Below are 227,378 nucleotides of genomic sequence, written 5' to 3' on the forward strand. Positions count from 1 at the left end.
CGGGCTACTTCTACCCGCCCACCGTACTCGCTGACGTGTCACCGGAATCCGAACTGATGACCACCGAGGTGTTCGGCCCGGTGGCCCCGGTCATTCCCTTCGACGACGAGGATGAGGTGATCGCGCGCGCCAACGACACGGACTGGGGTTTGGTCGGCTATGTGTTCACCCAGGACATCGACCGCGCGTTCGACCTCGGCGAGCGTCTCGAAGTCGGCATGGTCGGTGTCAACACCGGGGTGGTTTCCAATCCGGCCGCACCCTTCGGCGGCGTCAAGCAGTCCGGCCTCGGCCGTGAAGGCGGCAAGGTCGGAATCGATGAATTCCTCGAGTACAAGTACCTTTCGGTGCCCCGCCGTAAGGGAAGGTGACCCAGGAGTCGTACCCGTGCTTCCGTTGGTACCCGTTGGCCCACGACGTTCAGATCGGTCCTTCAACGGCTCGTGTGATAACCGTTGGGCTCGCCGGCCGTATCCGCTACCCAGGGTATGGACTGTACCCATCACACGATCTCCGTGATTTCGAAACGCGGCTGCGCCCCGACAATCCGAACTCTGCCCCAATCGCCTTCTACAACGAGGGCCTCGCCCTCGACCGTGAGGGCGTCGATGTTGCCGAGGTCTTTCTCACCGTCCGCATCTGTGTATCAAGCCGCGATACGCCGTTCCCAATCGATGCGCGATGCGCCCGAAGAGATCAGTTTCCCTGGGGTGTAGCAATGATGTTCACGGGGCCGTGGAGGGCGGTATTGGGGGCTTTCGGGGGTCAATGCTGCGTCGAGCATGAAGGTGAGCTGTCCGGGTGTCTCCGCAACGTCGAGGACGTAGCTGTCCTCGAGGTAGATACCGGCCAAGCACGGATACTCGCTGTAGTCGATCACGAGTCACCCGGGCCACGATTTGTTCGCCTTCACCGACCGTTGTGACGGTGTGTCGTCCGCGCTGCGGCTCCGCCTTCATGGCCACTTGCTGACTCGAGCAGCATTGAACTGTGCGAGGACCGCGCTCACCTTGCGTCCATAGTCGGTCGGCTCCCAGTCATCGTCGAGGTTGTCGGTCAATTCGTCGCTGAGCACCGACATGATTTCTTCGGCGTCGGACCGGGTCACGGATTTCGATTGGCGTATCCGTTCCAGAAGAGTAGGGCTCCGCCGCGCCAGGATTCCACCGAGCATCTCGGCCTGACCGGTGCCGAGAAAGCCGAAGTCGCTATCCACCACCTGCTCCTCCTGTCCCGGCGCTGTTGTTCGCCCAGCCGGTGATCACTTTGCCTTGCTCGTTGACGACTACGGTCGCATCATCGCCCGTATATCGATAGCTCACCCTGCCTTGGTTGTCGACAAGGCGTTCGACGTCACGAACGGGATTGCTAAACGCGTCTTCTAGCGCTTCTCTTCGGACACCGATTCCACCATCACGGCCCGCGATCTGAAGACGGTGACGCAAGGCAGCCGTGCGGGCGCGCGCATCGTGCAGCGAGTTGGGCGACGAGGTGGAGAGGACGGTGTGCGTCATGGCGCTAATCGATCGGTTCGAACATGTCTCATCCGATAAGAACGCGCTGCACCGTCCAGTGACCTGCGGGTGGCGAATGTTCAACGTTGATGGTGGCGGCGTCATCCTCCAACTGGACACTTACGGAACGGCGGAGCGCCAGATTCCGAACAAGGTCTCGCAGTCGATACAGCTAGATAGCCGAGCTGCCGGAGTGCTGCTCGGATTGATACGGGATACGTTCGGAGACCTCTGACGGTAAGCGTTGGGCGGTTCGTTTGCGGGTGTGTGTCCGATCGCAAACTGAAACTGCTGTGCTCCATGAGATTCTTGAGCAGCGGCAGGGTGGTGCTCGCGGCGGCCGACGCGTTCGGACCAGCGGTCGATGTCGTTCGCCGCGACGTACCCGGCCAAGCCCGTACGGCCCAGCACCTTTCGTCGGCGATCGCGCAACACCGGCGCATTGCTGTGAGACGCTGTTGCCATGCGGCGCGTTACGTGCTGCTCTCTCTGCTTAGGGGGGTGCACCATGCGGCGAGGGCGACATAGCCGTATTGTCGATTTTCGCGGCAGTGGTCGCGATCGTCGTCGCCGCGTCACCTACAGCGTGACTGCCTTCGACCGGATGCCCAACCCGTCTGCGCTGGTATCCGAGGGCACTGCATCCAGTTGGCTGGTGCTCAATTGGGCGCCCAGCTTCCGCATCGCCGAACCGGAGAACGCGGCGTGTGAGTCCGGTGAGGTCACCAGGATGGGCCGACGCTTGTCCTGCACGGTCTGTGGCCGCAGCCGCGCGACCGGCGATATTGCGCTTGCGGCAGGAGTTTCGCGATCGCGAATCAGTGCTGCCGGCGGTTCAGGCCGCGAACGACGTTCGTGATCAACTGAGTTCCACGACCGTTAACACGGACTCGCTGATCCGCCACGAGTGGTGCGCACCCACGGCACGTGCGCGGGTGTTTCGCCGGACCTACTTCGGCGATGCGGCGGGTTTGACCGATGAGGCCCGCACGGTCCTCGATCCGGTGCTGCGCGAGGCAGTCGGCGACCGGTTGACGCTACCCCCGTTGGTCGCCCTGCGTGATGGGGATGCGGTTGTCGCTGGGCACGCTGCTCGGCGACGCGCCGCCGATGGCGGTGCAGTGTCGGCACGGCAGCGTGCCGTGAGCGCCGGCTACTCCTCGCCCGGCTGATCGCGGGATCGCCTCTTCCCGAACAACTTCGACCCTTCCCGCGTCGTCTTCGAGAAGAAATTACTGACCGCCGTATACCCCTCGGTGGCGGCTCCGAGTGCCTGCGTCGCCGCGACGGAGGCCTTGTCGGCGGCGGCTTGCAGCGCCTCCTTCGGCGTGGGTGCATCGATCTCGGACCATTCCAAGGCTTGCGCCCTGCGAGCATGCGCGAACCGATCCAGGTCCTCGCGCAGCTTCGGCAGGTCTCGTGTCAGGCCTTGGACGGACCAGAGGCGGAAGCCGTCGATAGCTTCGGTTCTCGCGACGGCGTCGAGGACGGTCTGCGCCCGCCGGTACAGATCACCATCGGCGGCCATCTGATGGGCGAGCAGCTCACGCGCGTCGTCGAGCACCTTCTGAAGGTGTTGCGGCTCGGTCGCTTCCACGCGGGCGATGCGCAGCCGCTGCCACTGGAACAACGACTCCTCGGCGACGACGAGCAGACTGAGCGTCTCGCCCAGCTGCTGGTTCTCGACCGCGTTGACGACGAATTCGGCGCGGTCCTGGATCGGTCGTGACGGGTCGAAGGTCTTGAGTGTGGCGAGGGCGTGCTGCCGCAACTGCTCGACCGTCCGGTTCAGGCCCGGCCCGATGCTCGAGATCCAATCCCAGTCGGTATCCGAGAACGATCCGTGCTTCTCGAGATAGTTGACCATGCGTTCGAGCGACAGGCGATCGCCGAGGACATCCCCGGACCGGCTGGCCTGGGCGAGGCGGAGGACTTCCTCGACCTTGCTCTCGACGCGCTGGACGGCGTCCTCGACCTCGCTGATCGCCGTCTTGAGAGCGATCTGCACGGCGAGCATCTGCGCCGACATGAGCTTGGCCGGGTTGACGTTGGTTTCTTTCCACTGCAGTTGCCTGAGGAACTTCCCGTCCGGGCCGCGCGTCATCATCCGGTTGAATCCGTGCGTCCCGGGGACCAGCCGCTCGGCGTGGATCGCCTTGACGCTGTCGGGATGCAGCTGCACGAATTTCGCTGACTGCCCGAGGATCGATGCCGCACTTGCGGCGAGGCCGGTGGCATTGCCGAGCGACGCCTTATCGAGCCCGACGACCTGGACGGCGTAACCGGCGTTCTCGGCGAGCCGTTGCAGGTAGGACTCGACGGCCTCGGGGTCACCACCAACCAGCAGCCCCTCCGGCTGGGCGGACACCACGACTTCACCGGGAGCCGGTTCGGAGGGCGCGGGCAGGTTGTCTGTCCCGTCCGATGGTGTGTTGACCTCGTCGTCCGTCATCGTCGCCCTCTCGCGTCGCCCGCCAAGTCTTCATCGCCGCCACTCGGTCGCGCTTCCAGTGTTAAGTTGCCGGTCCTCGGCGGTCGGCAAACATCAGTGCTGAGATTTCGGCTCGCCGCGACGCGCGATCGGTGCACACGGAAACAGTACGCAGCCCATACGCTGCATCTCTGGACGCGCTGGACTGATCTGGGGAGACCACATGACAGCACTCGAGCGACTCAACGGTCTGGATTCACGAGCGTGGAGGACCGCTACGTGGTCGGCGCCGTTCGTCACTCAAGGGGTTCTGGCGCTCATCATCGTGGTGTCCTGGCTCCTGGGGAGGTGGCTCGACGCCGCCGATGACGTCATCCTGTTCATGCTCAGCGCTGCGGTCGCCTTCGTCGTGTGCGCGGTCCTATGCGGTGCGTTGACCCGATCTGCGTCGTCGCGTGCGCGTGGCCTGGCGATGAGCGTGGCCGGATCCTTCGCTGCTGTGCTCGTCGGTGGCCTCATGTATGGGTTTTGGATCCTCGCATGGTGAACGGCGCTGTTTCGCAGCCAATCACGCCCACCTACGGGCCGGCCGCCTTCCTTGCTGCGCTGGCGAACATTGTGGTCGTCGAGATCGCTGTGTGGACCGTACTGCCATGGTTCGTGCTCATCATCTTCGTCGTGCCGCTCCTGCTGCTCGACCTCGCCGCCGCGGCGGTCCTGAAGAGACGACCGGGGGCAGCCGGGCAGATCGGGCACGGGATGCTGATCGGTTTGATCTCGGCGCCACTGACGGTAATCGTGTTCCTGCCGGGACTCCTGCTCGCGCAGGCGGCTGGCCTGGTCTGACTGAGTTCGTCGCACACCGGATTCCGAAGTTCCCGCCCTTCACTTGCTCAAGACGAGGATCGGCTGCGCCGACACGGTCTCAACACCCCTGCAGTCGCCTTCGACGAGGAACGCGCCCTGTTTGAATCCGAGGACCTCGTCGTTGCCGAGGTCGATGGCACGTGCATGCCAGTGACCGCGCTGTCCGTGTGGTGGTGACTAGTACGCGAAATGCTTCGGCGCTAACAGTGCTCAAGCCGCTAAAGGTGCAGGCTGGCTAAGCGCGGGTCTCACTGAATGCTATGTGCAGAGATGCTAACTGGCGCCTCCCTGGAAGATCTGCTCGAGTTCATCAACCGGTTTCAACATCAAATGACTGAAGATCGTCGCCTGAGGCTCTGGGAGGCGAGCACTGCCGACCTCTGACTGTATTTCGAATATCCATTCATTTTCGGTGGTCAGGACGGCAACGTCCGTGCTGCGGCCTAACTTGTACAGTTCAGGTCCAAAGATTGGGGCGCCGAGTACATTGCGCATCGTGGAGCCCCACCGCCAGATGAGAAATTTCTCGGCTAGATCGAAGGTGGAGAATGCCGCAGTGCCATCGTATCGCCGGCCGCGGTCATCGATGACGTCGATTGTCCACCAGTCACCATCATGTCTGAGATAGAACGAATGATCATCCGACGTGAACCCAATCGCGTTACCGTCGACCGGAGATACCGCGACGTTCGACAGGCCGATTCGGCTCGCCCATTTAGTCCAGTCTTCTGACAGGCGTGAGAAATCTGCCACCCTATCCACCCATTCTCGTCAGGTAGCCCGATTGGAGTCGCGAGTCTACCGACGGCTCTAAGCCTGGCGGTGCAATTATTCGGTACCGCGTTCCGCCACCAGGTTTACCAAACCAGGGCGCCGCTTGTGATTGCTCGATGCGTCAACCGGGCGGTAGCGCGGTGGGATCGTCGTCAATGTATCTGAAGTCTGTGCTCGCCGTCTTCGTGCTGCCGCCCTGTTGATCAACCCTGCTTTCGCGGCGGTCCTGAGAGTGGGACCGGGCGCTGCCGGCCAGATCGGACGAGGAATATTGATCGGGTTGATTTCGGCGCCAATGACATTGGCCGTGTTCTTGCCGGGCTTTCTCTCGCCCAGGCCATGGGGCTCGTCTGATTGCGCTCCGTCGCACTGCGCGCCGAACGGCCGCCTACCCGCTCAACTCGAAGATGGGCTGCGCCGCCGCGATGCGAACGCGTCCCCAGTCGCCCTCGACGGTGACCACCCCTTCCTCCGGTCTCAGGATGTCTATGTTGCCGAGGTCCTTCTCACCGTCGGCGTCGGTGTAGCGGCGGTTGGTACGCGTGACCCATTCGATGCAGACAACATCCGGAATCGTCAGCTCTCCCCGGGCGTAGCAGTGGCGTTGGCCAGCCGGAGGAGGCAGGTATGCGGGATGCTGCGGGGTCAGCACGGCATCGAGCCGGAAAACGAACTGTGCCGCTGTCTCAATGATGTCCAGCACGTACTGTCCGCGAGATAGAGGCGCGGCAGTGCAGGAATTTTCGTGTAGTCGACGGCCCGTCCCGCGTCGTCCGAGCTCACAGCCAACCTCGAAGGCGCGCTGCGCTGCATTGTGCCGCAAGCTCACTGACGATCTGGCCATGGAACGTCGGCTTCCACTCTTCGTCGAGGTGATCGAGAAGTTCGTCGCTGAGGACCGACATGATCTGCTCGGCGTCCGAGTGCGACACTGACCCGGACTGACGGATCCGGTTGACGAGAGCGGGGTTTCGTCGTGTGAGCAGCTCAGTGAGTACTTCCCGCTGGTCGGTTCTGAGGAAGTGAAAGTAGGCGTTCATCGGAGGCCTCCGAACTTCAACGCCACGCTTCTTCTTGGACTCGCTCCACACGGCTAACTTGCCGCCGGGCGTGCACACGACAAGCGCGCCGTCCGGACCAGAGACGCTCCACGCCTCGTAGGCGGCGTCCGCATCGACGAACAGATCGGCGTCGCCGCTGAAGCGGATGCACAGTGCGCCGGCAGAGTCGGCGACGGCCGTGTCCACGCGTTTTCCGACCAACGGGCGCATGAGATCGAGGGCTCGCACGGCATCGGTTTCAGAATCGAGGGTGACGGTGCGCCCCGCGGAGCGCAGCGAGAACGTCGATCCGACGGTGACGAAGTAGCCGTCCGTCATCTGGAGTTGCACGGTGTAGTCAGCCGAGACAGACTGCAGCGTCCTGCCGTTCAGCCCTAGTGCCGTCACAAGAATTCCTCCACGTGGCCGCCCCTCATAACCGATGTCCTTCAAGGCCTGCGGCGCGCGTCGAGCACATGCGAGGAGTTGCTCGTCATCGAGATCCTCCGGTTCTGTTTTGAGACCTACTTCACTGACGTAGGCATCGGCGATAACGTCGGGGTAGGTCGGTCTATCGACCGACCTTGACGTCGGCCATTACTCTGTCGAAAAGTCGACCGCGCGAACAGAAATGGTGGTCGCTCACTGTGCGACAACACCTTTCGGCACTACTTCCATCTCATCTGGGTGCGGCCACCTCGTGGGCGGATCGTCGGTTACCCACGCGTACTCCAAGCCGGACAGATGCCCACCGGTCAGCCAGATGATCACCTCGCCTCGATAGGAAGCTTGGTTGGGCACGAAAGCCCTTGCAGGGAAGGGCCCGTCGGGCAGGGGGCAGGTCTGGGCCGCATTCGATGGTCTGACGTCCAGAATCCAAGTCGTGGAATTGCGTACGAGCGTGCCAGGAAGGCCATCTAGAAGTGAATTACCTCGACTGTCGCCCGCACTCGAAATGATCGTACGGATGACATCGGCCTCTTCCGGCGCGATAGGGCGCCACCCTGACGGCGTTGTCATGTGATGAACGCCGTACTGATTTTGACTACGCCGTTGTCCACGAAACCCCTCACCGTCACGTTTTCGCCTGTCACGTTGACAACTGTTTCGAACGTACCCTGATTCGGTACGTGGCCCTTCTGCCCGTCGAGGCTGCTGTACGGCGGAAGCCGCGCGATATACGTCAGCGGTGTCATTGAGCCCCGGCTTGGACAGCGCTTGTTTGGGCACACGCGGGACCGCTTAACCCCTCACCCCGGGGTGCGGGCTGTATCCATCACACGACTGCGGTGATTTCGAAATGTGGCTGCGCCCCGACAATCCGAACTCTGCCCCAGTCGCCCTCGACCAGGAGTGCGTCGCCGTCGACCGCGAGGATGTCGATGTTTCCAAGGTCCTCTTCGCCGTCAGCATCGGTGTAGCGAGCGGTGGTGCGCCGTTCCCAATCGATGCGAGAAGCGCCTGTAAACGCCAGGCTTCCTGAGGCGTAGCAATATTGCTCACCGGGTTGCGGAGGTTGGTACGCGGGGCTTTCGGGAGTCAACACTGCATCCAGCTTGAAGGTGAGCTGTCCGGGCGCCTCCGCGATTCCGAGGACGTAGCTGTCCTCGAGGTAGACGCCGGTCAAGCCGGGAAACTGGTCGTAGTCAATCACGATTCACCAATCCCACTCGATCGGAGTGTGGTTGCCTTCGCTTCGCCTCGTCACGGGGTTTCCGTTCGGATCTATTCGCTGACCTGTCGCGTCCCGAAGCTCAACGTGAGGTGCTTCGCTACCGGGAGTGCGTGGACTTCCCTCCTTGATCGTCATTCGCACAATACCGTTCTCATCGACGTACTTCGGCGGTCCACCGGGCGACTGGGTCTTAGCCCAACCTTGTGAAGTCGCATAGTCCTCCAATTCGCTTGCTTTCGGTGTCCGACCCCTGAACAGGTCACCCAGGTTCCGGACTGCCGGAGGCTTTCCTTCTGGCTTCTCCTTGCGTCCGAGATTCTTGATCCGCTGCAGCTTCTGCCGTACTCCCGCGATGTCGTGAACCGTTTTGACACCCTTGCTGATGTTCTTCGAGAGCTTCCACGAGCCAATCGCTCCGGTGATCATCCGCGCGTACTTGGCGATCGAATGTGCCGCCTTGGCCGTACCTGCGACCGCTCCGACGCCGAAGGAGACGAATGACGCGGCAACCGCGATGGCCGCGGTGACGGCCAGTTCCTTCGCCAGTTCTTCGAGGATGTCTTCGAGTTGAGTCCGTAGATCCTCGAGCGCTGACTTGTACTCGCGACACGACTCGGACAGTTCAGCACATCCGTTGAGGACCGCTGACGCGGCGTCGCGCAGCTCCCCGAGGTCACGCACGATGTATTCGACTTCAGGTGAATGCGTGTCGCCGAAGGTGCGGGCGTCGACGTCCAGGCCTTCGACGATCGTCTTGGTTTGGTACACCGTCGCCAGGCGATCCCACGCATCGGCCGCGTTGGCGACCTTATCGGTGTCTCCGTCCGGAACCGGTACGCCTACCTGTGAGACCAACCCAATGGAGTCGTCCAGGAGTCCTTCGCCTGGCCCGCCCGCAGATGGAGTCGCAGCGAGCGTGCCGTCGACGGTTGCAGGATCGGCGGGCTTCGACGGCATCGGTGCGTGATTGCCAGGCGTCGAATTATGTTCCGCGACCGCGTGATTGTAGCCCGCCTGGATGATGACGCCGCCGTAGTTTTCCAGCGCCTTCACCAGATCGTTGGCAGCTCCGAGCACCTCGCTTGCGCGCTCGTCATAGGAGTAGCCCAGGCGGTCCCGGCATCGTCGGACCCGGCCATGGAACCGGTTTCACCAAGGATGTTCACGTTCACGGCGAACGCGTCGTACAGCTTGCCGGCTTTGTCGAATAGTCCCTTGCCGACCGCGTAGTAAGTCTCCGGATCGACGTCCTGCGTCACGTCAGCATGTCCCGATTGAGCTGCGCGGCTTCGGTGTAGTTGCGGTGGGCGTGGTCTGCGGCCTGTCGCAGTTCGGCGAGCGCTTCCCGCATCTGTGTTGCGCCGGAGACCCATTCGTCGTGCTGGGCCCGATGTGCCGTAGCCGCTTCTCCGGACCAGGTGGTGTGCAGGTCGGCGACTTGGCGGTCGACTCGAGCGGCGATTGCTTCCGCCCGCCGTTCGAATGATTGGAGCCTGTCTACGAATGCCAGCAGTTCATCCAGTTCGACCCGGTAGCGCATCAAAGTCCCAGATCCATCGTCGAATCCAACGTGGTCGCGGATGCCGTGTCCTGCTTGGCGTAGCGAGCGGCGGCGTGGCCAAGGTTGCGCGAGGATTCGGCGAGCGAGTCCACCAGGGTGGTGGCGCCCTCGCGCCACTCGTCCCAGATGGACGAGTACGCCGACGCTGCGGCGCCTGTCCATCCGCGTGACAAGGTGTCCCACTCTTGCTGCAGGCTCGCTAGCTCTTCGCGAAGCTCTTCGGCGTCATTGCTGATGGCGTGCGAGATGTTGAACGTCTCGTCAGCATCTACTTCCAAGTTGTCCATGGCTTCCCCCGGCGAATACGCAGTCAGCTAACAGCCTATGGGCCCGCCGAGTAGTCGGCCTGCACGAATTGCGCGCCCGGGATTCGAGGTGTGGGTTTCGTGCACTATTTCGACCGCCGCCGCACTGTGTCGCAGCATCAATCGCGGGTACTGCTCCAGACCATGGATGTGCACACCCTCGCCTTCGAATGGACCGACACCAACAAGCACTGGCTCATCGAAGTCCCTGTCCGGATCGCCGCGTACATCGCCGTCGCCCTGATCGCCCGCTACGTCCTGCACCGCATGATCGACCGCGCAGCCAACCGCAGCCGCAAGACCCGCAACACCTCTGACCAGGCATCTGTCAACAAGCCCCCGCTCCTGCGGCACCTGCGGGACAAGGCGCCGTTGTCGGTGGCGGGAATCAAAGCCGCCGAACGGCGAAGGCAGCGCGCGCAGACCATCGGGTCGGTGCTCAAATCGACGGTGTCGATCGTGATGTTGATCTGGCTCATACTGAGCATCCTCAACGTGGTCGGGGTCAACATCGCTCCCTTCATCGCCTCTGCCGGCATCGTCGGCTTGGCGATCGGTTTCGGCGCACAGAACCTGGTGCGCGATTTCGTCACGGGCGTATTCATGCTCTTGGAAGATCAATACGGGGTAGGGGACAACGTCGACCTCGGCGAAGCGGTCGGTGAGGTGGAAAGCGTCGGTCTCCGGGTCACCACCGTGCGCGATATCGACGGCACCCTCTGGTACGTCCGCAACGGTGAGATCGCGCGTGTCGGCAATATGAGCCAGGACTACGCGGTGGCTCGCGTTGAGTTGCCGGTCGCCTTGACCGCCAACGTCGACCAGGCCGAAACGGTGGCCGTCCAAGCCGCCGAGGAAGCGCTGGAGGATCCCGAGTTGGCCGCCAAGGTGCTCGGTAGTCCCGAGATGCTCGGGGTTCAGGACGTGTCGCCCGACCTCCTGACATTACGAATGACGATCAAGACTCGCCCCAATGCGCAGTGGTCGGTGCAGCGGCGACTGCGTCGCGACATCCTTCGCGCCTTCGACGAGAACGGGATCGAGCTGCCGATCCGGACGCCTCGCGTATACGCGGTCCCCGACGAGTGAGTCGGTCACTCCCCAGGCGCTTCACCGCACCGACCGCAATGAGCATGATGAGGCTCATCGGCAGCTGCCGCACTGGCGGCATTCGCGGAAACCCGATGCCGGCTGGGACGGGAACTCACGGCTAAACCGCGTCGAGCGGCGCGCTATCCCGCGCTTGTCGGAGGTATTGCCTACCCTCGGCCCATGGACTCCGCGGCAATCACCGCCGTGCGCGATCGGCATCCCGCATGGCGGCTACTCCGCGCGGGCAACGCGGTGTTGATTCTGTCCTTTCTTGGGGACTTCTTCGTCGAGGCCAACCGCGGGGCCTGCGCGGCGAGCCAGGTGGCAGACGCATTGGACGACCACCTGTACGCGCTCAACGCCGAGAACGCCGAGGCACGGTTCCCCAAGGATCCGCGCGCCTACCTAGAGGACTGGGCGGTCACTGAGGCCGGGTACCTGCGGCGGTTCTACCCTCCCGGTGACGACGAAGTCCACTACGAAGTGACGCCCGCGTTCGAGAAGGCCTACTCCTGGGTGGTCAGCCTGCAGGGCCGATCTTTCGTCGGGACCGAGTCCCGCCTGCACACCGTCGTCGAACTGCTGCGCCAGATCGTGCACGGAACGGAAGTTCACCCTGAGGCTCGGCTGGCCGAACTGCATCGCCGCCGCGCCGAGATTGACGCCGAGATCGCCGCCGTCGAGGCAGGTGACGTGGCCATGCTGGACGCGACCGGGGTGCGGGACCGCTATCAACAGTTGTCGACGACCGCGCGGGAGCTGCTGTCGGACTTTCGCGAAGTCGAAGAGAACTTCCGGGTATTGGACCGCTCGGCGCGGGAGAAGATCGCCGCATGGGACGGCTCGAAGGGCGAGCTGCTTGCCGAACTGGTTGGCAGCCGCTCGGAGATCGCCGGCTCTGACCAGGGACGCAGCTTCCAGTCGTTCTACGATTTCCTGCTCTCCGAGCAGCGCCAGAACGAGCTGGCGGATCTGCTCGCCAGGGTGGCGTCCCTCGACACCATCGACGTAGACCAACGGATCCGCGGAGTCCACCACGATTGGTCGGAGGCCGCCGACCGCGCGCAGCGCACCGTGCGGCAGATCTCCGAACAGCTGCGCCGCTTCCTCGACGACCAGGTGTGGCTGGAGAACCGCCGTGTCCTCGACCTGGTGCGCGCGGTGGAGGCCGTCGCACTCGAGGTGCGGGACCAGCCACCCACTTTCGGGCTGGAGGTCGACGAGCCTGGTATTGAGATGGTGCTGCCGTTCGAGCGGCCGTTGTACCAAGCGCCGGTAGCCGTCGAGGTCGAGAGCCACGTCGCCCAAGCCACCGAAACCGTCGATGCGGACCTGCTGTTCACCCAGACCTATGTCGACCAGGTACGTCTGGCCGAGATCATCCGCTCCGTTATGCCCGAGAATTCGTCGGCGCTCCTGTCGGATGTCGTCGCGCTGCATCCGATCGAGCAGGGGGCCGCCGAGATCGTCGGCTACCTCGCGCTCAACGACGAGGAGTTGACGATCGACGTGGACGACACGGACGAGACGGTCTTGGAGTACTCCGACCCCGTTGACCCGGACATCACCAAGCGGGCGAGGATGCCGAAGGTGACGGTGCGCCGTCGATGAGCGCTCGCGCGAAGAGGGAAGTGCCCCGATGAGCAACGAACGCGCCGTCGCCGCCGCCATCATCCGGCTGATGCAGGGCGTCGTCTACCGCATCTCCGATGAGGACACCTGGCTGACACTGGAACGCGCAGGCGCCGGCGTCCGCGACCACTTCGCCACCATCGGAATCGACGTGGTGGTCGACGACACCGAGGGTTACGCCTACCTTCGCTCCCGGCCCTCTGAAGAAGGCGAGGAGGCGTTGCCGCGGCTGGTGCGGCGACGGGCCCTGACCTACAACGTCAGCTTGCTGCTCGTGCTGCTGCGTAAGCGTCTCGTCGAATTCGAGACCAGCGGCGGTGAGGGCCGACTCGTGCTGAGCACCGACCAGATCGTGGAAATGCTTCGGCTGTTCCAGGCCGAATCCACTAACGACGCGCGCGTGGTGGACCAAGCGGAGACCACCATCAAGAAAGCCGCCGAGCTCGGCTTTCTTCGCCAGTTGCGTGGGCAGCGCGACCATTGGGAGGTGCGGCGCATCCTCAAGGCCTACGTCGATGCCCAGACACTCTCGGACTTCGCGAGCAAGCTCCGCGAGTATGCCGGAACGGCGGTCAATGATGACTGAAATGCTATCTGCTGCAGTCAAACAGCGCGGTGCAGGGTATCGACTGCAGTACGCGGAGGTCTACAACTGGGGCACCTTCGACGACCAGTCCTGGCGGTTCACCCCCGGAACGGAGACCTCTCTGCTGACCGGTGACATCGGGTCGGGCAAGTCGACCATCGTCGACGCGCTGACCACGTTGCTGGTGCCGTCACACAAGGCCGCCTACAACAAAGCCGCGGGTGCCGACGCCAAGGAGCGCACCCTGCGCTCCTACGTCGAGGGGCACTACAAGTCGGAACGCAACGAGACCACCGGAAAGTCTCGACCCAAGGGGCTGCGGGAGAATAAGCGCACCTACTCGGTGATCCTCGGTGTCTTCTACAACCACGGTCACGACGAGACGGTCGCCTTGGCCCAGGTATTTCAGCAGCGGGAAAGCACCGGGCAGCCGTATCGCTTCTTCGTGACGGCGCCCAAGGAACTCTCCGTGGCCACAGACTTCGCTGATTTCGGATCCGACCTGCGCGAGCTTCGCAAGAGACTGCGGGCCGGCGGTGCGGAGATCTTCGACGAGTTCCCGAAGTACGCAACTGCGTTGCGCCGTCTACTGGGCATCCGATCGGAGCAGGCGCTGGAGCTGTTCCACCAGACCGTATCCATGAAATCCGTTGGCAATCTTAACGATTTCGTGCGCGACCACATGCTCGAGCCGAGCGACTCGACCGACCGCGTCCGCGACATCATCGGGCATTTCGACGATCTGACCAGAGCGCACGACGCCGTCAAACGCGCCCGCGAGCAACTCGAAGCGCTCGAACCTATCGCCGATACCGCAGCCAAATACGATGCCGCCCTCGCCGAACGTGATGAGCTGGAACGTCAACGAGCGGCGGTCCGGCTTTTCATCGCCGAATCACACTCCGAACTGCTAGGCACAGAGATCGCCGGGCTCGAGGCGGACGGAGAGGCCCTGTGGCAGCAGCGCGATGCCGCCGAAGCCGAGCAGCGAAAGCTCAGCCACGAGCGAGAATCCCTGATCGAGGAGCGGGCGAAGGCGGGCGGAAATCGGATCGGTGAGTTGGAGCGGCTCGCCACCGAGGCCCGCTCCCAGGCCGACGCGCGTCGTCAAACCAAGACGCTGTTCGACAAGGCCGTCAGCGATGCCGGGTTGACACCAGTGACGGACCGGGAAGCCTTCGTCGCCTTGTCATCGACGGCCGCCGCTGAACGTGACCGATTGGCCGTTGACAAGAAGGAAGTCGACGCCCTGACCGTCGACGCGATCGGCCGAGAGCGAGACAGCCGGCGCAAGTGCGACGTCGTCGCCGAGGAGATCGCGAGCTTGGAACAACGCACGAACAACCTGCCTCATGAGCAGATTGCGGTGCGTGCCGAATTGTGCGCGGCGCTCGCCCTGACGCCGGAAGATCTGCCCTTTGCCGGCGAACTTCTCGACGTGCACGACGGGTACGCCGAATGGCGAGGGGCCGCAGAACGTGTGCTGCGGGGGTTCGCGCTCTCGCTGCTGGTGCCGCAGTCACGCTACGAAACGGTCGCCGGATGGGTCAATCAACGCAAGCTCACCGTCGCCGGACGCGGCGCCAAGCTGGTCTACGAACGAGTTCCGCAACACCGGGTGCGACTCCAGCCGACGGGGCACGACGGACTGCTTCTCGCTGACTGCATCGAGGTCCGCGACGGGGCGTTCCACCATTATCTGCGCACCGAACTTCTCAAGCGGGCCGACTATCGTTGCGCGACAAGCCTCGAACAGTTCCGCAGCGAGCGCCGGGCGGTCACCCGCGAAGGCCAGGTGCGGTCCGGGGACCGGCACGAGAAGGACGACCGGCACCGGGTCGACGACCCCCGCCGCTGGGTGCTCGGCTGGGTCAACGAACGCAAGATCGCGGCGCTACGTGCTGAATTGGGGGAGCTCGAGAACGAACGCGAGCAGGCTGCCACGGCAGCGGTCAGGCTAGGCGAGCAGCGCGAGGCGCTGCAGGCGCGGATGGACGCACTGCTGCGCGTGGAGGGTTTTCGGTCCTGGACCGATCTGGACGTCGACGATGCCGAAGCTCGCGCCAGAGACCACGACGCCGAGCGCACCCGATTGCAAGCTGGATCATCGCGGCTGGAGGAAATCACCCGCGCCCTCGAACAGAATTCCATCGACGGCGCTGCCATCGCCGAGCGGATCACGAAACTGACAGGCGACCTCGCCACCACGCAGGCCGCCATGCTGCGCGCGCAGCAGGAGCGCACCCGCGACGACGAGTTTGTCGGCAGCCACACAGAAGAGCAGCTGGAAACGTCACGGGCGTCCTACCCGGCCCTGCGTCAACGCCTTGGCAACAAGCGGCCCGAGCGCGCCTCCGGCTGCGCCGAGACCGAGACGGTGCTCTCGACCGACTTGCACCGGCGCATCGAGCGGCTTTCCGGTCAACTCAACGGCTACGGACTGAACTTGGGTCAGTACATGCTCGAGGTGCTCCGCCGCTGGCCCGAGCTGAACGCGGACATGGACGCCAACGTCGAGGCGCGCGGCGACTTCCTGGCGTTCCGCGACCGGGTCGCCACCGACGATCTGCCGCGCTTCGAAAGCGAATTCAAGGACCAGCTCAACAAGAACGCCATCCAGGAGCTGGCGGGATTCAACAACTGGCTCAACCGGCAGGCCGCAGCAATCGATGAACGCATCGACCGGATCAACCGCGCACTGGGCGCCGTGCCGTACAACCCGGGGCGCTTCATCCGCTTGGAGAAGGAGCCCACCACCAATCAGGATGTGGCGCAGTTTCGTTCGGACCTGCGCAATCTCACCAACGATATGCTCGCCGTCGACGGGGACCAGTATTCCGAGCTACGATTTCTCGACGTCAAGCGGATCATCGAGCGCTTCCGCGGCCGGGACGGCTTCGCGGAATCGGACAAGAACTGGACGCGTCGAGTCACCGACGTCCGCAACTGGTTCGTGTTTTCGGCCTCTGAACGAGACGTCGACACCGATATCGAGTGGGAGCACTACAGCGATTCCGACGGCAAATCCGGCGGGCAGAAGGAGAAGCTCGCCTATACGATCCTGGCGGCATCCCTGGCGTACCAGTTCGGACTCGAGTGGGGTGCCGAGAAGTCGCGCGACTTTCGGTTTGCTGTTATTGACGAGGCGTTCGGGCGTGGGTCGGACGTTTCGACGCGTTACGCGCTGGACCTGTTCGCGATGCTCGGACTGCAACTACTGATCGTCACACCGCTGCAGAAGGTGCACGTCATCGAGCCGTATGTGAAGTCCATCGGCATCGTCGACAACCCGACCGGAACATATTCGCGGCTGCAGACGATGACGATCGAGGAGTACCGGAAGCGGCGGGACGGACATCGGTCGTGAACCGCGGGTGGTCCGCACCTGAAGACATCGTCAGAAGGGTCCGGCGGCGATGGGACGACGGTTCGCTGTTGCGGGCGTACGCCCACGGTGACCCGTTCGCCGTAATCGAAGTACCCCTGCGTGGACCAACGTCGAGGGAGATCGGCGACGATATCACGGCCGTCCGCGAGTGGGTGGCGGCCCTGGACCGGGACAGCCGTGACGGCAGCCGATACGCGCTGGAATGGAAATCATTGGGCGGCAGGCACTTCGGCCGCAATAGCCTCCCTGCTCGTGCGATCATCTCGACGCACGACCAGGCGTGGCGGCTACTGGGCGTGACGCCGATGGTCTGCCGCTTCGACGAGCTACTGGAGTCCGCTCAGCGGCATCCGCCTATACACGATTGGATCGTGGCGCATCCCCACCGGGCGCTGGAACTCGCCCCAGAGCTGCCGCGGCTGGTCGCCGCCTACGAGTGGCTCGATGACCATCGCCATTCGCAGCGCTATCTGCGGGAGATCAGCGCACCGGGGGTGGACACGAAGTTCGTCGAGCGGCGTCGGACGGACTTAGCCGCCATGCTCGGGGTTTCGCCGACCGGGACCGGGTTCCTCGCCGATCTGGGCCTGCGGCCCAAGCCCACGTTGGTTCGGCTGCGACCGGCCCCCTTGTTGGGTTTGCCTGCCCCGCTCACCGAGCTGGCGGTGCGTTCGGAGGAGTTGGCACAACTCGACGTGAGACCACGGATCGCGGTGATCATCGAGAACGAGATCAGCTATCTGAGCGCCGAAGTCCCCGACCGCGGCGTGGTGATCTGGGGGAAGGGCTTCGAGGTCGACCGCATCGGCCGGCTGCCATGGCTCGCCGGCGTCCGTGCGGTGTATTGGGGAGACATCGACACCCACGGCTTCGCGATTCTCGATCGTCTGCGCGCGTGGCTGCCGGAGGTTGCCTCGGTGCTGATGGACCGCGCCACCCTGGTGAGCCATCGCGACCGCTGGGTGAGCGAAGACCGCCCGGCTAAGTCCGTCCTGACACGTCTGACACCGGACGAGCTCGATCTCTACCGGGATCTGGTGGAGGACAGCCTCGCGGAGCGGGTTCGGCTCGAACAGGAACGTATCGACTGGGATTGGGCCGAGGCGCGGTTACAGGCCGTCACCCGGGCGGAGGAGTGACAGCCGGGTGGGCATGTGTGTACATTGTGTGTATGGCCCGGCTGAACGTGTATGTCCCCGATGATTTAGCGGAGCACGCCAGGGCGCGTGGGTTGAATGTCTCGGCGCTGACTCAAGCCGCCATTCGCGCAGAACTGGAGGATGCCGCGACCGACACGTGGCTCGAGAGCTTGGACGCCAAGAGCACCGGTGCGCGGCATGGCGACGTGTTGGCTGCCATCGACGCCGCCCGCGACGAACTGGGAACATAAGCATGTCGTCGCCGTCCCCGCGGAAGCAGGTGGTCATCGACGCGAGTGCCATGGTCGACCTCCTCGCTCGCGCGGGTGATCGGTACTCCGCGGTGCGAGCGCGACTGGCGCGGACGGTGATGCATGCACCGGCCCACTTCGATGCCGAAGTGCTTTCGGCGCTTGGGCGACTGCAGCGTGCCGGCGCGCTCACCGTCGTGGAGGTCGATGCAGCACTTGACGAACTCCGACGGGCGCCGGTGACTCGGCACGATCTCACGCCCCTGGTGGTCGGAGCGTGGGCGCGCCGCGACACGCTCCGGCTGGCCGATGCGCTCTACGTCGAGCTGGCAGATACCGCTGGTCTGACGTTGCTGACGACGGACCAGAGGCTGGCACGTGCTTGGCCTTCGGCTGACGTGATCATCTGACTCGTCTGTCGCGCGAACAGGCAGCCCGCGGTCCGCCGGATGTTTGGGACCGCCCATCTCCGACCGAAGTTAACCGCACGCGCCACCATGTGAGGATCCAGAATCCGTGCACGAGTCCGCCGATGAGGACAACGGCGAGAGCGCAGAGCGCAGATAGTTATGGGATTCCGCTGGTAGCCTAGTCCCATGGAGGCTGTCATTGACTCCGGTGGTCGAATCGTCCTGCCCAAGCAGTTGCGTGATGCGCTGGGTCTGACTCCCGGATCCACAGTGGATATCTCCGCGTATGGCGGTGGGCTGCACGTCATTCCCGGAGGGCGGACGGCTCGACTCGAGCGGGATGAGGACGGGCGCCTGGTCGCGAGGGCGGATACCGTCGTCACCGATGAGATGATGTTCGCCCTCATCGATTCGGGACGGCGTTGACGCCGGCGCCGGTGACGGCGGTCGATACTAGCGTCGCGGTGCCCCTCCTCGTGACCTCGCACCCTCAACACGCCCTGATCGCGAAGTGGGCGAAGGCGCGGTCTCTCGGGCTCAGCGGGCACGCGTTGGCCGAAACCTACTCAGTGCTCACCCGCCTGCCTGCCGACGCTCGCGTCAGCCCTCCTGACGCGGTCGCACTGATCGACGAGAACTTCCCCGAATCCTTTCAACTCGGCGCCCGGGCCGCGCGTAACGCCCACCGCGAGTTCGCCCGGCGAGGAATCGCCGGGGGCGCGACCTATGACGGGCTTGTGGCCTTGGCCGCTCGTGAGCGCGGCGCCGTGCTGTTCACCCGAGATGCGCGCGCAAGATCAACGTACGAAACACTCGGGGTGAGCACGGAAGTGCTGGCAGACGGCTCCGAACCATGACAGTGTTTCAGTCCCTGACCACCTCGCGACTCGAAATCGTCTGTGTCCGTTTGTACAACCACGTGATGACGGCGGCGAACCCGACGACCCCAATAACCGAAGCCAGATTGCCGTCGTTGCCGGTGAAGATCGCGAAGGGGTCCTCGTTGCCGGTGCCGGCGACGAATCCGGCGAAGACGACGCCGTAGAGGCTTTCACCGACGATCAGGCCGGTGGCCAGCAGCACCCCGAGGCGCTTCTTGCGTTCCACATCGCCGCCGCTGCGCTGCGCCCACCGGTTGTAGAAATACCCGATCACCGCGCCGACCGCGATAATGAGAATGAGGCTCATCGGCAGGTACATCCCCATGCCGACCGCCAGCGGTGGCAACGCGAATCGCGTTCTGCGGTGCAGGATCTCATCGACAATGACGACCACGACTCCGATGGCGGCGCCCAGACCGATCAGCCCCCAATCCAGTGACCCGCCGAACACTCCCTTGGCCAGCGAGGAGATCAATGCGGCCTGCGGTGCGGCCAGCGCGTTCTCGGTGGCGCCGGGTGCACCGAGGAACCCGAACGCGGTCTGCATGAGGTCGAGCACCGGCGGAATGATCGCCGACCCGAACAACACGCCGATCACCAACGCCACCTGCTGTTTCCACGGCGTGGCGCCGACCAGCTGGCCCGTCTTGAGGTCCTGCAGATTGTCGTTGGAGATGGTGGCCACGCCGAACGTGATGGCCGCCGCGAACAGCGTGAACGCCACCAACGCGGTCGCCTGATCGTCGTTCGTCGGCCCGAACACGACTTTGATCAGCAGCGCGGCGACGAGCACCGTCAGGATGCCCACCCCAGAGATCGGGCTGTTCGACGACCCGATCAGGCCGGCCATGTAGCCGCACACCGCCGCGATCACCAGTCCGATGACGAAGATGAACACCACACTCGCCACGATGATCCCGGCCGAACTGCCCTGCAGCACCGTGCCGCGGCTGAAGTCCCACAGCAGCACCGCAATCGGCAGCAGCATCACCACGATGGTCCCCACCACGATGGGGAAGGGGATGTCGCGCTGGGTGATGTCGACCAGCTGCCCCTGCCGGCGGTCGCGTGCCGAGGTGAGCGCCTCGGCGATGCCCTTGACGATGGGGCGCAGGATCTTCAGCAGCGTCCACACCGCACCCACCGCGATCGCCCCGGCGCCGACGAACCGCACCTCGCTGGCGAACGCGCTGGAGACGACGTCAGCGACGGACTCACCCGTCGCGAAGTCCCCGATGGTGCGGATCGGCAGTATCACCCCGATCGAGATGACCATCCCGACCAGCATCGCGAAACCGACGGCCATCCCGACCAGATGCCCCACCCCGATCAACGCGAGCGACAGGCTGGCGCCGAACATCGAGCCACCGGCCCCGACACGGAAATACGCCGCAATGGAATTCGCCAGCACCTTGAGGTTCGCCAGCAGCGCGAACCCCGCCGCAACCAGCGCGCCGAGCGCGATGATCCGCAGGCCGGTGCGGTTGTCGGCGGCGCCCTCGCTGCGCTCACCGACCTTGAGCACCTCGGCCGCCGCGACCCCTTCGGGATAGGGCAGATCCGACCCGGTCACCAGAGCGCGGCGTAGCGGGATCGAGTACATCACGCCGAGGATGCCGCCGACGGCGCACACCGCGACGGTGGTCCAGTACGGGAACCCGGTCCAGTAGCCGATCATGATCAGGCCGGGTAGTACGAAGATGATCGCCGAGAGTGTGCCCGCGGCCGACGCCACGGTCTGGACGATGTTGTTCTCCACGATGGAGTGGTTGGCGAAGTTGCGCAGGATCGCCATCGAGATCACCGCCGCCGGGATGGCCGTGGCGAACGTCAATCCGACTTTGAGTCCCAGGTAGACGTTGGCAGCGGTGAAGACCAGCGTGATCACACCGCCGAGCAAGACCCCCCGGACGGTCAGTTCACGCAGCGTCGGTGTGGCGGGGGTTTCGACGGCCAACTCGGCATCCTCTCGGTCGCGGCGCACCGGGCCGACGGGGATCGCACGGCCATCCGGCACTACACGGTATGCCTCGAACCTGGCAACCGGCGGCCGGACGGACCTGTGTTTGTCGGTACCCACGGCCGCTACCGCCCGTCGCAGGCGCGTCGGATCGGCTGGGCGCCCCTGGCTGAGAAGCGAAGCCACCGACGGGCCGGCCGTGGTCTGCCGCCGCTCCCGGGACCGCATGCGCGACGGTGGGTACACCAGCTTCGTCGACTTCCGGTTCGCCCAATCACCGCAGTGCCCACACTGCGGTGGGCGGCGGGCGTCGCGATTCAGTTCGGAGTGCCGGCGGATCCGCAATCGTGGGGGCCGTGGCTCACGATCGCTGCTGCGTCAGAGGCGAGGACTAGCACTGCGGACTGTGCGGCCGCGAGTGGTGACTTCGCTGTGGTCGCTTCACGGTGTTTGCCCTGGCGTCCGGTCCGCTGGGCCCCCGTCCCGCCCCCATGTGCGTTCCCGCTCTGCGCCTCAGTAGCTTCGAGCAGCATATTGCTGCAACGGGCGCGGCCCCCGGTATGCCACGATAGATGTCGTCAGGGGGTGGTCATGAGTGAGCTGCGGGTTTCCGAGTCGATGGTCATCGGGGTTGCGGAAGAGCTACGCACGGTCGTTGACGGGACGCGGTCTGGTCTGACGAGCTTGGATGGCGAGCTGAGCCGTCTCTTGGGATCCGGATGGACGGGCGAGGCGGGGTCAGCGTTCGGCGAAGTGTGGGCTCGATGGCATGAGGGTGCGCACAACCTGGTGAAGGGCTTGGAAACGATGGCGTCGGCCTTGGAGCAGGCCGCACACGCGTATGGCAGCACCGATGCAGAGGGTCGGGCGACGGTCGATTCGGCGGGCATGTGATGGCGGGTTTTTCAGTCGACCTCGAGGCGCTGCTGTCGGGCGTCGATCAGATGTCGGCATTCCATTCCGACCTGGAACAGACGTTGGCGTCGGTACGTGCATCGATGACGGCGCTGGGGCTTTCGTGGCACGGTGAGGCGGCGTCGGCGCAGGAGACCGCGCAGCAGCAGTGGGACGCCGGAGCGCAGCAGTTGCGCGAAGCCTTGGCGCAGTTGCGGGACATCGCCGAGCAGGCGCATGCCAATTATTCGAACGCGGTCGCCACGAATCAGCGTATGTGGGGTTGACCTCTCATGGCGCCTATCGTCGTGGACCCCGATGCTGTCTCCGGAGCGGGACGAACCGTCACCGGAGTCGGCGACGAAGTCGCCGCAGCAGTCGGAGCGCTGTCGGCGAGTCTGGGCGGGGGCGCACCCAGCGGTCTGGACGCGGCCGGGATGGCGTTCGGGATGGCGTATCAGAAGTCTGCGCAGGCGCTGCTAGATGCCGGGGCCGGGTTGGTCAACGCGTCGCGCAACGTCGGATTCGGCGTGGGTATGTCGGCGACGAACTACTCGCAAGCCAATGCGGCGTCGACAATCGGTGGCGGCGCGGCGCCTCTCACGCCCCCAGAGAAACCCTCCGAGTTCGACACACCGCCCTGTCCGTCGTCGCTGGGCGGCGGCGTGCCTCCGCCGTTCTTGTGGTCGGTTCTGCAAACCTTCATTTCCGACACGTGGCCTGACGGTGATCCCGGTCGACTGCGGGCGTCGGCAGGAGCATGGCAGCGCTTCGCGTCGGCGATCAACGGGATCGCCGGTGAGCTGAGCGGTCCCGCGGGAGTCATTGCAGGCCAGCAGGTTCCCGAGGGTGGAGCGATGACGTCAGCCTTGGGAGAGTTGGCACGATCGTTCGACGGAGTTTCGATTGAGGCAGGGAATCTCGCCACACAGATCCGCGAATTCGCAGACGACGTCGAGTCGGCCCAGGACGCGATCCGCGACCTCTGTGATCGGATCTCGCCATCGGGACTCTTCGATGGCATCAAGGCGGTATTCAGCGGTGACGCCCTCGACGAAATCAAGGAGATCGCCGACGACGTCAAGGATGTGTTGGAGAACTTTGGTCGTCAGGCCGACGGTCGCATCGCGTTGATGGAGTCGTTGATCACGGCGCTCGACGATGCCGTGGTCTCGATGCAGCAGAAAGCTCGCCGCGAATTCACGCACTATCTCGGGGAGGACGTTGGCGGCGCGCTCGCAAGCCAATTGGAGTTTCGCTCGAACCTGAGCGAGGGAATCGTCAAGGCAGGGTTGGAATCCATTGCCGGGATTCAGCAGTTGGATCCGACGAGGTTCGCGTCGGATCCCGACGGTGCTCAAGCCGCGTGGGGTGGCCTTCTCGACACGCTCAAATATGCGACCCCGACCGGCGTCGCCATGGATCCGATGGGTGCACTCGACCACGGGAAGGACATGCTCAGCGGCCTTGGACACACCGAGGATTGGCGGGCGGATCGGCCGGGGCTGGGGCTCGGGGGTGTGCTGTTCGAGGTGGGGTCCGCCGCGACCGGCGTCGGCGCAGCGAAGTCCGGGCTTCGCGGTGCAGGTGCTGCGGCGGAAGCCGGTGAAGCGGGCCCGGCGGTCCGCGCAGCGGCAGGTGCGGCGGAAGCGACCGCTCCCATCGCGGGGCGAGCATCCGAAATCGCCGCCAGGCTGGACGACCTCACTACCTTTCCCGACGACATGCCCTCTGGTGCCGCGTCGGGAGCCCACGGGCCGGCGCTGCCGCCCTCCCTGGCTGAGCCGGGTGGACCGCCAACTCCGAAGACGCCTCCGTTTTCGGAATCGACTGTGCCTCAGGGAGTTCCGCATTCGGTACCGGATTCTGCTGGGCCGCGTCCCGCTGGCCTGCCTTCGCAGCCGATGCCTGATGCCGGTGGTTCGGGTGCGGAGGTGCCCCCACCGCACAGTGCCCTTGAAGGCGGGACACCGTCGACCAACAGTGCGGTGGGTACGCCATCCGATGCGTCGAGTACGTCTGCGGGTTCACCGCACGATACCGGCTCTGGGCCATCACAGCCGACGCCCGAGCGCACCTCGACCGACTCCGACAGCGGATTGGGGCACTCCGCCCGGGCAGCACCCTCGGAAGTACCAGCGTCCCCGCCGAGAACTGATTCGGCGCCTCCATTGCCGACAGCGCCAGAACCGCACCCGGGGACTCCCCATGATTCGAGCCAATCCGCGGAAGCGGCGACGCATTCGGACCATGGGCCACCCAAGGATTCAGAGGGTCAACCGGATAATTTGGATGGGCAGCTAAAGAATCCCGCTGGCGACCCCCTCCATTCTGGTAACCCGGAAGGCGACGGCTGGCACCGTCGAGATGACGAACCGCTGGATCCCAACTACGGCCACGCCATCTTGGAAGACCATTGGGAGTATCCCGATTACCCAACCGATATCGACCCGGAAGTGCGTCAGCTCATCGCCGATCCCGATGCACCATGGGGCCGAGATACTCATGGTGTTCCTCTGACGAAGGCAGAATACGAGTCACTGTTCAATAAGGTCGGTCCGGATGGGCAGGAATGGCAAAACTATCCGCCGAATGCTGGAGCCGCACCGGGGACTCGAGTGGTCTATGACTCCATGGAGGCCTTTACGCGCGACTTCGGTGCGCAAGGCGACGGCTCTGTCCGCGTCGACAGGCTTGGCAAGGTGGACGGTGATTACCTCGGTTTGATGCCCGACGGAGTGCCAGCGACATTCGAGCAGCGTTCATTGCCGAATTACAATCTGACTCAGCCCTACCACCAGTACTTGTTGTCCGGTGAGTTGCCGACGGGATGGAGGGTCGAGGTCTCGGAAGTTGCGCCAGCGTTTGCGCGAGAAGGGGGTGGGGTTCAGGTGCTCGTGCTTGACACGTTAGGCAGACCTGTCACCGTGAGCACACTCAAGGAGATGGGGCTCCTTCGATGAGCGCGCTTAGCCCTTCCCACGAACTGACGACCTGGGCGAATCGAGCCGGGTATTCGGTGACGGCGTCAGATAAGACGAACGCAACCGTATTCTGGTCGGATCCAGGTGGTGAGATCCGGTACTACTGTCGCAACGAAGATGACGAGCACATCCGCTTGACTCGAGTAACTCGGGATGGCCCCGAGGAGCTTGTCCTCATAGCCGCAACGTTTGCGATCCTGCAGCGCTACATGATCGGAAGGTTCGGGAATGTCATTCGAGACGAGCTCGGGCTTGATGTTTTGCGCCCGCCATGGACGGCTGATCAGTTGGCAGAGGGATATGCACTCACCGACATGGACGACGATGGCTGCCGCGCTCTCTTGAGGAACGGCTCAGTTGTCGCCAAGGCGCCAGAAGCCACGTTGAGCCTCCTCGCGCTGGTCCCGCTGTCCCACTACATGCGCTTGAGCACTGCTGACTTGATGGACTCATTCCTCGACCCACACGGTGCGCCACTGCTCGCTAACGGACGTTACGCATAGGGGGTTCGCTATGACCGCGGCGTCCGGGAGACATCGTGTGACGATCATCGCGGACGCCGCTGGAAGGAAAGGATGAAGTTCGAAAAGGCCGTCTCTTCAGAGGACCACCGGCGCCGACTGGCGACGCGCGGGAGGCTCACTGTTCGACGCGCGATCGCCCTGCACAGTGACTCATCCGGCACATGCCCGAAGGGGGTGCCGGTTACCAACCGCCCGAATAGGAGGGGAAAACGATCGGCGATCTGCCGCACACCGGGCAGAATTCGCACGAGTGCCGGAGCGCTCACGGCGGGCGAAAAGTAGGCGGCGCGGGGGAAAACGCCAAAAAAGAGAGACCGAAAGCCGCAACCTCTGTGACCTCTCGCAATGACCGCACACGTGCGGGATCCGCGCCTGACTCAAACTAGCCGTGCGCCGGGCGTATTCGCAAGGTCACCGCGCATTGCGTAGCGCGACCAGCGACACCAGGCCCATCTCGCGGTACAGCACCTCCGGCGGCAGTTGCCGGAAGCCGCGAACCCCCGGGATGCCGGTCGCTGCCTGCGCGATCTTGCGGGCGATCCGGTAGTCGAGGTCCTTGAGCGAGCCCCGATCCGTCGTCGCGTCGAGCAGCGCCGACAACCCGGCCACGGCGAACGGGCTCGTGACGTCGAGCATGACGTTGGTGGCGGCGACCAGGTGGTGCGCGCGCTCGCGCACGGGCATCTGCGACAGCGTGGGCACCGACCCGTCGATCCGCGCCGCGATGCGAGCGACAAAGCGACGCAACCGATGTGCGCCAAGCATGACGGTGCCGGCGGACGTCACCGACATTCCGAGGCAGTCGATCCGGTCCCGGCCGCGGTACGCGGGATCGACCGTGCAGGGTCGGCCGCGCCCACTCAGCGCGGTGCGCAGCTCCTTGCTCAGCTTGCGTTTGACGCCCAGTTCCGCGACGAGCGCGTCGACCCTGGTGTCCGCCTCGTGGATCGCCGCGAGATCGCTATGGGCGATGATGAAGTCGTCGTTGTAGCGCGCGTAGAACACCCCGTCGATGGCGCTGATCGCCCGGTCCATCGGCACCACCGCGAGATTCCCGAGTACCGGCACCAGCGGCGTTCCCATCGCGACACCGTTGAGCCGGGTGAACTCCGTGCCGTCCTCGCCGCGTACCACGGGGCGCACCAGGATGGTGATCAGATCCCATGCAACAGAACTGATCTCGCCGCTATCTGTGCCCAGAGACGCCACCTCCCGCAGGATGCGCCACAACGCGGCATCCTGACCGACCGGGAGGTTGTCGCCGTACTTCTCGAAGTCGGACTGCAGCACGTACAGCGGCCCGCCGGCCGGCCCGACCCGCTGGCGATGGGCGCGGATGTAGGCGGCGAACGCCCGCATCGCCCCGACGTTGGTCAATCCCGGCAGGTAGCTGTAGACGCCGGGCAGGCCGTAGCAGCGGGCATTGGTCGACAGCAGCTTGAACAGCGCCGAACCGACGATGTGATCGACGAAGCCCGGCATGTGCGCGGTGCGGCGCTTGCCGTTGGTCTCGAGGAACCACAGATCGACAGGCTGCGGCCGATAGGTGCCGTCGGCGATACTAGAAGCGATGGCGCGGGACAACGCTTTTCGATCCGTCGCCGCATCGAAATAGGTGACTCCGTCGGACACCTCGTGGAAACCCATGCCGCGTTCGTTGCGCTTGGTGTAGATGCGCAGGATGGTGGATTCGTAGGTTGCGGGGTCGACCAGGCACCGGTCGATGTCGACCGGTTCAAGCGCCATGGTCGGCGCCCTCCCGCTCCCACTGGCCCAGTCGCCATGACTTGAGCGTCCTCAGCCAGCGCTGGAAGTGCGCCGGGTCGGGGTCCGGCGGCAGGAGGAAGATCATCCGCACCTTGTTTTGATGGAAGACCGGGGAGAGCCAGCGGCCTGCCACCGACACCACCAACGCGTCGTCGTCGAGACTTCTCATGGCCGTCGGCAGGATCGCCGGCACCAGGTCGGCATCGAGCGTCCGCATGACGCGGGCGCCGGCGCGAGTGTCCAAATCGGCGACCACCCCGGCGGGAAAGATGTCGAGGAATTCAGGGCTCAGGAACTTCGGGCTTTGCGGTGCCCTCGGCACTCCCGCAAGGGGTTTGAGCCATCGGTCGGTGACGATGCGGTCGAGTGCGTCGCGGCCGTTGGCTGCCGGCTCTCGCCAGAACCGCCCCCGGTGGGCGGCGCCGCCGGTGACGGTCTGCACCTCGAGGTGGGGCTGTCGGTCCCCGTCGACGGCCGACCCACGCTCGTAGAAGACCAGCGACGTCGCCGAACAGAAGGCAAGACATCCTCTGTCGGTCAACGTGTTTCGCATCGTGTCGACGGCGGCCGCGCGCTGCCGTTGCGGAATCCACTCCGGGATGGTGATCGTGCCGGCACGCACCGGTCCCGGTTCTGCGGCCAACGCCCGAATCCAGTCACCGAGCGGCAACTGGGTGGGGACCGCCGGTGTGCGGTCCTCGAAGTGCTGCAGGTTGATGTGCACGATCAGCAGAGCGATCATCGCCGCGGTGATCTCGAGGAGGTCCGAGGCGGGATTCACGTCGATCCACACCAGCGCGAACAGCACGCCCGTGAACACGATGGTCAGGTTGAGCGCATGGAACCGGCCCTCGGCGAACAGCCGGATCTGATAGGTCCCGATGAAGCTGCGCACGACGAACAGGGGGAGCAGTGCCAGCAGGAACATGAAGGGGATACCGGGGAGGACGAACAGTCCCAACACCACTGCCAGCGCCCAGAAGTACAGGGTGACCACCGGCGTGACCAGGAGCAGTCGGTGAAAGACCCACATCCGGTACTCCCGCAGTGCCGGGATGCGCCGCAGCCGGACGAAATCGAAGTAGAACACCGCCGTGGCCTCGTAGGCGCCGCGCAACAGTGGGAGCACCAGGTAGAAGAACTGGAAGGCGTCGATATCGCGCCAGGCCTCGAAGCCGGCGGTGAGATCGAAGGAGCGTGTGCTCGTGCCGTAGATCCCGGCGATCGCGAGGACGGCGATCGCGTCGAGCCGCAGACCGAGTCCCGCGATCGTGGCGTCGATGCCCTGCCGGATCGGGATTTTGGGCAGCCGGGCACGAAGCCCTCGAGATGCCCGGACATTCGGAGATACGCCGTTGAGGCGGTACAGGCGCAGGGCGAAGTGGACGGTGATCCAGATGGAGAGCGCATTCGAGGCGATGATCGCGATCACCACGGCGGCAGTGGGATAGAAGAACACCCCCGCGCCGATCACCACGATCTGCACGGCGGTCGGAGCGAACAGCGTCCACAGCGGCCGGTAGATCCGTCGGGTGGCGTACATGCCGGAATGCAACACCCGCACCGGCATTCGCAGCGCGAGCTCGATGACGACCAGGAAGGCGTACAGCAGGCCCATCGGGTCGTCGTCGGCGGGAAGCAGCCACAACGCGACCACCGCACCGGCGACCGCCACGGCCGTCGCCGCGAGCACCGATAGCACGAGCCAGCTGCCGATCTCCCTCTCGACGGCGTCGCGGTCGCGGGTCAGCGACAACCCGCGGAGACGTTCGCGCATCACCTCGAGCAGTCCCCACCAGGCACCGCTGACGATCAGGCTGCCGACGCGCAGGATCATCACCGTGAACGCCGCCAGACCGCCGAGGCTGGTGAGGATGATCAGGAACTCGGCGACGTGGACGACGAACGTCGCACCGTCGACGACCAGGGCGTAGCGCAGGCGGTACCAGAAGTACCCGAACATCTTCCCGGTCAGCAGGCAGGCGTACAGGGAGACGGTGCGTTGCTCGCGGCGCCCCGTGCGGTCGAACCACCGGTCGATGTCGTTCACCCGGAGGTCCTCCACCACGGCGACACGTCCGCAACACCTTTCGTCGACGATCGCGCAACGCCGACGTTGCTGTGGGAGGCTGGCACACGGAGTGAGCGCGGATAATTCCTGCTGACCCTACGTGAAAGGGTGCACCATGCGGCGAGGGGACGTAGCCGTATTGTCGATTTCCGCAGCGCTGGCCGCAGTCGTCGTCGCCGCCGTCACCTACAGCGTGACCGTTCTCGACCGCACGCCGAACCCGTCCGCGCTGGTGTCCGACGACGCCGCCGGGAGTTTGTTGGTGCTCACCTGGGCGCCCAGCTTCTGCACCGTCGAACCGGAGAACGCGGCGTGCGAGTCCGGCGAGGTCTCCACGGTGGGCCAGACTCTGGTGCTGCACGGCCTGTGGCCGCAGCCGCGCGACCGGCAGTACTGCGGTGTGCCAGAGGAATTGCGCGATCACGAATCCGCGCTGCCGCCCGTGCAGTTGTCGGACGACGTTCGTGACCGGCTGCGGTCGACGACGGTCGACACCGCAACGCTGCTGCACCACGAGTGGTACACCCACGGCACCTGCGCGGCGGTCTCGCCGGATACCTATTTCGGGGATGCGGTGACCCTGGCCGACGAAGCGCGTGAGGTCCTCGATCCCGTGCTGCGCGACGCGGCGGGCGGCAGGCTGACATTGGGTGCCGTCCGCGAGCGTATCGACGACACGTTCGGCGGCGGGACCGGACAGCGGATCGGGCTCGGCTGCCGAACGGCAGCCGGCGCGGGAGCCGTCATCGTCGAGGTGCGGCTGTCCCTGCCGCCGGTGGTCGCCCTGCGGTCCGCCGACGGCACCGTCTCCTTGGCGGAGTCGCTTCGCGAGGGGCCACCTATGCCAGCGCAGTGCAGGCACGGCAGCGTGCCGTGAGTAGGAACACGGCGCTTGCGGCCGTCCTGTCCCGTCATGTGTCGCGCTGAGCATTGCGGGTACTGCTCCAGACCATGGATGTGCATACCCTGGCCTTCGAGTGGACGGACACCAACAAGCATTGGCTTCTCGAGGTCCCCATCCGGATCGCCGCGTATATCGCTGTCGCCCTGATCGCCCGCTACGTCCTGCACCGCATGATCGACCGCGCGGCCAGCCGCAGCCGCAAGACCCGCGGCACGTCTGACCAGGCGTCGGTCAACAAGCCCCCGCTCCTGCGGCACCTGCGTGACCGCGCACCGTTGTCGGTGGCCGGGATCAAATCCGCCGAACGGCGACAGCAGCGCGCGCAGACCATCGGGTCGGTGCTGAAATCGACCGTCTCGATCGTGATGTTGATCTGGCTCATGCTGAGCATCCTCAACGTGGTCGGGGTCAACATCGCTCCCTTCATCGCCTCCGCCGGTGTCGTGGGCCTGGCCATCGGTTTCGGTGCGCAGAACCTGGTACGCGATTTCGTCACCGGCGTGTTCATGCTGCTCGAAGACCAGTACGGGGTCGGGGACAACGTCGACCTCGGCGAAGCGGTCGGAGAGGTGGAAAGCGTCGGTCTGAGAATCACCACCGTGCGCGATATCGACGGCACCCTCTGGTACGTCCGCAACGGTGAGATCGCGCGCGTCGGCAACATGAGCCAGGACTACGCCGTCGCTCGCGTCGAGCTGCCGGTCGCGTTGACCGCTGATGTCGCGCGTGCCGAGAGCGTGGCGGTCGAAGCCGCCGAGGAAGCCCTCGAGGATCCTGAGTTGGCCGCGAAGGTGCTCGGCAAACCGGAGATGCTCGGGGTGCAGGAGGTGTCGCCCGACCTCCTGACGTTGCGGATGACGATCAAGACGCGGCCGAATGCGCAGTGGTCGGTGCAGCGACGACTGCGTCGCGAGATTCTGCGCGCCTACGACGAGAACGGGATCGACCTGCCGATTCGGCAAGGTCGGGTGTACGCAGTGGGCGACGAGTAGTCCCGTCGAGTCATCTGGCGGTGTCCGCCGCGAACCGCTCGTGAGGCAATGGTGGCGATTTACCATCGCAAGATGCGAACCTTGCGCCTGCGCAATGTGCCCGACGACGTAATGGACCGCCTCGAACGGTTGGCGCAAGCTGCGAGGACTTCGGTCGCTGCGGTGGCGATTCGCGAACTCGATGCGGCGACGCGCCGCGTCGACAACGCCTCATTGGTCGCGACGCTCCCGGACCTGGGAATCCGCGGGGAGGCGATCGTGGAGCACGTTGACGCTGATCGCAGGTGAGCGTTCTCGCTGACGACGAAGGCGCCTGACACGCGCCGAAACTGCGGTCAGATCATCGATTCGCGCAGGAACGTGATCTCCCCGCAGTCTCGGCGACGAAGCGGCGCGGGTCGCGGGCTACGTCGTGGGCTTGCCCGCGATCGGCTCGATCGTCAGCGTCAGCGGTTTGCCTTCTCGCAGAACCTCAATCGGAGTGCCTTTGCCGATCTCGAGCTGGCGCACCGCCACGACGAACGCGTCGAGGTCATCGATCTGGCGGTCGCCGATCTTGACGACGACGTCGCCGTCCTTGATCCCCGCCTTCTCCGCCGGCTCGTTGGGCTTGACCTCCGTCACCTTCGCCCCGGACTCTCCGGTGTCGCTGACCGACTGCGCGGTCAAACCCAGTGTGGGATGGGCGATCACGCCGTCGCGCATCAGCGTCTCGACGACGCGTTTGACCTCGTTGACCGGGATTGCGAACCCCAGCCCGCTGGCGCTGTCCGACAGCGACTTGCCCGCGGCGTTGATGCCGATCACCTCGGCGTTCATGTTGATCAGCGGACCACCGGAGTTGCCCTGGTTGATCGCCGCGTCGGTCTGCACCGCCGAGATGACGATGTCTTCACCCGAACGCTCCGCCGACAACCGCACCGCGCGGTTTAGCGCACTGACGATGCCCTGGGTGTCGGTGCTGCGCAGACCCAGCGGTGCACCGGCGGCGATTACCTCCTGCCCGACCCGCAGGCGGCTGGAGTCACCCAGGCGCGCGACGGTGAGGTTGTCGACGTTGTTGACCTTCAGCACCGCCAGGTCCGTCACCGGGTCGCGGCCGACGACATTGGCCGGCACGGTCTTACCGTCGTTGAAGATCACCGACAGCTTCCACTTGTTCAGATCACTGGCGGCTTCTTCGACCACATGGTTGTTCGTGACGATGTAGCCGCGGCCGTCGACGACGACGCCGGACCCCTGAGAACCGGATTGCTCGCTGACCGCCTCGATGGTGACCACCGAGTCGGCGATCGCGTCGGCCACTTTGGTGTACCGGCTCTCAGCGGTGTCGTCGGGGTCGGTGGTCGACACGTTGACCTTGGGCGTCGCGAACGCCTGGATGATCGAGGACGTCTTGCTGCCCACCCAGCCCCCGGCCAGACCCACCACCAGCGCCAGCACAGCGATCACGATCAGCGCGAGGCGCGACACCTTCCCGCTGAACAGCAGGTCGACCAGCCCGAGCTTCGGGCCGGGCGGGTCCGCAGCGGGGGCGGGCGCCACGGCCGTCGGCGGAGGCGGCCCGGGTACATCGTTCTGTGGCGCCAAGGGCTCCGATACGGGCTCGTCATCGCGGTCGTCGGTCCTGGGGTGACCGAAGACGTCGTCGAGCACCGGGCCGGGGGACTGGTTCGTCGGCGTGTATTCGCCCTGGTCACCGCGGCGGTCGGGTCCGGCGAACGCACCTTGGACGCCGCCCGGTCGCCCGAAGGCGCGCTGGGTCGCCGGATCCACCGCCGGGGGCCCGCCAGCAGGCGATCTACCGCTGGGCTGCTTCCGCTCGCTCACGCGCGCCCACTTCCTTCATCGACGTCTCGTCTGGTGTCACCCTCCATCATGCCGTCAGCCTGGGCGGTCCCTCGAGGAGGTTGTATGCGCCGCACCGCACCGAGCCGGGCGTCAGTTCGCCGCGCGGGTGGAAACCCAGGCCAAGAAGTCGTCTGCACAGAACACGGGCTTGCCGTACTCCTGCGCCTTTCGCGCCTTACCCGACTGCGTACCGACCTCGGCCGTCACCAGCACATCGCAGCGGGTCTTGGACACCGTCTTGACCGGTGTCAGCCCCGCCGAGGACGCCAGGCGCTCCATCTCGTCGCGCTCCACGACCCGCCCGGAGCTGTCCTGGGCGGTGCCCGTGAAGCAGATCCGCGTGCCCGGCATCAGCACGTCTGCGACAGCAGCTTCCCCGGAACACACTGTGAGCGGCTCGATCTCGACACCCAACAGTCGCGACGCCTCCTCCAGCCGTGCCGCGACCTCCTTCGGCAGCTGCACCCGCGACGCCGCTGCGCGCAGTTGAGCGGCCACCGACTGCCGCGCCGCCGCATCCCACGACGACTCAGGGCCGCGGTGCACCGGCAACCCCAACAGGACCGCGCCGACATCGCGGCTGATCCGCAGCAGCGCGGACAACCCGGGCAGATGATGGGCCGTCGGTGTCGGCGCCTCAGGGTCGCGGCTGATCATCAGACCCGAAACCGACTCCACCGGTTCGGGTTCGGCGAATGCTGTCGCGCCGTCCTCGGACTGCGTGCCACGGTGGGCCTCGAGGGCGCTGCGCGCCCGCTCCAACGCGGTGCGACCCGAGATCCGCGCACCGCGCAGCTCGACGCCGAGCGGCATCGGCGTCACATGGCCCAGGCGTTTGAGCTCGAAGTCGATCAGGCCGAGCTGCTCGTCGACCCCCGCACCCACGGGCGTGCAGCCGGCCAGCATCGGGGCGATCACCGCCCACGCCTCGCGTAGCGTCGGCGCCAGCAGCACATCCGACACGCTGATCCCGAAGGCGGTGCGCGCGTCGGCCAGATCGCGCTGCGGGTTGATCAGTGTCGACAAGGCGGTGCCGTCGTCGAACGCCACCGCGAGTTCCACCGGCCGCGGCCGCGACATCCGGCCCTCGTCACCGACGGTCAGCATCCCGATCGCGCAGTACCGCCGCGCGCCGGAGTCGCCGACCGCGCCGCGCAGGAAGCGCGCGATACGCCGGTCTATTTTCAAATCCTTCGGCAGCACAGGCCGTTTGAGCACGAGGCCCGCCAGCGAGGTGCAGCGGCTCAGCGCGACGTAGAGCTGGCCCGTCGAGAACATGCCGCCCGTCAGGTCGACGACCACCCGGTCGAGCGTCTGGCCCTGGCTCTTGTGGATCGTGATCGCCCACGCCGCCTTGAACGGCAGCTGCGTGTACGACCCGATGACCTCACGGCTCAGTGACGACCCCGAGACGACGGGCCGGGTGGCCTCCCACGTGTACGGGGTGACCTCGGCGACGGAGCCGTCGGGGAACTCCACGTCGACGACGGCGCCGTAGCGGTCGTAGTCGACGCCGGCGACGCGGCCGATGCTGCCGTTGACCCAGCGATCGCCCTGATCGTTGTTGAGCATCATCACCTGGGCGCCGACCTTGAACCGCAGGGTCTCCTCGACCGGCGGGTCGAACAGCGTCAGGTCACCGGAAGTGCGTGCGTGGTGGACCATTTCGTCGCCGGGCAGCCGCTCGAGGTGCTGACGGTTGCGCGCCGTGACGAGCCGGTTGGTGGGCGCCAACGTCAGCCAGAACTCGTCGTCAGGCGGCACGAAGTCCGCGTCGGTCCGGGCGTTGAGCTGCTCCTGCGCATGCCCCAGCAGCACACCCTCACGGATCTCGTTGAGAATGGCGGTCATTCGGTCGTCGCCGAGCTGGCGGAACACCGTCGTCAACGACACGGTGGGGAAGTGGTCGCGCTCGAAAGTATGGGCGGAGAAGAAGTACGGCGTCTCGTAGTGTGGCGCGGAGGAACCGGAGAAGAACATCGCTTCGTGTTCGGTGACCACCGGCGGCAGCTGGTAGAGATCGCCCACCAGCACGATCTGCACGCCGCCGAACGGGGTCCCTGGAGCCGGGCCGAACCGCTCCAACGCCGCGGCGACCATGTCGAACACGTCGGCGCGCACCATCGAGGCCTCGTCGACGATCAGTGTCTGCAGCGACGCCAGTGTCTTGGTGAACCGCCCCGGCCGGTAGGCCCCCGAGCGGACGTCGTCCAGCGTCGTGGTGGTGCGGAACCCGAACAGGCGGTGGATCGTGTAGCCGTCGACATTGAGCGCCGCGATGCCGGTGGGCGCGACCACCACGACATTGCGGTCGGTGTCGGCCATGAACAGCCGGATGAGGGTGGACTTGCCGGTGCCCGCCTTGCCGGTCAGGAAGACGTGGCGCCCACCGGCGAGCAGCGCCAGCGCGTCGCGGAACTCGTCGGTGAGGACGATGCCGGCCATGGCGGCACTCTAGTCGCCACCTCGTGACCTCTTGAAGGTGCGCGTCGTCGGTGCTTCGATCGGCGGATGGGGCAGATGAAGCTCCGACTGGTCCGACGCAGGTACGAGATCGCGGCCCTGCACGGCGACACCGATGCCATGTACTTCCTCGGCTACCTCTACAAACAGTCGGCCGACCCGGCCGATGTGGAGCTGGCGCTGCGGTGGTTCGAGACCGCCGCGGCCGCGGGCCATGCCACGGCCATGTACGCGCTCGGCTACCACTACGCGAACAGTCTGCCCTCGGATCTGGACCTCGCGGCTCACTGGTACCGGCGTGCCGTGAGCGCCGGGAGCACCGACGCCGTCTACGGACTGGGGTACCTGTATGCGGTGTTGACCCAGCCGGCCGATGTCGAGCAGGCCGAGCGTTGGTACAAGCGGGCCGCTGATGCCGGCGACGCCGAGGCGATGTACAACCTCGGCTACCTCTACGAGGTGCGGATGAAGCCGCCGAACCTCACCTCGGCGTTGCGCTGGTACGAGCGCGCTGCCAGGGCGGGGAACCGGGACGGCCTGGAGGGGCTTGGGTCGTTCTACGCCGACGCGGTGAAGCCGCCGGATCTCGAACGTGCGTGCCAGTGGTACGAGCAGGCCGCGGAAGCCGGGAGCGCGGACGCCATGTACGAACTCGCGAAGCTGTACGACGAACGCATGACAACACCCGACCCCGACGAGGCGCGTCGGTGGTACGTACGCGCCGCCGTCGCCGGCAGCGACAAAGCCCTCGGCAGGCTAGACGCGGACGCGGCGGAACGGGTGCGGCGCCGTCGTCGGATCCGCCGCTGGGTGATGCTGCAGCGCGACTGACCGTTCAGTCTTTCCGGCGAGACGGTCCACGCTTCTTCGAGGGCTTCCCCTTCTCCTGCGTAGGCTCCTCCCGCGAACTGAGCCCGGTGATGCGGCCGAACGCCCCCACCCCGGGCAGATCGCCGACCGCCCGGAATGCGGCATCACGTTGTGCAGCAAGCGCTTCCAGCTGAGGCAGGAGCCGGTCCATCGCCTGCAGCGTCGGGTCGGCGAGCGCCATGTACCTTTCCACCCGGTCCAGCGTGGAATTGAGCCGCTCGGTCGCCGCCGCCAGGTTCTCGAGCAACCCGGGTAACTGCGCGACGATCTGGGCGGACGCGGCGGGCACACGCAGCGCCCCGCTGGCCGCCTCCTGCGCCGCCTGCAGGGCTGCCTGCGCCGCGGCGCGGACGTCGCCGGGCGGCGGGTCTTTCTTGTCGCTCATAGGTCAACTGTGCCGCACACACGGCCCCAGCCCGCGGCGCTCAACGCAAGCGTTACCTAACCGCCACCCGCAGGTGTGCCCGCACCGCCCGGGCGGTTCTCCACGGGCAGCGGCACATCGACGAGGTGGTTCTTCTGCAAGGCGTCGACGACCGCGCGGATCGTGATGTCGAATCCGCTGCCCGGGTTGGCTCCCGCCGTCATCGTCACCGGCCCCGACGGATAGCCCTCTCCGGCGGGGGCCTGCTCCGTGTTCTGACACCCGGTGAGGACGAGCATCGCCGCCAGCAGCACGCCCATCACCCGAGAAGCTGCACACGCATGTGTCTGGATGATCACGCGGCCAGGCGTTCGTCCTCACGCCGCGACGGTGCACCGGCGGTGATCGCCACGAGGCGGGTCTCGTCCGCGGCGTCGGCGGCGGCGCGCTGCGCACCGCGGTAGGTCGTCAGGTACTGGTCGATCTGGTCTCGCTCGAGCGGCTTCGCGAAGATGTTGACCCCGGGGATCTTGATGCCGCTGTCGTTCTCCTCCGCGCGCCGACGGGCACCGGCGCGGAACAGCACGACGGTTGCTGCTGAGCCGGCGATCAGGGCGGCGCCGATGATGCCGGCCACCGTGCTGCCGGCAGCCAGGGCGTAGACGAACATGCCCAGCGCGATGAACCCGACCAGGAAGCCCACGTATGCGATGTACGTGATCGATCCGCCTCGCAACTTCTTGAACATGCCGCACCTCTCGACTAGCGCTTCGCTACGCGTTTCGTAGCGATACGGTTAGTGTAGCGTTTTTCTCACGGCGGATATTCCGGCGCGTTTTGGCAAGGGGGGATGGATGGCGCAGAACCGCAACGTCGACGACGGCATCACCGACGCCACCCTGGAGCTGCTGCGCACGAGAGGTCCCCGATCGGTGACGGTCGAGGCCGTGGCGGCCCGCTCCGGGATCGCGAAGACGACCATCTACCGGCGGCACCGCGACCGACGGGACATGCTGTCCGCCGCGCTGTCACGACTCACCGCACCCGAACCGCTTGCGCCGGAGGCGACGGCACACGATCGGCTCCGCTGGCTGATCAAACACGCCGTCAAGACCGTCGAGGACGGCATCGGCTACGGCGGTTTCGCGGCACTGCTCACCGACGCCGATGAGGAGTTCGTGACGGTGTTCCGCCAGATCCTCGTCGACCAGCGGGCCGAACTGGAATCGATGATCGACGCCGGCAAGGCCGACCGATCAATCCGGGCCGACGTCGACGGCGCGACGCTCATCGATGCGGTCGTCGGCGCCCACATCGCCGAACGCGCCCGCACGGGTGACGTCGCGGACGGGTGGGAGGAGCGGCTGTTCGCGCTCTTCGCACCCGTCCTGAGGGGCGATGATTCGCGAGACTGAACTGGAACAGCGCGGCTCTCGGACTTTCTCTGCGCCATGTCAGTCTCGCGAAGGGCAGTGGTACAAAAACGCGTGCTGATGGCGGCCGTGACTGTCGCCGTCGGGGCAATTGCGGTGGTGGGCCGGAAGCACTGTCGTATGACTTCGCCGACTCGTTTTCGAGGGACGGGACGCTATCCGTCGAGGAGCTCGCGCAAGCGGGCGCGTTGTTCTCATAACCCGCACGCGAGACTGAACTGGCGCAGGGCCGCTCTCGCACTTGCTCTGCGACACGTCAGTCTCGCGGAGCATCGCTGACTTTGCCGTTGCGGTTTGACGGGCCTGTCAGCAGGGGTATGTGGGCCAGATGGAGCGGTTGAGCGGGCTGGATGCGGGCCTGTTGTACAGCGAGTCGTCAGCGGTGCCGCTTCACGTGTGCTCGATCGTCGAGTTGGACACGTCGACGGTCCCGGGTGGGTACACCTTCGAGCGCTTCAGCAGTGATCTGGCGTCGCGCATGAGTGCGCTGCCGGAAATGCGAGCCAAGCTCGCCGACAGTCAGCTGAACCTCGACCATCCGGTATGGGTGGAGGACAGGGCTTTTGACCTGACCCGACACCTGAAGCGGATCAGTCTTCCGTCGCCGGGAGGACGCCGAGAGCTGGCCGACATCTGCGCGCACATCGCGTCCAATCCGCTGGACCGTAGCAAGCCGCTGTGGGAGATGTGGGTGATCGAGGGCGTCGACGACATCGACCCCGAGGACGGCGGCCCGCTCGCGTTGATGCTCAAGCTGCACCACGCCGCGGTCGACGGCATGGCAGCTGCCAACCTGCTCAACCAGCTGTGCGATCCCGAGCCCGACGCCCCGCCTCGTGATCCCGTCGACGGTCCCGGTGACGCGACGCCCCTAGAGATCGCAGCGGGTGGGCTTCTGCGGTTCCTCACCCGTCCGTGGCAATTGACCCGGGTGATCCCCGAGGCGACGTCGACGATCGTCAAGACGGTGACCCGTGCAGCGTCCGGCACGGCGATGGCCGCACCGTTCACCGCTCCGACGACGCCGTTCAATGCGGAGCTCACCTCGGAGCGCAACATCGCCTTGGCGCAAATGGACCTCGACGATGTCAAACGGGTGAAGAACCGGTTCGACGTCAAGATCAACGACGTGGTGATGGCATTGTGCTCGGGGGCGCTGCGCGGGTTCCTGGCCGATCGTGAGGAGCTGCCGGACACTCCGTTGATCGCCATGGTGCCGTCATCGGTGCGCGACCAGTCCGACCGCCCGGGCCGCAACCAACTCTCGGGAATGTTCTGCAACCTGCACACCGACATCGACGATCCGCTGGAACGGCTGCACGCCATCGCCGAATCGAATGCGCATGCAAAGGAACACAGCTCGTCGCTCGGCCCGACCCTGCTGGTCGACCTGGCCGAGGTCCTCTCTCGCGGAGCGTTCGGCTGGCTTCTGAGCATGCTGTCTCGCACACCGCTGACCCATACGGCGATCCACAACGTGGTCATGTCCAATGTCGCAGGGCCGCCGACCAAGCTGTATACGTGCGGCGCCGAAGTGAAAGCGCTCTACCCGCTCGGCCCGATCTTTCACGGTTCGGGTCTGAACATCACGGTGATGTCGCAGGGCGACAAGATGAACGTGGGCATCATCTCGTGCCCGCAACTGGTAGACGACCTCTGGGACCTGGCCGACCGCTTCGACGCTGAGTTGCAGGAGTTGCTCAGCCGTTCCTGAGCTCGTTGAGTCTGCGATGACGGCTCACGCCTCTCGCACTTTGTCGCCGTAGCTGCAGAGTCAACTTGGCCTGGCCCTCGCGCCTACACCCCCGCGGGCACCTTCGCTGAGCGCATCTCCTGCCGCAGCGTGCTGAACTCCGAGATCGTCCGCGTCGCCACCGTCGCGACCGGACGGGCGTTGCGACCCGTCGCCTCGGTCTTGCTCACCATCACCACACTGTCGATGTAGGGCTGGATCGTCGTCGCGTTCTGCACCGTCGCCACGATCACCAACTGGAAACCGAACTTGCGGAACGCCTGCAGCGCCTGTTGCGCGAACTGCGGATCGGATTTCGAGAACGCCTCGTCGAGCATCAGCTGCGCGAAAACCGGTTTGTTGTCACTGCTTTCGGGACTCGCCAGGTTGAAGCTCAACGCGCCCGCCAGGCAGAACGCCATCAGCTTCTCCTGCTCACCGCCGGAGTTGTCCCCGGCGTTGGAATGCGTGCGGATCAGCTCCTCGCTGGTCACATCCCATTCGGCGCAGTCGAAGGTGAAGCGGTTGCGGACATCGAGCGCATCCCGTGTCCACGCCTTGTCCTCCGGCGCCGTCGACGCCAACCTGTTGCGCAGCCGCAGGATGTCGGCGTACTGATCCAGGATCGCCTGCTTGTCACCCAGGCCCACCTCGGCGATGCGCCGCGAGATCGACCGCACCACCTCCGTCAGCTCCGACACGGCGGTCAACGACCGCGGCGTCGCCCGCAACGTCAACCGGGTCCCGCGGTTGAACTCCACCGCCCCCAAACCGGTGTTGACGCGCTCGATCTGCTCGGCGATGCGCCGCGCCTCCTGCTCGGCCACCCGGTGCAACGTCAGGATCGCATCGGGCGCCTGCTCGGTGACCAGTCGCATCATCCGCTCGTATGCCTCGGGCAGCTCCCGCTCGTCGATGTGCCGGCACAGCGCCACGTAGTCGTGCACGCGCTCGTCGAAGTTGGTGCTGTCATTGGGAATTGCGTCCGGGAACGCCGTGTCGAAGGTGTTGAGGATGCGGGCCAGCTCGTCGTACGAGCGGCGCCGGCTCTCCCGCAACTGCTCGCGCTCCTTCTTGATCGCGGCGAACAGCGCGTCGCGGTGTGGCTCGGGGTTCAGCAGCTCCAGCGAGACCGGCACCTGTCCGGCGTACCGGTGCAGCAGCTCTGTCAACGGTTCCGAGACGAACGCCGGCTGGAGACGTTCCGAAAGTTCCAGCAGCCGAGTCCGTCGCCCGTCGAGATCGTCGCGGCGGGTCTGGATCGCACCCCGGCGCGTCATCAACACCTGGATCTGTGACCAGCATTCGTCGGCGCGTGCGTTGAGGGCCTCGATGTCGGGATGGTCGGCGAGCAGCAGCTCGTACTGTTCGCGCAACCGGTCGGCGTGACCGTCGGCGGTCTCGACGTCGATCTGGCTCCACTGCGGGAACTGTTCGCAGATCGCCTTGCACGCCGCCGCCCGGTCCCGCCACTGCTGACGCTGCGCGGCGATCTCGTCAGCCAGCCGCCGCGCTTTCTGGTACGACTCCTCGGCGGCCGCCAGATCCATTGTCAGCGCGTTGATCTTCGCCGACACGTCGCCCTGGTACAGGTATTCCGACTGCTTGAGGGGGCGGCGGTCATCCTTGATCGCGAGACGTTCCGAGTCCTTGTACAGGCCGGTGTCGGTGACCGCGCGGCGGAACCGCGCGAACACGTCGGGGGTGTCGACGCAGATGTGATCACCGGCGGCGGTGATCACGTCGACAGCCTCGGCGGCGCACGGGTGCTGTCGATCGACGGCGAACAGCTTGCCCGCCAACGTGTTCAATTCGGGGTCGACCGGCTCGGCCCCGTAGAGCTTCGAGCGCACGTGGTGCAGCGACAGCCGGCCGCGCATGTTGGTCTCGTTGACGAACCGCAGCACCGCCGCCCAGTGCGCATCGGGCACCAGCAGCCGCAGCCCGGCCCCCCGCAGCACCTTCTCGACCGCTGTCCGCCAGCGCGTCTGATCCGGCCGCAGATCCATCAGCTCGGCGATGTACGGCACCTCCGACGCCTCGACACCGATTGCGGCACAGATCTGTTCGCGCATCACGAGCGCGAATTCCGGCAACGCCGACCCGACCTGCTCGACGCGCTTGAGCTCCTTGGCCGCTTCGTCACGGGCGATGCGCGCAGCCTTCTGCGCGTACTCCGCGTCGGTGGACGCCTCCCGGTTGCGCTCGACCTTCGCGAGCAGTTCGGTCGCCTCGGTGAGCAGGTCTTCGCGCAGATTCCAGAACTCGTCGGCGGTGTCCGGCACGTCGAGACCCTGGCCGGTCACCATGTCGTCGTACGCGCTGCGCCGGCGCGACACCTGCTCAGCCTCGGTCTCGGCGGCCGTCACCTGGGACTGCAGCGGACCGATGCTCGCGCTCGACCCGCTGATCTGTGCGTTGAGCGAATCCGCCTCGGCCTTGGCCAGATTCAGCGAGCGGGTGACGTCCTCGTACTCGTTGTCCAGCTGGTCGACCGTGGTGTCGAGCTGCGCGATCTGCGCCGGACACTGCGCCAGCCGGACGTGGTCGGTGTAGGCCCTCACCATCGGCAAGTCCACCAGGTCGATGATGCCGAGATCCGAGGACTCCGAGGCGTAGCGATGCTGGATCTTCTCGATGTCGCCGAGGATCTTGCGTTTGCGCTGCGCCACCGCCAGCAGTTCGCGTGCCTCCACCAGCGGGTCGATCTGCTTGAGTGCTTCGGGCAGGCGGGCCAGGCTGGCGGGTTCGTCGAGCATGAACTCACGGACGAACTGTTCCAGTCCGCCAACGCTTTTCAGCGATTTCGCCTTGCCGAGCAGCTGCTGGGCGGCGTCGGAGGCGCGGATGCCGATCGTCGCGTACAGCTGCGCCAGATACTGCGACTCCACCTTCGTGGTGAACCGCCAGCCGTCCTCTTTGAACACCCCGGTGTCGAAACGGCCCGCGGCCCAGCGGTTGCACACATCCTCGATGTCGAGGTCACCGTCGCCCAGCACGAACCGGCTCGACGAGTCCGACCGGGACTCACCGGTCAGCCACTTGAGGACCAGCCCGGTGACGGTGCGGCCGGAGTCGCCGGCATAGGTGACCGCCACCGCCGACCAGGCGGTGCCGTCGCCGCGCAGATACATCACCCGGCTGGTGCCGCCGTCGCTGCGCTGACCCCAGGCACCGCGGACGTATTTGTCGACAGTGCGCCGCCCCGCGCTCGACCCCGCCGCGGTGTGGTCGCCGGAGGCGTTGAAATTGCGCCGGTTGAACGGCAGGAAGCCGAGCGAGATCGCGTCCAGCAGTGAGGATTTGCCACTGCCCGACGCACCGGCGATCAGGGCGCCGCCGACGCTGAACGGGATCGAGTGGTAGCCGTCGAAGACGCCCCAGTTGATGATCTGGAGCCGGGACAGATGGAATTGTTCAGTCATCGAGCTCTGCTTCTACTTGCGGTGCACCGCCACCGAGCAGCTGTTCGAACTGCTGCTGCAACTCGGTGATCACCGAGGCCGTCATGACCGCGTTGATCACCGGGCTGATGGTGTAGCTGTCCTCGTCGTCGCGGCTGCGGCGCAGGATCTCGAGGGCTGCCAACCGGGCGATGGCGCCGTCGATCCGCGCGGTGAAGGTCACCGCGTCGCGGTCGGTGTCGTTGAGGACCCCGGCGAACAATCCGTGCATCTCCTCGCGGCTGATCAGCACGCTCTGCCCGCCCGACGCGCGCATCATCTGCGCCAGGTGCAAGGCCAGGATCGAGTCGTAGGTGCCCAGCGGTTCGCGGCGCAAAAGCTTTGCGCCCCGCGCAGAGTCGTAACGGGCCTGTTCGACGAACGCGACGTCGGTGCCGTCGACGATGCGGAGCAGCAGGTCGAGTTCCGAGAGTCGCACGCTGAGCTGTTTGCGGTACTCGAGCACCCAGCTGAACAGGTCGCTGTCGGACTCTGCGCTGATGTAGCGGCGGGTGAGCAGGTTCTGCAGCGCCCAGCACGCCCGGTCGGGCAGTTCGGAGACGTCACCGTCCCACCGTGGCCTGCGCTGGTGCGGGGGACGGGCGTTCTGGTCGACCTGCGGAAGCGAGGAGAAGTCGATGTCTGGCTCGGTGGTCACTGCGAAACTCCGGCGAGGGTGGTGATCGGTTCGGTGAAATGCAGGTCGGGGACGGCGATCTCGCGGTCGCGGCCGTCGAGGGAGCGGAACCGGACGGTGGTCGACGCCGGCTGCCTGTCATTCGGTTGTTTCAACGCCCATGACCACAGCACGATGACGTGGCCCAGATAGGCCCCCTGTCCCGAACGGCCGAGCATGTCAACCGCCTGCGAGAGGGAGACGGGGAGCGCGGCGTTGAGCATCTCCGACATGGCGGGCGCGTCGACCTGCGTGGTGAGTGCCGCGAAGCTGGTCAGGTCCACCTCGCCCTCGGCGGGCCTTGCGGGTTTCGGTGCGGACAGGTCGCCGATCTTGAACGTCAGCGCGCCGACCGAGCTGATGGAGTGGCGGGCGAGCGGGACGTCGATGCCCAGCCGCGAGTCGGTCAGCGAGGTCTTGAGCAGGGCGCGGGCGGCGCCGATGGCCTCGTTGAGCTGGCGGGCCACGCCGCGGCTCTGCTCGAGCGTGCCGAACGCGGTGAAGCGTTTGACCCGCTGGGCGCAGCGCTGCTGGATGCGTTCGACTTCGTCGATCTGGTGGCCGACCAGCTCGAAGAACCCGGCCATCACCTTGCGAAGGGCCGGGTCGAGCGCGGGTAGCGCCTCGGCGACCGCGGCGACGTCGGCCTCGAATTCGGCGCGCTGGTCGGGGTCGTTGATCATCCGCAGAAACGCGCGGTGGCTGTCGCGGCCCTGCGAATCCCACGCCGCCTGGTAGTCGGCGTACATCTGGCGCTGCCGGTCGCGGTACTCGGCATTGCTGTCGATCGGCTCGTCCAGCGCGGCGGTGGCCTGCTCGATCATCGACCCGTACTGCCCGATGTCGGTGATGAGCCGTTCCATCTGCAGGGCGATGGCGCGGGCCTCGTCGTAGGCGTCGGTGACGTCGGGATCCGGGCGCTGGCCGGCGTCAAGGTCGTCGAGCTCGGCCTGCAGCACCGCGATCTCGGCTTCGATGCTCTTGCGGATCCGTGCGGGGTCGTTGCCGACGCGGATGGCCACCTGCTTGAGGCGCGAGGCGATGCCGTTGATGGAGCCGCCGGTGGCGATGGTGTCCTGGCGGCGCATCCCGCGCAGGAAGTCCAGCGCCCGGCGCGCGTCCTGGGTGAGGTAGCAGATGTTCTGGTCGCTGCGTTCGTCGACGATGCGGTGCAGCCAGCCCTGGCTGGCCCACGACTTGATCAGCGCGAGCCCGGATGCCCCGTCGGGGTCGAGTTCGTGCAGGTCCCGCTCGAGCCGGACCACCAGCTCCGTCTCGGGAACCACGCCGTCGGCCAGATGGCGCTCCATGAGCGTCACGTAGAGCCCGAGATTGTTGGTGGCCAGCAGCCGGATCGCCCGGGATCCGTGCAGGTCGCGGTTGAGTTCGAGCAGCTCAGCCGCCGACAGCCCCCTGTTGTCGTCCACCTGCCATCCTCGATCTGTCCGCGTCCCTCTGCCTCGCCCGTGGCCGGACGACCCAACATAGGCCACGGCGGGGACATCAGCGGCGCGGGGCCTACAGGTCGAGGACGAGCTCCGCGGTGGGTATCGCCGAGCAGATGAGCACCGACCCGTCGGGCGGCTCTTCCAGCGGCGGCGGCGCGTACTCGGCCGTGCCGGCGATGACGTCGGTGACACAGATGTGGCAAACACCGCTGCGGCAGGAGTATCGGGTGGGGACGTCGCACGCCTCGGCGAGGTCGAGGAGGCTCCGGTAGTCGCGCGACCAGTTGACCGTCAGTCCGGTGCGCGCGAAGGTCACCGCGGGGCCGTCACCGGGCACACCCGGCGGCGCATGCGGACGCACCGCCGGCGGTGCGTCGGTGACTCCGGGGTTGATGGCGGCCCTCGCCCCGAACAGCTCGCTGTGGATGCGCGTCGGCTCCATGCCGGACGCGACGAGTGCGGCGCGCATCGTGTCCATGAACCCGGCCGGGCCGCAGAGGTAGATCGCGGCGTCTGTCGGGAGATCCATCGCGGCGAGCGCGCTGCCGTCCAACCGCGGGCCGCTCGCCGTGTGGACCACGTGCTGCGCGGCGTCCGGTAACGCGGTGAGCAGTCGGTCGACTTCGGCGGCGAACGCGTGGGATTCGCGATCACGGGTGGTGTGCACCCAGATGACCCTGCGCGCGCTGCGCTCAGCGGCGAGCCGATGCAGCATCGCCAGCACCGGAGTGCAGCCCACGCCCGCGGACAGCAGCACGACGGGGCGCTCCTCGTCGACGAGCACGAAATCACCTCGGGGAGCAGCACAGTCGATCGTCGACCCGACACGGATCTCGGCATGCAGCCACCGGCTGACCAGGCCGTGCGCTTCCCGTTTGACGCTGATGCGGTACCGGCCTGCGCTGCTGTCACCGGACAGCGAGTAGCTGCGCAGCGGCGCGGGCTGCCCCGCGCCCGACACCCGGACGGTCAGATACTGACCGGGGAGTGCCGGTAAAAGGGATACACCGTCGGCAGATTCGACGTCGATCGACAGCACGTCCTCGGTTTCGTGCCGGGTGGCCACGACCCGCAGCTTCCGGAACCCCTGCCACGCCGGCCCGGTGGTCCCATGGGCGTCGAGGAGTTCGCGGAACGACTGCACCCATCCCGGGCTGAGCGCGGGGAGGTCGACGGCACGGCGCAGCGTGTCGACATCGCGTCCCGGCAGATACAACAGCGCGTCGACGTCGGCGACCGAGAGCGCATGCGGGCCTCGCTGTGTGCGCACGATCTCGTCGCCCGCGGTCACCATGCCCTCGGCGATGACGCGGAGGTAGAACCCGGGTCGGTGATGCGACACCAGGAGATTCGGCATCCGCGGTTCGCCGAGCCGCATGCCGACCCGGAAGCAGGTCACCCGGGGTTGGGTGACCTCGAATTCGGCGTCGCCGATCCGGTAGCGGTCGCCGATGCAGACGGCGTCGTCCGGCAGCCCGTCCACGGTGAAGTTCTCGCCGAAGCATCCGGGTGTCAGGTCGTCGCGTTCGAGGACGGCGCGCCAGTGGTCGTAGGACTCGTTCTGGTAGACGAGCACCGCGCGGTTCTCGCCGCCGTGGCCGTTGAGGTCGCCCTGTCCGTCGCCGTCGATGTTGAGTCGACGCACCATGACTGGACCGTCCACCGGAGCCTTCCAGACGCCGGTGTGCACAGTCTTGTCCTGCCACTGAACATCCCGGGGGAACCCGACATTGACGGACACGAGATGGCCGGACGCCGAGGTCGTCATCGCCCCACCTTCCTCGCCGCGCACTCGTGTGCAGAATGGGATGCCCGGCCCAGAGTATGCCTGCGATCAGCGCAGGTCAACGCACAGATGGCGACACGGCGCTGGCGCAAACCGGCGGAGCGTGCACATAATGGGTCACATAACCCAAAACTGAGGAGAGATCCATGTCCGCTGTGCACCACCGCTACGCGACCGTCGACGGCCACCGGCTGTTCTACCGCGAGGCCGGTGATCCTGCCGCCCCGACCGTGCTTCTGTTGCACGGATATCCGACCAGTTCGTACATGTTCCGGCATCTCGTTCCCGCCCTCGCCGACAGCTACCACGTCATCGCGCCCGACCATCTCGGCTTCGGGCTGTCCGATGCGCCCGGCGTCGAGGATTTCGACTACACCTTCGACAGCCTGACCGCCTTGACCGCGGGCCTGCTCGAGCACCTCGGGATCAGCCGGTACGGGATCTACGTGCAGGATTACGGCGCCCCGATCGGCTGGCGGCTCGCGCTGGCGGATCCGGACGCGGTGACTGCGATCATCACCCAGAATGGCAACGGGTACGACGCCGGCTTCGTCGAGGGTTTCTGGAAAGCCGTGTGGGACTACCACCGTGAGCAGACGCCGGATACAGAAGCGCCTGTGCGCGAGGCCCTCTCGCTGGAGGCGATCCGCTGGCAGTACGTCACCGGCGTGGCCGACGAATCCCTGCTGAACCCTGAGGCGTGGTATCACGACCACGCGCTGGTGTCCCGTCCCGGCAATGACGCGGTGCAACTCAAGTTGTTCCTCGACTACGCCACCAACTCGCCGCTCTACCCCCGCCTGCACGAGTACTTCCGTGCCTCGCGCGTGCCGCTGCTGGCGGTGTGGGGCCGCGGCGACGAGATCTTCGGACCGGACGGCGCGCGCGCCTTCGCCGACGATCTGCCCGACGCCGAGATCCACCTGCTCGACGGCGGACACTTCCTGCTCGAGTCGGCGTTCGACGACGCCACCGCGCTGATCCGTGACTTCCTCGACCGCCGGATGCCGCGATGAGTGGGCCGGCCATCCCATAAAGTAGGGGGATGGCCGCACCGACGCCGGCTCAACGGCGGCTCACCCCCAAGGGGCAGGCCACGCGCGAACGCATCCTCCGGGCCGCGGCCGAGTTCATTATCACCGAGGGCATCTCGGCGCTGAACATGGTCAGCCTGCGGAAAGCCGCTTCGGTCAGCGGCTCCCAACTGGCGCACTACTTCACCGACAAGCAGGTTCTCGTCCGCGCGCTGATCGAGCGTCAACTGCAGATCGTCGTCGACTTCCACCGGCAACCCAAGCTCGGCGGGCTGGACACGTTCGACGACTTCGAACGCTGGCTCGACCTGAACATGCGCTACCTGCGCCGGATCGGATTCGACGGGACTCCCACCTATCACGGGCTGGCCGGCCAGCTCGCCAAGTCCGACGACGCGACCCGCCGAACGCTGGCGAACGGCTACGGGCAGTGGATCGCCCTGTTGGAAGAGGCGATCGGGCGGATGAAACGGAACGGGTTGCTGGTCGACGACGCCGATCCCCGGGAGTTGGCGCTGGTGATCGTCGGTGCGCACCAGGCCGGCGGCACGATGGCCTTCGTCTACCGCGAGGAATGGCCGCACGCCGACGCGCTGCGGTTCGCGGTGAACCGGTTGCGCATGTTCGCCGTCGACCCGGACGAGCGCGCGCCACGTCCAGCACGTCGACCGCGACCCCGGCGGACGTCGGCATGACCGAGCGGTTCACGCGCAAAGGGCTCGCGACACGCGCGCGCATCGTGGGCGCCACCGCCAAGCTGATGTTCGAGCATGGTGTCGAGAGCACGACGATGGACAGCGTGCGCGACGCCGCCGACGTCAGCGGATCGCAGATGTCGCACTACTTCCACGGCAAGACCGACCTGACCCGCGAGGTCGTCGCCGAGCGCCGGCGCAACGTCGTCGCGTTCCACACCCAGCCGCGATTCGGCTCCCTGGACAGCATGGAGGCCCTGCAGGCGTGGGCGGACGCCTGCGCCGCCGACGCGAAAACGGTCTATCGGCGCGGCGGATGTGTCTACGGGTCGTTGGCCGGTGAGTTGATCGAGGGCGATGCGCAGGTCCGGGATGACCTCGCGGCGGGTTATGACGAGTGGATCGAGTTGTTCCGCGCAGGGCTTGTGGCGATGAAACAGCGTGGGGAGTTGCGGGCCGACGCCGATCCACGTCATCTGGCGGTGTCCCTGGTGGTCGCGCACCAGGGCGGTGCGATGCTCACCTTCGTCACCGGGGATCCGGATTTGTTGCGAGTGAACGTATCTGCCGCCGTCGACTACGTCCGCTCCTTCGCGACGGATCCGGGCGACTGAGCGGCGGGCCGCCGCACCCGGTCCGCAGAATTCGCTCTGGACAAATTGGGCGAACAGGCCCAGAATTATGGGCTTTACGACCCATTAGCGGTGTAGCGGCCTCGGGCGCCGTCCGTTTCGTCGCCGCCGGTCGGCTCGAAGGGAACAGCGATGGGTTTGGCATGGCAGCAGGGTCCGCTGGCGAGCGGCACCATCGGGCACTTCCTGACGGCACAGCCACTGCCGCCGCGACTGCTGTTCGCCGAGCCGCTCCGCAGACGCATGAGAGTCCGTTTCGCCGATCGGTGGATCGCCGACAGTGAGGACGTGGTCCTGCTCCACGAACCCGGCCGCTACCCGGTCGCGTACTTCCCGCTCGAGGCCATCGGCGCCGGAGTGCTCACGGCGGAAGAGCGCACCACCGAGCACCGCGACCTCGGCCGGACCGACTGGTACACCGTCACGGCCGGTGACCGTGAGGCCACTCGGGCGGCGTGGCAGCACAGTGCCCTGACAGATGTCACCGCCGTGCTGGCCGGGCGCGTGGCGTTCGCGTGGCGTGCCATGGACGCGTTCTACGAAGAGGACGAACGGATCGTCGGGCACGCCGCGGACGCCTACCACCGAATCGACATCAGGGCGACGTCGCGCCATCTCGTGGTCCGCGCCGACAATCGGGGCGTCGCGGACACCCACCGCCCGGTGGTGCTCTACGAATCCGGCTTCGCCCCGCGGTGGTACGTGCCGCGTGAGGACGTCGACGAGTCGGTCTTGAATCCCGTTGATGGGCAGACCTTCTGCCCCTATAAAGGGCTCGCCAGCTACTACAGCGTGGGAGAACGCACACGGGCGGCGTGGTCGTACGTCGACGCCTGGCCGGAGGTGGCCAAGGTCCGCAACCTCGTCTCGTTCGAAGCCGACAAGCTCGAGATCCACCTCGACGGGAACCGTATGCACCCAGAACCGGGGCAGGCGGTCGTCGCCCACGGTGTCGACCGCGGGCTCGACCCCGGCGAAATCCTCCACCGCGCAACGGTGTGACCGTGGAAGCCTCGCTCGAAGTCGTGATCCTGCCGGTGTCGGATGCCGATGAGTCCCTGCGGTTCTATCGCGATCGCGTCGGATTCCCCGTCGATGTCGACTATGCGCCGGACCCCGGCTTCCGCGTCGTCCAGCTGACGCCGCCGCGGTCCACCGTGTCGATCCAATTCGGTGTCGGGCTGACCGATGCTCCGGTCGGTTCTCTGCGAGGGCTCTACCTCGTGGTGGCCGACCTGGAGGACGCCCGTCGGGAGCTGACGGACCGGGGCGTCGCGGTCGGCGAGATCCGACACAAGGACACCGGAGGCGGATGGCGCGGCGGCCTTCTGCCTGGCATCGACCCTGCCCACGGCGATTACGCCAGCTTCGCCGATTTCGCCGACCCCGACGGCAACATGTGGACGCTGCAGGAGCGTGGTTGGGTGGAACGGGGGAGCCGCCGATGACCGTCGCACTGTTCGACGTCAACGAGACCCTGCTCGACATCGACTCGCTGACATCGGTTTTCGTGGACAGCTTCGACGATCCCGCGGTGATGCGGGAGTGGTTCGGGCAGCTCGTCACGTACTCGATGACCGTGACGCTGTCACGCTGCTACGTCGACTTCTTCACACTCGGCCGCGCCGTGCTGCAGATGGTCGCCGACATCCGCGGCGTCACCGTCGGCGACGCCGAACTCGACCGCCTTGGTGTAGCCATGGCATCGATGCCTGCGCACTCCGACGTCGTCGAGGGTCTGTCGGCTCTGCGTGAGCACGGGTGGCGTCTGGTCAGCCTGACCAACTCACCCGTGGGTCCGGACGGGTTCAGCGCACTCGACCGGGCTGGGCTCGGCGAGTACTTCGAGAGGCAGTTCAGCGTGGATGCCGTCCGCGCCTTCAAGCCCGATCCTTCGGTGTATCAGCAGGTGTGCCGTGAACTCGACGTCATGCCGGCCCAATGCACCATGGTGGCCGCACACATGTGGGACACCATCGGCGCGCAGGCCACGGGTATGCGCGGCGCATTGATCATCCGCCCGGGAAACGCAGTTCTGAATGCCGGCGAGTTGCCGCGACCCGATGTGGTGGCAACCGATCTGCTCGACCTCGCGCGCCAACTCGGCGCCGGCCATTCAACACAGGGAGTGCAACCATGACCGAACCCACCTACGACGTGATCGTGATCGGCGCGGGTCCCGTCGGGCAGACCCGGGCCGAGCGCACCCGCGCGGCGGGGCTGACGGTCGCGGTGATCGAGCGCGAACTCGTCGGCGGCGAATGCTCCTACTGGGGCTGTGTTCCCAGCAAGGCACTGCTGCGTCCCGTGCTCGCCGTCGCCGACGCCGACCGCGTCGACGGCGCGCGCGAGGCGGTCACCGGCCCTGTCGACGCCACCGCGGTGTTCCGACGCCGCGACCGGTATGTGAGCGACTGGGACGACAGCGGCCAGGCCGACTGGGTGCGGGGAATCGGCGCGGACCTCTTCCGCGGGCATGGGCGGCTGGACGGGCGACGCCGGGTCACGGTCACCGCAGCTGACGGAGAGGTGATCGCGCTGACCGCACGTCAGGCTGTTGCGGTGTGCATAGGTAGCACAGCGGCGCTGCCGGACACGCCTGGCGTCGCCGAGGCAAATCCGTGGACCAACCGCGGAGGTACCGAGAGCAGCACCGTGCCCGCCCGACTGGCAGTGGTCGGGGGCGGCGGTGTGGCGGTCGAACTCGCCACTGCCTGGCAGGGTTTGGGTTCATCGGTGACCCTGCTGGTACGCGGTTCGAGCGTGCTCACCCGGATGGAGCCGTTCGTCGGCGAGTACGTGGCGCGCGGACTTCGGGACGCCGGCGTCGATGTGCGCCTTGGCGTCTCGGTGAAAGAGGTGCAGCGACCCGGTGGTGACGGTCCGATCATCGTGCGACTCGACGACGGCAGTGACCTCGAAGTCGAAGAGATCCTGTTCGCGACCGGACGCGCCCCGTTGACCGGCGAGGTCGGACTCGACACCGTCGGACTCGCACCGGGGTCCTGGCTGGACACCGACGACACACTGCGGGTACGCGGCGTCGAGGGCGACTGGCTGTACGCGGTGGGCGATGCGAATCATCGTGCGCTGCTCACCCATCAGGGCAAGTACCAGGCCCGCGTAGCCGCCGCGGCGATAGTCGCACGAGCCGCGGGCGGCGACGTCGACATGTCGGCGTGGAGCCCCTTCGTCGCAACGGCCGACACGGTGGCGGTGCCCCAGGCGTTCTTCACCGACCCGGAGGCCGGTTCGGTCGGTCTGACCGCACAGCAGGCCGCGGACACCGGCCTTCGGACCCGGGTCGTCGACATCGCGATCGGTGAGGTGGTCACCGGTGCGAAGCTCTACGCCGACGGATACCCGGGACAGGCCCGGATGGTGGTCGACGAGGACCACGGTCACCTGCTGGGTGTCACGATGGTCGGCCCCGGAGTCGCAGAGATGCTGCACTCCGCCACCGTCGCCGTGGCGGGACAGGTGCCCGTCGATCGGCTCTGGCACGCGGTCCCGTGCTTTCCCACCGTCAGCGAGCTGTGGCTGCGCATGCTCGAGGCCTACCGTGACAGCGGCGCGCCATGACCACCGGAACGGAACGCGTGAGCCTGTTCTCCGACGGCGTCTTCGCCGTCATCATCACGATTCTCGTTCTGGAGCTCCACCCGCCCGAAGAGCCGACTTTCGCTGCGCTGGCGCCGCTGTGGCCGACCGGACTGAGTTACGCGGTGAGCTACGTGTTCATCGCCATCGTGTGGGTGAACCACCACCACCTCTTCGGCTACGCCGGCCAAGCCACTCCACGGCTGCTGTGGTCGAACTTCGCCCACCTGTTCTCGGTCTCGCTCATCCCATTCACCACCGAATGGGTCGCCGACAGCAGGCTGGCTGCTGCGCCGGTCGCGTTCTACAGCAGCGTGTTCGTATTGGTCAACGCAACGTATCTGGCCATCTGCTGGGAAGTCGTCGATCGCCCCGCGTCCGAGCGCGCCACGCTCCGGGTGCGTCGGATGATGCGCATGCGATCCTTCATCACCCTTGCCGTCTTCGTCCTTGCGGCGGCTCTCGCCTTGCAGTGGCCGGCAGTCGGAATGGCGTTGATCTGCCTCTGCCTACTCGGCTACCTGCGTCCTGACGCCCCCGGTGCGCGGCGCGGGAGCCCAAGGGACGTTCGTCAGCCTGCACCACCCCGGCCTGCTCCGCGCTGAAGCGGGACTACCCGAGCTCCGCCAGCTGCCGCACCACCGGTGCGATTCCGTCGATCCACGCTGCCGGCGAACCGCCCGGTGGCATGACGATGGCGGTCTGCACACCCACCTTCGCGTATTCGGCCATGGCGCGCACGAATTCGTCGGTCGCCCCGGGTGCGGGCCGCGGATCGTGGACGAGGATCGTGACGCGGATGTCGGCGACGTCGCGGCCGACGGTGTCGCAGTGCCGCCGCAGCACCTCGAGCTTGTGCGCCACCTCCTCGGGCGAGCCGAACAGGTTGCACGCGTCGCCGTACTGCGCCACCAGCCGCAGGGTCTTGCGCTCGCCGCTGCCGCCGATCATCACCTTCGGCCGATTGATCGGCTGCGGCGAGCACAGCGTCTCCGCCAACTGGTAGTGCTTGCCCTCATAGGGCCCGTTGTTCTCCGGATCCCACATCTGCGCGCAGATCTGCAGGGTCTCCTCGAGTCGCTCGAACCGTTCGGCGACCGGCGGATACGGCACCCCGAGTCCGACGTGCTCGCGCTCGAACCACGCGGCGCCGATCCCGAGCCACGCCCGCCCGCCCGAGAGGACGTCCACCGTCGTCACCGTCTTGGCCAGCAGCCCCGGGTGCCGATACGTCACACCCGTCACCAGCAGGCCCAGCTCGATGGCCGACGTGTGCGCGGCCATGAAGCCCAGGCTCGTGTAGCCCTCCAGCATGTTCGATTCGGCAGGCAGGCCCGTCGGCTCGATCTGGAAGAAGTGGTCCATGAACGACAGCCAGGTCGCGCCGGATGCCTCCGCCGCCGCGCCGACGCGGGCGAGTTCACCGGCGATGGCGGTCGTTCCGCCGTCGATGTCGAAGATGGGTACGTGATAGCCGAGTTCCATAGCTGGGGACAACCGGTGTGACCGGCGCCGCATTCCCGCTACAGGCGTCCGACTGTGCGCAGCCCCTCGACGGTGTCGGCGATCGTGTCGGCGACGTCGCGCTGTGTGAGGCCGAAATCCCGCTCGGCCGGCTTGTCGTCTGAGGTCGGCATCTGCGTGTAGTACTGCATCGCCGCGGAGTTGATCGGTGTCTCGAACGGCAGCTGGTCGCCGATCACGTCGAACAGCCGGCCGACGGTGCGCAGCGCGACGTCGGGGATGGGGAGCGGTGCCAGATCGCGGCCTGCGGCGTCGCCGATCATCGTGGCGAGCTCACCCACGCTGACCCGTCGTCCGCCCGCCATGTAGCGGCGCGGACCCTTGCCCGCCTCCAGCAGCGCCACGTGCAGCGCGGCCAGATCGCGAACATCGATGACGATCCAACCCGCTCCGCGCCCGGGCACGCTGCGCATCTTGACCGAGGCCTCCACGCCCTCGGCGGCCTCCCCGAACTGGTCGCCCGCAGGGGGACCGAGCACCATGCCCGGATAGGTGATGTTCACCGGCGCCCCGGCGTCCTGCAGCCCCCGGGCGTACGCCTCGACGACCGCCTTGGACTTGCCGTAGCCATCCGACCCTCCGGTGACGGGCAGGTCGGCGTGCAGGACATCGAGTCCCGGGCGGAAGAGTGCCGTGAAGCTCGAGACGTGGATGATCGGGTCGATCTTCGCCTTGGCCGCCCCGCCGAGCACATACCTCGCGCCCTCCAGGTTGGTGCGAAGCATCTCGTCGGCCATCGCCGGATCGGTCGAAACCATTGCCGCGCAATGGATCACCGCATCGCAGCCGTCGAGCGCCTCGGCGGTCGACTCGGGATCGGCGATGTCACCGACGACGTGGTCGCTGATGTCGGCGCCGATCTGCTCGGCGCTGGTGGTCAACCGTTCCGGCTTGCGAACCAGGAAGCGGACCTGGTGCCCGGCGTCCTGCACGGCCTTGGCGGTCCATGCGCCGACGAACCCGGTGCCGCCTGTGATCAGAACCTTCATCGGCTCCCCTGGTGTTGCGCGGTGACGGACGTCACCGGACACTACCCGGACGCGGAAGCGCCCAAACCGGCGCCTAACCGATGCCGACGAGCGGGCTGATGACGTCGCGGGCGAACTGCACGGCGTTCACCTGCGGGCTGCCGTCGGGGTAGCTCACGGTGGCGAGGACGTTGGCGCCTGCGTCGGCGAAGTTACCGTCGGCGCGGTCCTGATGCGTCGACGACGTGACGAGGATGATCCCGGACGTACCGGCCTCCTTGGCCAGCGGCACCGAGAACCGCGCGTTCTGCACGGTGCTGTTCGCCTTGTCCTCCACGATGATCCGGTTGGGCGGGAAACCGAGCATCGTCAACATCCGGCGCATCGCCGCGGCCTCGGTCACGCCGTTGCGCGGGTTGCCGCCCGTCACGATGATCGGCGATTGCGGAAAGAACTGGGCGACAGTGAGCCCCGTGATCACGCGGCGTCGCAGGATCGCGCGCATGGTGCCGTCGGGTTCGAGGCCGTAGCCCAGGATGACGATCGCCGGTCTCGAGAAGTCCTTCACCGCGACGGCGGGTTGGGCGTGGGCGACCGTGGGGGAGACGTCGCCGATGAGTGCGGCGGACGCGAGCGCGACAGCTGCCGCGGCGATCTTCCAGCTTCTCCGCATACGCCCTCCAGGACTCGTGGTGCTGAGGGTGTGATCGTGATTGGCGTGGCAGGTGTTACTCGGCGGCTACCCGCGCTCTCCAAGACCACTGCTGCACGACGGCCGCCGCGGTGACGGCCACCGCCGCGGCCACCGCCGTCACCGACAGCATCGTGCTGTCGCGCTGTGACGCCCCGATCGCGATCGCGACCAACGCCCACAGCACCCCGGTGACATATCCCGGCGTCCCGCGCAGCAGCACCGTCACGACGATCGCCGACACGGACGCGGCCACGAGCACCGAGAGCTGCCACCCGGCCGCGGACGCCGACCACCCCGCCGAGATCAGCGCGGCGGTCACGTTCGCGAACACCGCGATGCTGCTCCACCCGAGATAGAGCCCGAACGACACCGTCGCCAGCACCGCCAGCCACCGCGGGCACGTCAGCTCCTCGCGGTGGCGCACTAGTAGCCACATGATGTGCAGCAGCGCGCCGGCCATCACGAGGAACACCACGACGCTCGCCCACAGCCAGTCCTGCGCCGCGACCGCCAGCCACATGCTGAACCCGACGAACACCACGCTCGCATCGATCAGCACGCCGGTTTCCCATGGCGAGCCGAGCCCGTAGCGCACGATCGCCACGGCGGTCACGGAGCTCAGCAGTGTGATCAGGCCCCACAGGCTGAACGCATAACCGGCCGGCGTGATGAGCGCCTGGTTCGTCGCCCCCGACTTCAGGAAGTCGCCGTTCACCGCGCGCGACACCGGGGAAGCGACCAGCTGGCTCACCGCCAGCACCGCGGCGGCCCACCGCCACGGGGTCACGGTCGAAGCGTTCGAGCGGGCGGCAGGGGCGGTGGTCATGACAGTGATTCGTTCCCGGTTCGCGTCCGGATGACAACACGCGTCGCCGGCTGGAGTTGTGATTGCGATCACGATCGGTTTAAATTGTGCTCAATACCACAACGAAAGGCTGATCCATGGATGCGGTAAACGACGGTTCGCTGGCCCCGGTTCAGCCCGCGGTGACGCGTCGGGCCAAGCCGGCCGATCACCACACCATTCAGTCGGTCCTTCTCACTGCGGTGTTCATCCTCGGTGTCGCCGGCATCGTCGGCGCGCTCGTGCTCGGTCAGTCGACGGCGGCGATCATCATCGCGCTGATCTCCGGCGCGATCATCACCGGCACCGTCTGCTGAGCGCGTCCGGCTGAGCAGCCGAAGTGCTGCGTAGCATCGGACGATGAGTACTCGGCACCTTCACATCGACAAGCAGTCACCTGCGGCGTACAAGGCGCTGATCGGTGTGTCGACCGCGGTCACCGCGCTGGCCAAGGAAACGGGCCTGCCGCGTTCGCTTGTCGAACTCGTCAACATCCGGGTGTCCGAACTCAACGGCTGCGCAACATGTCTCGAGGTGCACCACCGCCGCGCCGCCGATGCCGGCGTGACAGCCAAGCAACTCGCGACGGTGTCGGTCTGGCGCGACACCGAACTCTTCGACGAGCGCGAACAGGCCGCGCTGCGCCTCGCCGAGATCACCACCACACTGCCCGACCACGACACCGCCGACCGTGAATACGCCCGCGCCCGCGAGGTTCTCGGCGACGACGAGCTCTCCGCCGTGATCTGGGTCGCGACGGCGATCAACGCGTTCAACCGCGTGTCCATCATGAGCGGGCACACCGTCCGGGCCTGACGCTGGACTCTGCACACCTGACACCGGCGCGAGCGCTCACTTGGTGCCGCTTCTGCGCGGCGTGTCGTGTACAAACACGCGCGCTCGCGCAGAAGAGGAAGCCGGGGTCAGATCTGGCCGTGCCGCGGCGGGCGGGTGCCCGACAGCGTGTAGCGGCCGATGTGCTGCAGCTTCCACCGCACGGGGTCGTGCAGGGTGTGCGTGCGCGCGTCGCGCCAGTAGCGGGAAAGATTGCCCGACACGGAAGCGCTTCGCGTGCCGCCCAATTCGAACAGACCCGTCGACGCGTCCAGCGAGGCCCGCACCGCGGCCACCTTCGCGATCGCGACCGCGACAGACGCGGCGGCCGCCGACTCCTCGGTCAGATCGGCGGTCGCGGCGTCGACCGCCCGCGCCGCCTCGACGAGCAGGGCCTGCGCTCCGCAGACCGTCACCGCCAACTCACCGGCGGCCTGGATCAGCGTCGGATCGTCGACGGCGGTCGCGACCGAGGCCTCGAAGTGCGGACGGGCCCGTTCGGCCTGGCGCACGCCGGCGGCGAGCGCACCCGTCGCGATGCCCACGTCGATTGCGCTGTGCAACAACTGCGCCCGCGCGCCGTAGGTCGTCGGCTCGGCGAAGATCGGCGTGAACGGCACCACGTGTTCAGCGGGTACCGCGACGCCGGTCAGCGTGACGGTGCCCGACGCCGTCGTCCGCTGACCCATACCCTCCCAGTCGTCGACGATCTCCACACCCGAGGCGTCGCGCGGCACGAACGCCACCGCCTTCGGCGTCGACGCCGTCGGCACCGAACCGTCGTCGAGTGAGGCCCGCACCACCAGCCAGTCGGCGAACAGCGCACCCGTCGAATAGAACTTGCGGCCGGCGAGCACGTAGTCGCCCGAAGGCCGACGCGACAGCGTCGTGGTGTCGACGTCGATGGGATGCGGGCCGCGTTCGGACTGCGCGTTGGCCAGCAGCGCCCCGTCAAGCACCTGCCGGTAGAAGTACGCCTGCTGATCGGCGGTGCCCTGCGAACGCAACGCCTCGAGGAACACGAAGTGCGAGTGCGGGATCTGCGACAGCGACGGATCGGCGTGGGCGATCAGCCGGAACACCTCGGCGAGCACCGTCGCGGGCGCGTCGATGCCGCCATGGGCGACCGGTATCGAGATCGCCAGCAGCCCGGATTCTTTGAGCGCCTTCACCTGGTCGTGGGGCAGCAGCCGGTCGGTGTCGCGGGCCGAGGCCTCGGCGTCGAACACCGCGGACAGCTCCGCCGCGACGTCAAGCGCTTCCTGCTCGGAGGCGATCACCGTCATCGGGTCGCGCCGATGAAGGGAATGTGCGCCGGCGCCGCCGACGATGCCTGGCCCTTGAACAGCCCCCGCTCGCGCAGGATGGGCACCACGCCCTCGCCGAACCAGAACAGCTCCTCGAGGTGCGGGTAGCCGGAGAAGATGAACTCGTCGATACCGATCTCGGCATACTCGGCGATCCGGTCCGCCACCTCGGCGTGGCTGCCGACCAGAGCCGTGCCCGCCCCACCGCGCACCAGCCCCACGCCTGCCCACAGATTCGGGGCGACCTCGAGGGAGCGGGCGTCGTGCCAGCTGCCGTTGCGCCGGTTCTCCTCGTGCAGCGCGAGCATCCGCTTCTGTCCCTCGGATTCGCTGCGGTGCAACCCCTCCTGCGCGTTACGCACGGTCTCCTCGTCGAGGGCGGCGACCAGTTTGTCGGCCTGCGTCCACGCCTCGTCGGAGTTGTCCCGCGAGATGGTGTGCAGGCGGATGCCGAAGCGCACCTCCCGCCCCTCCTTCGCGGCGAGCCCACGGATCCACTCGATCTTCTCGCGCACCGCCGCGGGCGGCTCACCCCACGTCAGGTAGACGTCGGCGTGCTTGGCTGCCACCGGGCCCGCGGCCGCCGAGCTACCGCCGAAGTACAACGGTGGCACTGGGTTCGGCAGCGTCGGGATCGCGGCGTTCTCGATCTGGATGTGCTCGCCGTCCAGCGACACCGTCTCACCGGCCCACAGCCCTCGGACGACCTCGAGGAATTCGTCGCAGCGCTGGTAGCGCCGCTCCTTGTCGAGGTGGTCACCGAAGGAACGCTGTTCGTGTGCCTCGCCGCCGACGACGACGTTGAGCAGGATGCGGCCCGGTGCGTGCCGGGCGAACGTCGCCGCCATCTGCGCCGACAGTGTCGGGCTGACCAGTCCGGGCCGGAACGCGACGAGGAACGCCAGCGACGTCGTCTCGCGGGCCAGCAGCGCGGCGGTGATGAACGCGTCCTCGCACCACGCGCCTGTCGGGATCAGCGCGCCGGTGAAACCAAATGATTCGGCGGCCCGCACGATCGAGCCCAGGTAGTCGATCGACGCGTCACGGTCGCCGTGCGCCGCGCCCGCGGGCATGCCGTGGCCGCCGCCGACGATCAGCCGGCTGTCCCCGTAGGTGGGGAGGAACCAGTGCAACTGGATAGTCATGGAAGTCTCCTAACGGCCGCGGGTCGGCTGCGAGGCCACCGACGCCGCTGACGACGGCACGGTCGAGGGCCGGTCGATGATGGTGGAGGCGGGCCCTCCGACACGGTAGCGGGCGCCGCGATGCTCCTCGGGCAGCCGGTCACCGCGGCCGAGCAGCTTGTTGCGCAGCGTGCCTGGCGCGTACGACGACTGGTAGGCGCCGCGGGCGGTGAGTACCGGCACCACGTGGTCGATGAAGTCGGCGAACGATCCGGGTGTGACGGCGTAGGCGAGGTTGAACCCGTCGACGTCGGTCTCCTCGACCCACTCCTGGATCGTATCGGCAACGGACACACCGGAACCCACGATGCGCGGACCCATCCCACCGATCTTGCCCCATTCGGCGATGTCTTTCACCGCCCACTCGCGGCCGTCAGGGTCGGCGGACTGGAACGCCTTGACCGCCGACAGGATGGCGTTGGAATCGACGTTGCCGACCGGTTCGTCGAGCCCGAAGCGGGACAGGTCGACGCCCATCCAGCCGGACATGAACGTCAGCGCACCCTCGGCGTCTCCGTAGGAGAGGTAGTCGGCGTGCTTGGCGTGCGCCTCTTCGTCGGTCTCGGCGGTGATCACCGTCGACAGGTTGAAGATCTTCACCGCGTACGGGTCGCGGCCGGCGATCTCGAGTTCGCGGCGGATCGTCGTGACCGTCTCGCGCAGCAGCGCCTTCGTGGGGGAGGCGGTGAAGATGGCTTCAGCGTTCTCCGCGGCGAACCGCACCCCGCGGGGGCTGGAGCCGGCCTGGTATATCACCGGCGTGCGTTGCGGGGAGGGTTCGGACAGGTGGATGCCCGGCACGGTGAAATGCGTGCCCTGGTGGCCGATGTGGTGCACCTTCTCCGGATCGGTGAACACGCCACGGGCGCGGTCCCGGACGACGGCGTCGTCCTCCCAGGAGCCTTCCCACAGCTTGTAGAGCACCTCGAGGTATTCGTCGGCGTGGTCATAGCGGGCGTCGTGGGCGGGCTGGTCGGTCTGGCCCATGTTGCGCGCGGCGGCGGGCAGGTAGCCGGTGACGACGTTCCAGCCGACGCGGCCGTTCGTGAGGTGGTCCAGCGTCGACAGACGCCGGGCGAACGGATACGGATGCTCGAAACCCGTGCCGGTGGTGACGCCGAAGCCCAGGTCGTCGGTGACGTAGGCCATCGCGGAGACCAGCAGCAGCGGATCGTTGACGGGGACCTGGGCGGCCTGGCGGATCGCCGCCTCGTCGCTGGCGCCGTACACGTCGTAGGTGCCCAGCACGTCGGCGATGAACAGGCCGTCGAAGCGCCCGCGTTCCAGCAGCTTGGCCAGCTCGGTCCAATAATGCAGGTCCTTGTACCGCCACGACTGGTCCTCGGGGTGCTTCCACAGCCCGGGGGACTGGTGGGCGACACAGTTCATGTCGAAGGCGTTGAAGCGGATCACACGAGTCACTGCGAAATCGTTGCCGACGGGCGGGGTGCGGTCACGGGTTCGGCTCAGCGCGATTGGAAGGGCGGGCATCGGCGGGCGGCGGGCCCATGTGTCGAATTGCCCGACTATGCGCGACAAAGTCGCTGTGGTGTCTCTGGTCTCGACGGGGTTCTGTAGCGCCCACGTCGCCGGAGGTGCCGGCCGGTGTAAGAAGCCTCCGTCCGGGTATAGGAGCGCAGTGTCTGCACCCCGGCGTTATCTCAGCAACCCCGTTGTCCTTCCGGTGCGATCGCGGTGACCGCCAACCGGACTCCGGTATCCGAGGACCTGCGCCGCCTGGCCGCAGCGCACGGAGTGGCCACCTCGTACCGCAACGAACGGCGGGAACCAGTCGAAGTCGACGCCGATGTGGTGATCCGGGTGCTCGGGTTGCTCGACGTCGAGGCCGGCACGGAAGCCGACCGTCGCCGCGAACTGACCAGACTCGAGGAGCGGGACCGCGCGGGCGTCCTGCCGCCCACGGTGGCGGTGCGGGTAGACGGCCGCCCCCAGCCGCTGCCCGGGGCCGTGTCCCTGGTCGGAGAGGACGGCGCGCGGATCGAGGTGGACGACGAACTGCCCGGCGACCTGTCACCGGGTTGGTACCGGTTGCAGACCCGCGACGGTCAGGAGTCCACCCTCGTGGCGGCGCCGCCCAAGGTGCCCTCCGCGCCGGCCACCTGGGGCTGGATGCTGCAGCTCTACGCGCTGCGCTCGGCCCGGTCCTGGGGCATCGGAGACCTCGGCGATCTACAAGAGTTCGTGAACTGGACCGCTACCGAACACGGGGCCGGTGCCGTGCTGCTCAACCCGCTGCACGCGCCGGGACCGACGCACCCAGTGCAGCCTTCGCCCTACACGCCGTCCAGCCGGCGCTTCGCCAACCCGCTGGCGTTGCGCATCGAGGACATCGACGCCTACCGCCGAGCCGACGCGGACACCCGGGCGGAGGTGGACGCGCTCCGGGTGTCGGCGACCACCGAGCGGATTGACCACGACCTCGTGTGGGCGGCGAAACGGGATGCCCTGGAACTGCTTTGGCGGTCGGAAGGTCGGCCGGACGCTTTGGCGGATGCGTCCGAGGGTTTGCGTGACTGGGCGACGTACTGCGCGCTGGCCGAACGCCACGGCGGCCGGTGGAGCCGCTGGCCCGAGGCGCTACGGGACGTCGCCGGCCCGGCCGTGGCGTCGGCGCGCGACGAGTTGGCGCCGCGGGTCGCGTTCCATGCCTGGGTGCAACACCGGTGCGCCGAGCAGCTCGTCGCCGTGCGGGATGCGGCGCACGAGGCGGGCATGGCATTGGGCGTGCTGCACGACCTCGCCGTGGGGGTCGACGCGGACGGCGCGGACGCGTGGGCGCTGGCCGACGTGCTCGCCACCGGGGTGAGTGTCGGTGCGCCCCCGGACAACTTCACCCCGCGCGGTCAGGACTGGGGTCTGCCACCGTGGCGGCCGGATCGTCTGGCGGCCACCGGTTATGCCGCGCTTCGGGATATGCTGCGCGCCGTGCTCTCGCATGCCGACGGGTTGCGCATCGACCACGTCGCCGGTCTGTGGCGACTGTGGTGGATCCCGCCGGGCGACGGACCCGACCGCGGCACCTACGTGTACTACGACGCGGACACCATGCTGGCGGTGTTGGCGCTGGAAGCACACCGCGCGAGGGCCACCGTCGTGGGCGAGGATCTCGGCACCGTCGAACCGGAGGTCACCGAGGCGTTGGCGGACAACGGGATGCTGGGGTGCGCGGTGTCCTGGTTCACCCGCGACCAGACGGACCCCGGCGAGCCGCTGCTGCCGCCCGCGAAGTGGCCGGCGCGAGCCGCTGCCAGCCTCTCGACGCACGACCTGCCCACCGCGGCGGGATTCCTGCGCGGCGAACACGTGCGGGCCCGCGCGGACCTCGGTCTGCTCGACGACGTGCCCGGTGAGCAGGCCAACGCCGACAAGGAGCGCGGCGAGTGGCTGGCGATGCTGCGTTCCGAGGGAGTGTTGCCGGCCGACTCGAGCGAGCCGGACGAGGCGGCGATCATCGCAGGTATGCACCGGTTGCTGGCCGCGACTCCGAGTCAGCTCAAACTCATCTCGCCCTACGACGTGATCGCCGAGCCGCGACAGCCCAATCTGCCTGGGACGGTTGACGAGTACCCGAACTGGCGGCTCCCGTTGCCCGAGACCCTCGAGCAGCTGCGCGCCGACCCGAGGGTCGCCGAGATCACCGCGGCCTTCCGGGAGGCCGAGTAGTTCCGCTCAGCCGAACAGCGCCAGCGCGTCCCGTCGTCAACATTCAAATCTGACTGCGCACGGACGCGCGACGCCAGACCTCAGATCATCTCCCGGCGCGTCATCCAGCGCATGACCTGCCAGCCCAGGAACACCGGCAGCCAGCACGTCAGCACGCGGTAGAGCAACACCGCGGGCAACGCCACCGCCGCGGGCACCCCGAACGCCGCGAGGCCGCCGATCAACGCCGCCTCCACCGCACCGACCCCGCCGGGCGTCGGCGCTGCCGACGCCAGTGTGCCGCCCACCATCGTCACCACGGTCACCGTGACGAACGACGTATCCCCGCCGAACGCCTCGATGCTCGCCCACAACGCCAGCGCGGCACCCAGTGTCGTTGTGGCACAACCTAACACGATCAGCGCGAGTCGCTGCGGTTCGGCGGCCAGGTCGCGGAGGTCGTTGAGCACCTCGACCAGCCGCGGCTGCACCGTCGTCATCAGCCAGCGCCTCAGCTTCGGCACCACTAGGAACACCCCGACCAGCCCCAGCAGCACCCCGCCGATCAGGTAGAGCAGGGTGCTCGACGGCACGAACCGCGACAGGTCCGCCGACGCGCCGGCCACCGCGCTGAAGAAGATCAGCAGCCCGATGTGAGTGACCAGCTGCACCGACTGCTGCAACGCGACCGCCGTGGTGGCGCGCACCGCGCCGAGCCCACCCTTCTGCAGGAACCGCGTGCTCAGCGCCAGCCCGCCGACACCGGCCGGGGTGGTGGTGGCGGCGAACGTGTTGGCCACCTGCATCAGTGCCAGATGCCGGAAGGTCACCAGCCCGTCGGCGCACGCCCACAGCGCGGCCGCCGCGCCGAGGTATTTCAGCGCCGACACCCCGAGTCCGAGCAGCGCCCACCACATGTTCACCTGGCGCAGCTCGTTGGAGAACGTCGGCACCGTAGTGAGGAACGGGTAGGCGACGTAGACCAGCGCGCCGATGAGCACCAGCTGGATGATCTGGTTGCGGGTGAACCGCGTGATGTTCTCGGTGCTGATCCGGTCGGTGCCGGTCTGGCGCATCACCTCCTCGCGGGTGGCCGCGGCGATCGCGCGCGCATCCGGCAGCGAATTCCAGAAACGCTCGGACACCGCATGTTTGGCGAGGCGTCGCGATCCGATGAGCACGGTGTCCGCGCCGAACGCCGAGATCGCCGCGCCGACCGCCCGCTCGGCGTCGTGGATCGCCGCGGTGGTCAACAACAGCTGCGCGACGTCGGACTGCAGCTGCGTGTCCGTCGCACCGTATTCGGCGTGGCTGAACCCGCCGAACAGCACGGCGCCGTCGTCGACGGTGATCTCCGCGGCCCGCAGGTCACCGTGGGAGATCGCGTGGTCGTGCAACCCGCGCAACGCGCTCCATACCTGCTCTGGCGGAGCGCTCGCGTCCAGCGGAGCACCGCGCACGGCGTCGTGGGCGTAGAGCGCCCAGCCGCGCGCCAGCGTTGCGACGGCCACCGACGACGTGTTGGCCAGCCCCACCTGGCCGATCGCGATCGCCATCAACGCCCGGTGTTCGACGGCCCGGCGCAGCGAGGCCTGCAGCGGCGCCGTCTCGCTCGACCGCAACCGCAGCTTGCGCCAGACCTGCCGCAGCGCACCGCCGCTGCGCTGATTCGGCCCGTACATGTGCACCGTCGCGGAGCCGGGGCCCGCGGTGGTGGCGGTCATCACCAACGGCCCTCGGCCCGCGGGCCGCACCACCGTCAACGCGGTGACCTCGACCCCGCGCCGCGCCAGGGTCCGCACCGCGTCGGCCAGCGGCACCTCGAGTGCCGGGGTCCCCACCACCAGCACGACCAGCGCCCCGACGAAGAAACCCACCGACAGCCCGAGCAGCGAACGGGCCGGGACCACGGCGCTGACCACCAGGTGGATCGGCACGAACGCCAGCAGCAGCGCCCACCACCAGCGTCGCCACCGCGCCGGCACCCACGGCCCCGATACCGTCAGCACCGCGGCGAGCATCCCGATCCACCGCGGATCGTCGAGGATCTGCGACAGCAGCGTGTCCAGCCGTTCGGACAGATCGAGATGCCAACGCGGCGCGGCGATCCCGTTGCCGGTGATCGACAGCGCGAGGATCGCGAGCAGTCCGGCCGCGGCGAACGCGCCGAGCAGCCGCCACTGCCGCACGATGATCAGCCCGACCAGGATCACGAACGGCAGCGCTAGGATCGAGACGCCATAGGCCAGGTAGACCAGGTTGGACTGCGTCGGCGTGAGCACCCCGACGATCCCGGAGATCGACTGCTCGAGCGCGCTCCACTCGTAGCGGGTGATGAACGAGCTGGTGACCACGACCGCCAGCAGCACCGTCGCCAGCACCAGGCGCAGGATGTCGTTGGTACGTCGAGTCAGCGGCAGCAGCAGGCTGCCCGATACGGCGATCTCCCGCCCGTCGACTCGCATGCTCAAACCGTGGCGCCGACCCCCAGGCGTCCGAGCGCCCAGCGGACGAGTCTCACCCGGTCCTGTCCGGTCGGTGGGCGGCGGACGGCGTACGGCCACGGTTGATTGCGCTCCGGAATCGATTCGGTCCTGACGTGTTTGAGCTGCCGCCGCATATGCGCGCGCAGCTCGTGCAGATCGGGGTCGGCCCACCGGTTGACGGACTCGGTCGGGTCGTCGGTGAGGTCGTAGAGCTCCCACTGGTCGTCGAGCGGGCTGGCGCGGTAAGCCTCTCCGCCGAGACCGTTGGCGGCGAGGTGGCGCACGCCCGGTTCGGTCCAGGTGGCCGGATCGTCGAAGCTGCGCACCAGCTTCCACAGATGACCGTCGACAGCCACCACCAGACCCTCGAAGTTGGACGCCACGTGCGCGGGCACCCGGATACGAAGCGGCCCCGGCGGATTGACGGTGCGCTTCAGCCTGCGCGCCAAACCCGATGCGCCACTGTCCCCTTCGAGCATGTTGTCGCGGGTCATCAGGTACACCGCACGGTCGTCGTCGGGGGTGGCGCCGTCGACGACAGGCATCAGGTCACGGCCCGGAAGCGGGTGCGCCTCGGAGAACGATTCGGTGAGAGTGGCCGCCGCCGCGGCGATGTCGACACCGGCCGCGCCCAGCAGCGTCGGCACCAGGTCGACGTGCGAGGTGGGCGCCGATACCGTGCGCGCTTCGGTGGCGTTCGCGCCGATCCGGGCGATGACGAACGGGACGCGGGTGGCCTCGTCGTAGAGGTTGAACCACTTCTGGTGCAGACCGCCGTGCGCGCCGAGCAGGTCGCCGTGGTCGGCCGTGCGCACCAGCACCGCATCGCCCGAACCCTCGGTGACGGCGACGCCGTCGTCGTCATTGGTGGCCAGCGGTGCGCCCGACGCATCGGTGAGGTCGGCGTGCGGGATGTGCCATTTGCCGTCGTAGTGGGTGTCGTAACCGGCGGCGCGCAACCAGTTTCCCAGGGTCGGCACCTCACCCGGGCGCAGCCACCGCATCCGGGAGTCGTCGTAGGTCTTGCCGATGCCGTCGGTCTGGGTGACGCCGTGCAGATCGGGGAACTGTCCGGTGAAGATCGTCGGGCGGCTGGGCACACAGGCCAGCGATCCGGTGTAGTGCCTGCCGAAACTCACGCCGTGCTCGTCGAACCACGCGCGACCGGGCAGGGCGCGGTCACGCCAGGCCAGCACCTCGGGTGCCTCGTAGGGCGGGACCGCACGTTCCTCGTCGGTCATCAGGATGACGATGTCGGGGCGAGTGTCAGACATGTGCGGTCTCCCATCGCGCTGCCAGGCCGGCGAGCATCGTGTCGGACGACTTCGCCATCCCCAGGCAGAGCAGGCGGGCGGCGAGCGTGCTCAGCAGGCACGAATGGTCGATGCCGGGCAACCAGTCGCGGATCGACCCGAAATCGGCGAGCACATCCCACACCGTCTGCGGGTCGGCGCGCATGGTCCGGCGACGAGCGATCTGTGCCACCACACGGCCACCCTACGGTGCGCAGTGGGCGGCGGTCAGCGATAGCGGGCGAGTCGGTTTGTCAGTTCGTGCGCGTAGTCGAGCTGGCGGGCGAGGTCGTCGCAGGCCTGACGCGCGCGGGTGTGGCACTCGGCGAGGTAGGCGGTGGCCTGTTCGCGGCGGGTGGGCGTGGCGTCCGGAGCGGCGAGAGTGTCGAGCGCGCCCAGCAGGTCACGCATTTCCTCGAGGGTGAAGCCCAGCGGTTTCATCCGCCGGATGGTGAGCAGCCGCTCGACGTCGTCCTCGGTGTAGAGGCGGAACCCGCCCGCCGACCGCGCCGACGGGGTGACCAGGCCGACGTCGTCGTAATGGCGGATCGTCTTGATGGACAGTTCGGTGCGGGTGGACACCTCGCCGATCTGCAGGCGCTCGGTCATCTACTCGGAGCCGTCGAGCCGGCCGGTGAGGCGACGATGGCGTTCGGCGCTGTTCTCGTTGAGGCCGACGATCGTGGCGGTCTTGCCTTTGGCCGCGTACTTGGTGGTGATCGCGTCGAGGGTCGCGACGGTCGAGGCGTCCCAGATCTGAGCGCCCGACATGTCAATGACGACGTTGTCCGGATCGCCCGCGTAATCGAACTGGTACACCATGTCGTTGCTGGACGCGAAGAACAGCTGGCCGCTGACGGCGTAGACCTGGGTGTTCTCGTCGGGCTGCGCCACCTTGACGACGTCGGTCAGATGCGCGACGCGGCGCGCGAACAACACCATGGCGGTCAGCGTGCCGACGCCGACACCGTACGCGAGGTTGCTGGTGGCCACGGTGACGGCGACGGTCACCAGCATCACCGTCGTCTCGCTTCTGGGCATGCGGCGCAACGTCTTCGGGGTGATGCTGTGCCAGTCGAACGTGCCGACCGACACCATGATCATGACGGCGACCAGCGCGGCCATCGGGATGCGACCGACGATGTCGCCGAGGCCGACCACCAACGCGAGCAGGAATGCGCCGGCGAGGAACGTCGAGATCCGGGTGCGGGCCCCGCAGGCCTTCACGTTGATCATGGTCTGACCGATCATCGCGCAGCCGCCCATGCCGCCGAAGAAGCCGGTGACGATGTTGGCCGTGCCCTGTCCGAGCGATTCGCGCGTCTTGTCGGAGTGGGTGTCGGTGATGTCGTCCACCAGTTTGGCGGTCATCAGCGATTCCATCAGGCCGACGATGGCCATGGTCAGTGCGTAGGGGGCGATGACGCCGAGGGTGTGCAGGGTGAAGGGAACGTCGGGCAGCAACAGCGACGGCAGGGTCGAGGGCAGCTCACCCTCGTCGCCGACGGTCGGCACCGACCAGCCGAAGGTGAGGCACGCGCCGGTGAGCAGGACGATGGCCACCAGTGGTGCGGGGACGACGGTGGTGAGCTTGGGGAGAAGGACGATCAGCGCGAGGCCGACGACCACCAGCGGGTAGACCAACCACGGGACGCCGAGCAGGTGGGGCAGCTGCGCGATGAAGATCAGGATGGCCAGCGCATTGACGAAGCCGACCATGACGCTGCGGGGGACGAAGCGCATCAGCCGGGCGACGCCGAGGACGCCGAGCACGATTTGCAGGACGCCGGCCAGGATGACGGCGGCGATGAGGTAGTCGAGGCCGTGGCTGTGCACCAGAGGGGCGACGACGAGCGCGACGGCCCCGGTGGCGGCGGAGATCATCGCGGGCCTGCCGCCGACGATCGCGACGGTGACCGCCATGGTGAAGGAGGCGAACAGGCCCACGCGCGGGTCGACGCCGGCGATGATGGAGAACGAAATGGCCTCGGGGATGAGGGCGAGCGCGACGACGAGTCCGGCCAGCACCTCGGTGCGAAGCCGGCGTGGTGAGCGCAGAGTCGCCAGCACAGACTGTTGTTCCTGCGGTGTGGTGCGCAAAGCCGCCCACTCCCTTCTGACGACGGAGTGCGCAACACTGCGCGAGAGCCGGAACCCTACCGTTACTGGAGGGTTGCGCTCCAAATCGTCGGGTCTCGCTGTGGGCGAGGGCACATCGCGGCGATCGGCGGGAGGCGGCCACCGGTTGCGTAACGCCACGGCGGACCTCAGCGTCCGGGAGCGCCACCGCGTTACGTAACCGGGTGATGTCCGTTCGAGGCGGTGAGCCGCTCGCCGAGACCGGACGCCCGCACCACGCGCCGTTCGATCGCAGCCCGCACCGCCGCCTCCGAACCGACCACCCGGACCTTCGTCGTCGCCCGGGTCACCGCCGTGTAGAACAGCTCGCGCGTCAGCAGCCGTGACTCCTCGTCCGGGAGCAGCACCGTCACCTCTTGCGCCTGGCTGCCCTGGCTCTTGTGGATCGTCATCGCATGCACGGTCTCCACATCGGCCAGTCGGCTCGTGGAGAACTCGACCGGTCCGGCACCCGCGCCCACCACCGCCACCAGCGCGTCGTCGCGCACCACCGTCACACCCGTGTCGCCGTTGTACAGCCCGAGCCCGTAGTCATTCGCCGTGACCAACAGCGGCCGCCCGGCGTACCAGTCCGACCAGATCGGCTCGCCCGTCGCATCGGTGAGCCAGCGCTCCACCTGTCGGTTCCACTGCCGCACGCCGTACGGCCCGCGCCGGTGCGCGCACAGCAGCCGGTGCTCGTCGAGCGTCGCCAACGCCGCGCCCGCGTCACCGAGTATCGCCGCCTCCCGCAGCCGAAGCGCATGCGGTACAAGCACATGGCGCAGCCGCTCACTGGGATTGCCGGTCTCCAACCATTCGATGCCCGGATCGCCCGCCCGCAGCAGTCCGATCACGTCGTCGGTCTCGCCGTCCCGGATCGCCGTGGCCAGCGCACCGATCGGCGCGCCGAATCGATGCGACGTGACCAACCGGGCGATCCGCACGTCATCGCGCACGCCCAGTCCCTCGACCAGATCGGCCAGCACCGCCCCGGCCTCCACCGACGCCAACTGGTCCGCATCGCCGACGAGCAGCAGCCGGCTATCGGGCCGCACCGCCTCGAGCAGGCGGGCCATCAGCGTCAGCGACACCATCGACGTCTCGTCGACGACGATCACATCGTGCGGCAACCGGTTTTCCCGGTGATGCCGGAACCGCGACGAGTTGCCCCTGCGCCGCTGCAGCAACCGGTGCAGCGTCGAGGCCGTCAACTCGGGCAGCCGGTCACGATCCACGGCGTCGAGCTCGCCGAGTGCGGTGTGCACGGCCTCGAGCAGGCGCGCGGCGGCCTTGCCGGTTGGAGCGGCGAGTGCGATGCGCAGGGGAGGCCGGTTCGTCAGCGCCGCCTGTTCGGCCAGCAGCGCCAGCAGCCGTGCCACCGTCGTCGTCTTACCGGTGCCCGGACCGCCGGTCAGCACCGTAAGCGATTGTGACAGAGCGATTTCCGCGGCCACGCGTTGCTCGGGGTAGTACTCGGCCGGGAACAGGCGGTCGAGACCCGGCACCTCACCCGGAGGGGACGCCTCCAGCAGGGCGAGCACGTCGTCGCACACCTGCTGTTCTTCGCGCCAGTACCGGTCGAGGTACAGCGATTCCCCGTAGAACCTCAACACCGGTGGCGTCCCGGTCAGCGCACTGGCCCGCACCGCCGACAACCACGCCTCGGGGTCCGGCCACGGTACCTCCGGGACGCCGACCTGGGAGGCGACAGACCTCAGATCCACGCAGACAGAACCGCTGCGCAGCGCCCGCACCGCGAACGCGACGGCCAGCGCCACGGATTCATCGGCCTCACCGGCCAACGCGGTGAGCCGCTGCGCGACGTGCACATCGGCGGGTTCGAACACCGCGGCGTCGGTGAACGCTCGCAGCAGACCGGACGCGGCGAGCGTGCCGACGCTCATGAGTCGCCGGGGACTCGCAGCCGCACCGTCCGGGTGGTCGAGCTCTCGTCGAGTTCGACCAGATCTGCGTGCGAGCGCAGGAAGTCGCTGAACGACCGGTATCCGAGCTGCTTCTCGTTGAACGACGGATCCATCCGCTTCATCTGCGCCTTGACCGCCGAGTTGTGCAGCCAGTCGGCGTCGTCTTTCTCCAGGCCGATCCGCAACGCCCGCATCAGCAGCGCGGTCGCGGCATCCGCGGGATCAGGGTCGGAGTCGGACTCGGGCTCAGGCTCCGGGTCCTCGGCCTTGTCCGGCTTACGGCGGCGCGTGCGCTTGGCGGGCTCGGCCTTATGGCTGGCGGCCGCTTCCGCCGGCGTCGGTACCGGGACGCCGGGCAGCGCGTCGTAGGTGACGAACTCGTCACAGGCGGCGGCCAGCGACCGGCTCGACGAGCCGGCCACCCCGATGCCGACCACGTAGCGGCCGAGCCGTTTGCAACGCTGTGCCAGCGCGATGTAATCCGAATCTCCGCCGACGATCACCACGTGGGTCAGATCGGGCAGCCGGAACATGTCCTCGACCGCGTCGACGGCCAGGCGGATGTCAGCGCCGTTCTTGCCGTAGGCGGCGGCCGGGAACAGCTGCACGAGGTCGACGGCGCGGGCCACGAGCTGTCCGCGGTAGTTCGCGTTGACGCCGGACGACCAGTCGGCATACGCGCGGGTGAGCACCAGCGTGCCGAACGACGAGGCGAAGTCGATGACAGCCCCGACGTCGACGGTGGCGCGCTCGAGTTTCTCGGCGAACTCGTCGGCGTCCTTGGTTTTGTCCCGCTGGTACGAGCTACGTCCGTTGATTTGGTCGTACCGCGAGATCACGATGTTGTCGAAGTCGAGGTACACCGCGACGCGTGTGGCTCCAGTATCCGTCACGAGTCCAGTGTGGCCCATCGGTCGCCCGGAATCAGGAAGCCAACGGCAATGTGAGGTGCGGATCGCAGATGTCCAGGACGCGGCGAACTGTCGGATTGGTCACCAGCGCCCACTCGACGTTGGCGCGGACACACCGTTCGCTGATCGTGCACAGCACGGAGAACCCCGCGGTGGACAGGAAGTCGACGCCTGTCAGGTCGAGGGTCAGGCGGCGCGAGTTGGCACCTCTGCGCAGCACATATTCAGACATGTCAGCGGCGTTCCCGGCGTCGATCGACCCGCCGACGCTGATACGGACCTCGTAGGGGCCGAGCCATTCGGTGGAGAAGTTCAGATGATCGATGGAAGGCATGAGTCAGGCTCCGAAACTGCGCCGGTGGCGCTGAAAGGAAAGTGGGGGGCGGCGTCAGCGGACGGATTCCAATGCCCGTGCTCTGCGACATGCCGCGGCTGGTTCATCAACCGCGGCCAAACCCTACGTGGCCGACGCCCCGCTTCCGCAATCGGCAGGCCGATTCTCACCGATTCGTCATTGTTCGGATGTCCGGCCCGCGTCGAGCAGCTCGGACAGCGCGAGGACCAGTGCCGCGGGCGGTCGCCAGCTGAACACGCCGGCGGGGTGTCCGTCGACCACCGGCGTCGTCGCGCCGCACATACCGCGCACGAACAGGTAGAGCACCCCGCCCAGGTGTTCAGCCGGGTCGTAATCCGGTTGCCGCCACCGCAGGAACCGGTGCAGCACCACGCAATACAGCAGCGCCTGCAGCGGATAGTCGGAGTGGAGCATCGCCTCGGCCATCCGGGGGCGGCCGTAATCGGCTGCGGTGAGCGGGGTCTCGGGTTCGCCGAGCCAGTTCGTCTTGTAATCCACCACGAGATAGCGCACCCCGCTGGGGCCTGGTAAGCGCAGGACGGCGTCGAGCGATCCGGTGAGGTAACCCTTGAGTGACTGCGCACCGAGCGCGCGGTCGGTGAGCCGGTCGACGTACGGCGCCAGGACGTCGTCGGCGGGCAGGTGCCGGGCCAGCAGGCGCCCGACGTCGGCCAGGGTGATCGCGGGTGCACTGCCACGCCCGTCTCCACCGGCGAGCGGGAACTCGAAGTCCATCTCCGACAAGCGATCCCGCAAACCGATCTGGCGCAGCGACATGTCAGGAGCCAGTGGGCCGAGCGGGGTGTCGTGCATCGGCACCAGCGCATCGGCCAGCGCGTCGGGCGCGACGTCGACCGGCCACCACACCGCGTGCTCCCGGATGCGTTTCTCGAGTTCCGATCTCAGGTCGGCGGCGAACGGGTCGGCGTGTTCGAGCACCGCATGCACCAGCGACCCGAACTTCGCGCCCATCGGCAGATCGGCCATCGGCGACGGCACGTCGGCACCGACGGTCGACGTCTCCGAGACGGGCACGTCGGCGATCTCGTCGTCGAGTTCGGTGACCTCGGGTTCACTGGTGACGCCGGCGCCCTCGGCGGCCCGCAGCAGACCCGAATACGACGTGCGTCGCCACGCGGTGTCGATGCCGCGGTGAAAATGGCGCACCGCGAGACCCGTGGGCCGTTCCTCGGGCCCCGGGGCGGCGGGGCCGGCGATGACCGACTCCTCGAGGATCGGCCCGCCGAGGTCCGCCCAGGCGCGCAGCGCCGCCATCGCGTCGGCATCGTCGAGTTTCGGCGGGTCGCAGCGGTCGGGCACGGTGGCGTCACCGGGCCTTCTGCCGCGCAGCAGGCGCGACAGCCCGCCGTTGGGTTCATCCCATGACGGCGCCCACCACGCGACCACCTGGGACTGTGCGCGGGTGAGCGCGACGTAGGTCAGGCGCACGTCGTCGCCGGCGGCCTCCCGCCGGCCGAGTCGCTCGACCTGTGCATAGTCGGGGCTGTCGTCACCGCCGATGTGCAGGCAACGGGTCCGGCCGTCGTGGAAGAGCACCGTGTCCCGGGTCTGGATGTTGCGGTTGAACGCGAACGGCAGGTACACCACCGGATACTGCAGACCCTTGCTCACCCACACCGTCATGATCTGCACGGCCGCCGCGTCGCTGTCGAGGCGGCGGTTGCGTTCGATTGAGCCGCTGCGCTCCTCGCGCTGCGTGCGCAGCCAGTCCCGCAGGGCGGGCAGGCCGAAATGCTCCCGGTGCGCCGTCTCGTGCAGCACCTGCGTGAGGTGGGCGAGGTCGGTCATGTGGCGTTCACCGTCGTGCCAGGACAGCACCCGCCTGCCCATCCCGGTCAGGTTCGCCGCCTCGAACACCGCCGCCACACCGCGGTCGCGGGCGTGATCGGCCCACTCGCGTAACCGGTCGGCGATCTCGTCGGTCAGCGTGTCACCTTGTGCGGCAAGCTCTTCGGCGGTACGGCCGAAGAACATCGTGCTGGCCGCCGCGCGCACCAGACCCGAGCGGTGCGGCTGGTCGAACGCCTCGAGCAGACACAGCCAGTCGTCACCGGCGGGGGAGTTGAACACGTCGGAATCCCCGGTGTAGACCGCGGAGATGCCGGCCTGTGACAGCGCGTCGAAACAGGCGCGGGCGTCCTTGTGTGTCTCGACGATCACCGCGATGTCCCTGGCCTCGATCGGCTTGCCGCAGAACGTCGCTCCGCCGGCCAGCAGTTGGCCGATGTCGGCGGCCAGGTCCCTGCTGATGTGTGGGCGCAGCTTGTCCATCGGGATCACCCGGTCGGGGCGGGTGCCGAAAGCCTGGCGAGAGACGACACGCAGGCGGAAGGGATCGTTGTGCGGGGCGCCCTCGAGGCGGTGCCCCTGGTGTCTGGCCTCGACGGGGCGGACCACGATCTCGGCGTCACCGAGTTCCGCGTCCCGCAGCACCACCTGCAACCGGTCGACCAGTTCACCGTCGCTGCGCCAGTTGGTCCCGAGCGTCTGCCGGTCGCCCGCGGTGCTCGCGGCGTGCAGGTAGGTGACGATGTCGCCGCCGCGGAACGCGTAGATCGCCTGCTTGGGGTCGCCGATCAGGATCAGCGTCGACCGCCCGGTGAACGCGCGGTCGATCACTTCCCATTGCACCGGATCGGTGTCCTGGAATTCGTCGACCATCACGATCGACCAGCGCCGGTGCATGCGCGCCCGGGCCGGGGAGTTCTCGTCGGTCAGCGCGTTGGCCAGCCGGGACAGCAGATCGTCGTAGTGCAGGATGCCCAGCCTGCGCTTGCGCCGCTCGAGTTCGGTGCATACCGCCCTGGCGAATTCGACGCGGACCGCGGCCTCGGTGTCCGCCGGCGGGTCGAGTGGGCGCAGTTCGGCGCCGGCGTTGCGGACAACTTCCCGGGCCAGCTCCAGCGCCTGACCGCGGGTCAGCACCGGATCGTCGCGCTGCTGGCCGAAGTGGGCGAGGTACAGATCGTCGACGATCTCGGCGGTCAGGTCGTCGAGGCTCTCCACGAGCTGAACCCCGGTATCCGTATCCCCGGCGACACCAAGGGATTTGAGGACCAGCTGACAGAACTGGTGCGTGGTCGCGATCGTGGCGGCGTCGAAACCGGCCAACGCGTCCCGCAGGCGCTGCCTGCGCGCGTGCCGTTCGTCCTCGGAGCCGTCGATCAGGTGGGCGACCAACTGGTTGTCTCCGACCGTCGCCGGATCGTCGAACGCGACGAGTGCGTCGAGCATCTGGCCGCGCACCCGCTCACGCAGCTCCTGGCTGGCCGCCCGCCCGAACGTCACGAGCAGCATCTGGTCGAGCGTCGCCACGCCTTCGGCGACGTACCGCGTCACCAGACCCGCGAGCGCGAATGTCTTGCCGGTGCCCGCGCTGGCCTCGAGCACCGTGGTGGTACGCGGGGCGGGCAGCGGGCCGAGCAGGTCGAAGTCCAGCGAGGAGCGGAGCGGATCGCGCATCTGCCCCCGCATCAGTCGGGGTCCTTCTCGGCGGCGAGCATCGGCAGCCACAGACGCGCCGCGTACGCGCCGAGGCGGGTGTTCTCCCCGTCGCACTCCTCGCCGGGGCGCACGGATTGCAGCAGTACCTCGACCGATGACCGCACACCCCACACGTGCGCGTGCGCGGGTTGTTCGTTCTCACCGGGGAACTTGCCGGTGTTCCACTTGAACCGCGCCTCGCGCAGCGGTTCGCCACGATGGTGGCGGGCCTCCGCCCACGCGTAGGACGTCTTGGGCGGCAACGGGATCGGCTCCCGGCGTCCGGCGTCGTACATGCTCACCAGATCCCGCAGCACGCCGGTCGCGTCGGCGGGCGCGCCGAGCAGCCGCTCCCTGGTGCCGCCCCGTTTACCGCGCCCGATGCACACCGCCGTCCAGTCCGGACTCGGGCGCGCAGCGGTCAACGCCGCCAACTGGATCCACGACGCGAGCAGGTGGCGACCGTCGAGTTTGGAGTAGGTGACGGTGACCGTCCGGTCGCCGTACACCTTCGGCACGGTGCCGGTGACGCGTCGGCCGTTTCCGAGGTGGATGTCGACGTCGTACGCCTGCGGCGGTTGTCCGCGGTGCCGGTGCGCCGCGGTGGCCAGCGCGGCGGCCTGGTCGCGCAGTTCCTGGGCCTTGCGCCAGCCGAGCCGGCCTGGCGGCAGCGACCCCCGCCGCCACTCCGCCTGTTGCGCCTGTTCGGGATTGAGTCCGCGCAGCATGTCGTCGAGCATGCGTTCGCCGATCTGCCACTCGGCCAGCGCGTCGATCTCCACCGGCATGGCGTCCTCGATGGCGTCGACGTCCCACGGCAGCGTGAAGTCCAGCGCGCGGAAGAACCCCTTGACCGGGTCCCTGAAGAAGCCGATCAGATCGTCGAGCGCGACGTCGTCCTCCGGCGGTGGGGGCAGCGGCCGGGCGAGCAGTCCTGGGCGCTCGGCGCGGTCACCGGTCGCGACGGTCGCCGCCGTGAGCGCGGTCGAGTCGAAGGTGAACGGCTCATCCGGCACTCCGAGCACGCCGGGTGTGACGTTGCGGACATCGAAGGGCTGCAACGGATGTTCGACGACGACCCGGTCCCGCACCGGGGTCTCGGTGGTGACGTCGAGCGCGTCGAGCAGCTCCACCAGCGGTACGGCGGGCGGTTTGCGCTGACCGGAGTATTCGTTGGCGCCGGTGTAGGTGACGACGAGCTTCTCCGTCGCCGCGCCGATCGCGTCGAGCAGCAGTTGCCGGTCCTCGGAGCGGATGTCGCGTTCCCCCGTCATCGGATCGCGGGCGAGCGCGTCGTCACCGTCGACCACCCCGAGGCGCGGGAACACCCCGTCGTCCAGACCGACCAGACACACCACCCGGTGCGGGACCGAGCGCATGGGCACCATGGTGCACACCGTCAGCGTGCCGGTGCGGAAGTTCGCGCGGGTGGGCCGTCCGGCGAGGTGGCGGCCGAGCAGCGCCTTGATGTCGGCCAGCCGCAGCAGCGTGTCCTGGCGTGGGCCGGCCTGGGTCAGCACGTCGGCGAACTCGCGTTCCAGCTGACTGGTCTGCCAGGTGTCGTCGTCCGGTACGGAGGTCAACTGGTCGATGCCGGCGCGCAGCGCGTCCAGCCATTCGGCGAGCGGCTTTGTGCCGCTGAGGCTCTCGACGCAGGCCTGCAGCCGCCCGACGTACTCGGCGAGCCGGCCGGCGAGTTCGACGCGGTCGCTGCTGACGTCGTCGAGCGGCAGCGTGGTGTCGAGCCAGGCGTGGGAGTCGTCGGACATCGCGACGCCCGCGAGCACCCGGTCAAGCCCGAACCGCCAGGTGTTCTGGACGAAGTCGACTCCGTAGGGATGGCGGTGTTCGCGGTCGAAACCCCACCGGATGTTCGCTTCCCGCACCCAGTCCCCGATCGCGTCGAGATCGTCGTCGGTGAAGGCGAACCGCGCGCGGATCGACGGTACCTCGGCGAGGTTGAGCACCTCGGTGGCCGTGGCGCGGGCGCCGGCCAGGTCGAGCAGCTGGCCGGCGACACCGAGCAACGGGTTGGTCTGCGTCAACGCACGGTCGGCGAGCTTGACGCGCAGCCGGTGCGCCGGGTGCGCGCCGTGCACCACGTCGCCGAGCCCGAAACCCGCGACGATCAGCGGGGCGTAGTTCTCGATGTCCGGGCACATGACGAGGATGTCCCGGGGTTCGAGCGTCGGGTCGTCGACGAGCAGACCGAGCAGCACTTCGCGCAGGACGTCGATCTGGCGGGCGGCGCCGTGGCAGCTGTGCACCTGCACGGAGCGGTCGGGTGCGCGCAGTTGCCTGCCGCCGGGGCGTGGAGCGTTGGCGGCGATGTCGGACTGCAGCCAGCCCAGCAGGGTGTCGGGGTGGTCGGCGTGGCCGAGATGTTCGTCGGTTTGCGGTGCGGCGGGCAGGCTGCGCTGCAGTTCGCGAAGGTCACGGCCGAGGGTGGCGAGCAGTGGGTGGCCGACGTCGCGGTGGGTGTTGTCGTCGCGGCGGCGGACGGGACCGCGGTGGGCTTCGAGCGACGTCCACATGTTGTCGCTGGGGTGTGGCAGCCACAGATGCAGGTCGTGATGGGTGGCCAGCGCGTCGAGCAGTTCCACCTCGGTGGAGGGCAGCCGGGTGTGGCCGAACAACGACAGACGCTCGGGCAGGTCGATGGGCGACTCACGAAGGCGCGCAACGACTTCAGTGTGACGCAGGTGCGGGGGGTCGGCCGGCACGCGGGCGACCAGGGCGCGCCAGAGATGGGGTTGCCAGTGCAGGTCGTCTTCGAGGTCGCCGGGGTTGCCATCGAGCCAGTCGACGAGCAGCTGCGGGCGCTGGCGGGCGTAGGAGGCGAACAGACCGGCGAGGCGGCGGGCGACGGCGTAGCGGCGGCTGAGGCGGAGTTCCTGTTCCTCGCCGTGTTCGAAGTGGCCGAGGTGGGTGGCCAGCGTCGTGCACCACGGTCGGTCGAGGCTGTCGTCGATGACCTCGAGCAGCGGCCACACCAGGGCGTCGGGCGCCCAGGGATCGTCGTCCTCGGTGCCGGATGACCCCTCGATGATCTGAGCGATCAGGGACCGGGGGTTGCGGAAGATGACGCCCGCGCAGACACCGTCGTCACCCGAACCGCGGCCGAGAACGTGCGACAGCCGCTGGCTCAGCCACCGCTCGACGCCCTTCGCCGGGACGATGACGAGCTCCTGGGCGAACGGGTCGGCCAGGGGAGTGGACAGCAGGGTGCCGAGTCCGTCGGCCAGGAGGTCGGTGCGCTCCGCCCGGTGCAGATGGAATGGCATCGCCCCAAACGATAGAGCGCGGGTCCGACTGATCGTGGGGAAGGCAGGGCATCCCTAGATTCGGACCGGCAGTCCTCCGGTGAGCGACGACGGCCGGCACAACGCCGCCACGGGCACCACGGCCAGCGCCGCCACCACGAACGCCACGCGCACGTTGAGCGCATCGGCCGCGCCACCGAGAGCCGCGGCCGCGATCGGCCGCGAGCCGAGGAACCCGACCAGCCACAGCGCCATGATCCGGCCCCTCAGCTCCTCGGGCGCACGCTCCTGGACGACAGTGCTCAGCCCCGTCATCGCCCAGCCGAAGCCGAGGCCCGCCAACCCGAAACCCGCCAACGCCACCGGCGTGACCGTCCCGAGCGCCAACACCCCGCATCCGGCGCACAGCAGCCACAACCCGATCGACGACACCCAGCCCGCCGCGATTCGGCCGCGCAGTAGCGCCAGCACCACCATGCTCAACGCCGCGCCGATCCCGAACACCGCCGACAGTGCACCCACCAGTCGGGTGTCACCGCCCAGAGCATCAGCCATCGACGGCGTCAACGTGATCGAGGGGTCCGCCGCGAACCCGACCGTCGTCACCGCGAGCAGGGCGAGGAACAGAGGCCGGTCGCGCCACACGTACTTCAGCGCCGCGCGCACCCGGTAGTCCGCGCCGTCGCGGCGCACCGGAGGAGCGGGGAAGCGCACCACCAGAAGGAAGAGCGCGAAGATCAGGTGCAGCCCCGCGCTGACCGCGAACCCTTCGGCGTACCCGAGATGCGCGGCCAGATAGGCGCCGATGACCGGGCCGATCATTCGGCCGATCGTCATCGGAATGCTGTTGAGCGCCATGGCCGTCGACAGCTCGCCGTCACGGATGAGGTTCGGCACGATCGACTGCATCGCCGGGCCGCCCACCACGAACCCGATACCGACCAGCAGCGTGCCGAGGAGCACCGCCGCCGGCGCCTGCTGCTCGGAGATCGCCAGCCACACGGCCACCGCTCCCGACCCGGCCAGGCACAGCACCCGGCCGAGCAGGATTTGCCGAGCCGGGTTGCCGGTGTCGGCCCATTTGCCGCTGGTCGGGCTGAGGATGAGCTGCGGTCCGAACTGCACGACACCGACCAGGCCGACCATCAGCGCCGAGCCTGTCGCCTCGTACATGACGATCGCCGCGACGATGCCGTGCGTCCACACCGCGACGACTGAGAAGATCTTGCCCCAGAACAGCGCGCCGAACACCGGGTCGAACATCAGCCCGAGCGCACCGCGCGCCTGGGGCGGCGCCGTGGTCTGCGCGGTCATGCGCGCACCCCGTGTTCGAAGTCCGTGACGAGCCGGTCGAGTAGTCCGACGAGCGAGTCGACGTCGCTGTCGGGCCAGTCGCCCACCACGCCGGCGACGATCTCGCGGCGGCGGTCGGTCACCGCGGCCAGGGCGTCGCGTCCGGCGTCGGTCAGCACCAGCACGCAGCGGCGCTGGTCGTCGGGGGCGAGGGTCTTTGTCAGCAATCCGGCGGCGACGACGGATCCGACGGTCCGACTGGCCGTCGAGTGCTCGACGGCCATGTAGTCGGCGACATCGCCGATGGATGCCCCGCGTCCGCCCTTCTCACACTGCTCGACGGCGCGCAGGACCCGCAGCGTCGAGACCGTGGTCACCGGAGCGATGTCGTCGAGCAGTTGCCGCCGGAACTCGGGCCGCTGCCGGACGACGTGAATCCGGGTCAGCAACTCGTCGAGATGGTCGTAGCGGGACGGCGGCACAGTTATATGCATAGCACATGCATATAACCGGATACCAGGTGCGAAGCGGCGCGTAAGCGGCCCACGATGGTGGTACTCAGCGGGCGTGGCAACGTCGTCAGGGATGATCGCCGTCGGCAGCGGGCCGGCCGGCCTCAGCGCGGCCGGGACCACCACGTCGACCTCCACACCCCGGACTGGTTCGACCGGCGGCGCCTCGAACTCGTCCGCGGTATCACCGTCGACCACATCGACCTCGACCGCCGCGAGGTGATCACGCGCGGCGGCCGCCGCTATCCGTACTGGAGCCTGGTGCTCGCGCCGGGCGCCACGCCCGTCCCGCTCAACGTGCCCGGCGCCGGGAACGCCCTGCACCTGCGGTCCCTCGCCGGCGCGTCCGCCGCCGGTTTTCCGACCGCATGGGCGAAGGTCCCCGGCTTCCACTGCGCCATCGGCGAGGCGCGGCTGAAGTACCGCGGCTGGGGCATCCCCTACGAGCACAGCCGCCTCGTCGACCACCGTGACGGGTTCACGGTCTGGTATGAAGCCGGCGGTGAGGTGATCGGTGTGCTCAGCCTCAACGCCGCCGACGACCATCGGCTGGCCGCCGAACTCATCGGCCACGAGACCTGAGCGCCGTCTGGGCCTGGAACCGGACTGAATGCAGGGCGCGCAGCGGGTGGGCGCGAATGTGCAACCAGCCCAACCGCTGCACCACTTCCTCCGCCCTGAGCCGCTGCACCGCCGAATATCCCTCGAGGCGTTCTTCGGGTTCCTGCCAGCTGATCCCGACTTTCGCCCACTCCCACCCCATCGCGATCCTGGTCGACCCGTATTTGTCCCCGATCCTGATATCCGTGGTCGGCCGGGGTAGCCCGACCGAATCGATGAGGTACAGCCGAAGCGCGGTCTCCTCCCGCGACAGCGCGCCGCCGTCCATCAGGTTGACGGCCAGCCGGGCTGCCGGAAGCCCTCGTGCCCCCTGATGGCGGTCGGCCAGAGCCTGCACCTCTGCAACCGTCACCCCTGATCTGGCTGACAGAGCGTCCAGTATCGCCACCGCCTCTGCGCGCGGCAGGTGCCTGGCCAGATCGAGAGCGGTGCGGGCAGCTGTGGTCACGAGCTGGCCGCCATGACCGCTCACCTCGTCGTCGCCGATGCGTTCGTCGCGAATCACGACACCGCGCGTCGGTCTGCGGTGCCGGCCGATCATCTCGATCGGCGCGGAGTCCGCGGCCCAGTACACGCCGTGCAGGTAGGCAGCCGACCGGCCGGCGATGATCCCCTTGCGTCCCGACCACAGCCACGCGGCCTGCGTCCTCGTAGACGTCGTCTCAAGCGCCCCGTTGGGCAGGTAGACGTTCGGGTGGACGGCGGTGTAGTTCCACCTCAGCGCCGCGCGGGTCAGCCTTCCGGCGGCGATCTCTTCCGAACCGACGATCGGCCACATGCCGCGATGGTGACCGGACGCACTGACATTTCCGCCCTTGTGCTGGTTTTCGACAACAGGGCTGTGGAAAGCGTCGGAGGCATGGAGATCGACAGCCCTGGTGTCGAAACCGAGCACAAGGCGCCGGAAACCACCCCTCCCCGGGGGCGGTGAACCGGATGACGCGTTCGACTTCACCGAACCCGCCGGTAGCCGCGCGCCGGTCACTACATTCGAGGTCATGGCCGTTCGCGCGTCTCGTGAAGTGGTCTTCGACGCGTCACCGGAGGCCATCCTCGACGTGCTCGCCGATATCGAGTCACTGCCCGACTGGTCGTCGGTGTACAAGAAGGTCACGGTTCTCGACCGCCACCCCGACGGAAAACCGCGCCGAGTCAGGGCCACCCTGCGGCTGATGGGCGTCACCGACAACGAGATCCTCGAGTACCACTGGGGCAGGCACTGGGTGGTGTGGGACGCCGAGGACACCTTCCAGCAGCGCGGACAGCACGTCGAGTACAACCTCACGCCCGAAGGTGACCGGACCCGCGTGCGGTTCGACATCATCGTCGATCCGTCCGCACCGATCCCGCAGTTCCTCGTCAAACGCGCGAAGAAAATCGTGCTGCAGTCGGCGACGGAGGGACTGCGCAAACGCGTGATGGCTAAAACGCACACTGAGTGAAAAGGAACAACGCCGGGCGGCCGCGGGTTGCTCCATGACATGCCCACAGGACTTGTCATCCACCCGAGCCCGGACGCCGCCAACGCCGTCGACGATGCGATAGCCCAGGCCACCGCCGCCCACGACCTCGGCGTCCGGCAGATCTGGCTGGCCCAGCGCGTCGACCACGATGCGATCGCGCTGGCCGGCCTCATCGGCGCCGCGGTGCCCGGGCTGGGCGTCGGTACGTCGGTGGTGCCGATCAACCCGCGCCACCCCCTGCTGGTCGCCTCGGCCGCGCAGACCGCCCAGGCCGCCTCCCACGGCAACTTCAGCTTGGGCCTGGGCCTCGGCGCCCACGAGCCGGAGCGACTGGCGTTCGGTGCAACCTGGCCGGATCCGGTGGGCCGGCTGCGCGAACACCTGACCGTGCTGCGCTCGGTGTTCGACACCGCGGCGGTGAACTTCCACGGTCAGCACCTCAGCGCCGCACCCGAGTGGGCCGTGGCGGTGCCCGGCGGCACCCCGGTCCCGATCTACGTCGCGGCCATGGGACCCAAGGCGCTTCGCGTCACCGGTGAACTCGCCGACGGCACCCTGCCCTACCTCGCGGGCCCGCGCACCATCGCCGAGTTCATCGAACCCACCATCGGCAAGGCCGCGGCGGAGGCGGGCCGGCCCACACCGCGGATCCTCGCGGTGGTTCCGGTCCTGGTCGCCGACGATGTGGACGCGGCGCGCGACGAGGTCGCCGCCGAACTCGGCTTCTACGAGGCCATCCCGTCGTACCAGAAGATCATCGCTCGCGAAAGCGTCTCCGCGGTGGTGGATCTGGCGGCCATCGGACCCGCCGGGGTGGTGGTCCGGCAGCTGCAGCGCTACGCCGACGCGGGAGCCACCGACGTCGTGCTCACGCCGGTCGGCCGGTCGGATGCCGGATCGCTGGCGGCGCTGCGGGAGGTGGCGGCGTCGTTCTAGCGGCGCAGCACCTGCAGGCGGCGGATCGCCTCGTCCAGCGTGTCGTCACGTTTGCAGAACGCGAAGCGCACCAGGTGATTCCACAGGTCAATGTGTGGTGAAGCCGGATCGCAGAACGCCGACATGGGGATCGCCGCAACCCCCGCGCGCTCGGGCAGATCCGCGCAGAACGAGGTGCTGTCGCTGTAGCCCAGCGGTCGCGGGTCCGCGCACAGGAAATACGTACCCGCACTGGCGTGGACCGCGAACCCCAACTCGGTGAGCGCCGTGCCGAGCCGATCGCGCTTGTCCTGGAACGAATCCCGCAGCGCGCTCACCCACGAATCCTCGTTGTCGAGGGCATGGGCGACGGCCGGCTGGAAAGGCGCACCGCTGACATAGGTCAGATACTGTTTGGCCGCGCGCACCCCGGCGATGAGATCGGCTGCGCCGCAGATCCATCCGATCTTCCAGCCGGTGACGTTGAACATCTTGGCCGCACTCGAGATGGTCACCGTCCGCCCCGACATCCCGGGGTACGCCGCCAGCGGCAGGTGCCGGTTGCCGTCGAATACCAGATGCTCGTAGACCTCGTCGGTGATGACCAGCAGATCATGCGTGACGGCCAACTCTGCGATGCCCGCCAGTTCGGCGTCGGAGGCCACCATGCCGGTGGGGTTGTGCGGGGTGTTCACGATCAGCGCCCGGGTCCGCGGGGTAATCGCGCGACGCAGACCGTCGACGTCGATCACGAAGCCGCGGCCATGCTGGGTCATCGGCACGGCGACACGATGGCAGCCCGCCATGGCGATCACCGGGGAGTAGGAGTCATAGAACGGCTCGATGAGGAGCACTTCGGACCCGGGTTCCACCAGTCCGAGCACCGCGGCGGCGATCGCCTCGGTGGCCCCCGCGGTCACCAGAACTTCGGTCTCCGGGTCGTAATCGACGCCGAAGGTCCGTTTGCGTTGCGCGGCAATGGCTTCCCGAAGCGGGGCGATGCCGGGTCCGGGCGGATACTGATTGACCCCGTCGGCAATCGCGTTCCGGGCCACCTCGAGCATCGACGCCGGACCGTCCTCGTCGGGAAATCCCTGCCCGAGATTCACCGCGCCGACCCGGGTGGCCAGCGCTGACATCTCGGCGAACACCGTCACCGCGTACGGCCGCAACCTCGACACCGTCATGGTCCCGAGCGTAACGACGGGAATGAATCCCGGCCGCACGGCGTCTGCACCGACGTGGCTTTCACATTCGACGACGACGCAGCCCTGCTCGCACCGCTCCAGGTAGGTGACACGCTCGCCGGGAACCGGCTCTTCATGGCACCGCTGACCAGATCCCGCGCGCAGGCGGACGGCACACCGTCCTACCTCGCCGCGCAGTACTACGCGCAGCGGGCGTCGGCCGGCATCGTCATCACCGAGGCGACCGCGATCTCCAAGAGCGCCAACGGCGCCTACGTCAACACCCCGGGCATCTACACCGACCGCCACCAGCAGAAGTGGGCGCAGGTGGCCTCCGCCGTGCACTACGAGGGTGGGCACATCTTCATGCAGCTGTGGCACGTCGGCCGGATGGGGCATCCCGACATCAGCGGTGTGCACCCCGTCGCACCGTCGGCGGTGGCCGCCGACATGACCGCACACACACCGGACGGGAAGAAGCCACTGGTGGTGCCACACGCGCTCGAGATGGAGGAGATCCCGCGGATCGTCGCGGACTTCCGGGCCGCCGCGCGCCGGGCCGTCGACGCCGGTATGGACGGGGTGGAGATCCATGGAGCCAACGGCTACCTGCTGCACCAGTTCCAGTCCGACGTCGTCAACCAGCGCACCGACGCTTACGGCGGCACAGCCGAGAACCGCGCACGGCTGACCGTCGAGGTGGTGGAGGCGGTGGTCGACGAGATCGGGGCCGGCCGTGTCGGGTTGCGCATCTCGCCCGGCAACGGGGTCGGTGATGTGCGGGAGAACGACCCGATCGCGACCTACGAAGCCCTGCTCGACCGGATCGCCCCGCTCGGCCTGGCGTACCTGCACGTGTTGATCGATCCGACACAGACGACCTTCGGGGTGATCCGGGCGCTGTGGTCGGGGGTGTTCGTGCTGAACACGGGACGCGAGACCGACACCGACTTCTGCCAGCTGGAGAGCTTCGCCCAGTGGGGTGCGGTCAGCGCGGTCGCCGTCGGACGGGCGTTCCTGGCCAACCCCGACCTCATCGACCGGCTCACCGTGGGCGCCGAGCTGAACGAACCCGACGTCGCCACGTTCTATTCACCCGGTCCGGTCGGCTACATCGACTACCCGACGCTCGCGGAGTTGGAGGCACGCGAGTCGGCCTGAGTGCGCGGACCGGCCAACCAACAGGTTGGTTTAGGCTGTTACCCTCGGCGTATGTCTGAAGAAGCCTTCATCTACGAGGCGATCCGTACGCCTCGCGGTAAGCAACGCAATGGTTCGCTGCACGAGGTCAAGCCGTTGAACCTCGTGACCGGTCTGATCGACGAGCTGCGCCGCCGCCACCCCGACCTCGACGAGACACTGATCAGCGACGTCATCCTCGGTGTGGTGTCCCCGGTCGGTGACCAGGGCGGTGACATCGCCCGTACCGCGGTGCTGGCCGCGGGTCTGCCCGACACCACCGGCGGCGTGCAGCTCAACCGGTTCTGCGCCTCGGGTCTGGAGGCGGTCAACACCGCCGCACAGAAGGTGCGCTCGGGTTGGGACGACCTGGTGCTGGCCGGCGGCGTGGAGTCGATGAGCCGGGTGCCGATGGGTTCCGACGGCGGCGCCTGGGCCGCGGACCCGGAAACCAACTACCGCATCGGCTTCGTGCCTCAGGGCATCGGCGCCGACCTGATCGCCACCATCGAGGGCTTCTCGCGCGAGGACGTCGACGCCTACGCCGCGCGCTCGCAGGAGCGTGCCGCCGCAGCCTGGTCGGGCGGCTACTTCGCCAAGTCGGTCGTGCCGGTGCGCGACCAGAACGGTCTGGTCATCCTCGACCACGACGAGCACATGCGTCCCGGGTCGACGGTCGAAAGCCTGGGCAAGCTCAAGACCGCGTTCGACGGGATCGGCGCGATGGGCGGCTTCGACGATGTGGCGCTGCAGAAGTACCACTACATCGAGAAGATCAACCACGTCCACACCGGCGGTAACAGCTCGGGCATCGTCGACGGCGCCGCGCTGGTGCTCGTCGGCAGCGAGAAAGCCGGTCAGTCCCAAGGATTGACTCCGCGGGCGCGCATCGTGGCCACAGCCACCAGCGGCGCCGACCCGGTCATCATGCTCACCGGCCCGACGCCGGCGACGCGCAAGGTGCTCGACCGCGCCGGGTTGACCGTCGACGACATCGACCTGTTCGAGCTGAACGAGGCCTTCGCGTCGGTGGTGCTGAAGTTCCAGAAGGACCTGGGCATCCCGGACGAGAAACTCAACGTCAACGGCGGCGCCATCGCGTTCGGCCACCCGCTGGGTGCGACCGGCGCGATGATCACCGGAACCATGGTCGACGAGCTCGAACGCCGCGGTGCGCGGCGCGCGCTGATCACGCTGTGCGTGGGCGGCGGCATGGGCGTGGCCACCATCATCGAGAGGGTCTGAGCATGGCTGAGAACACCATCAAGTGGGAGCAGGACTCCGACGGCATCGTCACCCTCACGCTCGACGATCCGACCGGTTCGGCCAACGTGATGAACGACCACTACAAGTCCTCGATGCACAACGCCGTCGAACGCCTTGTGGCCGAGAAGGATTCGATCACCGGGGTCGTCATCACCAGCGCGAAGAAGACCTTCTTCGCCGGCGGTGACCTCAAGAGCATGATCAACACCGGCCCGGACGACGCGGCCGCGGTGTTCGAGAACGTCGAGGAGATCAAGGCTGACCTGCGCAAGCTGGAGACCCTCGGCAAGCCGGTGGTGGCCGCCATCAACGGCGCCGCGCTCGGCGGCGGCCTGGAGATCGCGCTCGCGTGCCATCACCGCATCGCCGCCGACGTCAAGGGGTCGGTCATCGGCCTGCCCGAGGTCACGCTGGGTCTGCTGCCCGGAGGTGGCGGCGTGACGCGCACGGTGCGGATGTTCGGTATCCAGAAGGCGTTCATGGAGGTGCTGAGCCAGGGCACCCGCTTCAAGCCCGCCAAGGCGCTGGAGACCGGCCTGGTCGACGAATTGGTCGGCAGCGTCGAGGAACTGGTGCCGGCCGCCAAGTCGTGGATCAAGGCCAACCCGGAGTCGCACACCCAGCCGTGGGATGTCAAGGGCTACAAGATGCCCGGCGGCACCCCGTCGTCGCCGGGTCTGGCGAGCATCCTGCCGTCGTTCCCCGCGCTGCTCAAGAAGCAGCTCAAGGGTGCGCCGATGCCGGCACCGCGCGCCATCCTCGACGCCGCGGTCGAGGGCGCCCAGGTCGACTTCGAGTCGGCGAGCCGCATCGAGAGCCGCTACTTCGTCTCGCTGGTCACCGGACAGGTCGCCAAGAACATGATCCAGGCGTTCTTCCTGGACCTGCAGACCATCAACGGCGGCGGTTCACGTCCCGACGGCATCGCCAAGCAGGAGATCACCAAGATCGGTGTGCTCGGCGCGGGCATGATGGGCGCCGGCATCGCCTACGTCTCGGCCAAGGCCGGATACGACGTGGTGCTCAAGGACGTGTCGCTGGAGAACGCCCAGAAGGGTAAGGCGTACTCCGAGAAGATCGAGGCCAAGGCGCTCGAGCGGGGTAAGACCACGCAAGAGAAGTCCGACGCGCTGCTGGCTCGCATCACCCCGACCGGCGACCCGCAGGACCTCAAGGGCGTCGACTTCGTGATCGAAGCCGTCTTCGAGAACACCGACCTCAAGCACAAGGTGTTCCAGGAGATCGAGGACATCGTCGAGCCGAACGCGCTGCTCGGGTCGAACACCTCCACGCTGCCGATCACCGGTCTGGCGACCGGCGTGAAGCGCCAGGAGGACTTCGTCGGCATCCACTTCTTCTCTCCGGTCGACAAGATGCCGCTGGTGGAGATCATCAAGGGCGAGAAGACCTCTGACGAGGCGCTGGCCCGGGTGTTCGACTACACGCTTGCCATCGGCAAAACGCCGATCGTCGTCAACGACAGCCGCGGCTTCTTCACCAGCCGCGTCATCGGCACGTTCGTCAACGAGGCGCTGGCGATGCTCGGCGAGGGTGTGGAGCCGGCGAGCATCGAACGGGCAGGCAGCATGGCCGGCTACCCAGCGCCGCCGCTGCAGTTGTCCGACGAGCTCAACCTCGAGTTGATGCAGAAGATCGCCACCGAGAGCCGTAAAGGCGCGGAGGCCGCGGGTGGCACCTACGAGCCGCATCCCGCCGAGGCCGTGGTCAACAAGATGATCGAGATCGGCCGGCCCAGCCGTCTGAAGGGTGCCGGGTTCTACGAGTACGCCGACGGTAAGCGCACCGGCCTGTGGCCGGGCCTTCGGGAGACGTTCGAGTCCGGCAAGGCGGGATCTTCCACGATCCCATTGCAAGACATGATCGACCGGATGCTGTTCGCCGAGGCCATCGAAACCCAGAAGTGCCTCGACGAAGGCGTGCTCACCTCGACCGCCGACGCCAACATCGGCTCGATCATGGGCATCGGCTACCCGCCCTACACCGGCGGCAGCGCGCAGTACATCGTCGGATACGAAGGGGCGCTCGGCACGGGCAAGGAGGCCTTCGTGGCCCGGGCGCGCGAGTTGGCCGAGCGTTACGGCGACCGGTTCACCCCGCCGGAGTCGCTGACGAAGTAGTTCCCTCGCGAGCAGACGTAAAGGTGCCCAAAATCCTCGGGTTTTGGGCACTTTTGCGTCTGCTCGCCACGGGCGCCGCGTTAGCCTGACCACCGTGAGCTTCACCGAGACATTCGCGGCGGGTTTCGCGAGTTACGGTGAGCGGCCCTGCATCGAGTTCGAGGGCCGCTGGCACAGCGGCGACGATGTCACTGGCTACGCGGCCGCCGTCGACGCAGCCCTGCGCGAGGCCGGCGTCGACGCGCGCGCGCCGATCGGTCTGGTGGTGCGCAACCGGCTGCCGCACGCGGCGGCCATCGCCGGGTCTCTCGCCGGCGGGCGGTGGGTGTCGATGATCTACTCCTTCCAGTCACCCGAGGCGATCGCCCGTGACGTCGAACGGGTTCGACCGGCCGGCGTCGTCGCCGACGCCCAGGACTGGACGGAACCGGTGATCGCCGCCACGGCCCGTTGTGGCGTTGGGGGAGTGGCGATCTCGGCGCAGGGTGCACGCGTGGTAACCCCCGGCCGCGGCGCACCGGGACCCTCGTCCCCGTCCGCGGGGCTGTCGATCCTCACCTCCGGCACCACAGGGCCGCCGAAGCGGCAGCCGATCGGCGAGGCCGTGCTGGAACGGACGGTGTTCAGCGTGACGGGCGGGTTGTTCGCATCGCCGGATGACCCGCCGGAGCTGGCGTACTGGCCGTTCGGCGGCATCGGAGTCTGTCAGCTCATCGCGGGTTTCGCCACCGGTAAGCGCCTCGTGCTGCTGGAGAGGTTCAGCGTCGACGACTGGGTGCGGGTGGTGCGCACGCACAAGATCCCGCGGGCCGGTGTCCAACCTGCGGTCGTGCGGATGTTGCTCGACGCCGACGTACCCGCCGAGGCCCTTACGTCCCTGCAGTTCCTGACCAGCGCGTCCGGCCCACTCGACCCGGCGACTCGCGACGAGTTCGAGCAGCGCTACCGGGTTCCCATCCGGTTGGCGTACGGCGCAACGGAATTCGCCGGATCCGTGTGCGCGTGGACGCCCGGGATGGTCGAGGAGTTCGGGGACTCCAAACGGGACAGTGTGGGCCGCCCGTTGCCCGATACACAGGTGCGCATCGTCGACCCGGTGACCGGCGCCGAAGTGCCCCCCGGCGAACAGGGGGTGCTCGAGGCGCGGATCGCTGTGCTGTCCCCGGACTGGATCCGCACTACCGACATCGCGTCGGTGGACGGCGACGGGTTCGTCACCCTGCACGGCCGGGCCGACGGCGCCATCATCCGCGGCGGGTTCAAGATCCTGCCCGAGACGGTGCGCCGAGTGCTGCTCACCCATCCCGGCGTACGCGACGCATGCGTGGTCGGTGTGCCCGACGACCGGTTGGGGCAGGTGCCGTTCGCGGCGGTGGAACCAGCACGGAGACAACCGGTTCCGGGTTCGGAGGAACTGCGGGAATGGGTGCGCGCCGCGCTGCCCGTGCACCACGTGCCCGTCGCCGTCGTCACCGTCGACGAACTGCCGCGGACGCCGTCGCTCAAGGTGCGGCTGCCCGACGTCGCGGCGCTCTACGACACCGTCCGGGAGAACAGGTAATAGCGCGCCGAACCCTTACCGCTGCGGTCCCGCCATCAGAACGAGCCGAGGTCCGACGACAACCAGTGCTGCGGACGAAGGTGGATCACCACGCTCTCGCCGTGCTCGCGGCGGGCCATCTCCAGATAGGGCTCCACCGCCTCGGGCGGCAGATAGCGTTTGGTCACCTCGACGAGATCATCGTCGGTGGCGGGTTCGATACGGCTGACCGGACCGTCTACGGCGACATAGCGCACCGACGGTTCGACACGTTCGACCATCAGCGAGAAACAACCGGCTGCCTCGATCAACCGGTGTTTTCGTGAACCGGCGCCGGTCAGCACCCACGGCTCACCGCCGGGGGAGTACTGGTACCAGACCGGGACGGTCAACGGGCCGCGGTCCGGTCCTGCGGACACCGAGAGCGCGGCGACATGGGGTTCGGCGAGGAACTGTTCGCGGTCGTCTTTCGATAGGGCCATGTTCGCGAGGGTAATCACGCCCGCCGACACTGTCTGCGAAGTCGCCGGGAAACGCCCGGGTGCGGGTCTACAGTCGGGTGTCATGCGCTTCGGACTGTTCATTCCGCAGGGTTGGCGGCTCGACCTCGTCGGTATCCCGGCGGCCGAGCACTGGCGGGTCATGTCGGACCTGGCCGCCTACGCCGACGGCACCGCGTGGGATTCGCTGTGGGTCTACGACCACTTCCACACCGTCCCGGTGCCGACCGGCGAGGCCACCCACGAAGCGTGGTCGCTGATGGCCGCCTACGCGGCGACGACGTCGCGGATCAAACTCGGTCAGATGTGTACGGCGATGAGCTACCGCAACCCGGCCTACCTGGCCAAGGTCGCCGCCACCGTGGACGTCATCTCCGGCGGCCGGGTGCAGATGGGTATCGGCGGCGGATGGTACGAACACGAATGGCGCGCTTACGGATACGGGTTCCCTTCGGCAGGTGCCCGGCTCGGCAGGCTGGACGAGGGCGTGCAGATCATGCGCGACGCCTGGCGTGACGGCCGGGTCACCCTCGACGGTAAGCACTACCAGGTCACCGATGCGATCGTGCAGCCGAAGCCGCTGCAGGACAACGGTATCCCACTGTGGATCGCCGGCGGCGGTGAGAAGGTCACGCTGCGTATCGCCGCGAAGTACGCGCAGTACACCAACTTCACCTCCGAACCGGCCGGATTCGAACACAAGTCGAAGGTGCTGGCCGGGCACTGCCGCGACGTCGGCACCGACTACGACGCGATCGTGCGATCGGCGAACTTCAACGCCGTGATCGGGGATTCCGACGACGACGTCGCCGCGCGGGTCAAGCGGGTCCGGGAGCGGCAGGTCGGGGTGGCCGACGAGGAGGCGGTCGATGCCATGCTGGCCAGCGTGACGGCACCCGAGTCAGCCAGTGGCACAACCGACCAGGCCATCGAGAAGCTGGCACGCATGCGTGACCTGGGCTGCGAATACGCCATCCTGTACTTTCCCGAAGCGGCCTACGACAGGTCGGGCATCGAGATGTTCGAGCAGAAGGTCATCCCGGCACTGAGCTAGCCTGGTATGCCCGCCACTCGTCCATGACGCGGCGGACGACATCAATGCCCGGCACTCTGACCACCGTCCACGTGCAGGATCTCGCCGGTGACGAACGGAGCGTTCTCCAAATAGATGACAGCGTCGACCGCGTCGTCGATCTCGCCCATGCGGCCGGTGGGGTTCAGCGTCGCCAATGCCTCGTACGAGGACGGGTCGTGCATGGGGGTGCGGATGACGCCCAAGGCAACGGCGTTGACCCGGATTCCGCGCCGGGCGTACTCCACCGCCAAGGACTTCGTCGCGGCGTTGAGGCCGCCCTTGGTCAGTGACGCGAGCGCCGAGGGCACCTGCGAGTTGGCCTGGTCCACCAGGCTGGTGGAGATGTTGACCAGATGGCCGCCCTCGCCCATCGCTGCGAGCGCGGCGCGTGACACCTCGAAGAAGCCCCGCAGGTTCACTCCGGTGACGGCGTCGAAATCGGCGTCGGTGTACTCGGTGAACGGTTTCGCGACGAAGATGCCAGCGTTGTTCACCACGGTGTCGATGCGGCCGAACCGCTCGAGGGCGGCGTCGACGAGGCGTTGGCCCACGCCTGGCTGCGAGATATCGCCCGGCACCGTCAGCACCATCGGGTCATCGCTCGGGGCGATGCCGCGTGAGTTGGCGACGACGGCGAAACCGAGCTTTCGGTAACGCTCAAGCAGGCCGGCGCCAATTCCTTGGGACGCGCCGGTGATGAGCGCGACGCGGGTGGATGAGTGCTGCGAATGTGAAGTAGTCATGCTCTGGTCAACAATGGCGCCGGCCAGATGATGCCGGTCTGATCGACCACTTCGCTCTCTCCTGGGAGCCTGCGCCTACTACGCTGCTGGCCGTGGAGCTGCGGCAGCTGCGGTACTTCGTCACCGTCGCCGACGAGTTGAACTTCGCTCGGGCAGCGGAGCGCCTGCGCATCGCGGGGCCGTCACTGTCCCAGCAGATCAAGGCCCTCGAACGCGATCTGAAGGTCACGTTGTTCGAACGGGACCGCCGATCCGTCGCAATCACCCCGGCGGGGGCCGCCCTGCTGCCCGACGCGCGCGCACTGGTCGCGCAGGCCGATGAATTCCGCAGGCGCGCCGTGGGTTTGGCCACCTCGGACCCGGTGCGCATCGGATACGTGAACTGGTGTCCGACCGACTGGGCGCAGCGGGCTGCCGGCGTGGCCCAGCTGCGCGTCGACACCTGGGTCATGCCCTCACACACCCAGGCCGCCCGGGTGGCGGACGGCAGTCTCGACCTGGCGATCTGCTGGGTGCAGAACAGCGACCTGGATTCCTTGGCGCTCGAGGCCCGACTGATCGGGGTGGAGCGCTTGTACGCGCTGCAGGCAGGCGCCGACGACGCGCCTGTGGCGGCCGCCGACACCGTGGTCATGGTCGACACCGATGCGCAACGCTGGTCGTCGTGGAATCGCTACGGCGAACAGTTCGCCGCAGCGACGGGAGCGCGCGTCATGCGCACCGATGACGGCGGCGTCACCGGGCCGACCTTCTTCGAACACGTCCGCCAACTCCGGCGCCCCGTTCTGAACAACCCGAAGGGTCAGGACGAGGCGCTGCCCAGGGGTCTGGTGCGCCGTGCGGTGGTCGATCCGTCACCGCTGTGGACGTGGTCGCTGGTGTGGCGGCGCGGCGAGGCCAACCCCGTGGTGCAGGCCGTCATCGACGAATTCACCCGCGACGCCGGCGATCTCGGGGTGGGTGACGCGTCGGTCTGGTTGCCCGCCGACGATCCGCATCACCCCCGCGACCACCGCGGCGGCGGCTAGCACCACCAACGGCGCCGGCCCGGGGAGCTGGCTGACCGATTCCCTCGCAGGTGGGAGGCTCCGCCTGCCGTGATGCGGCGCTGAGCTGATTTGCCCTGGCCCGAAGGGGGAACTAGTCAGTCATGGAGAAGATCTCACTCACAGCCCTGGTCCGCGAACATCTGGAGACCGCCCGGTCCCACAGCAGCGGGCGCAGTGCCCACACCGTCTACGGCGGCCACGAGCACTCGCTGCGGCAGACGCTGATCGCGTTGGCCGCAGATCAGGACCTGCACGAGCATGAGGCACCCGAGGAAGCCACGCTGCAGGTGTTGCACGGCCGCGTCCGGCTCGACGCCGGCGACTCAGGCTGGGAGGGCAGCGCAGGCGATCTGATCGTCATCCCCAAGACCCGCCACGGGCTGCACGCGCTGGAGGACTCCGTGGTGCTGCTGACCGTCATGAAGGCCGTCGGCCCGCACACGTAGGGGCGAGTCAGGGACCCGCGATGATCTTCGGCGGCGCGGGGGGCGCGGCCGGCGCGGGGGGCGGCGGCGGATCGAAGTACCCGGGCGGCGGCGGGCCGTCGAGCGGGTAGTACCCCTCGGGGAGCGGCGGACCCGTGACTTCGGGTCCCTCTGCGGGCGCCAGGGCCGGCGTCGAGGACTCGGGGGCGGTGAAGGACGAGTACCCGGGCGGCAGCGGGGGCGGCGGACCGGCTCCGGGCGGCGGCGGCGTGTACGCGGGCATCTGATCCGGCATGCCCATCCCGTACGGGTTCTGCGCCTGATGCCAGGCATCGCGCAGGAAGCCCAGCGGACCGTCACCCGAGCCGTACACCGGGTTCTGGACCTGCGGCACCGGCGGCGGCCCGACCGGTGGCGGCGCGGGCGCAGGCACCGGCGGTGGGGCGGGTTGCGCGACAGCGGGGCCCGCCAGCGCCAGTGCGCCGAGACCGACGGCCGCGCCGGCCAGGACCAGCTTGGCCGCGTGCGTGGTCGAGGCGGCGCGGCTGCGCTGTCGTCCGATCATGGGTGTGAGGCTAGCGTGTTCCGGCCGTCGCCGCGCCGGCACGCCGACGTTCACGGCGGCAAGACAACCAAGGGACGCACCCCACAGAGGCCCGAACCGCTGATACGACCCCGTCGCCCGGCCTAGCATCGTCAGGTGGACACCACGCACAGCGAGTCCAGCGAGTACCTCGCCAAACGGACGCTCAAGCAGGGCACCGCCGGCTGGGTTCTCCTTGCCGGCCTCGGCGTCGGGTACGTGATCTCCGGCGACTACTCGGGATGGAACTTCGGGCTCGCCGAGGGCGGCTTCGGTGGGCTGTTGATCGCGGGCGTGATCATCGCCGGCATGTACCTGGCGATGGTGTTGGGAATGGCAGAGATGTCCTCAGCGCTGCCTGCCGCGGGCGGCGGCTACACCTTCGCCCGCCGCGCGCTCGGACCGTGGGGCGGATTCGCCACGGGCACAGCCATTCTCATCGAGTACGCTATCGCCCCGGCCGCCATCGCCACATTCATCGGCGCCTACGTCGAATCGCTCGGACTCTTCGGCATCACCGACGGCTGGTGGGTGTATCTGGCGGTGTACCTGTTGTTCATCGGGATCCATCTCAGCGGCGTCGGCGAAGCGCTCAAGGTCATGTTCGTCATCACGGCAATCGCGCTGGCCGGCCTGATCATCTTCGCCGTCGCGGCGGTCGGGAGATTCGACCCCGCGAACCTCACCGACATCGCGCCCACCGACGCGGCGGGCGCCTCGTCGTTCCTGCCGTTCGGCTACCTGGGGATCTGGGCCGCCGTGCCGTTTGCGATCTGGTTCTTCCTCGCCATCGAAGGTGTGCCGCTCGCCGCCGAGGAGGCCAAGGATCCCTCGCGCAACGTGCCGCGGGGGATCCTCGCGGCGATGGCGGTGCTGTTGGTGACCGGCAGCGCCGTGCTGGTGCTGGCGGCCGGCTCCGGCGGGGCGGAGCTGATCAGCGCGTCGGGCAACCCGCTTGTGGAGGCGCTCGGCGACACGGCCATGGCCAAGGTGGTCAACTACATCGGCCTGGCCGGGTTGATCGCGAGCTTCTTCTCGATCATCTACGCCTACTCGCGTCAACTGTTCGCGCTGTCACGTGCGGGGTATCTGCCCAAGCGGCTGTCGGTGGTCAACTCGCGCAAGGCGCCGACGCTGGCGCTGGTGGTGCCCGGCATCATCGGCTTCATCCTGTCGCTGACCGGGCAGGGCGCGATGCTGCTCAACATGGCGGTGTTCGGCGCTGCGCTGTCCTACGTGCTGATGATGGTCAGCCACATCGCGCTGCGGGTGCGTGAACCCGACATGCCCCGGCCGTACCGCACGCCGGGCGGCGTCGTCACCACCGGCTTCGCCCTCGTCATCGCCGCCCTGGCGGTGGTCGCGACTTTCCTCGTAGACAGCACCGCGGCCACCTGGTGCCTGGTGGTGTTCGCCGCGTTCATGGCCTACTTCGGGATCTACAGCCGCCACCACCTCGTGGCGAATTCGCCCGACGAGGAATTCGCCGCGCTGGCCGATGCGGAGAAGGACATCAGCTGATCAGGAAACGAATGGCGCGACACGGCCTCAGATCGCGGGGCCCAACAGATCGTCGGCGTCCTTGATGACGTAGCCGTAGCCCTGCTCGGCGAGGAACCGCTGCCGGTGCGCGGCATACTCCGCATCGAGGCTGTCGCGCGAGACCACCGAGTAGAACACCGCGCCGCCACCGTCGTGTTTGGGCCGCAGCAGCCGGCCCAGCCGCTGCGCCTCTTCCTGGCGCGAGCCGAACGTCCCCGAAACCTGAACGGCGACAGAGGCTTCCGGAAGATCGATGGAGAAGTTCGCGACCTTGGAGACCACCAGCGTCGAGATCTCGCCGCGGCGGAACTGGTCGAACAGCAATTCGCGTTCGGCGTTCTTCGTCGACCCCTGGATCACCGGGGCGTCCAGTTCCCGGCCCAATTCCTCGAGTTGGTCGAGATAGGCGCCGATCACCAGCGTCTGCTCACCCTTGTGGCGCTCCAGGATCGATCGCACCACCGCGATCTTCGTGTGCACGGTCGAGCACAGCTTGTAGCGCTCCTCGGGTTCGGCGACGGCGTAGAGCATGCGCTCGTTGTCCGTCATCGTCACCCGCACCTCGATGCACTCGGCCGGCGCGATCCAGCCCTGGGCCTCGATGTCCTTCCACGGGGCGTCGTACCGCTTCGGCCCGATCAGGCTGAACACGTCGCCCTCGCGGCCGTCCTCGCGGATCAGCGTGGCGGTCAACCCGAGGCGGCGGCGCGACTGGAGATCCGCCGTCATCCGGAACACCGGCGCGGGCAGCAGGTGGACCTCGTCGTAGATGATCAGCCCCCAGTCGCGGCTGTCGAACAGCTCCAGGTGGCGGTACTCACCCTTGGTGCGCCGGGTGATCACCTGATAGGTGGCGATCGTGACGGGCCGGATCTCCTTCTTCTCGCCGGAGTACTCGCCGATCTCCTCTTCGGTCAGCGTCGTGCGCGCAATCAGTTCGCGTTTCCACTGCCGCCCCGCCACGGTGTTCGTGACCAGGATGAGTGTGGTCGCGCCGGCCTTGGCCATCGCCGCCGCACCCACGAGTGTCTTGCCCGCCCCGCACGGCAGCACCACCACACCCGAGCCGCCCGACCAGAACGAATCGGTCGCCATCTCCTGGTAGTCGCGCAGCTCCCAGCCGTCCTGCCGCAGGTCGATCGGGTGTCGTTCACCGTCGACGTACCCGGCGAGGTCCTCGGCCGGCCAGCCGATCTTGAGCAGCATCTGCTTGACGCGGCCGCGCTCGCTCCCGTGCACGATCACCGTGTCGTCGTCGATGCGGGCCCCCAGCATCGGGGCGATCTTCTTGTTGCGGAGCACCTCTTCGAGCACCGCGCGATCCAGGCTGACCAGCACCAGCCCGTGAACCGGGCTCTTCATCAGCTGTAGCCGGCCGTAGCGGGCCATGGTGTCGACGATGTCGACCAGCAGGGGCTGGGGGACCGCGTAGCGGGAGAAGGACACCAGGGCATCGACCACCTGCTCGGCGTCGTGACCTGCGGCGCGGGCGTTCCACAACGCCAGCGGGGTGATGCGATAGGTGTGGATGTGCTCGGGCGCGCGCTCGAGCTCGGCGAAAGGGGCGATCGCCGCGCGAGCCGCACCGGCCTGCTCGTGATCGACCTCGAGCAGCACCGTCTTGTCGGACTGCACGATCAAAGGACCGTCTGTCATAGCTCCATTATTCGTTCTCGGCCGACACCACCGAAGTCACACGGTGAATGGCGAACTCGCGCACCCGCCCGGATGCCGGATCGTAGGCGGTCAACTGGCCGCCGCGGACGTTTACCGGCGCCACCACCCGCTGGGTGGCCACCCCGGCCGGATCGACGTAGCCGATCACCACCGAGGTCTGCTGTAGCGCCGCTTCCTGCAACTGCGTAATCGCAACGCCGGGATCGAGCCGCATGTTCCCGGTGGGCGCGGCGGCGACCTTGCGCAACACCGCCACGATCGCGCCGAGCGTCTGGGTGGTCGGCGTGGGCGCCGGCCGGTACACCCGCCGCCGACCCGGCGCGGCCACGCGCGCACCGCGGGATCGGACGTCGACGATAGCGCCGGACGAATCCTCGGCGGCGGGGGCGAGCCCCGCATTGCGCAGGGCGGCGAGCACGTCGGCGATCGGCGCCTGGGACACCGCCACCGTCGGCGCCAGCAGGCGCAGCTCCACCGCGTCGGTCGCCGGTGCGGCCACCGCCTGGGCCAGCAGCGCCGCGTCCTCACATCGCACGAACGACGCCGCGATACCGACACGCAACTGGCCGTGACGGCGCGCGACGTCGTCGATCAGATAGGTCAGACCCTGTGGCACCGGGGTTTTCGAATGCCGGCCGAAGAACGCGTGCAGTTCACTCGCGGTCCTGCCGGTGTCGAGCGCGCGGCGGATCGACGCCTCGCTGACCCGATACACCATCGCCGCACCGGCCGACTCCACGGCGGCGACGGCGGACAACTGCTCGGCGAGATCGCGTTCGAGCGGCCCGGGGACGACGACCGTGAGATCGGCCTGCACCAGGAAATGGTCGATCGGTGCGGGCAGCACCTTCGCCATGGCCGCCACGACATCCTCGGCCAGGTCGCCGGCCAGCAGTCTGCGGATGGGCGACGCGATCGCCCCGCGGCCCACCATGCCCAGCGCGTGCGCCTCGGTGAGCAGGCCGCTGACGGGCTCGGGCTGCAACCGCACCGCCCACCGGGGTCGGCGCCAGATCATCGCCCGTGAGGCCGACGCGGCGTCCACCCCCGAGCCGGCAGGCAGGTCGGCCAGCACCGACAACAACAGCCGGCGGTCCAGCGGAGCGGCCGTCGAGTACAGCGAATCTGAAAGCGCCGCATACGGCTTGCCGTCCGGCCCACGGCTGCCGACCAGCCCCGGCCTGCCGGGCAGATCCAGCCACGTCGAGGCGAGCAGATGCCAGCGCACCGCCGTCGGCGATTCGATGAACCGGTCGGCCGCCACCGTCGGCGCCCAGAACGTGCCCGTCCCGTCACCCGGGTCGGGGTCGGGCATCCCGGCCGCGAGCAGGCCGGCCGCCACCGCCACCTCCAGGATGAGGCCCAGCCGTCGCTCGTCGATACCCGTGGCCTTGGTGAGGCGTTTGAGGTCACGGACCCCGAGGCCGCCGCTGCGTAGTTCCGGCACCGGGGCCGCCGACAGCGCCTCGAGCACCACGTCGACCTCACGCAGCAGGTCGATGGCCGCTCCGGCCGCGACCGCGTCGACGTCGGCGATCGTCGTCGACGAGGTGACGGGATCGGGCGGGGTCAACTCCGCCGGCCCGGGGACCTCGCCGCGCAGCACCTGGCCGACCAGGCGGGGCAGGATCACGGTGTCGTCGTCGACCTGGCGGAGCAGCCCCGCGGCGAGCAGCCGCTGCACCGGCCGGTCCGCAGGTGTGCCGGGCGCCGCATCCCGGGTGCGGCCCACCGGCGAACCCTCGAGCAGCCGGTCCAACAGGTCGCGCTGTGCGGTGTCGAGTCCGGCCAGCATGCGCGCGATGTCGTCGACGCTGTGTTCAGTCATCTCCACGACGGCCTGGCCCGGGTACCACGGCAACCCCGACACGGCCTCGGCCGCCACCCGCACCTCGTCGTCACCCCACACCAGCGCCCGCGCGCGCAGATCGTCGACCGCCGCGCTGATCGACCCTTCGTCGGCGCGCGCGCCGATCAGCTCCGACAGCTTGGTCAACGGCACCGCCGCGGTGTCCGCATGCAGCACCAACAGCGCATCCAGCACGGCCAGCCGCAGGAAGTCGAGGTCGTCGGTGGCGGCCTTGACCGACTGCCGCGACGTCGCTCTCGCGGCCAGCGCGGCGATGGTGCCCGGCGGCGGCTGGGTCAGGTCAGGGCGCAAATCCAGCAGCCGGATCAGCCGGTCGTCGGGTAGTTGGGCCAACCAGGCGCCCAGGGGGACGCCGGTGCTGCCCCGAGTCGCTTCGCTCCTGCCCGACGGCGGAGTGTGTGCTGTCATTGCTGACCAGCGTAAAGCAGCCGCCCGACCTCGCCATGCGCCGCCGCGTTTGCCACAATGTGGACGTGGCTGACAAGAAATCGAAGAAGCAGTACGTCGATCCGGGGTGGCCCGCTCACCTCGACGGTGACGAGCACGCCGTGAGCGAACTCGCCACCGACCGCGTCGGGGCGCTCTCGCCCTTCGGCGATCTGACCTTCCCGCTGCCGGCCGACGAGCTGCCGTACCTGCATCCCGTCACAGTCGTCAACAAGTAAGTGACCGGCGGCTCGCAGCACGGGCTTTCGCACCTCGACGAGTCCGGCGCGGCGCACATGGTCGACGTCAGCGCGAAGGACGCCACCAGACGCACCGCCGTCGCCGCGGGCACGCTGCACACCCGGCCCGACGTCGTCGCGATGATCGCGTCCGGCGGGCTACCGAAAGGTGACGCGCTCGCGACGGCGCGGGTGGCCGGCATCATGGCCGCCAAACGCACCAGCGACCTGATCCCGCTGTGCCATCAGCTGGCGCTGACCGGCGTGGACATCGACTTCGAGATCGGCGAGAGCCACGTGCGCATCACCGCGACCGTGCGCACCACCGACCGCACCGGCGTGGAGATGGAAGCGCTGACGGCGGTCAGCGTCGCCGCGCTCACGGTGTACGACATGCTCAAGGCGGTCGACCCCGCCGCCCGCATCGACGACATCGCGGTGCTGCGCAAAGAGGGCGGAAAGACCGGCACCTGGACGCGGACGTGAATCGAGTCGGCCGTGTCGTCATCGCGTCCACCCGGGCCGCCGCGGCCGTCTACGAGGACCGGACCGGCCCCCTTGTCGTCGACTGGCTGAACGCACGCGGTGTCCAGACGGCCGCTGCGGTCCTGGTGCCCGACGGCGCACCCGTCGAAGATGCCCTGCGCGCCGCGGTCACCGACGGCGTCGACGTGGTGATCACCTCCGGTGGCACCGGCATCTCGCCGACCGACGCCACCCCGCAGGCCACCGCCGCCGTCATCGACTACGAACTGCCCGGGCTGGCCGAGGCCATCCGGCGGGCGGGGCTGCCGAAGGTGCCGACCGCGGTGCTGTCGCGCGGCATCTGCGGTGTGGTCGGACGCACCCTGGTGGTGAACCTGCCCGGATCGCCCGGCGGCGTGAAGGACGGGCTGTCCGTGCTCGCCGACGTTCTCGACCACGCCCTGGATCAACTCGCCGGAAAGGACCACCCGCGATGACCGCCGTCGTGCTCCGCGCCGCAGTGACCGAACAGCCGATCGACCTGGCCGAGCACGAAGAGCTGGTGGCCCACGAATCCGCCGGTGCCGTCGTGAGTTTCGCCGGTGTCGTCCGCGACCACGACGGCGGGCGCGGCGTCACGCGGCTCGAGTACTCCGCGCACCCCAGCGCCGCACAGGTCCTCGCGGAGGTCGCCGCCGAACTCGCCGCCGAAACCGATGGTGTGCGCGCGATTGCCGTCAGCCACCGGGTGGGACCCCTCGAAATAGGCGACGCCGCCCTGGTGGCCGCTGTGGCAGCGGACCATCGCAGGGCGGCGTTCGACACCTGTTCCCGGCTCGTCGACGCCGTCAAGGACCGGATACCGGTGTGGAAACACCAGTTCTTCGGCGACGGCTCCGACGAGTGGGTGAACTCGGCCTGACCCGACTCAGGCGGGCGGCGGGACCGGAGCCGGCGCGGGCGCCGGAGCAGGCGGGGCGACCGGAAGGATCGGCGGCGGTCCACCCGGGTCGGGGGTGTCCAGCGGCCGCTGGGTCAGCGCCAGCAGCGCATCGGCACCCGAGATCTCCTGGGTCTGGATCGCGTGCCAGATCTCCTTGAGGTAGGTGACGTTCGGGCTCTGCCCGGGCACCTGCGCAGGGTCGACCGTCGTTCCCGGCGGCAGGTTCTGCGGGCTCGCCAGGTGCGGCACCTCGGTGGGGACCGGGGGCAGGCCCGCGGGCACGGCGGGAACCTCACCACTCGCGAGCTGGTTGGCCGCGTCGAACACCGGCTGGGGCACGTTGACCGCATTGAGCGGGGCCATCGGATCCGGAGCCGGGGCGGCCACGGGAGCGGGGGCAGGAACGGGAGCGGGGGCCGGTGCCGGCGCGGGGGCCGGTGCCGGCGGAGCCGGCTGCAGCGGAGCGGGAACGCCGAGCGACCAGATCTGTGGCTGCGGCTGATCCGGCGCCGGTGCGACGGTGGTGTCCCAGTTCGCGGCGGCCGCGGCCACCGCGCTGTCTACCGGCGCGGGCGGCGGGGGCAGCGGCGCATCCAGCGGAGCCGGAGCCGGAGCGGCCCAGGCGGCGGGGTCGACCGGTGCGGGCGCCGGCGGCAGCGGTGCAGCGAGCGGGGCCGCAGGGGGCGGCGGGGGCAGCGGCGCCGGTGCGGGCGGCAGCGGGGCAGGCGGCAACGGAGCCGGGGCGGCCATCGCGTCGAACGGTGCGGCCGGCGGGGGTACCGGAGCCGGCGCCACGGCCTCGGGGGGCAACGGAGCCGGGGGCAGCGGTGCCGGGGCGGCCATCGCGTCGAAGGGTGCGGGCGGCGGCGGGGGCGGCGGAGCGAACGGATTGATCGGCGGCGGGGGAGGCAGCACGCCGTTGAGCGGCGCGGCATCGAGCGGCTGCTCGACCAGATTGCGCGGGGTCGCACCGGAGAGCGGGCCGCCGCAGGAGGGCCATGCGCCCTTGCCCTGGCTGGCCAGCACCCGCTCGGCGACCGCGATCTGCTCTTCCTTGGTCGCCAGGAATGCGGTCGGCGCGAACTCGCTGCCGCCGTGGCCGGACCAGGTGCTGGGGGAGAACTGCAGGCCACCGTGGTAGCCGTTGCCGGTGTTGATGGCCCAGTTGCCGCCGGATTCGCAGGACGCGACCCGATCCCATTCGCCGTCGGTGGCGGCACCGGCCTGGCCCGCGAGGGCGAGGCCTCCGCCGCCGATGACAGCGCCGGTGAAGGCGATCTTGGCGACGCTTACTGCTGGGTTCGTGGGCTTGCGATGCCGTCCACTCATAAGTGCGATGAATCCTCTCGTAGGCGCCCGCGAGGTCAGCTGTCGGGTTCGGGTGGGAGAGGTCACCCGGCCGATGTCGGTTGCCCGATCTCGGCTTCACCCCAAGGGGCCGCTAGCGGCCCCAGGTCCTTCGGTGGACCGGTGGGTCCCCCGCCTCCATCCAGGTGGCTCGTGGTCCCCCGCTTCGACGGATGGAGCTCGGCGCTGCCGGGCGGGGCGGGCCAGATGATCTGGGTCGACTGGCCTGGGACAGAACGGTAACCGCTCACCGCGCACCCGTCACCTTTTCTCGACCTCGGCGTTTTCCGCTACAGCAAATCTTAAAAGGCCTCTAAAGGCGCAGGTTGGCTTGTTGTTTCCGCAGGTGTTCCCGACCGTGAACTACGCCATAGCCAGTTCGTGACCATTCCGTGATGTGATATAAATCACGGTTATCCGCCCGCGAACGGGGGAAGTACATCGATCGTCTGCGCGTTGAGTAGCGCCATCCCCGGATTCCGGACGGCGACTCCGTCGCAGAGATACGAACACCGCGCCAGCACTCGGCTCAATTCCGGAGTGCGCGAAGCTAATTCGTCGACCAACGCCTGAACGGTGGTGCCTGGCGCAACGGTCAGCGTCTCGCCGTCGGTGCCTGCGGCCGCACGTGCGGCGGCGAAGAATCGGACCGCGACACGGATCGTCGTCGTGGTCGACACCTCACCCACCGATCGCGCTCATCGGCCGGTCGGGCTGCTCGAAGCCCTCGTCGTTGATACCGTGGCCGGCAGCTTTCGTCCACATCGCGGCACGCCACGCCTGCTCGATCGCGTCGTCGTCGGCGCCGCTACGCAACAGCCGCCGCAGATCGCTCTCCTCGCGCGCGAACAGACAGTTGCGCACCTGGCCGTCGGCAGTGAGCCGGGTCCTGTCACACGCCGCGCAGAACGCCTCGGACACCGACGCGATCACCCCGACCGTCGACGTACCGCCGTCGACCCGCCACAGCTGGGCCGGGGCCGACCCACGCGGCTTCGAGTCGGGTGTCAGCGTGAAGTGCCTGCGCAGGGCGGCCAGGATGCCGGCCGCCTCCAGCGAGCGTCCGCGCTGCCACTGATGTTCGGCGTCGAGCGGCATCTGCTCGATGATGCGCAGTTGGTAGCCGTGATCGAGGCAGAAGCGCAGCAGCGAGATCGCGTCGTCGAGGCCGGTGACGGGGTCGAGGACGGCGTTGACCTTGACCGGTGTCAGGCCGGCCTCCTTGGCCGCGGCCAGCCCGGCGAGGACGTCGTGAAGCCGGTCGCGGCGGGTGATGCGCGCGAAGTGGGCGGCGTCGACGCTGTCGAGTGAGACGTTGACCCGGTCCAGGCCGGCGTCTTTGAGTGCCTGTGCCCGCCGCGCGAGACCGAGACCGTTGGTGGTCATCGCCATCTCCGGGCGCGGGCGCAGCGCACCGGTCGCGGCCACCACGTCCTCCAGGTGGCGCACCACCAGCGGTTCACCGCCGGTGAAGCGCACGTTGGTGATGCCAAGGCGGGTCACCGCGATGCGCAAGAGCCGGGTCAGTTCGTCGGCGCGCAGGAGTTGTTCGCCCGGCAGCCAGTTCAGGCCCTCGGCGGGCATGCAGTACGTGCAGCGCAGATTGCAGCGGTCGGTCAGCGATACGCGCAGGTCGGTGGCGATCCGGCCGAAGGTGTCGACCAGCGGTCCGGTCGTGGGCATGCCGGCGGCCGGCCGTTGGATGGTCGGGACGCCGAGCGCGGTCACGGTCACGCGGCGGCTCGCATGGCGGGCACCGGCGGGTCGACAGGGACGATCTCCTTGCCGAGCGGCACCAGCGAGACCGGGATGAGTTTGAGGTTGGCCAGCGCGAGGGGGATGCCGATGATCGTGACGGCCATCGCCGCCGCGCTGATGATGTGGCCGATCGCGAGCCAGATGCCGAACAGCAGCACCCAGATGACGTTGCCGACGACCGCGCCCGGACGGGGACCCGGCTTCTCGACGATGGTGCGGCCGAACGGCCACAACGCGTACGACGCGATGCGGAACGCGGCGAACCCGAACGGGATGGTGATGATGAGGACGAAGCAGAGGATCCCCGCCACCGCGTAACCCAGCGCGAGCCACAGGCCTCCGAAGATCAACCAGATGACGTTGAGTAGTACTCGCATATCGGGCGCACTTCTTCCTGCAGCGGTGGGACAAAGCCTACCGATAAGGGTGTGAAGGCGCGGGATGAGTCCGAGTAGGATCGGCGTCGACGCGTCCCGGCGCAACCGGGACGCTTTCCTTATGTGGTGCGAGACGACGAGCAGGTGACGACAGTGCCGACCGGCAAGGTGAAGTGGTACGACGCCGAAAAGGGCTTCGGCTTTCTGTCCCAGGAGGACGGTGAGGACGTGTACGTCCGGTCCTCGGCGTTGCCCGCGGGTGTCGAGGGGCTCAAGGCGGGCCAGCGCGTCGAGTTCGGCGTTGCCGCGGGACGGCGCGGGCCGCAGGCGCTGAGCCTCACGTTGATCGATCCGCCGCCGAGTCTGAGCAAGACCCGCCGCGAGTCAGAGCGCGCCGAGCGACCCGAGCACAAGCACAGCCCCGACGAACTGCACGGCATGATCGGCGACCTCATCACCCTGCTGGAGAGTGCGATTCAGCCGGACCTGCAGAAGGGTCGCTACCCCGACCGGAAGGTCACGCGCCGGGTGTCGGAGGTCGTGAAGGCCGTCGCCCGCGAACTCGACGCCTGAGTCTTCGTGCCGGGCACACTCAAGCCATGAGCTATGTCGCCGGCGGAGGCGAGTTCAACCGCGACACCGCCTACATCGAAACCCGCATCACCGCCGACGGTCGCGACGGCTATCCGGTCGAACCGGGGCGGTACCGCTTGATCGTCGCGCGGGCCTGCCCGTGGGCGAACCGCACCATCATCGTCCGGCGACTGCTGGGCCTCGAGGACGTGCTGTCCATCGGCTTCTGCGGACCCACACACGACGAGCGCAGCTGGACCTTCGACCTGGACCCCGACGGCGTCGACCCGGTGCTGAAGATCCCGCGGCTGCAGGACGCCTACTTCAAGCGGTTCCCCGACTACGCCAAGGGGATCACGGTGCCCGCGGTCGTCGAGGTGTCGACGGGCCAGGTGGTCACCAACGACTTCCCGCAGATCACCCTCGACTTCTCGACGGAGTGGACGCAGTATCACCGCGACGGTGCGCCCGACCTCTATCCCGAGAAGCATCGCGACGAGATCGACGAGGTGGCCCAGCGCATCTACACCGAGGTCAACAACGGCGTCTACCGGTGCGGTTTCGCCGGTTCACAGCGTGCGTACGAGAAGGCCTACGACCGGCTGTTCACCGCGCTGGACTGGCTGGAGGACCGACTGAGCGGTCAGCGTTTCCTCGTCGGCGACACCATCACCGAGGCCGACGTCCGGCTCTTCACGACGCTCGCGCGCTTCGACCCCGTCTACCACGGGCACTTCAAGTGCAATCGCGCCAAGTTGTCGGAGATGCCCGCGCTGTGGGGATATGCCCGTGACCTGTTCCAGACCCCGGGCTTCGGCGACACCACCGACTTCGTGCAGATCAAACAGCACTACTACATCGTGCACACCGACATCAACCCGACGAAGGTCGTGCCCAAAGGCCCCGACCTCGCCAACTGGCTGACCGCGCATGGACGGGAAGCATTGGGCGGCAGACCTTTCGGCGACGGCACTCCGCCGGGGCCGACGCGCGAGGGCGAGCGGGTGCCCGCCGACCACACTCCGCTCTAGCGCCACACCATGCGGATGGACCACTCCGCATGGGGAATCTCGAACACCTCGCCCGCCTCGTCCTGCACCAGCGTCACCAGCTGCACGGCGATACCGGTGAGCCGCCCACGCTGCGGGTCGACGGTCGGGATCGTGACCGCGAGCCGGGTCTCGGGCCGGAATAGCGATTCGGTGGTGTTGGCCGGGTCTTCGTACACCTGCAGCAGCCGCCACGGCGCCTCGGCGATCGCCGACGGGACCGACAGCTGCACCGGATCGCGCTCGTCGACCTCGAGCTCACCCTGCTGGCCGGCCGGCATGCAGTCGGTGGGGTCGATGACGTCGCAGAACTGATAGGGCCCGACACGGGTCGATTCCCCGCGTGAGTAGGCGCTGATCTCCGGTAGCGCGGGCTCGTGGTCGCGGGTGAGCTGCCAGACCATCGCCGCCGTGAGCGCAGTCGCCAGCACTGCGACGGCCGCCAGCACGGCCAGGACGCGCTTCACTCGTTCGTCACCCCGGCGGTGTCGGAGCGACGGCCTTCCTGTTCGGCCAGCACCGGACGGTTTCCGCCGAACCCTGGTATCAGCGATTCGCCGCGGTAACTCACCACGGTCTGCGCCAGCCCGAGAATCAACACGGCCGTGATCGTAGTGAAGCCGATCCACAGGTCGGTGTAGATGAGCACCCCGGTCGCCCCGCCGGCGACCCAGGCGAGCTGCAGCAGCGATTCCGAACGGCCGAACGCCGAGGCCCGCGACTCCTCGGGCAGGTCGTCCTGCAGCGAGGCGTCCAGCGACGCCTTCGCGATCGCGCTCGCCCCCGAAGTGATCAGCGTGGCGACCGCAGCGACCAGCAGATTGCCGGTCACGGCGGTCAACAGGGCCGCAGCCGTCACCGCGGTGGCCGCGCGCACCACCAGTCGCGCCGGATGACCCAATTGGAGCCGCGCGCTGGTCATGTTGCCGATGAAATTGCCCACCGCGGCGGCGGCGCCGATCAGGCCGAGGATGCGCAGCTGTTCCCAGCCGGTGGCGTCGTGCGATTTCGCCACGAACGCCGGGTAGAGGAACAGGAAACCGACCATCACCTTGATCGTGCAGTTGCCCCACAGCGCCGTGATGGTGTTGCGTCCCAGCGGTTGACGGGCCTTACCGGAACGCTCCGACGGCGGATCGCGGCGCAGGCCGGTGCTGCCGCCGTGATAGCTCAGCGTCGCGGGGACCTCACCGGCGGTGACCTCCACCCACTTGGGGATCCGCATCGACAGCGCCGCCCCCGCGACGGTCGCCGCCACGAGCACGTACAGCGCCCCGGGGAGGTGGAACAGGTTGAGCAGGTATTCCGCACCGGCCGCGACACCGCCGCCGACCACGGTGCCGCCCAACAGCCCGAACGTCGTCAGCCGGGAGTTGACCCGCACCAGGTCGATGCTCGGGGGCAGCACACGCGGGGTGACGGCGCTGCGGAGCACGGAGAACGATTTCGACAGCACCATCATCCCGAGCGCACACGGGTAGAGCACCCACGACTGATAGCTGCCGGTCACGCCGTCGTAGTTCGCGATCAGCAGCACGACCAGCGCGGTACGCGCGAGGAACGACGCGGCCAGCGCGACGCGGCGGCCGTGCTGCAACCGGTCGAGGGCCGGGCCGATGAGCGGGGCGATCACCGCGAACGGCGCGATGGTGATCAGCAGGTAGAGCGCGACCTTGCTCTTGCTCTCCCCGCTGGCCGCGGCGAAGAACAGCGTGTTGGCCAGCGCCACCGCCATCGCGGCGTCGACGGCGAAGTTGGCCACCACCGGCCACGTCAGCGCCGTCAGCCCGGACTTGTCGGCACCGTCGGCGGTCGCGGCCCGGTGCACCAGGCCGTACATCTTCGACCCCATCTCGCGGCTGCGCTGTGCCGCGGCGCGGGTGACGGTGACCTTCCCCGTGCCGGCGCCCGGCGGCGGTTCGTACTGGTAGCCCGAGGGCGACGGTTCGTCCAGCGGGGGCAACCACCGGTTCGCGCTCGGCACGGACTGCCTGCGCTGACGGCCGTAGGACCCACCGTCGCTGGGGTAGTTCGCCATCCCGGGATGGTCATGGCCCGCGGGCGGCCGGGGCGGGTAATAACGGGCGTCGCGCCGGAAATCTCCGTCACTCTCATCACGTCCGCCGGCCACGTCATGATTCTCCCCCATGGCACCGACTGCTACCCGTCAGCCGACCGGTGTGGCTTTCCGGTATCGCTCTGCGGCACTATGGGACGCGATGGACAGCGTCACTGACACCGCCGCAGAACTGGCGCAACGCCCTGCCGACCTCGAAGCGGTGCTGATGGGCGCCGTGGATCTGGCGCGCGCCGCGCTGGTGGAGCTCATCGGACACGACACGATAGGCGAGTACCTCGGCGCCTCATTCGAGGACCCGACCTCGGCCACCCACCGATTCCTGGCCGATATGCCCGGCTACCGAGGGTGGCAGTGGGCCGTCGTCGTCGCGGCGTATCCCGGCTCGGAGCAGGCCACGATCAGCGAGCTGGTGCTGGTCCCGGGCCCGACGGCGCTGCTGGCCCCCAAGTGGGTGCCCTGGCATGAGCGGGTGCGCCCCGGAGACCTCGGCCCCGGCGATCTTCTCGCGCCACCACCCGAGGATCCCCGGCTGGTGCCCGGTTACGTCGCCACCGGCGACCCGCAGGTCGACGAGACCGCCGCGGAAGTGGGCTTCGGCCGTCGGCAGGTTCTCAGCCGGTGGGGACGCCTCGACGCCGCGCAGCGCTGGCACGACGGCGAGTTCGGCCCCGGTTCGGCGATGGCGCGCTCGACGAAGCGGGTCTGCCGGGACTGCGGCTTCTACCTGCCGCTGTCCGGTTCGCTCGGGGTCATGTTCGGGGTGTGTGCGAACGAGATGTCGGCCGACGGCCACGTCGTCGACTCGGAGTACGGCTGCGGTGCGCATTCGGACACCCCGGCGCCCCAGGGTGCCGGTTCGCCGCTGTACGACCCGTACGACGACGGTGTCGTCGACGTCGCCGAGAAAGACTGACTAACTCTCCGCTGCGGCCTTGATCCTGCCCAGCGATTCGTTCATCCCCGCGACGAGTTCCTGCTCGAAACTCGGCACACCGCCCATCAGTTTGTCGACCGCCATGTTCGACACCGCGGTCACACCGTTCTCGGCGTTGCGGGTCTCGACCAGCCGGGTTCCGGTGGCCGTGGGTTCGAGTTCGTAGCTCCACACCGTCTTGTTGGCGTCCACGCGGAACGCCACCTTCTTCTCCGGGACGACCTCGGTGATGGTGCAGGTGGTCGGCCAGACCAAGCGGTTGCGCCGGTTGAGGTTGATCGTCCTGGTGCCCGGCCGCAGCGGGCCGAGCGGCTTCATGACGCGGCACTGCGGGCTCCACTGCGGCATCCGGCGCAGATCGGAGACCAGCGACCAGACCTTGGCCACCGGGGCGTCGATGTCGATCTCTGCGTGCAGCAGTGGTGCGGCCATGCGTCCTCCTACGAAGGGTCGGGCGGCTGGAGAACGGCCTAGCGAAGCCCGCTCTGTGCGCCGCGGGCACCGCGGCGCACAGCGTGACGTTGCCACAGGAAGATCGAAGTGCCAAGAACTCCGATCCCCAGCCCCGCGATCGTGTACGGCCGCCACTCGTACAGTGCGGCGACCGTGAACGCGAGCACGGTGGCGACCAACCATGCCGCGGCGATCACCAGGATGACGGGCCAGGGCTCGAGAAGGGCGGCCGGCAGCGCGGGAGGCTGTGGCGCTGGGCGCTCGGGAGTGTGTTCGTCGGCCATCAATTGCCAACCTAGCCCATCGAAAAGCGGCCGTAACAACGGTTATCGTTTTGCTCGCCGCATTTCACGACCCTATGTAGTATTTGCTTTGTGATCGACCTCGAGTCTCGGTTAGCCAGCGATTTGTCGCTCGCTGTAGTACGGCTAGCTCGCCAATTGCGCTTTCGGCGTGCCGAATCGCCGATTTCGCTGTCGCAATTATCAGCGCTGTCAACGCTGGCCAAAGAGGGTGCCATGACTCCGGGGGCATTAGCTGCGCGGGAACGGGTTCGCCCGCCGTCGATGACTCGGGTAATCGCGTCACTCGCCGATATGGGGTTCGTCGCGCGCAACGCGCACCCCGTCGACGGACGCCAGGTGCTGGTGTCGGTGTCGCCGGCGGGGGCGGATCTGGTCGAAGCGGAGAAGCAGGCCAGCCAGGAATGGCTGCAGCGGCGGCTCGCCCAACTCGACCCCGAACAGCGCAAGACCCTGCTGATGGCCGCCGACCTCATGTCGGCGATGGTCGAGGAGAGCGCGTAAGCTTCGCCGCCGTGCGGAGATCGGGGCGGTGACCACAGTCATCGACGTCGACGACCCCGCCGACCCCCGGCTCGACGACTTCCGGGACCTCAACAGCATCGACCGCAGACCCGATCTGCCCAGCGGCAAAGGGCTGGTGATCGCCGAGGGCGTGCTGGTGGTGCAGCGCATGGTGGCCTCTCGCTTCACCCCCCGCGCGCTCCTCGGCACCGACCGGCGGCTGACCGAACTCGGCTCCGATCTCGACGCCGTCGACGCGCCGTTCTACCGGGCCGGCGCCGAGGTGATGGCCGAGGTCGTCGGATTCCACCTCAACCGCGGCGTGCTGGCATCGGCGTCGCGTCCACCTGAGCTCACCGTCACCGAAGTGCTCGACGGCGCGCGCACCGTGGCGGTGTTGGAAGGCGTCAACGACCACGAGAATCTCGGCTCCGTCTTCCGCAATGCCGCGGGCCTCGCGGTCGATGCGGTGATCTTCGGTGCCGGGTGCGCCGACCCGCTGTATCGCCGGGCGGTGCGGGTGTCGATGGGTCACGCGCTGCTCGTGCCGTTCGCTCGCTCATCCGCCTGGCCTGAAGAGCTGGAGCTATTGCGCAGCAACGGATTTCAACTGCTCGCGATGACGCCAGATCCGACCGCCGATACACTCGCCGCGGCGATGACGGCGTTGGCCGGGGACAAGGTCGCCGTCCTCGTCGGTGCCGAGGGTCCCGGTTTGACGGAACGGGCGATGCGGGCCAGCGATCGGCGGGTGCGGATCCCGATGTCGCGGGGCACGGATTCGCTCAACGTGGCCACCGCGGCCGCGCTGGCGTTCTACGAACGCGTGCGGTCGGGCTAGGTTTCTCGTGTGACCGACGAATCCACGCCCTGGGGAACGGGTTTGACGGTGGCCGCAGGAGTCGCCGCGGTGATCGCCACGGCCGTCATCGTACTGAGCCTCGGGCTGCTGCGGGTGCACCCGCTGCTTGCGGTCGGCCTCAACATGGTGGCCGTGGGTGGGTTGGCACCGACGGTGTGGGGATGGCGGACCAGGCCGGTGTGGCGGTGGTTCGCGTTCGGCGCGGGCGTCGGCGTGGCAGGCGGTTGGATCGGGCTGCTGGCGATGACTCTCAGCGGTACCGGGTAGAGCTAGCGCTGTAGTCGGCTCTTCGCGCGAGCGCTCATCGCTGGCCGCCGGAGCGCACGCCGAGCAGGACATCCTCCCAGCCGGGAACGGTGGGCCGGGCCTTGGCCTTACGGCCCTTCGCCGGCTTGGGCGCCTCGGCTTCGGGGGCCGGCGCCGGCTCGGGTTCGGGTCGCGGCGCCGGAGCGGGCGCAGGGGCCGGGGCCGGGGGCGCTGCGGGGGCGTCGAAGTCCAGCTGCGCCAGGGGTGCGACGGGGCGCAGCGGGCGGGCGAATTCGGGATCGATCAGCTGGTAGGCGGCCTCGTCGAACGCGGTGACGGTCCCGCCGTGCGCGCCGGGGGAGAACCGGAAGTGCGCGAGGTTGTCAGAGCGCCCGGCTTTCCACGCCACCTGTACGGTCCAGCGTCCGTCCTCGTTGCGCCAGGCGTCCCACGTCGTCGCGTCGGGGTCCAGGCCGCGGCCGACGAGTACGGTGCTGACGGTTTCGAGCAGGGTGAGCACGGCGGGTCCGTCGGCCAGCACCGGATGTGCGGCGGTGGCGAGTTCGGCGGCCCGTGACCGCTCCAGCAGTACCGGATGGGCGAATCGCTCCACCCGCTCGATCGGCATCCCCGAGGCGTTGGCGACCTGCTCGACGGACGCGCCCGCGCGGATCTTGGACTGGATATCCCTGGGACGCAGCACGTTGTGCACCTCGACATCGATCATCGTCTGGTCGGCCGATCGGTTGAACGCGGCCCGGTCCCCGCGGGCCGCGGCGCGGAACCGGTCGTCGACGCGCAGGGTGAATCGCTCACCGGAGTCGTTCTGGCAGATGACCGTCTTGCCGTCGACATCGAGTTCGACGACCTTGAGTTCCCGCACCACGACCTCCTCCGGGCCTGTCTGCGGCGCGAAGCGCCAGCCCGATTAGCTGGTCAGCCTACTGCGTTACCTGCCCGTGACCGCGCTGACACGCGGCGTTGCCTACAACCGTTCGACGACCCAGTCGACGCACTGGGTCAGCGCGCTGACGTCCTCGGGGTCGACGGCGGCGAACATCGCGACCCGCAACTGGTTGCGGCCGAGTTTGCGGTACGGCTCGGTGTCAACGATTCCGTTGGCGCGCAACACCTTTGCCACGGCCGCCGCATCCACGTCGTCGGAGAAGTCGATGGTGCCGACCACCTGCGAGCGCAGTGCGGTATCGGTGACGAACGGCGTCGCGTACGCCGACGCCTCGGCCCACGAGTACAGCCGCTGCGACGAGTCGGCGGTGCGCTTGACGGCCCAGTCGAGCCCACCGTTGCCGTTGAGCCAGTCCAGCTGATCGGCGAGCAGGACGAGCGTGCCGATCGCGGGGGTGTTGTACGTCTGGTTCTTGAGGCTGTTCTCGACGGCGATCGGCAGCGAGAGGAAGTCGGGGACCCAGCGGCCCGACTGTGCGATCTGGTCGATCCGCGCGAGCGCGGCGGGGCTGACGACCGCGAGCCACAGGCCGCCGTCGCCGGCGAAGTTCTTCTGCGGCGCGAAGTAGTAGGCGTCAGCCTGGCTGATGTCGACGGGCAGCCCACCCGCGCCGGAGGTGGCGTCGATGACGATCAGCGCGTCACCGGAGTCGGCGGGGCGCTGTACGGGCACCGCGACACCGGTGGAGGTCTCGTTGTGCGCCCACGCGATGACGTCGACCGACGGGTCGGACTGCGGTGCGGGGGCGCTGCCCGGATCGGCTTTGACGACGATCGGGTCGCCGACGAACGGGTTCTTGGCGACGGCGGAGGCGAATTTGGCGCTGAACTCGCCGTAGGTCAGGTGCAGTGAGCGCTTGTCGACCAGCCCGAACGCCGCGGCGTCCCAGAACGCGGTGGAGCCGCCGTTGCCGAGGATGACCTCGTAGCCGTCGGGTACGGAGAAGAGCTGCTTGACGCCGTCGCGTACCCGGCCCACGAGGTTCTTGACCGGGGCCTGCCGGTGGGAGGTGCCGAACAGGTCACCCGCTGCCGCGAGCGCGGCCAGTTGTTCGGGACGCACCTTCGACGGCCCGGACCCGAAGCGTCCGTCGCGGGGCTTGAGGTCGGCGGGGATGGTGAGGTCGGCCATGGCGCCCAAGCGTAGTTGCCTGCGGTTTTGGCGCGGTAATCGACGGTGAGCGCACGTCAGCGCGCCGAAACCGCTGGATACACAGCAAACCGGCATGGACTTCTACCCGATACCTGCGGTACTGTGTACACCAGACCGGTGAATGTAAACCCACTTGGGAGGCTCTCATGGCTCGCACACGCACGGTCCGGCGGTGGCGCCGCAATATGGACGTCGCCGATGACGCGGCATACGTGAACACACTGACCACCCTGTCCGAGGGATCGGTGCGGCGGAATTTCAACCCGTACACCGACATCGAATGGGACACCCCGGAGTTCGCTGTGTTCGACGGCGACGAGCGGTGGATCCTGCCGGGAACCGATCCGATCGGCCGCCATTCCTGGTACCGGTCGCAGCCGGTGGAGCGCCAGATCGAGATCGGCCGCTGGCGGCAGGCCAACGTCGCGAAGGTCGGCCTGCAGTTCGAGATCATCCTGATCCGCGGTCTGACGAACTACGCGTTCTGGGTTCCCAACGGATCACCCGAATACCGCTACTGCATGCACGAGACGGTCGAAGAGTGCAACCACACCATGATGTTCCAGGAGATGGTGAACCGCATCGGCGCCGACGTGCCCGGTATGCCGCGGGTGCTGCGCTGGCTGTCGCCCTTCATCCCGCTCGTGGCCGGACCGCTGCCGATCCCGTTCTTCTTCGGGGTGCTCGCCGGCGAGGAGCCGATCGACCACACCCAGAAGAACGTGCTGCGCGAAGGTAAGGCCATACACCCGATCATGGAACGGGTCATGGCCATCCACGTCGCCGAGGAAGCGCGCCACATCTCGTTTGCCCACGAATACCTGCGTAAGCGGCTGCCGCAGCTGCCGCGCCGGCAGCGATTCGTACTGTCGCTCTTCGTGCCGCTCGTGATGCGGCTGTTGTGCCAGGCCATCATCGTGCCGCCTAAGGCGTTCTGGAAGGAATTCGACATCCCGAGGTCGGTGCGCAAGGAGTTGTTCTTCCGCGCGCCGGAGTCACGGCAGTTCCTGAGGGACATGTTCGGCGACGTCCGGATGCTATGCCATGACACCGGTCTGATGAACCCGCTGGCAAAGCTCACGTGGCGGATCTGCCGGATCGACGGCCGGCCCAGCCGGTACCGCAGCGAGCCGCACCGCCAGCACGTCGCCTCGGCGGCCTAGAAGGACACACGGCCGTGCCTCATGTGATCACCCAGTCGTGCTGCAGCGACGGGTCATGCGTCTTCGCGTGTCCGGTGAACTGCATCCACCCCACGCCCGACGAGCCGGGGTTCGCGACCGCCGAGATGCTCTACATCGATCCGGCGGCCTGCGTCGACTGCGGCGCCTGCGTCAGCGCCTGCCCCGTGGGCGCGATCGCCACCCAGGCCACGCTCACCGACACGCAGTTGCCGTTCATTGAGCTCAACGCGGCGTTCTACCCCGAGCGGCGGCCCGATGAGAAGGTGCCCCCGACCTCGAAGCTGGCGCCCGTGCCCGACGCACCCGTCGTGCACGAGCGCGGGGGCCGCCCGTTGGCGGTCGCGATCGTGGGGTCCGGCCCGGCCGCGATGTACGCCGCCGACGAACTGCTGACCCAGCGCGGTGTGCGGGTGACCATGTTCGAGCGGCTTCCCACCCCCTACGGTCTGGTGCGCGCCGGCGTGGCGCCCGACCACCAGAGCACCAAGCGGGTGACGCAGTTGTTCGACCGGGTGACAGCGCGGCGCGAACTGCGGCTCTACCTCAACGTCGAGGTCGGCACCCACGTGACCCACGCCGAACTGCTGGCACACCACGACGCGGTGCTGTACGCCGTCGGGGCGCCCCACGACCGCCGACTCGACATCGACGGTATGGACCTACCGGGCACGGCGACAGCCACCGAGGTCGTCGCCTGGTACAACGGCCACCCCGAATACACCGACCTGCCGGTCGACCTCGGCCATCACCGGGCAATCGTCATCGGCAACGGAAACGTGGCACTCGACGTCGCCCGCATCCTGACCACCGACCCCGCCCGGTTGGCGGTCACCGACATCGCCGACCACGCGCTGGCCGCGCTGCGTGCCTCCGGTATCGACGAGGTGATGATCGCCGCCCGCCGCGGGCCCGCGCAGTCGGCGTTCACGCTGCCCGAGCTCATCGGGCTGACCACCACCTGCGACGTCGTGCTCGACGCCGGCCCGGACATCGATGTCCACGAATGGGTGCGCCGCGACCTTGCCGACGAAACGGACCCGCTGACCCGCAACAAGCTCGAGGTGCTGTCGAAACTCGGGGATGCCTCGGCCCCCATCACCCGGCCGCGGATCCGGCTGGCCTACCGGTTGACGCCGCGACAAATCACCGGCAGCGGGCGAGCCGACGGCGTTGAGTTCACCGTCACCGGCAGCGACGATGTCCGCCGCATCGACGCCGGCCTCGTGCTGACCTCTATCGGTTACCGCGGCAAGCCCATCGCCGGGTTGCCGTTCGACGAGGTCGCCGCGACCGTGCCCAACGACGGCGGTCGCGTCGTGGACCCAGAGACGGGCCGACCCGTCGCGGGCACCTACGTCGCGGGCTGGATCAAGCGCGGACCCACCGGGTTCATCGGTACGAACAAGTCGTGCGCCGCGCAGACCGTCCACAATCTGGTCGCGGATTACAACGCCGGCGTGCTCACCGCGCCTGGCGCCACAGGTCTGGAAACGTTGATGCGCGACCGGCAACCGGATCTGGTCGACAGCGCCGGTTGGCGCGCCATCGACGCGGCGGAGATCGCCCGCGGCGGCGAGCACCGGCCGCGGGTGAAATTCACCTCGCTCCCCGACATGATCGAGGCCGCGGCGGCCGCACCGACACCGAGTGTCGGGCGGCGCCTGCTCGCCGGGCTGCTCCGCTGACCTACGGTTCGCAGACCGCGGCCTGGATCTCCTCCGAACTGACCTCGCGGACGGGTTGACCCATCGACCACAGGTGGCCGAACGGATCACGCAGGAGGCCGTAGCGATCACCCCAGAACTGCTCCTCGACCGCCATCAACACCGTGGCGCCGGCGTCGACGGCCTGCTGGAACTTCGTGTCGACGTCGGTGACCTGCAGGTGGATGGTGACTGGTGAGCCGCCCAGCGCGGTGGGTGTGGACGGCTTGCCGTCGTTGTACTCGGGAAAGTCGTCGTTGAGCATCACCATCGACCCGTTGATGTCGAGTGCGGCGTGGATCAACTTGCCGTCCTGGTTGGGTACACGCCCGTACTCGGTCGCGCCGAAGGCCTTGATGTAGAAGTCGATTGCGGCGGCGGCATCGTCGACGACGAGGTGCGGGGCGACGAGCGGTTGCACTTCGAGAGCCATGGGATCTCCTCGGTAGGTGGATGGTCTCCATGCTGACCACGCCCACCGACAAATCTCATCGCTTCACACAATCGAGAACGACGGCGGCAGCGCCACCCTGCCGGTCAGCGCCAACAGGACCTGCGCGCCGCGGCCGGTGGTGACGGCGACATCCGCGGCCAGCCGCACGGCGTCGGTCAGCACGTCAGGCGGCGGCGCCCAGTCGACGCCCGCCGCCCGGGCGATGTCCAGACCGTGCACGGCCAGTTCGAACGTCCGCGTCGGCAGGTACGTCCGCAACCGCATCCCGAGGCCGCCGATCACCAGGATCAGCGGATCGCCCGCCGCGTCCACGTCGGCGAGCGCCCGCGCGGCCAGCGTCGTGACGGTGGCCGCCGGGTCCTCACCGAGGTCGCGGCCGGCCTGACGGCCCCGCTCGGCGACCGCGGCCGGGTCGATCCCGAGGGCCGCCGGGGTCACCCGCAGGTAGTACTCGGCGGCGCTGGTGACGTCTTCGCGCTCAGCGGTCGTCTGCAGGTAGGTGCCGACGGTGATCAACGAACGCGAGGTGTGGCCGACCAGCGCCCGCAGATCCCATTCGCCCAACCCCGGTCCGTCCAACGCCGCGGTGGGAATCTTGCCCACCAATTCGACGAAACTGTTTGCGGCGGAGGCGAATACGGTGCTCACGGTACGGTGACCCGGTCCCAGCCCTCGACGGACTCCACGCTGCGGGGGTCGGGTCCGACGTAGATCGCCGACGGGCGCACCAGCTTGCCCAGTCGCTTCTGTTCGAGGATGTGGGCACACCACCCGGCCGTGCGCCCGCACGTGAACATCGCCGGCATCATCGAGGCGGGCACCCGGGCGAAATCGAGGATCACCGCGGCCCAGAACTCGACGTTCGTCTCGATCGCGCGGTCGGGGCGGCGCTCTCGCAGTTCGGCCAGCGCCGCCTGCTCCAGCGCGGCGGCGACCTCGTAGCGGGGCGCTTCGAGTCGTTGCGCGGTGGCGCGCAGCACGCGTGCCCGCGGATCCTCGGCGCGGTACACCCGGTGGCCGAAGCCCATCAGCTTGTCCTTGCGGTCGAGGATGTCCTTGACCACGGCACGGGCGTCACCGGTGCGTTCGACATCGTCGAGCATCGGCAGCACCCGCGCGGGCGCACCGCCGTGCAGCGGACCGCTCATGGCGCCGACGGCGCCGGACAGCGCGGCCGCGACGTCGGCACCGGTGGAGGCGATCACCCGGGCGGTGAACGTCGAGGCGTTCATCCCGTGTTCGGCGGCGGTCACCCAGTAGGCGTCGATGGCCTCGACGTGTTTCGGGTCCGGATCGCCGTGCCAGCGGGTCATGAAACGTGAGGTGACCGTGGTGCATTCGTCGATCGACCGCTGCGGAACGGCGGGCTGGTGGATGCCGCGCGCGGACTGCGCGACGTAGGACAACGCCATCACCGAAGCGCGCGCGAGTTGGGCGCGGGCGGTCTCGTCGTCGATGTCGAGGATCGGCTTGTAACCCCAGATGGGTGCGAGCATCGCCAGCCCGGCCTGCACGTCGACGCGGACGTCGCCGCTGTGGATCGGCAGCGGAAAGGGTTCGGCCGGCTGCAGGGCGTCGCCGAATCTCCCGTCGACCAGCAGCGCCCATACGTCGCCGAACGTCACCCGCCGGGAGACCAGGTCCTCGATGTCCACGCCGCGGTAGCGCAACGCCCCGCCGTCCTTGTCCGGTTCCGCGATCTGGGTGGTGAAGGCGACCACGCCCTCGAGCCCCTCGACGATGTCCTCCGGGGCGTGCTCCGGCATCGAAGGCGACGTCTGAGTCATGAGCCGATTCTCGCACCCGGGGCAACACCCGGACGTACCGGTCGGCGTAGCGTTGGCGCGGTGACGGAGGCCGACGACGGGCGCTTGGCGAGGATGCGGGTGGAGTACGGATCGGTGGAGAAAGACGGCAGTCCCGACCTCGACGCCGACTGGCTCGCCGACGGCTGGGTTCCCCTGTTGCGCAGGTGGTTAGCCGACGCCGAGACGGCCGGGTTGCCGGAGCCGAACGCGATCGTGCTCGGCACCGTCGACGCCGGGGGGAGACCCGTCACCCGCACGGTGCTGTGCAAGAGCGTCGACGACACCGGCATCACGTTCTTCAGCAACTACGGCTCCGCCAAAGGCGAGAACCTCGCCACCACGCCGTATGCGTCGGCGACCTTCCCGTGGTTCGCGCTGGGCCGCCAGGTCCACGTCCGCGGCCCGGTGACCAAAGTGTCGGCGGAGGAGACCGCTGACTACTGGTCGAAACGGCCCCGCGGTTCGCAGCTCGGCGCATGGGCGTCGCTGCAGTCCCGGCCGATCGCCTCGCGGGCGGCGCTGATGGATCAGCTCGCCGAGGTGACGGAGCGGTTCGCCGACCAGGACACGGTCCCGGTACCGCCGGAATGGGGCGGCTATCGCATCGCCCCGGACGTCGTCGAGTTCTGGCAGGGCCGGGAGAACCGGGTACACAACAGGATTCGCCTATACGACGGCCGCGTCGAGCGGTTGCAGCCTTAACGGATGGCCCCTCGGCTGTTCGCCGACACCACACCCCTGCGGACGCGGGACTTCCGCCGGTTGTGGGTGGCCGGTATCCCCACTGTCATCGGCGCGAACCTCACCATCTTCGCGGTGCCGGTGCAGCTGTACGCGCTCACGCAGAACTCCGCCTACGTCGGGCTGGCCGGCGTGTTCGCCCTGGTGCCGTTGATCGTCTTCGGCCTCTGGGGCGGCGCCCTCGCCGACGCCATGGACCGGCGGGTGCTGCTCATCATCGCGTCGTGCGGGTTGGCCGTCGCCTCGGTGCTGCTGTGGCTGCAGTCCGCGCTGGCGCTGAACAACGTCTGGGTGGTGTTGTGTCTGCTCGCCGTGCAGCAGGCGTTCTACGCCGTCAACTCACCGACGCGGGCGGCTGCCATCCCCAGGATGGTGCCCGCACACCAACTGGCGGCGGCGAATTCGCTCAACATGACGGTGACCCAGGTCGGTGCCATCGTCGGCCCGCTGCTCGCCGGTGTAATGCTGCGCTGGGTCGACCTGTCCACGCTGTACCTGATCGACGCGCTCACCTGTCTGGTGCCGATCCTGGCCACCATCCGGCTCTCACCGATCCCGCCCACCAGCACCGAAAGCGGTGCGTCCCGCTGGGGGATCGCCGCGGTCTTCGACGGATTCCGCGCTCTGGCCGGCAACCAGGTGGTGCTGATGTCGTTCGTCGTCGACCTGATCGCGATGATCTTCGGCATGCCGCGGGCCCTGTTCCCGCAGCTGGCGCACGAGAGCTTCGGCGGTCCCGTCGCGGGCGGGACCACGATGGCGCTGCTCGCGGCGGCCATGTCGGTGGGCGCCGTCGCGGGCGGAGTGTTCTCCGGGTGGCTGCCGCGGGTGCGCAGACAGGGGCTGGCGGTGGTCGGCGCGATCGTCGTGTGGGGGCTGGCTATGGTCGGCTTCGGGATCGCCTGCGGGGTGGCCGGCGGGCACACCGGGGCCGTGCTGTGGATCGCGCTGACCTTCCTGGCGGTCGGCGGCGCGGCTGACATGGTGTCGGCGGCGTTCCGGTCGACGATCCTGCAGGAGGCCGCCGCCGACGACGTGCGCGGACGGTTGCAGGGTGTGTTCATCGTGGTGGTGGCCGGCGGGCCGCGGGTGGCCGACGTCCTGCACGGCGCCGCGGCGGCGGCGGTGGGCACCACGATCGCCGCGGCCGGGGGAGGCGGGCTGGTGGTGGTGGGTGTACTCGTCGCAGCGGCGCTCGCGCCGGCCTTCGTGCGGTACCGCGTGGGATCCGAACGGCCCGAACCGGATCCGGAGATGTCGTCCGAGGACGACAAAGTGTGAGCACCGGCAAGTTGCACCGGATGTCAAGATCAACGGAAATTTGCCGCCGGTGGGGCTAGCATCCGAATCGTGGCTGATCTGGACGGCGCACCGGCCCTGGGGCTGCGTGAACGCAAGAAACAGCGCACTCGCAGCACCCTGATCAACGCCGCCGTCGAACTGTGCGACCGGCAGGGATTCGAGAACACCACCGTCGACCAGATCGCCGCGGTCGCCGACGTCTCGCCGCGCACCTTCAGCCGGTACTTCGCGACCAAGGAAGCCGTGGTGCTGGCCGTCATCGACGACATCATCGAGATCGTCGCCGTCGAACTCCGTAAGCAACCGCCCGACATCAGACACCTCGACGCCCTCTTCCACAGCCACGTGAGTGCGTTCAGCAGTACCAAGACCGCGCCGCCGACGGGCCTGACCGACGAACGGCTGCTCGCCTCGGCGCGCATCGTGACGTCGTCGCAGTCGCTCATGCAAGCATCGACCCGCTTCCGGGTGGACGCGGTGAACTCGGCACTCGTCGACCGGATGGGCACCGCGCCCGACGACCGGCGGCTGCAACTGGTGGCGGCGGTATGGGGGGCGATCATCATGACCGCGCTCGCCGACCTCGGGCCGAGTATCGACTGGGACACCATGACCGTCGATGCCATCGTGTCCCGGATCGAGGCGGCCTACGCCCAGTTCCTCGACGTGACCGCCGACGTCAAGCAGCCGGTCTGAGCAACTGCCCGCCCCCCGCAAGCACGTCCGTCACGATGGGGCTACCTTTTGTAGACGAGGGTCTGCACCTGCGGAGCGACGATGAAGGGATTCCCGTGGCCGATAATCCGTCCAGCGCAACTGAGCACGCCAAGCTGAGCTACCCCGGCGGCGAGCTCGAGCTGGATATCGTCCCGGCCACCGAGGGCGCCGACGGCATCGCGCTTGGGTCGCTGTTGTCGAAGACCGGCTACACCACGTTCGACGGCGGGTTCGTCAACACGTCGGCCACGAAGAGCGCCATCACCTACATCGACGGTGACGCCGGCATCCTGCGCTACCGCGGTTACCCGATCGAGCAGTTGGCGGAGAAGTCGACGTTCATCGAGGTCAGCTACCTGCTCATCTACGGTGAGCTGCCGACCGCGGACCAGCTCGAAGACTTCACCACCAAGATCCAGCGGCACACCCTGCTGCACGAGGACCTCAAGCGGTTCTTCGACGGGTTCCCGCGCAACGCGCACCCGATGCCGGTGCTGTCGAGCGCGGTCAACGCGCTGAGCGCCTACTACCAGGACTCGCTCGACCCGATGGACAAGAGTCAGGTCGAGCTGTCCACGATCCGGCTGCTGGCCAAGCTGCCGACCATCGCGGCGTATGCGTACAAGAAGTCCGAGGGGCAGCCGTTCCTGTACCCGGACAACTCGCTGACGCTGGTGGAGAACTTCCTGCGGATGACGTTCGGCTTCCCGGCCGAACCCTACGAGGTCGACCCGGAGATCGTGCGGGCGCTCGACATGCTGCTGATCCTGCACGCCGACCACGAGCAGAACTGCTCCACGTCGACGGTGCGGCTGGTCGGCTCGTCCCAGGCCAACCTGTTCACCTCGATCTCGGGCGGCATCAACGCCCTGTGGGGCCCGCTGCACGGCGGCGCCAACCAGGCGGTGCTGGAGATGCTGACCAAGATCCAGCAGTCCGACGGCGACGTGCGCGAGTTCGTGCGCAAGGTCAAAGACCGCGAGGACGGCGTGAAGCTCATGGGCTTCGGGCACCGCGTCTACAAGAACTACGATCCGCGCGCCCGCATCGTCAAGGAGCAGGCCGACAAGATCCTCGGCAAGATGGGCGTCGAGGACGAACTGCTCGACATCGCCAAGGCGCTCGAAGAGGTCGCGCTGACCGACGATTTCTTCGTCGAACGCAAGCTCTACCCGAACGTCGACTTCTACACCGGCGTGATCTACCGGGCGATGGGCTTTCCGACGCGGATGTTCACCGTGCTGTTCGCGCTCGGCCGGCTCCCGGGCTGGATCGCGCACTGGCGGGAGATGCACTCCGAGCCGGGCAAGATCGGCCGCCCGCGGCAGATCTACACCGGCTACACCGAGCGCGACTACGTCGACAGCTCGAGCCGCTAACCCGCCTTCCCGCGACCGCACGTGTCTGTACGCGACACGCCGTAGGAACCTGTACAACGATGAGCGCTCGGCAGAGGGATTTGCCACGCGGACAGTTGTAGTTTCACAATGGTTGGGTGATTGACACCGTCGGCATGAGCGCACGGCGCAAGACCATCATCCTGGTGTCCTGCTGCCTGAGCCTGCTGATCGTTTCGATGGACGCGACGATCGTCAACGTCGCCATCCCGGCGATCCGCACCGATCTGCACGCGTCGCCCTCGCAGTTGCAGTGGGTGGTCGACGTCTACACCCTGCTGCTGGCGTCGCTGCTGATCCTGGCCGGCGCGACAGGAGACCGGTTCGGGCGGCGCCGGGTGTTCCAGATCGGGCTGACGGTCTTCGCGTTCGGGTCGCTGCTGTGCAGCCTCGCGCCCAACATCGAGACCTTGATCGTGGCGCGGCTGCTGCAGGCCGTCGGCGGATCGATGATGAATCCCGTTGCGCTGTCGATCGTCTCGCAGATCTTCACCGGACGGGTGGAACGCGCCAGGGCGCTGGGCATCTGGGGTTCGGTGGTGGGCATCGCGATGTCGCTGGGTCCGATCGTCGGGGGGCTGCTCATCGAGACGGTCGGCTGGCGGGCGGTGTTCTGGATCAACCTGCCGATCTGCGCGGCGGCGATCATCCTCACCGCGGTGTTCGTGCCCGAGACCAAGTCGACGACGATGCGCAACATCGACCCGATCGGTCAGGTGCTGGCCGTGCTGTTCCTCTTCGGGATCGTGTTCGCGCTGATCGAGGGGCCCGGTCTGGGCTGGACCCACCCGCTCACGCTGACCGCCGCGGTGGTCGCGGTGGTGGCATTCGTGCTCTTCCTCCGCTACGAGGCCCGCCGTCGCGACCCGTTCATCGACCTGCGCTTCTTCCGCAGCATCCCGTTCAGCGCGGCGACGGTGACGGCGGTGTCCGCGTTCGCCGGCTGGGGTGCATTCCTGTTCATGATGTCGCTGTACCTGCAGGGCGAACGCGGTTACTCCGCGATGGACACCGGCCTGATCTACCTGCCCATCGCGATCGGCGCGCTGCTCTTCTCCCCGCTGTCGGGCCGGTTGGTCGGGCGGTTCGGTGCCCGGCCGTCGCTGCTGATCGCCGGTGTGCTGATCACGGTCGCATCGGCGATGCTGTCGTTCCTCACCGCGACCACCCCGGTCTGGGAACTGCTCGTCGTCTTCGCGGTCTTCGGTATCGGTTTCTCGATGGTCAACGCGCCGATCACCAACGCCGCGGTGAGCGGGATGCCGCTCGAGCGGGCCGGCGCGGCGTCGGCGGTGACGTCGACCAGCAGGCAGATCGGGGTGAGTATCGGTGTGGCGCTGTGCGGTTCGGTGGCGGGTGGAGCCCTGGCCGGCACGTCGACGGACTTCGCCGCGGCGGCACGGCCGCTGTGGTTCGTGTGTGTGGCCTTCGGCGTCGTCATCACGGTGCTGGCGCTGTACTCGACATCGTCCCGGGCACTGCGGTCGGCTGACCGGCTGGCGCCGCTGATCGCCGGGGAGGTGGCGACCCGTGCCGCATGACCCGCTCGCCGATGAGGTGTGGGGGGCGCTGACGGCTCTGGTGTTCGACAACCGCGACAGCTGGCGACGCGCGGTGGTCGAGGCCACCGGACTGCCGTTCAGCCGGGTTCGGGTGCTGCGCCGGTTGGGCCGCGCGCCGATGACGGTCAAACAGGTGGCGCAGGCGGCCACACTGGATGCCCCGGCGGCCACGGTCGCCGTCAACGATCTGGAGCAGCGCGGGCTGGTGGTGCGCGAGGTCGATCCGGCGAACCGGCGCTGCAAGACGGTGTCGCTGACCGACGCCGGGCGCGCGATGCTGACGACCATCGAGGCGGTCGACGATCCCGCCCCTGAAGCGCTCACCGCGCTCGACGACGACGAATTGCGCACGCTGCGGGCGACTCTGGCCAAGCTGACCGGCCGCTGAGGACCTGCGGCCCCAGGCCCGGTACCCGCAGCGGCACCCGAGCGCCATATGACGAACACGTTAAGTCTGGCCGCAGAATTTGACGGATCTGATTACTTTCAGAAATATCTACTCCCAGTGGCCTCAGTTTACCTATGGTGGCCGTAGTGTCGCCGGTAGTGACGGCAGATTGAGTCCAGCCTCGTGACGCGAGGCCGAGATCGTAGACGCCAGTGAGGATCTTTTTGTCCGACAGTGACTGTCGCAGCGCTGACCTGGGCGAGGCGACCCGAGATTCCGTTCTGTCCTTTGCCGATGTGTCGGTCGACTTCACGACCGAGCGGGGGACCGTGGCGGCCGTCCGGGGTTTCGATCTCGACGTCCGCGAAGGGGAGATCGTCGCGGTCGTCGGGGAATCGGGCTCAGGAAAGAGCGTGTCGATGCGCGCCGCCATGGGCCTGCTGCCACCGTCGGCGACGGTGAGGGGCCAGATCCGGTTCGGCGACACCGACCTCGTCGGCCTGGACGAGTCGCGCTTCTCGACGCTGCGGGGCAAGGACCTCGCGATGATCTTCCAGGAGCCGTCCGTCGCGTTGAGCCCGGTCTACTCGATCGGCCAGCAGCTCGTGGAGACCTTCCGCCTGCACCAGGACATGAGCCGGAGCGAAAGTCGTGCGTACGCAGTCGAGATGCTCGAATCTGTGGGACTGCCCGATGCCGAAAAACGACTGAAATCGTTTCCGCACCAGCTCAGCGGCGGACAGAAACAGCGGGTCACGATCGCCATGGCGCTCGCCATGCGCCCGAAGGTGATCATCGCCGACGAACCGACCACCGCGCTCGACGTCACCGTCCAGGCCGCCGTCCTCGACCTGCTGCGTGAATGCCGGGATCAGCACGGCTCCACCATCGTCCTGATCACCCACAACATGGGCGTCGTCGCGGATCTCGCCGACCGCGTCGTGGTGATGAAAGACGGACGCATCATCGAGCACGGCTACACCGAGCAGATCTTCGCCGCCCCCACCGAGCAGTACACGCGGGAGCTGATCGCCGCCGTACCCACGATCCCCGAGCCGTCTTCGGTGAAGGCCGCCGAACCGGATCCGAAAACACCGGCGACGCCGGTTCTTTCGGTCGATAACCTGCGAGTGACGTACGGTTCGGGACGCCATGCGGTCACCGCCGTCGACGGTGTGTCGTTCGCGCTGGCACCGGGCCGCCTCCTCGGTCTCGTCGGCGAGTCGGGATCGGGGAAGTCGACGATCGCGCAGTGCCTCACCGGGCTGCTGACACCGACGGACGGGACGATCACCCTTCTCGGGCAGGATCTCGCGAGGGTGAAAGGCCGAGCCCGCCGGCAGCTGACCGGGTCGTTGGGCGTCGTCTTCCAGGATCCCCGGGCCTCGATCTACCCGCGGCGCACGGTGGCCGAAGCCATCCGTGAACCTCTCGACATCCACCACGTCGGCACGGCGAAGTCACGTGCCGAACGGGTCGCGACGATGCTCGACGCCGTCCACCTCCCGACGTCGTTCGCCGAGCGGTTCCCGCACGAGCTCTCCGGCGGCCAGCGTCAGCGTGTCGCCATCGCCCGGGCGCTGGCCATGGACCCCGCCCTGGTGATCGCCGACGAACCGACCTCAGCGCTCGACGTCTCCGTCCAGGCGCACGTGATCGAGCTGCTGCGAGAACTGATCGGCGAGCTGGGGTTCGGATGCGTGCTGATCTCCCACGACCTGGGCGTCGTCGCCACGGTCGCCGACGACATCGTCGTGCTCCAGTCGGGGTCGGTCGCCGAATCCGGCCGCGCCCGCGACGTGCTCACCAATCCCGCAAGCCCTTACACCCAACAGCTGGTTGCGTCGGTACCCGTCCCGGATCCGATCGTCCAACGGCGGCGGCGGTCCGAACGGCTGATCGGCGCGTCGGCCTGAACATGAACAACCACAAGCAGTTCCGCAAAGCACACAATGTACGAGGAGGTCAGGTGACCCAGGTCCAGGGAGTTCTCCGGTCAGGCGGGAGGCTTCGGCGCCCATGCGCCGCAGCGTTGAAGGGAGGGGCCGCAGCGCTTGTCGCCGCACTCGCGGTCACCGCCTGCAGCCCCGCGCCCGGCGGTCCGCCGCCGGCCGGCGACGGTTCGGGCGGATCGATCACCTTCCTGTCCGCCGAGAACCTGGCCGGCCGGTGGGATCCCTTCGACCACACGCTGCTGAGCCAGGACCGCCTCCAGCAGATGGCCTACGAGGGCCTGCTGACCCTCGACGACAACCTCGAGTACCAGCCGGGCCTGGCCACCGAGTGGTCGAACCCGTCCCCGGAGATCTGGGAGTTCAAGCTCCGCGAGGGGGTGACGTTCCACGACGGAACACCGTTCACCGCGAAGGACGTCAAGGCCTCCATCGAGTACGTCTCCAAACCCGAAGTGACGGGATCGTTCGCGTTCCCGAACCCGTTCACCGCCGAGGTGGTCGACGACCACACGGTGCGGATCAACACCGGTAAGCCGTTCGCCGCGACCCTGGCGCTGCTCGCGAGCGGGGTGTCCGCAGTCGTCGCACCCGCTCATCTGATCGAGTCGGGGAAGCTGGACGAGAAGATGGTCGGCACCGGTCCCTACATGTGGGGCTCCTACGACGGTGAAGAGGCCGGCGTCAAGCTCACCGCCTACCCCGACTACTGGGGTGACGCGCCGAAGGTCAAGGACTTCACCTTCCGCTTCGTCGGCGACAGCCAGACCCGGCTCGCGGCGCTGCAGTCGGGGCAGGCCCAGATCATCGACCGCGTCGAGCCCGACCAGATTCCGGTCATCGAGGCCTCGCCCGATCTCAAGGTGGCGCGCACGCCGACCGTGGAGTCGAAGTGGACCGCCTTCCGCATCGAGAAGGCGCCCATGGACAACGTCAAGCTGCGCCAGGCGATCGCGCACGCCATCGACGTGCCGACGATCGTCGAGAACATCATGATGGGCAGCGGCGAGGTCAACACCAGCTTCCTGACCTCCATGCAGGAGTTCTCGGAGAAGAGCCCGACCTTCCCGAAGTTCGACCCCGTGAAGGCCAAACAGCTTCTCGCCGAGGCCGGTTACCCAGGAGGCGCCGGCCTGCGCCCGCTCGAGTACTGCGTCTCGGTCGGCTTCTATCCGAAGACGAAGGAGTACGGCGAGTTCATCGTCCAGAACCTGGCCGACGTCGGCATCAACGCGCGCCTGCAGACGCTCGAGGTGGCCCGCTACAACCAGCTGCTCTTCGACCCGCAGGCGTGTGACCTCTACGACCACGGCTGGTTCATCGCGTCGAAAGACCCTGAGGTGATGCTGCTTTCGCTGTTCCGCAACGCCCTGGTGACGGGTAAGCCGATCCCGTCGGTGGCCGCCGTGCTGGAGAAGGAGGCCGCCACCATGAACCCGCAGCAGCGGGCCGAGGTCTTCCGCACCGATGTACTGCCGACCATCGAGACGGAGCTTCCGGAGTTCCCGATGTTCGCCAGTGAGTTGGCGACGGCGTACAGCTCGACGTTGGAGAACTTCGAGGTCTGGCCGAACTCCTACTTCCGCATCCAGGACGTGACCATCGCGCAGTGACGCTCGTGATGTGGGGCAGGCGCCCAACCGCCTGCCCCACATCGTCATTCGCGCCTTGCACGAACCAGAAAGCCAACCGATGACCTACCTGCTGCGCAAGATCATCCAGACGTTGATCGTCCTCGTCGGCGTCGTCACGCTGGTCTTCTTCATGCTGCGCCTCATCCCGGGCGATCCGGTGCGGGTGATCGCGCCGACGGCCAACGAGACCGCCGCAGCGCAGATCCGCGCCGAACTCGGACTCGACCGGCCGCTGCTCAGCCAATACTGGGGGTTCCTGCAGCAGATGGTCCGCGGCGACTTCGGCGACTCCTACTTCTTCCAGGGTGGCGCCTTCGACCTCGTCGTCAAGGCGTTGCCCTACACCGCGCTGCTGGCGCTGACCGCCCTCGTCCTGAGCCTGCTGGCAGGAATCTCGCTGGGCGTCTTCTCGGCCCGCCGCGAGGACAAGTGGTCGGACCGGACCATCAACGTCGTCACGATCATCCTGCAGTCGATGCCCAACTTCTGGGTGGCGATCATGCTGGGATCGTTCGTCGCGGTGAAGTCGGGCATCTTCCCGACCGTCGGATATGTCGGGCCTATTTCGGTGGTGCTGCCCAGTGTGGCGCTGGCGGTGCCGCTGACCGCGGTGATCGCGAATGTGGTGCGCACCAACATGGCCGACACGCTGCGCAGTGAGATGGCGGTGGCGCTGCGGGCCAGAGGCCTGTCGCCGACGCGCATCGCGTGGCGGCATGCGTTGCGGCTCACCGGAGTCCCGTTGCTGACCGTGATGGGTGCGCAGTTCGGCTACCTGCTGGGCGGCGCCGTCGTCGTCGAGTACATCTTCAACTATCCGGGGATGGGGCTGCTCACCCTCAACACCGTGCTGCGCCGCGACTATCCGCTCATGCAGGTCATCACCCTGGTGACCGCGCTGATCTTCCTGGTGCTCAACCTGTTGATCGATCTCTCCTACGGCCGCATCGACCGCCGGATGGCGATCGACAACCGCGCGGGCACCCGCGCGAAGCGCTCGATGCCGGGGTGGTTCCCCCGATTCGCGCTGAAGGGAGCGCAAGCGTGACAACGGTTCCGCCAGAGCACGAGATCGACGATGTGGCAGTCCCGTTGGCGCCCTCCGGGCAACGGTTCGCGTGGTTTCCGCGGACGGCCACCATGTACGCCGGGCTGGCGATCGTCGTGTTCGCCGCCCTGACGTCCATCCTGCTGCCGCTGCTTGCGCCCGCATCGGACACCGTGGTCGATCCCAAGCGCGCGTACCTGCCACCGTTCTCGGCGGGCCACCTCCTGGGCACCGACCAGGTCGGCCGTGACATGGCGGTCCGGATCGCGCTCGGGCTGCGCACGTCGTTCACCATCGCCATCACGGTCATCGCGATCGCGATCGTGGTCGGGTTCCTGGTAGGGCTGCTCTCCGGCTACTTCGGCGGGTTCCTCGACACGGTGCTCATGCGGCTGACCGACGTGCAGATGGCGCTGCCGTTCATCGTGCTGGCTGTCGCGGTGCTCTCGGTGTCCGAGCCGTCGTTCTGGTCGCTGACGGCGGTGCTGACCCTGGCGATGTGGCCGACCTACGCCCGGGTCGTGCGCAGCGCCACCCAACTCGAGAAATCGACGGACTACGTCCGCGCCTCGGTCGCGATGGGCGCCCGACCCGGCCGCATCATCCGCAGATACCTGCTGCGGTCCAACATCTCGGCCGTCCTCGTGCTGGCCGCCCTCGACATCGCTGCGGTGATCGTCTACGAATCGACACTGGGCTTCCTGGGAATCGGCGCGCCGCCGGACATGCCGTCGCTCGGATCGATCATGGCCGACGGTAAGCAGTACATCCTGGTCTACTGGTGGATCACCGTGGTGCCGGGTATCGCCCTGATCATCACCACCGTGGGCCTCAACCTCGTGGGTATCGCACTGCGGAGCCGGGCCAAGACCCGTGGTGTCGCGTGACCACACCCCAACCCCTTCCGTCCGAAAACGAAAGCGACACCATGTATTCAGACATCCGGGCAGCCAGTTGCGACACCATGGTCGCGATCGGCGACGCGACCGCGTCGGGCCGTACGATCCTGGCCAAGAACAGCGACCGCAACCCGAACGAGGCGCAGTATCTGTACCGCGCGCAGGCCGCCACCCACGAACCGGGTGCGGTGGTGCGGGCGACGTACATCAGCATCCCTCAGGTGCAAGCCACCCACGCCGTCATCGGTTCGCGACCCTGGTGGATATGGGGTTTCGAACACGGTGTGAACGAGCACGGCGTCGGCGTCGGCAACGAGGCGCTGTGGTCGCGGGAGGAGGCCTCGGCCGAGCCCGGCCTGCTCGGCATGGACCTGTTGCGACTGGTGCTCGAGCGCGCGGCGACCGCGGACGAGGGTCTGCAGGTGCTCATCGGCCTGCTCGAGGAGCACGGCCAGTCGGGTACGACCAATCTGGTGGTCGACCAGACCTACCACAACGGCTTCCTCATCGCCGACCCGTCGACCGCCTGGGTGATCGAAACCGCGAACAAGCACTGGGCGGCCAAGCGGGTGACAACGGTGGCCACCATTTCCAACGCATACTCGATCGGTTCGGACTACGACCTGATCTCCGCCGATGCGGAGTCCTACGCGGTCGAGCGCGGCTGGTGGGATCCCGCCACCGGCGGCCGGTTCGACTTCGGTGCGGCCTACGCCGACCCCGAACTGCCGTTCCTGGCTTCCTGCACCGCCCGGCTCGGCCGGTCCGGTCAGGTCATGAAAGCCCATGCCGACCGGGGCAAGGTGAGCATCGAGGACATGTGGGCGGTGCTGCGCGATATCGGGGAGACCGCCGCCGACTGGCGACCCGGCATCAAATCGGAGTCGATGATCTGCATGCACGCCGAGGACACGAAGGGACATGAGACCGCCGCCAGCATCGTCACCGAACTCTCGGATGACCCGATGATCCTGGCCTCGCTCGCGTCACCGCGGCTGTCGTCGTTCGTGCCGGTCTGGTTCGATTCGACGACGCTGCCGTGGCAACAGCCGGATTCCGCCGAGCCGGAGGACGATTGGTGGGCCACCGAGAACCTGCAGCGGCTGATCGAGCGTGACTACGGGGCGCTCGGCGCGGCGCCGGAGGCGCTGTTCGACCAGGCGGATGTCCGGACACTGGCGGCGGTGCGGGCGTTGAGCCCGTCGGCGTCGACCGAGGAGCGCGATACGGTGACCGCCGAGGCGCTGCAGCGGCGTTCGCGAATCCTCGCGCACTGCTGCGCGATGGTCACCGAGCTCGCCGACGTGCTGGCGGACCCGGCTACGGTCGATCCGCGGGGGACCTACCTCGCTGACATCGAGGCGCTTCGGGCACCGACCCACCGCGCCGCGATCCCCGCGCATCTGGCCTGGGCGCACGACGCACTGGTCGACGCGTCGAGCTGAGGGCTCAGACCCGTGTCAGCGTGACGTTGTAGAGACGCACACCGGCATCGGCGGGCAGGACGTCGACGAACGTCGGCACGTCGCGGATGGCGTCGCCCTTGGCGAGGACATTGCCGCCGACCTCGATCGCGCACGGGAAACCGCTGCAGCGCAACCAGAAACCGGGTGCGCTCTGGTAGGGCGGCATGCTCGGCGCCTGGTCGACGCGGTAACGCCCCGGCGGGATGAACGAGGTGGCCCACCCCTGTGAGGCCCGCTCGTCGACACCGAAGAGCCCGTTGCTGCCGAAACTCGGCGATGCGGATGCGGGCGCGGCGAGCACGAGGCCGGCCAGCACCGCGGCGGTGGCGGACGTCGCACGGATGGCGTTCACGCAGGCCAGCGTACGCTCAGCCGGCCAGAACAGCCATGGCCGCATTGTGCCCGCCGATCCCGGACACCCCGCCGCCGCGTCGAGATCCTGAGCCGCACAGCAGGATTCGCGGGTGCCGGGTCGCCACGCCCCAGCGCGCAGCAGCGGTGTCCAGCGGATCGTCGTCCTCGGCGAACGGCCACTGCAGACCGCCGTGGAAGATGTTGCCGCCGGTCATGTTCAGGCTTCGTTCGAGGTCGCCGGTGGTCTTCGTCTCGATGCACAGCCGGCCCGCGGCATCCTCGAGTACCACATCGTGAATCGGTTCGGCGAGAACGGAATTGAGGGAAGTGAGGACGGCGGAGGTCAGCGTGTTGCGCATTCGCTCGTCATCGCCGTGGGCCAGCAGTGAGTGCGGGGTGTGCAGCCCGAACACGGTCAGCGTGTGCGCACCCGCGGCGCGGAGGTCGTCGGAGAGGATCGACGGGTCGTTCAGCGAGTGACAGTAGATCTCACACGGCAGCGGGTTCGGCACCTCGCCGGCCGCGGCCCGGTCGTGTGCGGCGTCGAGCTGGCGCAGCGTCTCGTTGATGTGGAACGTCCCGCCGAATGCCTGCTCGGCTGTCACGGTGGCGTCGCGCAGGCGGGGCAACCGGCGCAGCATCAGGTTGACCTTCACCTGGGAGCCCGGTGCCGACGGCGGCGCAGGCTCGCCCAGCAGGTCGGCCAGCACCGCCGGGGTGACATTGGCCAGCACGAAGTGGGCGCCCATCCGGTGCTCCCGTCCGCCCTCCCGATAGGTGACCTCGCCGTCCGGCGTGATCGCCGTGACCTCGGCCCCCGTGGTGATCTCGGCGCCGAAGCCGGCCGCGGCGGCCGCGAGCGCACCGCTGACCGCGCCCATCCCGCCGACCGGTACGTCCCAGTCGCCCGTCCCGCTGCCGAGCAGGTGGTACAGAAAGCAGATGTTCTGCACCAGTGACGGATCGTCCGTGCGCGCGAACGTGCCGATCAGCGCGTCGGTGGCCAGCACTCCGCGCACCAGGTCGCTGCGCACCGCCGCGGTGATGGCCTCACCGATCGGCGTCTGGGTGAGCACCGTCCACGCGTCGTCGGCGCCCTCGACGCCGCCGGCCAGCACGTGGCGGCGGGCCTGCTCGCGCGTCATCAGCGGTGCGGTCAGCGTCGGCCACAGCCGTTCGGTGACAGTGCGGCAGCGACGGTAGAAGTCGTCGAACCCGGCCTCGTCCGCGGCGGCGTCGACAGCGCCGAACGTGCTCGTCGGCCCGATGAGCAGGCCCGTGCGACCACCGGTGCCCGGGTCGGGGGTGTAGGAGGAGTAGCGCCGTTTGATCAGGCGAATCCGCGCGCCGAGATCGTCGACGATGCGTTTGGGGAGCAGGCTGACCAGATACGAATAACGCGACAGCCGGGCGTCGACGCCGTCGAACGCGTGCGCCGACACCGCCGCCCCGCCGACGTGGTCGAGCCGTTCGAGCACCTGAACGCGACGGCCGGCGCGCGCAAGGTAGGCCGCGGCGACCAACCCGTTGTGGCCGCCGCCGACGATGACGACATCGACCGTCGCCGACCTGGCAGCGCTCAGTTCAGGTAACCCTCCACCTCGTCGGCAGGGCGCACCTCCGCCTCCCGCGGGTCCTTGCCGCTGTCGCGCAGCGCGCGCCGCTGCCGCAGCAGATCCCAACACTGGTCGAGCTGGACTTCGACGGCGCGGAGCCGTTGGTGCTCTTCGCTCTCGTCGATCTCCCCTTGCTGCAGCGCATCGCGGAGCTGCTGTTCCTCGGCGACGAGCTTGTTCACCTGAGCGAGGATGTCTTGATCTGATGTCACTGGCCCAGTCTGCCCGACTACCGTGGGGATGTGACTGTGAACCCAGGACAGAAGCCCGAGATCGAATTTCCCGACGGTCCGCCACCCGCCGATCTGGTCATCGAGGACGTGATCGTCGGCGAGGGACCCGAAGCCGTTCCCGGCGCCAACGTCGAAGTGCACTACGTGGGCGTCGAATACGACACCGGTGAAGAGTTCGACAGCTCGTGGAACCGGGGCCAGTCGATCGAGTTCCCGCTGCAGGGGCTGATCCAGGGCTGGCAGGACGGCATCCCGGGGATGAAGGTCGGCGGCCGTCGCAAGCTGACGATTCCGCCCGCGCAGGCCTACGGTCCCGCCGACGGTGGTCACCGGCTGTCGGGCAAAACGCTCATCTTCGTGATCGACCTGCTGGCGACCCGCTAGCTGTACTTGCCGAACGTGAGCTTATGAGCGAGAAATCGCCGGAACTTCGCGCACAAGTTCACGTTCGCGCCGGGTCATCGCGGTCCGGGTAGGCGCAGCAGCAGCCGCGCCCCGCCCAGCGGGCTGGACTCCAGCGTCGCGGTACCGCCGTGCAATTCGGCCTGCTGCGCCACCAGCGCCAACCCCAGACCCGAGCCGGAATGCGAGGCGGTAGACCCGCGGGAGAATCGCTCGAACACCCGGGCGCGTTCCTCCTCGGGCACCCCGACGCCGTCGTCGTCGATCGCGATCTCCACACCCGCGCGGGAACTGACCGCGGACAGCTGCACCCGGGTGGCGCCGCCGTGTTTGACGGCGTTGGCGATCGCGTTGTCGACGGCCAGCCGCAGCCCGGCGGGTAGGCCGACGATGATCACCGTCGGCGCGGGCACCAGCGTCACGTCGAGTTCCGGGTACACGCGCATCGCGTCGTGAGCGGCGCGGTCGAGCAGTTCGGTGATGTCGACGGGGACGTGGTCATCGGACGTGGACAGCTCACCCTGGGCGAGGCGCTCCAGCGCCGACAGCGTCGCCTCGATGCGCGACTGCGTGCGGATGACGTCGTTGACCACCTCTTTGCGCTGGTCGTCGGCGAGGTCGAGGGTGGCGAGCACCTCGAGGTTGGTGCGCATCGCGGTCAGCGGCGTGCGCAGTTCGTGCGCCGAGACCGACGCGAAGTCGCGTGCGGAGGTCAGCGCGGCCTTGGTGCGGTCCTGCTCGGACCAGATGCGTTCGAGCATGCCCTTGACGGCCTCGGCGATCTCGACGGCCTCCGACGCGCCACGCACTTCGACATCGGGCGCTTCGTCACCGGCGTCGATCTGGCGGGTCTGCTGGGCGAGGCGTTTGAGCGGGCGTACCGCGAACGCCGCCAGTAGCCACCCCAGCAGGGTGGCAGCCCCGACGGCCAGCGCGCAGATGACGATCACTCGGCGGTGCAGGTTGTTGGTGTCGGCGACGGTCGCGTCATAGGTGGCGCCGACCTCCACCGACATCGGTTCGGGGAAGCGGATGTCGACGGTGCGCACCCGGTAGCGCACCCCGTCGACGTAGGTGTCGGCGTAGCCCGCGGGGGCCTCGGGCAGCACGACATCGGAGTTGGAGGTGACCTCGCCGTCCGGTTTGCGAACCGTTATGACGACATCCTGATTGTTCGGCGACTTCGGGATGGTGTCGAGTCCGCGGGGCAGGAACGGGATCGCGAAGCCGGCGGCCTCGTCGAGCCGGCGGTCGAGGCGTTCCTTGCGGTCGTTGGTGATGCCGACCCACACCACGGCCCCGACGATGATCACGACGATGGCCGCGCCGATCGCTGTCGCGAACGCCACCCTGGTCCGCAGGGACGGGGTGCGGCGGAAGATCCGCGACAGCGCGCTCATCGCTATTGAGTCCGGAGCACGAATCCCACACCGCGCACGGTGTGCAGCAGGCGGGGCGCACCGCCGGCTTCCAGCTTGCGGCGCAGGTATCCGATGAACACGTCGACGACGTTGGTGTCGGCGGCGAAGTCGTAGCCCCACACCAGTTCCAGTAACTGCGCGCGCGAGAGCACTGCGGTCTTGTGTTCGGCCAGCACGGCCAGCAGGTCGAATTCGCGTTTGGTCAGATCGACGTCGACGCCGTTGACCCGGGCCCGCCGGCCCGGGATGTCGACCTCGAGCGGACCGACCTGGATGGTCTCCGACGAGAACGTCGCCGACGAGCCGCGCCGGCGGAGCAGGGCTTTGACCCGCGCCACCAGTTCGGCCAGCACGAAGGGTTTGACGAGGTAGTCGTCGGCGCCTGCCTCCAGGCCGGCCACCCGGTCGTCGACACTGCTGCGTGCGCTCAACACACAGACGGGCACGTCGTTGTCCATCGCACGCAGCGCGGTGACCACGCTGACGCCGTCGAGCACCGGCATGTTGATGTCGAGCACGATCGCGTCGGGGCGCGTCTCGGTCGCACTGCGCAACGCCTCGGCGCCGTCCACCGCGGTGGACACGTCGAATCCGGACAGCCGGAGCCCGCGCTCCAGCGACGCCAGCACGTCAGGGTCGTCGTCGACCACCAGCACCCGGGGCGATCCCACACCACTGTCCATGGCAGCAATCTTGCCTGATGTAGAGGTCAGGCTGGGGGAGGCTGCCGGTGGGCCGCGTGATTGACCCGCCCGGACAGGCCCGGAACATTTGACCTCACCTTTCGTTGAGGTTCTACGGTGAATTCATGAGCATCGAAACGGTCGCCCGGCAGACCCTCTACCGCCAGGCGCACGCCCGCGGCGGGGATCTGCACTCGCTGGCCGACCGTGCGCTGCTCCGTCGCATCTGGCGCTTCGCCGAACGCCATCACCGCAGGCTCGCCGCCTTCGTGGCGGTCAGCGTGGTCAGCGCGGCGCTGGCGGTCGCCACGCCGGTGCTCGCCGGCCGGGTGGTCGACGTGATCACCCGCGGCGGCGCACCGTCGATCGTGGTCGGGCTGGCGCTGGTCATCGCGACCGTCGCGCTCGCCGAGGCGGCCATGTCGCTGCTGACCCGCTGGCTGTCCTCGAACATCGGTGAGGGCCTGATCTTCGACCTGCGGACCGCCGTGTTCGACCACGTGCAGAAGATGCCGGTGGCGTTCTTCATGCGCACCCGCACCGGCGCGCTGGTCAGCCGCCTGGGCAATGACGTGCTCGGCGCGCAGCGCGCGTTCTCCGACACGCTCTCCGGTGTCGTCTCCAACCTCGTCACGCTGACCCTGACGCTGGCGGTGATGCTCGCGATCTCCTGGCAGATCACCGTCGTGGCGCTGGTGCTGGTGCCGGTGTTCGTGCTGCCGGCCCGGCGGATCGGCGCCAAGATGGCGTTCCTGTCACGGGAAAGCGCCATCCACAACGCGACGATGAACACCCAGATGACCGAACGGTTCTCGGCGCCGGGCGCCACGCTGGTCAAGCTGTTCGGCCGGCCCGCCGCCGAATCGCACGAATTCGCCGTCCGCGCCGATCGGGTACGGGACATCGGGGTGCGCTCGGCGATGTTGCAGTCGACGTTCATGAACTCGCTGACGTTGATGTCGGCGCTCGCGCTGGCGCTGGTCTACGGGCTCGGCGGGGTGATCGCGCTCGGTGGACACCTGCAGGCCGGGGCCATCGTGTCGTTGGCGTTGCTTCTCACCCGGCTCTACGCGCCCCTGACCGCGCTGGCCAATGCGAGGGTCGAGATCGCCAGTGCGCTGGTGTCCTTCGAGCGGGTCTTCGAGGTGCTCGACCTGGAGCCGCTGATCCGGGAGGAGCCCGACGCCATCGCGGTCCCCGACGGTCCGGTCCGCGTGGAATTCGATCAGGTGCGGTTCTCATACCCGACGGCCGGCAAGGTCTCGCTGGCCTCCCTGGAAGAGGTCGCGGTCCTCGACGACCGTGACGGCGGTGAGGTCCTGCACGGCATCTCCTTCACCGCCGAGCCGGGACAGCTGGTGGCGCTCGTCGGATCCTCCGGCGCCGGGAAGTCGACGATCGCGGCGCTGCTGGCCCGGCTTTACGACGTCGGCTCCGGCGCGGTGCGGCTGGCCGGAACCGATGTGCGCGATCTGACGTTCGCGTCGCTGCGCGACACCATCGGCATGGTGACCCAGGACGGGCACCTGTTCCACGAGTCGATCCGGTCCAACCTGCTGCTCGCGGCGCCCGAGGCCACCGACGATGAACTCTGGGATGCGCTGCGCCGGGCCCGGCTGGCCGACGTGGTCGCCGAGATGCCCGACGGGCTCGACACGGTTGTCGGTGAGCGCGGCTACCGTCTGTCCGGCGGGCAGCGGCAGCGGCTGACCATCGCCCGCCTGCTGTTGGGGAGGTCACGGGTGGTAGTGCTCGACGAGGCGACGGCGGCGCTGGACTCATCCTCGGAGGCCGCCGTGCAGCAGGCCCTCGGCGAGGCGCTGGCGGGACGGACGTCGCTGGTCATCGCCCACCGGTTGTCGACCGTGCGGACGGCCGACGTCATCCTGGTGGTCGAAGGCGGCCGGATCGTCGAGCGCGGGACACACCACCAGCTGATCGACCGCGGCGGCCGGTACGCCGAGCTGTACGAGACGCAGTTCGGTCCGCAGGAGTCCGAGGCGGTCGCGTGACGTTTTCCGCCTCGACGTTATTGGCTTGCCCCCGATGGGAAGATTGACTAAGTGGCCAATCCCGACTCCCGCGCCCTGATTTCGGCGCCCGCGATCGCTGCTCGGCGGGCGCAGCCGAGAGCCAGCTCCGACCTGTGGCGGCTGCTCCCGTACCTGATGCCCTACCGGGTGCGCTGGATCGCCATGCTCGTCGTCGCGGTCGCGAGCCTCGGCGCGACGATCTCCATCCCCCTGATGACCAAGGCGGTCATCGACGGGCCGGTGCGCCACCAGGATCAGCACGGGCTGTGGGTGCTCGGCGCCGCGGCGATGGGCGTCGGCATCACCGAGGCCGTGCTGTGGTTCATCCGCCGGTGGTTGGTCTCGCGCGCCACCATGGGCGTCGAGGCGGACATCCGCAAGGACCTCTACGCGCGGCTGCAGATCCTGCCGATGAGTTTCCACGGCCGCTGGCAGTCCGGTCAGTTGTTGTCGCGGATGATGAACGATCTGTCCACGATCCGTCGGTTCATGTCGTTCGGCCTGGTGTTCCTCATCCTCAACGGCCTGCAGATCGTCGTCGTCACCGCGATCCTGCTGGCGATGTACTGGCCGCTGGGCGTGGTCGTGCTGGTGTCGATCGTGCCGATCACGTTGACCGTGCTGCACTTCCAGCGGGAGTACACCCGGCTGTCGCGGCTGGCGCAGGATCAGTCCGGCCATGTCGCCACCCACGTCGAGGAGTCGGCGCTGGGCCTGCGGGTGGTGAAGTCCTTCGGCCGCGAGCAGTACGTCTACGACCGGTTCGACGAGCAGCTGACTGACCTCTACGACACCCAGGTCGCCCGGGTGTCGGTGTCGGCGAAGTTCTGGACCCTGTTGGAGGTCATCCCGAACCTGACGCTGATCGTGGTGCTCGGGTTCGGCGCGTACGCCGCCGGCCACGGGTACGTCACCCTGGGCACGCTGGTCGCCTTCATCACGATGATGTTGTCGCTGGTGTGGCCGATCGCGTCGCTGGGTTTCCTGCTGTCGATGATGCAGGAGTCCTACACCGCGGCCAACCGCATCGCCGAGATCTTCGACGCGCCACGGGAGATCACCGATGGCCCCCGCAACGACACCCCGCGGGGCGGGCGCCTGGAACTCGTCGACGTCGGCTTCAGATTCCCCGACAGCGAGGAGTGGGCGCTCCGGCACGTCAGCATGACGGTCGAACCGGGGGAGACGCTGGCACTGGTCGGTGCGACCGGGTCGGGAAAGTCGGTGCTGACGGCGCTGCTGTCCCGGCTCTACGACGTCACCGAGGGTTCGATCCGCATCGACGGCGTGGACATCCGGGAGCTGTCGCTGCCCGCGCTGCGCCAGGCCGTCGCGACCGCGTTCGAGGACCCGACGCTGTTCTCGATGTCGGTCGCGGAGAACCTGCGGCTCGGCCGGCCCGACGCGTCCGAGGCGCAACTCGCCCAAGCCATCGAGGTGGCCGCCGCGCAATTCGTCTACGACCTGCCGTTCGGGCTGGACACCCGCATCGGCGAGCAGGGGATGAGCCTGTCCGGCGGTCAGCGGCAACGTCTTTCGCTGGCCCGCGCGATCCTCGCCGCCCCGAGGATCCTCGTCCTCGACGACACGCTGTCCGCGCTCGACGTGCACACCGAGGCGGTCGTGGAGGAGGCGCTGCGCCGGGTACTGCATGCGGTGACGGGCATCGTCGTCGCGCACCGGGCGTCGACGGTGCTGCTCGCGGACAAGGTCGCGCTGCTCGAGAACGGCACGGTCACCCACGTCGGCACCCACGCGCAGCTGCTCGCCGGCGTGCCGCAGTACCGCTACCTGCTGGCCGCTGACGACGAACTCGACGACGGCGCCGAACGCGTCGGCGCCTGGGAGGACGACGACGCCCGCGAGCGCCTCGACCACACCTACGCCGAGCGGGAGGCGGCCGACGAGGCCTGCGCCGATCCCCGGTTCGTGACCTCGGAGGCCGAACGCCGATGAGCGTCACCGACTGGCGCGGACGCGTCAAAGAGCAAGACGGGGACGACGACCTCCCGATCGACGAGAGCGTGCCGCGTCGCCGCGAGGCCCGGGCGCTGCTGTGGAACCTGCTCAAGCCCTACCGGGTCACGGTGTTCCTGCTCGCGCTCGTTGTGGTGGTGGAGAACGTCGCGCGGCTGTCGGTTCCCCTGCTGGTGCAGCGCGGGATCGACCACGGCATCCCCCCGCTGCTCGAGGGCGGGCCGGCGCGTGAGCTGATGCTGATCGTCGGCGCGTTGTGCGGGGTCGTGGTGGTCCAGGCACTCAGCCGGATGTTCTTCCTGCGCCGATCCGGCCGGATCGGGCAGAAGGTGCTGCTGGAGTTGCGCCGCAGGGTGTTCCGGCATTTTCAGCGCCTCGACATCGCCTTCCACGACCGGTACACCTCAGGCCGGGTGGTCAGCCGATCGACCAACGACGTCGAAGCCATCCAGGACATGCTGGAGACCGGTTTCGACAGCCTGATCACCGCGGTGCTCACGCTGGTCGGCACGTCGATCCTGCTGGTGACGCTCGACGTGAAGCTGGGGCTGATGTGCCTGGCCGCGGTCCCGATCCTGGTGGCGCTGGTGTGGTGGTTCCGCACCGAATCGGCCAAGACGTACCGCAAGGTGCGCGAGAGTGCCGCGCTGGTGATCGTGCAGTTCGTCGAGACGATGACCGGCATCAAGGCCGTGCAGGCGTACCGCCGCGAACCGCGCAACCAGGAGATCTTCGAAGACATCGCCGACGAGTACCGCCAGATCAACGAGCGGACGTTCCGGCTGCTGGCCATTTTCATGCCCGGTGTGAAGCTGGTCGGCAACATCACCACAGGGGTGGTGCTGCTCTACGGCGGCTCGCTGGCGCTGCAGGGTGAGATGACGATCGGCACCCTGACCGCGTTCCTGCTCTACCTGCGGATGTTCTTCGAACCGATGCAGGAGATCTCCCAGTTCTTCAACACTTTTCAGTCGGCGTCCTCGGCGCTGGAGAAGCTGGCCGGGGTGCTCGCCGAGAAGCCGGGCATCCAGGACCCCGACGATCCGGTGGAGCTGACGTCGGTGCGGGGCGAGGTCGCCTTCCACGACGTGACGTTCGGCTACTCGCCGGACCGCCCGGTGCTGCCTGACCTGTCGCTGACGGTCCCGGCCGGCCAGACCGTCGCGCTGGTCGGCACGACCGGTGCCGGCAAGACGACGATCGCCAAGTTGATCGCCCGGTTCTACGATCCGATATCCGGGTCGGTGACGCTCGACGGGACCGATCTGCGCCGGCTGTCGCAGAGCGAACTGCGCAGGCATGTCGTGATGGTGACGCAGGAGAACTTCATGTTCGAGGGCACGGTCGCCGACAACATCCGGTTCGGCAAACCCGACGCCACCGACGACGAGGTGCGTGCGGCCGCGGAGGCCGTTGGCGCCGACCGGTTCATCGACTCGCTACCGGAGGGGTATGACACCGACGTCGCCAAGCGCGGCGGCCGACTGTCGGCGGGGCAGCGCCAGCTCGTCGCGTTCGCGCGGGCGTTCCTGGCGGATCCCGCGGTGCTGATCCTCGACGAGGCGACGTCGTCGCTGGACATCCCGAGCGAGCGAATGGTGCAGCGGGCGTTGGAGACGGTGCTGTCCGACCGCACCGCGCTGGTGATCGCGCACCGCCTGTCGACGGTAGCGATCGCCGACCGGGTGCTGGTGCTCGAGGGCGGTCGCATCGTCGAGGACGGCGCTCCCGCGGAGCTGACCGGGCGCGACGGCGGCAGGTATGCGGCACTGAACCGGGCGTGGGAGCAGTCGCTGGCCTAGCGCGTGACGCGTCGCGGCGCGTTGCGGCGCCGCGACATTGCACTCACGCAGGCCGCTCCTCGCACTTTCGCTGCGTGTGTTCAGTTTCGCCAGCTTGTCGGTGCGCGGTGCCAGGATCCCGTCATGGGGAGGATCTTCATCGGCACGGAGGCGTTGGCGAGCGGCGCCGTCACACGGCATGAGCTGGCGCGCTGGCACCTACGCATCTATCCGGACGTGTATTGCCCTAGGCAGTTGGAGCTGTCGCTGAAGGACAGGATCTACGCGGCCTGGCTGTGGTCGCGGCGGCGCGCGGTGATCGGTGGACTGTCGGCCGCCGCGATGCAGGGTGCGCCGTGGATCGACGACGACATTCCGATCGAATTGATCTGGAACAACGGACGCGCACCCGACGGCCTGCTCGTCCGCAACGACACGCTGGCCGCCGATGAGGTCGACCGCTTCGGTCGGCTACCCGTGACGAATTGCGCGCGAACGGCTTTCGATCTCGGTCGACGGCTGCCACGCGACGACGCTGTCGCCCGGATCGATGCGCTGATGTGGGCGCAGCGCTTCGCCCGCGACGACGTCGTCTCGTTGGCAACGCGATATCCGCGGGCGCGCGGACTGAAAGCCCTCCGCGTCGCCGTGCCGCTCATCGACGCCGGCGCGGCTTCGCCGAAGGAGACCTGGCTGCGGCTGCTTCTGATCGACAACGGGTACCACTCGCTGACCACGCAGATCCCGGTCTTCGACCGCGAAGGCTTGATCGGCGTCGCGGATATGGGTTGGCCCGAGCTGAGGATTGCGGTCGAGTACGACGGCGACTACCACCGGACGAATCGCAGGCGCTACGTGATGGATCAGCGCAAGTTGCGCCGGCTCGGGGCGCTCGGCTGGATCGTCGTCCGGGTGATCGCCGAGGACGACGAGGCGGACATTCTTGCGCGGGTCGAACAGGCGCGCAGTGTTCGCGAGATCGAACTGGCGCAGGGGCCCTCTCGCACTTTCGCTGCGTAGGTTCAGTCTCACGTTGTAACGCGACCCCGAGGACGACGAGGCGGACATTCTTGCGCGGGTCGAACAGGCGCGCAGTGTTCGCGAGATTGAACTGGCGCAGGGGCCCTCTCGCACTTTCGCTGCGTAGCTTCAATCTCGCGCGGTGCAGTGGTGGTGGAACTTGTTGCCGCCGGCCCGTTTCGCCTCGTACATCGCGGCGTCGGCGGCGCAGACGAGGTGTTCGAGCGTGGACTGGTGAACGCCGCGCGTCGACGTCAGCGCCGTACATGCCGTGCCCACGCTCGCCGTGACGGGTTCGGGTAGCGCGGCGATCTCTTCGCAGATCCGCTTCGCCAGCGGTGTGGGATCGGCGGTTTCCCACACGGTGGCGACGACGAACTCTTCGCCACCGCTTCGACCGATCGCCGCCGAGGCGCCGACCACCGCCCGCGACAGGGCGCGTCCCACCGCCATGAGCGTCTCATCGCCGACCTGATGCCCGTATGTGTCGTTGATTCGTTTGAAGTCGTCGAGATCCACCACCACGACGACCAGGTGCCAGTCGGCGTGTGCCGGCCCGGCGACGCGCAACTTCGCGCTCTGTGCGTAGAAGGCCCGCCTGTTGAGCAGTCCGGTGAGCGGATCGCGATCGGCCTGCGCCAGATCGACGCCGAGCGCCCGCACCAGAACGTGGATCGCCACCGGCATGGCGATGTTGATCTGCAGCACGATGAACAGGTCGACGACGGCCATTGCCGTATGGCCCGACAGCGCAAGTCGGGTCGCGGCGGCCACACCGACAGCGGTGGTTAGGGCGAAGTTGAACAGCACCAGGGCCGTCGAGTGGAAGAACGCGATGTAGGCGGCGATGGTGGCGAAGGAGATGCAACCGATGAGCGCCCCAGCCGGGTGCGGGTAGGCCAGGCACGACAACGCTATGGAGGCGCTGGACACCAGAGCGAAGGCGACCGATTGGGCGTGTGTCGGCCAGCGCCACGTCCATAGCGCCACGCCGGCGATCCCCCCGCCGACCGCGAGCCATGTCATGGCGGTCGGCACGACCGCCTCCGGCCCGTCGAAATACAGTAAGACCAGAAGACAGATCGACAACGACGCCGCGATACCGGCCATCATGAACCTGACCGCCCCGGTCATCCCGCGAGCGGCCAGGTAGTCGGTCATCCACTCATAGTGGTGGGGATGTGACCACCACTTGTTCGACAACGCTGCCATCTTCGCCGCCCCCGGATCGCAGCTGATCGTGATCTTCCCGTTTTTGCTTGCCCCCGCAAGCGTCCTCAGGGTACAACCCCCGACGGGGCGCCACAGTGCTGTTCGAATGCCCATGCTCACGCCTCGGCGAGTAGCGCCTCGAGTTTGCCGTTGATCTCGTGCAACTGCGAGCCGAGCATGCTGACGATCTTCTCGCGCGCCCGTTCACTCACCCCCGCTGTGATGTGGTGCAGGATGTTGAGCCGGGCACCGTCGACCCACGCCATCATGTCCGGATCGGTGAACCAGTGCAGCTGATTGCGGTTGAACGCCAACATCATTCGCAACCAGTCGGCGGGCAGATGCGGGTAGGGCACCGGACCGCAGAACGCGTTGCGCGTCTCGTCGTCGCCGTAGGCCGCCTCGACGTGACCGATCACCGACGCGGAGAACGCCGGCTGGCAGGTGCGCACCGTCTGCAGCGTGATGCGCTCACCGTCGAAGATCGGTGCCGGCGCCTTGTCGCCCAGCCCGTCGGCGGTGCAGTCGACGTAGAGCACCGACCCGTCGACGTCGACGGTCCCGCCGTCCAGCGTCACGCGTCCCGGCTCGATCGCGGTCACGTGGCCGAGCCGGACCACGCCGTCAATGCGTCGCAGGAGTTCCAGTTCGCCCTGCGACACGATCGCGCAGCGGTACATCGTCGGATCGACCGACGCGTCGATCCGCAGGAGGCAGCCCTTCGCCTCCAGCCGGGCGAACAGGTCGGCGAACGACGTCGCGTCCCGGACCGCGACCAGCTGCGCGGTGAAATCGGCGAGCGCCCGCTTGGCGAACTGGGCCCCGGGCTGCACGGTCGCCCGGTCCATCAGCCACGCCTCGCGCGGTTTGATCCACGTCAACCGCTGCGGTGGCACCCCGTGGCGCAGCAGGAACACGCACGCGTCCATCGCGGTCTTGCCTGCGCCGACGATGACGTAGCGGTCACGGAGGTCCCGGACGCGCGGCAGCGCGTTCGGCGCGACGCACTCGACTCCGCCGGCCACGTCGTAGGCCGGCGGCCGCATCGACGGCACCACCACGTCGAGGTGGCTGACCACTGTGCGGCGCGCGACCACCTCGAGATCTTCGCCGCCCAGCGTGCGGATAAGCCCGCCGCCGAGGTGTTCGGCCATCGGGAGATAGGTGACCCGGCCGGTCGGCTGCAACTGCTCGCGCATCACCGCCTCGTAGTACGCGCACACCTCCGCGCCGCCGGCCAGTTCGTAGAACCCGGCGTTGGGGCCGCTCCGGTCGATCGCCCCGCTGCCCAGGTGCCGGGAGTTGACGCCGTAGTACGCCGACGGCTGGTGCAGCCGCACGAACGGATACGCCGTCGTCCAGTGCCCGCCCGGGGCGTGGTTGCGGTCGACGATCACGACACTCGCGTCCGATTCGGCGATCAGCGCGTCGACGAACGCCATGCCCATCGCCCCCGCCCCGACGACGAGGTAGTCGGCCTGAATCGGACGCATCAGCGCACCGTGTCGAAGAATGCGGCCACATCGCCGGCGAACAGTTCGGGTTGCTCGAAGGCGGCGAAGTGTCCGCCGCGCGGCATCGTCGTCCAATGGGTGATGCGGTAGCTGTCCTCGCACCAGTGCCGGGGCATCGGGATGATCTCTTTCGGGAACGACGCCACCCCGGTCGGCACCGTGACCGGCCCCGTATCCCGGCCGCCGTGGGCGTTCTCCCAGTAGAGCCGGGCAGAGGAGGCGGCCGACGCGGTGACCCAGTACAGCATCACGTTGTCGAGTAGCTCGTCTCTGGTGAACACGTTCTCGGGATGGCCGTCGCAGTCGCTCCATTCCCAGAACTTCTCGACGATCCAGGCGAGCTGCCCGACGGGGGAGTCGACCAGCCCGTAGCCCAGTGTCTGCGGGCGAGTGGACTGCTGCGTGGAGTATCCGATGCCCCACTTCTTGCGCTGGGCCATCGCCGCCAGCGCGTGCTGTTCTTCCTCGCTGGGGTCGGCGAGGTCCTTCGGCGGCCGGCCGATCGGCATGTTGACGTGGATGGCGACGCATCGGCCCGCGTTGCGGCCGAGTTGTGTCGTCACCACCGCGCCCCAGTCGCCGCCTTGGGCGCCGTAGCGGTCATAGCCCAGGCGCGCCATGAGTTCGTCCCACGCGAGCGCGATGCGCGAGGTGCCCCACCCCGTCGACGCCGGCTTGCCGGAGAAGCCGTATCCGGGCAGCGACGGGCACACGACGTGAAAGCCGGCCTGGGTCAACGGCTCGATGACCTTCTGGAATTCGACGACGGAGCCGGGCCAGCCGTGCGTGATCAGCAGGGGAAAGGCGTCGGGACGTGGTGAGCGCTGGTGAATGAAATGGATGTCGAGGCCGTCGATCTCGGTGGTGAACTGGTCGAAGCGGTTGAGCGCGGCTTCGCGGGCGCGCCAGTCGTAGCCGCGGGCCCAGTACCCGGCCAGCTCACGGGTGTAGGCCAGCGGGATGCCCTGGCTCCAGTCGTCGACGCATTCGGCCTCCGGCCATCGGGTGTTCGCCAGCCGGGCCGTCAGGTCGGCCAGGACGGCGTCGGGCACCGCGATGCGGAAAGGTGTGACTGCGGACACACGACGGATCCTCGCACGGCGGCGCCGTCGCGCGGCCGCAGCAGCGGCGAAACCGGCGTACGCACGGACGGCACCCTTTTTCGGGGGTAGCGGGGCGGACTATGTGACGTAGAGCATATTGGCATGGGCACCAACACCGATTTGTACCGCAGTGCGCGTGACCAGCTGGTCGCGGTCATCGGCGACTACGACGAGGCGCTGCGGAGTTTCCGGTGGCCGCAGCTCGAGGGCACGTTCAACTGGGCCACCGACTGGTTCGACGTCGTCGCGCGCGATCCGGTTACCGCCGACCGGCGCGCGCTGTGGATCGTCGAGGAAGACGGCCGCGAAGAGCAGGTCACGTTCGCCCAGATGGCGGACCGTTCTGACCGGGTGGCCACCTGGCTGGAGCACGCCGGCGTCGGCAAGGGCGACCGGGTCATCCTGATGCTGGGCAATCAGGTCGAGTTGTGGGAGGCCATGCTGGCCGTGGCCAAGCTCGGCGCCGTCACGATGCCGACGACCGGGGCGCTCGGGCCAGCCGACCTCGCCGACCGCATCACCCGCGGCGGCGCGACAGCCGTCATCGCCAACGCCGCGGACGCCGAGAAGTTCACCGAGGTGCCGGGCGACTACACGCGCATCGCGGTCGGCACCGCCGTCCCCGGCTGGCTCACCTACGCCGAGGCGTACGAAACGGTCTCGAACGGACCGTTCGCCGCGCGCACCACCGTCGACGACACGATGCTGATCTACTTCACCTCCGGCACCACCAGCAAGCCGAAGCTGGTCGAGCACTCGCAGGTGAGCTATCCGGTCGGGCATCTGTCGACGATGGCGTGGATCGGGGTGCGCCCCGGCGACGTACACCTGGCGATCAGCTCACCGGGCTGGGCCAAACACGCGTGGAGCTGCTTCTTCGCGCCCTGGATCGCCGAGGCGACGATCTTCGTCTACAACTACCGCCGCTTCGACGCCGCGGCACTGCTGCATCAACTCGACCGGGCGCAGGTGAACACGTTCTGCGCGCCGCCGACGGTGTGGCGCATGCTCATCCAGTCCGACCTCGGCGCGAAACCCGCCGGGCTACGCGAGATCCTCGGCGCGGGCGAACCACTCAACCCCGACGTCATCGCGCAGGTCGAGAAGGCGTGGGGGCTGACGATCCGCGACGGCTTCGGCCAGACCGAGACAACGCTGCAGATCGGCAACACGCCCGGCCAGCCGGTCAAACCGGGTTCGATGGGACGGCCGATGCCGGGTGTCCCTGTCGTGCTGGTCGACCCGCTCACCGGACGCCCCGCCGAGGAGGGCGAGATCTGCCTGGACCTGAGCCTGTATCCGCGCAACCTGATGACCGGCTATCTCGACGACCCCGCCCGCAACGCCGCGGTGTTCGATCGCGGTCACTACCACACCGGCGACGTCGCCCGGCGTGATCCGGACGGCTACATCACCTACATCGGCCGCACCGACGACGTCTTCAAATCCTCGGACTACAAGGTGTCTCCGTTCGAGTTGGAGAGCGTGCTCATCGAGCATCCCGCGGTGGTCGAGGCCGCCGTGGTGCCGCAGCCCGACGACACCCGGCTGACGGTGCCCAAGGCCTATGTCGCATTGGCCGACGGCTGGGATGCCAACGCCGACACCGCGAAAGCGATCATGGAGTACGCCCGCGACCACCTCGCCCCGTACCTCAAGGTGCGTCGTGTCGAGTTCTACGAACTGCCCAAGACGATCTCCGGCAAGATCCGCCGGGTGGAGTTGCGCCGTCGCGAAGAGGATTGCGCGGGGCAGGCGATCGCGACCGAATACCGTTACGAAGACCTGGTGAGCGGATGAAGTCCCACGACGCCGGACCCACCGGCACCCCGATCATCGAGGAGACGATCGGGGCGCATTTCGAACGCATCGCCCAGCAATACCCGGATAACGAAGCGCTGGTCGAGGTGGTCACCGGACGGCGCTGGACCTACGCCGAACTGAACGCCGAAATCGACATCACCGCAAGAGGTCTCGTGGCGCTCGGTGTCGAGCGCGGTGAACGGGTGGGGATCTGGGCGCCCAACTGCGCGGAGTGGACGATCGTGCAGTACGCGACGGCCAAGATCGGCGCGATCCTGGTGAACATCAACCCGGCCTACCGCACCCACGAATTGGCTTACGTGCTCGAACAATCCGGGGTGCGCACGCTCATCGCGGCGACGGCGTTCAAATCCACCGATTACGTCGCGATGGTCGACGAGGTGCGTCCCCGCTGCACCCGGCTGCAAGAGGTGATCTTCCTCGGCACCGACGACTGGGCGGCGCTGCAACGCGGGGCGGACGCTGTGACGGTCACGCAGTTGCAGCACTGTATGACCGAGTTGGACGCTCGCGACCCCGTGAACATCCAGTACACCTCCGGGACGACGGGGTTCCCGAAAGGGGCGACGCTGTCGCACCGCAACATCGGCAACAACGGGTTCTTCGTCACCGAACTGATCAACCTCGGTCCGGCCGACCGGCTGTGCATTCCGGTGCCCTTCTACCACTGCTTCGGCATGGTGATGGGCAATCTCGGGTGCACCACCCACGGCGCGACCATGGTGATCCCGGCGCCCGGGTTCGATCCCGGGCTCACCCTGGCTGCGATCGAGAAAGAAAGGTGCACAGGCGTTTACGGTGTGCCCACGATGTTCATCGCGATGCTCTCTCACCCCGACTTCGGCCGCACCGACGTCTCATCACTGCGGACGGGCATCATGGCCGGTTCGGTGTGTCCGGTCGAGGTGATGAAACGCTGCGTCAACGAGATGCACATGACGGAGGTCGCCATCGCCTACGGCATGACGGAGACCTCCCCGGTGTCGTGTCAGACGCTGATCGACGACGACCTCGAACGGCGCACCGCGTCGATCGGCCGCGCCCATCCGCACGTCGAGGTCAAGATCGTCTACCCCGCCACCGGCGAGACCGTGGAACGCGGTGAGCCCGGCGAATTCTGCACCCGCGGCTATTCGGTGATGCTCGGATATTGGAACGACGAGGACAAGACCGCCCAGGCGATCGACCCGGAGGGCTGGATGCACACCGGCGATCTGGCGGTCATGCGGGAGGACGGCTACTGCAACGTTGTCGGCCGCATCAAGGACATGGTCATCCGCGGTGGGGAGAACATCTATCCCCGCGAGGTCGAGGAGTTCCTCTACACCCATCCCGACATCGAGGACGCCCAGGTGATCGGGGTGCCCGACGAGAAGTACGGCGAGGAGATCTGCGCGTGGATCCGGATGAAGCCGGGCCGCCCGCCGCTGACCGCCGACGCGGTGCGCGAATTCGCCTGCGGCAAGCTCGCCCACTACAAGATCCCGCGTTACGTGCACGTCGCCGACGAGTTCCCGATGACGGTCACCGGGAAGGTGCGCAAGGTGGACATGCGCGCCGAGAGCGTGCGGCTCCTGGGGCTCGACGGCGAGAACTGAGCTGCCGAAGTCGGTGGGTGCTGCGAGGATGGGACGATGTCCGCCGCGCACCGGTCGGCCGTCCTCGCACGGCGCGGATGTGCGCTGGTCGCGGTCGTCTCCGCGGGCTTGCACGTGACGTCGCTGGGCCACGCCGCCAACCCGGTCGCCGGTGCGCTTCTGGCGGTGATGATCGTCGGCTGCCTGTTCTGCGCCTACGAGCTGTGGACCCACGGGAGTCTGCGGGCGTGGCTTCTCGTCGCGCTGATGAACCTCGCGATGATCGCGGTGCACCTGCCCGCCCCCGTCCACCACCACGGTCAGGCCGCGACGGCCGGTCCCTCGGCGGTGATGGGCGTGGCGACGCTGCTGGCGATGGTCGAGGTCGTCGCGGCGGCCGCGGTGTTGTACCTGCGCACCCGTCACCTCGGTTCCGCGCTGAATCAGGATCCCGGTTCTCGATCGCACTGATGTTCGGATGACGCGCATACTCGAGCCCACTTGCGGGCATAGAAACGTCATGAGTGAAGATCCAGGCGTCGCGCCGCAGGAGAACCCGCAGAAGGACCAGTCGGACTGGGTCACCGGTGACGAGCCGATGACCGGTCCGCAGCGCAGCTATCTGAACACCCTGGCGCAGGAGGCGGGGGAGGAGATCCCCGAGAATCTGACCAAGGCGCAGGCATCCGAGATGATCGACCGGCTTCAGCAGCAGACCGGACGGGGGAAGTCATGACCGTCAGCGCCGACGACGTACGCCAACTGCTCGGCACCGACGGGGACGCCGTGCTGGTGCTGATCGAGGGCCGCGCCGAGGTGGTGACGGCCGGGCAACTGGGCTCGCCGCAGTACCTGGGCGCGCTCGAGATCATCTCCCGTGACGAACTGCTCAAACGCACGGGCGGCACGGACCTCGGTGACCGCGAACTCGAAGAGCAGGCCGCGGCGCTCAACACCGCGGTGGACGAACTGGGCGGCTGAGCGCTGCGCTCCGCCGGGAGAGCATGTGCTTTGCCCGCCTTCGAGCGACAAAGTCGCTGAACGCATAGGCGATCCAGGTTTGCCGCGACACAGTCGCTAGGAGGCGGGCAACTCGACATGTGGTCCGCCCGGAGGCTGCAGTGGCCGTTGTGACTTTCGTGGCGTCAGGGCAACCCGATGCGGCGGTAGCGGTCGAGCCGCCGCTGCAGGCGGGTCGCCGCAGGCACATCGCGCAGGCCGTGCAATTCCGCCGCGATGGTGGCCGACAGCCGGTGGGTGAATTCCAGCGGTTCGTCGGCGGCGTCGGGATGCTCGCCGACCACCGCGTCGACGATCCCGTTGCGCAGCAGATCCGCCGACCGCACGCCCTGCGCGGCGGCGAGTTCGGCCGCATGGTCGAGGTCGCGATAGACGATCGCGCTGGCCCCCTCGGGCGGCAACGGCGCCAGCCAGCCGTGCAATGCGGCCAGTACCCGGTCGGCGGGCACCATGGCCAGTGCGGGCCCGCCCGACCCCTGTCCCATGAGCACCGACACCGTCGGGGTGTCCAGCGTGACCAGGTCGGCCAGGCAGCGGGCGATCTCCCCGGCCAGCCCACCCTGTTCGGCCTCGACGGTCAGCGCCGGACCCGCGGTGTCGATGACCAGCACCAACGGCAGTTGCAGTCCGGCGGCCAGCGCCATGCCGCGGCGCGCCTCGCGCAGCGCGGCCGGGCCGATGCGGAGGGCAGGAGCGGAGTGACCCGGGATTGCGTCCGGCCCGCCGATCACCCGCTGCTGACCGACCACGACGGCGGGCTGTCCGCCGAAGCGGGCCAGCGCCAGCAGCGTCGTCGCCGCTTCGCCGCGGCCGGTCCCCGACAGCAGCACCCGGTCGGTGGTGCCGTGCCGCAACAGATAGCCGACTCCCGGCCGGTCCGGGCGCCGCGACGCCTCGACCGACGTCCACGCCGGCACATCCGCTGGCGGTTCGCTGGGCGGCGCGTCGGGTGGCGGATCGGGTGCGTCCGAGACGACGGTGAGCGCACGGTTGAGCGTCGCGCGCAGCATGCTCAGCGGCACCACCCCGTCGATCACACCGTGCCGGTCCAGGTTCTCCGCGGTCTGGATGCCCGACGGGAACGGTTCGCCGTAGAGGTGTTCGTAGACGCGGGGGCCGAGGAACCCGATCAGCGCGCCGGGTTCGGCGGCGGTGACGTGGCCGAGTGACCCCCAGGACGCGAACACCCCGCCGGTCGTCGGGTGACGCAGGTAGACCAGGTACGGCAGGTGCGCCTGCTTGTGCAGTTCCACCGCGGCGGTGATCTTGACCATCTGCAGGAACGCGACGGTGCCCTCCTGCATCCGGGTGCCGCCCGACGACGGTGACGCCACCAGCGGCAGCCGTTCGGCGGTGGCCCGCTGAACCGCGGCGGTGATGCGTTCGGCCGCGGCCACCCCGATCGAGCCGGCCAGGAAGTCGAATTCACAGGCCACCACCGCGACCCGGCGGCCGAAGACCCGGCCCTCGCCGGTCAGCACGGCTTCGTCGAGCCCGGTCTTCTCCGAGGCGGCCGCCAGGTCGGCGCGGTAGGAGTCGGTGGTGGCCACCGCCAGTGGCGCGTCGTCCCAGCTGAGGAACGACCCCTCGTCGAGGACGGCGTCACGCAGCTCGAGGGCACCGATCCGGCTCACGCGGCCAGGGTATATAGGGTGGCCGCATGATTGGTGTCACACGCGACGGCAATGTGCTCACCCTGGAGATGCAGCGGGCCGAACGCCGCAACGCACTCAACGGCGAACTCGTCGACGGCCTGCGCGAAGCCATCGAGAAGGCGGGCACCGAGGACGTGCGCGCCATCGTCCTCACCGGCCAGGGCCACGTGTTCAGCTCGGGTGCCGACCTGTCCGGCGGCCAGGGAGTCGCCGACGAGCTGCCCGACAAGGCCAGGGCGCTGAACTTCGCCATCGACCGGGCGCCGGTCCCGGTGATCGCCGCGGTCAACGGTCCGGCGATCGGCGCAGGCGTCATCCTGTCGATGATCTGCGACCTGCGGGTCGTGTCACCCGACGCCTACTTCCAGTTCCCCGTCGCGAAATACGGTATTGCGCTGGACAATTGGAGTATCCGTCGGCTGACCTCGCTGGTCGGGGCCGGCCGGGCGAGAGGCATGCTGCTGGGTGCCGAACGGCTCACGGCCGAGGTCGCGCTGCAGACGGGTATGGCCAACCGGGCCGGCACACTCGCCGACGCGCAGGAGTGGGCGCGGGAGATCGCGGGATACGCGCCGCTGGCACTGCAGCACGCGAAGCGGGTGCTCAACGACGACGGCGCGTACGAGGACCCGTGGCCGGCGCACCAGGAACTGTTCGACAGGGCGTGGGGCAGCCAGGACATCATCGAGGCGCAGGTGGCGCGCATCGAGAAGCGGCCGCCGAGGTTCAAGGGGGCCTGAGGTGACGGGGTCAGCGCTGCGGTTCGGATTCGGCACGGCGTCGGTGCTCGCCGGCGGGTGGGTGCTGCGGGCGCTGCAGGGCACGCCCGCCTCGCTGGGCGCCACCCCCGCCGAGATCCACCCGGTCGCCACCCGCAGCCCGAACTACCGCGACGGCGCGTTCGTCAACCGCGAACCGGCCGCCACCATGAGCCTCGACGCCGAACAGCGCAGACTGCTCATGCGCGAACTGGTCACCCGGCGTGACGGCAGCCGCCCCGCAGGGCCGATCCCGATCGTGACCCCCACGTCCACCGACGGCGAGGCGGCGGGTCTGGCGGCCTACTGGCACGGCCACTCCTCGGCTCTGATCGAGGTCGACGGGTACCGCGTGCTCACCGACCCGATCTGGAGTGACCGCTGCTCTCCGTCGCGTGCCGTCGGTCCGCAACGCCTGCACGAACCCCCGCTGCCCCTGGAACAACTGCCCGCCGTCGACGCCGTGCTGATCAGCCACGACCACTACGACCACCTCGACATCGACACGATCCTCGGGCTCGCGCGCACACAGCGCGCCCCGTTCTGCGTCCCCCTCGGTGTGGGTGCGCACCTGCGCAAATGGGGTATCTCCGAGGAGCGCATCGTCGAACTCGACTGGAACGAGAGCCATCGGATCGGAGACCTCAGGCTGGTCTGCACCCCGGCCCGGCACTTCTCCGGGCGGCTGTTCACCCGCAACACCACGCTCTGGTCGTCGTGGGCGATCAGCGGTCCCCAGCACCGCGTGTTCTTCGGCGGCGACACCGGCTACACCACTGCGTTCGCCGAAATCGGTTCGGAGTACGGGCCTTTCGACCTGACACTGCTTCCGGTCGGCGCCTACCACCCGGCGTGGCCGGACATCCACATGAACCCCGAGGAGGCCGTCCGTGCCCATCGGGACATGACCGATGCGGGCGGCGGTGTACTGCTCCCCGTCCACTGGGGCACCTTCCGGCTGGCGCCACACCCGTGGGCCGAACCTGTGGAGCGGCTGTTGGCCGCCGCCGGTTCGGCCGACGTGCGCGTCGTGGTGCCCAAACCGGGCCAGCGGGTCGAGCGGGGAGCGTCACCGCCGTTAGAGCCGTGGTGGCAGCTCTGAGCGGCTAGCGTGCAGGCTGTGACCCGCCGACTCTTGCCGTTCGTCGCCCTCGCCGCGACCCTCACCCTGGTCGCAGGGTGTGACTCCGCGCCGAGTGAGGCGCCGCAGTCCGCCCCGGCGAAACCCCAATCCGATGTCCCGCCGCCGCTGGTGCCCGCGATGCCACTGCCCGACGGCGCCGTCGACAAGGCCGTCGAAAAGCTCGACGGAATGGCCGAGGACCTGTTGGCCAAGTCGGGCATCCCCGGTATGGCGGTCGCGGTCGTCCATGGCGGGAAAACGGTGTACGCCAAGGGATTCGGTGTCACCGATGTGAGGACCGGTGCGAAGGTGGGCCCCGACACGGTGTTCCAGCTCGCGTCGGTGTCCAAACCGCTGGGCGCAACCGTCGTCGCCCACCAGGTCGGCCAGGGCGCGGTCGGCTGGGACACCCCCATCGTGTCGAAACTGCCGTGGTTCGCGCTCTCGGACCCCGCGGTGACACAGATGGTCACCGTCGGCGATCTGTACTCCCACCGTTCGGGGCTGCCCGACCACGCCGGCGATCTCCTCGAGGAGCTCGGATACGACCGCAGGGCCATCCTCGAGCGGTTGCGCCAGCTCCCGCTGGCGCCGTTCCGGGATTCCTACGCCTACACCAACTTCGGCCTCACCGCCGCCGCGGAGGCGGTCGCCACCAGTGCGGGCAAGCCGTGGGAGACGCTCAGCGAGGAAGTGCTCTACCGGCCGCTGGGGATGACGTCGACCAGTTCGCGTTTCGCCGACTACGAGAAGCGGCCCGACCGTGCGGTCGGCCACATCCACGTCGACGACCGCTACGAACCGCTCTACGTCCGCGATGCCGACGAGGAAGGCCCCGCGGGCGGGGTGAGTTCGTCGGTCAACGACGTGGCGAAGTGGCTGACCATGGTGTTGGCCGACGGCAGCGCCAACGGTGAGCAGATCATCGACCCCGAGGCGCTGCTGCCCGCGCTCACCCCGCAGAGCACATCGAGTCCGGCGAGCGAACCGGCGATGCGAACCGGCTTCTACGGGTTCGGCTTCAATGTCGGCACCTCGTCGGCGGCCCGCGTCGAGCTCAGCCATTCGGGGGCGTTCGAACTCGGCGCGGCGACGAACTTCGTGGTCCTTCCGTCCGCGGACGTGGCGATCGTCGCGCTGACGAACGCCACCCCTGCGGGCATCCCCGAGACGCTGACCGCCCAGTTCGCCGATCTCGTGCAGTTCGGCGAGGTGCGGGAGGACTGGTACGGCCTCTACCACGACGCGTTCGTCGCGATGGACAAGCCCGTCGGATCGCTGGTCGGCAAGCAGCCCCCGGCCAACCCCGCCCCGTCCGCACCGCCCGCGTCACTGGCGGGGGTCTACAACAACGACTTCTGGGGTCCGGCCACCGTCACCGAGGCGGGTGGCTCGCTGGGGCTGCAGGTCGGGCCGCACGGTGACGTCTGGCCGTTGAAGCACTGGGACGGCAACGTCTTCACGTTCAGCTTCGTCACGGAGAACTCCTCTCCGGGTTCGGTTTCCAAGGCCACCTTCGATGGGAACCGCCTGACGCTGGAGTACTTCGACGAGGAACACAACGGGACCTTCACGCGATGAGCGCCTGCGCGAAGAGCCGAAGGGCGCGATGACGGCGGGTCCGGCTGTCACCACCGCCGGGCTGAGCGACGACGAGGTCGCCCAGCGCGTCGCGGAGGGTAGGTCGAACGACGTCCCGACGCGCGCCGCGCGCACCACCTCCGAAATCGTCCGCGCCAACGTCTTCACCCGCATCAACGCCATCCTCGGCGTACTGCTGATCATCGTGCTGTCCACCGGTTCGGTCATCAACGGCGCCTTCGGTCTGCTGATCGTCGCCAACAGCGGTATCGGCATCATCCAGGAACTGCGGGCCAAGCGGACCCTGGACAAGCTGGCGATCGTCGGGCAGGCGAAACCCTTGGTGCGCAGACGGTCCGGTACCCAGGCGCGCACACCGAGCGAGGTGGTGCTCGACGACATCATCGAGTTGGGACCCGGGGACCAGATCGTCGTCGACGGCGAGGTGGTCGAGGACAGCAATCTGGAGGTCGACGAGTCCCTGCTCACCGGAGAGGCGGACGCGATCGCCAAAGACGCCGGCGACGCGGTGATGTCGGGCAGTTTCGTGGTCTCCGGATCCGGCGCGTACCGGGCCACCAAGGTGGGCCGCGAGGCGTACGCCGCCAAACTCGCCGAGGAGGCCAGCAAGTTCACGCTGGTGAAATCCGAACTCCGCAGCGGCATCAACAAGATCCTCCGGTTCATCACCTACCTGTTGGTGCCCGCGGGCCTGCTCACCATCTACACCCAGCTGTTCACCACCGACACCGGCTGGCGCCGCGCGGTGCTGGCCATGGTGGGGGCGCTGGTGCCGATGGTGCCCGAGGGTCTGGTGCTGATGACGTCGATCGCGTTCGCGGTCGGCGTCGTCCGGCTGGGCCGGCGCCAGTGCCTGGTGAACGAACTGCCCGCCATCGAGGGGCTGGCCCGCGTCGACGTGGTGTGCGCGGACAAGACCGGCACTCTGACCGAGAACGGGATGCGGTTGTCGAGTCTGGAAGTGCTGACTCCTGATGGTCCCCGGGGGCAGGAGCGAAGCGACCGGGGGGCGGCATCAGTGGAGGACGTGCTGGCCTCGATGGCCGCCGACGACACCCGGCCCAACACCAGCATGCAGGCGATCGCGGAGGCCTACCCGGACGCACCCGGGTGGACCGCCACCGCGTCCGCCCCGTTCAAATCGGCCACCAAGTGGAGCGGGGTGTCCTACGGCGAGCACGGCAACTGGGTGATCGGTGCGCCCGACGTGCTGCTCGACAGGGGGTCACCGGTCGCCCAACAGGCCGAGGAGATCGGCTCGCACGGGCTGCGCGTCCTGTTGGTGGGTTCCAGCGACGTGCCAGTGGACGATCCGGCCGCACCGGGCGCCGTGACACCCGTCGCGCTGGTGGTGCTCGAACAACGGGTCCGGCCCGACGCCCGCGACACCCTCGATTACTTCGCGTCCCAACAGGTTTCGGTCAAGGTCATCTCCGGTGACAACGCAGTGTCGGTGGGTGCGGTGGCCGGCTCGCTCGGCTTGCGCGGCGAATGCATGGACGCCCGCCGACTGCCCGAGAACGCGGGCGATCTCGCCGAGACGGTCGAATCGCACACCACGTTCGGCCGGGTCCGCCCGGACCAGAAGCGGGCGATGGTGCACGCCCTGCAGTCCCGCGGGCACACCGTGGCCATGACCGGTGACGGCGTCAACGACGTCCTCGCGCTCAAGGACGCCGACATCGGCGTCGCGATGGGCGCGGGCAGCCCGGCCACCCGCGCGGTCGCCCAGATCGTGTTGCTGGACAACAAGTTCGCCACGCTGCCGTACGTGGTCGGCGAGGGCCGCCGGGTGATCGGCAACATCGAACGCGTCTCGAACCTCTTCCTCACCAAGACCGTCTACTCGGTGCTGCTCGCGGTACTGGTCGGGATGGCCGGGCTGGCGTCGGCGGTGTTCGGCACCGATCCGCTGCTGTTTCCGTTCCAGCCCATCCACGTCACGATCGCGGCCTGGTTCACCATCGGTATCCCGGCGTTCGTGCTGTCGTTGGCGCCGAACAACGAGCGGGCCCACACCGGGTTCGTGCGGCGGGTGATGACGGCGGCGCTGCCGTCGGGTGTCGTGGTGGGAACGGCGACGTTCGTGTCCTACCTGCTCGCCTATCAGGGCCGCGCCGCCAGTGAGACCGAGCAGACGCAGGCCTCCACCGCGGCGCTCATCACGTTGCTGGTGACGGCGATCTGGGTGCTGGCCGTGGTGGCCCGGCCCTACGAGTGGTGGCGGGTGGCGTTGGTGGCGTTATCCGCGCTGGCCTACGTGGTGATCTTCTCGATCCCATGGGCTCAGCATCTGTTCATCCTCGACCCGACGAACGTGACGACCACCTCCATGGCGCTCGGCGTCGGTCTCGTCGGTGCGGCAGCCATCGAAGTGCTCTGGTGGGTGCAGGGAAGGTTGCTCGGGGAGCGGCGCCTGTTGTGGCGCGAACGGTAGGCTGGGCGCATGGCATTCCTCGACAAGGTGAAGCACTGGGTGTCGAAGAACCCCGACAAGGCCGGCACGGCAATCCAGAAGGCCGGCGACCTCTTCGACCAGAAGACGAAGGGCAAATACGCGCCGCACGTCAACAAGGCGCAGAATGCCGCACGGGACTACGTCACCAAGAACAACCCGCCGCCGCCCGGCCAGCCCCCGGTCAACCCGCAGAACCCGCCACTGCATCCCTGACCCATGGCGAAGCTCTCAGTCTCCGTCGACGTCCCACTACCGCCGGAGAAGGCGTGGGAGTGCGCCTCCGACCTGTCGCGGTACAGGGAGTGGCTGTCCATCCACAAGGTGTGGCGCTCGAAGCTGCCCGAAACCCTGGACAAGGGCGCCGAGATCGACTCGATCGTCGAAGTGATGGGCATGCCCAACCGGGTGCACTGGACCATCGTCCACTACAAGCCGCCGCAGGCGATGACCCTCAATGGCGACGGTAAGGGCGGGGTGAAGGTCAAGCTGATGGGCAAGGTCAAACCCGCCGGTGAGGGCTCGACCGTCACGTTCGACATCCACCTGGGTGGGGCTGCCCTGTTCGGACCGATCGGCATGGTGGTCGCCGGCGCGCTCAAGAGCGACATCCGCGAATCGCTGGACCGGTTCAAGGCCGTCTTCGCGCCGGCCTGAGGTTCACCTGCCTCGCGACAGCGCCGCGACCGCTTCGTCGACCGGGGTGTCGCCTCCGATCAGTTCGAAGGTCTGCCCACCGGTTTCGGGTGTGTCCAGCACCGCCACCAGAACCGCGGCGACATCCGCGCGTGGGATGCTGCCCCGGCCGGTCGACTCGGCGATCGTCACCAGCCCGGTCCCGGCGTCGTCGGTCAGCATGCCGGGCCGCACGATCGTCGCCTGAAGCCCGGGCCGCCCGCGTACGTCGTCGTCGGCCGCACCTTTGGCGCGCAGGTACGTCGTGAAGACCGGATCGTCGCCGTCGGCGGCGTCGGCGTCGGCCCCCATCGAGGAGACCATCAGGTACCGCGGGACGCCCGCCGCCTGGGCCGCGTCGGCCAGCAGGATCGCGGCATCGCGGTCGACGGTCTCCTTGCGGGCCGCGCCGCTGCCCGGGCCCGCACCCGCGGCGAACACCACCGCGTCGGCGCCCTGCAGGTGTCCGGCGACGGCCTCCACCGAGGAATTCTCCAGGTCCAGCACGATGGCTTCCGCTCCGGCGGCTTCGAGATCGCCGGCGTGGCCGGGGTTGCGGATCAAGCCGGCCACCGTGTCGCCGCGTCGCGTCAGCAGCCGTTCCAGAATCAGCGCGATCTTGCCGTGTCCACCGGCGACCACCACACGCATCCGAACTCCCTCCTAGTGGACCCGTCGCCGAAACACGAGCCTGCCGAATTCGTCCGCCGACCGGCGCACTGACTCCAGTTCCAGTGACACCAACAGGGTATCCCTCCTAGGCCGCGAAGACCTGCGAGTCATCCGCGAACGCTTTGAACTCCAAGGCGTTTCCCGCAGGGTCGAGCAGAAACATCGTCCACTGCTCACCGACCTCACCTTCGAACCGCACGTACGGTTCGATGACGAACTCGACGTCGGCGGCGCGCAACCGGTCGGCGAGCCGGTGGAAGTCGGCGACGGTCAGGATCACGCCGAAGTGGGGTACCGGGACGTCGTGCCCGTCGACCGGGTTGTGCACCGCACGCGGGCGTTCGGGTGCGAGGTGCGTGACGACCTGGTGCCCGTGCAGGTTCCAGTCCACCCAGGTCTCGGCGCTGCGGCCCTGGGGGAGGCCCAGCACCTCACCGTAGAACCGGCGGGCGGCGGCCAGATCGTCGACGGGCATCGCGAGGTGAAAGCGGGGAATCGGTGAGTCGAACACGGTCATGGTGAAAATGCTAGCGATCCGCGTGTGTGCCGATGGTCGACGGCACCTGCGGGGCGGGGCGGAATTCGATGGGCAGACTCCTCGGCCCACTCATGCCCAGCATCGGTTTCCACGGCGCGGGCCCGGCACGGCGGATGCTGGGCATCCGGTGGGCGAGGGTGCCGAGCGCTTCGGCCAGCTCGAGCCGGGCGAGGTTGGCACCCAGACAGTAGTGGACGCCGCCACCGAAGGTCAGGATGGCCGGGGGTGCCTGGCGGGTGATGTCGAAGCGGTCGGGGTCGGGGTACACGGTGGGGTCGCAGTTGGCTGCGAAGGTGTTCACGAAGACGAACGTGCCTGCGGGAAAGAGATATCCACCGACGCCGACGTCCTCGATCACCGTGCGCAGCGTGCTGCACACCGACGGTGAATGGCGCATGCTCTCCTCGACCGCCCGCATGGCCAGGTCGGGATCGTCGCGAAGTAGCGCCCACTGCCCGGGGTGGTCGCACAGCACCTGCATGGACGCGGACAGCTGGTTGCGGGTGGTGTCCGTCCCCGCCACCAGCAGACTGGCCACCGTCATCCGCAATTCGTCGGCGCCCAGCCGGTCGCCGTCGTCTTCCGCGCGGATGAGGTCAGAGAGAAGATCATCCCTCAGAGCGCGCCGTCGATCCGCGATCATCTCGTCGACGTAGGCGTCGAGTTCGCCCCACGCGCGCATGACGGCAGGAACCTCGTCGACGAGGTTGACGTCGAAGCTCACCATCTTGAAGATCTCTTCCGCCCACTGCGAGAACTTCTCCCAGTCCTCACGGGGCGCCCCGAGGAGAGCGCAGATGACCGGAATCGGATAGTGCCGTGCGATGTCGGTGACGACGTCGCAGCGGCCCGCATCGGCGACGGCGTCGGCCAGTTCGTTGATCACCTCGACGATGGTCTCGTGCAGACGCGCGGTGGCCCGCGGGGTGAAGGCCTTCGAGACCAGGCTTCGCAGCCGATGGTGCCGGGCGCCCTCGGCGCACATGATGCTCCCGACGACGCGATCCCACAGCGGACCCGACGTCACGCCCTGAGCAGTGAGATGGATCCCAGGCGGGATGACGAACCGGTTGTCCCGCAGGATTGTCCGGGCGAGCTCGTAGGAGAGTATCTCGGGGCCGAGCGGTCCGAGCGCGAGTGGGGCCAGCCGCTGCGCCTCCCGGATCCGGGGGAGCACCTCCCGCGGTGTCTCGGTGACGTCGTAGGTCAGCGTCGGCAGTCCCGCGTCGAATACGCTGGGCATCGCCGTGTCGACAGTCATGGCGCCTCCTCAAGGTGCTCGGCCATCACGGCACGTTGGTCGCCAGGAAGGTCAGCGGCAGCCCGAACACCGCCAGGTCGATCTCTTCCAGGTAGGTGCCGTCACCCTCGAAGTGCTGCCGGAAGCGCCGCGTCGCGCCGTAGCGCTCGGCCACCGACTCCGCGGCCGACGCTCCGGGGACCCGGATCACCACCGTGTAGACGCCGTCACCGGTTTCGAGGAATTTCTCGACCGAATTGGCGACCGCCGCCCCCGAACCCGATAGGGGACTGATCAACTCGATGCCCCGGTCCCAATCCAGGTGTACATGCAGGCCCAGTTCGGTCAGTTGCAGATCCTGGAGTGTGAACCCGAGTTCGGTGAACATCTGCGCCACCGCGGCGTGCCTATCGGGTGCCACTGCGAACACGACGTGATGCAACCGGGCGGATTCGGACTCGGCGCTGGTCATCGCACCAGCCCGATCGGTCGGACGAGGCCGATGTCGAGGTGGGCGAAGAAGGGCAACCCGAGACCGAGCATGGTCGGGTTGCCGAGGAAGTCGTCCTTGTCCCTGCCGAACCCGAACAGGTCGAGGTGGTCTTCCAGCGGGGCGTCGGTGAGCACGTTGACGATTTCGTAGACGTGGATCGTGTCGATCCTGTTCATCACCCGGGCCAACGTCAGCGGCAGTACATCCCCGGCGTAGCCGGGGTGGATCCCGCCGCCGTGGAAGCTGGATCCGCCTTCGCGGCAGGCGGTTTCGATCTTGGCGCCGTCGGCACGGTTGTCCGCATCGGGGTGGAAGTATCCCGCAGTGGTCACGACGTTCTTGCCGGTGCGCAGGATTCGGCAGATCATCTCGACATCGGCGAACAGCCACGGGGTGTAGAACACGCAATCGGCGTCCAGGGACAGGATGTCGTCGATGTCGTCGGTGGCGACCACACCTGTGGGTGCTATGCCGGCGATCTCACCGGCGTCCCTGCCGACCTTGTCGGGGCTGTGCACCAGGACGCCGACGAGCTCGAACGCAGGATTGTCGAGGAAGTGGCGAATTCCGATCCGGCCCACGCGTCCGGTCATCCACTGGATGATGCGGTGCTTCTGCTCAGGCATGACTGAGCACTCCACGGGGCAGCAGGAGGGGCAGGTCGTTGTAGGTGGCGATGCCCGGTGCCGCGGCGACCACCGCGGGTATCGCGGTGATGGCGGGCATAGCCGTGATGGTCAGACCGAGCATGACGAAGTCGTCGAGTGTCTCGGCGACGAAATCGGTTGGCGGCTCGAAGCTCAACGTGGTCTTGATCGTCGGACGGCCCTCGACCCGGATGGTGTAGCCGAAGTCCATCGGCCAGGCCGGTTCCAGCGTCTGACCCTTGGTCCAGATGCCGCGGACCTCGACGACGTCGCGTGTGCCGACGAAGCCCTTCCAGCGGACATCGATGCCCGCGACGCACCCGGCCGCGATGGACCAGTCGCCGGGAAGTGCGAGATCCTCGGTGGTGCTGGCATAGTCGACCTCGCATCGGATGTCGTCGAGTTCGACGCCAAGGGCGTCGGCGACCAGGAGCACCGCTTCGCGGAAGATCGCCGACCCCTTCTCGGTGATCGCGGGCAGGTCGGGCTGATCGGCCGGATAGCCGAACCCCATGGGGATCTCGGTGGCCGGCGAGTTGTAGATGGTCGTGTCGAAGGACTCGACCACCGATACGCGGTCGACGCGGTCGGAGATGCCCGCGGTGACGATGGCCAACAGCTGGATGAAGCCGGGATTGATGCCGCTGCCGAAGATGGTCGACCCGCCGAGTTCGCACGCCTCGACGATGCGGTCCCGATCCGCACCCATCTGGTGGCCGGTGATGAATTCGGCGGTGGCCACGACATTGATGCCTGCACGAAGGATGCGGATCAGCTCGTCGGCATCGGCGAACATGGGGTTGTAGACCACGCAGTCCGGTTCGAGAGCCACCAGCGCGTCGACGTCATCGGTGGCCCGCACCCCCAGTGGCCCGATGCCACACAGTTCACCGACGTCGTGGCCCACCTTCTCCGCCGACCAGGCGTAGCAGCCGACGAGCTCGAGCTGGGCGTTGTCCACGATGGCCTGCACCGACTTCTTTCCCACGTTGCCGGTGGTCCACTGCACGATTCGGAAGGTCACCTGTTCCGCGTCTTCGTCACGGTGCGCTTGCACCCTGCTGGGTCTGCCGGGCCTCGCGCTCTTCGTGGAGTCGGACCAGTTCGCGGAACCCGATCCTGTTGTACTTGGGGATCGGCTGAATGCCCCACTGGTCCTGTGCGGTGTCCTTGGCCTCGGCACCCTCCGGGGGTCCCAGCGGCGGGTACGGGTACTTGCACTCGAGCGTGTCATCGGAGTACCGGACTTTCAGCAACTCGCTGCAGATCTCGGTGAGGCTCAAGGTCGGATAGCCGTAGTAGACCGCCATGAACGGCAACGTGAAGGCGCCCTCGATCACCAGGGCGATCAGGCATACCAGCACCGCTCGCTTGATGTAGCGGTGCATGCGTGCGTAATACGGTGTGGTGCCGGGGGGAAGGTTCTCCGCGGAGTCCTTCTCGTCCTGCGTGGCCGGTGTAGTGGTCACAGTAGCGCTCCTGCCAGAGTTGTTCAGTCGGAGAAGATTTCGCGGTTCACCGTATGGAGGTACGGAATCGCGAGGAACGGGGTGATGTAGAAGATGTCGTAGAGCCACCAACCGATGACAGGGAACACGACGCCGGCGTAGCGCACGTCGGCGAACATCGTCATGTTGAGCACGTAAACGGTCCAGATGACCACACCCATCCAGCAGGTGATGATCATCCACTGGTGTCCCCACCGCTTCATCTGCAGGAAGCCGATCGCCGCGGCGACGCGCATCGCGAAGACGGTGAAGATGAAGCCGATGACGTAGGCCTTCTCGCCGGGTCCGGCGGCCCCGCCGACCCACAGTTCGTTGTAGTGCCAGAAGTAGCCGCCGTCGAACATCGCGCCCCAGCCGACCATGAGCACCCGGTTGATCAGCGTGTGGTTGGCGACCATGTCCAGTGCCCAGCCGAGGGTGTTCAGCATCCCGTCGATGAGGACCAGGTAGCCGATCAGGGTGACGATCATGGGGCGAACGGACAGACCGGAATTCAGCGCCTGCCGTTGCAGCAGCACCCCGCGCAGGAAGATGGGCAGACCGATGATTCCCGGTGCCCACATGCCCATCAGGCCGGCGCCGACGATCATCCACTTGTCGGCGCGCCGCTGCGCCTGGCGGGATTCGTCGTGATGTTCGTCGAAGCCGACGGAGCCCCCGCCCGCAACTGCGGCCGCCGGCGAGCGGTTGCCTGACCGGCGGTTGATCAGGGGAAGGTTCACAACTCCCACCACCCTCGTGTGAAGGACATGTACAGCTGGATCAGGAACATCGTCAGCAGATAGCCGTACATGACGATCTGAAAGATGATCAGCGCCCTCTTACGCTTTCTCTCTCGTTGGTCGACCATCGAGTGACTCCTTCCTAGTAGGTGCGTGAGTTGGTGGCGGGCTTCCCGGAGGTGCCGGTGTCGAGCAGACTCGCCGCCGCGACTTCGCGGAGGCCGTCGGTGATGGCCCCGTCGGTGGACAGGGGTGCGAGGATGCACGCTTCGGCAGCCTCCAGTTCGGACGCTCCCGCGGCGACCAGGGCCGCCGCCGTCACCAGGACGCGGGTGGAGGGCGGCTCGAAGTGGAAGGCCTCGTCCGCGGTGCGAATGGCCCTCGCGCACTGCACAAGCCGCTGGGCGGTCGACGGTTCGACACCCGTCTCGGCCACGATCACCTCTGCCTCCCGGTCGGGGGGCAGGTAATTCATCGGCAGGGTGACGAATCGCTGCCGGAACGAGGGCTTCAGCTCCTTGAGTGAGCTTCGGTAGGCGGGATTGTACGAACACACGAGCATGAAGTCGTCCGGTGCTTCGACGACCTCACCGGCCCGGTCCAGAAACAGGGCACGGCGGTGGTCGGTCAGCGAATGCAGGATGGCCAGTGAGTCGTGGCGGGCCTCGACCACCTCGTCGAGGTAGCAGATGGCACCGTTCTTGACGGCCCGGGTGAGCGGACCGTCCGTCCAGACGACGTCGCCGCCGGTCACCATGAACCGGCCGACGAGATCGGAGCTCGTCAGGTCGTCGTGGCAGCTGATCGTGACGACGGGCCGTTGCAGAAGTCCACCCATGTGCTCGACGAATCGGGTCTTGCCACATCCGGTCGGCCCCGTCAGCATGACGGGAATCCGTTGGCGGTAGGCCTGTTCGAAGAGTTTGGCCTCGTTGCCGGTCGATTGGTAGATGGGGCTCGTCATCGCTTTCCTGTGTTCGTCGATGGTCATGCGGACACCAGCTCACGGTGGACATGGGCCAGGACCCGGGGCAACTCCTCGACGCGGCGGATGCGTTGGGAGCGGCGGGGTCCGAAGACTTCGGGCAGCGGGTCGACGCGCGTGGGGCCGACGCCGACGTAGTAGATCGACACTCCGGCGTCCGCGGCCTCCTCGACCGCATGCGCGGTGTCGGCCCACGCGTATCGGCCCTCGTAGCCCTCGTCGGAGATGAGGCCGTCGCCGATCACGATGAGCAGCCGCCGTTCGGCGGGCTGCGCGAGCAGCCGACTGGTCAGATGGCGCAGCGGCGCCCCGAGCCTGGTGTAGCCGCCGGCGACGAGTCCCATCCCGCTCGGCGCCGCGAATCGGCGGTCGTCGAAATCCTTGAGGCAGTGCACTTCCACGCGGTGGCGGGTGTTGCCGGTGAACACGAAGATGCCGTGGCGTTCGCGGGCACTCGTCATCGCCCGCGACAGGGCGTCGGCACAGGCCAGCTCCAACCGGAGAATCCGGCCGCCGTGCACACCCAGTGACGAGCTGCCGTCCAGGAGCAGTGCGGTCGCGACGTCGCGGCTGCTGGGCAGCAGTTCACGGAACACCCGGGGTTCGGTCGCCTCACCGGTGGCGAGATCGACGTAGTGGCGGACGTACTGGTCGACGTCGATATCGGAGCCGTCCTCCAGGCGGTTCGTCATCGCCCGGTGGGTGTTCTCCTCGAACCACTTCCGAAGGTCTTCCGAGATCGGCATGGTCGGTTCACCGCGTTTGACCCGGGGCTGCTCGAGCACCGCGACGTGATCGGCCAGGAAGCTCTTGGTCCACGAATTCCATTCGGGATAGGGGATTCCCGGCCGGTGCTCGGGGGTGAGTTCGAAGTCGCTGTCCTCGGGGCGACTCGGTGGCGGCAGGTTCGGGTTGCGCACCCCACCGTCGCCCCCTACGGGCACGGAGTGCGCCTGCGGCGTCTGCTTCAGCCGGCTGGTCCACGGCAACCGGCCGAGGTTGCGGCGCAACTTGTCGGTCAAGCTCCTGGGTGCGGTGTGGGCGACGGGCAGCCGGCCGAGCAGCGGATGTGGCTCCGACGGTGCGCCGGTCCGGGCCGAGTCGATCGCCCGTTCAAGCATCTGCGGGGCATCCATCTCGCCGGCGAGGATGTCGAGTTCCGGGAGGGTCCTGCGCATCTCGGGGACCAGACCGGGCCACCGCGATGCGATCCAACCATAGGCGACACCCGCTTCGGTGATCGTCAGAGCATCGAGTTCTCTGGCGGTGAGCTCGTGGAGCCGATAACCGATCAGGCGATCCTTCGACGGCGCACATTGCAGGGCGACGCCGCAGGTGAGCGTCCGCCGGGTCCAGCCGGTCACTGCCGCCGGGTAGGGAACGTAGACGTGGCGCAATGATGTGCTCAGGCTGAAGCTGCGCTGATCGCCGGTGACCAGACGCGCACCCTCACGGCGGAACTCGCTGAGGGCGACGGCCGTCAAGGCGCAGCTGCGCTCGGTGGCCATGGCATGGCCGTCGACGTCAGCCACGGTGCTGTCCCCGGACGCGTGGCGCACTCGGCGTGACGACCGCTGTCAGAACGTGCCGATGTTCGAGAACATCCAGTACCAGAACCAGATGATCGCCGCAGCGCCGCCCCAGGCGCCGACGTAGCGGAGAAGCTCCCAGAGATAGGCCATGATCAGATCTCCTTCCGTAGAGGTAGAACAGGGGTGTCATCGGACCTCCAGGCCGCGCACCGCCGGTCCATTCGTCCGGCTGCGGGGGGCGGGTGGCAGAGAAGTGGAGGGCGAGGAGTTCCCGGAACAGGGGCCGGCCCAGTCGCTGCTCCAGTCTCATGACCAGATGCACGATCTCGGTCAGGGCAGCGGCCAGGTGGGGGCGACCCTGCAGGAAACGGGCGAACTCCGCGGCGATCCGCGCTTCCTCACGGCGCTCGACCTCGAGCAGCACATACTCCTTGGACGGGAAGTGAAAGTAGAAGGTGCCGTGGGCGACTCCGGCCGCGGCCACGATCGCGCCCACCTCCGCTTCCGTCATCCCGGCTCGCTGGAACTCGGCTAGGGCGGCACCCAGGATGCGTTCCCTCGTCTGCTGCCGACGCGCCTCACGCGCGGACAGCTTGACCTGTGGCCTCATGGTGCGCCCTTTGTAACGCAGTCACTGACCAAAGTCAATGATATGTCGTCCTCCGCGATGTTTGATGCGCGTCGGGCGTACCGAAACGTGCTGTCCGAAACCAGGTCCGGGAGTCAACACCGTGGTCAGACTGATACAAGTCAGTGAATCAAGTCATTGACAGCCGCCGGAGCCGAAGAGGGAAATGCACGGATGGCCGGGCCTGCGCAACGCACGGGCCCCCGGGTCTTTTGCACTCCCGCTGCGACGAGTCCCGGTTCGTCAGGGCCACCGGCTTGCCGGTCGACTCGGGGGTGTCGTTCTGAGCCCTAGTCGGAGAAGACCTCGCGATTGACCGTGTGCAGGTAGGGGATCGCGAGAAACGGGGTGATGTAGAAGATGTCGTAGAGCCACCATCCGATGACGGGCAACACCACGCCCGCGTAGCGGACGTCGGCGAACATGGTCATGTTCAGGACGTAGCAGGTCCAGATGATCACGCCGAACCAGCAGGTGATGATCATCCACTGGTGTCCCCACCGCTTCATCTGCAGGAAGCCGATGGCCGCCGCGATACGCATGGCGAAGACCGTGAAGATCAGCCCGATGACGTAGGCCTTCTCCCCGAGTCCTCCCGCGCCGCCGACCCAGAGTTCGTTGTAGTGCCAGAAGTATCCGGCGTCGAACATCGCGCCCCACCCGTTGAGCAGCACCCGCGCGAGCAAGGTGTGGCTGGCGACCATGTCGAGCGCCCAGGCGAAGGAGTTGATGGCGGCGTCGATGATCACCAGATAGCCGATCAGGGTGACGATCATCGGCCGTACGGACAGGCCGTCGCGGTGGGCCTGACGCAGCAGCCAGACGCCGCGCAGGAACATCGGCAGACCGATGACCCCCAGCACAGCGGTGCCCATCAGGATGGAGCCGCAGATCAGCCACGTGTCGGCTCGCCGTTGCGCCAGTCGGGATTCCTCGTCGTGCCGGTCCAAGGCAACCCCGATGGCACTCGAACGATCACCGTTTCGGCGCAGGCCGAGCGTAGGGATTCGCAAGCATCCTCCTCGAGATGGATTGCCTGCATGTGTAGCGGATCGATTGACTCCAGTCAATGATCAGAGTGGCTGCATACCCCGCACGGTTCGCGTCAGGTAATCGTCGAGCATGGCGTTCTGACCAGGCCACCCGTGGGTGGTGGTCAGCAACGCGTACAGGCCGAGCAGGAAGAAGACCGCACAGTTCATGGGGTCCAGATCCGGGTCGAGCTCATCGCGCTCCCGCGCCTGACCGATCTCCTCGGCCACCCGCACGATGACCGGGTGGTCCCGGCCTTCCTCGGCCGGCGGGCGGGTCGGCGAGAAGTGAAGGGCGAGGAAGTCTTTGAATAGCAGAGCGCCCAGGCGGCGCTCCAGACCGAGTATCAGGCGGACCGATTCTCTCAACGTCTCGGTGAGCTCGCGGCGCTGCGTGAGGAAACGATTCAGCTGCGTGGCGATTCGCGCTTCTTCGCGCCGTTCGAGTTCGAGGAGGACGTGTTCCTTGGTGGGGAAGTGAAAGAAGAAGGTGCCGTGGGCCACCCCCGCCGCGGCGACGATCGCGCCGACGTCGGCCTCGGCCATACCCGAGCGTTTGAACTCGGCGATGGCTGCGCCGAGGAGGCGCTCCCGAGTCTGCAGGCGCTTGGCCTCCCGGGCCGAAGGCCTGTCCACCGTTGACATGGTTCGTTCTTTCGTGTCGCCCCTGACCCCCGCCCCGCGCGGCGTGCGGTCGCATCACACTATCGCCCGGGCCGCCTCGGCGGTATCGCGACGGGTTTTCATCCCTCTCGGATCATTGACTCAAGTCAACGTAACCCGTTAGATGGCTCGCGGAAGTGCATCGTCGAAAGGATGGCCATGGCACTGGAGCAGTTCAACCTGACCGGACAGGTCGCAATCGTCACCGGTGCCGGGAAGGGGGTCGGCGAAGGGATCGCCAAGGTGCTGGCCGAGGCCGGCGCCACGGTCGTCGGCACTGCCCGGACCGAGGCCGACATCGTCGGGACCATCACGGACATCGAGAACGCGGGCGGCAGGGGGCTGGCGCTCGTCGCGGATGCGATGAGCCGCCCCGACGGGGAGCGCGTGGTGGCGGCCACCATGGAGCGGTTCGGCCGCATCGACATCCTGGTCAACAACGTCGGCGGCTCCACCTATGCGCGGTTCCTCGACATCACCGATGAGGATTTCAAGCACACCTTCGACTGGTGCGTGACGTCGGCGTTCATCATGAGCCAGCTGTGCGCACCGCACATGATCGGGGCCGGCCACGGCAACATCGTCAACATCTCTTCCGGCTCAGCGCGTTTCGGCATCCGCGCTCTGGCGGCGTATTGCGTGGCCAAGGGTGGTCTCGAGGCGTTGACGCGGGCCATGGCACAAGAACTGGCGCCCAAGATCCGCGTCAACGCCATCGCTCTCGGCTCGTTCGCCACCAAGGGGCTGCAGGGCAGCCTGGACATGATGCCCGGGTCGCGGGAAAAGATGGAGGAGGCCACGCCCCTGCACCGACTCGGCGACGTCGCGGACCTCGGGAGGCTCTGCGTGTACCTCAGTACGCGCGATTGTTACGCGACCAACGCGACCTTCCACGTCGACGGCGGCATCGACGCCAACAACTCGCCCCTGCCGATACCCGATTACTGATCGCAACGGGTACCAGGATGCGAAGAGTGGTTCAGTTCTCCACCGGCAACGTCGGTCGGCATTCGCTGGCCGCGATCATCGGCCGGCCGGATCTGGAGTTGGTCGGTGTGCACGCGGCCGGCGAGAGCAAGATTGGCCGGGACGCCGCGGAGCTGTGCGGGCTGAGTGAGCCGACCGGCATCGTCGCGACCGATGACATCGGCGCGTTGATCGCGCTGAAGCCGGATTGCGTGGTCTACACCGCGCTCGGTGAGACGCGGCCCGTGGAGGCGATCGAGCAGATGTCGAGCTTCCTGGCCGCCGGTGTCAACGTCGTCGGGACATCGATGGTGTGGCTGGTGACTCCGCATCAAGCAGACGACTGGCTGCGCGGGCCACTGGAGCTGGCGTGTGCCGCCGGCGACGCCTCGCTCTATGTCAACGGCATCGACCCCGGGTTCTCGGGAGACACCGCGGTGCACGCCGCGCTGAGTCTGGTCACCCGCGCGAGATCGATCACCGTCCAGGAGATCTTCGATTACGGGAACTACGACGACTACGAATACACGGGCTCGGCAATGGGTTTCGGCAGCAGCCCGGACGACGAGCTGGCGATGGCCTTCCAGCCCGGGGTCATAACGTCACTGTTCGGTGGGCTGGTGCGCAATCTCGCCCGCCACCTCGCGGTCGAACTCGACGAGGTGCGTCAACGGTACGAGCCGTGGTACACCGCTGAGCGCATCGAATGCAAGATGACGACCGTCGAACCCGGACAGCTCGCCGCGGTGCGGTTCGCAGTCGAAGGGGTGCGAGCCGGCGTCCCGGTCATCACCGTGGAACACATCAACCGGTTGACCTCCGCCTCGGCACCGGACTGGGCCTTCCCGCCGGGGGGCGGCGTGGGCATCCACAAAGTGGTGGTGGAAGGCGAGCCGCGCATCGAGCTCAACACGCATGTGTCGCACCCGGTTCTGGACGCGACCGACGCCGGATGCATCTCGACTGCCGCCCGCGTGGTCAATGCCATCGACTGGGTCTGCCGCGCGCCCGCCGGCTTGATCTCGGTCGAGGACATCCCGCAGGCTGCGTTGATCCGCGGCGTGATGTGGTGAGTCAGCCGACCACGGCGCGACGGCGTCGCCGACCGGGGTGTCACCGCCGATCAACTCGAACGTGCGGCCGCCGGTGCCTGGTCTGTCGAGCACCGCGAGCAGCACCGCCGCGACGTCCTCGCGGGGGACGGCGCCGTATCCGGTGGAGTCCGCGATGTGCACCCGGCCGGTGCCCGGATCGTCGGCGAGCATGCCCGGCCGCACAATGGTCGTGTGGAGCGCGTGACGGGACCGCACGGCGTCGTCGTCGGCGCCCTTGGCCCGCAGGTAGGTCACGAACACCGGGTCGCCGGCATCGTCGGGCGCCTCGACGTTCGCTCCCATCGACGAGATCAACACGTACCGTTTGACACCGGCGGCCGGATCGTGGAGGAACATCGTCGACCGCGAGCGAGTTGGGCGCTTCCACGGCCCAGGTTACTCACCGGGCTAAGCGTGTTGGCACGCGTTGCATTCCTCGAAATTCGCGTTCCGCGTTTATTCCGTTGGGCGAGTAAGTGTCTATGCCGGCGCACTCGGCCTTGAAGAATTACTTGCAATCGTAAGGAGCGGCCTTCGGCGTCAGAAATAACTGTCCGACCTCGCGTGCGACCTGCCAAAGTGAGCCTGTGGAATTCGGGCCTGAGAGTGTTAAGAAAATGCTGCAGCGCAGTGCTGTCGTGATCGTTCACGGCATAGGGGAACAGCGGCCACTGGATACGCTACTTGATTTTGCCGGTAGTGGAGACGGTAAAGCAGGGTTGCTCTCTCAAAAGGGCGATCCTACGCCAGTGGTGAATCCCGACACCATGTCGGAAATGACGTACCTCCGCCGGGTCACTGTCAATGCGGAGAAGCTAGTAGGAGGGACGGGCCGAGCGTCGACTCCTCCTGCCGGTTCAAGCCCACAGCCGATGAATCGAATCGTCGACTTCTACGAATACTACTGGGCGTATCGCTTCCGGGACACAACATGGCGTCACGTAACGCAATGGCTGTCAGAGTTGTTGGGCACCAACCGGCAGAACATCAGCCCATATTGGGAGAACGGCCATGAGTGTACGTCTCCACTGCGTGGCATCGAGGGCAAGATTCGTAGGCTCGTGTGGGTCCTCGTCGCGGTTCTCGGGTTGTTGACGATCGCCGATCTCATAGTTCTGTTCAGGCCGGGGCTCCGAGCTTCCGTCGCGTCATCGCCACTGCTTGCGCAAAGCGACCACGTCAGTCTTATCGTGGCGGCGGGACTCGTCGCGATTGCCCTGATCTTGTTGCCGTCGCTAGGGATCGCGATAAATTTCCTCGGCTTGGTGCACATCGCATGGACCGTCCTCGCACTGGTTGTGGCGTCCGCATTCGTCGCCGCGGCCGCGACCATGAACTGGGCTGCTTTCGTCCAGGAATGGCGTTGGCTGATCGCATTGATCAGCGCAGCGGTGGCGGTCTTCGCCGGCATTCTGTGTAGGCGCTTCTCGAGGGCCAGCCGAGATCAAACCCGTTGGGTCGGACACGTCTCGGTAGTGTTGGCCATTTCGTCAATCAGCGTCTTGCTAGGGGCAGTCATCAGCCTTGTCGCGGCACTTTGGGAGACGTTCGCTCCGACAAGTGCTCTCCTCACTGCCGCAGTGCCGCTGATCTTGAGCATTGCCACCGTGGTGGCCAGCGGTGCGGCTTTGAGAGGCGTAGGGGATGCGGCCCGGTACTTGTCAAACAGCCCGGACAACGTGGAAGACCGCGAGAAGATCCGTGCCGGACTCGTCACGCTGCTCGACCGCTTACACCAACAACGAGATCCCTACACTGGCTTGCATTCCTACGACCGTGTCGTTGTCGTCGGCCACAGCCTCGGGAGCGTGATCGCCTATGACGCGCTACGGACGTACTGGACAACGGCGACACGTGCCATCCCATTGCCATTGCGGACCGGAACCGGCCCTCAAGCGGCAACTGCGAGTGAAGCGCGACTAAAGGTCATCGACGATGTTGAGACAATCGTCGCTCAAAACCCGCCGGAGCATCCCGAGCAGTGGATTCCCTCGAAACGCAAACTGCAGGCTCTCCTTCGGTACCCCTCGGACGATCCGGCGGTAGCGAACGGGCCACGGTGGATCGTGAGTGATCTTGTCACCGTAGGTTCACCGCTTGCCCACGCCGAAATGCTCTTGGCGGAGGGAAAAGGCGACCTGATCGCCCGTAAACGCGCACGCCTTTACCCGAGCGATCCACCGCCACCGCGAGACGGAGATGAACTGGAGTGCCGGTTCATCGTCAACTCCTTCGTCCCTCCCTTGGGGAGGAGTTCACGAATGCTGTCGACCGCACCTTTTGCGGCGGTCGTCTGGACCAACATCTACTTCTCTCATGACATGGTCGGGGGCCCACTGAAGAATGTGCTGGGATCCGGGATTCACGATGTTCCGCTGGAGGAGTCGCCGCCACTTCTCCTCAACTTCCTATTCCGCTATCCACATTCAAGTTACTGGCCGCGCGGGAGAAAGGACCGGTCGAAGACGCTCGATTCACGAAATGCGCTACGAGCAGTTCTACTCAATCCGTCACCGGTCCTGCTGATCACCGGGTCCACTCAGCAGATAGGTTCTTTTGTCCACTGGCTTTACCGACACGCGGCAACGGACGCAATGCGTGACAGTTACGGCGGCGCGGGCGTCGAACTGCGGATACTGTCGCAAAACCAGGAAGACGGGGTGCGGTGTCCGGCGAAGTGGGTTTGGCCCGGTCCTGTTCCCATAGTGGACCCGGCGACGGCTCCGACAATCTCTGAGAAGGCGGGCACGTTGGGGTTGGGCGTGTATTACTCGGTCTACGACGGGCGTGACCAGCCGGCGGACTTCGAGACCGCCGAAGTCAACGCATCAGCTGCGCGCGCAACGCCCGCTTGAGCACCTTGCCGTAGCTGTTCTTCGGTAGCTCGTCGACGAACGCGTATCGCTTGGGCCGCTTGAACCGGGCGATGCGGGCCAGCAGGTGCGCGTCGAGGGCCGCCGGATCCGCCGTCCCGACGATGAACGCGACGACGACCTCACCCCACTCCTCGTCCGGCGCCCCGACCACACACGCCTCCGTCACGCCCGGGTGCTCGATGAGCACCTCCTCGACCTCACGGGGGTAGATGTTGCTGCCGCCGCTGATCACCACGTCCTTCGACCGGTCGCGCAGCGTGAGGTATCCGCGCTCGTCGAACGATCCCATGTCACCGGTGTGCAGCCAGCCGTTGCGCAGTGTCGTCGCGGTGGCGTCGGGGTTGTTCCAATACCCCGACATCACGACGTCACCGCGGCAGACGATCTCGCCGATCTCACCTGTCGTGGCCGCCGTGCCGTCCTCACGCACCACCGCCACGGCCACCCCGGAGCGGGCGTAACCCACCGAACCGAGGACGGCGTCGTCGGCGTCGAGATGGTCGGCCCGGCGCAGGCCGGTGATCGTCATCGGCGCCTCGCCCTGGCCATAGAGCTGGGTGAAGATCGGGCCGAACGCCGCCATCGCCTTCTTGAGGCTGTCGACGTACATCGGCCCGCCGCCGTAGACCACGGTGCGCAGGTTGCGCGGACGGGGGCGGCCGGTCGCGACGAGGCGCTGCACCATCGTCGGCGCGAGAAACGCGCTGCAGCCCGGATGGTGCTCACACAGATCGAGGAACTCCGCGGGCTCGAACGCACCCGACTCGGGAATCACCTGGCGGGCGCCGCGCAGCACGTACGGCGGGATGTAGAGACCCGAGCCATGAGACATGGGCGCCCCGTGGACGAGGCTGCAATTCTCTTCGGGCGCATCGAAATCCGCGAGGTGAGAGACGGTCATCGCCATCAGGTTGCGGTGCGACAGCATGGCACCCTTGGAGCGGCCGGTGGTGCCGCTGGTGTAGAACAACCACGCCAGGGCGGCCGGATCGGTATCCGGTGGCGCGACGGGTTCGGCGCGACACCGCTGGGCATACGATTCGGCGCCGATCGTCTCGACGGGTATTCCGATGTCGAGTTGTGCGGCGATCATCGGGGATGCGAACACCTGCGTCGCCCCCGAATCGGCGACGATGTCGGCCATCTCGCGCGGGTGCAGCTTGTAGTTGATCGGAACGTAGACGCACTCCGCGGCCCAGATCCCGAACATCAGCTCCACGATCTCCGGCCGGTTCTCCGACGCGACGGCGATCCGCGCCCCCGGCTCACCGCGGAGCTCGCCGGCCAAGCGCAGTGCGCGCTCCCGCAGCTGCGCCCACGTCCACACCTGCCGCTCACCGTGATACACCGCACCCCGGTCGCCGAACCGCGCGGCGGCCTGGTCGAGCAGGGCAAACAGATTCACGTGCGCGCCACCCACTCCGAGGACAGTGCGAAGTCCGACAGGTACTTGGTCGAACTCCACCCGCCGTCGACGACGATGGTCTGCCCGTTGATGAAACTGCCGCCGTCGGAACACAGGAACGCCACCGTGGCCGCGAGGTCCTCCACCGTGCCCAGTCGCGGGTACGGGGTCATCTCGGTGTTGATCTTGCGGAAGCGCTCGTCCTCCAGGCGGTGTGCGACCATCGGCGTCAGCGTGACGCCGGGGGCGACGGCGTTGCAGCGGATGCCCTGCGGACCGTACTGGCAGGCGATGTGGGTGGTGAGCGCGGTGAGCCCGCCCTTGGCCGCCGAGTATGCGCCGCCGCGCAGGCCGCCGACGACGGCGAACGTGGACGTGACGTTGATGATCGCCGAGCCGGGACCCATGTGCGGGATGACGTCGCGGGCCAGGCGGAACGGTGCGCGCAGCATCAATCCCAGGAAGTAGTCGAGGGATTCGTCGTCCGTCTCGTGCAGCGGTTTCGGGCTGCCCACGCCTGCGTTGTTGACCAGGAAGTCGATATGCCCCCACCTCTCGACGGCGGCAGCCACGACGCGCTGGGGGGCGTCGTCGGCGGTCAGGTCCACCGCGAGCGTCGCGACCCGCTCGGGATCTCCGATCGCGGTACGCAGTTCGGCCAGGCGCTCTTCGTCGCGACCTGTGCCCAGCACCGCCATCCCGGCCTCGGCAAGCGTGGTGGCGCAGCCGAATCCGATACCGCTGCTGGCTCCCGTGACAATCGCGACCTGCATCTCACTCCACCTTCTGGGTCGTCAGCGCCGTACGAATCCGGTGCTTGAGCACTTTGCCGGCATCGTTGCGCGGCAATGCATCCCAGATCTCCACCTGCTCCGGGATCTTGAACGTCGCCACCCCGCGGGCCTGCAGCGCCCTGTCCAGGTCGGCCAGGTCGGGACCGGGACGCTCCGTCGGAACGATCACCGCGCACGCCCGTTCGCCCGTGCGCTCATCCGGCACCCCGACCACCGCGATCTCCGCGATGCCGGGGTGTGCGCAGAGCAGGTCCTCGATCTCCTTCGGCGAGATGTTCTCCCCGTTGCGGATGATGAGGTCCTTCGCACGTCCTGTGACGACGAGGTGGTGACCGTCCCACCGGCCCAGGTCGCCGGTGCGGAAATAGCCGTCCTCGTCGAAGGATTCGGCGTCGTCCTCGGGGTGGAGGTAGCCCACGAGCATCTGCGGTCCCCGCGCGCGGATCTCACCGTCGACCAGGCGGACGTCGGCGATACCGGGCTTGCCGTCGGACTCCGCGGCGTGTCCGGGATCCTCACACGCGCCGACGGTGGTCACCGGCACCTCCGTCGAACCGTAGACGCGGCTGACCGCGGCGCGTGCGAAATAGCCTGCCGCGCGACGGATCAACGACGGTGGCACGGAGGCGCCGCCGCAGATGAACACCTTGAGGCCCGGCAACCTGGTGCCCGCGCGTTCGGCGGCCGCCAGCAGTTGTTCGAGGAACGGGGTGGCGCCCGCCATGTGCGTACAGTGCTCGGACGACATCAGCGCGACGGCCTGGTCGCCGTCCCAGCGGTCCATCAGCACGGCGGTGGTGCCCAGCAGCAGTGGGCATTCGAACGCGTAGATCGACCCTCCGATGTGCGCGATGGGCGACGGCACCAGGAATGCGTCGCCCGGCTCCACCAGCCAGTGGTCGCGGATCTGCGCGATCAGCGCGTAGATCGAATTATGACTGTGGAGAACGCCTTTCGGGCGGCCGGTGGTACCCGAGGTGTACATCACCATCCGCACCTCATCCGGATTCGGGGCGCGCAGAGTCCCGGCCGGCGGATCGTCGAACAGCGCCGGATACGGGGTGTGGCCGGCCGCCGCGCCGCGGACCACGACGACCTCGGGCGGGCGGTCCAGTGTGGCGGTGACCCGGTGCAGCATCGCGGCGTAGTCGTGGCCACGGAACTGTCCGGGGATGAAGATCATCCGGGTGTCGGCGTCGGCGAGCAGGAATCCCAGTTCGTGGTCGCGCAACGACGGCAGGATCGGGTTGACCACCATGCCGGCCAGCGTCGCGCCGAGGTAGACCACAGCGGCCTCGTACCAGTTCGGCAGCATGAACGACACGACGCTGCGCGCAGGCATCCGCGCGGTCAGCGAATGCGCCAGGGCGGTGGCGTGTTCGAGCAGCACCGCGCACGTGAGCCGGCAGTCGCGGTCGACCAGGACCACCCGATCCGGCGTGTCCCGCGCGGCGTCGCGCAGGGCGTCGGCCAGTGTGCGGTGGACCCAGAGGCCGCGGGCATACGCGTCGGCCGCGCGCGCCTCGTCCCACTGGATGTGCACGGGCTCAGCCCTTGACCCGGCGCATCGTCATCGAATGCCGGTAGCTCGCCGACGGGTGGGTGTTGACGGTGACCTGCGCGACTTCACCGTCGGAGGTGACGTAGGTGCGCTGCATCTGCAGTGCGGCGCCGCCGGATTGGACGCCCAACTTGTCGGCGAGCTCCGCGGACAGCACGACCGCGGCGATCTCCTGGTGCACCTCGACCACGCTCACCCCGAACAGATCCTCGATCAGCGGGAAGATCGGGCCGGTGTGGCGGGGGAGCAGTCGGCCCACCGCGGCGAACGCGCGGTTGATGTAGTACTCCGTACGGCAGATCGGTGGCGAGGTGGCGTCGGCCTGTCGATAGCCGTGCACCGCCAGCCATTCGGACCCCTGGGTCAGCCGCGTCCTCGCCGCGAGTTCGGCGTCGACGGTCACGGTGGTGTTCGACTCGATGGTGAACTGTGCGCCGGCGGCGAACGCCAACAGATCGTCGATCGACATCACGTCCTGGGCGTAGGTGTTACCCGACGGACGGGGTACCACCAGGGTGCCCGCGCGCGGCCGCGACGTCACCAGGTTGTCTTCGCGCAGCCGGCGCAGCGCCTCGCGAATGGTGAAGCGGCTCACCGCGAATCGTTCGCACAGTTCGTGTTCAGTGGGCAGCTGGGACCCGACCGGGTAGACGCCGTCGACGATCTCCTTGCGCAGCGCGCGCGCCACCTGCAGGTAGCGGTGCTCCGGGTGGGTGGTCGTCATGCGTGCGCGTCATCCCGGCGCAGCGCCAGCACGCTGCCGTCGCCGTCGGCGGAGACGAACAGTGTGCCGTCCGGTCCCATCGCGATGCCCGCGAACGGTCCCTGCGGTCCGGAGAACGGCGGCATACCGCGCAGTGGTTTGGGGTGGACCCCCGGAGACGGGCCGACCGGCAGGCCGGAGGCGATCGTCTGGCGGGCGCCGGTGTTCATATCGACGGCGACCACCTCCTTCGCGCCGGCGTCGACGACGTAGAGCGCTCCGTCTGCAACCAGCAGACCCTGCGGCCGTTGCAGCCCGTCGGCCACGGTGATGACGTGGGTGCCCGCGAGGCGCACCACCCGGCCGGCGCCGGACTCGGCGACCAACGGGGTGCCGTCCGGGGCGATGGCCACCCCGACGGGATCGCGCAGATCGGACGCCAGCACCGCCACGTCGCCGCCGTGTGCCGAGAGCACCCGTCCGGTGCCGAGTTCGGCGAACACCACGGCACCTCCCGGGGCCGCCGTGACGCCGTAGAGCTGGTCGAAACCGTCTGCGAGAACCTCGCTTTCGCCGGCTGCGGGCCGGTACCGGGTGACCTGGCCGCCGGAGGTGGTGACCACGAACTCGCCGCCCCCGGCGCAGGCGAGCCCGCGCAGGAAGCCGGGATAGCCGGGGGTGAACAACATGCCGACGGTCTGCAGCGAACCGTCGGCCTGCAGCAGGTAGAAGTACGTGCCGTCGGCGACGTAGAGCCGGCCGTCGTCCCCGACCGCGAGGTCCAGCGGCCAGTTCAACCCGCCGGCCAGGGTGGTGCTGGTGTCGCCGCCGGGGAGGATCTCGGTGATCTCACCGGTGAAGTTGGAGACGAAAAGCCGATCGCCGACGAAGGTCAGGTTGTCCAGCCCCGGATTCAATTGCGCCAGCAGCGTTCTGTCACCGCTGCGCGGGTCGATGCGCAGCACCTGGCCGCTGGCCACCTGGGTGGAGACCAGGAAGCCGTCGGCGTCGAACTTGACCGCGTCGGGCACCCCGAGGTCGACGGCGACCCGCTGCGGCTCGCCGCCGTCGGGGTCGATGCGCCAGATCTCGTTGGCGGTCATCAGCGGGTAGTACAGCAGCCCGTCCGGACCCACCTCCATGGCATTCGGCGACGGCAGGTTCTCGGCGAGGATGCGCTCGATGCCGCCGTCGCGGTCGAGTTCAATCAGCCGGCCGCCTTCCCGGCACTCGCCGATGAACAGCCGGCCCTCGTGCACGGTGATGCCGTTGGCGCAGGGCAGGTCGTCGCGCAGGACACGGGTCCGGCCGCCGGGTTCGCGGACGCTGACCCGCCCGTCCATCACCTCGGTGGCGTAGAGGCTGCCGTCCGGGCCGAAGGCCACGTCGTCGGGGGCGATGATGTCGCCGCCCTTCGGGCTGACCGTCTCCAGCGTGCCGCCGGCCAGGTCCAGCGCACTGATCTGGCTGCCGGTCACCTGGGCGACGTAGACCCGGCCGTCGGGCCCGGTGCGCAGGCCGTTCGCGCCGAACAACCGGCTGGGGGCGGTCATCCGCTCGAAGCGCCATCCGTCCGCGACGGCGGGCTGGGCGCCGGGGTAGCGGGTGGCCTGCAACGACTCGGTCGGCGACGTCATGAATCCGGACGTTATCAACCGCAGCTAGTCCAGACAATAGCCGCGCAGACAGTTCCGAAGACCCTTGACGACCGGATAAAGCCTGCGGAATAGTGTTCTTCGATATGAAGAGCACCGTATGTCGTCCGGACAAATAGGCCAGCATGTGCAGGAGTCACTGAGCTTGGCCGGCCGCGTCGTCGTCGTCTCCGGCGCGGGCGGTGGGGGTATCGGCACGACGGTGACCGAGCGGGCAGCCACCGCGGGCGCCACCGTCATCGCGGTCAGTCGCCGCCAGGACAACCTCGACCAGCACGTCGGCCCGCTCATCGACAAGGGACTGTCGATCGTCACGGTGGCGGCCGACGCCTCCACCGACGAGGGCATCGCCCGCGTCCTCGACGAGGCCCGCCGCGCCGAGGGAGATCTCTACGGTCTGGTGAACGTCGCAGGTGGCGCCGCCCCAGCGACGTGGATGCCCTCCACCCGCGTCAGCCGCGACGACTGGCGGGCGCTGTTCACCGCCAACCTGGAGACCGCGTTCTTCATGAGCCAGGCCGTCAGTCGGGAATTGCGTGCCCAGGGCCTGAAGGGGTCGATCGTCTCGGTGTCGTCGATCAGCGGAATGAACACCGCGCCGTTCCACATCGCCTACGGCACGGCCAAGGCGGCGGTGGTCGCGATGACCCGCACCATGGCGGTCGAACTGGCACTGGACGACATCCGCGTGAACGCCGTCGCACCCGGGGTCACCGAGACCGCCGCGTCGGCGACATACGTCGACGAGGATCCCGAGCGGGACCGCACCGCGATCGCGATGGGCCGCCGCGGCACACCCGCCGAACAGGCGAACGCCATCCTGTTCCTGCTGTCGGACATGTCGAGCTACATCACGGGCCAGACGCTGCTGGTCGACGGTGGCCTCGACCTCAAGTGGACGCATCTGGGCGCCGACAACACGTCGTTGTTCCTCAAGGACGAAGGCTTCCGCAGATCCATCAGCCGGTTCTGAAAGGACAGATCAAGTGACTCACACCGAATCCGACCTCGATGCCGCGATCGAAGTCGAAGCCGATCCGGACGATTCGACCGGGCGGGTCGCCGAGGATCTGTCCGAGCCCATGACCATCCCGGTCGAGGCGTACATCTCACCCGAGTACGCCCGCGCCGAACGGGACAAGCTGTGGCGCAGGGTATGGCAGCAGGTCGGGCGCGTCGAGGAGATCCCCGAGGTGGGGAGTTACCTGACCTATGACATCCTCGACGACTCGATCATCGTGGTACGGACCGGCCCCAACGAATTCCGGGCCCACCACAACGTGTGCATGCACCGTGGCCGCAAACTCGTCGACACTCCCGACGGCGCTAAGAACGCGGTCGGCCGCGCACGCAAGTCGTTCGTCTGCGGATTCCACGGCTGGACATACGGTTTGGACGGCACGTGTACGCACATCCGGGAACAGGACGACTGGAAGGGCACGCTGACACCGCAGAACACCCACCTCGCCCCGGTGCAGGTGGACACCTGGGGCGGCTGGCTGTTCGTCAACATGGACCCGGCCTGCGAACCGCTGGCGGACTATCTGTTCCCGGCGTCGAAGATCCTCGACCCGTTCGGGCTGGAGAACATGCGCTACAAGTGGCGCAAGTGGCTGTACTTCGACTGCAACTGGAAAGTCGCGCTGGAGGCGTTCAACGAGACCTACCACGTGTTCACCACACACCCGGAGTTCAACAAGTTCGGCGAGTTCAAGGGCTGGGCCAAAGCCCAAGGCAGGCACAGCAACATCGGGTACGACGCGCCGAAGGGGATGGACGAGACGAAGTCCAAGATCCGCCTCGGGACCGGCGACGACCCGCGCGTCTCCACCGCCGAGATGCAGATGTACACCTGGGAGCAGACCAACGCGACCACCACTGAGACACTGGTCAACGCCGCCAAGCGGCTGGTCGACGAACTGCCGGAAGGCACTCCGGCCGACAAAGTGCTGCAGCATTGGCTGGCCTCGGCCCGCCGCGACGACGAAGCACGCGGGGTCATCTGGCCGACGATTCCCGCCGACATCCTGGGCCAGAGCGGGACCGCCTGGCAGCTCTTCCCGAACTTCCAGATCGGCCAGGGCCTGACCAGCGCGCTCTGTTACAGCGCCCGGCCCGATCCGAGTTACGACCCGAACAAGTGCATATTCGAGGTAGCTGTCTTCGAGCTGTACCCCAAAGGCCAAGAGCCGGAGACCGAATGGGCCTACACCCCGGTCGGCGACCCGAACTGGCTGTCGGTGCTGCCGCAGGACTTCTCCAACATGGCCGCCGTGCAGCAGGGCATGAAGTCCGCGGGCTTCCCCGGCACGCGGCCCAACCCCTATCGCGAACGCAGCACCGTCAACCTGCACTACCAACTGTCGAAGTACATGGGCACCGGCGAGCCCCAGGACCTGTGATTTCGGCGTGCTGAGTCGCGCTGGGCGCGACCAGGCACGCCGAAACCGCCCACGAAGGAGGAATGTGAACACCTGCGGGCCCACCGAGACCCCGGACGATTTCGACATCGACGCGCTGCGGGAGAAGTACGCGCAGGAGCGCGCCAAACGGCTGCGGCCGGAGGGCTCCAAACAGTACGTCGAGCTGACCGACGAGTTCGCGGGCTACTACGAGAGCGACCCCTACATTCCGGTGCAGCCCCGCAATCCGATCACCGAGGACATCGACGTCGCGGTGCTCGGCGGCGGATTCGGTGGGCTGCTGTCGGCCGCGCACCTGAAGAAGGCCGGCGTCGACGACGTGCGGATCATCGAACTGGGCGGCGATTTCGGCGGGGTCTGGTACTGGAACCGGTACCCGGGCATCCAGTGCGACAACGAATCCTACTGCTATATACCGCTACTCGAAGAGCTCGACTTCATGCCGAGTAAGAAGTTCGCCGACGGCGCCGAGATCTACGAGCACTGCCGCAACATCGGCAAGCACTTCGGACTCTACGACGGGGCCATCTTCTCGACCCAGGTCAGGGATCTGCGATGGGACGACGAGATGAACCGGTGGCGGATCAGCACCAACCGCGGCGACGACATCCGTGCCCGGTTCGTGGTGCTGGCCTCCGGTCCGTTCCACCGCCCCAAACTGCCTGGCATCCCCGGTATTCAGGACTTCACCGGCCACAGCTTCCACTCGTCGCGGTGGGACTACGACTACACCGGCGGCGACAGCACCGGCAATCTGCACAAGCTCGCCGACAAGAAGGTCGCGGTGATCGGCACCGGCGCCACGGCCATCCAGATCGTGCCGTTCCTGGCCCGCGACGCCGGGCATCTGTACGTGTTTCAGCGCACCCCGTCCACGGTGGACGCCCGCAACAACGGGCCCACCGACCCGCAGTGGGCGCAGTCGCTGCAACCGGGTTGGCAGAAGGAACGGCAGCGCAACTTCCATTCGTGGACGTTCGAGGGGATGGCCCCCGGACAGCCGGATCTGGTGTGCGACTTCTGGACCGAACTCGGCCGCAACACGGCCGCGCGGGTGATGGCGCTGGAGGATCCGGCGACGCTGACCCCCGAGCAGTTCATGTCGATCCGGGAGGAGGAGGACTACAAGCTGATGGAGCGGCTGCGCCGCCGCATCGACGCCCTGGTCGACGACCCCCAGACCGCCGAGGCGCTCAAGCCGTACTACCGCTTCCTGTGCAAGCGGCCGCTGTCCAACGACGAGTACCTGCCGGCCTTCAATCGCCCGAACGTCACGCTGGTCGACGTATCGGACTCCCGCGGCGTCGAGAAGGTCACCGCGAAGGGACTGGTGGTGGGCGGCGTCGAGTACGAGGTCGACTGCATCATCTACGCCAGCGGTTTCGAGATCACCACCGACATCAGCAGACGGTATTCGATCGAGGCGGTCGAGGGTCGCGACGGGCTGTCGCTGTTCGACTACTGGCGCGACGGGTACAAGACGCTGCACGGCATGACCAGCCGCGGTTTCCCCAACCAGTTCTTCACCGGGTTCACCCAGGTCGGCATCTCGGCGAACATCGCCGCGAATTACGAGCTGCAGGGCGAACACATCGCCTACGTCATCGCCGAGGCACTCGAGCGCGGCGCCGACGTCGTCGAGCCGACGCAGGACGCGCAGGACGCATGGTGCCAGACGGTCAGGGAATCGGCTGTGGACAATTCGGCGTTCGACGCCTCCTGCACGCCGGGTTACTACAACAACGAGGGTGGTGGCGGCGGTGAGGGTCTGCGGTCGCATCTCGGAGAACCGTACGGTCCGGGTTTCTACGCCTTCGGCGATCTGCTGGCCTCGTGGCGGGACAAGGGCGATCTCGATGGCCTCGATCTCCGATAGCGTCGAGCGCACGGTTGTCGCCGCATGAGTGACCTGAGGTACGACGGCCGCGTCGCCGTGGTCACCGGTGGTGGCCGCGGGCTCGGCCGGGCATACGCGCTGCTGCTCGCGTCGCGCGGGGCGAAGGTCGTCGTCAACGATCTGGGCGGCGACCTTGCCGGCCACGGCGAGGGCATCGATCCAGCCGTCGGACCCGCCCAGGACGTCGCGCGGGAGATCGCCGCCGCGGGCGGGGAGGCGGTCGCCAGCACCGATTCGGTGGCCACCCCGGCCGGCGGCAGGGCGATCGTCGACACGGCGCTGTCCGCCTTCGGCCGCCTCGACATCCTCATCCACAACGCCGGCAACGTCCGGCGCGGATCATTGCGCGAGATCAGCTACGAGGACTTCGACGCCGTCCTCGACGTCCATCTGCGCGGCGCGTTTCACGTTGTGCGGCCGGCGTTTCCGGTGATGTGCGACGCCGGCTACGGCCGCATCGTGCTGACCTCGTCGATCGGCGGCCTCTACGGCAACCACGACGTGGTCAACTACGCGGTCGCCAAGGCCGGGGTGATCGGGCTGTCGAACGTCGCCGCCCTCGAAGGTGCCGAGCACGGGGTGAGAAGCAACGTGATCGTGCCCGCCGCCGTCACCCGAATGGCCGAGGGCATCGACACGTCGGCCTATCCGCCGATGGACCCGGAGCTGGTGGCGCCCACGGTGGGCTGGCTGGCCCACGAAACCTGTTCGGTGACAGGGGAGATGTTCATCGCGCTGGCCGGGCGGGTGGCCACCGCGGTGATCGCCGAGTCACCGGGAGTGCACCGGCCGTCGTGGACGGTCGAGGACATCGCCGAGAACCTCGACGCGATCCGCGACCGCACCGAGCCCGTCGTCTTCCCGGTGGTCCCGGACGGCCACAACGCGCACATCCGCTACAGCTTCGGGATGGCGGCGGTGAGCCGTGGTTAGCGGCCCGCTCGCAGGCGTGCGCGTCGTGGACCTGACCGCAATGGTCATGGGCCCGTACTGCACTCAGATCATGGCCGACATGGGGGCCGACGTCGTCAAGGTCGAGCCGCCGGAGGGTGACAACACCCGCTTCATCTCGGTCGGCCCCGCCCCGGGGATGAGCGGGGTGTTCGTGAACGTCAACCGCGGTAAGCGCAGCGTCGTACTCGACCTGCGAACCGACGACGGCAAGGCGGCGCTGCGCGCACTGATTGCCGATGCCGACGTCTTCATCCACTCGATGCGCGCCAAGGCGATCGCCAAGCTCGGGTTCGGCTACCCCGACGTCGCCGTCCTGAATCCGAACATCGTCTACACCAACTGCTACGGCTACGGGCGGCGCGGCCCGGACCGTGATCTGCCCGCCTACGACGACACCATCCAGGCCGAGTGCGGCATCCCCGCCGTGCAGAAACAACTGACCGGCGAGGCCAACTACGTCGGCACGATCATGGCCGACAAGGTCGCCGGCCTGACCGCGCTGTACGCCACGATGATGGCGCTGTTCCACCGGGAGCGCACCGGCGAGGGGCAGGAAGTCGAGGTCGCCATGTTCGAGACGATGGCCTCTTTCATGCTGGTCGAACATGCCAACGGCGCCATGTTCGACCCCCCGCTCGGTCCCGCGGTGTATCCGCGGACCGTGGCGCCCAACCGTCGGCCGTACGAGACCAAGGACGGTTACATCGCGGCGCTGATCTACAACGACAAGCATTGGAATGCGTTCATCAAAGCTGTTGCTCCCGTGTGGGACAACGACCTGTATGGCACCCTGGAGCGGCGGGCGAAGCAGATCGACACCGTCTACGGCCTGGTGGCCGAAACGCTCAAGGAGCGCACCACCGACGAGTGGCTCGCGCTGTTCCGCGAACTGGAGATCCCGGCCGCGCCGATCCAGACCCCCGACGCGCTGTTCGACCACCCGCACCTCAACGCCGTCGGCCTCTTCGAAACCGTGGACACTCCACACGGTCCCGTGCGTTTCCCCGGTGTGCCCACCTGGTTCTCACGCACCCCCGGCCATGTCCGCGGGCCCGCGCCGGAACTGGGTGCGGATACGGCCGCGGTGCTCGACGAACTCGGCCTGCTCGCCGACACTGCGGTCGTTGACGTAAATCGGGCGGATCTCGTCACGAACCGTAGTCTCGGCGCCCCGGAGTTGGGGTGAGCATGGACTTCGACATGGGGCCGCGGGCGGCGGCGCTGCGCTCCGAACTGCGGGCGCTGGTGAAAGACCAGATCCCCGAACACTTCCTCGGCGCGTTCACCGACGACCCCGCCGATCTCGAGACCGCACAACGCTTCTGCCGCCTGCTCGCCGAGCGGGACCTGCTGTGTCTGGCGTGGCCGGAGGAGTTCGACGGTGGGGGAGCGTCGGTATGGGAGCAGACCGTCGTGCGTGAGGAGATGTGGGCCCACCACGAACCGCGCGGCGCCCAGTACATGGGCGTCAACTGGGTCGGGCCGATCATCATGCGGCACGGCACCGAGGAGCAGCAGCGCAGGCATCTGCCGCCGATCGCGCGCGGTGAGGTGATCTGGTGTCAGGGGTTCTCCGAGCCGGAAGCCGGGTCCGACCTCGCGTCGCTGCGCACCACCGCGCGGCGTGCCGAGGATGGCTCAGACGGGTGGCTGGTCAGCGGGCAGAAGATCTGGACGTCGTATGCGACCATGGCGCAGTGGTGCTTCCTGCTGGCCCGCACGTCCAAGGGTGAGCGCAAACAACAGGGCCTGACGATCTTCCTCGTGCCCATGGACGATCCCGCGATCCAGGTTCGGCCGATCCGCACCATGCTGGGCCCGCACCACCTCAACGAGGTGTTCTTCGACGATCTGCGTGTCACCGACGCCGACGTGCTCGGCACCGTCGACCACGGCTGGTCGATCGTGGGTGACGTGATGGCGTTCGAGCGGGTCGGCATCGCCCGCTACGCCCGGTGCGAACGCTTACTGGCCTCTGCGCCAACGGTTCTCGCCGACCGCTGGGATGAGCTGCCCGAGGAGTTGCGCGGCCGCTGGGTGCGCATGCTCACCCACTGTCGCCGTGCCCGCTTGATGGCCTACCGGGTGGTGTCGCTGCAGAGCAGCGGGCGCATCCAGCCGGGGGATGCCGCCGCCTACCGGATCGCGGTCACGACGCTGGATCAGGACAGTGCGGAGGTGCTGATGGACATCGCGGCCGAGGTGTCGCACGACGACCCCCGGTCCGCCTGGTTCCTCGGCGAGGTCGAGGACCACTGGCGGTACTCCCAGGCCGCGACGGTGTCGTCGGGCAGCATCGAGATGCAGCGCATCCTGCTCTCACGTGCCCTGCTGGCGGCCCGATGATCCTCGATCTCGGCGACGACGCCGCGGAGTACGGCCGCCAGGCGCTCCGGGCGTTCGAGGCCGCCGGCGGTGACCTGCTCGTCCAGCAGGCCGAAGCCAAACCCGCCGACCGCGAGTCACTGATGATGCCGACGCTCACCGAACTCGGTGCGTGGGACCTCGACGTGCGCACCGACGCCGACGAACTCGAAGCGGCCGCGGCGCTGTGCCGCAGCGCCGGGCACTGGACGGTGCCGTATCCGGTGGCCGAACGGCTGGCCCGTCCCGCCGATCTCGACGTCGACGGCCTGCTCGTCGTTTCCGGTAGCCGCCCGGCCGGAACTCTCGCGGGTCTCGAATCACGCTGGGTCGCAGTGTCACTCGACGGGTGCCGGAGCACGGTGACCGGTCAGGGCCCCGGCGGGCCGGCCTTTGTCACCGAGGTGGACCTGTCCGCCGTCGACACTGCGGGCGCGGGTGACCTCGCCGTGGGTCTCACGCTGCCGGTGTGGACGCTGCTCGGCATGCTCGACCGGGCGATCGAGCTCACGACGGCGCACGTCAACCTGCGCAAGCAGTTCGGCCAGCCGCTGGCGGGTTTCCAGGGCGTGCAGTTCCAGCTGACCGACGCCGAGGTCGAACGCAGCGGCGTTGACATCCTCGCCAAGTACGCGCTGTGGAGCATCGCCACCGGGCGGCCCGAGGCCGTCGACGATGCACTGGCGCTGCGGATGGCGGCGATCGAAGCCGCGGAGGTCGTGTTCCGGGTCTGCCACCAATTGCACGGCGCGGTCGGCTTCTGTGACGAGACCACACTGTCCTGGCTGTCGCGGTACAGCCAACCGCTGCGGCGTCTGCCGCTCGGCCTGTCGGCCACGCGTGCGGAGTTGACGCGCCGGGCGGGGCGGCGTGGCTTGACGGGGCTGTACGCATGAGGGTCCTCGTCATCGGCACGGGCTTCGGCAGGCATGCGGCCGCCCCGGCGTACGAGAGCGCCGGATTCGAGGTGGAGGTCGTCAGCCCCCGCGACGAGGCCGCGATCGAGCGCGGGCTGGGGTCGGGCATCGACCTGGTATCGGTGCACTCGCCGCCGTTCCTGCACCTCGGCCACGTCACCGCCACCATCGACGGCGGTCACGCGGTGCTGTGCGACAAGCCGTTCGGTCGCACCGCTGACGAGGCTGCCGAGATGTGTGACCGGGTGCGCGACGCCGGCGTCCTCCACTTCCTCAACTTCGAGTTCCGTTGCCGCGCATCGTGGGCGAAGTTCAAAGAGATCGTCGACGACGGCGTCATCGGCGCCCCGACGCACCTGAGCTGGAACTGGTTCGGCAACGGGTTGCGCGGCCGCACCCACGGATGGATCAACGACGCCGACCTCGGAGGCGGCTGGATCGGTGCCTACGGATCGCATCTGATCGACTTCACGCGTTGGCTGTTCGACAGCGAGATCGTCGACTGCGGCGGCGTCACCCGCATCGACGACCCAATCCACCGCGACAGCGACGGCGTGCTCAAGCAGGCCACCGCCGAGGACGCCTACGCGGCCTGGTTCGTGCTGGACAACGGTGCGACGGCGGCGCAGGACACCGGATTCGCCGCCGCGGTCCCCACGATCCCGCGCGCCGTGCTGCTGGGCACCGACGGCTCGATCGAGCTGACCGCCGACACCACGCTGGTGCTACGCACCACCGGGTCCGAACCGCGCGCCATCGAATTCGACCGCCCCGGACGGCCCGACCAGGCGTTGACGACCTTCTTCACCCAGGTCGCCGAGGCGTTGCGGACCGGCACTCAGATCGCGCCGTCGTTCGACGACGGACTCGCGGTCGCGCGGGTGATGGATCGGTTGCGCGCGAACGCCGTCCGGATGGAGGTGCCGGCATGAGCGCCGAGGACTTCCGCTCCACCGTGCGGGCCTGGTGCGCCGAGCACATCCCGACAGACTGGCGACAGCAGCAGACCGGGGTGAGCGCCGAGGAGTTCGTCGCCTTCCAGAAGGCCTGGTTCGCCGAGCTGCACAGCGCCGGATACGCGGTGCCGCACTGGCCCGCCGAATGGGGTGGCGGACTCTCCGTCGCCGAACAGGTCGTCCTCTACCAGGAACTCGCGGCCCATGACGCACCGCGGCTGGTGCTCGCGTTCGTCGGCATCCACCACGCCGCGTCGACCCTGCTGATCGCGGGCACCGACGAACAGCGGCGCAGGCACCTGCCCGCGATCCTCGACGGTGACATCTGGGTGCAGGGGTTCTCCGAACCCGAGGCCGGTTCGGACCTCGCGAGCCTGCGCACCACCGCACGCCGCGACGGCGACACTTACATCGTCAACGGCCAGAAGCTCTGGGCCAGTGGTGGCATGCACGCCGACTGGTGTCTGCTGTTGGCGCGCACCGACCCCGATGCGCCCAAGCGGAAGGGTATTTCGTACTTCCTGCTCGACATGACCACACCGGGTGTCGAGGTGCGGCCGATCCGTAACGCCGTCGGCGACTCGCACTTCTGCGAGATATTCCTCGACGACGTCGTGGTACCCGCCGCCAACCTGGTCGGCGCCGAGAACTCGGGCTGGCAGGTCGCACAGGCGACGCTGGGCGCCGAGCGCGGGATGACCATGCTCGAGCTGGCCGAACGCCTGGCCAACGCCGGGTTCCGCCGGTTGGTGCAGACGAGCCCGGTCGACGATCCGCTCGTCGCGGATCGACTGGCGCAGTTCGAATGTGAGATCACCGGGCTGCGCGGACTGTGTCGGCGACTGGTCGAGAGCACCGACCCCGGACCCGCCGATGCGTCGATCGTGAAGCTCTACTACAGCGAACTGCTGCAGCGTCTCACCGGTTTCGCCACCGAGATCGGTGGCCTCGCCACCCACACGGAGCTGTCGAAACCCATGTCGAGCGGATGGGAGTCCGGATCCTGGCTGCTCGACTTCATCGGATCGTGGGAATGGACCATCCCGGGCGGGTCGAGCGAGATCCAGCGCACCATCATCGGTGAACGCGGTCTCGGCCTGCCCCGAGAACCGAGCGCGGTCTGATGGGCTTCGAGGAGTTCCATGACGAACTGCGCTCGGTCGCAGGCGATCTGCTGGCCAAAGACAGCGCCGTCGGCTGGCAGGCACTCGCCGGTGCCGGCTGGACCGGTCTCGAGGTGCCCGAACACCTCGGCGGGGCCGGCGCCACGTTCGCCGAGGTCGCGGTCATCTGCGGTGAGATCGGCCGGGCCGCCGGCGCCACCGACTACCTGGGCAGCGCGGTCCTGGCGGTCGGCGCGCTGACCATGCTCGCGCCCGGCGACATTCGTGACGAACTGCTGTCCGGAACCGCGGCGGGCACCGTCCGCGCCGCCGTCGTCACCGACGGTTTCACCTTCGATGGCGGGCGGCTCAGCGGGCACGCGGAGTTCGTCCCCGACGCCGCGGGTGCCGACCGGCTGCTGCTGCTCGCCGGGGACGTCGTCGTCGAGGCGGTTTCCACGGTGACACCGCAACCGGTGCTCGACGAGACCCGGCGGCTCGCCGTCGTCAGCGCGGACGGCGTCGAGGTCACCAATGTGCTGGCCGTCGAGGGAGACGTCGCGGGCCGGTTACGGGACCGCGCCGCCGTCGCGATCGCCTGCGACAGCCTCGGACTCGCCGAGGCGATGCTGTCCGCGACGGTCGAGTACGTAAAGGTGCGCAGGCAGTTCGACCGGCCCATCGGGTCGTTCCAGGCCGTCAAACACGCCTGTGCCGACATGGTGGTGCAGATCGAGGTGTGCCGCCAACTCGTCGACGCGGCCGTCGCCGCCGTCGATACCCCGGACGCGACAATTGCTGCGGCCATGGCGAAGTCGCATGTGTGCAGTGCCGCGGTCGACATCGCCGGCAAGGCCATGCAACTGCACGGTGGTATCGGATACACCTGGGAGAGCGGCATCCACGTGTATCTCAAACGCGCCGCCCTCAACCGTTCGCTGTTCGGATCCCCTGCGGCGCATCGCAGACAGCTCGCTCACCGCTACCGTAACTAAGGAGAATCCCCATGGGTGTCCCCGTCTACAAACGCATCCTCGACCTGTTCGAGGCCGAGGGTGTGAACACGTTGTTCGGTATCCCGGATCCGAACTTCGTGCACATGTTCACCGAGGCCGACGCGCGGGGCTGGTCGGTGGTGGCGCCGCATCACGAGCTGAGCGCCGGCTTCATGGCCGAGGCGGCGTCGCGGATGACCGGTAAGCCGGGGTTGTGCATCGGCACCCTCGGGCCGGGCGTGGCCAACATCGCCGGCGCGATGATGTGCGCATTGGTGGAGAACTCACCGGTCATCTTCCTCGGCGGTCAGCGCGCCCGCATCACCGAGCGTCGGGTGCGCCGTGGCCGCATCCAATTCGTCCAGCAGGAAGGGCTTTTCGCGCCGTCGGTGAAGTACAGCAGCTCCATCGAGTACGCCGACCAGACCGACGAGATCATCCGGGAGGCGATCCGCCGCAGCCTGTCCGGCACCCCGGGTCCGAGCTACATCGAGTACCCCTCGCACGTCATCCTCGAAGAGCTCGACGTACCGGAGGTCCTGCCGCCGCACCGCTATCGGCTGGTGAACCAGGGCGCCGGAGCCCGTGAGGTGGCCGAGGCCGCCGAGCTGATCCGGCAGGCGAAGAGCCCGATCCTGTTGGTGGGACACGGCGTTCACACATCACGCACCGGCGCCGCGGTCAGGGAACTGGCCGAGCTGATGGCCTGTCCGGTGATCCAGACCTCCGGTGGCACGTCATTCATCGAGGGTCTGGAGGACCGCACCTTTCCCTACCTGTTCTCCCCGGCCGCCAACGAAGCCGTCGAGGGGTCCGACTTGTGCGTGGCGCTGGGCACCGAGCTCGGCGAGCCGATGCACTACGGCCGGACGCAGCACTGGGCCGGCAACGATGCCAACCGCAAATGGGTGTATGTCGAGCAGGACCCGACCGCGATCGGCGTGAACAGGCCGTTCGACGTGCCGTTGGTCGGCGATCTGCGCGGGGTGGTGCCGCAGCTCGTCGACGCGCTGCGCGACACGCCGCGCGCCCCGTCAGCCAGTCTGGAGACGTTGGTCGAGGCCGACGCCGCCGAGCTGGTCCGGGTGGCCGAAGAAGCGCCGAGCGGACGCACGCCGGTGCATCCGGCCCGCTTCGTCGTCGAGGCCACCAAGGCCTTCAAGGAGTACGCCGAGGACGGCATCCTGGTACGCGACGGCGGCGCCACGGTGATCTTCCAGTGGACCTACTCGCAGGCCAAACCGCACGACGTGATCTGGAACCAGAACTTCGGCCACCTCGGCACCGGCCTGCCCTACGCCGTCGGCGCATCGGTCGCCGAAGGCCGAAAGCGCCCGGTCATGCTGCTCACCAGTGACTCGGCGTTCCTGTTCCATATCGCCGAACTCGAGACAGCCGCCCGCGAGGGTCTGCCGCTGGTGTGCGTGGTCGGTGTCGACCACCAGTGGGGGCTCGAAGTGGGTGTCTACAAGCGCACGTTCGAGCAGCCGTCGCCGCAGCCCGGCGTGCACTGGAGCAAGGACGTCCGGATGGACAAGATCGCCGAGGGGTTCGGCTGCCACGGTGAGTACGTCGAGAAGGACGACGAGATCGGCCCGGCCATCCAGCGCGCCTACGCCAGCGGCAAGACCGCCGTCGTGCACGTCTGCATCGACCCCAAGGCCAACAGCGAGGAAATGCCGAAGTACGACCGATTCCGCACCTGGTATGCGGAAGGCACCCAGTAGGTCTGCGATCTAGGGGAGAGTGAGAGCCATGCGTGAGTATCTGAAGTTCTACATCGACGGCCAGTGGGTCCAACCGCTGCGCCCAAACATCCTCGAGGTCGACAACCCGACCACCGAAGAGATCTCCGGCAAGATCGCGCTGGGGTCGTCGGCGGATGTCGACCTGGCCGTCAATGCGGCCCGCCGGGCCTTCACCGGCTGGTCGCAGACCACCCGCGAGGAGCGTCTCGACGTGCTGCAGGCCATCCTGGCCGAGTACCAGAAGCGGGCCGGTGACCTCGCCGACGCGGTGACCGAGGAGATGGGCGCGCCGGCCTCGCTGGCGGCGGGTCCGCAGGTGAACCTGGGCCTCGGGCACCTGATGACCGCCATCGACGTGCTGAAGAACTACGAGTTCGAAGAGCAGCACGGTTCAACGCTGGTGGTGAAGGAGCCGATCGGTGTCTGCGGCTTGATCACCCCGTGGAACTGGCCGATCAACCAGATCGCGGTCAAGGTGTACCCGGCGCTGGCGACCGGCTGCACGATGGTGCTCAAACCGTCGGAGGTCGCCCCGTACTCGGCGCAGATCTTCACCGAGATCGTCGATGCCGCAGGCGTTCCCGCGGGCGTGTACAACCTGGTCTACGGCGACGGCCCCGGGGTGGGCGCACCCTTGTCGAGCCATCCCGACGTCGACATGGTGTCGTTCACCGGGTCGACGCGCGCCGGGGTGGAGGTCGCGCGTAACGCCGCCCCGACAGTCAAGCGGGTGACGCAGGAACTCGGCGGCAAGAGCCCCAACATCGTGCTCGACGACGACGACTTCGCCAAGAGCGTGGCCGCCGGTGTCTCGGTGATGATGATGAACAGCGGTCAGAGCTGCAACGCGCCGTCACGCATGCTGGTGCCCACCTCGCGGATGGACGAGGCGATCCAGATCGCCGAGCAGACCGCCGGTGCGGTCAAGGTCGGCGATCCGGGCGACAAGGCCGCGATCGGCCCGGTGGCGTCGAAGGCGCAGTTCGACAAGATCCAGGGGCTGATCCAGAAGGGCATCGACGAAGGTGCGACGGTCGCGGTCGGTGGCCCCGGACGCCCGGACGGCCTCGACCGGGGCTACTACGTCAAGCCGACGGTGTTCGCGCACGTCACCAACGACATGACCATCGCGCGCGAGGAGATCTTCGGGCCGGTGCTGTGCATCCTCGGCTACGACGACCTCGACCAGGCGCTCGAGATCGCCAACGACACGGAATACGGTCTGGCGGGCTATGTCTCGGGATCTGACCTGGACAAGGCGCGCGAGGTCGCGCGCAGGATCCGCGCCGGCTCGGTGGCCATCAACCACGGCTTCGACATGAGCGCGCCATTCGGTGGATACAAGCGCAGCGGCAACGGACGCGAGTGGGGCCACTTCGCCTTCGACGAGTTCCTCGAGATCAAGGCCGCGCTGGGCTACGCGCCGGAGGCCGCGGCCGGCTGACACAGTGCGCGCCGACACTACGGTTGTTGACGGATTCGGGCGGAATCCGGTCAACAACCGTAGTCTCGGCGCGGTATTGACTCCCTCGCGGTTCTTATCCTACTGTGAGCGCAGTCACGTGTTGAAACGTTTCAAGCAAGGATGGGGAGCGGCATGGATGCCAGGACGACAGAACGTGTCTGCTTCCTGCTCCACCTCAGGCGTGACCGCATCGACGACTACCTGAAAGCCCACGAACACGTGTGGCCCGAAATGCTGGAAGCGCTGCGGCAGGCCGGTTGGCGCAACTACTCGCTGTTCCTCGACGCCGACGACGGTCTGGTGGTCGGCTACTTCGAGACCTACGACTACGACGCCGCGACCGCAGCGATGGCGGCCACCGACGTCAACGACAGGTGGCAGGCCACGATGGCCGGCTACTTCGACAACCGGCCGGATCACGCGATGGACCGGCTCACCCACTATTTCCACCTACCCTGAGGATGGCGATGAAAGTAGGAGCGCGCTCCACCACAGGCTGGAAAGCGACGATCTCCGTCGCGATGTCGAACTACATCGAGGCGGGGTCGATCATCGCGATCGCCACCAGCCTCGGTTTCTGGCAGGCCGAATTCGGCATCAGCAACCTCGGCGTGGGCCTGCTCGCGGCGTTGAGCGCCAACGCTTTCGGCGCCGCCATCGGCGCGATCCTGGGCGGCCCGCTGTGTGACCGGTTCGGCCGCAAGGCGATCTACACCTACGACCTGCTGGTCTACATGGCCGGCGTGCTGGTGGCCGCCTGCGCGGTGAACTTCACCATGCTGCTGATCGCGTTCATCGTCACCGGCATCGCCGTCGGCGCCGGTGTGCCCGCGTCGTGGACCTACATCGCCGAGCAGGCGCCGTCGGTGCAGCGGGCCAAACACGTCGGCACCGCGCAGCTGGCCTGGTCGACAGGGCCGCTGATCGGGTTCGCGCTCGCCGCCGCGCTGGCCCCGCTCGGACTGCTCGGCTCGCGGCTGATCTTCCTGCACCTGTTCGTCGTCGCCGCGATCGTCTGGTGGGTTCGGCAGGGGCTGCAGGAATCGCAGATCTGGCAGGACGAGGGCAAGAACGAGTCGGCCCAGGTCGCGTCGGCGGTGGGGGTCCGCGGGCTGCGTGGGTTGTTCTCGCGCAAGGTCAACATCTCCGCCCTGCTGTTCCTCGGCGGCATCTACCTGTTCTGGAACACCGTCGCCGGTCAGGCCGGCATCTTCATGCCACGGGTCTACGACACCGCAGGCCTGCACAGCGCGGTCCAGCAGAACCTGCTGCAGGTCCTGGTGTGGGGCTGCACGGTGCTCGCCACCTACTTCGGGTTCATGGGGCTCGCCGACCGGATGTCGCAGCGGCTGCTCTATGTCATCGGGGCGGCGCTGGGCATCGTCGGGTGGATCGTGCTCGTCGCGTTCACCGACAACGGCGTCCCGACCATGCTGATCTTCGCGGTGCTGTGGGGTGTCTCGAGCGGTATCGGCGCGCAGGCGTTCTACAGCCTGTGGACCAGTGAACTGTTCGCCACGCCGTACCGCGCCAGCGCGCAGGGCGTGATGTTCTTCGTGGTCCGCACCGCCACCGGCCTGCTGTCGTACTTCTTCCCGACGATGCTCGCCGTGACCGGCCTGACCGGGGTCGGTCTGCTGCTCGTCGGCCTGCTCACCATCGCACTGGTCATCGGTGCGGTGTGGGCGCCGCAGACGCGCGGCAAGACCCTCAAGCAGATCGAGGCCGAACGCTACGGCACACCCGTCGACGCGGGCACCGCCGAGAAAGCAGCTGTCACACCATGAATCCGCTCCTGGACAACCTGGCGATCGAACTGCCGTCGTGGGCGTTCGGCAATTCCGGAACCCGCTTCAAGGTCTTCGGATCCCCGGGCACCGCGCGCACCGTCGAGGAGAAGATCGCCGACGCCGCGATGGTGCACCGGATGACGGGGCTGGCACCCACGGTCGCCCTGCACATCCCGTGGGACACCGTCGACGACTACGCCGCACTGTCGGCCTACGCCCACGATCACGGCGTCGCACTGGGCACCGTCAACTCCAACACCTTCCAGGACGACGACTACAAGTTCGGCAGCCTCACCCACACCGACAAGGCCGTGCGACAGAAGGCGATCGACCACCACCTGCACTGCATCGAGGTGATGAACCAGACCGGTTCGCGTGACCTCAAGGTGTGGCTGGCCGACGGCACCAACTACCCCGGGCAGGGCGACATCCGCGGACGCCAGGAACGCCTCGCCGAATCGCTGGCCGCGATCTACCAGCACATCAGTCCGGATCAGCGAATGGTGTTGGAGTACAAGTTCTTCGAACCCGCGATGTACATGACCGATGTCCCCGACTGGGGCACGTCGTACGCCCACGTGACCGCGCTGGGCGAGCGGGCGATGGTCTGCCTGGACACCGGACATCACGCACCCGGCACCAACATCGAGTTCATCGTGGCCCAGTTGCTGCGGCTGGGCCGGCTGGGTTCGTTCGACTTCAACTCCCGGTTCTACGCCGATGACGACCTGATCGTCGGTGCCGCCGACCCGTACCAGCTGTTCCGCATCATGTTCGAGGTGATCCGCGGCGGCGCACTGGATCCGAAGTCGGGCGTGGCGCTGATGCTCGACCAGTGCCACAACATCGAGGCGAAGATCCCCGGCCAGATCCGGTCGGTGCTCAACGTGCTCGAGATGACCGCGCGTGCGCTGCTCGTCGACACCGAGGCGTTGGCCACCGCGCAGGAGGCCGCGGACGTGTTGCGTGCCAACGAGATATTCATGGACGCTTTCTACACCGACGTCCGGCCGCAGCTCGCGCAATGGCGCACCGAGCGGGGACTGCCCGCCGACCCGATGGCGGCGTACGCCGAATCGGGATACCAGGACACCATCAACGCCGACCGCGTCGGCGGCACGCAATCGAGTTGGGGAGCATAGAGATTGAATACCACCGTCACCGAACTGATCGAACGTTCCAACCGGCTGGGCGCCGACCCGAAGAACACCAACTACGCCGGCGGCAACACCTCCGCCAAGGGCACGGATATCGACCCGGCCACCGGCACACCGGTGGAACTGTTGTGGGTCAAGGGGTCCGGCGGTGATCTCGGTACGCTGAAGGAGTCCGGGCTGGCCGTGTTGCGGCTGGACCGGATGCGCGCGCTCGTCGACGTCTACCCCGGTGTGGAGCGTGAGGACGAGATGGTCGCCGCGTTCGACTACTGCCTGCACGGCCGCGGGGGCGCGGCACCGTCCATCGACACCGCCATGCACGGTCTGGTCGACGCCGCCCACGTCGACCACCTCCACCCCGATTCCGGGATCGCGATCGCGACGGCCGCCGACGGGGAAGCGCTGACCAAGCAGATCTTCGGCGACCGGGTGGTGTGGGTACCGTGGCGCCGCCCCGGCTTCCAGCTGGGCCTCGACATCGCCGAGATCAAACGGGCCAACCCCCAGGCCATCGGAACAATCCTCGGGGGGCACGGCATCACCGCATGGGGTGACACGTCGGCCGAGGCCGAGGCGCGCTCGCTGGAGATCATCGCGACCGCCGAACGCTACATCGCCGACCACGGCCGCAGCGCGCCGTTCGGTGCGGCACTGGAGGGGTACGGCGCGCTGGCCGACGAACAGCGCCGCGCCAAGGCCGCCGCACTCGCCCCGTTCCTCCGCGGGCTGGCGTCGGCCGACAAACCTCAGGTCGGCCACTTCACCGACGATCCGCGCGTCCTCGAATTCCTCGAGAGCAGCGAACATCCCAGGCTCGCCGCACTCGGCACCAGTTGCCCCGACCACTTCCTGCGCACCAAGGTCACACCGCTGGTGCTCGACCTGCCCGCCGCCGCCTCGGTCGAGGACTGCACGGCGCGCCTGGCCGAACTGCACGAGGCGTACCGCGCCGACTACCGCGCCTACTACGAGCGGCATGCCGGAGCGGACAGTCCGGCGATGCGCGGCGCCGACCCGGCGATCGTGCTGATCCCCGGTGTCGGCATGTTCAGCTACGGCAAGGACAAACAGACCGCACGGGTGGCCGGCGAGTTCTACCTCAACGCCATCAACGTAATGCGCGGCGCCGAGTCGATCTCCACCTATGCACCGATCGACGAGGCGGAGAAGTTCCGGATCGAGTACTGGGCGCTGGAAGAGGCCAAGCTGCAGCGGATGCCGACACCCAAACCGCTGGCCACCCGTATCGCGCTGGTGACCGGTGCGGCGTCGGGCATCGGCAAGGCGATCGCCACCCGGTTGGCCGCCGAGGGCGCGTGCGTGGTGATCGCCGACCTCGACGCCGAAAAGGCCACGGCCGCAGCTGAAGAGATCGGCACCAGTGACGTGGCGGTGGGCATCGCCGCGGACGTCACCGACGAATCGGCGGTGCAGGCCGCCATCGACGCCACCGTGCTGGCCTTCGGCGGCATCGACATCGTCGTCAACAACGCCGGGCTTTCGCTGTCGAAGGCGCTGCTGGAGACCACCGCCGAGGACTGGGACCTGCAGCACAACGTGATGGCGCGCGGTTCGTTCCTGGTGTCCAAGGCCGCGGCCAAGGCGCTGATCGACCAGGGCCTCGGCGGCGACATCATCTACATCTCGTCGAAGAACTCGGTGTTCGCCGGGCCCAACAACATCGCGTACTCGGCGACCAAGGCCGATCAGGCCCACCAGGTCAGGTTGCTCGCCGCCGAACTCGGTGAGCACGGCGTCAAGGTCAACGGCATCAACCCTGACGGGGTGGTGCGTGGTTCGGGCATCTTCGCCGGCGGGTGGGGTGCGAAACGGGCTGCGGTATACGGTGTTCCGGAGGAGGAGCTCGGCGCGTACTACGCGCAGCGCACGTTGCTCAAACGCGAGGTGCTGCCGGAGAACGTCGCCAACGCCGCGTTCGCGCTCTGCACGTCGGACTTCTCGCACACCACCGGTCTGCACGTGCCGGTGGACGCGGGTGTCGCCGCGGCCTTCCTGCGATGAGCGCTTGCGCGAAGAGCCGAGAGCCGCGATGACGCGCGGGAAGGTCGCCGCGATCGATCTCGGCGCCACCAGCGGCCGGGTGATGCTCGCCGACATCGGCCCCGATCGCCTCGACATGACGACGGTGGCCCGCTTCCCCAACGACCCGGTGCGGGTGTGGAACGGCCGCCGCGATGCCCTGCACTGGGACATCACCGGGCTCTACGGGCAGGTGTGCTGGGGGTTGACGGCCGCAGCCAGGACAGCCGACGACCTCGTCGGCATCGGTGTCGATTCGTGGGCGGTGGACTACGGACTACTGCGGGACGGCCGCCTGCTCGGCACCCCGCACCACTACCGCGACGACCGCACGGCGACCGGGGTGGACCTCGTACACGCCGCGGTGGACCCCGATGAGCTGTACGGCCGCAACGGAATCCAATTCCTGCCGTTCAACACGATCTACCAGTTGGCGGTGGAACGCGCCGACGGACTGCTCGATTCGGCCGACACCGTGCTGCTCGTACCCGATCTGATCAACTACTGGCTGACCGGCCGCGCCGCCGCCGAGCGGACCAACGCCTCGACCACCGGGCTGCTCGGCCGCGACGGCAGCTGGGACACCACCTTGATGCGCCGAATCGGACTGCGCCCGAGCCTGTTCGGTGACCTCGTCGAACCGGGCAGTGTGCTCGGACCGGTGCAGCCGCAGGTCGCCGCGTCGCTCGGCGTTCCCGACGGCGTGCAGGTGGTGTCGGTCGGATCGCACGACACGGCGTCGGCCGTCGCCGCGATCCCGATGCGGCCCGGGCATTCGGCCTACATCTCGTGCGGCACCTGGGGTCTGGTCGGCGTGGAGTTGCCGGGGCCGGTGGTCACCGCCGAGAGCCGCACCGCCAACTTCACCAACGAGATCGGTGTCGAGGGCCGGGTGCGGTTCCTGCGCAACGTGATGGGCACCTGGTTGCTGTCGGAGACGGTGCGTCAATACGAACGGGACGGTGTGCCCGCCGATTTGGCGGTGCTGCTCGAAGGGGCGGCCACTGCGGCCGCACCAGCGGAGGTCTTCGACACCGGCGACCCGCGCTTCCTGCCGCCGGGAGACATGCCGGCCCGGATCGCTTCGTGGTACCGCGAACACGGACTGCCCGCTCCGCACGGGCCGGCCGAGACGGTGCGGGCCATCGTCGAAAGCCTCGCGGCTGCATTCGCCGCCGCGGTCGATGCGGCCGCCCGGCTCTCCGGTGTGGACGTCGCTACGGTGCACATGGTCGGCGGCGGCTGCCGCAACACGCTGCTCTGCCAGCTGACCGCAGACCGGCTCGGCAGGCCGCTGCTGGCCGGTCCCGTCGAGGCCACCGCACTGGGCAACGTGCTGCTCACCGCGCGCGCCACCGGGCTGGTCGACGGCGATCTGGAAGCCCTGCGCGCCCTGGTCTCCGACCGGTTCCCCGCCACCCGCTACGTCCCGTCTGGTGCAATGGTGTCGTGGTGAGCATGCGGGAGGTGGCTGCTGCGGCGGCTGTCTCCGTAGGCACGGTGTCCAACGTGCTGAACTCACCCGACAAAGTCGCCCCCGCGACCGTCGCCCGCGTGCACGCGGCCATCGAGGAGCTGGGGTTCGTCCGCAACGACGCCGCCCGCCAACTGAAGGCGGGGCGGTCGCGCAGCGTCGGCCTGGTGGTGCTCGACGTCGGCAACCCGTTCTTCACCGACATCGCCCGCGCCGCCGAACACCGCGCCGCCGAACACAATCTGACCCTGCTGCTCGGCACCTCCGACGACGACCCCCGCCGCGAACGGGCCTACCTCGACGCATTCGACGAACAACGGGTGTTCGGGCTGCTGGTGTCACCGATCGGCGACGACCTCGACCGGTTGCGGGCCTCCCGGCAGCGCGGGACTCCGGTCGTGCTCGTCGACCGCGACGGCACCGGCACGCCGTTCGATTCGGTGGCGGTCGACGACGTCGCGGGTGCCCGCCTTGCCGTCGATCACCTCTGCGCCATCGGCCGTCGGCGGATCGCGTTCGTCAGCGGGCCCACCGAGCTACGACAGGTGCGCGATCGGCTGCGCGGTGCGCGCGAGGCCGTCGCCGACGTACCGGGCGCCGCACTGGAGGTCCTCGACACCCCCGCGCTCACCGTGCTCGAGGGCCGCGCCGTGGGGGAGCGGTTGCGGGCACGCCCGGCGCGACGGCGACCCGATGCGATCTTCTGCGCCAACGACCTGCTCGCGATCGGCGTGTTGCAGGCGCTGGCGCTGATGGGCGACATCCGCGTCCCCGACGACATCGCGCTCGTCGGCTACGACGACATCGACTTCGCGCGCTCGGCCGTGGTGCCGCTGACGTCGGTGCGTCAGCCGACCCGGGCCATCGGGACGACGGCGGTGGACCTGCTGATCGCCGCCGCCGAGGCAGGGACCACGCACCGCGCCGAACACGTCGTGTTCCAGCCCGAGCTGGTGACGCGCGATTCGGCCTGACCGCGCACTCGCCGGGTCGCACATCCGCGGTTACGTCGACCTGATCCGGCGGTGCCCGCGGTCTGCGGCCAAGATGGAGCCATGGCCTCGAAATCCCAGACCTACGTCAAGGCGTGTATCAACGGTGCCCGCACCCCTGACCAGCATCCCGACCTGCCCGTCACGCCCGAGCAGCTGGCGGCGGCCGCTCTCGCCGCCCACGAAGCCGGGGCGCAGGCCGTGCACATGCACCCCAAGGGCGCCGACGGGGTCGATTCGCTCGACGCCGACATCGTCGGTGCCGCGGTCGCGGCGGTGCGGCACACCGCGCCCGGGCTGCCGCTGGGGGTGACGACGGGCTTCTGGGCGCTGCCCGACGCCGAACGGCGGTTGCGCGCGGTCGAGAAATGGACGGTGCTGCCCGATTTCGCGTCGGTGAACTGGCATGAACCGGGTGCGGAGGAGTTGGCGCAGCTGCTGCTGAGCAAGGGACTCGGGGTCGAGGTCGGGATCTTCCACGCCGAGGCTGCCGAGTCCTGGGCGGCCTCCGAGGTGGCGCCGCACTGCCTGCGGGTGATGATCGAACTGCAGGGCGACGGCGACACCGACACCGCCGATACGCTGCTCGACATCGTGCGCTCCGCCGAGTCGCCCGCGCCGGTGCTGCTGCACGGTCTCGACGAAAGCTGTTGGCCGCTACTGAAACACGCCGGTCTTCGCCACCTGCAGACACGAATCGGCCTGGAGGACACGCTGCTGCTTCCCGACGGCTCCATGGCCCCGGACAACGCAGCTCTGGTGGCGACCGCTGTCGACCTGCTCAGTCGCTGACGGCGCCCAACGCGAAGTCCGCGAAGTCGAAACCGGGCACCACCACACAGGTCACCAGGGTGGGCTCGTCGTCGCGGGGGCGGGCGCGCTGCCAGTGCCCCGGCGGCACGACCAGCTGCGGGCTCTCCCCGGCCTCGATGTCACTGCCCAGCACATGCGTTGTGGCCGAATCGTGTTCGGGGCCCATCTCGAGAAGCAGGGGGCTGCCGCGGTGGAACAGCCACAACTCGGCGCTGCGCACGGTGTGCCACGCCGACTGCTGGCCCGGCATCAACAGGAACAGGATCGCGGTGCCCGCGCTGCGCGGTCCGGTGTAATCCGGAGGGAGGACGGACTGGGTGACCGTCAGATCGCTGCGCCACGTCTCCCGGTACCAGCCGCCCTCGGGGTGAGGCGACAGATCGAGCCGCTGCGCCCACGCCGGGAGATCGCTCATGCATGCACCACCTTGGTCGAAGTCACCTCAGCGTAGAGATGATCCGCCCGGTGGTCGACGCCGCCGCGCGCCGCCGCACGCTAGTCTCATCGCATGCTGCGTCCCGGCTGGCTGGTCGCGTTGTGTGCGGGGGTGCTGGCCGTGAGTGCGTGGTTGCCGTGGCTGACCACCAGCGCCGACGGCGGTGGACGGGCCAGTGCGATCGGTGGGACGGTCGGCAGCCTGGTGCTCCCGGCCCGGTTCGGCGCCGGGCAGTTGATCGTGCTGCTGGCGTCCGTCCTGGTGGTCGCGGGCGCGATGGCGGCGCGAGGTGTGTCCGAACGCGCGGCTTCTGTTGCTGCCGTGGCGATTTCACTGCTGATCGTCGGGATGACGGTGTGGTATCACCACATCAACGTCCACGACCCGGTGCACGCCGGCTACGGCCTCTTCGTCGGCGGGGGCCTGGCCGTCGCCGCCGTGCTGTGCTCGGTGTGGTCGCTGCTTGTGGCGATGTCGCGCCGTCCCCGGTGACGCGGCGAGGCCGCGGACGGATCGGGTGACCCGCCCGCAGCCTCGATGCGGCCGTTACTCGGCGTCGACGGTCGTGGGCCGGATGGACTTCTGTCCGCCCCCGTGGGCGACGTCGATCTTGCGTGGCTTGGCGCGTTCGGCCATCGGAATGGTGACGGTCAGCACACCGTTCTCGTAGGTCGCCGTGATCGCCGACGCGTCGACGCCCTCACCGAGCGACAGCTGCCGCCGGTAGGTGCCGAAGAACCGTTCGCTGGCGAGCCATTGCGCGGAGTCCTCGGACCGAGCGGTGCGGTGCGCCGAAATGGTGAGTGTGCCGTTGTCGACATTGACGTCGACCGAGCCGGGGTCGACGCCGGGCAGGTCGGCGGTCAGCACGTAGTGATCGTCGATCTTGCAAAGATCCATCGGCATGAACCGGGGTGTGCGGTTCGATCCGGTCTGACTGTTCAGCAAACCCCGGGTCCAGGTGTCCAGGTCACTGAAAGGATCAAAGCGAAGCACAGTAATCCACCTCCTCGTCGATCCCGAGCCCACCACCCTGGCGGGCAGCCGTATCACTGTGCACGCTCAGATTAGCACTCGGTGCGGACGAGTGCTAGTCCGATTTCGGAGAATTTTTACGGAGTCAGGGCTGGTGGGAGGTGTGTGGGTGACCGGGGGCCCGAGCCTGGTCGACGGGAAGCAGCCGGTTCGGACAACCCGCGCATATCGCGCAGGCCCACCCGTCGACCACTCGGTCTCTGGGCGACGTCGGGTCTTTTGGCTGCGGAGGTCGACGGTCGTGCAGCAACGACCGCGAGAAGGTGTCCCCCAGAAGTTCGGGCGGCCTCGCCGGCTCTGGTCTGAACCGACGAGACCTCGACGAGTGTGGTGGTCGACCGCCACACGCGTCTCAGCGCACCATTCCCCTCAGGCGACATCACAAACGTTCTCGGTGTGTGCGCTACCGACATCGGGAAGACTGCACCCATGACCGACCCGCAGACGCACGACCTCGCCATGCGTATGGCGGAGTTGGCGCGCACGCTCGCGCTGCCGCGCGACCTCGAGAAGATACTGTCCGGCGTCACGGCCGCGGCGAAGGATCTGATCCCCGGTGTCGATGCCGCCGGCATTCTGCTCGTCGGCCGTGGGGGCACCTTCGAGTCGGTCGCCCAGGTCACCGACTTGCCGCATCAGCTCGACGAACTGCAGATGACCTACCAAGAGGGGCCGTGCATTGAGGCGGCACTCGACGACGTCGTCGTGCGCACCGACGACTTCCGGGAGGAGACGCGGTGGCCGAAGTACGCCCCGGCCTGCGTCGAAATCGGTGTGCTCAGCGGCCTGTCGTTCAAGCTCTACACCGCCGAGCGGACGGCGGGAGCGCTCAACCTGTTCGGACTCCGTCCCAACGTGTGGGACGGGGATGCCGAGACCACCGGCGCGGTGTTGGCAGCGCATGCCGCCGCGGCGTTGCTCGCGCACCGCGAGGGTGAGCAGTTGAAGTCGGCGCTGTCCACGCGTGACCGCATCGGCCAGGCGAAGGGCATCATCATGGAGCGCTACAAGGTCGACGATGTGCAGGCGTTCGAGATGATGCGCCGGCTCTCCCAGGACAGCAACATGAAGCTGACCGAGATCGCGCAGCAGGTGATCGACACCCGCGGGTGATCAGTGGTGGTGGCCGTGCTTCCCGTGGCCGTGGCCCCGCCCGCGTGGCCCGTCGTCGTACCAGTCGACCCAGCGCGGAGTGTCCACACAGGCGTAGGCGAATCCGTATGGGCCGCTGACGCAGACGTCGGGGCTGGCCGACGCGGGCGCGGCGCCGGCGAGGGCGGCGCCGACGGGCAGGGCGACGGCGATGCCCACCGCGGCGGCCTTGAGAGCAGTCGAACGGAACATGTCTACCTCCGGTGCGCGGACTCGTGCGGAACCCCCCGCTCGGTGTGACACTGTAGTGCCCGACACGGGCTGAAAGAAGACGGGTGGCAGTGGTGTCGGCCACCAAAGCAGCTGGCCGACTGACGCTTTCGTCAAATTGCTTTGCTGTGGCCCCTCGTGAGGATGACGAGCCGTTCCGAAAAGTGCCCCCGGCAGGATTCGAACCTGCGACACCGGCTTTAGGAGAGCCGTGCTCTATCCCCTGAGCTACGGGGGCGGCCGTGGAAGTTTACCGCCCCGCGGCTGACGGTCACCGCAGCTGCGCGATGACCTTCGCGAACGCCTCCGCGTGCGGCGCCTGCACGATGACGTAGGAGATGCCGTAGCGGTCCCGGAACTCGCGCAGCCGGTCGGCCATGTCGAGCGGCGTCCCGGCCAGCACCCCCGGATGCCTCAGCAGCTGGTCGTCGGTGAGCCCGGGCAGGAAGCGACGGGGGATCGTCAGATCCGGCCGTCCCGAGTCGTCGAGCGGCATCGCGGTGATCGCGACGTTGAGCTCCAGCGCGTCGAACCTCTCTCCGGCGGCCTCACGGACGAACGCGATGCGGTCGGCCAGGGGATCGTCGTCGCCGTCGGCCGCCCGGTCACCACCGGTGAGGCCGATGATGTGCGCGTGCCGGGCCGCCACCGTCAGCAGCCGGTCGCCGTTGCCCGCGATCAGCACCTTCACGCCCGGTACGTGGTCGGCGATGTAGGTGGTGGTGTGCTCGAGATGGTCCACACGCTGCCGCGCCGACGGGAACGGCAGCTCGGCGGCCTCGAACTCCTTGCGCACGTAGCCGGCGCCCAGGCCCAGCTCGAACCGGTCACCGGACAGGTCCCGCAGCGCGGCGGTATCCCGGGCCAGCAGAGCCGGACGGTAGAAGCCCGCGTTCAGCACGAACGTCCCCACGTGCAGTGTCGTCGTGGCGGCGGCCGCGGCGGTGAGCACCGGGAAGGGTGCCGGAGCGCCGAGATGGTCCGGGACGTGCAGGACGTCGAAACCGCTGTCCTGCGCCCGTCGGGCGGCCTCCTGCACCTCTACCAGCGACGCAGCCGAATGCAGTCCGACGCCGAACCGGAAATCCGCGACCATTCCCGGATCCTATGCGCGCGGGAAAAATTCGATGTTTGATCGGGGCGGCCAGTGGTTACTAATGATCAGCACGCTTCGCGCCGCCGCGGAGACAACCGAAAAGCCTCACTGAGATCCGGCCCGTCGTGAGTACGCCCGACGGGCCGGATCAATGTTCGCAGAAGGGATCCGCGCAACACCATGGCTGCCCATCCCACCGTCGGAGTCGAAGAGGAGTTCCTCCTCGTCGACCCCGACACCGGCGCTCCGATCGCCCGCAGCCGTGAGGTGGCGCAACACGCCGCCGAGCGCGGCGTCGACCTGCAGCTCGAGCTCACGTCGTGCCAGGTCGAGACGGCGACCGGGGTGGCGAGCAGCATGGCCGACGTGCGCGAACAGCTGACGCGCCTGCGGACCGCGGCCGCCCGCGCCGCCGAGGACAGCGGTGCCCGACTGCTGGCCGTCGCCGTGCCCCCGACCGTCCCGCACGAGTTCCCGGTGACCGACAGCCCGCGGTACCACCGCATCGCAGACCGGTTCGGGATGCTCGCCCGCGAACAGGGGATCTGCGGTGCGCACGTGCACGTCGCGGTGCCGACCCGCGAAGTCGCCATCCGCGTCAGCAACCGGCTGCGGCCGTGGCTTCCCGTCCTGCTGGCGCTCACCGCCAACTCCGCGATCTACCGCAACGCCTACAGCGGTTACGCCAGCTGGCGCCGGATGCTGTGGGCGCGCTGGCCCAGCGCGGGCCCGCCCCCGCACTTCGACTCCGTCGACGAATACGACGCGATGGTGGCGATGATGCTGCAGTCCGGCGCCATGCTCGACGAAGGCCAGGTCTATTGGGATGTCCGCCCGTCGGCCAACTTCCCGACGATCGAGGTGCGCGTCGCCGACGTGCCGGCCACCATCGCCGACACCGTGTTGTTCGCGGCGCTGGTGCGGGGAACGGTGATGACCGTCCTCGACGACGAACGCAGCGGCGCCGGCGTACCCCGCATCTCCGCCCACGCGCTCGACGCCGCGTACTGGCGGTCGGCCCGCGACGGGCTCGATGGGATGGCCATCGATCTCGCCGAATCACACGTCCCGGTGCCCGCGCGCGAACTGCTCGCAGGACTCGTCGACCGCATCGCGCCAGCGCTGCGGGCGGTCGGCGATGAAGAGCTGGTCCGCGACGAACTGGCGCGACTCGACGAGCAGGGCAACGGCGCCATGCGTCAGCGCGCGGCGTGGGGGCGTCGCGGCGACATCGCCGACGTGATCGACGCGGTCGCAGACGCCACGCTGGCCACTTAGGTCAGGGGCAACTCGGCGAACGCCGGAGACGTGGGCCGCTGGGAGCCGCCGGGTGGTTCGACCGTGAACGCCAATGCCTGTGACGCCCCGAGGTCGGAGAGCACGGCGGTGGTCGACGGCGAGATCGCCTTGTCGTCCATCGTGCCCGCCGATTGCGGTCCGTCGGAGCCGACCAGCCACATCTGATACACGGTGCCGGGCTTCGGCGGAGGGACGTCGTTCATCACCAGCACGCCGGCGTCGCGTTCCTTGGAGAACACCACGGTCGCGGTTCCGCCGCCGGGTATCGGACCCGACACGGTCTGGACGTCCGGGGCGGCGAACACCTGATCGGCCGTCGTCGGAGTGACCGACGGGCGCAGGGCCAACCCCACTCCCAGTGCGCCCAGACCGACCACGGCCACCGCGGCGGCCGCCAACACGGCGGTGCGCCAACGTGATTCACCGGCCCGTTGACGGCGCGCGCTGTTCAGGTCGCGCACCGGATCGGCGGCGACCGCGGCGAGCACGCTGTCCCGGAGGTGCGGCGGCGGTTCGGCCGCGGTGGCAGCCGACAGCACCGCCATCGCCTCCCGCACCGAACGGACTTCGTCGGTGAACGCGTCCGCCACCTCGGGTTCGGCGGCGGTGAGCCACCGCTCGATGTCGGCGCGCTCGTCGGTGGACACCGCGTGCAGCGCATACGGGGTCGCGAGGTCGCGGAGGTCGGTATTCATCGGCTCTGTCATGAGATGGCCAGACAGTTCTTCAGTCCGCGGATGCCGTCGCGCATCCGGGATTTGATGGTGGCGAGGTTCGCCGACAGCCGCTCGGAGACCTGGACGTAGGTCAGCCCCTCGTAATACGCCAGCCGGATCGCCTCACGCTGCAGATCGCTCAGCGACGCCATGCAGTCGACGACGCGGCGGCGTTCGTCGAGCAGGATCACCGAGTCGGCGACATGGTCGACGGGTGGGTCGACGGTCGCCGCGCCGTATCGGGACTCCCGCTGCGACGCGGCCTCCTCCGAGCGCACCCGGTCCACGGCGCGGCGGTGCGCCAGGGTCAGCAGCCACGCCATCGGGGAACCGGCCTTGGGGTCGTAGTTGCCGGCCGACCGCCACACCTGCAGGTAGATGTCCTGCGTCGTCTCTTCGCTGTAGCCCGGGTCCCGCAGCACCCGGGCGACCATTCCGTACACCCGCGATCTGGTCCGGTCGTAGAGCGCGGCGAACGCGTCGACATCCCGCTGGGCCACCTGCCGTAACAGTTCGTCGAGGTCAGTGGTCACAAACGGTAGCCTAACCGGCCCTGCCAGGGCGGTCACAGGTATGGCCATCCCCGGATGCGGTGCCTGGAATAGACTGTCCCGCAACCGATTCGGTGAAGAGCTGCGTCTCTGCTCACGAATGCGCCACGCTCGCGGCCCGGATTTCCGGCCTGCCGACGGCCGGCCGGGGTGTCACGGGCACCCGGCGCGCGCGCAGGATCAGCCCCTGCACCCGCAGGCTCAGCGCACTCATCAGCGGTGCGATCGGCTTGGTCATCTGAAGCCGAAGCACCTGGGCGAGGGTCGCCGGCCGGCCGGTGCCGCGCAGGGTGCCGACGATCGCCGGCTGGTTGTCGCGGTGCAACGAGATCGTCACGTCGAGCTCGCCGTCCGGCCGCGGCGCCCGCACCAGGTAGTACCCGTCCATACCGTTGAACGGAGAGGCGTAGAACCGCTTGCGGACCATCGCGGGGTTGGGGCCGTCCGGCGGGATCACGTACGCATGCCACTCGCCGTGGGTGTTGTGCACCTCGGCGATCACGTGCCGCAGCGCGCCGTGGGCGTCGTGACACCAGTACAGGCTCAGCGGATTGAACGTGTAGCCGAGCACCCGCGGTTGCAGCAGCGCGGTGATGCGGCCGCCACCGAGGTCGATGCCGCGGCCGGCCAGGAAGGTGTCGACGCGCGCCCGCAGGGTGTCGCCCGCGTTCCCGTCGAAGTGGTCGCCGGCCTCGAACCGGGCGAACGGCGCAACCCAGCGGGGCAGCCGCGGCAGCGCGTCGAGGTCGACGTACCAGCTGTAGCTGTTGAGCTCGAAGTAGTGGTGCACGGGAGCCCGGCGCAGGTGGGTGACGCGGGTCCGGTACAGCGCGGGCGTCGTGTCGACGGGTCCGGTGACCACCGCGGCCGCTGCGTCGACGGCAGATTTCGTTTCCACGATCGTTATTCGGAGCCGACTGCCGTAAGGATGGTTATAGTTCCCAGCCGTGGCAGCGACCTTATTCCGCAACGGCACCATCTGGACCGGCACGTCCGAACCCGACACCGAGGCGCTGCTGGTGGTCGACGGCGCGGTCGCTGCGATCGGCAACGAAGCCACCGCCTACACGGCCGACCAAGAGATCGACCTCGACGGCGGATTCCTGATGCCCTCGTTCGGTGACGGCCACGCCCATCCGCTCCTCGGTGGACTCGAGGAGGTGGGCCCGCCGGTCCGCGGCTGCGGTTCGGTGGATGAAATCGTCGAAGCGGTGCGCGGATACGCCGAGGCGCATCCGGAGGCCGACTGGATCGTCGGCGCCTCTTACGACGGCAGCCTCGCCGAGGGCGGACTGTTCGACGCGCGCTGGCTCGACGCGGCGGTTCCGGACCGTCCGGTGGTGTTGCGGGCGTGGGATTACCACACCGTGTGGTGCAACTCGGTGGCCCTGCAGCGCGCCGGCATCACCGCCGACACCCCCGACCCGGCGCTGGGTGAGATCCCGCACCGCGCGGACGGGTCGGTGCTCGGGACCCTGCGCGAGTGGGGCGCTGTCGACCTCGTCACCGCGGTGATGCCCGAACGCGACGAGGACATCCGGGTGGCCGCGCTGGGGACCGCCGCCGACTACTACCTCGCCCGCGGGGTCACCTGGGTGCAGGACGCCTGGGTCGAGCCGGGCGACGTCGACACCTACCTTGCCGCCGCCCGCCGCGACGCGTTGCGGATGCGGTTCAACCTGGCGCTCTACGCCGATCCCCGCCACTTCGACACCCAGCTGCCGCAGTACGCCGAGGCGCGCCGGCGCGTCGAGGAGCTGGCCGCCCCGATGCTGACCGCGCAGACCGTGAAGTTCTTCGCCGACGGCGTGGTGGAGAACGAGACCGGCGCGCTGCTCGAGGCGTACTGCTCCGGACTGCACAACCACGGGATGACGGTCTGGGAGGGCGACTCGCTGGCCGAGTCCGTGTGCCGGGTCGACGAACTCGGCTTCCAGATCCACGTCCACGCGATCGGGGACGCCGCGGTGCGCCAGGCGCTCGACGCCATCGAACACACCATCAGGGTCAACGGTCCACGGGATCGCCGGCCCGTCATCGCCCACGCCCAGCTCGTCGACGACGCCGACATCGACCGGTTCGCGCGGCTCGGCGTGATCGCCAACATGCAGCCGCTGTGGGCGCAGCTCGATCCGCTGATGACGGTGCTGACCGTGCCGCGCCTCGGTCAGCAACGCTCGGACCGGCAGTACCGCATGCGCACTCTCGACCAGGCCGACGTGCTGGCGTTCGGCTCGGACTGGCCGGTGTCCTCGGGCGCCCCGCTCGACGGCATCGCCGTGGCGGCGTCGCGGCGCACCGCCGCCGGCACACCGGAGGGCGGCTGGACCCCGGCGGAGATCGTTCCCGTCGAGCGGGCCATGCGTGCCTACACCGCGGGCGTGGCGCGCCAGGCGTTCGCCGAGCAGCGGTGGGGCCGGCTCACTCCCGGCGCCAGTGCCGACCTGGTGTGGTTGAGCGCCGACCCGCGATCCACACCGGCGCTGGAGATTCCCGCGATCGAGGTACGCGGAACGTGTCTCGGAGGCAAGCTCATAGGGCCGTCGGGCCGCTGAAGGGAGTCTCCATGTCATCGACCACACCCCTGCACCCACCTGTGGGCGAGGGTGAGGGCCAGCTGCGCCGTGTCCTCGGCGTGCCCTCGCTGGTGTTGTTCGGCCTGGTGTACATGGTGCCGCTCACCGTGTTCACCACCTACGGGATCGTCACGGTCGAGTCCGGTGGCCGCGTGCCGCTGGCCTACGTGGTGACGCTGGTGGCGATGATCTTCACCGCGCGGTCGTACGCCCGCATGGCCTACGCGTACCCGGTCGCCGGATCGGCGTACGCCTACACGCAGAAGACCTTCGGCGCACCCATCGGCTTCCTGGCGGGCTGGTCGCTGCTGCTGGACTACCTGTTCCTGCCGATGCTGAACTACCTCGTCATCGGCCTCTACCTCAACGAGGCGGTGCCCGCCATCCCGCAGTGGGCGATCGTGGTGGTCACCATCGTGATCGTCACGGTGCTCAACATCGTCGGAATCGTGTCGGTAGCGCGGGCCAACATGCTCATCATCGCGATCCAAGCGGTGTTCATCGCGGTGTTCCTCGTCATGACGGTCGCCACGCTCTCGGGATCGGGCCAGGTCGACGTGATGGCGCCGTTCCGCGGTGACGGCACCGCGGGCGGACTGGGGCCGGTGTTGGCGGGGGCGGCGATCCTGTGCTTGTCGTTCCTCGGATTCGACGCGGTCTCAACGCTTTCCGAGGAGGCCAAGGATGCGCGGCGCGACGTGCCGAAGGCCATCATGCTGGCCACCGTCATCTGCGGCGTGCTGTTCGTGATCCTGTCGTACGCGTCGCAGGTGGTGTTCCCGTCCAACGCCTTCGAGAGCGTGGACACGGGTTCGGTGGACGTCATGACCGCTGCCGGTGGCGCATTCCTGTCGGCGTTCTTCACCGCCGCATACGTCGCCGGGGCGCTGGGTTCGGCGCTGACGTCGCAGGCGTCGGTGGCGCGCATCGTGTACGCGATGGGCCGCGACGGTGTGCTGCCGCGCAAGGTGTTCGGGCACGTCTCGGTGAAGTTCAGCACGCCGACGTGGGCCATCCTGGTGATCTCGGTCATCTCGCTGGCGGCGCTCGTCATCGACCTGGCGATCCTGGCCTCGGTGGTGAGCTTCGGTGCGCTGGTGGCGTTCTCGGCGGTCAACCTGACGGTGGTCAAGCACTACTTCGTCGATGCCGGCGAGAAGAACGTGCTCAACAACCTGGTCCTGCCCCTGGTCGGCTTCGCGCTGACGGTGTGGCTGTGGACCAGCCTTTCGGGTGAGGCGCTGACGATCGGGCTGATCTGGCTGGCAATCGGTTTCGGGTGGCTGCTCGTCGTCACCCGCGGCTTCAGCCGTCCGACGCCGGTCCTCGACCTCGAGGACCTACCGGCTCAGCCGGCGGCGAAGTAGGTCTTCGCGGCTGCGGCCAATCCCTGGACGAGCGCCGAGGTGGCGGGGGACAGGCCGTCCTCGCCCGGGAGCGGGCTGCGCGGGCTCAGGCCGCGCACCCGGGAGGTCAGCTCGAGTTGGGTTCCACCGGCACGCATCCGGTTGACCGGGTTGTCGGCGTGCAGCCCGCGCAGTTCCGGCGGGATGGCGTCCAGGTCGGTGATCACCCGGTATCCGGGGATGTCGATGTGGGCGGCCAGATGCGCGGCCAGCGCCCGGTTGCGCCCGCCGGCCAGCAGTTCGGTGCTGCGCCCGATGCGGCCGTAACCGTGCAGAGAGACCGCCACGTCGACATGGTCGAGGAATGCCGCGAGCTGCGCCGACTCGTCGGCCAGATACCGCGCCGACGGCAGATGGTAGGGGTACTGCTCGGGGTGGCGCACCACGTACACCGAGGCGCCGGCCACCTCGGCGGCGCGTTCGGCGATCACGTCGGTCATCTGCTCGAGCCCGCCGCCGTGGATGGCCAGGAACCCGAAGCGCGACCGCAGTACGCTGTGCTCGATCACCGCGGGGTCGGCGAGCAGCTCTGAGAGTGTCTGCGGCCCTGCCGAATTCGAACTCTGCGGGCGGTGCGGCCAGTGCATCGGATCCCAGCGCCTGAGGAATTCGACCCAACGGTGCGGCAGACCGTGGTGCAGGGCGCCGTCGATGATGCGGTCCAGATAGCCCGGTCGCGGTGGGCCCGGTTCGACGCGGTGGTCGATGTACACCCACGCCGGCGCCGGACCCTCGTCGGTGTGCACGGTGAGCCGGTCCCGGCGGTAGCGCACCGGAACGCCTTCGGCGCTGTCGAGCGTGGCGAGGTCGTGGTCGGACACCTGCCACAACACCCCGTGCACCTCGGCGCCGTGGAGCGGTTCGACGGTGGCCACGCCGCGTTCGTTGATCAGCCAGTCGTGGTGGGACAGGGTGGCCGGACGCGGGTCGACGGCGTCGGGGCAGCGCTGCGCCATCTGCCGCACGCACAGGTTGGACCCGTACGCGAAGTAGGCGTGACGACGATCGCGCAGCATTCAGCCTGTCACGGTCAGATAGATGAGCACCACATTCAGCAGACTAATCAATCCTGCGACGGCCCACCCCAGCGTGGTGGTGACGCGGTGATTGACGTCGGCGCCCATCAGGGCCCGGTCACTGGTCAGCCGGATGAGCGGGATGAGCGCGAACGGGATGCCGAAGGACAGCACGACCTGCGACAGCACCAGGGCCCGGGTCGGGTCGACACCGATGGCGAGGATCACCAGGGCGGGAACGAGCGTGACGAGGCGACGCAGCAACAGGGGATAGGACCGGCGCAGTAGACCGCCCATGATCATCGCGCCCGCGTAGGCGCCCACCGATGTCGACGCCAGGCCGGATGCCAGCAGGCCGATCGCGAAACACAGCGCGACCGTGGGGCCCAGCGTCTGCTGCACCGCGGCGTGCGCGCCCTCGAGGGTGTCGGTGTCGGACATGCCCTGCAGATTGGTGGCCGCGACCAGCAGCATCGCCATGTTCACCGCGCCGGCGATCAGCATCGCCAACCCCACGTCGATCCGCGTGGCCTTGAGCAGCGTGCGCCTTCGGGGGCCGGCATCGGGGTGGCCGTGGCGGTCGCGGGCGAGGCCGGAATGCAGGTAGACCGCGTGCGGCATCACCGTCGCACCCAGCATCGCCGTCGCCAGCAGCACGCTCTCGGCGCCGTCGAACCGCGGAAGAAGGCCGCCGACGACGTCGGCGACGGCGGGTGGCTCGACGAACACACTCGTCAGGAAGCCGATCGCGATGACCAGCAGCAGGCCGGTGATCACCCGCTCGAACATCCGCTGGCCGCGCCAATTCTGCACCGCGAGCAAGGCGAGCGACACCGCGCCCGTGATGACCCCGCCGACCAGCAGCGGCAGGTCGAACAGCAGGTACAACGCGATCGCGCCGCCGACGACCTCGGCGAGATCGGTGGCGACGGCGACCAGTTCGGCCTGCAGCCAGTAGGCGATGCGCGTCGGCGTCCGGGCGCGGTCGGCGACCGACTCGGGCAGCGAGCGGCCGGTGACCAGCCCGAGTTTCGCCGACAGGTACTGCACCAGGCCGGCCATCACGTTGGCCAACACGATGACCCAGACGAGCAGGAATCCGAACTGGGCGCCGGCGCTGACGTTGGCCGCGACGTTGCCCGGATCCACATAGGCGATCGCGGCCACGAACGCCGGCCCGAGCAGCAGCCACGTCGGCCTCGCGCGTCGTTCCTCGATGTCCGGCAGCACCCGGCTTTTCCTTCCTGCGGAGCAGCGAATAGAAAAGTTAGGTTAGCCGAAAATCTGCGGACCAAACGCACGACCCCCGACCGCTGCGTGGTGCGGTGTCCGTTGCCGTCAGAACACGAAGGGGAATATGCCGAACCCCCAGAACGGGAAGCCGTAGTTGATATCGGGGGGTGTGGTGACGATCTGACTGCTGCCACCGGTCTGGCACTGCGTGGTACGCGGACTGGTGTTCACGCACTCGGGCAGAGCTGCGGCTGCAGGTGCCGTCACGATGGCCGCGCCGGTGAGCGCGAGAGCAGAAAGTGCTGTGGCCGTGGATAATCCGATGTTCATCGGAGCCTCCTGGTACGGCCAGTCGGCGTGGTGGCTACCAGCCGAAGACCAGCGCCGGGCCGTAGTAGTAGTCGTTCCACGGGTACAGAAAGTTGGTCTGCCCCGGGGAGGTGACGATCTGTGTGTTGCCCGGCGAACTGCACTGTGTCGTGGTGCCGCCGATGCCGGTTTCGCCGGTGGTGACGCAGTTGGGTTGGGCGCCCGCGGAGGGCGCCATGAGGACCGCCGCACCGATGCCCACTGCGAGGGCGACGGGCGCAAGGCCGAAAGTCCTGTTCACGTGTTCCCTTCTAACCCCAGTCGACAACCGTGGCGGCACCGTAGAACGGGTCGCCGAACGGGTAGATGTAAGTGCTCTGGTTGTGGATGTCCTGTGGCTGCGTGGCGAACTGGGTGTCCCATGGCGGGCAGGTAACGCCTTCTCCCAGGGCGTTGGGGGCCACGTTGAGGCACTTGCCGTCGTCGTCGCCACTGGGCTGGGCGACGGCAACCGGGGCGGCGAGGATCGCGCCGACCGCGCCGGCAGCCACGGCGAATGGGGTGAGGTAGCGCAGAGTGGTCCGCATAGCCACGTCCTTCACTAGGGTGTCCGCTAACAGCCAGCGTACAGCCCTTTCCCGGTCAGAAGGGGCAAGTCGAGCGTCGTTCGTATGCCCGATTCTGCAGCGACAACGGCGGGAATGGCGTTGACGATGCGCGCCGCCGTCGCCACCAGTCCTGCGCGGTTGTGGTCGCCGTTCGGACTGCTCTGGCAAAGGTCGAGGGCGTAGGTCGGTTCACCGGTGATCTCGATCCGGTACGAGCCGCCCGGTTGCGCGGGCTGCGGCCAGTCCGGGCACAGGTCTTCGCGCAGCCGGGTGACGTGTTCGAGCACCACCGCGGCCCTACCGCCGCACATGCCGCGGACCTCGAAACGCAGTGCGGCGGCAGTGCCTTGGGCGATCGGCCCGGACGCGATCTCGAAATCATCCGGGGCGGGCTCACGCACGTAGGTCTCGGTGACCTCGTCGAGTTCGATGCCCAGCCCGGCGGCGAGCTGGCGGACCACCGAACCCCACGCCAGGCTGAGCACACCCGGTTGCAGCAGAATGGGGAGGTCGTCGAGCGGCTTGCCGAACCCCATGACGTCGAACATGACCGTCGGGCTGTCGTAGGTGGCGTAGTCGACGATCTCCATGCAGCGGATCTGGTCGATGCGCTGGCAGGTCCCGGCAAGCGCCAGCGGCAGCAGATCGTTGGCGAAGCCGGGATCAATGCCGCCGACGAAGAGGCTGGAACCGCCGGTGCGGGTGGCCTCCTCGATCGGGGCGATCAACTCCTCGGGCAGCACCTGCCACGGATACTGGAGGAACACCGGCCCGCTGCCGACCATGTTGATCCCCGCCGACAGGATCCGCCGGTAGTCCTCGAGCGCCTCCGGCAACCGGTTGTCGGCCATCGCGGTGTAGACCGCACACTCCGGCTGGGCAGCCAACACCTCGTCCAGATCGGTGGTGGCCGTGATGCCGGTGGGCTCGGACAGGCCGACGAGCTCTGCGGCGTCATTACCGGCCTTGGCCGGCGACGACACCCACACGCCGGTCAATTCGAACTGCGGGTCGTTGATGAGCTGGGTGAGCGCATGGGTGCCGACGTTGCCGGTGCCGATCTGAGCGACGCGAATCACCGTGAGTCTCCTAGAGGTCCGGGAAGGGCATGTCGAGGTTCGGGAACGTCAGCCCGCCGTCGACTTCGAGGGTCTTGCCGGTCAGGTAGCTCCCAGCCGGTGACGCGAGGTACACCGCGGCGGCGGCGATGTCCTCGGGCTCGCCGAGCCGGCGCATCGGGGTCGCCGTCTCCATCGGCACGCGCAGGTCGTCGTTGCTGGCCACGATGTCGAGTGCGGAGGTCAGGATGGAGCCGGGTGCGATCGCGTTGACCCGGATCCGCGGGCAGAGGTCGAGCGCGGCGAGGCGGGTGTAGTGGGCGAGTGCGGCCTTGGCGGTGCCGTATGCCGCGAAGCCGCGCCCGGCGACCCGGCCCATCGTCGAGGTGATGTTGATGATGCTGCCGCCGCCGGAATGCTCGAGCATCAGCGGTACGGCCGCGGTCGTCAACGCGTGGGCGGTGGCGACGTTGAAGGTGAACGCGTCTTTGAGGTCCTTCGCCGAGGTGTCGGTCAGCGCCGCCGGCATGGTGCCGCCGACGTTGTTGACGACGATGTCTAGTTTCCCGAACGCCTCGACCGCGGCGGTAGCGAGTTGCGCCGTCGACTCCGGGTGCGCGAGGTCTGCGACGATGACGTGGGCCTGCCTGCCGGTGGCCCGGATCTGCTCGGCGACCTCGTCGAGTTGGGACTGCGTGCGGGCCGCGATCACCACGTCCGCACCGGCTTCGGCGAACGCCAACGCGATGGCGGCACCCAGTCCGCGGCCTGCGCCCGTGACGGTCGCGACCTGTCCGTCGAGCCGGAATCTGTCCAGGATCACCTCTGACCTTCCTTTCACCGGGCGTCACCGTAGCAAGGGCGGGCGGGTGTGATGAGGCGATCCTGCAACACGTTCTCATTGCCCTCGTTCGTGACCTGACGGCGGAAAGGCGCGCGATTTCCCGCCACCTGGTTACAAACGCGGAGCGGTCTACTTCTTGGCGGCAGCCTTCTTCGCTGCGGTCTTCTTGGCCGGTGCCTTCTTCGCTGCGGCCTTCTTCGCGGGTGCCTTCTTGGCAGCGGTCTTCTTCGCCGGCTCGTCGTCGGAGTCGTCAGAGTCGTCTGAGTCGTCTGAGTCGTCTGAGTCGGAGCTTCCGCCCGAGCGCCGCGCCTTCACACTGGCCTCCAGCTTTGCCAGCAGATCGGACACGTCCTCGGTCTCGTCGAGTTCGGTCGGCTGCTCCTCGACGGCGAACGCGTCACCACCTTCGAGCTTGGCCGACACCAGCTCGCGCAGCTGATCCTGATAGTCGTCGTGATAGCGGTCCGGGTTGAAGTCGTCGGTCATCGACTCGACCACCTGACCGGCCATCTTCAACTCGGCCGGTTTGATCTCGACTTCCTTGTCCAGCACCGGGAAATCGGGGTCGCGGATCTCGTCGGGCCACAGCAGCGTGTGGATCATCATCACGTCACGCTTGCTGAAATCCTTGACGCGCAGCGCGGCCAACCGGGTCTTGTTGCGCAACGCGAAGTGCACAATCGCCACCCGATCAGTCTCCGACAGCGTCTTGGCAAGCAGCACATACGATTTCGACGATTTGCCGTCGGGTTCGAGAAAGTAGCTGCGGTCGTACATCAGTGGGTCCAGATCGCTGGCCGGAACGAATTCGAGGACCTCGATCTCACGGCTGCGTTCCTCCGGCAGCGTGGAGATGTCCTCGTCGGTGATGATCACCATCTGACCGTCGTCGGATTCGAAGGCCTTGGCGATGTCGCGGTATTCCACGACCTCGCCGCAGACCTCGCAGGTCCGCTTGTAGCGGATGCGCCCGTTGTCCTTCTCGTGGACCTGGTGGAACTTGATGTCATGGTCTTCGGTCGCGCTGTAGACCTTGACCGGTACGTTCACCAGGCCGAAGGCGATCGAACCTTTCCAGATGGACCGCATACGCCCAGTATGGCCCACCGCGATGGCAGAAGCGGTTCACCAACGCACGCGGCGGTGTACGCGTCCACGACATGGCGGGGGATTCGGCCGTGCACTGCGACGCCGTATCCGTTGAGTCGAGCCCACGCGCGAATCGCCGCTCGGTGCTCTCTAGCCGAGGCCCGGCGTGGCATCGCGTTGATCGGGCGACGACGCGTGCGGCGGTCGCCGGTTCGTCTGGCGGCGTCGATCCATGGCTGTAGTTCGGCGCGCAGCCGTGATGCGTTCGCTGCCGACAACACAATCTCGTACGAGTTGCCGTCGAGTTCGAACCGCACTGTCTCGTGATCGAAGGAGAACCCGTCGAGGCCATCGACGACGGTAGAAGTCTGTGCCGACAACCTCTGTCCCCCAATCTGATTGGCCACGGGGAGTGGCAGTGGTGCGCTCGGTTTGCCGAACGGTCCTCCTCCCGACAGGCGGGAGGAGGACCGACCATGCTGGCATGGGTCAGCTGTCGCCGTCGCCGCCGTCGCCGCCGTCATCGCCCGTATCGTTGCCGCCGCCGTCGTTGCCGGCGCCACCTGCCGTGCCGCCACCGGTGTTGGAATCGGCGGTCTTCTTGGTACCGGCGCCGCTGCGGCCGGTGAGCCTATCGATCGCGCCACCGATGCGCTTCTCGACGCTCCTGATCTGCTGCCCCGCCCGTTCGACCGCATTCTGGAAGCCCTTATGCAGATTCTGGCTGGGCCGCACCTTCCCGGGCTTGATCGTCTCGCCGGCTTCCACGTCCGCCTCCCCCGAGCCCTCGTCGACCTCCGTCACCGTGGTCACCACCTCGGTGCCGCCCTCCTCGGTGACGCCGAGGCCGTCAACGTCGGTGTTCGCGGCCGGAATGCCGCCCTGCGGTTCTGGTGTCGTGCCGTCCGCCGGGGTCTGGACATCCTCCGTGCTGACCGTGATTGTCTGGCCCTCGTCGGCAATGCTGTTGGCCTCCGGCAAGCCTTCCCCCGCTTCGGGATCGCCGGCGATGCGCTGCTCAGCAGTGCTGAGAGGCGCTGGCGGCGTTATCGCGTCGGCGATTGCCTGCCGAATTGCGAGGACGAATCCGATGGGCCCGGCACCCAGCGTCCCGAACACGGCATTGGGGGTGAGGAGGCCCGGTGCCGGAACGACGAGCAGTGGCGGGCCGTATCCGCCGTTCAACAATCCGTCGATGATCACGCCGGGAGCGTTGACGATTGCGTCGGCCACCGCGCCTATATCGCCGGCGGCCACACCGTCGAGCACGCCCTGGATAGCGGTTCCGCTTGCGCCGACAGTGCTAAGTAGCGGACCGAATGCCGCGACGGCCCCGCCGAGAATCGCACCCCCGAGGACTTGCTGAACAACGTTGTTGATGTTGCCTGACGCCGTGATGATCGGCAGGAGGGCGGCGCCGAGGCCGACGAAAGCAGGTAGTGCGGCGACTGTTGTCGGGATCGACAGCAGTGTGTTCAGGGCTGTCTCGACATCGCCCTCGGCGAGAGCGGCGAACGCCGTTTCCAGCAGCAAGGGAACCTGCTGGGTAAGGATGGGCACGAGCCCCTCGGCCACCTGCTCGAGCGCGCCGGCGATCAGCTCTGCGTTGGCAAGCTGGTTGTCGAAGACCTGCGAGAGGATCGGCGTCGGATTGGCCAGGAATATGTCGACGAGGGCACCGACGTTGTCCGCGGATTCTGCGAATAGGGCGGCGTAGAAGTCGATCGGATTCACCACCAGGTCGACGGCAGCCGACGAGGTGGCGACCGCGGGAACCTTGATATCCGCCGGTGTGATCGGGCTGACCGGGCTGAGGGCGATGGCGCTGGCTCCGACGAGCGACACCCCCGCCGTGACATAAGGACGCAGAGTTGCGTGCATAGACGACCCCTTGGTTGCTGTGATGTTGGACACAGCGCAACGTACCTGAGACGAGGCTGAACAATTGCGAGTTTCGCAAACTGCCACTCGGTACTGGCGGGTAGCGAAGCTCCTTGCAAGCGGATCTAATCGACGTAGCTGATCATGAAAGTGAAAGGTCTAAACCAGCAAATTGACCAGCACGGAAAAGTAGTTGCATGAGCAAGCTTGTGGTGCTGAACTGTAACGAGTTCTCGACGTTGCTGGGCTCAGCTCATACCCCCAGCACCATGGGTTTAATCAAGATCGACAGGCAGCCTGTCTTTGCGAACTGGCTCGCCGCCCTACGGTTCATTGCCTGATCTGCCATCGGGTCGAAACTGTGGAACGTCACCGCCGAACCCTGATCTGCCGATTGTCGATGGCGGCTGCAGACTTCGCCGACTGGTTGGTCAGGGGCATCGGCGCGGCGGTCCGGGCGGGCTCTACCGACCGCACAGCAAATTGATCAAGCAACAATGCGCGAGCGAAGTAGCGGACGAATTGCTGCTTAGCGCAAATACGGCCCTTACGGCCTCCTATAGCCCTCATCTGCGCGGCCGCCGCACTGATGAGATGTCAGGAATTCACCTCGACACCGGCGCAAGAACATGCTGTCGACAGGACGTTCCGCGAACTGCGCTGCGAGCGTGCCCTACCGCAGCACGAAGCGGAAGATGGCCGTGCCGGCGCTCGGTGGGTCAGCGTGCCGCGTCGCGGGTCGCCCGGTCCGGAAGGTCCGCGCCCGGGCGGGCAACCGTCAATGCGGAATTCAGCGCGGCGGTCTGCAGGACGTCGTGCAGGGCGTCGAGCCGGATTCCGCGGAGTTGCGGGCGTTTCTCGGCGCCCAGCAGATCGCGTGTCCAGAGCCCATCGATCAGCCCTGCCATGAATGCGTCACCGGCGCCGACGGTGTCGACCACCTCGACCGGGAGCGCCGCCACCCGCACCG

General features: G+C 67.9%; 223 protein-coding genes, 1 tRNA gene, 2 pseudogenes and 1 riboswitch (2 of these 227 running past the window's edge). Of the genes and pseudogenes, 113 read left to right on the forward strand and 113 right to left on the reverse strand.

The features are described 5' to 3' along the window. Positions 1-371 carry the final stretch of an NAD-dependent succinate-semialdehyde dehydrogenase gene (locus tag I7X18_RS04810; RefSeq protein ID WP_193044304.1) on the forward strand. 1,111 nt of this gene lie to the left of the window's left edge, so the window shows 371 of its 1,482 coding nt (coding positions 1,112-1,482); its start codon lies beyond the left edge, outside the window; it ends in the stop codon at positions 369-371. A 275-nt stretch (positions 372-646) separates the two neighbouring features. Here I7X18_RS04810 and I7X18_RS29485 read toward each other — a convergent pair whose 3' ends face one another. The 3 genes from I7X18_RS29485 to I7X18_RS04825 form a co-directional block, all read right to left on the reverse strand. Continuing rightward, positions 647-880: a hypothetical protein gene (locus I7X18_RS29485; RefSeq protein WP_226862916.1), complete on the reverse strand. Its 234-nt coding sequence runs from the start codon at positions 878-880 to the stop codon at positions 647-649. Positions 881-955: 75 nt separating this feature from the next. After that, entirely contained in the window at positions 956-1,216 is a 261-nt protein-coding gene (locus I7X18_RS04820; RefSeq protein ID WP_193044303.1) for a hypothetical protein, read from the reverse strand. Then, positions 1,209-1,514, reverse strand: coding sequence for a hypothetical protein (locus I7X18_RS04825; RefSeq protein ID WP_193044302.1), 306 nt, complete (start codon positions 1,512-1,514; stop codon positions 1,209-1,211). Before I7X18_RS04825 ends, I7X18_RS04820 begins: the two co-directional genes overlap by 8 nt. Between I7X18_RS04825 and I7X18_RS04830 the strand changes: the two genes are divergently transcribed. Beyond that, a complete protein-coding gene (locus tag I7X18_RS04830) occupies positions 1,513-1,749 on the forward strand; it encodes a hypothetical protein (protein ID WP_193044301.1) in 237 nt (78 codons plus the stop codon). The two genes, I7X18_RS04825 and I7X18_RS04830, sit on opposite strands and share 2 nt — an antisense overlap. A 344-nt stretch (positions 1,750-2,093) precedes the next feature. Here I7X18_RS04830 and I7X18_RS04835 read toward each other — a convergent pair whose 3' ends face one another. After that, on the reverse strand, positions 2,094-2,267 hold the full coding sequence (locus tag I7X18_RS04835) for a hypothetical protein (protein WP_193044300.1): 174 nt from the start codon (positions 2,265-2,267) through the stop codon (positions 2,094-2,096). A 5-nt stretch (positions 2,268-2,272) separates the two neighbouring features. On the opposite strand from I7X18_RS04835, the gene I7X18_RS04840 reads away from it, so the two are divergent. Beyond that, entirely contained in the window at positions 2,273-2,686 is a 414-nt protein-coding gene (locus I7X18_RS04840; RefSeq protein WP_193044299.1) for a hypothetical protein, read from the forward strand. Here the strand turns inward: I7X18_RS04840 and I7X18_RS04845 are convergent. Further along, positions 2,668-3,966: a hypothetical protein gene (locus I7X18_RS04845; RefSeq protein ID WP_193044298.1), complete on the reverse strand. Its 1,299-nt coding sequence runs from the start codon at positions 3,964-3,966 to the stop codon at positions 2,668-2,670. The genes I7X18_RS04840 and I7X18_RS04845 overlap by 19 nt on opposite strands. 202 nt (positions 3,967-4,168) lie before the next feature. On the opposite strand from I7X18_RS04845, the gene I7X18_RS04850 reads away from it, so the two are divergent. Next, entirely contained in the window at positions 4,169-4,492 is a 324-nt protein-coding gene (locus tag I7X18_RS04850) for a hypothetical protein (protein ID WP_193044297.1), read from the forward strand. After that, positions 4,486-4,791: a hypothetical protein gene (locus tag I7X18_RS04855; protein WP_193044296.1), complete on the forward strand. Its 306-nt coding sequence runs from the start codon at positions 4,486-4,488 to the stop codon at positions 4,789-4,791. Before I7X18_RS04850 ends, I7X18_RS04855 begins: the two co-directional genes overlap by 7 nt. 294 nt (positions 4,792-5,085) lie before the next feature. Here the strand turns inward: I7X18_RS04855 and I7X18_RS04860 are convergent, their stop codons facing one another. The 9 genes from I7X18_RS04860 to I7X18_RS04900 all read right to left on the reverse strand — a co-directional run bounded on the left by I7X18_RS04860 (position 5,086) and on the right by I7X18_RS04900 (position 10,149). After that, entirely contained in the window at positions 5,086-5,565 is a 480-nt protein-coding gene (locus I7X18_RS04860) for a hypothetical protein (RefSeq protein ID WP_193044295.1), read from the reverse strand. Position 5,566: 1 nt separating this feature from the next. Further along, a complete protein-coding gene (locus tag I7X18_RS29490; protein WP_232375482.1) occupies positions 5,567-5,704 on the reverse strand; it encodes a glycohydrolase toxin TNT-related protein in 138 nt (45 codons plus the stop codon). Positions 5,705-5,974: 270 nt separating this feature from the next. Then, a complete protein-coding gene (locus tag I7X18_RS04870; protein WP_226862914.1) occupies positions 5,975-6,289 on the reverse strand; it encodes a hypothetical protein in 315 nt (104 codons plus the stop codon). Positions 6,290-6,365: 76 nt separating this feature from the next. After that, complete coding sequence (locus I7X18_RS04875) at positions 6,366-7,079, reverse strand: DUF6188 family protein (RefSeq protein WP_193044294.1); 714 nt, start codon at positions 7,077-7,079, stop codon at positions 6,366-6,368. Positions 7,080-7,902: 823 nt separating this feature from the next. Next, complete coding sequence (locus I7X18_RS04880; RefSeq protein WP_193044293.1) at positions 7,903-8,280, reverse strand: hypothetical protein; 378 nt, start codon at positions 8,278-8,280, stop codon at positions 7,903-7,905. A gap of 3 nt (positions 8,281-8,283) precedes the next feature. After that, positions 8,284-9,354: a WXG100-like domain-containing protein gene (locus I7X18_RS29495; RefSeq protein WP_226862913.1), complete on the reverse strand. Its 1,071-nt coding sequence runs from the start codon at positions 9,352-9,354 to the stop codon at positions 8,284-8,286. Beyond that, a complete protein-coding gene (locus I7X18_RS29500; RefSeq protein ID WP_226862911.1) occupies positions 9,351-9,560 on the reverse strand; it encodes a hypothetical protein in 210 nt (69 codons plus the stop codon). The genes I7X18_RS29495 and I7X18_RS29500 overlap by 4 nt, the downstream gene beginning before the upstream one ends. Beyond that, positions 9,557-9,841, reverse strand: coding sequence for a WXG100 family type VII secretion target (locus I7X18_RS04895; protein WP_193044292.1), 285 nt, complete (start codon positions 9,839-9,841; stop codon positions 9,557-9,559). Before I7X18_RS04895 ends, I7X18_RS29500 begins: the two co-directional genes overlap by 4 nt. After that, entirely contained in the window at positions 9,841-10,149 is a 309-nt protein-coding gene (locus I7X18_RS04900) for a WXG100 family type VII secretion target (protein ID WP_193044291.1), read from the reverse strand. Before I7X18_RS04900 ends, I7X18_RS04895 begins: the two co-directional genes overlap by 1 nt. Before the next feature lie 162 nt (positions 10,150-10,311). Here I7X18_RS04900 and I7X18_RS04905 point away from each other — a divergent pair, with 162 nt between their 5' ends. From I7X18_RS04905 to I7X18_RS04945, 9 genes are all read left to right on the forward strand, one after another. Next, positions 10,312-11,256 (forward strand): mechanosensitive ion channel family protein, encoded by a 945-nt coding sequence (locus tag I7X18_RS04905; protein WP_193044978.1) that lies wholly within the window; start codon positions 10,312-10,314, stop codon positions 11,254-11,256. 183 nt (positions 11,257-11,439) lie between these two features. Continuing rightward, positions 11,440-12,870: a DUF3375 domain-containing protein gene (locus I7X18_RS04910; RefSeq protein ID WP_193044290.1), complete on the forward strand. Its 1,431-nt coding sequence runs from the start codon at positions 11,440-11,442 to the stop codon at positions 12,868-12,870. A 28-nt stretch (positions 12,871-12,898) separates the two neighbouring features. After that, positions 12,899-13,477 (forward strand): DUF4194 domain-containing protein, encoded by a 579-nt coding sequence (locus I7X18_RS04915; protein ID WP_193044289.1) that lies wholly within the window; start codon positions 12,899-12,901, stop codon positions 13,475-13,477. Then, a complete protein-coding gene (locus I7X18_RS04920) occupies positions 13,470-16,844 on the forward strand; it encodes an ATP-binding protein (RefSeq protein WP_193044288.1) in 3,375 nt (1,124 codons plus the stop codon). Before I7X18_RS04915 ends, I7X18_RS04920 begins: the two co-directional genes overlap by 8 nt. Next, positions 16,841-18,004 (forward strand): Wadjet anti-phage system protein JetD domain-containing protein, encoded by a 1,164-nt coding sequence (locus I7X18_RS04925; protein ID WP_193044287.1) that lies wholly within the window; start codon positions 16,841-16,843, stop codon positions 18,002-18,004. Before I7X18_RS04920 ends, I7X18_RS04925 begins: the two co-directional genes overlap by 4 nt. A 32-nt stretch (positions 18,005-18,036) precedes the next feature. Next, positions 18,037-18,255: a type II toxin-antitoxin system CcdA family antitoxin gene (locus tag I7X18_RS04930; RefSeq protein WP_193044286.1), complete on the forward strand. Its 219-nt coding sequence runs from the start codon at positions 18,037-18,039 to the stop codon at positions 18,253-18,255. 2 nt (positions 18,256-18,257) lie between these two features. After that, on the forward strand, positions 18,258-18,665 hold the full coding sequence (locus I7X18_RS04935; RefSeq protein ID WP_193044285.1) for a type II toxin-antitoxin system VapC family toxin: 408 nt from the start codon (positions 18,258-18,260) through the stop codon (positions 18,663-18,665). A gap of 186 nt (positions 18,666-18,851) precedes the next feature. After that, positions 18,852-19,091, forward strand: a complete 240-nt coding sequence (locus I7X18_RS04940; RefSeq protein WP_193044284.1) for an AbrB/MazE/SpoVT family DNA-binding domain-containing protein — start codon at positions 18,852-18,854, stop codon at positions 19,089-19,091. After that, the gene (locus tag I7X18_RS04945; RefSeq protein WP_193044283.1) at positions 19,088-19,522 is read left to right on the forward strand and encodes a type II toxin-antitoxin system VapC family toxin; all 435 of its coding nucleotides are present in this window, start codon (positions 19,088-19,090) and stop codon (positions 19,520-19,522) included. The genes I7X18_RS04940 and I7X18_RS04945 overlap by 4 nt, the downstream gene beginning before the upstream one ends. Positions 19,523-19,529: 7 nt before the next feature. On the opposite strand, the gene I7X18_RS04950 is transcribed toward I7X18_RS04945, so the two are convergent. Continuing rightward, complete coding sequence (locus I7X18_RS04950) at positions 19,530-21,530, reverse strand: OPT family oligopeptide transporter (protein ID WP_193044977.1); 2,001 nt, start codon at positions 21,528-21,530, stop codon at positions 19,530-19,532. Between the two features lie 567 nt (positions 21,531-22,097). On the opposite strand from I7X18_RS04950, the gene I7X18_RS04955 reads away from it, so the two are divergent. The 4 genes from I7X18_RS04955 (at position 22,098) to I7X18_RS04970 (ending at position 25,887) form a co-directional block, all read left to right on the forward strand. After that, positions 22,098-22,400 carry a WXG100 family type VII secretion target gene (locus tag I7X18_RS04955; protein ID WP_193044282.1) on the forward strand — a complete coding sequence of 101 codons (303 nt, stop codon included), beginning with the start codon at positions 22,098-22,100 and terminating at the stop codon, positions 22,398-22,400. Continuing rightward, a complete protein-coding gene (locus I7X18_RS04960; RefSeq protein ID WP_193044281.1) occupies positions 22,400-22,687 on the forward strand; it encodes a WXG100 family type VII secretion target in 288 nt (95 codons plus the stop codon). The genes I7X18_RS04955 and I7X18_RS04960 overlap by 1 nt, the downstream gene beginning before the upstream one ends. A 162-nt stretch (positions 22,688-22,849) precedes the next feature. Continuing rightward, entirely contained in the window at positions 22,850-25,363 is a 2,514-nt protein-coding gene (locus tag I7X18_RS04965; protein ID WP_193044280.1) for a glycohydrolase toxin TNT-related protein, read from the forward strand. Next, the gene (locus I7X18_RS04970; RefSeq protein WP_193044279.1) at positions 25,360-25,887 is read left to right on the forward strand and encodes an Imm61 family immunity protein; all 528 of its coding nucleotides are present in this window, start codon (positions 25,360-25,362) and stop codon (positions 25,885-25,887) included. The genes I7X18_RS04965 and I7X18_RS04970 overlap by 4 nt, the downstream gene beginning before the upstream one ends. 432 nt (positions 25,888-26,319) lie before the next feature. Here the strand turns inward: I7X18_RS04970 and I7X18_RS04975 are convergent, their stop codons facing one another. Both I7X18_RS04975 and I7X18_RS04980 read right to left on the reverse strand, forming a co-directional pair. Then, positions 26,320-27,654 carry a reverse transcriptase family protein gene (locus I7X18_RS04975; RefSeq protein ID WP_193044278.1) on the reverse strand — a complete coding sequence of 445 codons (1,335 nt, stop codon included), beginning with the start codon at positions 27,652-27,654 and terminating at the stop codon, positions 26,320-26,322. After that, the gene (locus I7X18_RS04980; protein ID WP_193044277.1) at positions 27,644-29,725 is read right to left on the reverse strand and encodes a hypothetical protein; all 2,082 of its coding nucleotides are present in this window, start codon (positions 29,723-29,725) and stop codon (positions 27,644-27,646) included. The genes I7X18_RS04975 and I7X18_RS04980 overlap by 11 nt, the downstream gene beginning before the upstream one ends. A 136-nt stretch (positions 29,726-29,861) precedes the next feature. On the opposite strand from I7X18_RS04980, the gene I7X18_RS04985 reads away from it, so the two are divergent. From I7X18_RS04985 to I7X18_RS04995, 3 genes are all read left to right on the forward strand, one after another. Next, positions 29,862-30,623 carry a ribonuclease T2 family protein gene (locus I7X18_RS04985; protein WP_193044276.1) on the forward strand — a complete coding sequence of 254 codons (762 nt, stop codon included), beginning with the start codon at positions 29,862-29,864 and terminating at the stop codon, positions 30,621-30,623. A 74-nt stretch (positions 30,624-30,697) separates the two neighbouring features. Continuing rightward, complete coding sequence (locus I7X18_RS04990) at positions 30,698-31,642, forward strand: mechanosensitive ion channel family protein (RefSeq protein WP_193044275.1); 945 nt, start codon at positions 30,698-30,700, stop codon at positions 31,640-31,642. A gap of 72 nt (positions 31,643-31,714) precedes the next feature. After that, on the forward strand, positions 31,715-31,930 hold the full coding sequence (locus I7X18_RS04995; RefSeq protein WP_193044274.1) for an antitoxin: 216 nt from the start codon (positions 31,715-31,717) through the stop codon (positions 31,928-31,930). 117 nt (positions 31,931-32,047) lie between these two features. Here the strand turns inward: I7X18_RS04995 and I7X18_RS05000 are convergent, their stop codons facing one another. Next, a complete protein-coding gene (locus I7X18_RS05000; RefSeq protein WP_193044273.1) occupies positions 32,048-33,472 on the reverse strand; it encodes a S1C family serine protease in 1,425 nt (474 codons plus the stop codon). Between the two features lie 111 nt (positions 33,473-33,583). Beyond that, on the reverse strand, positions 33,584-35,938 hold the full coding sequence (locus tag I7X18_RS05005; protein WP_193044272.1) for an AAA family ATPase: 2,355 nt from the start codon (positions 35,936-35,938) through the stop codon (positions 33,584-33,586). Positions 35,939-36,013: 75 nt separating this feature from the next. Between I7X18_RS05005 and I7X18_RS05010 the strand changes: the two genes are divergently transcribed. Continuing rightward, entirely contained in the window at positions 36,014-36,787 is a 774-nt protein-coding gene (locus tag I7X18_RS05010; protein WP_193044271.1) for a tetratricopeptide repeat protein, read from the forward strand. A 4-nt stretch (positions 36,788-36,791) separates the two neighbouring features. Here the strand turns inward: I7X18_RS05010 and I7X18_RS05015 are convergent, their stop codons facing one another. The 3 genes from I7X18_RS05015 to I7X18_RS05025 are packed head-to-tail and all read right to left on the reverse strand — an operon-like array spanning position 36,792 to position 37,938. After that, positions 36,792-37,211 carry a hypothetical protein gene (locus tag I7X18_RS05015; protein WP_193044270.1) on the reverse strand — a complete coding sequence of 140 codons (420 nt, stop codon included), beginning with the start codon at positions 37,209-37,211 and terminating at the stop codon, positions 36,792-36,794. A gap of 56 nt (positions 37,212-37,267) precedes the next feature. Next, positions 37,268-37,510, reverse strand: coding sequence for a hypothetical protein (locus I7X18_RS05020; RefSeq protein WP_226862910.1), 243 nt, complete (start codon positions 37,508-37,510; stop codon positions 37,268-37,270). A gap of 35 nt (positions 37,511-37,545) precedes the next feature. Continuing rightward, the gene (locus I7X18_RS05025) at positions 37,546-37,938 is read right to left on the reverse strand and encodes a hypothetical protein (protein WP_193044269.1); all 393 of its coding nucleotides are present in this window, start codon (positions 37,936-37,938) and stop codon (positions 37,546-37,548) included. Positions 37,939-38,044: 106 nt separating this feature from the next. Here I7X18_RS05025 and I7X18_RS05030 point away from each other — a divergent pair, with 106 nt between their 5' ends. Next, positions 38,045-38,605 (forward strand): TetR/AcrR family transcriptional regulator, encoded by a 561-nt coding sequence (locus I7X18_RS05030; protein WP_193044268.1) that lies wholly within the window; start codon positions 38,045-38,047, stop codon positions 38,603-38,605. 346 nt (positions 38,606-38,951) lie between these two features. Continuing rightward, a complete protein-coding gene (locus tag I7X18_RS05035; RefSeq protein ID WP_193044267.1) occupies positions 38,952-40,337 on the forward strand; it encodes a WS/DGAT/MGAT family O-acyltransferase in 1,386 nt (461 codons plus the stop codon). 83 nt (positions 40,338-40,420) lie between these two features. On the opposite strand, the gene I7X18_RS05040 is transcribed toward I7X18_RS05035, so the two are convergent. The 4 genes from I7X18_RS05040 to I7X18_RS05055 all read right to left on the reverse strand — a co-directional run bounded on the left by I7X18_RS05040 (position 40,421) and on the right by I7X18_RS05055 (position 47,690). Continuing rightward, on the reverse strand, positions 40,421-43,780 hold the full coding sequence (locus I7X18_RS05040) for an ATP-binding protein (protein ID WP_193044266.1): 3,360 nt from the start codon (positions 43,778-43,780) through the stop codon (positions 40,421-40,423). Continuing rightward, a complete protein-coding gene (locus tag I7X18_RS05045) occupies positions 43,773-44,456 on the reverse strand; it encodes a DUF4194 domain-containing protein (protein WP_193044265.1) in 684 nt (227 codons plus the stop codon). Before I7X18_RS05045 ends, I7X18_RS05040 begins: the two co-directional genes overlap by 8 nt. Continuing rightward, positions 44,453-45,901, reverse strand: a complete 1,449-nt coding sequence (locus I7X18_RS05050; protein WP_193044264.1) for a DUF3375 domain-containing protein — start codon at positions 45,899-45,901, stop codon at positions 44,453-44,455. The genes I7X18_RS05045 and I7X18_RS05050 overlap by 4 nt, the downstream gene beginning before the upstream one ends. Before the next feature lie 91 nt (positions 45,902-45,992). Next, positions 45,993-47,690 carry an MOSC domain-containing protein gene (locus tag I7X18_RS05055; protein ID WP_193044263.1) on the reverse strand — a complete coding sequence of 566 codons (1,698 nt, stop codon included), beginning with the start codon at positions 47,688-47,690 and terminating at the stop codon, positions 45,993-45,995. A 164-nt stretch (positions 47,691-47,854) separates the two neighbouring features. Between I7X18_RS05055 and I7X18_RS05060 the strand changes: the two genes are divergently transcribed. The 8 genes from I7X18_RS05060 to I7X18_RS05095 all read left to right on the forward strand — a co-directional run bounded on the left by I7X18_RS05060 (position 47,855) and on the right by I7X18_RS05095 (position 54,274). Further along, positions 47,855-48,724: an alpha/beta fold hydrolase gene (locus tag I7X18_RS05060; protein ID WP_193044262.1), complete on the forward strand. Its 870-nt coding sequence runs from the start codon at positions 47,855-47,857 to the stop codon at positions 48,722-48,724. 29 nt (positions 48,725-48,753) lie between these two features. Further along, complete coding sequence (locus tag I7X18_RS05065) at positions 48,754-49,437, forward strand: TetR/AcrR family transcriptional regulator (RefSeq protein ID WP_193044261.1); 684 nt, start codon at positions 48,754-48,756, stop codon at positions 49,435-49,437. After that, positions 49,434-50,051, forward strand: coding sequence for a TetR/AcrR family transcriptional regulator (locus tag I7X18_RS05070; RefSeq protein ID WP_193044260.1), 618 nt, complete (start codon positions 49,434-49,436; stop codon positions 50,049-50,051). Before I7X18_RS05065 ends, I7X18_RS05070 begins: the two co-directional genes overlap by 4 nt. Positions 50,052-50,201: 150 nt before the next feature. Next, on the forward strand, positions 50,202-51,071 hold the full coding sequence (locus tag I7X18_RS05075; protein ID WP_193044259.1) for a DUF427 domain-containing protein: 870 nt from the start codon (positions 50,202-50,204) through the stop codon (positions 51,069-51,071). Between the two features lie 2 nt (positions 51,072-51,073). Then, positions 51,074-51,517 carry a VOC family protein gene (locus I7X18_RS05080; protein ID WP_193044258.1) on the forward strand — a complete coding sequence of 148 codons (444 nt, stop codon included), beginning with the start codon at positions 51,074-51,076 and terminating at the stop codon, positions 51,515-51,517. Beyond that, positions 51,514-52,209 carry a haloacid dehalogenase type II gene (locus I7X18_RS05085; RefSeq protein ID WP_193044257.1) on the forward strand — a complete coding sequence of 232 codons (696 nt, stop codon included), beginning with the start codon at positions 51,514-51,516 and terminating at the stop codon, positions 52,207-52,209. Before I7X18_RS05080 ends, I7X18_RS05085 begins: the two co-directional genes overlap by 4 nt. Continuing rightward, positions 52,206-53,651, forward strand: a complete 1,446-nt coding sequence (locus I7X18_RS05090; RefSeq protein WP_193044256.1) for a dihydrolipoyl dehydrogenase family protein — start codon at positions 52,206-52,208, stop codon at positions 53,649-53,651. Before I7X18_RS05085 ends, I7X18_RS05090 begins: the two co-directional genes overlap by 4 nt. Further along, positions 53,648-54,274, forward strand: coding sequence for a TMEM175 family protein (locus I7X18_RS05095; RefSeq protein WP_193044255.1), 627 nt, complete (start codon positions 53,648-53,650; stop codon positions 54,272-54,274). The genes I7X18_RS05090 and I7X18_RS05095 overlap by 4 nt, the downstream gene beginning before the upstream one ends. Before the next feature lie 7 nt (positions 54,275-54,281). Here I7X18_RS05095 and I7X18_RS05100 read toward each other — a convergent pair whose 3' ends face one another. From I7X18_RS05100 to I7X18_RS05115, 4 genes are all read right to left on the reverse strand, one after another. Then, positions 54,282-55,154, reverse strand: coding sequence for an LLM class F420-dependent oxidoreductase (locus I7X18_RS05100; protein ID WP_193044254.1), 873 nt, complete (start codon positions 55,152-55,154; stop codon positions 54,282-54,284). A gap of 38 nt (positions 55,155-55,192) precedes the next feature. Next, positions 55,193-56,182 carry an SDR family NAD(P)-dependent oxidoreductase gene (locus I7X18_RS05105; RefSeq protein ID WP_193044253.1) on the reverse strand — a complete coding sequence of 330 codons (990 nt, stop codon included), beginning with the start codon at positions 56,180-56,182 and terminating at the stop codon, positions 55,193-55,195. A gap of 73 nt (positions 56,183-56,255) precedes the next feature. Then, positions 56,256-56,834 (reverse strand): YdcF family protein, encoded by a 579-nt coding sequence (locus I7X18_RS05110; protein ID WP_193044252.1) that lies wholly within the window; start codon positions 56,832-56,834, stop codon positions 56,256-56,258. A gap of 55 nt (positions 56,835-56,889) precedes the next feature. Further along, positions 56,890-57,681: a TspO-related membrane protein gene (locus tag I7X18_RS05115; RefSeq protein WP_226862908.1), complete on the reverse strand. Its 792-nt coding sequence runs from the start codon at positions 57,679-57,681 to the stop codon at positions 56,890-56,892. Between the two features lie 116 nt (positions 57,682-57,797). Between I7X18_RS05115 and I7X18_RS05120 the strand changes: the two genes are divergently transcribed. After that, positions 57,798-58,016: a hypothetical protein gene (locus tag I7X18_RS05120; RefSeq protein WP_193044251.1), complete on the forward strand. Its 219-nt coding sequence runs from the start codon at positions 57,798-57,800 to the stop codon at positions 58,014-58,016. Positions 58,017-58,059: 43 nt separating this feature from the next. Beyond that, a complete protein-coding gene (locus tag I7X18_RS05125; protein ID WP_193044250.1) occupies positions 58,060-58,515 on the forward strand; it encodes a carboxymuconolactone decarboxylase family protein in 456 nt (151 codons plus the stop codon). A 107-nt stretch (positions 58,516-58,622) separates the two neighbouring features. Here I7X18_RS05125 and I7X18_RS05130 read toward each other — a convergent pair whose 3' ends face one another. Genes I7X18_RS05130 through I7X18_RS05140 form a run of 3 tightly spaced genes read right to left on the reverse strand, consistent with a single transcriptional unit; the run spans position 58,623 to position 62,446 of the window. Then, positions 58,623-59,819, reverse strand: coding sequence for an SfnB family sulfur acquisition oxidoreductase (locus I7X18_RS05130; protein WP_193044249.1), 1,197 nt, complete (start codon positions 59,817-59,819; stop codon positions 58,623-58,625). Next, positions 59,816-60,985: an LLM class flavin-dependent oxidoreductase gene (locus I7X18_RS05135; protein ID WP_193044248.1), complete on the reverse strand. Its 1,170-nt coding sequence runs from the start codon at positions 60,983-60,985 to the stop codon at positions 59,816-59,818. Before I7X18_RS05135 ends, I7X18_RS05130 begins: the two co-directional genes overlap by 4 nt. A 9-nt stretch (positions 60,986-60,994) precedes the next feature. Then, complete coding sequence (locus tag I7X18_RS05140) at positions 60,995-62,446, reverse strand: LLM class flavin-dependent oxidoreductase (protein ID WP_193044247.1); 1,452 nt, start codon at positions 62,444-62,446, stop codon at positions 60,995-60,997. 273 nt (positions 62,447-62,719) lie between these two features. Here I7X18_RS05140 and malQ point away from each other — a divergent pair, with 273 nt between their 5' ends. Then, positions 62,720-64,708: a 4-alpha-glucanotransferase gene (gene malQ / locus I7X18_RS05145; protein WP_232375411.1), complete on the forward strand. Its 1,989-nt coding sequence runs from the start codon at positions 62,720-62,722 to the stop codon at positions 64,706-64,708. A gap of 80 nt (positions 64,709-64,788) precedes the next feature. On the opposite strand, the gene I7X18_RS05150 is transcribed toward malQ, so the two are convergent. From I7X18_RS05150 to I7X18_RS05205, 12 genes are all read right to left on the reverse strand, one after another. Next, positions 64,789-67,152: a lysylphosphatidylglycerol synthase transmembrane domain-containing protein gene (locus tag I7X18_RS05150; protein WP_193044246.1), complete on the reverse strand. Its 2,364-nt coding sequence runs from the start codon at positions 67,150-67,152 to the stop codon at positions 64,789-64,791. Between the two features lie 2 nt (positions 67,153-67,154). Continuing rightward, a complete protein-coding gene (locus tag I7X18_RS05155) occupies positions 67,155-68,447 on the reverse strand; it encodes a sulfatase-like hydrolase/transferase (RefSeq protein ID WP_193044245.1) in 1,293 nt (430 codons plus the stop codon). Further along, entirely contained in the window at positions 68,440-68,658 is a 219-nt protein-coding gene (locus I7X18_RS05160) for an SRPBCC family protein (protein WP_404822723.1), read from the reverse strand. Before I7X18_RS05160 ends, I7X18_RS05155 begins: the two co-directional genes overlap by 8 nt. Positions 68,659-68,693: 35 nt before the next feature. Continuing rightward, positions 68,694-69,074: a MerR family transcriptional regulator gene (locus I7X18_RS05165; RefSeq protein ID WP_193044244.1), complete on the reverse strand. Its 381-nt coding sequence runs from the start codon at positions 69,072-69,074 to the stop codon at positions 68,694-68,696. Further along, on the reverse strand, positions 69,075-70,565 hold the full coding sequence (locus I7X18_RS05170) for a SulP family inorganic anion transporter (protein WP_193044243.1): 1,491 nt from the start codon (positions 70,563-70,565) through the stop codon (positions 69,075-69,077). Positions 70,566-70,756: 191 nt separating this feature from the next. Continuing rightward, positions 70,757-72,490 (reverse strand): exodeoxyribonuclease V subunit alpha, encoded by a 1,734-nt coding sequence (gene recD / locus I7X18_RS05175; RefSeq protein WP_193044242.1) that lies wholly within the window; start codon positions 72,488-72,490, stop codon positions 70,757-70,759. Next, positions 72,487-73,422 (reverse strand): NYN domain-containing protein, encoded by a 936-nt coding sequence (locus I7X18_RS05180; protein ID WP_193044241.1) that lies wholly within the window; start codon positions 73,420-73,422, stop codon positions 72,487-72,489. The genes recD and I7X18_RS05180 overlap by 4 nt, the downstream gene beginning before the upstream one ends. Before the next feature lie 13 nt (positions 73,423-73,435). Further along, complete coding sequence (locus tag I7X18_RS05185; RefSeq protein ID WP_193044240.1) at positions 73,436-73,756, reverse strand: STAS domain-containing protein; 321 nt, start codon at positions 73,754-73,756, stop codon at positions 73,436-73,438. Positions 73,757-73,933: 177 nt separating this feature from the next. Then, on the reverse strand, positions 73,934-77,272 hold the full coding sequence (gene recB / locus I7X18_RS05190) for an exodeoxyribonuclease V subunit beta (protein WP_193044239.1): 3,339 nt from the start codon (positions 77,270-77,272) through the stop codon (positions 73,934-73,936). Further along, complete coding sequence (recC, locus tag I7X18_RS05195) at positions 77,272-80,565, reverse strand: exodeoxyribonuclease V subunit gamma (protein ID WP_193044238.1); 3,294 nt, start codon at positions 80,563-80,565, stop codon at positions 77,272-77,274. The genes recB and recC overlap by 1 nt, the downstream gene beginning before the upstream one ends. Positions 80,566-80,619: 54 nt before the next feature. Then, a complete protein-coding gene (locus I7X18_RS05200) occupies positions 80,620-81,858 on the reverse strand; it encodes an MFS transporter (RefSeq protein WP_193044237.1) in 1,239 nt (412 codons plus the stop codon). Beyond that, positions 81,855-82,331, reverse strand: coding sequence for a MarR family winged helix-turn-helix transcriptional regulator (locus I7X18_RS05205; RefSeq protein WP_193044236.1), 477 nt, complete (start codon positions 82,329-82,331; stop codon positions 81,855-81,857). The genes I7X18_RS05200 and I7X18_RS05205 overlap by 4 nt, the downstream gene beginning before the upstream one ends. A gap of 54 nt (positions 82,332-82,385) precedes the next feature. On the opposite strand from I7X18_RS05205, the gene I7X18_RS05210 reads away from it, so the two are divergent. Next, entirely contained in the window at positions 82,386-82,931 is a 546-nt protein-coding gene (locus tag I7X18_RS05210) for a hypothetical protein (RefSeq protein WP_226862907.1), read from the forward strand. On the opposite strand, the gene I7X18_RS05215 is transcribed toward I7X18_RS05210, so the two are convergent. After that, positions 82,912-83,748, reverse strand: coding sequence for a hypothetical protein (locus I7X18_RS05215; RefSeq protein ID WP_193044235.1), 837 nt, complete (start codon positions 83,746-83,748; stop codon positions 82,912-82,914). The genes I7X18_RS05210 and I7X18_RS05215 overlap by 20 nt on opposite strands. A gap of 220 nt (positions 83,749-83,968) precedes the next feature. On the opposite strand from I7X18_RS05215, the gene I7X18_RS05220 reads away from it, so the two are divergent. Both I7X18_RS05220 and I7X18_RS05225 read left to right on the forward strand, forming a co-directional pair. Next, positions 83,969-84,412: an SRPBCC family protein gene (locus I7X18_RS05220; RefSeq protein ID WP_193044234.1), complete on the forward strand. Its 444-nt coding sequence runs from the start codon at positions 83,969-83,971 to the stop codon at positions 84,410-84,412. Positions 84,413-84,451: 39 nt separating this feature from the next. After that, positions 84,452-85,369 carry a TIGR03564 family F420-dependent LLM class oxidoreductase gene (locus tag I7X18_RS05225; protein WP_193044233.1) on the forward strand — a complete coding sequence of 306 codons (918 nt, stop codon included), beginning with the start codon at positions 84,452-84,454 and terminating at the stop codon, positions 85,367-85,369. On the opposite strand, the gene I7X18_RS05230 is transcribed toward I7X18_RS05225, so the two are convergent. After that, entirely contained in the window at positions 85,366-86,535 is a 1,170-nt protein-coding gene (locus I7X18_RS05230) for a pyridoxal phosphate-dependent aminotransferase (protein WP_193044232.1), read from the reverse strand. The genes I7X18_RS05225 and I7X18_RS05230 overlap by 4 nt on opposite strands. 54 nt (positions 86,536-86,589) lie before the next feature. Between I7X18_RS05230 and I7X18_RS05235 the strand changes: the two genes are divergently transcribed. The 4 genes from I7X18_RS05235 (at position 86,590) to I7X18_RS05250 (ending at position 92,679) form a co-directional block, all read left to right on the forward strand. Next, positions 86,590-87,696: an alkene reductase gene (locus I7X18_RS05235; protein ID WP_193044231.1), complete on the forward strand. Its 1,107-nt coding sequence runs from the start codon at positions 86,590-86,592 to the stop codon at positions 87,694-87,696. Positions 87,697-87,747: 51 nt separating this feature from the next. Continuing rightward, positions 87,748-88,959, forward strand: coding sequence for an acetyl-CoA C-acetyltransferase (locus tag I7X18_RS05240; protein WP_193044230.1), 1,212 nt, complete (start codon positions 87,748-87,750; stop codon positions 88,957-88,959). 2 nt (positions 88,960-88,961) lie between these two features. Further along, positions 88,962-91,118 carry a 3-hydroxyacyl-CoA dehydrogenase NAD-binding domain-containing protein gene (locus I7X18_RS05245; RefSeq protein WP_193044229.1) on the forward strand — a complete coding sequence of 719 codons (2,157 nt, stop codon included), beginning with the start codon at positions 88,962-88,964 and terminating at the stop codon, positions 91,116-91,118. A 94-nt stretch (positions 91,119-91,212) separates the two neighbouring features. Continuing rightward, positions 91,213-92,679 (forward strand): class I adenylate-forming enzyme family protein, encoded by a 1,467-nt coding sequence (locus I7X18_RS05250; RefSeq protein ID WP_193044228.1) that lies wholly within the window; start codon positions 91,213-91,215, stop codon positions 92,677-92,679. Between the two features lie 35 nt (positions 92,680-92,714). Here the strand turns inward: I7X18_RS05250 and I7X18_RS05255 are convergent, their stop codons facing one another. Next, on the reverse strand, positions 92,715-93,140 hold the full coding sequence (locus I7X18_RS05255; RefSeq protein ID WP_193044227.1) for a pyridoxamine 5'-phosphate oxidase family protein: 426 nt from the start codon (positions 93,138-93,140) through the stop codon (positions 92,715-92,717). 82 nt (positions 93,141-93,222) lie between these two features. Between I7X18_RS05255 and I7X18_RS05260 the strand changes: the two genes are divergently transcribed. After that, on the forward strand, positions 93,223-94,212 hold the full coding sequence (locus I7X18_RS05260; protein ID WP_193044226.1) for an LLM class F420-dependent oxidoreductase: 990 nt from the start codon (positions 93,223-93,225) through the stop codon (positions 94,210-94,212). Between the two features lie 41 nt (positions 94,213-94,253). Here the strand turns inward: I7X18_RS05260 and I7X18_RS05265 are convergent, their stop codons facing one another. Then, positions 94,254-94,976, reverse strand: a complete 723-nt coding sequence (locus I7X18_RS05265; protein ID WP_193044225.1) for an SDR family NAD(P)-dependent oxidoreductase — start codon at positions 94,974-94,976, stop codon at positions 94,254-94,256. A 92-nt stretch (positions 94,977-95,068) separates the two neighbouring features. Between I7X18_RS05265 and I7X18_RS05270 the strand changes: the two genes are divergently transcribed. Both I7X18_RS05270 and I7X18_RS05275 read left to right on the forward strand, forming a co-directional pair. After that, the gene (locus I7X18_RS05270; RefSeq protein WP_193044224.1) at positions 95,069-96,004 is read left to right on the forward strand and encodes a LysR family transcriptional regulator; all 936 of its coding nucleotides are present in this window, start codon (positions 95,069-95,071) and stop codon (positions 96,002-96,004) included. A 122-nt stretch (positions 96,005-96,126) separates the two neighbouring features. Then, positions 96,127-96,471, forward strand: a complete 345-nt coding sequence (locus I7X18_RS05275) for a cupin domain-containing protein (protein ID WP_193044223.1) — start codon at positions 96,127-96,129, stop codon at positions 96,469-96,471. A gap of 7 nt (positions 96,472-96,478) precedes the next feature. Here the strand turns inward: I7X18_RS05275 and I7X18_RS05280 are convergent, their stop codons facing one another. Then, entirely contained in the window at positions 96,479-97,015 is a 537-nt protein-coding gene (locus I7X18_RS05280; protein WP_193044222.1) for a hypothetical protein, read from the reverse strand. A gap of 135 nt (positions 97,016-97,150) precedes the next feature. Here I7X18_RS05280 and eat point away from each other — a divergent pair, with 135 nt between their 5' ends. After that, entirely contained in the window at positions 97,151-98,554 is a 1,404-nt protein-coding gene (gene eat, locus I7X18_RS05285; protein ID WP_193044221.1) for an ethanolamine permease, read from the forward strand. Positions 98,555-98,581: 27 nt separating this feature from the next. Here eat and I7X18_RS05290 read toward each other — a convergent pair whose 3' ends face one another. After that, positions 98,582-100,231 (reverse strand): DNA repair helicase XPB, encoded by a 1,650-nt coding sequence (locus I7X18_RS05290; protein WP_193044220.1) that lies wholly within the window; start codon positions 100,229-100,231, stop codon positions 98,582-98,584. A 7-nt stretch (positions 100,232-100,238) separates the two neighbouring features. After that, positions 100,239-102,530 carry a helicase-associated domain-containing protein gene (locus tag I7X18_RS05295; protein ID WP_193044219.1) on the reverse strand — a complete coding sequence of 764 codons (2,292 nt, stop codon included), beginning with the start codon at positions 102,528-102,530 and terminating at the stop codon, positions 100,239-100,241. Positions 102,531-102,565: 35 nt separating this feature from the next. Between I7X18_RS05295 and I7X18_RS05300 the strand changes: the two genes are divergently transcribed. Genes I7X18_RS05300 through I7X18_RS05315 form a run of 4 tightly spaced genes read left to right on the forward strand, consistent with a single transcriptional unit; the run spans position 102,566 to position 104,174 of the window. After that, positions 102,566-102,787 (forward strand): hypothetical protein, encoded by a 222-nt coding sequence (locus I7X18_RS05300; RefSeq protein ID WP_193044973.1) that lies wholly within the window; start codon positions 102,566-102,568, stop codon positions 102,785-102,787. 57 nt (positions 102,788-102,844) lie between these two features. Continuing rightward, entirely contained in the window at positions 102,845-103,273 is a 429-nt protein-coding gene (moaC, locus tag I7X18_RS05305) for a cyclic pyranopterin monophosphate synthase MoaC (protein ID WP_226863059.1), read from the forward strand. Beyond that, positions 103,270-103,749, forward strand: a complete 480-nt coding sequence (locus I7X18_RS05310) for a MogA/MoaB family molybdenum cofactor biosynthesis protein (RefSeq protein ID WP_193044217.1) — start codon at positions 103,270-103,272, stop codon at positions 103,747-103,749. The genes moaC and I7X18_RS05310 overlap by 4 nt, the downstream gene beginning before the upstream one ends. Then, positions 103,746-104,174, forward strand: coding sequence for a molybdenum cofactor biosynthesis protein MoaE (locus tag I7X18_RS05315; RefSeq protein ID WP_193044216.1), 429 nt, complete (start codon positions 103,746-103,748; stop codon positions 104,172-104,174). Before I7X18_RS05310 ends, I7X18_RS05315 begins: the two co-directional genes overlap by 4 nt. 6 nt (positions 104,175-104,180) lie before the next feature. On the opposite strand, the gene I7X18_RS05320 is transcribed toward I7X18_RS05315, so the two are convergent. The 4 genes from I7X18_RS05320 to I7X18_RS05335 form a co-directional block, all read right to left on the reverse strand. After that, positions 104,181-105,524, reverse strand: coding sequence for a transglycosylase family protein (locus I7X18_RS05320; protein WP_193044215.1), 1,344 nt, complete (start codon positions 105,522-105,524; stop codon positions 104,181-104,183). A gap of 9 nt (positions 105,525-105,533) precedes the next feature. After that, positions 105,534-105,738: riboswitch (cyclic di-AMP (ydaO/yuaA leader) on the reverse strand. A gap of 217 nt (positions 105,739-105,955) precedes the next feature. Further along, positions 105,956-106,222 carry a MoaD/ThiS family protein gene (locus I7X18_RS05325; RefSeq protein ID WP_193044972.1) on the reverse strand — a complete coding sequence of 89 codons (267 nt, stop codon included), beginning with the start codon at positions 106,220-106,222 and terminating at the stop codon, positions 105,956-105,958. Position 106,223: 1 nt separating this feature from the next. Then, positions 106,224-107,276, reverse strand: a complete 1,053-nt coding sequence (gene moaA / locus I7X18_RS05330) for a GTP 3',8-cyclase MoaA (RefSeq protein ID WP_193044214.1) — start codon at positions 107,274-107,276, stop codon at positions 106,224-106,226. Next, positions 107,273-107,677, reverse strand: coding sequence for a YccF domain-containing protein (locus tag I7X18_RS05335; protein WP_193044213.1), 405 nt, complete (start codon positions 107,675-107,677; stop codon positions 107,273-107,275). Before I7X18_RS05335 ends, moaA begins: the two co-directional genes overlap by 4 nt. 153 nt (positions 107,678-107,830) lie before the next feature. Here I7X18_RS05335 and I7X18_RS05340 point away from each other — a divergent pair, with 153 nt between their 5' ends. After that, a complete protein-coding gene (locus I7X18_RS05340) occupies positions 107,831-108,250 on the forward strand; it encodes a cold-shock protein (protein WP_193044971.1) in 420 nt (139 codons plus the stop codon). Positions 108,251-108,276: 26 nt separating this feature from the next. Continuing rightward, the gene (locus I7X18_RS05345) at positions 108,277-109,281 is read left to right on the forward strand and encodes a glutathione S-transferase family protein (protein WP_193044212.1); all 1,005 of its coding nucleotides are present in this window, start codon (positions 108,277-108,279) and stop codon (positions 109,279-109,281) included. On the opposite strand, the gene I7X18_RS05350 is transcribed toward I7X18_RS05345, so the two are convergent. Both I7X18_RS05350 and I7X18_RS05355 read right to left on the reverse strand, forming a co-directional pair. Beyond that, positions 109,278-109,766: a DUF2771 domain-containing protein gene (locus I7X18_RS05350; protein WP_193044211.1), complete on the reverse strand. Its 489-nt coding sequence runs from the start codon at positions 109,764-109,766 to the stop codon at positions 109,278-109,280. The two genes, I7X18_RS05345 and I7X18_RS05350, sit on opposite strands and share 4 nt — an antisense overlap. Beyond that, on the reverse strand, positions 109,763-111,448 hold the full coding sequence (locus tag I7X18_RS05355; RefSeq protein ID WP_193044210.1) for an MFS transporter: 1,686 nt from the start codon (positions 111,446-111,448) through the stop codon (positions 109,763-109,765). Before I7X18_RS05355 ends, I7X18_RS05350 begins: the two co-directional genes overlap by 4 nt. A gap of 70 nt (positions 111,449-111,518) precedes the next feature. On the opposite strand from I7X18_RS05355, the gene I7X18_RS05360 reads away from it, so the two are divergent. Next, a complete protein-coding gene (locus tag I7X18_RS05360; protein WP_193044209.1) occupies positions 111,519-112,292 on the forward strand; it encodes a DUF3027 domain-containing protein in 774 nt (257 codons plus the stop codon). Here the strand turns inward: I7X18_RS05360 and I7X18_RS05365 are convergent, their stop codons facing one another. Both I7X18_RS05365 and I7X18_RS05370 read right to left on the reverse strand, forming a co-directional pair. Further along, entirely contained in the window at positions 112,293-112,745 is a 453-nt protein-coding gene (locus I7X18_RS05365; RefSeq protein ID WP_193044208.1) for an SRPBCC family protein, read from the reverse strand. A 38-nt stretch (positions 112,746-112,783) separates the two neighbouring features. After that, on the reverse strand, positions 112,784-113,050 hold the full coding sequence (locus tag I7X18_RS05370; protein ID WP_193044207.1) for a DUF2530 domain-containing protein: 267 nt from the start codon (positions 113,048-113,050) through the stop codon (positions 112,784-112,786). A gap of 90 nt (positions 113,051-113,140) precedes the next feature. Between I7X18_RS05370 and I7X18_RS05375 the strand changes: the two genes are divergently transcribed. From I7X18_RS05375 to I7X18_RS05385, 3 genes are read left to right on the forward strand one after another with little or no spacing between them, the layout of a single operon-like run. Next, positions 113,141-113,572, forward strand: a complete 432-nt coding sequence (locus I7X18_RS05375; protein WP_193044206.1) for an Rv0880 family HTH-type transcriptional regulator — start codon at positions 113,141-113,143, stop codon at positions 113,570-113,572. A gap of 28 nt (positions 113,573-113,600) precedes the next feature. Further along, a complete protein-coding gene (locus I7X18_RS05380; RefSeq protein WP_193044205.1) occupies positions 113,601-114,413 on the forward strand; it encodes a TrmH family RNA methyltransferase in 813 nt (270 codons plus the stop codon). 9 nt (positions 114,414-114,422) lie between these two features. Next, a complete protein-coding gene (locus tag I7X18_RS05385) occupies positions 114,423-114,701 on the forward strand; it encodes a DUF2537 domain-containing protein (protein ID WP_193044204.1) in 279 nt (92 codons plus the stop codon). A 34-nt stretch (positions 114,702-114,735) separates the two neighbouring features. Here the strand turns inward: I7X18_RS05385 and sepH are convergent, their stop codons facing one another. Together sepH and serC are read right to left on the reverse strand one after the other, a co-directional pair. Continuing rightward, the gene (sepH, locus tag I7X18_RS05390; protein WP_193044203.1) at positions 114,736-115,563 is read right to left on the reverse strand and encodes a septation protein SepH; all 828 of its coding nucleotides are present in this window, start codon (positions 115,561-115,563) and stop codon (positions 114,736-114,738) included. A gap of 102 nt (positions 115,564-115,665) precedes the next feature. Then, positions 115,666-116,778 carry a phosphoserine transaminase gene (serC, locus tag I7X18_RS05395; protein WP_193044202.1) on the reverse strand — a complete coding sequence of 371 codons (1,113 nt, stop codon included), beginning with the start codon at positions 116,776-116,778 and terminating at the stop codon, positions 115,666-115,668. 167 nt (positions 116,779-116,945) lie between these two features. On the opposite strand from serC, the gene I7X18_RS05400 reads away from it, so the two are divergent. Both I7X18_RS05400 and I7X18_RS05405 read left to right on the forward strand, forming a co-directional pair. Beyond that, a complete protein-coding gene (locus I7X18_RS05400; RefSeq protein ID WP_193044201.1) occupies positions 116,946-117,962 on the forward strand; it encodes an AurF N-oxygenase family protein in 1,017 nt (338 codons plus the stop codon). 14 nt (positions 117,963-117,976) lie between these two features. Beyond that, positions 117,977-119,668 (forward strand): FAD-dependent oxidoreductase, encoded by a 1,692-nt coding sequence (locus tag I7X18_RS05405; RefSeq protein ID WP_193044200.1) that lies wholly within the window; start codon positions 117,977-117,979, stop codon positions 119,666-119,668. Position 119,669: 1 nt separating this feature from the next. Here I7X18_RS05405 and I7X18_RS05410 read toward each other — a convergent pair whose 3' ends face one another. The 3 genes from I7X18_RS05410 to I7X18_RS05420 form a co-directional block, all read right to left on the reverse strand. Further along, positions 119,670-120,119, reverse strand: coding sequence for a VOC family protein (locus I7X18_RS05410; protein ID WP_193044199.1), 450 nt, complete (start codon positions 120,117-120,119; stop codon positions 119,670-119,672). Positions 120,120-120,182: 63 nt separating this feature from the next. Next, positions 120,183-120,788, reverse strand: a complete 606-nt coding sequence (locus I7X18_RS05415; protein WP_193044198.1) for a maleylpyruvate isomerase N-terminal domain-containing protein — start codon at positions 120,786-120,788, stop codon at positions 120,183-120,185. Next, on the reverse strand, positions 120,785-121,927 hold the full coding sequence (locus tag I7X18_RS05420; RefSeq protein ID WP_193044197.1) for a citrate synthase 2: 1,143 nt from the start codon (positions 121,925-121,927) through the stop codon (positions 120,785-120,787). The genes I7X18_RS05415 and I7X18_RS05420 overlap by 4 nt, the downstream gene beginning before the upstream one ends. Before the next feature lie 93 nt (positions 121,928-122,020). Between I7X18_RS05420 and pdxH the strand changes: the two genes are divergently transcribed. The 11 genes from pdxH (at position 122,021) to I7X18_RS05475 (ending at position 135,033) form a co-directional block, all read left to right on the forward strand. Further along, entirely contained in the window at positions 122,021-122,650 is a 630-nt protein-coding gene (pdxH, locus tag I7X18_RS05425; protein WP_226863048.1) for a pyridoxamine 5'-phosphate oxidase, read from the forward strand. Between the two features lie 3 nt (positions 122,651-122,653). Next, positions 122,654-123,970, forward strand: coding sequence for an MFS transporter (locus tag I7X18_RS05430; protein ID WP_193044195.1), 1,317 nt, complete (start codon positions 122,654-122,656; stop codon positions 123,968-123,970). A 69-nt stretch (positions 123,971-124,039) separates the two neighbouring features. After that, the gene (locus I7X18_RS05435) at positions 124,040-124,687 is read left to right on the forward strand and encodes a TetR/AcrR family transcriptional regulator (RefSeq protein ID WP_193044194.1); all 648 of its coding nucleotides are present in this window, start codon (positions 124,040-124,042) and stop codon (positions 124,685-124,687) included. A gap of 95 nt (positions 124,688-124,782) precedes the next feature. After that, a complete protein-coding gene (locus I7X18_RS05440; RefSeq protein WP_193044193.1) occupies positions 124,783-126,087 on the forward strand; it encodes a citrate synthase in 1,305 nt (434 codons plus the stop codon). A 134-nt stretch (positions 126,088-126,221) separates the two neighbouring features. Continuing rightward, positions 126,222-127,646, forward strand: coding sequence for an MFS transporter (locus I7X18_RS05445; RefSeq protein WP_193044970.1), 1,425 nt, complete (start codon positions 126,222-126,224; stop codon positions 127,644-127,646). Next, entirely contained in the window at positions 127,636-128,055 is a 420-nt protein-coding gene (locus I7X18_RS05450) for a MarR family winged helix-turn-helix transcriptional regulator (protein WP_193044192.1), read from the forward strand. The genes I7X18_RS05445 and I7X18_RS05450 overlap by 11 nt, the downstream gene beginning before the upstream one ends. Before the next feature lie 254 nt (positions 128,056-128,309). After that, positions 128,310-129,971: a dipeptide ABC transporter ATP-binding protein gene (locus tag I7X18_RS05455; protein WP_193044969.1), complete on the forward strand. Its 1,662-nt coding sequence runs from the start codon at positions 128,310-128,312 to the stop codon at positions 129,969-129,971. Positions 129,972-130,087: 116 nt separating this feature from the next. Then, on the forward strand, positions 130,088-131,620 hold the full coding sequence (locus tag I7X18_RS05460; protein ID WP_193044191.1) for an ABC transporter substrate-binding protein: 1,533 nt from the start codon (positions 130,088-130,090) through the stop codon (positions 131,618-131,620). Positions 131,621-131,699: 79 nt separating this feature from the next. After that, complete coding sequence (locus I7X18_RS05465; RefSeq protein WP_193044190.1) at positions 131,700-132,689, forward strand: ABC transporter permease; 990 nt, start codon at positions 131,700-131,702, stop codon at positions 132,687-132,689. Further along, positions 132,686-133,576: an ABC transporter permease gene (locus I7X18_RS05470; protein ID WP_193044189.1), complete on the forward strand. Its 891-nt coding sequence runs from the start codon at positions 132,686-132,688 to the stop codon at positions 133,574-133,576. Before I7X18_RS05465 ends, I7X18_RS05470 begins: the two co-directional genes overlap by 4 nt. Before the next feature lie 41 nt (positions 133,577-133,617). Beyond that, the gene (locus tag I7X18_RS05475) at positions 133,618-135,033 is read left to right on the forward strand and encodes a C69 family dipeptidase (RefSeq protein ID WP_193044188.1); all 1,416 of its coding nucleotides are present in this window, start codon (positions 133,618-133,620) and stop codon (positions 135,031-135,033) included. Positions 135,034-135,037: 4 nt separating this feature from the next. Here the strand turns inward: I7X18_RS05475 and I7X18_RS05480 are convergent, their stop codons facing one another. Genes I7X18_RS05480 through I7X18_RS05490 form a run of 3 tightly spaced genes read right to left on the reverse strand, consistent with a single transcriptional unit; the run spans position 135,038 to position 137,236 of the window. Beyond that, positions 135,038-135,406: a hypothetical protein gene (locus tag I7X18_RS05480; protein WP_404822721.1), complete on the reverse strand. Its 369-nt coding sequence runs from the start codon at positions 135,404-135,406 to the stop codon at positions 135,038-135,040. Positions 135,407-135,422: 16 nt separating this feature from the next. Further along, positions 135,423-136,991, reverse strand: a complete 1,569-nt coding sequence (locus tag I7X18_RS05485; RefSeq protein WP_193044967.1) for a phytoene desaturase family protein — start codon at positions 136,989-136,991, stop codon at positions 135,423-135,425. Beyond that, positions 136,988-137,236, reverse strand: coding sequence for a DUF2630 family protein (locus tag I7X18_RS05490; protein ID WP_193044187.1), 249 nt, complete (start codon positions 137,234-137,236; stop codon positions 136,988-136,990). Before I7X18_RS05490 ends, I7X18_RS05485 begins: the two co-directional genes overlap by 4 nt. 36 nt (positions 137,237-137,272) lie before the next feature. Between I7X18_RS05490 and I7X18_RS05495 the strand changes: the two genes are divergently transcribed. Then, positions 137,273-137,641, forward strand: coding sequence for an FKBP-type peptidyl-prolyl cis-trans isomerase (locus I7X18_RS05495; protein ID WP_193044966.1), 369 nt, complete (start codon positions 137,273-137,275; stop codon positions 137,639-137,641). 74 nt (positions 137,642-137,715) lie between these two features. On the opposite strand, the gene I7X18_RS05500 is transcribed toward I7X18_RS05495, so the two are convergent. Together I7X18_RS05500 and prrA are read right to left on the reverse strand one after the other, a co-directional pair. Continuing rightward, on the reverse strand, positions 137,716-139,059 hold the full coding sequence (locus I7X18_RS05500) for a sensor histidine kinase (RefSeq protein WP_193044186.1): 1,344 nt from the start codon (positions 139,057-139,059) through the stop codon (positions 137,716-137,718). Positions 139,060-139,061: 2 nt separating this feature from the next. Then, positions 139,062-139,772, reverse strand: coding sequence for a two-component system response regulator PrrA (prrA, locus tag I7X18_RS05505; RefSeq protein WP_197374447.1), 711 nt, complete (start codon positions 139,770-139,772; stop codon positions 139,062-139,064). Positions 139,773-139,888: 116 nt separating this feature from the next. Between prrA and I7X18_RS05510 the strand changes: the two genes are divergently transcribed. The 4 genes from I7X18_RS05510 to I7X18_RS05525 all read left to right on the forward strand — a co-directional run bounded on the left by I7X18_RS05510 (position 139,889) and on the right by I7X18_RS05525 (position 146,574). Continuing rightward, entirely contained in the window at positions 139,889-141,775 is a 1,887-nt protein-coding gene (locus I7X18_RS05510) for an ABC transporter ATP-binding protein (RefSeq protein ID WP_193044185.1), read from the forward strand. 51 nt (positions 141,776-141,826) lie between these two features. Further along, complete coding sequence (locus tag I7X18_RS05515; protein ID WP_193044184.1) at positions 141,827-143,752, forward strand: ABC transporter ATP-binding protein; 1,926 nt, start codon at positions 141,827-141,829, stop codon at positions 143,750-143,752. Beyond that, entirely contained in the window at positions 143,749-145,575 is a 1,827-nt protein-coding gene (locus I7X18_RS05520; protein ID WP_193044183.1) for an ABC transporter ATP-binding protein, read from the forward strand. Before I7X18_RS05515 ends, I7X18_RS05520 begins: the two co-directional genes overlap by 4 nt. A gap of 123 nt (positions 145,576-145,698) precedes the next feature. Then, entirely contained in the window at positions 145,699-146,574 is an 876-nt protein-coding gene (locus I7X18_RS05525) for a PDDEXK family nuclease (RefSeq protein ID WP_193044182.1), read from the forward strand. 129 nt (positions 146,575-146,703) lie between these two features. On the opposite strand, the gene I7X18_RS05530 is transcribed toward I7X18_RS05525, so the two are convergent. From I7X18_RS05530 to I7X18_RS05540, 3 genes are all read right to left on the reverse strand, one after another. Further along, positions 146,704-147,735 carry a GGDEF domain-containing protein gene (locus I7X18_RS05530; protein ID WP_226862906.1) on the reverse strand — a complete coding sequence of 344 codons (1,032 nt, stop codon included), beginning with the start codon at positions 147,733-147,735 and terminating at the stop codon, positions 146,704-146,706. 167 nt (positions 147,736-147,902) lie between these two features. Beyond that, positions 147,903-149,279: an NAD(P)-binding protein gene (locus I7X18_RS05535; protein ID WP_193044180.1), complete on the reverse strand. Its 1,377-nt coding sequence runs from the start codon at positions 149,277-149,279 to the stop codon at positions 147,903-147,905. Next, positions 149,279-150,382 carry an epoxide hydrolase family protein gene (locus I7X18_RS05540; protein WP_193044179.1) on the reverse strand — a complete coding sequence of 368 codons (1,104 nt, stop codon included), beginning with the start codon at positions 150,380-150,382 and terminating at the stop codon, positions 149,279-149,281. Before I7X18_RS05540 ends, I7X18_RS05535 begins: the two co-directional genes overlap by 1 nt. A gap of 123 nt (positions 150,383-150,505) precedes the next feature. On the opposite strand from I7X18_RS05540, the gene I7X18_RS05545 reads away from it, so the two are divergent. The 5 genes from I7X18_RS05545 to I7X18_RS05565 are packed head-to-tail and all read left to right on the forward strand — an operon-like array spanning position 150,506 to position 154,785. Further along, positions 150,506-152,203, forward strand: coding sequence for an AMP-binding protein (locus tag I7X18_RS05545; RefSeq protein WP_193044178.1), 1,698 nt, complete (start codon positions 150,506-150,508; stop codon positions 152,201-152,203). After that, positions 152,200-153,825, forward strand: coding sequence for an AMP-binding protein (locus I7X18_RS05550; protein WP_193044177.1), 1,626 nt, complete (start codon positions 152,200-152,202; stop codon positions 153,823-153,825). The genes I7X18_RS05545 and I7X18_RS05550 overlap by 4 nt, the downstream gene beginning before the upstream one ends. Positions 153,826-153,861: 36 nt before the next feature. Then, complete coding sequence (locus tag I7X18_RS05555; RefSeq protein WP_193044176.1) at positions 153,862-154,275, forward strand: hypothetical protein; 414 nt, start codon at positions 153,862-153,864, stop codon at positions 154,273-154,275. 49 nt (positions 154,276-154,324) lie between these two features. Next, positions 154,325-154,540 (forward strand): DUF3072 domain-containing protein, encoded by a 216-nt coding sequence (locus I7X18_RS05560; RefSeq protein ID WP_193044175.1) that lies wholly within the window; start codon positions 154,325-154,327, stop codon positions 154,538-154,540. Next, a complete protein-coding gene (locus tag I7X18_RS05565) occupies positions 154,537-154,785 on the forward strand; it encodes a hypothetical protein (protein WP_193044174.1) in 249 nt (82 codons plus the stop codon). Before I7X18_RS05560 ends, I7X18_RS05565 begins: the two co-directional genes overlap by 4 nt. 164 nt (positions 154,786-154,949) lie before the next feature. On the opposite strand, the gene I7X18_RS05570 is transcribed toward I7X18_RS05565, so the two are convergent. Beyond that, entirely contained in the window at positions 154,950-156,458 is a 1,509-nt protein-coding gene (locus tag I7X18_RS05570) for an acetyl-coenzyme A carboxylase carboxyl transferase subunits beta/alpha (RefSeq protein ID WP_193044173.1), read from the reverse strand. A 26-nt stretch (positions 156,459-156,484) separates the two neighbouring features. Here I7X18_RS05570 and I7X18_RS05575 point away from each other — a divergent pair, with 26 nt between their 5' ends. From I7X18_RS05575 to I7X18_RS05600, 6 genes are read left to right on the forward strand one after another with little or no spacing between them, the layout of a single operon-like run. Next, positions 156,485-157,219: an enoyl-CoA hydratase gene (locus tag I7X18_RS05575; RefSeq protein ID WP_193044172.1), complete on the forward strand. Its 735-nt coding sequence runs from the start codon at positions 156,485-156,487 to the stop codon at positions 157,217-157,219. Between the two features lies 1 nt (position 157,220). Then, complete coding sequence (locus I7X18_RS05580; protein WP_193044171.1) at positions 157,221-158,339, forward strand: MBL fold metallo-hydrolase; 1,119 nt, start codon at positions 157,221-157,223, stop codon at positions 158,337-158,339. 9 nt (positions 158,340-158,348) lie between these two features. Next, positions 158,349-159,941 (forward strand): serine hydrolase, encoded by a 1,593-nt coding sequence (locus I7X18_RS05585; RefSeq protein ID WP_193044170.1) that lies wholly within the window; start codon positions 158,349-158,351, stop codon positions 159,939-159,941. 28 nt (positions 159,942-159,969) lie between these two features. Then, a complete protein-coding gene (locus tag I7X18_RS05590) occupies positions 159,970-162,399 on the forward strand; it encodes a cation-translocating P-type ATPase (RefSeq protein WP_193044169.1) in 2,430 nt (809 codons plus the stop codon). 9 nt (positions 162,400-162,408) lie between these two features. After that, positions 162,409-162,633, forward strand: coding sequence for an antitoxin (locus tag I7X18_RS05595; protein ID WP_193044168.1), 225 nt, complete (start codon positions 162,409-162,411; stop codon positions 162,631-162,633). A 3-nt stretch (positions 162,634-162,636) separates the two neighbouring features. Further along, complete coding sequence (locus I7X18_RS05600; protein ID WP_193044167.1) at positions 162,637-163,074, forward strand: type II toxin-antitoxin system Rv0910 family toxin; 438 nt, start codon at positions 162,637-162,639, stop codon at positions 163,072-163,074. Positions 163,075-163,077: 3 nt separating this feature from the next. Here I7X18_RS05600 and I7X18_RS05605 read toward each other — a convergent pair whose 3' ends face one another. The 14 genes and pseudogenes from I7X18_RS05605 to I7X18_RS05665 all read right to left on the reverse strand — a co-directional run bounded on the left by I7X18_RS05605 (position 163,078) and on the right by I7X18_RS05665 (position 173,733). Next, entirely contained in the window at positions 163,078-163,743 is a 666-nt protein-coding gene (locus I7X18_RS05605; protein ID WP_193044166.1) for an NAD(P)H-binding protein, read from the reverse strand. A gap of 106 nt (positions 163,744-163,849) precedes the next feature. Beyond that, entirely contained in the window at positions 163,850-164,281 is a 432-nt protein-coding gene (locus I7X18_RS05610) for a VOC family protein (protein ID WP_193044165.1), read from the reverse strand. Between the two features lie 10 nt (positions 164,282-164,291). Further along, positions 164,292-165,563: a cytochrome P450 gene (locus I7X18_RS05615; protein WP_193044164.1), complete on the reverse strand. Its 1,272-nt coding sequence runs from the start codon at positions 165,561-165,563 to the stop codon at positions 164,292-164,294. Positions 165,564-165,588: 25 nt separating this feature from the next. Beyond that, the gene (locus I7X18_RS05620) at positions 165,589-166,014 is read right to left on the reverse strand and encodes a VOC family protein (RefSeq protein ID WP_193044163.1); all 426 of its coding nucleotides are present in this window, start codon (positions 166,012-166,014) and stop codon (positions 165,589-165,591) included. Beyond that, the gene (locus I7X18_RS05625) at positions 166,011-166,661 is read right to left on the reverse strand and encodes a hypothetical protein (protein WP_193044162.1); all 651 of its coding nucleotides are present in this window, start codon (positions 166,659-166,661) and stop codon (positions 166,011-166,013) included. The genes I7X18_RS05620 and I7X18_RS05625 overlap by 4 nt, the downstream gene beginning before the upstream one ends. Then, complete coding sequence (locus tag I7X18_RS05630) at positions 166,654-167,706, reverse strand: NAD(P)H-dependent amine dehydrogenase family protein (protein WP_193044161.1); 1,053 nt, start codon at positions 167,704-167,706, stop codon at positions 166,654-166,656. The genes I7X18_RS05625 and I7X18_RS05630 overlap by 8 nt, the downstream gene beginning before the upstream one ends. 16 nt (positions 167,707-167,722) lie before the next feature. Next, the gene (locus I7X18_RS05635; RefSeq protein WP_193044160.1) at positions 167,723-168,151 is read right to left on the reverse strand and encodes a hypothetical protein; all 429 of its coding nucleotides are present in this window, start codon (positions 168,149-168,151) and stop codon (positions 167,723-167,725) included. A 23-nt stretch (positions 168,152-168,174) separates the two neighbouring features. Continuing rightward, on the reverse strand, positions 168,175-168,912 hold the full coding sequence (locus tag I7X18_RS05640) for a hypothetical protein (protein WP_193044159.1): 738 nt from the start codon (positions 168,910-168,912) through the stop codon (positions 168,175-168,177). Next, complete coding sequence (locus tag I7X18_RS29810; protein WP_264295965.1) at positions 168,909-169,040, reverse strand: hypothetical protein; 132 nt, start codon at positions 169,038-169,040, stop codon at positions 168,909-168,911. The genes I7X18_RS05640 and I7X18_RS29810 overlap by 4 nt, the downstream gene beginning before the upstream one ends. 14 nt (positions 169,041-169,054) lie before the next feature. Continuing rightward, entirely contained in the window at positions 169,055-169,876 is an 822-nt protein-coding gene (locus I7X18_RS05645; RefSeq protein ID WP_193044964.1) for a CbbQ/NirQ/NorQ/GpvN family protein, read from the reverse strand. A 23-nt stretch (positions 169,877-169,899) separates the two neighbouring features. After that, positions 169,900-171,405, reverse strand: a complete 1,506-nt coding sequence (locus tag I7X18_RS05650) for a nitric oxide reductase activation protein NorD (protein WP_193044965.1) — start codon at positions 171,403-171,405, stop codon at positions 169,900-169,902. Positions 171,406-171,643: 238 nt separating this feature from the next. Next, positions 171,644-172,039 (reverse strand): annotated as a pseudogene (locus I7X18_RS05655) (TetR family transcriptional regulator); the annotation flags it as partial. 308 nt (positions 172,040-172,347) lie between these two features. Further along, positions 172,348-173,064, reverse strand: coding sequence for a hypothetical protein (locus I7X18_RS05660; RefSeq protein ID WP_404822753.1), 717 nt, complete (start codon positions 173,062-173,064; stop codon positions 172,348-172,350). 66 nt (positions 173,065-173,130) lie between these two features. After that, entirely contained in the window at positions 173,131-173,733 is a 603-nt protein-coding gene (locus I7X18_RS05665) for a TetR/AcrR family transcriptional regulator (protein ID WP_193044157.1), read from the reverse strand. 177 nt (positions 173,734-173,910) lie between these two features. On the opposite strand from I7X18_RS05665, the gene I7X18_RS05670 reads away from it, so the two are divergent. Together I7X18_RS05670 and I7X18_RS05675 are read left to right on the forward strand one after the other, a co-directional pair. Continuing rightward, positions 173,911-174,699, forward strand: coding sequence for an SDR family NAD(P)-dependent oxidoreductase (locus tag I7X18_RS05670; protein WP_193044963.1), 789 nt, complete (start codon positions 173,911-173,913; stop codon positions 174,697-174,699). Between the two features lie 17 nt (positions 174,700-174,716). After that, on the forward strand, positions 174,717-175,790 hold the full coding sequence (locus I7X18_RS05675; RefSeq protein WP_193044156.1) for an NAD(P)H-dependent amine dehydrogenase family protein: 1,074 nt from the start codon (positions 174,717-174,719) through the stop codon (positions 175,788-175,790). Positions 175,791-175,805: 15 nt separating this feature from the next. Here the strand turns inward: I7X18_RS05675 and I7X18_RS05680 are convergent. Beyond that, positions 175,806-176,150 (reverse strand): annotated as a pseudogene (locus tag I7X18_RS05680) (NAD(P)-binding oxidoreductase); the annotation flags it as partial. Between the two features lie 278 nt (positions 176,151-176,428). Between I7X18_RS05680 and I7X18_RS05685 the strand changes: the two are divergent. Further along, positions 176,429-178,666 (forward strand): hypothetical protein, encoded by a 2,238-nt coding sequence (locus tag I7X18_RS05685; RefSeq protein ID WP_193044155.1) that lies wholly within the window; start codon positions 176,429-176,431, stop codon positions 178,664-178,666. On the opposite strand, the gene I7X18_RS05690 is transcribed toward I7X18_RS05685, so the two are convergent. Genes I7X18_RS05690 through I7X18_RS05710 form a run of 5 tightly spaced genes read right to left on the reverse strand, consistent with a single transcriptional unit; the run spans position 178,632 to position 184,787 of the window. After that, the gene (locus I7X18_RS05690; protein ID WP_193044154.1) at positions 178,632-180,092 is read right to left on the reverse strand and encodes an acyl-CoA synthetase; all 1,461 of its coding nucleotides are present in this window, start codon (positions 180,090-180,092) and stop codon (positions 178,632-178,634) included. The two genes, I7X18_RS05685 and I7X18_RS05690, sit on opposite strands and share 35 nt — an antisense overlap. Beyond that, complete coding sequence (locus I7X18_RS05695) at positions 180,089-180,865, reverse strand: SDR family NAD(P)-dependent oxidoreductase (protein WP_193044153.1); 777 nt, start codon at positions 180,863-180,865, stop codon at positions 180,089-180,091. Before I7X18_RS05695 ends, I7X18_RS05690 begins: the two co-directional genes overlap by 4 nt. A gap of 1 nt (position 180,866) precedes the next feature. Continuing rightward, complete coding sequence (locus I7X18_RS05700) at positions 180,867-182,429, reverse strand: AMP-binding protein (protein ID WP_404822718.1); 1,563 nt, start codon at positions 182,427-182,429, stop codon at positions 180,867-180,869. A 4-nt stretch (positions 182,430-182,433) separates the two neighbouring features. Continuing rightward, complete coding sequence (locus I7X18_RS05705) at positions 182,434-183,171, reverse strand: GntR family transcriptional regulator (protein WP_193044152.1); 738 nt, start codon at positions 183,169-183,171, stop codon at positions 182,434-182,436. Beyond that, positions 183,168-184,787, reverse strand: coding sequence for an SMP-30/gluconolactonase/LRE family protein (locus tag I7X18_RS05710; protein WP_193044151.1), 1,620 nt, complete (start codon positions 184,785-184,787; stop codon positions 183,168-183,170). Before I7X18_RS05710 ends, I7X18_RS05705 begins: the two co-directional genes overlap by 4 nt. 118 nt (positions 184,788-184,905) lie before the next feature. Here I7X18_RS05710 and I7X18_RS05715 point away from each other — a divergent pair, with 118 nt between their 5' ends. The 19 genes from I7X18_RS05715 to I7X18_RS05805 all read left to right on the forward strand — a co-directional run bounded on the left by I7X18_RS05715 (position 184,906) and on the right by I7X18_RS05805 (position 207,872). Then, positions 184,906-185,778, forward strand: coding sequence for an SDR family NAD(P)-dependent oxidoreductase (locus tag I7X18_RS05715; protein ID WP_226862905.1), 873 nt, complete (start codon positions 184,906-184,908; stop codon positions 185,776-185,778). Positions 185,779-185,791: 13 nt separating this feature from the next. Beyond that, a complete protein-coding gene (locus I7X18_RS05720) occupies positions 185,792-187,207 on the forward strand; it encodes an aromatic ring-hydroxylating oxygenase subunit alpha (RefSeq protein WP_193044150.1) in 1,416 nt (471 codons plus the stop codon). Positions 187,208-187,271: 64 nt separating this feature from the next. After that, positions 187,272-189,104 carry a flavin-containing monooxygenase gene (locus I7X18_RS05725; protein WP_232375414.1) on the forward strand — a complete coding sequence of 611 codons (1,833 nt, stop codon included), beginning with the start codon at positions 187,272-187,274 and terminating at the stop codon, positions 189,102-189,104. A 24-nt stretch (positions 189,105-189,128) separates the two neighbouring features. Further along, positions 189,129-190,058, forward strand: coding sequence for an SDR family NAD(P)-dependent oxidoreductase (locus I7X18_RS05730; RefSeq protein WP_193044149.1), 930 nt, complete (start codon positions 189,129-189,131; stop codon positions 190,056-190,058). A 40-nt stretch (positions 190,059-190,098) separates the two neighbouring features. Further along, entirely contained in the window at positions 190,099-191,265 is a 1,167-nt protein-coding gene (locus I7X18_RS05735) for a CaiB/BaiF CoA transferase family protein (RefSeq protein ID WP_232375484.1), read from the forward strand. A gap of 2 nt (positions 191,266-191,267) precedes the next feature. Beyond that, a complete protein-coding gene (locus tag I7X18_RS05740) occupies positions 191,268-192,425 on the forward strand; it encodes an acyl-CoA dehydrogenase family protein (RefSeq protein WP_193044959.1) in 1,158 nt (385 codons plus the stop codon). Next, the gene (locus tag I7X18_RS05745) at positions 192,422-193,339 is read left to right on the forward strand and encodes an acyl-CoA dehydrogenase family protein (protein WP_193044147.1); all 918 of its coding nucleotides are present in this window, start codon (positions 192,422-192,424) and stop codon (positions 193,337-193,339) included. Before I7X18_RS05740 ends, I7X18_RS05745 begins: the two co-directional genes overlap by 4 nt. Next, the gene (locus I7X18_RS05750; protein WP_193044146.1) at positions 193,336-194,292 is read left to right on the forward strand and encodes a Gfo/Idh/MocA family protein; all 957 of its coding nucleotides are present in this window, start codon (positions 193,336-193,338) and stop codon (positions 194,290-194,292) included. The genes I7X18_RS05745 and I7X18_RS05750 overlap by 4 nt, the downstream gene beginning before the upstream one ends. Then, positions 194,289-195,440 carry an acyl-CoA dehydrogenase family protein gene (locus I7X18_RS05755; RefSeq protein ID WP_193044145.1) on the forward strand — a complete coding sequence of 384 codons (1,152 nt, stop codon included), beginning with the start codon at positions 194,289-194,291 and terminating at the stop codon, positions 195,438-195,440. The genes I7X18_RS05750 and I7X18_RS05755 overlap by 4 nt, the downstream gene beginning before the upstream one ends. Further along, entirely contained in the window at positions 195,440-196,414 is a 975-nt protein-coding gene (locus tag I7X18_RS05760; protein WP_193044144.1) for an acyl-CoA dehydrogenase family protein, read from the forward strand. Before I7X18_RS05755 ends, I7X18_RS05760 begins: the two co-directional genes overlap by 1 nt. Positions 196,415-196,425: 11 nt before the next feature. Continuing rightward, positions 196,426-198,141: a thiamine pyrophosphate-binding protein gene (locus I7X18_RS05765; RefSeq protein WP_193044143.1), complete on the forward strand. Its 1,716-nt coding sequence runs from the start codon at positions 196,426-196,428 to the stop codon at positions 198,139-198,141. 28 nt (positions 198,142-198,169) lie between these two features. Continuing rightward, positions 198,170-199,606, forward strand: coding sequence for an aldehyde dehydrogenase family protein (locus I7X18_RS05770; protein ID WP_193044142.1), 1,437 nt, complete (start codon positions 198,170-198,172; stop codon positions 199,604-199,606). 153 nt (positions 199,607-199,759) lie between these two features. Further along, positions 199,760-200,086 (forward strand): L-rhamnose mutarotase, encoded by a 327-nt coding sequence (locus I7X18_RS05775; RefSeq protein WP_193044141.1) that lies wholly within the window; start codon positions 199,760-199,762, stop codon positions 200,084-200,086. An 8-nt stretch (positions 200,087-200,094) separates the two neighbouring features. Beyond that, positions 200,095-201,414 carry an MFS transporter gene (locus tag I7X18_RS05780; RefSeq protein WP_193044140.1) on the forward strand — a complete coding sequence of 440 codons (1,320 nt, stop codon included), beginning with the start codon at positions 200,095-200,097 and terminating at the stop codon, positions 201,412-201,414. After that, complete coding sequence (gene rhaI, locus I7X18_RS05785; RefSeq protein WP_193044139.1) at positions 201,411-202,559, forward strand: L-rhamnose isomerase; 1,149 nt, start codon at positions 201,411-201,413, stop codon at positions 202,557-202,559. The genes I7X18_RS05780 and rhaI overlap by 4 nt, the downstream gene beginning before the upstream one ends. Positions 202,560-202,562: 3 nt before the next feature. Continuing rightward, positions 202,563-204,596 (forward strand): bifunctional aldolase/short-chain dehydrogenase, encoded by a 2,034-nt coding sequence (locus tag I7X18_RS05790; RefSeq protein WP_193044138.1) that lies wholly within the window; start codon positions 202,563-202,565, stop codon positions 204,594-204,596. A gap of 28 nt (positions 204,597-204,624) precedes the next feature. After that, a complete protein-coding gene (locus I7X18_RS05795) occupies positions 204,625-206,070 on the forward strand; it encodes a rhamnulokinase (RefSeq protein ID WP_193044137.1) in 1,446 nt (481 codons plus the stop codon). A gap of 2 nt (positions 206,071-206,072) precedes the next feature. Beyond that, complete coding sequence (locus tag I7X18_RS05800; protein WP_193044958.1) at positions 206,073-207,062, forward strand: LacI family DNA-binding transcriptional regulator; 990 nt, start codon at positions 206,073-206,075, stop codon at positions 207,060-207,062. Positions 207,063-207,143: 81 nt separating this feature from the next. Beyond that, the gene (locus I7X18_RS05805; protein WP_193044136.1) at positions 207,144-207,872 is read left to right on the forward strand and encodes a 3-keto-5-aminohexanoate cleavage protein; all 729 of its coding nucleotides are present in this window, start codon (positions 207,144-207,146) and stop codon (positions 207,870-207,872) included. Here I7X18_RS05805 and I7X18_RS05810 read toward each other — a convergent pair. Beyond that, positions 207,862-208,308, reverse strand: a complete 447-nt coding sequence (locus tag I7X18_RS05810) for a cupin domain-containing protein (protein WP_193044135.1) — start codon at positions 208,306-208,308, stop codon at positions 207,862-207,864. The genes I7X18_RS05805 and I7X18_RS05810 overlap by 11 nt on opposite strands. 93 nt (positions 208,309-208,401) lie before the next feature. Between I7X18_RS05810 and I7X18_RS05815 the strand changes: the two genes are divergently transcribed. Continuing rightward, on the forward strand, positions 208,402-208,821 hold the full coding sequence (locus I7X18_RS05815; RefSeq protein WP_193044134.1) for a hypothetical protein: 420 nt from the start codon (positions 208,402-208,404) through the stop codon (positions 208,819-208,821). Between the two features lie 54 nt (positions 208,822-208,875). On the opposite strand, the gene I7X18_RS05820 is transcribed toward I7X18_RS05815, so the two are convergent. Continuing rightward, positions 208,876-209,325: an Hsp20/alpha crystallin family protein gene (locus tag I7X18_RS05820; RefSeq protein ID WP_193044133.1), complete on the reverse strand. Its 450-nt coding sequence runs from the start codon at positions 209,323-209,325 to the stop codon at positions 208,876-208,878. A gap of 468 nt (positions 209,326-209,793) precedes the next feature. Between I7X18_RS05820 and I7X18_RS05825 the strand changes: the two genes are divergently transcribed. Beyond that, positions 209,794-210,477 (forward strand): ANTAR domain-containing protein, encoded by a 684-nt coding sequence (locus I7X18_RS05825; protein ID WP_193044132.1) that lies wholly within the window; start codon positions 209,794-209,796, stop codon positions 210,475-210,477. Here the strand turns inward: I7X18_RS05825 and I7X18_RS05830 are convergent, their stop codons facing one another. From I7X18_RS05830 to I7X18_RS05840, 3 genes are all read right to left on the reverse strand, one after another. Further along, entirely contained in the window at positions 210,478-210,708 is a 231-nt protein-coding gene (locus I7X18_RS05830; protein ID WP_193044131.1) for a hypothetical protein, read from the reverse strand. A gap of 183 nt (positions 210,709-210,891) precedes the next feature. Beyond that, positions 210,892-210,964 (reverse strand) — tRNA-Arg (locus tag I7X18_RS05835). Between the two features lie 33 nt (positions 210,965-210,997). Then, positions 210,998-211,822 (reverse strand): LLM class F420-dependent oxidoreductase, encoded by an 825-nt coding sequence (locus I7X18_RS05840; RefSeq protein WP_193044130.1) that lies wholly within the window; start codon positions 211,820-211,822, stop codon positions 210,998-211,000. A gap of 180 nt (positions 211,823-212,002) precedes the next feature. Here I7X18_RS05840 and I7X18_RS05845 point away from each other — a divergent pair, with 180 nt between their 5' ends. Next, the gene (locus I7X18_RS05845) at positions 212,003-213,100 is read left to right on the forward strand and encodes a glutamate--cysteine ligase 2 (RefSeq protein WP_193044129.1); all 1,098 of its coding nucleotides are present in this window, start codon (positions 212,003-212,005) and stop codon (positions 213,098-213,100) included. Here the strand turns inward: I7X18_RS05845 and I7X18_RS05850 are convergent. From I7X18_RS05850 to I7X18_RS05860, 3 genes are all read right to left on the reverse strand, one after another. Next, a complete protein-coding gene (locus I7X18_RS05850; RefSeq protein ID WP_193044128.1) occupies positions 213,097-213,828 on the reverse strand; it encodes an anti-sigma factor in 732 nt (243 codons plus the stop codon). The two genes, I7X18_RS05845 and I7X18_RS05850, sit on opposite strands and share 4 nt — an antisense overlap. Continuing rightward, positions 213,825-214,406, reverse strand: coding sequence for a sigma-70 family RNA polymerase sigma factor (locus I7X18_RS05855; RefSeq protein WP_193044127.1), 582 nt, complete (start codon positions 214,404-214,406; stop codon positions 213,825-213,827). The genes I7X18_RS05850 and I7X18_RS05855 overlap by 4 nt, the downstream gene beginning before the upstream one ends. Before the next feature lie 76 nt (positions 214,407-214,482). Then, entirely contained in the window at positions 214,483-215,286 is an 804-nt protein-coding gene (locus tag I7X18_RS05860; RefSeq protein ID WP_404822717.1) for a DUF1365 domain-containing protein, read from the reverse strand. A gap of 49 nt (positions 215,287-215,335) precedes the next feature. Here I7X18_RS05860 and I7X18_RS05865 point away from each other — a divergent pair, with 49 nt between their 5' ends. Both I7X18_RS05865 and I7X18_RS05870 read left to right on the forward strand, forming a co-directional pair. After that, complete coding sequence (locus I7X18_RS05865) at positions 215,336-216,943, forward strand: amidohydrolase (protein ID WP_193044126.1); 1,608 nt, start codon at positions 215,336-215,338, stop codon at positions 216,941-216,943. Positions 216,944-216,954: 11 nt separating this feature from the next. Continuing rightward, on the forward strand, positions 216,955-218,331 hold the full coding sequence (locus I7X18_RS05870; protein ID WP_193044125.1) for an APC family permease: 1,377 nt from the start codon (positions 216,955-216,957) through the stop codon (positions 218,329-218,331). Here I7X18_RS05870 and I7X18_RS05875 read toward each other — a convergent pair. The 10 genes from I7X18_RS05875 to I7X18_RS05920 all read right to left on the reverse strand — a co-directional run bounded on the left by I7X18_RS05875 (position 218,313) and on the right by I7X18_RS05920 (position 226,408). Next, entirely contained in the window at positions 218,313-219,386 is a 1,074-nt protein-coding gene (locus tag I7X18_RS05875; protein ID WP_193044124.1) for a poly-gamma-glutamate hydrolase family protein, read from the reverse strand. The two genes, I7X18_RS05870 and I7X18_RS05875, sit on opposite strands and share 19 nt — an antisense overlap. Then, positions 219,387-220,616, reverse strand: coding sequence for an Nramp family divalent metal transporter (locus I7X18_RS05880; RefSeq protein ID WP_193044123.1), 1,230 nt, complete (start codon positions 220,614-220,616; stop codon positions 219,387-219,389). Positions 220,617-220,724: 108 nt separating this feature from the next. Beyond that, a complete protein-coding gene (locus I7X18_RS05885; RefSeq protein WP_193044122.1) occupies positions 220,725-220,949 on the reverse strand; it encodes a hypothetical protein in 225 nt (74 codons plus the stop codon). Positions 220,950-220,983: 34 nt separating this feature from the next. Beyond that, complete coding sequence (locus tag I7X18_RS05890; RefSeq protein ID WP_193044121.1) at positions 220,984-221,229, reverse strand: hypothetical protein; 246 nt, start codon at positions 221,227-221,229, stop codon at positions 220,984-220,986. Positions 221,230-221,239: 10 nt separating this feature from the next. After that, positions 221,240-221,515: a hypothetical protein gene (locus tag I7X18_RS05895; RefSeq protein ID WP_193044120.1), complete on the reverse strand. Its 276-nt coding sequence runs from the start codon at positions 221,513-221,515 to the stop codon at positions 221,240-221,242. 26 nt (positions 221,516-221,541) lie between these two features. Continuing rightward, the gene (locus I7X18_RS05900) at positions 221,542-222,615 is read right to left on the reverse strand and encodes an NAD(P)H-dependent amine dehydrogenase family protein (RefSeq protein ID WP_193044119.1); all 1,074 of its coding nucleotides are present in this window, start codon (positions 222,613-222,615) and stop codon (positions 221,542-221,544) included. Positions 222,616-222,625: 10 nt separating this feature from the next. Further along, positions 222,626-223,417: an SDR family oxidoreductase gene (locus I7X18_RS05905; protein WP_193044956.1), complete on the reverse strand. Its 792-nt coding sequence runs from the start codon at positions 223,415-223,417 to the stop codon at positions 222,626-222,628. Between the two features lie 150 nt (positions 223,418-223,567). After that, positions 223,568-224,527, reverse strand: a complete 960-nt coding sequence (gene ku, locus I7X18_RS05910; protein ID WP_193044118.1) for a non-homologous end joining protein Ku — start codon at positions 224,525-224,527, stop codon at positions 223,568-223,570. After that, positions 224,485-225,051: a histone-like nucleoid-structuring protein Lsr2 gene (locus I7X18_RS30065; protein ID WP_193044117.1), complete on the reverse strand. Its 567-nt coding sequence runs from the start codon at positions 225,049-225,051 to the stop codon at positions 224,485-224,487. The genes ku and I7X18_RS30065 overlap by 43 nt, the downstream gene beginning before the upstream one ends. Beyond that, complete coding sequence (locus I7X18_RS05920; RefSeq protein ID WP_193044116.1) at positions 225,017-226,408, reverse strand: hypothetical protein; 1,392 nt, start codon at positions 226,406-226,408, stop codon at positions 225,017-225,019. Before I7X18_RS05920 ends, I7X18_RS30065 begins: the two co-directional genes overlap by 35 nt. 197 nt (positions 226,409-226,605) lie before the next feature. Here I7X18_RS05920 and I7X18_RS05925 point away from each other — a divergent pair, with 197 nt between their 5' ends. After that, on the forward strand, positions 226,606-226,749 hold the full coding sequence (locus I7X18_RS05925; RefSeq protein ID WP_193044115.1) for a hypothetical protein: 144 nt from the start codon (positions 226,606-226,608) through the stop codon (positions 226,747-226,749). A 378-nt stretch (positions 226,750-227,127) separates the two neighbouring features. Here the strand turns inward: I7X18_RS05925 and I7X18_RS05930 are convergent, their stop codons facing one another. Continuing rightward, on the reverse strand, positions 227,128-227,378 hold the end of the coding sequence (locus I7X18_RS05930; RefSeq protein WP_193044114.1) for a carbohydrate kinase family protein. It continues 667 nt past the right edge of the window; the window shows 251 of its 918 coding nt (coding positions 668-918); the start codon falls outside the window, past its right edge — the gene reads right to left on this strand; it ends in the stop codon at positions 227,128-227,130.

It is taken from the genome of Mycolicibacterium baixiangningiae (assembly GCF_016313185.1).
Classification (GTDB): domain Bacteria; phylum Actinomycetota; class Actinomycetes; order Mycobacteriales; family Mycobacteriaceae; genus Mycobacterium; species Mycobacterium baixiangningiae.

Coding starts and splice junctions, on each gene's coding strand:
- I7X18_RS04830 (WP_193044301.1), top strand. CDS start 1,513: ATGGCGCTAATCGATCGGTTCGAACATGTCTCATCCGATAAGAACGCG.
- I7X18_RS04825 (WP_193044302.1), bottom strand. CDS start 1,514: ATGACGCACACCGTCCTCTCCACCTCGTCGCCCAACTCGCTGCACGAT.
- I7X18_RS04845 (WP_193044298.1), bottom strand. CDS start 3,966: ATGACGGACGACGAGGTCAACACACCATCGGACGGGACAGACAACCTG.
- I7X18_RS04850 (WP_193044297.1), top strand. CDS start 4,169: ATGACAGCACTCGAGCGACTCAACGGTCTGGATTCACGAGCGTGGAGG.
- I7X18_RS04855 (WP_193044296.1), top strand. CDS start 4,486: ATGGTGAACGGCGCTGTTTCGCAGCCAATCACGCCCACCTACGGGCCG.
- I7X18_RS04895 (WP_193044292.1), bottom strand. CDS start 9,841: ATGCGCTACCGGGTCGAACTGGATGAACTGCTGGCATTCGTAGACAGG.
- I7X18_RS04900 (WP_193044291.1), bottom strand. CDS start 10,149: ATGGACAACTTGGAAGTAGATGCTGACGAGACGTTCAACATCTCGCAC.
- I7X18_RS04905 (WP_193044978.1), top strand. CDS start 10,312: ATGGATGTGCACACCCTCGCCTTCGAATGGACCGACACCAACAAGCAC.
- I7X18_RS04910 (WP_193044290.1), top strand. CDS start 11,440: ATGGACTCCGCGGCAATCACCGCCGTGCGCGATCGGCATCCCGCATGG.
- I7X18_RS04915 (WP_193044289.1), top strand. CDS start 12,899: ATGAGCAACGAACGCGCCGTCGCCGCCGCCATCATCCGGCTGATGCAG.
- I7X18_RS04920 (WP_193044288.1), top strand. CDS start 13,470: ATGACTGAAATGCTATCTGCTGCAGTCAAACAGCGCGGTGCAGGGTAT.
- I7X18_RS04930 (WP_193044286.1), top strand. CDS start 18,037: ATGGCCCGGCTGAACGTGTATGTCCCCGATGATTTAGCGGAGCACGCC.
- I7X18_RS04935 (WP_193044285.1), top strand. CDS start 18,258: ATGTCGTCGCCGTCCCCGCGGAAGCAGGTGGTCATCGACGCGAGTGCC.
- I7X18_RS04940 (WP_193044284.1), top strand. CDS start 18,852: ATGGAGGCTGTCATTGACTCCGGTGGTCGAATCGTCCTGCCCAAGCAG.
- I7X18_RS04955 (WP_193044282.1), top strand. CDS start 22,098: ATGAGTGAGCTGCGGGTTTCCGAGTCGATGGTCATCGGGGTTGCGGAA.
- I7X18_RS04960 (WP_193044281.1), top strand. CDS start 22,400: ATGGCGGGTTTTTCAGTCGACCTCGAGGCGCTGCTGTCGGGCGTCGAT.
- I7X18_RS04965 (WP_193044280.1), top strand. CDS start 22,850: ATGGCGTATCAGAAGTCTGCGCAGGCGCTGCTAGATGCCGGGGCCGGG.
- I7X18_RS04970 (WP_193044279.1), top strand. CDS start 25,360: ATGAGCGCGCTTAGCCCTTCCCACGAACTGACGACCTGGGCGAATCGA.
- I7X18_RS04975 (WP_193044278.1), bottom strand. CDS start 27,654: ATGGCGCTTGAACCGGTCGACATCGACCGGTGCCTGGTCGACCCCGCA.
- I7X18_RS04985 (WP_193044276.1), top strand. CDS start 29,862: ATGCGGCGAGGGGACGTAGCCGTATTGTCGATTTCCGCAGCGCTGGCC.
- I7X18_RS04990 (WP_193044275.1), top strand. CDS start 30,698: ATGGATGTGCATACCCTGGCCTTCGAGTGGACGGACACCAACAAGCAT.
- I7X18_RS04995 (WP_193044274.1), top strand. CDS start 31,715: ATGCGAACCTTGCGCCTGCGCAATGTGCCCGACGACGTAATGGACCGC.
- I7X18_RS05005 (WP_193044272.1), bottom strand. CDS start 35,938: ATGGCCGGCATCGTCCTCACCGACGAGTTCCGCGACGCGCTGGCGCTG.
- I7X18_RS05010 (WP_193044271.1), top strand. CDS start 36,014: ATGAAGCTCCGACTGGTCCGACGCAGGTACGAGATCGCGGCCCTGCAC.
- I7X18_RS05015 (WP_193044270.1), bottom strand. CDS start 37,211: ATGAGCGACAAGAAAGACCCGCCGCCCGGCGACGTCCGCGCCGCGGCG.
- I7X18_RS05020 (WP_226862910.1), bottom strand. CDS start 37,510: ATGGGCGTGCTGCTGGCGGCGATGCTCGTCCTCACCGGGTGTCAGAAC.
- I7X18_RS05025 (WP_193044269.1), bottom strand. CDS start 37,938: ATGTTCAAGAAGTTGCGAGGCGGATCGATCACGTACATCGCATACGTG.
- I7X18_RS05030 (WP_193044268.1), top strand. CDS start 38,045: ATGGCGCAGAACCGCAACGTCGACGACGGCATCACCGACGCCACCCTG.
- I7X18_RS05035 (WP_193044267.1), top strand. CDS start 38,952: ATGGAGCGGTTGAGCGGGCTGGATGCGGGCCTGTTGTACAGCGAGTCG.
- I7X18_RS05040 (WP_193044266.1), bottom strand. CDS start 43,780: ATGACTGAACAATTCCATCTGTCCCGGCTCCAGATCATCAACTGGGGC.
- I7X18_RS05055 (WP_193044263.1), bottom strand. CDS start 47,690: ATGACGACCTCGGCGTCCGGCCATCTCGTGTCCGTCAATGTCGGGTTC.
- I7X18_RS05060 (WP_193044262.1), top strand. CDS start 47,855: ATGTCCGCTGTGCACCACCGCTACGCGACCGTCGACGGCCACCGGCTG.
- I7X18_RS05065 (WP_193044261.1), top strand. CDS start 48,754: ATGGCCGCACCGACGCCGGCTCAACGGCGGCTCACCCCCAAGGGGCAG.
- I7X18_RS05070 (WP_193044260.1), top strand. CDS start 49,434: ATGACCGAGCGGTTCACGCGCAAAGGGCTCGCGACACGCGCGCGCATC.
- I7X18_RS05075 (WP_193044259.1), top strand. CDS start 50,202: ATGGGTTTGGCATGGCAGCAGGGTCCGCTGGCGAGCGGCACCATCGGG.
- I7X18_RS05085 (WP_193044257.1), top strand. CDS start 51,514: ATGACCGTCGCACTGTTCGACGTCAACGAGACCCTGCTCGACATCGAC.
- I7X18_RS05090 (WP_193044256.1), top strand. CDS start 52,206: ATGACCGAACCCACCTACGACGTGATCGTGATCGGCGCGGGTCCCGTC.
- I7X18_RS05095 (WP_193044255.1), top strand. CDS start 53,648: ATGACCACCGGAACGGAACGCGTGAGCCTGTTCTCCGACGGCGTCTTC.
- I7X18_RS05100 (WP_193044254.1), bottom strand. CDS start 55,154: ATGGAACTCGGCTATCACGTACCCATCTTCGACATCGACGGCGGAACG.
- I7X18_RS05105 (WP_193044253.1), bottom strand. CDS start 56,182: ATGAAGGTTCTGATCACAGGCGGCACCGGGTTCGTCGGCGCATGGACC.
- I7X18_RS05110 (WP_193044252.1), bottom strand. CDS start 56,834: ATGCGGAGAAGCTGGAAGATCGCCGCGGCAGCTGTCGCGCTCGCGTCC.
- I7X18_RS05115 (WP_226862908.1), bottom strand. CDS start 57,681: ATGACCACCGCCCCTGCCGCCCGCTCGAACGCTTCGACCGTGACCCCG.
- I7X18_RS05120 (WP_193044251.1), top strand. CDS start 57,798: ATGGATGCGGTAAACGACGGTTCGCTGGCCCCGGTTCAGCCCGCGGTG.
- I7X18_RS05125 (WP_193044250.1), top strand. CDS start 58,060: ATGAGTACTCGGCACCTTCACATCGACAAGCAGTCACCTGCGGCGTAC.
- I7X18_RS05130 (WP_193044249.1), bottom strand. CDS start 59,819: ATGACGGTGATCGCCTCCGAGCAGGAAGCGCTTGACGTCGCGGCGGAG.
- I7X18_RS05135 (WP_193044248.1), bottom strand. CDS start 60,985: ATGACTATCCAGTTGCACTGGTTCCTCCCCACCTACGGGGACAGCCGG.
- I7X18_RS05150 (WP_193044246.1), bottom strand. CDS start 67,152: ATGCGAGTCGACGGGCGGGAGATCGCCGTATCGGGCAGCCTGCTGCTG.
- I7X18_RS05155 (WP_193044245.1), bottom strand. CDS start 68,447: ATGTCTGACACTCGCCCCGACATCGTCATCCTGATGACCGACGAGGAA.
- I7X18_RS05165 (WP_193044244.1), bottom strand. CDS start 69,074: ATGACCGAGCGCCTGCAGATCGGCGAGGTGTCCACCCGCACCGAACTG.
- recD (WP_193044242.1), bottom strand. CDS start 72,490: ATGAGCGTCGGCACGCTCGCCGCGTCCGGTCTGCTGCGAGCGTTCACC.
- I7X18_RS05180 (WP_193044241.1), bottom strand. CDS start 73,422: ATGGGCCACACTGGACTCGTGACGGATACTGGAGCCACACGCGTCGCG.
- I7X18_RS05185 (WP_193044240.1), bottom strand. CDS start 73,756: ATGCCTTCCATCGATCATCTGAACTTCTCCACCGAATGGCTCGGCCCC.
- recB (WP_193044239.1), bottom strand. CDS start 77,272: ATGCGGGGGCAGATGCGCGATCCGCTCCGCTCCTCGCTGGACTTCGAC.
- recC (WP_193044238.1), bottom strand. CDS start 80,565: ATGCCATTCCATCTGCACCGGGCGGAGCGCACCGACCTCCTGGCCGAC.
- I7X18_RS05200 (WP_193044237.1), bottom strand. CDS start 81,858: ATGACCGCGCAGACCACGGCGCCGCCCCAGGCGCGCGGTGCGCTCGGG.
- I7X18_RS05205 (WP_193044236.1), bottom strand. CDS start 82,331: ATGCATATAACTGTGCCGCCGTCCCGCTACGACCATCTCGACGAGTTG.
- I7X18_RS05210 (WP_226862907.1), top strand. CDS start 82,386: ATGGTGGTACTCAGCGGGCGTGGCAACGTCGTCAGGGATGATCGCCGT.
- I7X18_RS05215 (WP_193044235.1), bottom strand. CDS start 83,748: ATGTGGCCGATCGTCGGTTCGGAAGAGATCGCCGCCGGAAGGCTGACC.
- I7X18_RS05220 (WP_193044234.1), top strand. CDS start 83,969: ATGGCCGTTCGCGCGTCTCGTGAAGTGGTCTTCGACGCGTCACCGGAG.
- I7X18_RS05225 (WP_193044233.1), top strand. CDS start 84,452: ATGCCCACAGGACTTGTCATCCACCCGAGCCCGGACGCCGCCAACGCC.
- I7X18_RS05230 (WP_193044232.1), bottom strand. CDS start 86,535: ATGACGGTGTCGAGGTTGCGGCCGTACGCGGTGACGGTGTTCGCCGAG.
- I7X18_RS05240 (WP_193044230.1), top strand. CDS start 87,748: ATGTCTGAAGAAGCCTTCATCTACGAGGCGATCCGTACGCCTCGCGGT.
- I7X18_RS05245 (WP_193044229.1), top strand. CDS start 88,962: ATGGCTGAGAACACCATCAAGTGGGAGCAGGACTCCGACGGCATCGTC.
- I7X18_RS05255 (WP_193044227.1), bottom strand. CDS start 93,140: ATGGCCCTATCGAAAGACGACCGCGAACAGTTCCTCGCCGAACCCCAT.
- I7X18_RS05260 (WP_193044226.1), top strand. CDS start 93,223: ATGCGCTTCGGACTGTTCATTCCGCAGGGTTGGCGGCTCGACCTCGTC.
- I7X18_RS05265 (WP_193044225.1), bottom strand. CDS start 94,976: ATGACTACTTCACATTCGCAGCACTCATCCACCCGCGTCGCGCTCATC.
- I7X18_RS05275 (WP_193044223.1), top strand. CDS start 96,127: ATGGAGAAGATCTCACTCACAGCCCTGGTCCGCGAACATCTGGAGACC.
- I7X18_RS05280 (WP_193044222.1), bottom strand. CDS start 97,015: ATGATCGGACGACAGCGCAGCCGCGCCGCCTCGACCACGCACGCGGCC.
- I7X18_RS05290 (WP_193044220.1), bottom strand. CDS start 100,231: ATGACAGACGGTCCTTTGATCGTGCAGTCCGACAAGACGGTGCTGCTC.
- I7X18_RS05295 (WP_193044219.1), bottom strand. CDS start 102,530: ATGACAGCACACACTCCGCCGTCGGGCAGGAGCGAAGCGACTCGGGGC.
- I7X18_RS05300 (WP_193044973.1), top strand. CDS start 102,566: ATGCGCCGCCGCGTTTGCCACAATGTGGACGTGGCTGACAAGAAATCG.
- moaC (WP_226863059.1), top strand. CDS start 102,845: ATGGTCGACGTCAGCGCGAAGGACGCCACCAGACGCACCGCCGTCGCC.
- I7X18_RS05315 (WP_193044216.1), top strand. CDS start 103,746: ATGACCGCCGTCGTGCTCCGCGCCGCAGTGACCGAACAGCCGATCGAC.
- I7X18_RS05320 (WP_193044215.1), bottom strand. CDS start 105,524: ATGAGTGGACGGCATCGCAAGCCCACGAACCCAGCAGTAAGCGTCGCC.
- I7X18_RS05335 (WP_193044213.1), bottom strand. CDS start 107,677: ATGCGAGTACTACTCAACGTCATCTGGTTGATCTTCGGAGGCCTGTGG.
- I7X18_RS05345 (WP_193044212.1), top strand. CDS start 108,277: ATGAGCTATGTCGCCGGCGGAGGCGAGTTCAACCGCGACACCGCCTAC.
- I7X18_RS05355 (WP_193044210.1), bottom strand. CDS start 111,448: ATGGGGGAGAATCATGACGTGGCCGGCGGACGTGATGAGAGTGACGGA.
- I7X18_RS05360 (WP_193044209.1), top strand. CDS start 111,519: ATGGACAGCGTCACTGACACCGCCGCAGAACTGGCGCAACGCCCTGCC.
- I7X18_RS05365 (WP_193044208.1), bottom strand. CDS start 112,745: ATGGCCGCACCACTGCTGCACGCAGAGATCGACATCGACGCCCCGGTG.
- I7X18_RS05370 (WP_193044207.1), bottom strand. CDS start 113,050: ATGGCCGACGAACACACTCCCGAGCGCCCAGCGCCACAGCCTCCCGCG.
- serC (WP_193044202.1), bottom strand. CDS start 116,778: ATGGCCGACCTCACCATCCCCGCCGACCTCAAGCCCCGCGACGGACGC.
- I7X18_RS05400 (WP_193044201.1), top strand. CDS start 116,946: ATGGCTCGCACACGCACGGTCCGGCGGTGGCGCCGCAATATGGACGTC.
- I7X18_RS05410 (WP_193044199.1), bottom strand. CDS start 120,119: ATGGCTCTCGAAGTGCAACCGCTCGTCGCCCCGCACCTCGTCGTCGAC.
- I7X18_RS05420 (WP_193044197.1), bottom strand. CDS start 121,927: ATGACTCAGACGTCGCCTTCGATGCCGGAGCACGCCCCGGAGGACATC.
- pdxH (WP_226863048.1), top strand. CDS start 122,021: ATGCGGGTGGAGTACGGATCGGTGGAGAAAGACGGCAGTCCCGACCTC.
- I7X18_RS05430 (WP_193044195.1), top strand. CDS start 122,654: ATGGCCCCTCGGCTGTTCGCCGACACCACACCCCTGCGGACGCGGGAC.
- I7X18_RS05445 (WP_193044970.1), top strand. CDS start 126,222: ATGAGCGCACGGCGCAAGACCATCATCCTGGTGTCCTGCTGCCTGAGC.
- I7X18_RS05465 (WP_193044190.1), top strand. CDS start 131,700: ATGACCTACCTGCTGCGCAAGATCATCCAGACGTTGATCGTCCTCGTC.
- I7X18_RS05475 (WP_193044188.1), top strand. CDS start 133,618: ATGTATTCAGACATCCGGGCAGCCAGTTGCGACACCATGGTCGCGATC.
- I7X18_RS05500 (WP_193044186.1), bottom strand. CDS start 139,059: ATGAGCGCGCTGTCGCGGATCTTCCGCCGCACCCCGTCCCTGCGGACC.
- I7X18_RS05510 (WP_193044185.1), top strand. CDS start 139,889: ATGAGCATCGAAACGGTCGCCCGGCAGACCCTCTACCGCCAGGCGCAC.
- I7X18_RS05520 (WP_193044183.1), top strand. CDS start 143,749: ATGAGCGTCACCGACTGGCGCGGACGCGTCAAAGAGCAAGACGGGGAC.
- I7X18_RS05525 (WP_193044182.1), top strand. CDS start 145,699: ATGGGGAGGATCTTCATCGGCACGGAGGCGTTGGCGAGCGGCGCCGTC.
- I7X18_RS05530 (WP_226862906.1), bottom strand. CDS start 147,735: ATGACCGACTACCTGGCCGCTCGCGGGATGACCGGGGCGGTCAGGTTC.
- I7X18_RS05535 (WP_193044180.1), bottom strand. CDS start 149,279: ATGCGTCCGATTCAGGCCGACTACCTCGTCGTCGGGGCGGGGGCGATG.
- I7X18_RS05545 (WP_193044178.1), top strand. CDS start 150,506: ATGGGCACCAACACCGATTTGTACCGCAGTGCGCGTGACCAGCTGGTC.
- I7X18_RS05550 (WP_193044177.1), top strand. CDS start 152,200: ATGAAGTCCCACGACGCCGGACCCACCGGCACCCCGATCATCGAGGAG.
- I7X18_RS05555 (WP_193044176.1), top strand. CDS start 153,862: ATGTCCGCCGCGCACCGGTCGGCCGTCCTCGCACGGCGCGGATGTGCG.
- I7X18_RS05560 (WP_193044175.1), top strand. CDS start 154,325: ATGAGTGAAGATCCAGGCGTCGCGCCGCAGGAGAACCCGCAGAAGGAC.
- I7X18_RS05565 (WP_193044174.1), top strand. CDS start 154,537: ATGACCGTCAGCGCCGACGACGTACGCCAACTGCTCGGCACCGACGGG.
- I7X18_RS05575 (WP_193044172.1), top strand. CDS start 156,485: ATGATTGGTGTCACACGCGACGGCAATGTGCTCACCCTGGAGATGCAG.
- I7X18_RS05590 (WP_193044169.1), top strand. CDS start 159,970: ATGACGGCGGGTCCGGCTGTCACCACCGCCGGGCTGAGCGACGACGAG.
- I7X18_RS05595 (WP_193044168.1), top strand. CDS start 162,409: ATGGCATTCCTCGACAAGGTGAAGCACTGGGTGTCGAAGAACCCCGAC.
- I7X18_RS05600 (WP_193044167.1), top strand. CDS start 162,637: ATGGCGAAGCTCTCAGTCTCCGTCGACGTCCCACTACCGCCGGAGAAG.
- I7X18_RS05605 (WP_193044166.1), bottom strand. CDS start 163,743: ATGCGTGTGGTGGTCGCCGGTGGACACGGCAAGATCGCGCTGATTCTG.
- I7X18_RS05610 (WP_193044165.1), bottom strand. CDS start 164,281: ATGACCGTGTTCGACTCACCGATTCCCCGCTTTCACCTCGCGATGCCC.
- I7X18_RS05615 (WP_193044164.1), bottom strand. CDS start 165,563: ATGACTGTCGACACGGCGATGCCCAGCGTATTCGACGCGGGACTGCCG.
- I7X18_RS05620 (WP_193044163.1), bottom strand. CDS start 166,014: ATGACCAGCGCCGAGTCCGAATCCGCCCGGTTGCATCACGTCGTGTTC.
- I7X18_RS05625 (WP_193044162.1), bottom strand. CDS start 166,661: ATGCCTGAGCAGAAGCACCGCATCATCCAGTGGATGACCGGACGCGTG.
- I7X18_RS29810 (WP_264295965.1), bottom strand. CDS start 169,040: ATGGTCGACCAACGAGAGAGAAAGCGTAAGAGGGCGCTGATCATCTTT.
- I7X18_RS05645 (WP_193044964.1), bottom strand. CDS start 169,876: ATGACGAGCCCCATCTACCAATCGACCGGCAACGAGGCCAAACTCTTC.
- I7X18_RS05650 (WP_193044965.1), bottom strand. CDS start 171,405: ATGGCCACCGAGCGCAGCTGCGCCTTGACGGCCGTCGCCCTCAGCGAG.
- I7X18_RS05665 (WP_193044157.1), bottom strand. CDS start 173,733: ATGTCAACGGTGGACAGGCCTTCGGCCCGGGAGGCCAAGCGCCTGCAG.
- I7X18_RS05670 (WP_193044963.1), top strand. CDS start 173,911: ATGGCACTGGAGCAGTTCAACCTGACCGGACAGGTCGCAATCGTCACC.
- I7X18_RS05675 (WP_193044156.1), top strand. CDS start 174,717: ATGCGAAGAGTGGTTCAGTTCTCCACCGGCAACGTCGGTCGGCATTCG.
- I7X18_RS05685 (WP_193044155.1), top strand. CDS start 176,429: ATGCTGCAGCGCAGTGCTGTCGTGATCGTTCACGGCATAGGGGAACAG.
- I7X18_RS05695 (WP_193044153.1), bottom strand. CDS start 180,865: ATGCAGGTCGCGATTGTCACGGGAGCCAGCAGCGGTATCGGATTCGGC.
- I7X18_RS05705 (WP_193044152.1), bottom strand. CDS start 183,171: ATGACGACCACCCACCCGGAGCACCGCTACCTGCAGGTGGCGCGCGCG.
- I7X18_RS05710 (WP_193044151.1), bottom strand. CDS start 184,787: ATGACGTCGCCGACCGAGTCGTTGCAGGCCACCCGCTACCCCGGCGCC.
- I7X18_RS05715 (WP_226862905.1), top strand. CDS start 184,906: ATGTCGTCCGGACAAATAGGCCAGCATGTGCAGGAGTCACTGAGCTTG.
- I7X18_RS05730 (WP_193044149.1), top strand. CDS start 189,129: ATGAGTGACCTGAGGTACGACGGCCGCGTCGCCGTGGTCACCGGTGGT.
- I7X18_RS05735 (WP_232375484.1), top strand. CDS start 190,099: ATGGTCATGGGCCCGTACTGCACTCAGATCATGGCCGACATGGGGGCC.
- I7X18_RS05740 (WP_193044959.1), top strand. CDS start 191,268: ATGGACTTCGACATGGGGCCGCGGGCGGCGGCGCTGCGCTCCGAACTG.
- I7X18_RS05745 (WP_193044147.1), top strand. CDS start 192,422: ATGATCCTCGATCTCGGCGACGACGCCGCGGAGTACGGCCGCCAGGCG.
- I7X18_RS05750 (WP_193044146.1), top strand. CDS start 193,336: ATGAGGGTCCTCGTCATCGGCACGGGCTTCGGCAGGCATGCGGCCGCC.
- I7X18_RS05755 (WP_193044145.1), top strand. CDS start 194,289: ATGAGCGCCGAGGACTTCCGCTCCACCGTGCGGGCCTGGTGCGCCGAG.
- I7X18_RS05760 (WP_193044144.1), top strand. CDS start 195,440: ATGGGCTTCGAGGAGTTCCATGACGAACTGCGCTCGGTCGCAGGCGAT.
- I7X18_RS05765 (WP_193044143.1), top strand. CDS start 196,426: ATGGGTGTCCCCGTCTACAAACGCATCCTCGACCTGTTCGAGGCCGAG.
- I7X18_RS05770 (WP_193044142.1), top strand. CDS start 198,170: ATGCGTGAGTATCTGAAGTTCTACATCGACGGCCAGTGGGTCCAACCG.
- I7X18_RS05775 (WP_193044141.1), top strand. CDS start 199,760: ATGGATGCCAGGACGACAGAACGTGTCTGCTTCCTGCTCCACCTCAGG.
- I7X18_RS05780 (WP_193044140.1), top strand. CDS start 200,095: ATGAAAGTAGGAGCGCGCTCCACCACAGGCTGGAAAGCGACGATCTCC.
- rhaI (WP_193044139.1), top strand. CDS start 201,411: ATGAATCCGCTCCTGGACAACCTGGCGATCGAACTGCCGTCGTGGGCG.
- I7X18_RS05795 (WP_193044137.1), top strand. CDS start 204,625: ATGACGCGCGGGAAGGTCGCCGCGATCGATCTCGGCGCCACCAGCGGC.
- I7X18_RS05800 (WP_193044958.1), top strand. CDS start 206,073: ATGCGGGAGGTGGCTGCTGCGGCGGCTGTCTCCGTAGGCACGGTGTCC.
- I7X18_RS05805 (WP_193044136.1), top strand. CDS start 207,144: ATGGCCTCGAAATCCCAGACCTACGTCAAGGCGTGTATCAACGGTGCC.
- I7X18_RS05810 (WP_193044135.1), bottom strand. CDS start 208,308: ATGAGCGATCTCCCGGCGTGGGCGCAGCGGCTCGATCTGTCGCCTCAC.
- I7X18_RS05815 (WP_193044134.1), top strand. CDS start 208,402: ATGCTGCGTCCCGGCTGGCTGGTCGCGTTGTGTGCGGGGGTGCTGGCC.
- I7X18_RS05825 (WP_193044132.1), top strand. CDS start 209,794: ATGACCGACCCGCAGACGCACGACCTCGCCATGCGTATGGCGGAGTTG.
- I7X18_RS05830 (WP_193044131.1), bottom strand. CDS start 210,708: ATGTTCCGTTCGACTGCTCTCAAGGCCGCCGCGGTGGGCATCGCCGTC.
- I7X18_RS05840 (WP_193044130.1), bottom strand. CDS start 211,822: ATGGTCGCGGATTTCCGGTTCGGCGTCGGACTGCATTCGGCTGCGTCG.
- I7X18_RS05845 (WP_193044129.1), top strand. CDS start 212,003: ATGGCTGCCCATCCCACCGTCGGAGTCGAAGAGGAGTTCCTCCTCGTC.
- I7X18_RS05850 (WP_193044128.1), bottom strand. CDS start 213,828: ATGACAGAGCCGATGAATACCGACCTCCGCGACCTCGCGACCCCGTAT.
- I7X18_RS05870 (WP_193044125.1), top strand. CDS start 216,955: ATGTCATCGACCACACCCCTGCACCCACCTGTGGGCGAGGGTGAGGGC.
- I7X18_RS05875 (WP_193044124.1), bottom strand. CDS start 219,386: ATGCTGCGCGATCGTCGTCACGCCTACTTCGCGTACGGGTCCAACCTG.
- I7X18_RS05885 (WP_193044122.1), bottom strand. CDS start 220,949: ATGAACATCGGATTATCCACGGCCACAGCACTTTCTGCTCTCGCGCTC.
- I7X18_RS05895 (WP_193044120.1), bottom strand. CDS start 221,515: ATGCGGACCACTCTGCGCTACCTCACCCCATTCGCCGTGGCTGCCGGC.
- ku (WP_193044118.1), bottom strand. CDS start 224,527: ATGCGGTCCATCTGGAAAGGTTCGATCGCCTTCGGCCTGGTGAACGTA.
- I7X18_RS30065 (WP_193044117.1), bottom strand. CDS start 225,051: ATGACGGCGGCGACGGCGGCGACGGCGACAGCTGACCCATGCCAGCAT.
- I7X18_RS05920 (WP_193044116.1), bottom strand. CDS start 226,408: ATGCACGCAACTCTGCGTCCTTATGTCACGGCGGGGGTGTCGCTCGTC.
- I7X18_RS05925 (WP_193044115.1), top strand. CDS start 226,606: ATGAGCAAGCTTGTGGTGCTGAACTGTAACGAGTTCTCGACGTTGCTG.